The organism is Beijerinckiaceae bacterium, from assembly GCA_004564215.1.
Classification (GTDB): domain Bacteria; phylum Pseudomonadota; class Alphaproteobacteria; order Rhizobiales; family Beijerinckiaceae; genus Methylocapsa.
Genome location: CP024846.1, coordinates 627685 through 858370 on the forward strand (window position 1 = coordinate 627685; position 230686 = coordinate 858370).

The window sequence follows — 230686 nt, forward strand, 5'->3', positions numbered from 1 at the left end:
GAAAGGCGGGAAGCACGCCGTCTGCGGAGGATGATGCTAAATGAACCAGAAATTACATTTGGCGCGATTCAGCGGAATTCGAGATTCCGCCCTTGTCGATCCGCATACCCTCTCCGATGATCGGCTGAAGGTTCTCTGGGTGCTTGCCACAACCAAGGACGATCCGGAGCTGGCGTATATGACGCCAGCACAAATCGCAGACATCCTCTGCGACGGAGAGGGGATACACATGCCGCGCCAGCGGGCCGCTGGTATTCTCCAACAGGAAAGCGGGGCAGTCACGAGAAAACGCCATAAAGGTCGAAATTTATATAAGATTATGAGACAGGGCGTTGAAGAACTCGCCCCCGCTTCGCTCTCCTCTACCTATGTCGATCCGGAGCAGGCACTGACCCAAATTCGGAGAATGGAAGAGATTCTGGCCACGCTTAAGGGAGATCTAAAAGTCTGCGATCCCTACATAGAGAATAAAACAATCGACTTCCTGGCGGAATGCAGATCTTCGTCATCTATACGACTCCTAACATCAAACGTATTAAAGGAATCAAAACTCCGGCGTGATCTGGCGGCATATGAAAAGGAGCACCCCAGTAAAATTGAGATCAAAATCTCACCGAACGGCATGCTGCATGATCGTTACATCCTTCATAAGGAAGGCATGCTGCTGTTAGGGACGAGTTTGAATGGCTTTGCGAAGAAACAGTCTTTTTTGGTTTCACTTGGCCCAGACATCAGAGCTGCCACGGAGATAGCATTTAACCGGGTGTGGGCCTCAGCGACAAAATTTTAATGGTCGGTATGACATGAACACGTAACTTGTGGATCAGAAGGAAAGTGCTCCATCTGAGCAGTATTTTCTCGCGGTGGCTCAGCCTTTCTTCTCCCAGCGCCCATTGTCCCCCTGCTGCCAATAGGTCAGCGCAAAGCCCAAATCCTTCAACTTTTTCCATTGTTCCTGCGCCAGCAAAAGTTCCTCCTCATTGTTGCCGTCGAACAGAGCAATCGCACGGACATAAGCCGGGTCGGCCCCCGCGAGCGCCTTTGTCATATCCACCCCCTCGACAAACAGCCGGAGCGCGGCGCCATTGGGATTTTCGACATCCGTCGTCAGATAGACCGGCTGGAGTTCGGCGTCGCCATCGCGCGCCCGTCCATGCGCGAGAAAGCTCGCATCCGAATAGGTCCAGAGCGACTGATCGAGCGCATCGAGCCGTTCGTCGCTGTTGGCCTGAACGACGACACGCCAGCCCTTTTCCAGCGATTTCTCGACGAGGTGGGGCAGGACGTTTTCAAGGGGTTGGCGCTGCAGATGGTAAAACCAGACCTCAGTCATTCAAAAACCCGCTGTCCGTTCAGGCATGCTGGGAGGAGGAAAATACTACGCCCGCACCCCTCCCCTAATCTTTCACTTGCACCGGGCCCGCACAAGTAAGATCCTCCGCCTCGACAGCCGGGGATTCACATGCTTTCACGCCGCAGTTTCGTCAGCCTCGCCCTCGCCTCGGGCGCCACCACTTTCGCACGTGCAGGGACCACGGACTCTGCGCCAACAATATTGCGGATCGAGCGCCGCACCCTTGAGGTCAATGGCAAGGCCGCATCGGTGTTCGGCCTCCAACAGCCGGACGGAAGCTTCGGGATCACCACCGAAGTCGGCAAGCCGTTCCGCGTGCATCTCGAAAACCACATCGACAGGCCAAGTCTGATCCACTGGCACGGCCTGACGCCACCCTGGGAAGAGGATGGTGTGGCAGGGGTCTCCGCTGCATCGATTCCACCCGGCGGCAGCGCCGACTATGATTTCCAGCTTCCCTTCGGCGGCACCTTTTGGATGCATTCGCATTACGGGCTTCAGGAGCAGAGTCTGATGTCCGCGCCTCTGATCATACATGACGCCAGCGATAAGGCCGATCAACAGGAAGTGGTCATGATGCTGGCCGACTTCAGTTTCACGCCGCCCGAACAGATTTTTGAACAGCTTCGGAAGGGCGGCGCTTTGGCGCGCGCGCATATACACCACATGGCGATGTCCGCGGAGGAAATGGCGGCCATGCCGCAAATGGCGGCACCTCCAACGGAAAGCAAACCGGACTTGAACGATGTGAAATATGACGCCTTTCTTGCCAATGATCGCACGCTCGCCGACCCGCAAATTGTGAAAGTTGAACAAGGCGGCCACGTGCGGCTGCGTGTCATCAATGGCTCGTCGATGAGCAACTATCATATTGATCTCGGACCTTTGGACGGCGACCTCATCGCCGTTGACGGCCTCCCCATCGTCCCCGTGCGCGGCCGTATTTTCCCCATCGCAGTCGCGCAAAGACTCGATATTATGCTCACTTTTCCGCAACCCGCCGGCGCTTATCCGATTCTCGCGAAGCTTGAAGGCGAGCGTCAACAGACGGGCATTATTCTTCGCGCGGGCGCAGCCGAGGTTACGAAAATCCCGGAGACCGCCGAGGCCGCCACGCCGCCACTCACGCTCGACCTTGAAAGCAGGCTGCAGGCGGCCACGCCGCTGAAGCCACGCATGCCAAACCTCCGCTACACATTGAACCTGACCGGCTCGATGGAAGGCTATCAGTGGTCGATCAATGATGTCGTCTGGAGTCCAGACGCCCCGCCGCTTGGTCTTGTCAAGGGCGACCGCGTCGAGCTGATTTTAGTCAACCGCACGAATATGCCCCATCCGATGCATCTGCATGGACACCCGTTCCAGGTCGTGGCCATCGGCGGCAATCGCTTCGCGGGCGCCTTGCGCGACACGATGCTGGTTCCGGCGAAAACAACCGTGGCGATCGCATTCGATGCCAATAATCCGGGCTTGTGGGCGTTTCATTGCCACCTGCTCTACCATATGGAAGCCGGCATGTTCACGACGTTCCGCTACAGTTAAAGCGGGTGACGCGATGGCTGCCGGGGGCTCACCCCAGGCTGAACCACAAGGTCGCTATTCCCAGGAACGAGCCATAGCCGACCACATCGGTGACGGTCGTCACGAAAGCGCCCGACGACACGGCGGGGTCGATATCATATCGGGCCAGCAATTGCGGGATCAGAATTCCGCCCAGCGCGCCGGCAACAAGATTGGTCAGCATGGCAAGCGCGATCACCACCCCAATGCCGGCCATCCCGAACCAAAGGCCGGCGACCGCACCCGTGATCACTCCAAAAGCGGCGCCGTTCAGCGCGCCGACCATGACTTCGCGGAGAATGATTCGTGCCGCGTTCATGCGGGATAATTCGCGGGTCGCGAGCGCGCGCACCGCGACCGTCATGGTTTGCGTCGCCGCATTGCCGCCTTGGCTCGCGACAATCGGCGCAAGCACGGCGAGCGCCACCATTTTTTGCAGCGATCCTTCGAAAAGCCCCAGCACCGAGGATGCGATAAACGCGGTGATCAGATTGACGAAGAGCCAGGCAAATCGGCTCTTCGCCGTCCACCAGACCGTATCGGAAAGCTCTTCCTCATCGGAGACGCCGCCGAGCGCCTTCACTTCGGCGTCGGCTTCCTCCTGGATGACATCGACGATATCGTCGATGGTGATGACGCCCACGAGGCGCTCGGCTTCATCGACGACCGGCACCGACACAAGATTGTAGCGCTGAAAAATGCGTGCCACTTCCTCGCGGTCGTCGCTTGCTTTGACGCGCCGGCGGTCGGAAGACATGATCTCTTCGAGCTTCGCCGTGCTCCGCGCCCGCAAGAGCGTATCGAGGAAAATATTCCCCAACAGCCGGTAAGCCGGATCGACGATGAAGATTTCGAAGAAGGAGTCCGGGAGTTCTTCCTCGTCGGTGTCGCGCATGACGTTGATGGCATGCCCGGCGCTCCAAAACGGCGGCGCGGTGACGAATGTCGTCTGCATGAGCCGGCCGGCGGAATATTCCGGATAGTCGAGCGAGCGTTGCAGTTGAACCCGGTCCGCCGCCGGCAAAGCATCCAGAATTTCCGCCTGGTCCTCGGGTTCGAGGTCTTCCAAAATGCTGACGGCGTCGTCGCTTTCAAGATCACGGACACCTTCGGCCACGGTCTGGTTCGGCAGTTCCGCGAGGATCTCCTCGCGGATGTGATCGTCCATCTCGGTCAGCGCGGCGAAGTCGAATTCCGAGCCCATCATTTCGATGAGCTTGGGCCGCAGCTCCGGTTCGAGGGAGACGATCAGCAGGCCCAGATCCGCCTCATGCAGGCACCCGGCCAGTGCCTGCAGCTCTGCCGTATTCCCCGTTTCGATGGCGACGGTCACATCGTGCAGGAATTTCGGCACGATCGCGCCATTTTCATCGTAGATCGAAGTCTCGCTCGCGTTTCTGTCCAGGTTTTGCGATTCGGTCTCGGAGCGATCGTCGATATGGGTCATGCGCGATTTTGCCTCTATCAGGAGATAAGGGTTCATAGAACGGTTTCGGGCGGGCGCAATGCCGATTTTTCGGCGCCTGACATGGCACCGTCGCAGGAAGTGAGCTATTAACGAGCATGTACGCGAAGGTGACCCGGATGGCTTGGCAATCAAGCGCAGGCGCGATCGTACTTCTGCCGACCCTTATGCTGCATCCAACAGCGGCAAATACGCCATGTGCACCCGAGGCGCTCGGCGTGAGCCGAACCTTGCCCATCGGTACGGCGGGGGGCCTTCAGGTCGGGCTCAAGACCTACCCCCAGAGTCTGGTTCTGGAAGATCACGAGGTCGTCTTGACCTTCGACGACGGCCCGGCGGCGGAAACCACCCCGGCCATCTTGAACGCCCTGGCCAAGGAATGCGTGAAGGCGACTTTCTTTATCATTGGCCGCAACGCCGAGTCCCTGCCCTCCATCGTCAAGCGGCAAGTCGCTGAAGGTCATACGGTCGGCCACCACAGCTATTCGCATCCCGCCGTGACCTTGCGCCAATTGAGCGAACATGCGGCGCGGGACGAAATTCTGAAAGGCTTCGCCGCCGACGACAAGGCGGCCTATGGCACGGCCGTTGGGGCGCCGCGAGTGCCGTTTTTCCGGTTTCCCGGATTTGCCGACACGCCTCAGCTTGTCGACTGGCTCGCGACCCAAAACGTCGCGGTTTTCGGCGCCGATTTTTGGGCCTCGGACTGGCTGGACATAACGCCCGAGAAAGAGCTCGCCTTGATTTTGGAGCGCCTCGAAAAAGAAAGACGTGGAGTCTTGCTGCTGCACGACACGCGGCATCAGACAGCCGCGATGTTGCCGCAACTTTTGCGGGAAATGAAACAGCGCGGTTTCAAAATCGTCCACATCGTGCCCGGCTCGCAGCCAAACGCAACTCGCGCCGCGCCCGAGGGCTGGACATCCGAGACCGACAAAATCATCGCCGATGTTTTTGCCAAGTCACATCATCACGCCAGGGCCCACAGCCCAGCCAAGAACGGCGCAATGGGAGAAACCAAAGCTCCCGACGCAATGCCGCCCACAAGCGAGCCGAAAGGGCCGCCATCACCGGCTCAATAGAAAACGGTGAGGGCTTGGCTCGCGGCCCTAGAATCTTCGCTTGATAAAATAATCGCTGTCGACGATCGCCAAGGAGCGTCTGCCAAGACAACAGACAATCTTGGTGCGGCCAAGAGGACTCGAACCTCCACTGGTTTCCCAACTAGCACCTCAAGCTAGCGCGTCTACCAATTCCGCCATGGCCGCATTGTCCGCTCGGTGGAAAATCGATCGCACCGGCAGGCGCGTCGTCTAACAAATCGCTGCCAAGGTGGCAAGGCCGTTCCCGGCTCTCTCGGAGATAAAGCGTCTCCTGCGCTGTTTTCCGGGCGTCTTTCCTGCAAGCCCAGCGTTTGTTTCTTGCGGTCTTCCCTGAGGATGCGCATGTTTGCGGCAGCCCGCTAGGATGGGATCATGCCTTTGCGCGAACAAGTGCCTTCCCCCATGCTGCCCCGGCAGACCGCCGTCCCGGTCGAATGGAGCGTTTCACGAGCTCTTGTGCCTTATGAAGAGGCGGTTGCCTTCATGGAAGACCGGGTGGACGCCATTGCCGCCGGCAAGGCCCCGGAACTGGTTTGGCTCATCGAGCATCCCCCCCTCTACACGGCCGGAACTTCTGCGCGGGCGGGCGACCTCCTTGATCCCCGCTTTCCCGTCTACAAGAGCGGGCGTGGCGGCCAATTCACCTATCACGGGCCCGGCCAGCGCATTGCCTATGTGATGCTCAACCTCAATCGTCGAAGCCCCGACCTTCGCGGATTTGTGAATGCTTTGGAAGGCTGGATCATCGCGACCCTGAAAACCTGGAACGTGAAAGCCGAACGGCGCCAGGATCGCATCGGGGTTTGGGTGACACGGCCGGACAAATCGGCCGGAGCCGGAGGAGAAGCTGCCGAGGATAAGATCGCGGCGATTGGAATCAGGGTCAAGCGCTGGGTTTCGTTCCATGGGATTGCGCTGAATGTCGCGCCCGACCTCACTCATTTTTCCGGAATTGTTCCCTGCGGGATCGCCAGCGCTCATTATGGCGTGACAAGTCTCCAAGACCTTGGTCGTTCGCTTGGCATGAGCGAGGTCGACGCGGCGTTGCGCGAACAATTCGAACCGATTTTTGGAAACACCAGCAGGCGCGATGCCGCTTAATTCAGCTCGACGACCAGCCCTTCGTGCAAGGTCACGCGGCGGTCCATGCGCTCAGCCAGCTCCATGTTATGGGTCGCGATCAGGGTCGCAAGCCCTGTTGCCCTGACAATTGCGTCGAGCGCCTCAAAAACAAGGCTGGCGGTTTTCGGATCGAGATTGCCGGTCGGCTCGTCGGCGAGCAACAGACCGGGCCCATTGGCGACCGCGCGCGCGATGGCCACGCGTTGCTGTTCGCCTCCGGACAACTCTGACGGCCTGTGTTTTGCCCGCGCGGAGAGTCCCAGATAGTGGAGCAATTGCTCCGCGCGGGTCTTTGCTTCCCGCGATGAAAGACCGGCGATCATCTGCGGCAACATGACATTTTCGAGCGCCGAAAATTCCGGCAGCAGATGGTGAAACTGATAGACGAAGCCGATCTCGCTACGCCGAAGCGCGGTGCGCGCGTCATCGCCCATGCGCCCTGTCGCTTCGCCCGCGACAAAAACTTCGCCGGCGTCGGGCTTTTCAAGAAGGCCCGCGATATGAAGAAGCGTCGACTTGCCGGCCCCGGAGGGCGCAACCAATGCCACCGATTGCCCACCCCACAGGCAGAAGTCCGCGCCGCGCAAAATCTCAAGCGGAGAGCCCGCCTGATCGTAGCGGCGTTCGACCTTTTCGAGACGAAGCGCGGGGGGAGCCATCGCTATTCGTACCGCAACGCTTCGACGGGATCGAGTTTAGCCGCGCGCCAGGACGGATAAATCGTCGCCAGCACCGAGAGCACGAGCGTCATCGTCACGACCGTTGCGACATCGCCCGGATCGACCACGGATGGCAGCCGCGACAGAAAATAGAGTTCCGCCGGAAACAGGTTTGCATGAAGCAAGTGGTTGAGAATTTGACGCAGGGATTCGACGTTGTTGGCTACGAGCAGGCCGAGGAGAAATCCCGCAAGCGTCCCGGCCACTCCGATCGAAGCGCCCGTGATGAGAAAAATCCGCATGACTCCGCCTTGTGTCGCGCCCATCGTACGCAGGATCGCGACATCATGGCCCTTATCCTTGACGAGCATAATGAGCCCCGACACGATATTGAGCGCGGCAACAAGCACGATCAGCATCAAAATGATGAACATGACATTGCGTTCGACGTTCAGTGCGTCGAAGAATGTTTTGTTTCGCTCTCGCCAATCGGTCATGATCATCGGCCGCGTGATCGCCCGGTCGATCTTGCTCTTGACCGCATCGAGCGCTTCCGGCTTCGGGACGAAAATCTCGACGACGCTCGCCTCATTGTCCTTGTTGAAGAAGCCCTGCGCTTCCGGAAGGGCCATATAGACGAACAGATTATCGAATTCCGCCATGCCGATCTGAAAAATCGCAACCACCGGATAGACCTTGCTGCGCGGCGCTATGCCGAACGGAGTTTGCGCGCCATTTGCGATCAGGATTTTGAGCTTGTCGCCGATCCGAAGCCCGAGATTTTCGGCGAGTCTTTGGCCGATGGCAACGCCGCCCGCGGCATCAAAGCCTTCCAGCGTGCCCATTTTGACATTGGCGGCGATGCCCGGGAGGCGCTTGATATCGGCCTCCCGGATCCCGCGCACGAGGGCAAATGCCATGTTGGTCGTCGATGCGGCGGCGGGACTCTCGATCATCGGGATGACCAGGTCGACGCCGGGGACTGCCGAGACTTGCTTCACCACCTCGTCATAGTCGGTAAACTGGGTTTCGGCGGCCTGAAGAAAAATATGTCCGTTGATGCCGACGATCTTATCCAGCAATTCCTTATGAAAGCCGTTCATCACCGACATCACGACGATCAGCGTGGCGACTCCCAACGTAATTCCGAGAAATGAAAAAAGCGCGATGACCGACACGAAGCTCGTCTTGCGGCGCGCCCGCAAATAACGCAGAGCGATCATCCATTCGAAAGGTGCGAAGGGGCGCGTGCGCTGGGCGGCTTGCATCAGGGCCCCTTAAGACGCGCGATGGTGGCGGCCACGGAAAGATTTTCGCGGGCGCCGGTCGCCCTGGTCTTGAATTCGACGGTGCCGGACGCGAGCCCCTTTGGACCGACGATAACTTGATAAGGCAAGCCGATCAGATCAAGCTTGGCGAATTTTGAGCCCGGCCGCTCGTCGGTATCGTCATAGAGCACATCCACACCCGCTTTTTCGAGGGACGCATAGATCTCGGCACAGGCCGCGTCGGCGGCAGCATCGCCGACCTTGAGATTGGCAATCCCGACCTTGAAGGGTGCGACCGCCTCCGGCCATATGATCCCATTTTCATCGTGGCTCGCCTCTATCAACGCGCCAACGAGTCGCGAAACTCCAACGCCATAGGAGCCACCCTGAAACGGCCGTTCAACGCCATCGGGCCCGGTGATCAAGGATTGCATCGGCTTTGAATATTTGTCGCCGAAATAGAACACCTGGCCAACCTCGATGCCACGCGTATGAATCCGCTTTTCTTCCGGAGTTTCGCGCTCGAACCTGGCATTATCGTGGACATCCCCGGTCGCCGCGTAAAGCCGCGTCCATTCCTTGATCACTGATGTCAGGTCCCCGTCATAATCGGTCGTCTCGGGCGGGACAGGCAAATCCAGGACATCGGCGTGACAAAATACGGCCGATTCGCCGGTTTCAGCCAAAATGAGAAACTCATGGCTCAAATCGCCGCCGATCGGGCCGGTCTCGGCTCGCATCGGAATCGCCTTCAGCCCCATGCGAGCAAAAATTCGCAGATAGGCGACAAACATTTTATTGTAGGAGACCCGCGCGGCGGCTTCATCGACATCGAAGGAATAAGCGTCCTTCATCAAAAATTCACGCCCCCGCATGACCCCAAATCGAGGTCTCTGTTCGTCACGGAACTTCCACTGAATATGGTAGAGGATCTTCGGCAGGTCCCGATAGCTCCGCACATAGGCGCGGAAAATTTCGGTGATCATGTCCTCGTTTGTCGGACCGTAGAGAAGCTCGCGATCGTGTCGATCCTTGATCCGCAGCATTTCGGGACCGTAAGCCTCGTAGCGGCCGGTTTCCCGCCAAAGATCCGCAAGCTGGAGAGTTGGCATCAGGAGTTCGATCGCGCCGGCGCGATCCATTTCCTCACGCACGATCTGTCCGACTTTTTGCAGAACGCGAAGCCCAAGCGGCAGCCAGGCGTAAATTCCTGCCGCCTCCTGCCGAATCATGCCCGCGCGCAACATCAAGCGGTGCGAAACAATCTCGGCTTCCTTCGGTGTTTCGCGGAGAATCGGCAGAAAATATCGGGAAAGGAGCATTCTCAAACAAGCGTCAGGAGGAGCGAAAGGGCCGCGGTCGGTTTAAGCGGATCCGTCTTGAAAGGCAAAGATGCGCGGCCCATGCCTTAAGCCAAACCATCCGATCACGCCAGCCTCACGGTTCGCCCAAACAGCAAAGCCTCTCCAAGGGGGCAGGACCCCCGGCGAAAACGATTCCTCGGTCTTATCAAAAGCTTGGCCTTAAAACCGATCAGCTTCCACAGTTTGGGCTTGGCCGAGCCTTGCTTGGCGTAGAAAATGAGGCATAATATTTAAGAAACATAAACATCCACGGTTTATTGGATCAAGAAACGCGAGTCGCGGAGAATTCCCGGCCAATACTGGCTCACGCCGTCCGAGGGGGAAAAGTGGATGTCCAATGTCGCGGGCAAAGCTTACGGCATGACTGTCATCTCGCCGATGCGGCCGCGCCTGACGTCCACGACTCGGTTCATCTTCATTTTTTCGCGCGCGATTCCGTCCCGATTCAAGGGACTGATGGGACTGGCCCTCATCCATTTCGCGCGATGGGTCATCATCAAGCGCGAACAATGGCCCGATCTCGGTCAAGGCAAACAGAAGCTGCAGAATGATTACATGCTGTTCTGTAGCAATTTCAACGGCACCTGGGATCAGTATATCGACGCTTTTTCGGATGGTATTCCGAATGGGCTGGATCTTTTCTGGTATTCGAGCACGAAATACCCGCACTCGATTCCGATCACACCTTTCAAGAATTACATCCGACTAAACCAAATCGACACGGATTATTACTATACCGCGACACCAGGAGCGGCGCAGCGCGATATCAAGGCGGCATTACGCGTGCGGCGCGCCATTTTGACCCTTGTCGCGCAACGGACGACCTCAACGCCGAAGCAATTTCAAGCGGCGTATATCGAGCAACTCCGCCTGGTTCAAAACGATCTCGGCTACCAAGGATATGCTCCGGTTGCGAGCAATGACACAAAAGATGCCGATGCCAATCGCGCCGATTACCTGAAGCAGCAGCCGAAGGCGGCCGCGACGCTGATATAATCCATATTGCTGCAATTTAAGCCGGCAGAGCGGGGAATCGATTATGCCGACACTCGATGGCGGACATTATTTCTTGACTACGCTCGTGCCGGTTAAGACCGAGCCGGTGCGGGACGACGGGGTAATAACGTCTCCGGTTCACGCTTTGCGCAAGCAGCTCGCCAAGCTGCCGACCGCGGCGCAATCGCCTTCTTTCGGCGGCGGCCAAAGCCCCTTCGCACGCAATACGCGCAACCATTTCGCCCGTTTGGTGATCATCGACGACGTTGCTTATGTTGGACGTGAACCCATCAATACGCTTCGCTCGACATTCAAGCAGACCGATCTCTTGGTCGCACAGCCGCAGGATCATCTTTCGCACCCGTTTCTGCTTTTCGTCGCGGAGTTCGATGCCGCAAGCGGCGATGATTCCGAGCGCAATTCCTATCTGACCCTTCTCTGGGAGACGATGCAAAAGGAGCTGAAGGAAATTTTCACCTTCTGCTACGACTTCGATGCGAAGGTGTCGGATGCCGCGTCCTTCGCGGCCTATATCGCGCGCTGCCAGATCGAGACGACGATGCCTTACAATGATTATTACATCGACAAACTCGATCTGCCGGACTGGCCGTTCAAAGGCTACAAGAACGCCGCTATAACCGCAGGCCTTGGGGCGCTCGGGCTGGGAATTTTCGGCGCATCGGTTTGGGGTCTCATGCCCGGGCTCACCTTGTTTTTGATTGGCGCGCTGCCTTTTGCATACATCCTCTACGCCGGCTATTCGACCATGGTCGCAGCGGCTGCAAAGCCCTTCCCGGCGGCGCCGGACGGCAATCTTCCGACGATTCTCAAGGCTCTGCATCTGCAGCGGGTGTTCACCCGGTTTGCGATCGACTCGCAAATGCTGGCGGTCGATGCGGATCCTGCATCGGCGCAAAAGCTTCAGGATAATTTCGGCGCCTTCGTCAAACTCAATCAGCCGGACAACCTCGCCGCGCCTACCCAGCAGCCTGGCGTTATCGGCATATAGAGGCGCAAATGGCCGTCGTACTCGATCTCGCCGATATTCAAGGCAATATCCTTACCGCTTACGGACGGCAGGGCTTCCCAAAAGCCCGCTTCATGCTCTTTCATATCGACAGAGGCGATTATGCGCGGAAATTCGTGTCCGCATTGCTGCCGTCGATCACCACGGCCCTGCGCTGGCCATCGGCCCAGGCAATCCCGACCGGCAAAATCGCGGTGGAACGTCCTGAGGTCACCGTCAATATAGCGTTCACCTGGTACGGTCTCCTCGCGCTCGGCATTCCTACCCGCACATTGCGTGGCATGCCGGATGAGTTCATCGACGGCATGACATTGCGCGCGCCGATGCTCGGCGACGATTTCAAGGGCCCCCAGTGGAAGGAGGCTTGGGACGAAGTCTGGTTTCACAACGGCAGCGACCGCGGCACCCATCCGGACACGGTGCATATCCTCATCACGCTCAATGCGCAGATGAATCCGGACGGAACAGCAGTCGCGGCCTTAGAAAAGAAAACCCGGGAAATCGAAGTGCTGCGGCTGACCACGGGCGGCCTCAGGCTTCTCACCGGCCATAATCAAAAAGGCCGCCCGCGCCAACAATTTCAAGAATTGTCGGCAATCCTGGAGCATGGCGCGGATGGCAAGGTCAAAGCCGTGGCGAAGGAGCATTTCGGCTTCACCGACGCGATCGGCGACCCGGTTTTCGAGGGACAATATCCCGACGGATATGAACGCCATTTTGCGGTCGGCAATGGCGCCCTCGACAGCAAGGGCAATTGGCGTCCCCTGGCCACGGGCGAATTTCTGCTCGGCTATCCTGACGAGGGGCAAGAGATCGCAGGCGCGGCGATGCCGTTGAGTTTCAGCCGCAACGGCACATTCATGGCCTATCGCAAGCTCCATGAAAATGTCATCGCGTTTCATGATTTCATGATGAAAACGGCGGAGCGCTTTGGAGCTGTCTTCGGACTCCAAAATCCTTACGATGCGCGTGAAATGCTCATGGCAAAGATGGCGGGACGCTGGTCGGACGGCGTGCCTCTCTCGGCGGCGCCGACGATCGAGGCCTGGAAAGCGTTTAACCTGAAATATCCAGACGTCGACTATACCGCCGACAAGCCGGGCTGGGCGGCTCGCTATGCGGCACTCACAAATTTTACCTTTCGGGACGATCCCGACGGGAGCAAATGTCCGATGACCGCCCATATGCGGCGGACCAATACACGGGATATGCTCGATCCGACCGGCCTTGGCACCTCCGCCTTGAACAATCGGCGCCGTATCCTGCGGCGCGGCCTGCCCTATGGCGATCCAACCACCCGTGTGAGCGATGCCGAAGAGCACGGACTCGTCATGCTGGTCGTCTGCGCGAGCCTGTTCCGGCAGTTCGAATTTCTTCAACAGCAATGGATCAACTCGGGATTCGTCGCCGGCGCGGGCAATGACACCTGCCCCCTCGTCGGCAATCATTCCGACGGCAAACCCGGCGGGGAACATGGACCCAAAGCCAAATATGTCATTCCCGCCGCACAAGGATCTGGCCATCCGCCCTTTATCGTCGAGGGCGTCCCGCAATTCGTCGAAACACGCGGGGGTGAATATTTCTTCGCGCCGAGCATGACTGCCTTGCGGATGATCGGTATGGGCGTGGTCGACCCAACGTGAAACTCGTAACGATGGGGAGGAACGATCGATGACATTGCCAAATTTCGTGGCGGTTCTTGGACTGCGCCTGCGGATGATTTTCGAGGGGCTTGTCGCACTGTACCAAATTCCCGCGGCCGTCTTTGCAGCCAAGGGCTCCGGCCTGCGGGAAAAGGCAACGGCGGCGTTCCAGGAGCCGCTGGTGCAAAGGCAGGGCTTCCGCGTGTTTCGTGCCTTCCTTCCCAATTCCCCTGTTCTGCCGAAGCGCTTCGTCAAATCCTATCCCAATAATGGCACGGCTCTGGTGACCCGCCACGATGACGTCATCGAGGTGCTCGATCGAAATGCCGATTTCGAGGTTGTCTATGAACCTCGAATGCGGGCGATCACCGGAGGAGAAAACTTCTTCCTCGGAATGCAGGATACCGCGCTTTATACGCGCGATGTGTCCAACATGCGCCTAGCGATGCGGCGCGATGACGTTGCAACCTTCGTCGAGCCGCTGGCGCAAGGGCTGGCCAAAAAGCTTGTCGCCGAAAAATCCGGCCGAATTGATGTGCCGCCTGACCTCACCCTGCCGGTGCCGACCGCGATCGTCACCGATTATTTCGGCGTCACGGGGGCGAGCGACGGCGATTTCATGAACTGGGCGACCCTGATGTTTCGCTATCTCTTCGCCGATCTGACCGGAGATCAAAAGCTAGAGCACGACGCCCTTGAAGCCGCGGCTTCCTGCCGCTCGGTAATCGATGCCACCATCGCTCACCGCAAGTCGACAGGTGAGCAGAAGGACGATGTGCTCGGACGTTGTCTTCCTATGCAGGCAGCCGGCCTCCCCGGCATGAGCGATCTCGATATTCGCAATAACCTCCTCGGCCTGGTCATCGGTGCAATTCCCACGATCTCCAAGGCAAGCGTTCTGGCCCTCGAACAATTGCTCGACCGGCCCGCCGCCTTTGCATCGGCGCAGCAGGCCGCACTCGACGGCGACGACAGTCTGTTTGCCGCCCATGTCTTCGAGGCACTTAGGTTCAACCCGATCAATCCCTTTATCTATCGGCGTGCCGCGCGCGACACGCAGATCGCGGCGGGACATTTCCGCGCGCGCAAGATCCCCAAAGACACGATGGTGCTTGCGGCCAATCTCTCCGCGATGTTCGATCCCTTGAAAATCGAAGATCCCGAGGCCTTCCGCGCGGGTAGACCCTGGGGCGACTATATCCTTTGGGGATATGGACTCCACGGCTGTTTCGGTGCCTATGTCAATCGCGCGGTCTTGCCAGCGATCCTCAAACCGCTTGTGATGAAGCCGGGTCTGCGGCGTGCGGCTGGCGAAGCGGGCCAGATCGACACGGGGGGGACCCAGTTTCCTCAGCATTTCGTGCTCGAATGGAACTAAAGCAGGCGATGGCAAAAAAGCATCATTTAGCTTCCGCTAGGCTTCAAACCTTCAAGATCTGCTCCACGATATTCAGCAGCGCTTGGCGATAGGCGGCGAAGGCGAATTGTTTTTCATAAATCCGGCGCGTGGGTGAAGTTTTTCGGTCGGCCCCGCGCTGGTGACGATTGGCAAAGACAAGCCGCATGGCCGCTGCGAATTGGGCGGCGGTTTCGGCCACAGTCACATTTGATAGATGCGCCGCGTCGAGGCCGCTGCCGCGAAAGGCGAGTGGCGTTGCGATGAGCGGTGCGCCGCTCGACAGCGCCTCGATCATTTTGATCGAGATCCCATGCCCGGCAGTTGCCGGCAGGAGAACCCCCGCGGCTTTGCCATAAGCGGCATGAAGATCGCCGACCCGGCCCAGAAACAAAGGAGCGTAGGCCCGATAGAGACTTGGCGCATGGCTGCGCATCTGTTGGTCGATATTGCCAAGGATCTTGACCGGAACACCGGGGGCCAGCGGCATCACTTCTTCCAAGAACCAAACGAGACTGAGGACATTGGCATGATTGGCACTGGCGATAATGATGAAATCCTCGCCGCCCGGACCTACCTCCGCCGATTTGACGGTCGGATAAAGCAAGGCATGCCGCTTTTCGGGAACGAGCTTTTGGAAAGCCGCAGCCTCTTCATCATTGAGATGCACCAGAATATCGGCCGGCTGCATGGCCTCGATTTCGATTTTAAGCATGTCCTCAAAACTGGCCGCCGGCGGGAGTGTTAGTCCGCCGCGATGGCGCAAAGCGTATTGGCGCGCCTGCAGATCATGGGTGTCGAGAAGAATGGGACATTGAGCCCGGTCGCGCAGGCGCGTCGCAACCGCCATGCAGAAAAAATGGTTGCAATGGATGAGATCGATGCGCGGCAGACTCGCAAGCGCGACCGGGAGCGCAGCGAGCTTTGCGATTTCGACCCGCATGGCCGCGTAATTGCCGCGGAGCCATCGAGACAGAGCGGCCAGAAAGCCCGCGTTCACGATTTTTTGTAGCGGCATGCCCGCGTAGAGACGAATATCGGCCTCAAGGTCGCCGCTCGCGGCAAAATAGGCTTTGCAGGACGCAGATCCGTCCACACTTCCTGGCGTGTCGGCGACGGCGAGGCTGACGACCGTTGCGCCGAGGCTCCGATAGGCCCGCGCTTGAGAGACAAAAACCTGATGACTGCCGCAGGAATGCCATGCCGGGTGAACGATCGTCACGACCTTGCCGGCGAGCAGCCCGTCGCGAGCGGGAGCCGCGGACGGCAAAGCTGCACCTTTAGGATTACTCAACCATCGCAAAATTCGCAAAATACGGCTCCAACGGGGCCTTGCACCGGCCCCAGCCGAAAAAGCAGGGGTCCAGGTTGGGCCGCATAAGCTTCGGCTTGATCGAAACGGCTCGGTCAAGCTACAGGGACCTGAGATTTCTTCGCAAGGGCTCCAGGCCGGATAGAAAGAACAAGCAATTCAGAAAACCGACACCAGACTCAAGAATAATAGCTTTGCAGTCAAATTTCGGACCAAAACTGGCGTTGCTTATCCTCTCTTCGCGATCCCATCGATATGGCAATGGCCTCAATTCAGAGTGAATCCTAGAGCAAATGGAAAATTCAGTTTCACCCAACAAGAAGAACTATGGCATCGCCGTCATCGCCAATGACAAAATCATCAACTGGCTGCTGCCATTTCTCGAAAGCTACCTCGCGACAAATGCCGCTACGCCGCTTTATCTCATCCCCTATGACGACAACGTCGCTTTGACGCGCCGCGCGGCCGATATTTACGGGGTTCATTTCGTCGACCCGGATAGCGCAGAGCTCGACGCTCTGGCGAAGCGGCTCTACCCGTTGTTTCCCGGACATCGCCGCCGTCTGCGCAAGTTCCTTGCCTTGGCACTGCCGCTGGACGAAGTCATCTATCTTGATGTCGACATAATTTTGTTTCGTGATTTCAGCAAGATGTTCGGCCGCCTCGAAGCCGGCAAGAGCGACTTCATCGTGGCGGCGCCGACAGCCGACTATGTCTATAATCGAAAGCGCAACCAATATGATTTCCTTCGCGACGTCATGTTGTTCAATGACGGATTTTTCGTGACTTCAAAAGAAATTCTCAGCCTCAAGGATTTCTACGAAGTGATCGAACAGGACGAGAAGATTTTTCATGCCGTACGCCAGCGCGGCATGTTGTTCGCGCAACCGGTCACCAATTTTGTCACCCATCGGCGGGGTCTGAAAATTACCCCTTTGCACAAATGCCTCCCAGGGGCGTCGGGCGAAAGCTTCTACAAAGCCGAAGGCGTCACATTCGACGCCGAGGGACCGCGCGACGTCCTCGGCAACAAGATCTATTTCGCCCATTGGGCCGGAGCTGTAACGCTTCCGAGCCGCCGCGTCTTCGATGCGGCGTGGCGGCAACTCTCTCACAAGGCTGCGGCCCGGATGAAGATTTGACCAGCTCTTCCCCAGACGATGCGGGCGGGACGTAGCCAGCGATGCCTCGTCTTCTGTTCATTTATTTTGCCAAGCGGATTGCGATTTCGTCGCTGCTGATAGCCTTGGGCCTTTGCGCTCCGGTCGTCATGACTTCGCTTTTCCATTATCTGCCACCGGCCGCGATCCGCGGCGGGCTGCTGACACCAGCGCTTCTTGGGACCTTACCCACGGTTCTCTACATCGCCCTGCCGATGGCCGTCGGCGTCGCCGTCGCGCTCGAGTTCGCGCGCATGTCGTCCGACGGGATGATCGCGGTCCTCTATTCCATACGTCTTTCGGTTTGGGCGATTTGTCTTCCGGCTGTGTTCGTTTCGATCGTCGCGGTCGGAGCCGGCTATTGGATCTCCTCGGATTTCGCACCCTCCAACGTCGGCAAGATGCACGATGTGATTCACGTGATCCGCAATTCGCTCAATCACAGAATGCTGGAGCCGGCGCAGTTCTACACCTTCAATAATGGTGCGCGGACGATCTATTTTCAGCGCTGGCGCTCCCCGGATGTCGTTTCCGGCATGTTCATCCATCAACTTTCCGCGGAAAAGAACGAGGAGCAAATCATCACCGCGGCCCAAACCGAGTTCCGGCGTAACGCACAGGGCGTCGTGTTGATCCTGACCAATGGATCGATCCAAACGCATCCCATCGACGGTTCGGCTATTCGGACGGCGAATTTCGATGAATATGCGATGTCGATCGACATGCAGGGTTCAACCGGCTTGCCACAACGCAGTTGGCGCGGCGTCTTCGAATTGCCGTTGACGGGGTTTTTTCACCAGAGGCCGTCCAGAATCTGGGCCCCGCGCCTTTATGCCGAATGGATGAGCGAAGCCGCCAAGCGGTGCGGCATCCCCTTGCTGGCCTTGACCCACGCGCTGCTTGCGATCGGGCTCGTGCTGAGCGTCTCTTCGGCGAGCGGCCGCGGATCTTCGGCAACGACAGCGACGGTGCTGGCGATCCCGGCGATCCACGTCGCCATTCTAGTGTCCGCAGAAACCTTGGTGCGCCAGGATCCCCGGCTCATTTGGTTGGTCGGCTTCGCGATTCTCGTCGAATTTGCCTTGGCCCTTTTTCTCATAAGGCGGCAAAACGCGAATTTTCCGGTGCCCAAGGATCTCGTCGCGGCGCCGGTCGGCTAAGCCAATTTCAGCGTCTCGGCGATCGCCATCTTTGGCTTGCCCTCAATCGTCTCGCGATAAGCGGCGATGACATGGCTTGCGGCGCCAAGGTCGCGCACCGCGCCATCCTCGATCCAGAGCACTCGATCGCAAAGGCTTTCCAGGGCCATCAGATCGTGGGACACGACGAGGATCGTGCCATGCGCAGCGAAATCCTTGATGAAAGCATCGCATTTCGCCCCGAAGGTCGCATCGCCGACCGAGAGCGCTTCATCCACAATCAGAATCTCCGCATCGGCATGCGCACAGACGGCAAAGGCAAGCCGCGCCGCCATGCCGCTCGAATAGAGCTTGAGAGGCTGATGAAAGAAATCGCCGATATCGGCAAAGGCGGCAATCTGGGGAAGCCTGGCTTCGATGGCGGACCGGCGCAGGCCCAGAATGGCCCCCCCGATCAAGGCATTCTCCCGGCCAGTCAATTCATGGTCGAACCCAGCGCCGAGCGCGAGGATCGGCGCGACCCGGCCGGTGACTTTCGCCGTGCCGACGGTCGGCAAGGTGATGCCGCAGATAATCTGCAAGAGAGTGGTTTTGCCAGCGCCGTTGCGGCCAATGATGCCGATCCTTTCGCCGCGGCGGACCTTGAAGCTGATATCCCGAAGCACCCAGTGCTTATGGTAGAACTGCTTCCAATGGCCGAAGATCGCCTGCTTAAGCTGATCATTGCGCCGCATATAGAGCTGGAACGCTTTGCCCACGCGATCGCAGCTAATGACAACATCAGATGACATCGACGAACACGGCCTTGTATTGCATGAAAAAACGATAAGCGAAAAAGAAGATCAGAATTGAGGCCAAAACCGTCCCCCCATAGAGGAGCAAGCTTGGGAACCTGTTGAACAAAAGGAGATCACGGATCATTTCGACGTAATTTCCGATGGGATTAAGATGCAGATAGATGCGCAGATCGGGCGGCACGTCATCAATCGAATAGAAAATCGGCGTCGCGAACATGAAAACCGGCACGATCGAAATCATCAGATGCGCGACGTCGCGGGTAAATGATCCGAGCGCCATGAGAAACCACGAGATCCCGAGCAGGAACAAGAAGAACGGCACGAGGACAAAAGGCAAAAGCAAACTGGCCGGCGGAAGCCACCGCGTGAGCACCAGTTCGAACACCAGGAGCACCCCCAGACTTATCCCGGCATAGACGGTGGCGCGGATTGTTGCCGTCCAGGCGAGCGTCTCGCTCGGAAAAATCGACTTTTTGATGACTCCGGCATGTTCATGCAGGAGGCCGGGCGATCGGTAGGCGAGTTCGCTGAACAGGTTGAATACAATCAAACCGGTAAAGATTGACAAAGCGTAACTGCCGACGCTGCCGCCCTTCGCGGAGGCAGGAACCCCGACAGCATGTGAAAAAATGACCGTATAGGCGCTCAGCATCACCAGCGGCCCGAAAATCGCCCAGACCCATCCGAGGATCGACCCGCGAAATCGGACGGCTAATTCCCGCCTGACGACGGCTCTTATCAACTCGCGATAATGCCAGGCGTTGGCGAGAGGTGTCAGCAAATTCATTTATGTACAGATCTTAATTTTGGGCCGATGGAAAGATTCAGGCTCGGCGAATTGAGGCGATGTAGACCAGTTTGAGGCGTCCGCGTCAACGCCGACTGGGAAAAGCTACCGATTACCGCAGAGATTTTGTAAGGGCGTCGATAGTATCTTCAAAACCTGACGTTTTTCCGACGAGATGTCCCAACATCAAGGCGCCTTCGAGTGTGGCCAGAACGAGTTTCGCAGAATGGGCCGGAGTGAGCCCTGCGCGAATCGTCCCATTGTTCATCCCCGCTTCCAGCACCGATTCCAGCCAAACAAGATGCCGGTCGAAAAACGCCGCCAAGCCCTCCCGCAGGCGGTCGGGCAAAATGTCGCGCTCACACGCCATGACGCCGCAAAGGCACCCCTGACCTTGACGCATCCCCTCAAGATAGAGCTTGGCATAGGCCTCCAGCCGCCCGATGCCAGACTCGCTTTGTTCCCAAATCGCATGAAGCGCGGCGTCATAACGCTCCGTGTAGCTCTCGATGAGCGCGGCTCCCAGATCCTCCTTGCTGGGGAAATGATGATGGATGCTGGCCTTGCGGATGCCGATGGCCGCGGCTAGGTCGCCGTAGCTGAAGCCCGCATAGCCGCGCGTCCGCACCAGGAATTCCGCCTGCGCGATCAAACGGCTGCGTGTATCGATCGCCGTATTCGCCCGCCCGTGATCCAAAAATCTGCCTCGCCTCCGTTGACGCCGGAATACTTACCTACTAGTAGGTAGACCAATGGAGTGAGCATGGCAAACCACGATTTCGGCGTCGTCGGTGAAACAAAGCCCCCCCTCGGGCTGGCTCCCACGCGGCGCAATGTGCTCCTCGGCGGATTTTGTCTCTGTTGCTTGCCGTCGAGACCCAGAGCCAGCCCCTCGGGGGCGATGGCAATGGAAGAAATCGCGGCCGGAATCCATATCCGCCGCGGGCTCGATGAAGAGGCGACGACTGACAACGGCGATGCGATCGCCAATATCGGCTTCATAATTGGCAGCAAAGGCGTGCTCGTCACCGATGCCGGCGGAAGCCGCGCGGATGGCGAACATCTGCGGGCCGCGATCAAGCAAAAAACCGACCTGCCGATCAAATATGTCGTGATCAGCCATGTCCATCCGGATCATATTTTCGGCGCGAGCGCCTTTGTCGGCGAGGGTCCGGTTTTTGTCGGCCATGCCCAGCTGGCTCCGGCCCTGCAACAGCGAGGTGATTATTACAAAAACATCCTGACCGAACTATTGGGACCGGATCGGGCTGGAACATTTGTCATGCCGACCTTGGAGGTTCGCGACGGGGCCGAGCTCGATCTCGGCGATCGCATCATTGAAGCCAGGGCGCATGGCATCGCCCACACGAATTGCGATCTCAGCCTGTTCGATAAAAAGACTGGCACGCTCCTGCCTGCCGATTTGCTGTTCGTGCAACGTATACCCTCGCTCGATGGAAGCCTGCGTGGCTGGCTCAAGGAGCTCGCCGCCCTAAAGGGGCTGGGGGCGCTGCGCGCCGTTCCCGGGCATGGTCCGGTCTCACTGGATTGGCCGGCTGGATCGGCCGACATCGAGCGATATCTTACGACTCTGGAGCGTGACACACGGCGGGCGATCGGCAAGAATGTCGGTATTGACGCCGCCGTCAAGACCGTTGCGGCCTCCGAGCGCAGCGCCTGGACATTATTCGACGCCTATAACGACCGCAATGTCGCCGAGGCTTACAAAGAACTGGAGTGGGAATGATCGGCGATCGATCGCACGGGAGATCGGCATGAACAGATTTACAATCGGGATGGCTCTTGCCGGCGCGATGGTTTTCTCAAGCGCGGCGGCTGCCCAAGACGATGAATCCGCGCGCGCCACGCGCTGGAACGAGCTGGCGCAAGAAATTTTCGTCGGCAAGCAACTTCAAAATGGCGACGCCAAAATTTCTCTCGAAGCCCCCGATCGCGCCTTCGACGCGGCGCTCGTCCCGATCACGATCAGCGTGCAAAACCCGGAAGACGTCAAAAGCATCTATCTGGTGATCGACGATAATCCGGCCCCCGTCGCCGCGCATTTCACGTTCGGACCGGCCGGAGATCCGCAAAGCCTGAAGCTCCGGGTTCGCGTCAGCCAATACACGAACATCCATGCGGTGGAAGAAACCAAACAGGGTGTGCTTTATGAGTCCCATCGCTTCGTGAAGGCATCCGGTGGCTGTTCCGCTCCCTCTGGCTCCTACGACCAAGCGGCGCTCGCAGGCATCGGCGACATGAAGCTGCGACTCGTCGGCGATCCGAATCCCGGCCCTTTGCGGGAGGCGCAACTTTTGATCCGGCATCCCAACTTCAATGGAATGCAAATGGACCCGGCGACGCAAGGCTACACCCCGGCCCGCTTTCTCAAATCGATCGACGCGACCTTTGGCGGCGCACTGGTCTTTCATCTCGACAGCGACATCTCGCTTGCCGCCGACCCTGCCATTAGTTTCGTTTTCAAAGCGCCTTCCAAGGGCAAATTGGCGATCACCGCGCGCGATAGCGACGATGCCGTTTTCGAGCATAGTTTCGATTTCGATTCGCAGGGCAGCTGATGCAGATCCCGAAGTCGCCCCTGCCGCTTGCCATCGCTCTGGCCGTGCTGGCTTTTGCTTTCCTTGCGGGAGCCACCAAGGCCGAGGTCCCCGAACCGCCCGGCTATTGGACCGGCCCCATGCATGGCGACGTTCCCGCGACATTGAGCGGCGCGGAGGTCGTGCGTACCGAGGCCCTGGCAGAGGCCATCCAGAACGGCAAGATTGTTTTGATCGATGCCGCGAGCGTCCCGCATCGTCCGGACAATTTGCCGAGCGAAACACTCTGGAAGCCCGTGCCGCATGAAAATATCGCCGGAAGCATTTGGATTCCCGGAATTGGCGAGGCAAATCTTTCCGCGGATATTGAGGCGTTTTTCCGGGCGCGGCTCAGTACGCTGAGCGGCAACAACCTCGATCATCCCATCGTGTTTTATTGCCACCCGATGTGCTGGGCGAGCTGGAATGCCGCCAAGCGCGCCATGAGCTTCGGCTACCGCAGAGTGATCTGGTATCCGGACGGCGCGGAGGGCTGGCAAGCCGCCGGCCATCCGCTTGCCACCGCGCATCAGGAACCGTCCGTGCAATCGGAAAAGTAACGCTTACACGATTGTATTGACCGCCCGCCAACGCGCGGCCGTGACGCTCGGCTCCAGGCTCAAGCGCCCGACGATATATTCGAGCGCGATTTCGCGCCGCTTTTCCGAGGTGAGTGTGGCCATCACCGAAACGCGATCGCTCCCCTCGATATCGGTGCTCTCGAGCTCGCGCAGATGCAGGTCGCTAACGCCAAAGCCTTGCACCAGGAGCGCCCGGACATTCGCCTCCTCCGTCCCCTGGCATGTCACGGTGACAATATAGGACGTTTCCACCTCCGCGGATTCGAGCGGCTGCCGGTTCACCAATTGCACCAGTGGACGCAGGATCAGATTTACGCCGACGACAAGGCCGGCCGCGACGAAAGAAAGGCCCCAATGGCCGGTGCCGGCCAGCAGCCCAACCGCGGAGGAACACCACAGCGTCGCCGCGGTGTTCAAACCGCTTACATTGACGCCCTCCTTCCAAATGACCCCGGCGCCGAGAAAACCAATGCCGGTGACCACTTGCGCGGCAACTCGGGTGGGACTTTCGTCAGGGAATTGGCTGGCGAAAACAACGAAAATAGCGGCCCCGAGCGCGACCAGCGTATTTGTCCGCAAGCCGGCCAAACGCTGCCGCCACTGCCGCTCGAAACCGATGATGCCGCCAAGGAGAAGGGCCACGAGCAAATTGAGCGCGTCGTTTTGAAATGCGGGAGTGAAGAGAGCTGACATAAAACGTCCAGGGTCGGGATTGGAGCGGACCCGCGTGATAAAGCGGCGGCTCGTCGGTCTGCACCGCTTAAGCGTAGAATTTTCGGCGATAAGCTGGTCTTATGACAGTAAGATGTCGGAACGAATCGGCGCGCCTGCCATCCGTCCGCTCCCGGACCTGGTTTAGCTTCATGCGCGTTTGGGTTTAGAACTTTTTGTCGCCGCGAAAAGATTATATTGAATCCTCAGACATTCGCTTGGGAGCTTGGCCATGTTGATTCCGCCGGCGAATGGGGCTTCCTTGCTCAACTCAACGCGGGCGCAACGCTACGCTGCGGGCCGGGCGCTACGCACCCGTGTTTCCCGCGAGAGCCATGCGGAATGCCCGCCAGCATCCGATCGCGATCCGCTGGCCATTCTCCATGCGACCGACGCGACCCGCATCCCAGAGCTTCTGCCGATCCGCTATCAGCGCATGGCGGTTTCTCCCTTTACCTTTCTCAGAGGCGCGGCCGCTGTCATGGCGCAGGATCTGGCCACCCTGCCCCACGTCGGGGCGCAGGTTCAGGCGTGCGGCGATTGCCATCTGATGAATTTCGGGGCTTCCAACACGCCGGAAGGACGGGTGCTCTTCGACATCAATGATTTTGACGAGACACTGCCCGGCATCGATTTCACGGTCGATCTGAAGCGGCTCGCTGCCAGCGTGGCGGTCGCCGCGATCGATGCCGGCATGTCGGCCAAAAAGGCCCGTGCCCTCGCCCAAGCCACCGTGCAATCCTATCGCGACTTCATCCTCGAACTCGCGAAGATGACCCCGCTGCAAATCTGGTACATACGGATGGACGTCGGCCACGAAGCCAAGCGAATCGCCAACGTGAGGCTGCGGGAAAAAATTCTTTCCATCTTGGTGAAAGCCAAGAAAGATTTGGCGAGCGATGATAATTTCCCGCATCTGGCGACCACCGAGGCGGGCGTTGCGCATATCGAGGACCGCCCGCCGCTGATCTATCATTTCGATACCGAGGCGACGAAGGGCTATAAGATCCATGCGCATTCGGCCTTTTCCAACTATCAGGCTTCGCTCCTGTCCGAACGGCGCCGGCTGATCCAACACTACGCGCTTTCCGACATTGCCTTTAAAGTCGTCGGCGTCGGCAGCGTGGGGACATTCTGTGCCATCGGTCTTTTCATGTCGGCCGATGCAGAGCCTTTGTTCCTGCAGGTCAAGGAAGCGCAAGCGTCGGTCCTCGAAAAGATCGTGGGAGCGCCTGAAGTCCCGCTTCAACAGGGCAATCGCGTGGTCGAGGGTCAGCGCGCCCTCCAGGCGGCCAGTGATATTTTCTTGGGGTGGACCGAAGACCCAAAAACCAAACGGCATTTTTATGTACGGCAGCTCAAGAACCGCCGGCTTGGCTCGATCGGAGAGGTCGTCGAGAACAAGGCCCTCGCCGGCTATGCCAATCTCTGCGGTCGAACCCTGGCGAGGGCGCATGCCCGCACCGGCGACCCTGCCCTTCTGGCCGGCTATATGGGCAAATCGGACGTGTTTGACGATGCGATTGCGGCCTTTGCGATCGCCTATGCGCGGCAAACAAAGCACGATCACGCTTTGCTGAAGGCCTCATTGGAATCAAGCGCTCGACCTTCGCATAAGTGATTTGCGGCCGGCTTTTCCCCTCTGATCGACCGCCTCCTTCCCCGCGAATAATTTTCTTCACAGCGTGGCCTAAGCGATTAAGCCCCTTGCAAAAAAGAAGAATGAGTTTCGCAAAGATCCGTAGTAAAAGCCGGCGCTGGACAGAAAACCGTGGGCGGCGAAGCATGCGGCTTGGCGCTGCGTCCCTGGTGGCAGCGAGCCCCTTGTGCCGCGGAGGCTTCGGGAGTTTATGCCACTTTGCCCTTAGATTCGCGCGTCGCTTGAGCCAAGCGGCGGCGGGCCCTGGTCGCAGGGTCGCTTGAAGGAGATTGTTTTCATGGGTTTGTTCCCACAAATTTTCGGCATGGAAAGCACGGCCCGCCACGCGAATCGGCGCGGTATCCCTGCACGCGCTGCCATGATGGTCGCCTGCGCGCTGGCCCTCGGCGCGGCCGGGTCCGCTTGGCCCATTCTCGGCGTTTCCTCGGCTGCAACATCGAAGGGACCGGACTCCGTTGCCGACCTGGCGGAGGCCGTAAGTGATGCCGTTGTCAATATTTCGGCCACCCAGACAATGGATCAAAAGCACGCCGGCAACGCCCCTCAGCTGGAGCCAGGCACGCCATTCGACGATTTGTTTGAAGAGTTCTTCCGGCGCCACCAACAGGGCAACAAAGACCGGGGGGGAGATCAAAAACAGCGTGAGCGTAAATCGAATTCGCTCGGCTCCGGCTTCGTGATCGACCCCTCCGGCATCGTCATCACCAACAATCATGTCGTCGCGGACGCAAATGAAGTGACGGTCATTTTCACGGATGGCCAGAAGCTGAAGGCCGAAGTGCTCGGCAAGGACGAGAAGGTCGATGTCGCGGTGCTGCGCGTCAAACCGGACAAGCCGCTGAAGGCGGTGAAGTTCGGTGACAGCGAAAAAATGCGTGTCGGCGATTGGGTGGTGGCCGTCGGTAACCCGTTCGGCCTCGGCGGTACCGTCACCGCCGGCATCATTTCCGCCCGCCATCGCAATATCGATTCCGGTCCCTACGATAATTATTTCCAGACCGACGCGGCGATCAACAAGGGCAATTCCGGCGGCCCGCTATTTAACATGGCCGGCGAAGTGATCGGCATTAACACGGCCATCCTATCGCCGAGCGGCGGTTCGATCGGTATCGGTTTCGCCACCCCCGCCGCAACCGTGATTCCGGTGATCGACCAGCTGGAAAAATTCGGCGAGACACGGCGCGGCTGGCTCGGCGTGCGCATTCAGAACGTCGACGACACGATCGCCGAAACTCTCAATCTCGGCCAGGTGCGTGGCGCGCTTGTCGCCGGCACCGACGATAAGGGTCCGGCCAAGGCCGCCGGTCTCAAGGCTGGGGACGTGATCGTCAAATTCGATGGCACCGAGATCAAGGAATCCCGCGATCTGCCGAAGATTGTCGCCTCGGCGCCGGTCGGAAAGGATGTTGAAATTGTCGTGGTGCGGCAAGGCAAGGAGCTGACCAAGATGATCAAGCTCGGCCGCTTGGAGGACAATGAAAAGCGCACCTCCCTCGCCGCCAAACATGAAGAACCGGGAAAGAGCGTAACCGCGGGCCCGGTCGAAAAGGCCCTCGGAATGGAGTTTTCGGGCCTTACGGACGAGCTGCGCCAGAAGTTTTCCATCAAGAGCAATGTCGCTTCGGGAGTCGTCATTACCGACGTCGACCCCGAGTCCAATGCCGCGGACAAACATGTTCAGGTCGGTGACGTGCTCATGGAGATCAATCAGGAACCGGTGAAGGACCCCGCGGACATCGCCAAGAAAATCCAGGCGCTCAAGAGCGGTGGCAAGAAATCGGCCTTGCTGCTGGTCGCCAACGGCCAAGGTGAGGTGAGGTTCGTGGCGCTCGCCTTGCCGTAATCCGGCTCCCCTGCACCCAGTAAGTTTTAGCGGCTCTAATCTGCCCTCTGCTTGACAGTTGAAGGCCGACTCCCTAAGTACGGAGCGCCCACTTGGCACTCGCATTTGGCGAGTGCTAACAGGGTGCAGTTTCAATTCAGCCGCATTGTCGCGAGGGGCCTCTTGGGCGCCTCCTGCGGCGCATCAAGGAACCAAGAGACATGAGCTTTCGTCCTTTGCACGACCGCGTCGTGGTCAAACGTCTCGAAGGTGAGGAAAAGACTAAGGGCGGGATCATCATTCCCGACACCGCCAAGGAGAAGCCGCAGGAAGGCGAGATCGTCGCCGTGGGGCCCGGCGGTCGCGATGAAAACGGCAAGCTTACCCCCCTCGACGTCAAGACCGGAGACAAGATCCTGTTCGGCAAATGGTCGGGCACCGAGGTCAAGATCGATGGTCAGGATCTCCTCATCATGAAGGAGAGCGACATTCTGGGCGTCGTCGCCTGAGCCCGGCTAAAGCCGTTCACCCAATAATTTATGAATTCGGTTCAGGAGTTTGAACATGGCAGCCAAAGATGTCCGTTTCTCGTCCGATGCCCGCGACCGCATGTTGCGGGGCGTCGAAATCCTTGCCAACGCGGTTAAGGTCACCCTCGGTCCCAAGGGCCGCAACGTCGTTATCGAAAAGTCCTTCGGCGCTCCCCGGATCACCAAGGACGGTGTCGCGGTGGCAAAGGAAATCGAACTCGCCGACAAGTTCGAGAATCTCGGCGCCCAGCTGATTCGCGAAGTCGCTTCCAAGCAAAATGATGCGGCCGGCGACGGAACCACCACGGCAACCATCCTTGCCGCTTCGATCGTCAGGGAAGGCACCAAGGCGGTTGCAGCTGGCCTCAATCCAATGGATCTGAAGCGCGGCATCGACCTTGCGGTTGACGCGGTGGTCGCTGATCTGAAGGCCAATTCAAAGAAGGTCACGTCGAACGACGAAATCGCCCAGGTCGGCACGATTTCCGCCAATGGCGACAAGTCGGTCGGCGAAATGATTTCGACCGCAATGCAGAAGGTCGGCAACGAGGGCGTCATCACGGTTGAAGAGGCAAAGAGCCTTGAGACCGAGCTTGATATCGTCGAAGGCATGCAGTTCGACCGTGGCTATCTCTCTCCCTATTTCATCACCAATGCCGAGAAGATGGTCGCCGAACTCGAAGACCCTTATATTCTCGTCCATGAGAAGAAGCTGTCATCGCTGCAGGCCCTGCTACCGGTTCTTGAAGCGGTGGTGCAGACCGGCAAACCTCTCGTCATCATCGCTGAAGATGTCGAAGGCGAAGCGCTTGCCACCCTTGTGGTCAACAAGCTGCGCGGTGGTCTGAAGGTCGCCGCCGTCAAGGCGCCGGGCTTCGGCGATCGGCGCAAAGCCATGCTCGAAGACATCGCGATCCTGACCGCTGGTCAGCTGATCTCCGAGGAACTCGGCATCAAGCTGGAAAACGTAACGGTCCAGATGCTCGGCCGCGCCAAGCGGGTTCGCATCGACAAGGAAGCGACCACGATCATCGATGGCGCCGGTGCCAAGGCCGACATCGAGGCACGTATTGCCCAGATCAAGGCGCAAATCGCCGACACCACCTCGGATTATGATCGTGAAAAGCTCCAGGAGCGTTTGGCTAAGCTCGCTGGCGGCGTCGCGGTGATCCGCGTCGGCGGCGCGACCGAGGTCGAAGTGAAGGAAAAGAAGGACCGTGTCGATGACGCGCTCAACGCAACTCGCGCCGCGGTCGAGGAAGGCTTGCTGCCCGGCGGCGGTGTCGCTTTGCTGCGCGCCATCAAGGCCCTCGACGCGGTCAAGGTCGAAAATCCCGATCAGAAGACCGGCATTGATATCGTCCGTAAGGCGATCCAGACACCGGCCCGGCAGATTGTCGACAATTCCGGCGGCGACGGCGCCGTTGTCGTCGGCAAATTGATCGAGAATCCGTCTTATGCCTTCGGCTACAATGCCCAGACGGGCGAGTATGGCGATTTGGTCAAGCTCGGCATCATCGATCCGACCAAGGTCGTGCGCACCGCACTTCAGGATGCGGCCTCCGTGGCCGGTCTCCTCATCACCACCGAGGCGATCATCACGGAACAGCCGAAGAAGGACTCCCCGGCAATGCCGGGCGGCGGCGGAATGGGCGGCATGGGCGGAATGGATTTCTAAGACACCCTGCCAAAAAGCAAGTGGCTTCGGCCGCTGCAAAAGCATGATCTTTGCAATTCCAAACGATCATGCTCCAGCATCAATCAGAGGCCCCGGACCCCCGGGGCCTTTTTCATGTCGGCCTTGGCGATCAGCCTTGGGGAGAGGACACCCGTTCGAAAGTAGGCGTCATATAATTGTCATTTTACTTATTTTTCAAAGCTTTGCCGTACCGGTTTCCTCTTGGCGCCAAAATGTTCTAAGATTGGCGGAAATAGAGTGGGCACGGGAGAGCCAACCAAGTGAGTCACGGGTCGGACACTCGATCGGATGCGGCGCCCATTCGGAAAACCGCGACGAGAGCGGATCTCCTCGACGCTGTTTATTCTTCCTGCTCGACGCTTTCGCGCGCGCAAGCAAAGGAAATTTTTGAAATCGCTCTGGAAGAGATTTCCGATGCTTTGGTCCGCGGCGAGCCCGTGAAACTGCGGTCGTTCGGCCTGTTTTCGGTTCGCTCCAAGCGCGAACGCATCGGCCGGAACCCTCGCACTGGCATAGAAGTGCCGATCAAACCCCGCCGCGTTCTTACCTTCAAACCCTCGCCGGTCCTATGTGCTTCGGTCAATGGTATTACGATTGAAGATGAACCGGAGACGCAGGATCCAAGCTGACCACGCAGGGTTCCCCGCTTCACGGCCAGCCGCTCCGGCGGCGAGAGGTGGGAAGGGCGAGCGCCCTCTCGCTCAGGATAAATTCCGACAAACAAAAGACCGAATACCTCCTTCATTGATGGAAGAATCCCTGCGGCTCGGCGCAGGGACGCACGACAGCCCTTGAGCGGCTAACTTCAATCTCTAGCAAATTGGATAGACTGGGAAAGCCATGCATATTTTTGCCGCCTTCGTAGGCGTTTTCTCGCTCGCCGCCGCAATTGTAAGCCTAAAGATTGGAGACAATATCGTCCTGTTGCTGGCGGGCGTTGGGTTTTTGTGCGCCTTTACCACCTATCGCGCGAGGGAGATCTCGAGCTTTCTAAAAATCTTCGCGGCGATTTTCGCGGCCGAAACGGTCGTTTTCGGCAGTGTCTTTCTAGTTTCAGCGGCTGGCCTTTGGCCCCCCTCGCTTGCAGACTATGTATTGCCCGAAAGCCTGCCGCTGACCGTCGCGATCTTTGGCATTCTCGTCTATGCCATCTCATTCATTCCCGTTGTGAAAGCGATGACCCGCATCGCCGACCGCTATTTCAATGCCAGCGAAGAGACATCCGCCCGCATCTGGCCTTTTCCCGCCTTCGGCGCCCGGGAGCGGCGTGTTGCCACCGGCATGGTCGTCTTGCTGGTCCTTATCAACCAGGCCCAAGTGGGCATGCAGGTGCGGCTGTCGTTTTTCTCGCGCGATTGGTTCAATGCCATCCAGAACAAGGACGAGGCAGCATTTTGGTCGCAACTTGTCGCCGTCTTCGTTCCTTGGGCCTTCCTGTTCATCTTGACGGCGGTCATCGAATTTGTCGTGACGTCCACCCTGATCATTCGCTGGCGGCGCTGGCTCACCGACTATTACGTCACCCACTGGCTCGACAGGCATACGCATTATCGGATGTCGCTCGCAGGCGGCGCCGCCGACAATCCCGATCAGCGGATTTCGGAAGACATCAGCCGTTTCATCGATGGCGGCCAAGTCGGCTACGGCATTTATTCCTTTTCGATTTTATTGATTTCCAATTTGAGCTCGCTGGTTTCCTTCGCGATCCTGCTTTGGGATCTCTCGGCCAATTTCACCCTGCCCTATACGACAATCGCAGTGCCTGGATTTCTGTTCTGGGTGGCGCTGATTTATGCCGGTGTCGGCACGCTGGTGACACATCTCATCGGCCGCCCGCTGGTCCGGCTGTCCTTCGAACGGCAGCATTACGAAGCCGATTTTCGCTTCTCGCTCGCAAGGCTGCGTGAATACGCCGAGCAGGTCGCGCTGCTCTCCGGCGAAGCGACTGAAAAGGCCTCGCTCCGAACGCGGTTCGCGGCGATCATCAAGAATTACTTCCAGATTATCGCCTGCCGCAAAAATCTGACCGCCTTTACCGCTTCCTACGGCCAGCTCAGCCCGATCATTCCCTTCGTGGTTGCCGCGCCCTTCTATTTCGCCGGCAAAATAACATTGGGCATCATGACCCAAACGGCCCGCGCCTTCGGCAGCGTCAACGAAGCCTTGAACTTTTTCGTCACCTATTATGTTTCGCTGGCCGACTTCAAATCCGTTCTCGACCGTTTGACGTCGTTCGACGCCGCCATGGAAATCGCGAAGACGCCCGCTTTCTCACCGAGGCATGGGACGCACACGGAAGCGGCGCGAAAGCATCTCGACATCGAAGGGCTAAACGTCCGGCTTCCCGACGACCGAGAGATCATTCATGGCGCCAATCTGCGGCTCGGCGCGTCCGAGCCCGTGCTTGTGACCGGCCCTTCGGGATCGGGAAAATCGACCTTTTTCCGGGTGATCTCCGGCATTTGGCCTTACGCCGAGGGCGCAATCACTTTGCCGGCGGATGCCAATATTATGCTTTTGCCGCAAAAGCCTTACATCCCGATCGGCACTTTGCGCGCCGCCGTGACCTATCCCGAGACGACCGATCACTATGGAGATGCGGCGATTGTCGACGCACTCTCGGTCGCAAAGCTCAGCCATCTGGTCAACGAACTCGACAGCGAAGAACATTGGGCGCAACGCCTTTCCGGCGGCGAGCAGCAGCGCCTCGCCATCGCCCGCGCGATTTTGGCAAAGCCCGATTGGCTCTTCCTCGATGAAGCCACGACAGCCATGGACGAACCGATGGAATCCGAAATCTACAAAGTTCTTGCCGAAAAACTTCCCGCGACGACGATCATCTCAATTGGGCACCGCTCGAGCCTAACGCAATTTCATAAGCGGCAACTCGACATGCTTCCCCTCGGCACGGGCCTATTCGCCCCCACCGAAAAAGCCTTGCGCCCAGCCGAATAGTCATAGCACCCAGCGCCGCCTCATCCTTCGAGACGCTTGCTGCGCAAGCTCCTCAGGATGAGGGAATCTTAGGCATACCGCCGACCTATCGGATCTTTGTGGCTCGCCCGGCCCCTCATCCTGAGGAGGCCGCGAAGTGGCCGTCTCGAAGGAGGAGGGATCGCCCTCCTGCATGCGAAGCTTTCCCTTCCGCTTGGCGAGCGCGGATAAACCGGCGCGTAATGCCGGTGTAATAGCCGCCATCGACGCAACGTGGGATGTAAACCGAGGCTCCAGTCATTAAAGCCCTCATCCTTCGAGACGGCTGGCGCCTCCTCAGGGTGAGGAGACACGCATCTTGGACGCAAGTCGCCTACGGTACCCGCCTCACGCTGAGGGCGGCAGCCGCGCGATGAGTTTCTCGTAGAGCGGATTTGCCGCCGAAAAGACGTAGTCCTGCGCCGCGACGCAGACATGGGCGGCGCCTTGCGCAATCAGCCAATCCGCCAGCGGCGCGGCCTTGTCCTTGGGACAGTTCAGGGTCAAGCGCCCGTCGCTTGCAAGAAAGCGCAGGCGGGCGAGAAAACCGGCCTTGGCCTCGGCGAGAAGCCCTTCCTCCCATCGTGACAACACGGCCGAGACTTCGCGCGTGGTGCGGGCTTCTTCCTCCGCCGCGATCCGCGAGAGGATGATGCGGGCGCTTTCCCGCGAAGCAGAACTCCAATCGGCGCGGAGCGATGCCACGAGATTGGCCTGGGAGCGCAGAATTGTGCCGTCGTCGAGGATTTTGAGCGCATTGGCCAGCAGCGTCGCGCCGGTCGTCGTAATATCGACAATCAGCTCGGCTTGGCCCGCCGCGGGGGCGCCTTCGGTTGCGCCAAGGCTCTCCACAATACGATAATCGCTGACATGACGCTCGGCGAAAAAGCGCCGTGTGAGATGGATATATTTGGTGGCTACCCGCATCCGCTCACCGCGCCGCGCCCGAAAAGCCGCCGCGACATCTTCAAGATCCGCCATGGTCCTGACGTCGATCCAGGCGCGGGGCACGGCGACCACGACATGAGCGCTCCCGAAGCCGAGCGGCGCCAAAAGCTCGACCTTGGCTTCGGCATCGACAATCGTCTCGCGAATAAGATCCTCGCCTGTGATCCCGAGATGGACATGGCCCGCGGCCAATTGCGCAACAATGTCGGACGCCGACAGAAACGCGATCTCGACGTTTTCCATGCCGGCCAGACTTCCACGATATTCGCGCGAGCCGCGGCTCTGCACGAGATCCAGTCCGGCGCGCGCAAAGAAATTCGCGGCATTTTCCTGCAGCCGCCCTTTCGAAGGCACCGCCAGCACGAGAGGTGCGCCGCGCGAGGTCATGGTGTTCCTCCATTACTCAGGCGATCGATCCAGATCGCCGCGCCGACGGCGGCAATGGGTTTTTGCGCGCCGAGCGTTTGCGGCAACTGGTCGTAACGGCCGCCGCCGACGACAGGCGTTTCGTCGGCGCCCCGCTCATACGCCTCGAACACAAACCCGGTGTAATAATCGAGATTGCGGGTGAAGCTCGCCGCGAATTGAAGGCCCGCGATATCGAGTCCGTGCGCCGCGATCAGACCGAGCCTTTTATCGAACCCGTCGAGGACGGCGGAAAGGTCGAGGCCGGCCTCTGACGCCAGCCGGCGCAGCTGCGCGGACGCCTCGGCCGGAGCGCCTTCGATCCCCAAGAAGCGCTCGATGATCGCCCGTTTTTCGGCGGAAAATCCGGTGCCCGCCCTGAGCGCCGCTTGTTCGAGGAATCGGTCGGCGATCTCTCCGGGCGTGCGCCCGCCGACTGCGGAGATGCCCGCGATCGAAAGGAGATCTTCGACCAAGGCGCGCGCGCCTTGCTTGTCGGCGCCTTCCAGAACCCCGAGCACGCCCGAGTGATCGACACCGCCACCGTTCAAGCTCGGTTGCAAAATCAGCTCAAGCGATTTGCCTTGCGAGTGGCCGCGCGCGATGCGGCGGCGCCATTGGGGCGCAAGATCGAGCGCCTCGAGCAGCCGCGAGAAAAGCCCGGCATCGCCAATCCGCACCGCCAAGCCCAAACCTGCACCGCGCTTTGGTTTGGTAGCTGCAATCGCATCGAGCGACAGAGTTAAAATCTCCGCGTCCGCGGCCTCCCGGTCGGCGCGTCCGAAACTTTCGACGCCGGCCTGGGTGAATTCGCTGTCCAGCCCCGGGCGAAACCGGAACACCGGCCCGCAATAGGAAAAATCGGCGCGTTCTCCCGCACGAGGCGTCGCAAGATAGGCGCGCAGCACCGGAATTGTATATTCGGGGCGCAGGCAATAATCGGCGCCCGAAAGATCGCTCGTCAGATAAAGCTGGCCGCGCAAATCCTCCCCGGAGTCGAAGAAGATCGACGCCGGCTGCAGGATCGCGGGCTCCCGGCGCGCATAACCGGCGCCCGTCAGATGCGCGATGATTTTTTCCGCGCGATGATCGACAAAAGACACAGTCGTGCCACCCCTTGAACCAATCCGAGCTTCTTCTAGCAAGGCGCACGGCGTTTCGCGACCGGCTTTGCGAAAATAAGGTGAACGCGCATGGGTTAGAGCCGCTTTCCGATCCGATGGAATCGGAAAGCAGCTCTAACCTTCTGTTTTGTCGCATTTTCTTAACGCGAACCGGTGTCCACTTCGCTCGAAAATGATCTAGAGAGCGTGGCGTGCGAGAACCTGCTTGACCGCCTCGACCAGTTGCCCTTCCGGCACGCTGAACTGCGCATTGGCGCGCAATTCGAGATAATCCGCGCGATCCTTGGTGGAGGCGGCAAGCTCGGCGCCGAGCACAAGATCGCGGATCGTCACCTGCGGACCCTCCGCATGGGTGCGCTCGTTCGAGCCCTGGATGACGGCGCAGATCGAGCCGCGCTTGTCGGCATATTTCAGCTGCGCATTCATGCCGGATTGGCCGAGGTAGAGTTCGGATGCGACGCCGGCTTCCCGAAGCTTGGCAACAAAACCCTGGTATTTTGCGAGCTGGTCCTTGTCGAGCACGAGAACGACCACCGGACCGCGCTGCGCTTGCGCCGTCACGATCGGTGAACCGACCGCTTTCAGCGCCGAAAAAAGCCGCGAGACGCCAATCGAGAAGCCGGTCGCGGGAACATTTTCGCCGCGAAAACGGCCCACAAGTCCGTCATAGCGCCCGCCGCCGCCGACCGAGCCGAAGCGGATCGGCTTGCCATCCTCGCCGTCGATTTCGAAAGTGAGATCGGCCTCGAAAACGGGGCCGGTGTAATATTCGAGACCGCGCACGACGGAGGGGTCGATCAGGATCCGCCCATCATCATATTTGGCTGCTCTGACGAGATCGCGGATTTTAGTTAGCTCGTTCACGCCTTCCCGGCCGGTCACTGAATTAGCTATCGCCTCTTCGAAATTAGCGAGTGTTACCTCGCTCGAACCCACTGTGCTTTTCGATCCAGACCCTTTTTCTCCCCAACCAGTGAAATTAATGACGCGAGTTATGGCATTATCATCAAGGCCCGCTCCTTTCGTAAAATCTCCGCTCTCGTCCTTCCGCCCCGGCCCCAGAAGCTGTTCGACACCCTCGGCCCCCAGCCGATCGTACTTATCAATCGCCCGCAGCACGGTCAGCCTGCGCCCCGCATTCTCTTCGCCGCCGAGGCCAATCACCTCCATTAAGCCGTCAAGAACCTTGCGGCTATTCACCTTGATGACGTACTGACCCTCGAGGCCTAAGCTTTCGAGCGTATCCGCCGCCATCATGCACATTTCGGCATCGGCCGCGACGCTCGCCGCCCCGACGGTGTCGGCGTCGAACTGCATGAATTGGCGAAACCGTCCCGGCCCCGGCTTTTCGTTGCGAAACACCGTGCCGACGCGATAGCTGCGATAGGGTTTTGGCAGCCGGTCGAAATTTTCCGCGACATAGCGGGCGAGCGGCGCGGTCAAATCATAGCGCAGCGACAGCCAGTTTTCATCGTCGTCCTTGAACGAAAAGACGCCCTCGTTCGGGCGATCCTGATCCGGCAGGAATTTGCCGAGCGCTTCGGTGAATTCGATCAGCGGGGTCTCGACCGCCTCAAAACCGTAAAGCTCATAAGACGCTTTGATAACGGCGAGCATTTTTTCCGTCGCCGCGATCTCGGCCGGTAAGCGATCGGTAAAACCGCGCGGCAGTTTCGCGGGGGAGGTGCGCGCGCCGTTCGTCCTGTCGTTCATGGTTTCCATCAGCCTTGTATCGGTGAAAATTCTTAAGGATCAGCCAGGGAGCCCGGCAAGCGCAGCTCGCGTAGCCTTCCGCAAGAACCACGACCCTTGGATAGCGCCAAAAACCCCTTATATTTGCGGCGCGGGGCACGACTCCGCAGATTTTTTAGGGAGAATGCAATGTCGCCCGAAGAACGCCAGTTGCTCACAGGTTTGTTTGACCGGATCCGAGGTGCCGCCAATGCGCCGCGCGATCAGGAAGCCGAGGCGTTGATCCAAGATGCGACGCGAGCTCAGCCTTACGCCCCTTACCTTCTGGCGCAGACCGTGCTGGTTCAGGAACAAGCGCTCCGCGCCGCCAGTGAACGTCTACAAGAGCTTGAGGGCAAAGTAAAAGACCTGGAGGAGCAGGCGGCAAGTCAGCCCCGTTCGGGCAGTTTCCTCGGCGGTCTTAGCTCCCTATTCGGGGGGCCAGGCCCCGCTTCCCCGGCCTATCCTCCGCGCGGTCCCGTGCCCCGGCGGGCGGCCGCTGGAACCAATCCGCCCCGCAGCAAGGCGGCTGGCAACAGCCCCCGCAAAGCTATGCGCCCCCAGGCGGGGCCCCGGCACCGGGACCCTGGGGCGGGCAGCCGGCCAGCGCCGGCGGCGGTTTCTTGACCGGCGCGCTGGGAACCGCAGCCGGAGTGGCCGGCGGCGTGCTTTTGGCTGATTCTATTCGGGGGCTGTTCGCCGGGCACAATAATAATCCGCTTGGAATTGGCACCGGCTTTGGCGGCGGCACCCCCGGCCTCGGCGGCGAAACCGTCATCAACAACTTTTATGGCGATGGCCAAAAAGACCAGGACGTTGCCCAGGACGCGCAGCAGGATGCTGCCGACGACGTTCGGCTGGCCCAACAGGATACGCAGCAGGACGCCGACCAGGACCAGGACGATATCCAGGACGCTTCCGATTACGGCTCGGACGACTTCGGCTCGGGAGACGACGACAGCTACGACGTCTAGGCGATTTGCGCCTCGGCGTGCGCCAAGAGCACGTCCACATAAGCATCGGCGCTGTGCCGGCGCGCAAAGGCGTGGGCGCGGTCGGCTCCGTTGGCTTTGCAGACGGCAAGCCGTGGGATAAGGCGGGAGATCGCGGCCGCCAGTTCCTCGGCATTATGCGGGGCGAAAACCTCGCCTTCCGCTTCATTTCTCTCGATGCTGTTGGCCGCGAACGTCCCTTTGGACGCCACGACGGGACGGCCGGCAGCAACCGATTCGGTAAATATCCCCGAGCCGCGGAGACCGAATGTGACAGGATCGTAAGGAAGCAGCATCACATCGATCTCGCCGGTGCGAGCATCATAGTCTTCGCTGGTCAGCACCCCCTCCAGCAAGCGGACCCCTTTGAGCTGGCGCAACGCCTGCTCCGCTTCGGTTGTCTGGCGCTCCCAGCCGCCATGTTGAACCTGAACGACGAACTCGACATCGAGGCCTTGCCGCTGACAAATCTCGATGGCCGCCGGCAACAGATGAAAGCCCTTTTCGCTTCGTGAATCGCCGAAAAAACCAAGCCGGATTTTCCCATTGCCTTCCGCTTCCTGCCGCCTCGGAGCCCCAAAGGGGATGGGCAGGATTTTGGTATGGATGCCAAAGTCCCGGCTATAGAGGGCCCGCATCGCATCATTTTCCGTGGTGAAGAACAGGTGGCGATCGAGCAGCGGCGCAGCGGACGCGAAGGCTTCTCGATAAAATTGCTCCCCGAGCTGCGAAACCTCCCCCCACGGCACCCAAGTTGGGGGAAACATCAGCTGACAGACCACGCGAGGAAGCCGGTCTCGAGGTCTGCTGCCCAAAAAGCGGATCAGGCCCGAAATCTGGTTCTGCGTTATCGCCGTTACAATGATAAGATTGCCTTGCCTCCAAACGTCCTGCGGCAGAGCGCAGAGATCCTGTTCGAAGGCTTGATTGACGGCCCGCCAGGTTTTTTGTTCGGACCGCGGAGATACGGTCCCACGTCCCAAAATCGACGTAAGCCCCCGTAATTTTTGCTCGAAGGGTGTCAGATCCACGCATTCATAGAGCGAGCGGGTGAAATGCGGGATGGTGCCGATCTCGGCGGCGATCGAGGGATCAAGCGCGCACATGCCGAACACACGGAATGCCATGTCTCGGCGCGACAAGGTTTCACCCAAAGTCTTGGCGAGGTTGTAACTATGCCCTCCCCTACTGATCAAGCCACTGTCGATGAAGATCAGTTCCATTGACTCTGTCCTGCGCCTTTGCCTAAGTTTAGCATTGATTGACGAATGAAACCTTCGCTATAAGATTTACGTTTTTTCACCTTATCCCTTGTGCAATCGCCGCATTTGCACCGGGCAATCAAAACAACATGCGCACGCGGAGCTTGACATGGTTTTGGACCAAAGACGTGTCCTTGTCACGGGCGGCGCAGGGTTTCTTGGGACGCATCTTTGCCGCCATCTGCTCGACCAAGGCCATGAAGTTTTATGCGTCGACAATTTCTCCAGCGGAAGCCGCCGCAATATAGAAGATCTTCTCGACAACCGGCGGTTTGAACTTCTTCGTCACAATGTGACTTTTCCGCTCTTTGTCGAAGTAGACGAAATCTATAATCTGGCCTGTCCCGCCTCTCCGATCCATTATCAGCAGGATCCCGTTCAGACAACCAAGACAAGTGTCGCGGGTGCCATCAACATGCTTGGTCTCGCCAAACGGCTCAAGGTCCGCATCCTGCAGGCGTCAACCTCCGAGGTCTACGGCGACCCGACCGTACACCCACAGCGGGAGGATTATTGGGGCAACGTCAATCCAATTGGTAGTAGATCCTGTTACGATGAAGGCAAACGCTGCGCAGAAACTTTGTTTTTTGATTATAATCGTCAGCATGGGCTGAATATTAAGGTTGCACGGATCTTCAACACTTACGGACCCAACATGCGCCACGACGACGGCCGGGTCGTCTCGAACTTCATTTGGCAGGCATTGCTCGGCGACGACATCACGCTTTTCGGCTCAGGTCAGCAGACTCGCTCATTCTGCTACGTGACAGATTTGATCGACGGCCTGGATCGGCTCATGAACTCCGCGGATCCAATCACCGGCCCGATCAATATCGGCAACCCGCGCGAATTTACGGTGCGGGAATTGGCCGAAAAAATCCTGACCATGACCGGATCGAAATCGAAGATCGTGACCCGGCCGTTGCCCGAGGATGATCCAAGGCAACGCCAGCCCGATATTGCTCTTGCTGAAAGGCTGCTCGGATGGCGGCCGACAATCCAAATGGACGAAGGCCTCCGGCGCACGATTGCCTATTTCGAATCGCTGATGCGCGAGCATGGCAAGATCCGGCCGCTTGACGTGAAGCTGGCTGCGACGAGATAAGCGCAAGCTAAGCTCTTCACTCCGCGCGAAGCTGCTTATGGTGCTTTTCCTTTCTGCAGCGCAGATAGGTCGACAGGAAGACCTGGAGCGAAACTTTGCGTTGCCACAACCAGGCTGAAAAATTGCCAAGCCCGACCTCCCGCGCAAGCGTAGTCGACTCGGAAACCAACTTGCCCCCGAGATAGCTCGGGCATCCCGGGACCCTCGAGGCGATCGGCGGCCAAGCATCATCGAGAGCCGTCAAGGCATTCATATAATGATGCACGGAACAGGATTTTTTAACAAACGGCTTAGCGTTCGCAATCAGATGATCAATGACCAGCTTGCGGCCAAGCTGATCATTGTCGGTCGGCGAATCTTTTTCGTAATGGACCATGCAATGAAGATGCGGCTGTTTGGAAAAAACATTCGTGCCATGCAGTCGGTAGACCGCGAGCGGGCGGTCGATCAGAACGCTGCCCGTCATGATACCGACGCCGCGCAGAAGATAGGAGTCGGTGCAGCTGCGGAGCGTGGCTAAGCCTTCATTGTTCAAGAAAAGCCGAAGCGCATCGCGCCGAAAACAATTGCCGGACGTCGGCGCCCAGTACCAGCCGGTGACATCGCCTGGTTCAACCAGATGGATTTGGGCTTCGATTGACGCATCGGGACTGTGCAGCCGCCAAACGGTGGGAGCATGTTCATCGATCCGTCGCAGCAGACCTGGTTTCTTGCCACGGCCTGAACGCACATATTCGCTGAACCCATAAAAAGTTCCAAGAACAAACCGCGTCTCAACGGCTTGCAGCATGTCGGCCGAGGTGAAACCGACCGGGACGCGCAGCGAGAGGTGAACGAAAATATGCGTTTCGACGAAGACCGGAAGCAGAACATCGTCGGCATCGAGAAACACGACATATTCGCCGGAACTGGCCTCAAACCCCTCTTTCGAGGCAAGGCTTTGACCGCCATTATCGGTGCGTTGCAGAATTTTCGTGCTGGGATATCGGCTCTGGATATCGCGAAGAACGTCGGCGCTCTCGTCGCTCGAAGCATTGTCGACGATGATGCATTCTATATTTGGATATGTCTGTTCGAAAACCGAGTCGGCGGCTTGCTTCAGAAAGCGGCCGTAATTGTAATTGACGATAATCACACTTACCAAAGGCAGGCTGAAAGGCAGGGAATGCGCTGTTTGGTCAGGATAGACTTGGTGGGTCTTAGCAATATCATCCATGATCGCTGCCTTTGAAGGCCCCGCCACCCTGCGCCTATTGTCAGAATGCGATTGGACTGGGGTACCCTGGCTTCAAAATTGTTAAAAGAAACGTTTAAGCTGCGCGCGGCTTCCGCCGCAAACCGTAATCCTTGAATTTTTCAATTGTCTTTTCAACCTCCTCGTTCTCAAGCACACGCGGTATCCCCACCTGAAGGGCAACCGCATATTGCTTGCAGAGCGTTTCCAGTTCGACGGCGAGCCACAATGCCTCGCGAAGATCCGGCCCCGTCGCAATCATACCATGATTGGCAAGCAAAGCGCAGCTGCGGTCGGCCAACGCCTCAAGCACGAAATCCGACAATTCCGCAGTGCCGTAAGTCGCATAAGGCGCGCATCGGATCGTCGGGCCGCCCGCAGCCGCAATCATATAATGGACAGCCGGTATCTCCATACCGCAGATCGCGAAGGCGGTGGCATGGATGGAATGCGCATGAACGACCGCGTTGACGTCAGGGCGATTTTTCAAAATATCCCGATGGAAGCGCCATTCCGACGAGGGAGGCAATTTATGCTGGTAGCTCCCATCCATGTTCATGAAGACGATATCCTCAACCGCCATCTCGTCATAGGGGAGGCCCGACGGCGTGATCAACACGCCGGCTTGCCAACGCACGGAAATATTGCCGGCGGTGCCCTGATTAATGCCCTGCGCAGTCATGCTCTTGCAGGCATCGATGATGGATTGACGGAGCGTTGTGTCGTCGCCGCTCGCGGCCATGGCTTTCCTTCCCCTCATGGGCGGCGGCCCAACGCAGAAGCTTCGCGCGCGAGCTGCTCGACCCTTGCGAAATCGCGCGCCTCAAGAAGCGCCGGCGCGACCATCCACGAACCGCCAACACAAGCCACATTGGACAACGCCAGATAGGCCGCAGCCTTCACCGCGTCGATACCGCCGGTCGGGCAGAAAATCAAATCGGGCAAGGGAGCCGAAAGAGAAGCGAGATATTTGGCGCCGCCCGCCGCCTCGGCCGGGAAAAACTTCATGGCAAGAAATCCCTGTTCTCGCAGTGCCATGGCTTCGGATGCGGTCGCCACACCCGGCAGCATCGGGATCGGGGCCCGCACGGCAGCCTCAAGCAAGCGGGGCGTCATCCCCGGGCTGACGAGAAACGCCGCCCCAGCCGCGGCGGCGGAAGCGATCTGATCCGGATCGAGAATCGTGCCGGCGCCAATGCACGCGTCAGGAAATGTCTTTGCGAGCGCCGCGATCGCGCTTTTCCCGGCGGCGGTGCGCAGGGTAACTTCGAGCACGGTCAACCCGCCCGCGATCAAGGCACGCGCCTGGGCGAGCGCATCCTCAATGCTGTGGACCGTGAGGACCGGAATGACCGGCGCGCGCCGCAACACCGCCAGGGTCGCCGTGCTATGGGGATAAAGCATGGTCAGCGCCCTTCCCTCGATGCGGCAAAGCTTGCCGGTCAGCCAAAAATGCTCGCGCCCAATTCTACTCCGCTCAGATGGGCGCGGAACATTTGAAACAGTTCCCGCCCGTAGCCATGCGCATGAGCCTCCAAATCGCAATCGGCGAGAGGCCGGCTTTGCAAAACCTCGGACGGAAGTTCGACCATCAACGTGCCCTCTTCCGCATCAAGCGTGATGATGTCACCATCACGCAGGCGTGCAATCGGTCCGCCATCCAACGCCTCCGGAGTGACATGGATCGCGGCCGGCACTTTTCCCGAGGCGCCGGACATACGGCCATCCGTGACAAGCGCAACCCTGTGGCCCCGGCCCATCACCGAGGTGAGGACAGGTGTCAATTTGTGCAGTTCCGGCATGCCGATCGCTTTCGCGCCCTGAAAGCGAACCACCGCGACGAAATCGCACTCAAGCTCACCGGCGTTGAAGGCGGCCTCCAATTCCTGCTGCGCATGAAAGACGCGGGCCGGCGCGCGTATTTTGCGATGTTCTGGCGCCACCGCGCTGATCTTGATCACCGCGCGGCCGAGATTGCCATCCAGCACCTTTAGGCCACCATCCTTGGAAAACGGATGTGTCGCGGATCGCAAAACCCCTTCGTCCAAGCTGGCGGACGGCGCCGGGCGAAAGGCGAGCTTGCCGCCGTCGAGATAGGGCTCCTGCGCATAAAATTCGAGTGTATGGCCGGCAATTGTTTTTGCATCCGGATGCAGGAGCCCCGCCTGCAGCAAGGAGGCGATGAGAAACCCGGTGCCGCCAGCCGCGGTAAAATGATTCACATCGGCCGTGCCGTTTGGATAGATGCGGGTCAGCAAGGGAACGGCTTTGGACACATCGGCGAAATCGTCGAGCGTCAAAACGATCCCGCCGGCGCGTGCCATGGCAATGAGGTGGATGACATGATTGGTCGAGCCTCCCGTGGCATGCAAAGCAACGATGCCGTTCACGAAAGCGCGCTCGTCGAGAACGGATGCCACCGGCGTGTATTCATTGCCGAGCGCAGTGATCGCCAACGCCCGCTGCGCCGCCGCAACCGTCAGCGCATCCCGCAAGGGGGTGTTCGGATTGACGAAGGAACTGCCCGGCAAATGCAATCCCATCGCCTCCATCAGCATTTGATTGGAGTTGGCGGTTCCATAAAAAGTGCAGGTCCCCGCGGAATGATAAGATGCGGCTTCCGCCTCCAGCAACTCGGCGCGCGAAGCTTTGCCTTCCGCATGAAGTTGGCGAATCTTGGATTTGTGTTGGTTGGGCAGGCCTGAGGGCATCGGGCCGGCCGGGATGAAGACGGCCGGCAAATGTCCGTAGGCCTGGGCCGCGATGACAAGTCCCGGCACGATTTTGTCGCAAACGCCTAAAAAGACAGCAGCATCGAACATATCGTGCGACAATGCGATGACCGCAGACATTGCAATGACATCGCGCGAGAACAGCGAAAGCTCCATGCCGGCGCGGCCTTGCGTGATGCCGTCGCACATGGCCGGAACACCGCCGGCGACCTGGGCCACACCGCCCGCCTCGCGGGCCGCATGTTTGATGATCTTGGGAAAGCGCTCGTAGGGCTGGTGCGCCGAGAGCATGTCGTTATAGGCGGTCACAATGGCAAGATTGGCGGCGGTGCCGGTCCGCAGCTCTTGTTTTTCATGCGAGACACAGGCGGCAAAACCATGCGCGAGATTGGCGCAGCCGAGCGCGCCGCGCCGCGGTCCATTGCTCCGCATAGCCTCGACCCGGCGCAGATAGCTTGTTCGTGTCGGCTCGCTACGTGCGCGAATACGCGCGGTGACGTGGACGATTGTCGGCTGAAGCATGCAGCGTTCAAGCCTCATCAAATAGCGGAGATCAGGAAAACGATCGTTCAGAGAGAGTAATATGATCGTTCACGCGGTGCAACACGGGTTTGCCGTTTCAGAGTCGCCCTTATCGATAGCAAACCCCATGCCCCATCAATCGGTCTCTTCGTCCCAACTGCGTCCGTCGCGCTCAACGAGAGCGATCGCCGCCGCCGGGCCCCAGGTGCCCGCGAAATAAGGCCGCGGCGCTTCGTTCATCTGGTTCCAGGCTTCGCCGATCGGATCGATCCACCGCCAAGCCGCCTCCACCTCGTCGCGGCGCATGAACAAGGTTGCATTGCCGCGGATCACATCCATCAAAAGGCGCTCATAGGCTTCCGGCGCATAGATGCTGAAGGCTTCGGCAAAGTTCATGTCGAGGGGGACGTGCTGCAGCCGCATTCCACCGGCGCCGGGCTCCTTCAGCATCAGCCAGAGCTTGATGCCTTCGTCGGGCTGCAGCCTTATGGCCAGCCTAGTCTGCGAAATCTTGCCCGATTCGAGGCTAAAGATCGAATGCGGAACCTTACGAAAGGCAACGATGACTTCCGAAACTCTTTGCGGCAAGCGTTTGCCGGTCCGTAGATAGAATGGCGTGCCCGCCCACCTCCAGTTTGCGATTTCGACTTTGAGCGCGACAAAGGTCTCGGTCATGCTGTGCTCATTGCCGACCTCCTGCGTGTAGCTCGGAACGGCACCTCCCTCGCTCGCCCCGGCACGATATTGTCCGCGCACGGTCAGCCGTGCGGCATTGCTGGCGTCAATGGGGATCAGCGAATTCAAGACCTTCAATTTTTCATCCCGCACGGCATCCGCATGCAGCGAGGCCGGCGGCTCCATCGCGACGAGACACAGGAGCTGCAGCAAATGATTCTGCACCATGTCGCGCAAGGCCCCAGAACTTTCGTAATAGGCGGCGCGCCCCTCGACGCCGATCGACTCCGCGACAGTGATTTCGACATGATCGATATGGGCTGAATTCCACAATGGCTCGAACAGAGCATTGGCGAAGCGCAGCGCCATCAGATTTTGCACCGTCTCCTTGCCGAGATAATGATCGATGCGGAAGATCCGCTTCTCCGGAAAGACCGCGCCGATCGCATCATTGATGAAGGCAGCCGAAGCGCCGTCCTTGCCAATCGGCTTTTCGACGATAATGCGGGAGGAAGGCGTAACGAGCAAATGAGCAGCAAGCTGCTTGGCGATCTGACCGAAATGATCCGGCCCCGTCGCAAGGTAGAAAGCCCGCACCCGCGCTGGATCGTCACCCAAGACCTTGGAAAGTTCGTCCCAACCGGTCTCTCCACTGATGTCGAGAACGACATAATGGATCATGTCGAGAAAGCTCTTGACCGCTTCCTCGCGTGCGATCCCGTCGGCAAACTGCTTCAGCGCCTTGGCGATCGACGCGCGGAATGAGGTGTCATCCAAATGCTGGCGCGACACGCCAACGAGCCGGGTCGGCTGCGAGAATTGGCCGTCAAGATAACGGTGAAACAGGGCCGGAAAGAGCTTGCGGTGCGCGAGATCGCCGGTCCCGCCGAAGACGACCAGATCGAAGGGAGGTACCTTCAGGATACGCGATACCATCGCTTTCCTTTATCTTCTTTGGCCGCAAAGAAGGAGCCTCAAGGCTCACGCAGGCGCGACCTCGATTGGCAGCCCCGTGCATCATGGCACAGCCGCGCGGACAAGCAATACCCGCCTGCGAACGGTTTCATGGGCCTCCTGGGCGGTGCCGTATCCGTTCGCCGAGGGTGGTGGCACTCAGCCGACAAGGACAAGCTCGAAACTACATGGGCCTTTGTCAAACCAATTGGCATGGTTCAGCGATCGGCCCTAGTCAAAAGACTCCTCGTCCCGGCGCGCCTTTGCGGCTTGCCCTTCGCTCAGGCGCCACCAAAAGGTCATGCCAATCCCCATAAGAGTTACGAGGCCCAAGACCAAAAACAGAACAGACTCTGTGAGCCATGCAATCGCCGGTACGCCAAGCGCCATGGCAATGCCTAGAGCGCAGATGTGCCAGGATACATGAACTCCGGCGACAAAAGTGCCAAGCGCCAGCAGCATCAAAAGGGCCAACCCTGTCGCCGGCGTACTAAGCATTCTTTGAACGTTGGGCAGGAGCACGATGTTCATGGCGACCAAAAAGGCCAGCCAATGGAGCGCTTGCGTCCAAACCATCCGAAACCGAAACTTGCGATCGTAAATATGGAACCACCCCGTGGTGATGCAGACGACTCCCATCGCGACCGCCAGAAACTCCCAATAGCCGATGAGGGGCTGGTGCGAGACGCTGGTATAGGCCACCCCCAATATCGTGAGCACCAGCACGGCGATGTAGGGCAACTCCCTGAGCCAAAGCCTCGCCAAGCCGGAACGGACGGGGAGACCCTCCGGATTATGTGCCGCGTCCAAATCGCTCATCAGCATCTTCCCATCCATAATCGTCACCGGCTGCAATATTATAGGACGTCCACGCATAGCTATCCATCAGAGCGCCTGGAAGGCAATCATTATCCGAGTGCTCGATCAGGACGATATCGCCCCAGAGCATGTTCCGAAAAAGTTGACCGACTTTTTCGATCAGAACATGCTCCACTCGTTGAACTTGAGCGATTCCTTTTCGATCAGATGATTCTATCTGATCGGGAAGCGCTCTAGCGCTCCCCACCTGTGCCACGGACTTAAATTTTAAAGAGACCTACTCGATCCCTACAGCATTGACTTAGCGCAAATGGCGGCGATGTCGAGTTCCCCGCGGGGATGGCGTTTTGGAATGGGCGTCAGGACGATCCGTCTGGGCCCTACTCGGCCGCGGCTTGCCGAAACCCCTCCGTTGCAGCGACCGGAACGGCGCTGCGCGGCTCGGTTGGAAAGAGCGGCTTAAAACGCCGCAATCGCAGCGCGTTCGAGACGACGAAAATCGACGAAAACGCCATGGCTCCCGCAGCCAGCATCGGCGACAAGAGAATGCCGAAGCTGGGAAAAAGCACGCCCGCCGCAACCGGGATCAGGACAATGTTGTAGCCAAAGGCCCAGAACAGATTTTGTTTGATGTTGCGCATTGTCACCCGGCTGAGCGCTACCGCCGTTGCCGCCGACCTGAGATCGCCGGCCATCAGCACGACATCGGCCGCCTCGATCGCGACATCCGTCCCGCCGCCGATCGCCAATCCGACATTGGCTTCCGCCAGTGCGGGCGCATCATTGATGCCGTCTCCGACAAAGGCGATCGCCGAATGCCGCGCGCGAAGGGCCCGCAGCGCTTCGATCTTGCCGTCCGGCAGGACCTCGGCGACGATTTGATCGATCCCGACCGACTTGGCCACCGCTTCGGCGGTCCGCCGATTGTCGCCAGTCACCATCACGACCTCCAGGCCCTGCTCCCGCAAGGCCTGCACCGCTTGCCGCGCCGTGGGGGATATTGGGTCGGCAATAACGATCAAGCCGGCAAGCTTGCCGTCGATCGCGGCATAAAGCGGTGATTTTGCCCCCTGGCCGAACCGGGCCGCGGCATCCGCGAAGACGCCCACATCAATACCAAGCGCCGCCATATAGCGATCCGCTCCAACCGCGACGTGGTGCCGGTTCTTTCTTCCAAACTTCCAAAGCATGAAGCGATCGGCACCCGCCGAGCCCTGCGGTCCTTCGACGTCGGCTTCGACTCCGAGGCCGGGTTTGGCAACGAAGTTGACCACCTGCCTTCGGATTGCGCCAGCCTGATCGGCGGCCTTGGCGACTGCCGCCGCGATGGGATGTTCGGAGCGCCCCTCCACCGCCGCGACCATTGCCAGCACTTCCGCAGGCTCGAACCCCGGAGCCGTTAGGAAATCGGTGAGTTCCGGCCGGCCCTTAGTAATCGTCCCGGTCTTGTCGAGGGCAATGGCCGTCACATTTGCCAGCGTTTGCAGGGCATCCCCCTTCCGAAAAAGGATTCCCAATTGCGCTCCGCGCCCCGTGCCGACCATGATCGACGTCGGCGTGGCGAGCCCCATGGCGCATGGACAGGCGATGATCAGCACGGCGACCATTTGGATCAACGCGTAGCTCAAAGGCGGCGCCGGCCCGAGCCAAAACCAGACGACGAAGGTCAGAGCGGCGACCGCTATCACGGCCGGCACGAACCATGCCGTGACTTTGTCGGCAAGCGCCTGGATCGGCAGTTTCGCGCCCTGCGCCTGCTCGACCATGCGGATGATCTGGGCGAGCACGGTGTCGGCGCCGATTCTGGTCACCTTGAAATTAAAGCTCCCCGTTGTGTTCAGCGTGCCGCCAACGACCTCGCCGCCCACGCCCTTGGCCACGGGCCGCGGCTCTCCGGTCAGCATCGACTCGTCGAGGAAAGAGGAACCTTCGACCACTTGCCCGTCGACAGGCACTTTTTCGCCAGGCTTGACCACAACAATGTCGCCGATGACGACCTCATCGAGAGCCACTTCGGCCGGCGCCCCGGCCCGCAGGACCCGCGCGGTCCTGGGCTTGAGACCGATCAATTGTTCAATCGCGGCCCCCGCGCGCCCTTTGGCGCGCGCCTCCAGACTGCGCCCGACGAGAATCAGCGTGACGATGACCGCGGCGGATTCAAAATAGACGTGCGAGGTCCCGGCCGGAAACAGCTGCGGGGCGAATGTAACCAGCGTTGAATAGGCAAAGGCGGCGCCGGAACCGAGCGCCACAAGCGCGTTCATATCGGGCGAGCCATGCCAAAGCGCGAGAATTCCGGTTTTGAAGAAGCGAAGGCCCGGACCAAACAGAACCAGCGCGGTCAGCACGAATTCGACGACCCTGCTTGTCTGCATGCCAATGGTCTGCATGACGAACATATGGACCGGCGGAAAAAGGTGGGCGCCCATTTCCAACGCAAAAACCGGAGTCGTCAGGACCAACGCCATGACAACGGCGCGAAAAAGTTCTTTGGCTTCCGCCTGCCGTTCATCCGGTTTCGATTTGGTCGGCGCGTCCGGAGCAATCTCATGCGTCGGATAGCCCGCCGATGAGACGGCCTTGGCGAGAGCCTCCGCATTGGTCGCGCCGGCAAGGAAACGAACCGTGCCGGTCCTGGTCGCGAGGTTGACATTCGCCTCGACCACCCCGGCAATGCTCTTGAACGCCTTCTCGGCGCGACTGACGCAAGAGGCACAACTTAATTTCCCGATGTCGAACCGCGCCGTTTCGATCGGGGTCTCGTAGCCGGCCTTATGGATCGCGGCGACGACTGCCTCCGCGTCGGGAGAAGTCTTGAAGCCGACCTCGGCGCGCTCCGTGGCGAGATTGACCGAGGCCGAAGCAACACCGGGCGCGGCACGAATGGCTTTCTCGACCCGCCCCACGCAGGACGCACAGGACATGCCCTTGACACGAAGGCTTATCGTCGCGGCGTGTTTCGGCTCGGCTGAAAGTGAAGACATCAATGATTTGCCTTGGGTCAATTGGACGAATTGGCGTTCTCAACCGCACACTCATAGCCGGCAACACCTATCGCGGCGATGACTGCAGCAATGTCCGGCGTCCCGGAAAAATATACCTCGGCGCGCTTCGTCGCGAGATTGACCGAAGCCGAAGCGACGCCCGGCGTCGCGCGGATCGCTTTCTCGACCCGGCCCACGCAGGACTCACAGGCCATGCCCTCGACACGAATACTGACGGGAGCGGTTTTGCTGGGGTTGGCAGATAGGGAGGACATGGAAGCTTCCTTTACAAATAGTTGAGCTAAAGGGTGCCCTTGCATCCTAGATCATCGCAGTCAGCCGCGAAAACAAGGGTTGAGGCAGCTTGTAGCACCGCCCCCGCTCATCGGGCGGGCGGAATTGCGTCGCCTACCACGGGCGGATCGAGGAGATCTGCACATTTTCAGGGCGACGACCGAACCCAAAACCGAATCGATTGTCATCGCACCGGCTCCTTTCCTTCCTTTGGCGGAATATGAGGCAGATAGATGACTTGGCCGATTTTCAATTTTTTGGCATCGAGAAGCGGATTGGCTTTGGCGATTTCCTGCCAGTTTCGTTCGTCGCCATACCGCTTTTTGGCAATCCTGGAGAGAGTATCACCCGCGGCAACCGTATAAGTCGGCAATGCCGCACGGCTTTCCTCCGAACCCGCGGGGGCCCCACTGGCGGCGGGCGGCGGTGCCGCAGTCATGATCGCGGATTCCGGTGGGGAAGGCGGGGTTTCCACGGCAGCAACGGCCGGCGGTTTCGTTGTGACGTCTGGCTCCTCGATAATATCGAATTGCCCATGCAGCATGCCCATCCAACAGCTCCAGGGGATGATTCCTGTTTCATGGGGCGTAAATTCGATGGTTTGCAGGCCGTCCTTGATATCAAATTCCAGGGCGAGCTTAGGGACAATGATACGCCGGTTGCATTCCGTGACTTCCTTGCCATCGATGATCCATTTGACCGGGATCCCCCTGCGCAAGACGAACCGATTTGGTTCAAACCCCGATTTGACGACATTCATCGTGATGGTTTGAACATTGTCCGCCACCGGTGATGTCGGATGTGGTGCCTCTGCCAAACCAAGTTTGGCGGATACCACTGTTAACGCGGATTGCAGATCGTAGCCGGCACCGGTAAGGATCAGTCCACGATTGATCATGACCGCACCCAAGGCAATCAAAATCGCACCCGACGCGCGCAACAATTGATGAGTCAGCGCCCCGGAAATCAAACTCGTCAAGAAGCCGAAACTGAGTAAAACGGGCAGCGTTCCGATGCCGAATGTAAACAGCATCTTCGCGCCCTCGATTGCGCTGCCGGTGCCCGCCGCCATTACATACATGGCCTGCAAGGGGCCACAGGCGATCATCAGGCCATTCAACAGGCCGATCACGAAGGGGCGGTTACGACTGCGGCTCTGTTGGCCGACAAAGCGCGCGACGCTGGCGGGGAGCTTGAAGCGGATCCTCCGTAACACAGGGAAGACATTCAACATGTTCAGGCCGAAGATAATCAAAAATATCCCGGCGGAAACAGCCGCGAACCCGCGCAACAAAGGCGTGAAGGTGACAATCGCACCCAGCAGTCCGAATGTGGCGCCGATCAGCGTATAAGAGAGGGTTTTCCCAAGACCATAAAGCCCGTGCGACAAATGGGAGCTTCGTCCCAGGCGCGCGTCGTCCGCCGTGTAGCTCAACACAAATCCGCCGCACATGCCGACGCAGTGGAACCCGGTCAGCAACCCCAGCATCAATATTAGGCCATAGCTTAAATGCGCGCTGACGTCCGGTACGCCGCCCGTGCTGATGAATTTCGTGTCGAGGAAAATGATGAGGAAAATGCCCGCAATGCCAAGGAGGACCGCAGCGAGCGTCTTGGCGCGGTTGGGAGGAGCCTCGGTTTCGTTCGCGAGCACGCAGCGGTAGCCCTTGCGCGCAACCGTGGCACAAATTTCCTCGACGTTGGTTGACGATGGCTTGAAGAGGACGGTGACGATCTCGGTCGGATAATCGGCCTTGACCCGCTGCACGCCAGAAAGCTTGCGCACCGAGTCCTCGATAATATGCTCGCAGCCAGAGCAATGCATGCCGCGTGCGCGGAAGGTAACCTCGTGCGTACTCATTGCATGAAACGAAATTTTTTCACCTTCAAGGGCACAGCTAAAGCCGGAAACCGGCAATTGACGTGACAATATTCTCCGACGTTAAGCTCGGACAAATCTTCGTAAATGCCCGCTGGCTTTAAGACGGTTTGATCGCACGCAACCTGCCACCAGGGATGAAATAATGCTGATGTGCATGGCTAGATCGATGACCTAGCCTTCCGAAGGCGTCATGACACCTTACCCTAATGATGGATAATTGTGAATGGGAAGGAATGCGGCGGCGTTCAGGCCGCCGCGCCCTCGCATCGCGACACGGCGGCCAGACTCCACCCTCCGCTGCAGAGCAATACGCTTACATCTTCCCCATAGGGCCCTTGAGGATTTCATTGGCGGTTTTTTTCTGCTCATCGCTCAGAGCAGCGTAAAGCGGCTGCAAGGTCGCCTTGATGGCGCGCACAGACTCCAGGTGCATCGTCATGTGCTGCTCCATCATATTTAGCTTATCAAGGATATCCGAAGTCATCATCGCCCCGCCATGCTCCTTCATCGCCGCACAATGCTGCGCCCTTTTCTGCCCGTTGCTGCGATAGGCATCGGCGAAGGCATTCCATAGCGGCATCTGCGCGTCAGTGATCTTCAATTCGGCTTTGAGATAGGCGAGCTTGCCCTCGATATGGGTGCCCATGCCGCACATCATCATTCCGGGGCCCATACCCTCATGGCCCATGCCTTCGTGGCCCATGCCTTCGTGGTTCATCATGCCTTCATGACTCATGCCTTCATGGCTCATCATACCTTCGTGACCCATGCCCTCATGCTTCATTGGCATGCCGCCGCCTTGCATCATCCCAGGCATGCCCTGAGCGCCGGCGGCGGTAATTCCGCTGGCGAAAATCAAAACGGCAGCCGCCGCCAATTTGATCTTGCCCATTTTCATCTTGTCCGACCGCATCGCGATTCCTCCAATAGAAGCGTTTCCATTATGAATAAATATAGACGACTGGCCTCCACCGGTTTGATTTCGCTCAATAGGGCCAACAAACGAGAGGGGAGCACAGCGATGCATATATGCACGGGGCGCTCTTTCGGCCACGCGCATAAGGCAACCCGAGGAGCGGAGGAGGTCGATCAGAACGTATCAGCCCAAGGTGGGCCTGAACACAAACGCGTGAGCGGCCACCGGCCGGACGGGACGGATACCAATCCAGCCGGAGGAATCTTGTCAGTGCTTGAGGTCTTCCGGCAACTTGCCGCCATTGGCTGCAAGCTTCGCCATGATCTGTTTATGAAGCCAAATATTCATCGACGCGGAATTATTGGTATCTCCTTCGTAATGAAGCTCCTTCGCAAGCTCCTTGCGCGCGCCAAGACTGCTCTCCATGGATAAGAGCTTCATGAGATCGACGATGGAATGTTTCCAATCGAGCTTTTCACTTGCCTTAGCATATAAATCGTCGAGCACGGACGCGACATCGACTGACGATGCCGCTGGCGACGAAGCAGAAGACGGTGCAGACGGCGTTCCGCCAGCTTGAGCGGAGGGCGCCGCCGTCGCCGAAGTTGGGGATGGAGACGTACCTAATATTTTCGACAGGATGGTTCCTAAGATGCTCATCGCACGCTCCTATTCGAAACGGGAAATGTGGGAGTTCGCATTTCATCCCCCCAAGGCAGTATTTGCGACGGCCTGAGTTTTTTGGCCGGCCAAACCCTGCCGCCGCCGTTTACCCGCGTTAATGCGCGTCTCCCGCGTGAGTTCCAGGTTTTGGCCGCTCGTCGGGCGGCGCCTTCCGCCGCCCGCTGTTTTCCCGTGCGCTACCGATCCTTCAAATCCAAGGCCGGGGTAAGATCGCCGAGATGTCCACTTCCCGCCGCTGTCATGGCTTCGTCGCGCGTCTTCAGGCCCGCGAGCAAGGGCAGATCGAACCGCCGGGTGATAAACCGAAGGATCGAAGTCGTGTCGTAGAGCGTATGGTCCACGGTGCCCTTTTTTGCGTAAGGGGAAATAATCAATGCGGGAATGCGGGTTCCGGGTCCCCAGCGGTCGGCCTTCGGCGGCGCGACATGGTCCCAGAAGCCGCCGTTCTCATCATAGGCGACGATCACCAGCATGTGGTCCCACTGAGGACTTCTCTCGAGATGGCCGATCACGTCGGCAATATGTTGATCGCCCGTCGCGAGATCGGCATAGCCGGGGTGCTCGGTGAGATTCCCCTGCGGCTTGTAAAATGCGACCTTCGGGAGCTTTCCCGCATCAATGACCTTGAGGAATTCGCTACCCTCCAAGCCGCCGTCTTTCAAATGCTCGGCCCGCGCCTCAGTGCCGGGAGCCAGGGTTGCGAAATAATTGAACGGCTGATGATGATACTGGAAGTTCGGGTCTGGGCTCGAATTCTGGCCATCCAGCGTCGACTGCCATCCTCCGGCGTACCAAGCCCAATGGATTCCCTTCGCACTGAGAAGATCGCCGATGGTTGGGACGGTCTGCGGCGGTATCGTGATTGCCGACTTAGGATCGGTGAACCGCGGATCGCCGCCCTTTGCTGGCTTGGCTGCGCTCGGCTGATAGGGAGGCTGCATGGTGTTGACGACATAGAAGTCGGGCGTGAGATTGCCGTCGCGCACAAATTTGGGAGTACACGCCATCGCCGAGCCAGCCGAGTCGTCGGCAATCTTAAGTGTCACGCCATCTTCTTCCACCGCACTGATCTGTTCCTGCGCGTAAGATTGGTCGGCGTTCGGATAGAATGGCGTGCAGGCGCAAGCCAAATGGAAATGGTTGAGGAACGAGCCCCCGAATGCACCTTGAAAGAAATTATCGGCGAGCACATATCGCTTGGCGATATTCCAGAGCGCAAGCTTCGAGCCGTCGTAATGCCCCATGACGAGCGCGCCCGAGTCCGTATAGGCGACGAAGCGGTCATTCTTGCCGTGGTTGATCTGCATCTGATTTTGATAGAACCGGTGCACGAGATCAGAGGTGGCGACAGCCACTGACAAATTGAAGCCCTTGGGATCGTCGATGGCAAAGGGTGCGTTGGGCTGATGTTCCGTCTGCGCCTTCGTGATCGCGGGCGTTACACCTTTTGCCGTCAGGCCCTTCCAGATTGGCGGCAGTTCTTTCAGCGGCTTACCGTCGCGATCGACTTGAAGGGTCGCTTCCGGGGCGAGATTTTGCAAGCCGTTCGCACCGGGAAAGCTTCCGTATAAATTATCAAAGCTTCTGTTTTCTGCGTAAATAACGACAATTGTCTCAATCTTGTTGAGAAGCGGGTCTTCGGCGCCCCTCACACTCGTCGGCGAAGCAACGAGCATACCCAAGGCTCCCGCCAACACAACATTCAGGTCAATACGGACCATTCTTACCCTCCCTATCACACCGCCGCCGCCCGCATTTGGCCGGGCAGCAACGCTACCTTTGCGGTATGACAGGGAAACGGCAAGCAGAGTTTTTAATGGCCCCAGAGGCACGGGCAGGCCGGCGAACACGCGCCAGACCTGCAATCAGAGTCACCGAGACGTCATCCCCCGATGATACGAAGCCCCAGCTGAAGACGTCCGTCGGTCAATAGATAGGACAAGGGTCCCTCGCTCCAGCCGTTTCCGGCGGAACGGGCAGCGGCCCTGTTTGCCGGCCATAACTCCGCGAGACATTCACGTGCATGATTTCGCCCGCTCTACCGATCCCCTGCCAAAGGTCTGGGACCCCGAAAGCCGCGTTGGAGACATGTTGCGCGGCAGGCGAGGCCTGGTGGTGGGAATCGCCAACGAACACAGCATCGCATATGGCTGCGCGGTGAAACTGCACGCCTTCGGGGCCGATTTGGCGGTTACCTTTCTTAACGAAAAGGCGGAACCTTTTGTTCGTCCTCTCGCCGAGCAGCTGCAGGCGCAGTTGATCCTGCCGCTCGACGTCGAGCAGCCAGGGCAACTCGAGGCCGTGTTCGAGCGTATTAAAAGCGAATGGGGCAGCCTCGACTTCGTCGTTCATTCGATCGCCTTCGCCCCACGCCAGGACCTGCATGGACGCGTGGTCGATTGTTCGCTGGCTGGATTTCAGCAAGCCATGCGGGTCTCCTGCTACTCATTCATCGAAATGGCGCGGTTGGCCGAGCCCTTGATCGCTCCCGGCGGCGCATTGCTCACGATGAGCTATTACGGCGCCGACAAGGTGGTGAACAATTACAATGTGATGGGTCCCGTGAAGGCGGCCCTGGAGGCAACGACGCGGTATCTCGCAGCCGAACTCGGCGAGAAAGGCATCCGGGTGTTCGCCGTCTCTCCCGGCCCGCTGAAGACCAGAGCGGCCAGCGGCATCGCCGCCTTCGATGAACTCGTCGAGGCGGCGGTGGCTCGAGCGCCGGCGCACCGCTTGGTCGACATTGCCGAGGTGGGACGGGTGGTTTCGTTCCTCGTGGGCGGCGGCTCATCCGGCATGACCGGAGATACGATCTTTATCGACGCCGGCCTTCATATCATGGGCTGACACGGAATGGCATTATGCAAAGAGCGATTTCAGCTGCTGACGCGGCGGCGCTAATCCCGGACGGGGCGAGCTTGATGTTCGGCGGCTTCATGGGCGTCGGTTCGCCTGACCGGATCATCGACGCACTCGTCGCGCGCGGCGCCCGCGGATTAACCATCATCGGCAATGACACCGCCTTTCCCGGTGTGGGCGTCGGCAAGCTGATCGATGCTGGATGCGTCGCTCAGGCGAGATTATCGCATATTGGCACGAACCCGGTGACCCAGAAAAAGATGCTCGCCGGCGAGATCCAGGTCGATCTGATTCCGCAAGGCACGCTGGCCGAACGCATCCGCGCCGGCGGCAGCGGCCTTGGCGGCATCCTGACGCCAACCGGTGTCGGCACAGTGGTGGAAAAAGGCAAAAAGGTCATCGAGATCGAGGGCCACGCCTACTTGCTTGAGCTGCCGATGCGCGCCGATTTCGCGCTCATCCGCGCGCGTGAGGCGGACTATAATTGCAATCTCACCTATCGTTTGACAGCAACCAATTTCAACCCGCTCATCGCCTTCGCCGCAGACTGCGTGATCGCCGAGCCTGATGAAATCGTGCCGGTCGGCGTGATTCCGCCGGACGCGGTGCGCACGCCGGGGATTCTCGTGCATCATCTCGTCGAAAGGCCGCATTGATGGACGCCAAGGAACTGATCGCCCGGCGGGTCGCGCTGGAGCTGCGGAACCGCACGCTTGTCAATCTGGGCATCGGACTGCCGACCTTGGTCGCCCGCTATGTGCCGGAAGGGATATCCGTCGCCTTCCAAAGCGAAAACGGAATCATTGGGTTCGGCGCGCCGCCGCCCGAGGGAATGGAAGATCCGAACCTGACCGACGCCGGCGGCGGCTTTATTTCGGCGCTCCCCGGCGCGGCGAGTTTTGACAGCGGCACGAGCTTCGCCCTCATCCGGGGCGGCCATCTCGACATGACGGTTCTCGGCGGACTGCAAGTCGATGCAGAAGGCCACCTCGCCAATTGGATGGTTCCCGGCAAACTTGTCCCCGGCATGGGCGGCGCGATGGACCTCGTCGTGGGTGCCAAGCGCGTGATCGTCGCCATGCAGCACGCCGCCAAGGGCCAGCCGAAGATCGTCGCCAGCCTCACCTTGCCGCCCACCGCGACGCGGCGCGTAAGCCTTGTCGTCACCGAGATGGCGGTGATCGAACCAACCCCCGAAGGGTTGCTCCTGCGGGAGCGGGCGCCTGGCGTAAGCGTGGAAGACATCGTGGCCAGTACTGGCGCCAATCTTCTGATCATCGGAGATGTGCCGGAAATGCCGATCGAGATTCCCGCTCGAGAGGCGGCGTGAGGGAGGCATAATGCGCAGCAATAAAACATTCTCCGAACTCGCAATCGGCGAGGAGGCGTCGATCACGCGGGTGGTAACCCCGGACGACCTTATCGTCTTCGCCCACGCCAGCGGCAATTTGAATCCTAAAAACCTTCCGGGTTCAGCCGCCGATCCCGACGATACGCCCTCGGTGCCGTCGATGTGGATCGGCTCGTTGTTCTCGGCGGTGTTGGGCAATTTGCTGCCCGGCCCCGGCACCCTTTATGTGTCGCAGACGCTCCGCTTTCATGCCCGCGCGCATATCGGCGATGCGTTGAAAGTATCGGTGCGAGTGGAAGAACTGCGGCCACCAGCGACGGTCGTGCTGCAGACACGCGTCAACCGCGGCGGGGAGTTGATCGCAGACGGGACCGCGGAGGTCCGCGCGCCTGCGACCCGCCAAGTGATCGACGACGTGGAGCTGCCGGAGCTGATGGTGCAGCATCACTCTCAGGTCGAACGGCTGCTTGGCGCCTGCCGGACTCTGCCGCCGATGCCGACCGCTGTTGTCGTTCCCGAGGAAGAGAATGCGCTGCTCGGCGCACTCGCGGGAGCGCGGGAGAATCTCATCGTTCCCATTCTCATCGGCGACGCCGCGAAGATCCGCGCCCTCGCGGCGAGCCATGACATCAACCTCGCGGGCATCGCGATCGAGGATGCGCCGACGCACGACGCCGCGGCGGCGCGGGCGGTGGAAATGGTGCACCAGGGTATGGCGACGGCTCTGATGAAGGGCCATTTGCATACCGACGTTCTCATGAAGCACGTTGTGAAGTCTCAAGGCGGCCTGCGGATCGGGCGGCGGATCAGCCATGTGTTCGTCATGGATGCGCCATCGTTGCGTCAGCTGGTGCTCGTGACCGACGCCGCCATCAATATCGCCCCGACTCTCGAAGAGAAAGTCGACATTGTACAGAACGCGATTGACCTCGCCTTGGCGCTGGGGATCACGCGGCCAAAGGTTGGCGTACTGTCGGCTGTCGAGACCGTCAACCCGAAGATTCAGTCAACCCTGGATGCCGCGATCTTGTCGAAGATGTCGGAACGTGGGCAGATCCGAGGGGGTATCGTCGACGGTCCGCTCGCAATGGACAATGCGATCAGCCTGTCGGCCGCGAAGACCAAAGGTCTGACCTCGCTGGTCGCCGGCCGCGCCGACATACTGGTGGCGCCGAATCTGGAGGCGGGCAATATCCTGGCGAAGGAGCTGACCTATGCGGCGCAGGCGGAGGGGGCAGGTCTGGTGCTCGGCGCCAAGGTCCCGGTGCTGTTGACCAGCCGCGCAGACGACGAACGCTCGCGGCTGTTCTCCTGCGCGGTGGCGGTACTCTATGCCCATTGGTTGTCAAGCGGCCACAGCGCGGTCGAGCCCGCAGCCCTGAAGGAAGCCGCCGAATGAGCCGCCATGTCGTCACCCTCAATGCCGGATCGTCCTCGATCAAGTTCGCGCTCTTCGAGCTGGATGGCCGCGATCCTTTAGATCACGATGATTTTGGAATGACTCAATCCAAAATCATGAACGTGATCGATTCCAAAAATTTAGAGCGGGATGCGGGCGGAAAACCGGCTTCCCCTTTTCCTCATCCCGCTCTCGCACGCGCCATCGGCCTGGTGGAGATGGTCGGGCAGCAGCGGCGAATCAAGGTGCGCGATGGCAACGGCACGACGGTGCTGCATGAGGACGCATGGTCGGATGCGGGCGGTGCGCCGTTCCATACCGAGGCGCTCCGGCGCGTGCTGGCATGGCGGCTGAACGCTTTCCCCGACGCCAACGTGGTCGCCGCCGGTCATCGTGTCGTGCACGGCGGCGTTCACTATGATGGCCCGGTGCTGGTTACCGACGAGGTGTTGCGCGCGCTTGAAAGCTTAGTACCCCTCGCACCGCTGCACCAGCCGCATAATATCGCCGGTATTCAGGCGGCGCGGGAGGCTTGGCCGCACGTGTGCCAGGTCGCGTGTTTCGATACCGCTTTCCACCGCGCGCATCCGTTCGTCAATGACGTGTTTGCCCTGCCTCGCAGATTTTACGATGAAGGCGTGCGGCGCTACGGCTTCCATGGCCTCTCCTACGAATATGTTACGGAAAAGCTGCGGCAGATCGCGCCGCTGCACGCAGCAGGGCGCGTCGTGGTCGCTCATCTCGGCAACGGCGCCTCGATGTGTGCCATCCGCGATGGGCAGTCGGTCGCGAGTTCGATGGGCTTTACGGCGCTCGACGGGCTGCCGATGGGGACCCGCTGCGGTCAGCTGGATCCGGGCGTCGTGCTCTATCTCATGCAGGAAAAGAAGATGAGCGTGGAGGCGATTGCCGACCTGCTCTACCGTGAATCCGGGCTGAAAGGCCTGTCGGAGATTTCGCACGACATGCGTGAGCTGGAGGCCTCAGACCGGCCAGAGGCACAACAAGCGATCGAGTATTTTGTGTTCCGTATCCGCCGCGAATTGGGCGGGCTTGCGGCTATCCTCAAGGGGCTCGATGCCATGGTTTTCTGCGGCGGCATCGGCGAACACGCCTGGCAGGTGCGCGAGCGCGTGCTGGAAGGCATGGAGTGGATCGGCATCGAACTGGACCGCACCGCCAATCGGGCGAGCGCCCAGGTGATCTCTTCGGAGCGCTCCCGCGTGCGCGTGTTTGTAATCCCCACGGACGAAGAGGCGATGATTGCGCGCCAGACGCTGGCCGTGCTGGATCGCGCAGTGGCCGCCGCTGCGTAAACGGGACGCTGAATCAGACGGACCGAAGGGCGGCAATCCCAGAAAGATCCTTGCCCTAAGAAGCAGCGCGAGCCAGGGGATCGACGTCCGCCGGGCGCACTTCGAGCGGCGGCAGGCCGAGCACGCGCCGGAAGCGCTGTAATGCTTGGATCGTGTGCGGTTCCATCTCTTCGAGCGCGCCGGCGATGAATTCCACCACGCCGACCGCCTTCACACGTTCAGCCGCCTCCGGCAGCAGTTGCGCAAGGGCGTCGATCGCGAGATCTTTCTCGAATTCGACAATGACCGATTGCTCATGGATCAGCTCGGTGCGCCGCTCCACCCCGAGGGACGCAAAGGGCTCGTCGTGACTGAGGACATGCGCGGAGCGTTCGAGCCGCGAGCGGCGGACCGCGCCGCGCGCTTCGGCCAGCACGATGAGCATGCGGATCACCGCCTCGGTGAAGCCGCCGCGCTCGATATTAAGAAGAATAGCCCGGACCTCGGGGAGGAACCTCAACTCGGCCGGGTCCTTGCGGGTGCGCTGGAAATTATGGGTGCGGCCCACCCAATCCATCAGGGGCGAACCATAGATCCCGAAAAAGGCCAGTTCGTACCAGGCGTCGCGCATGTCTCTATAGAAGTCGAGACTCTGAGCGACAAGACCTGCCGCTAATTCCTCGGCTTTGCGGAAGGCATTGTCGGGCGCGATAGGCTTGCGCTGGGCCACGATCTGCTGCGCATAGGCGGCTACCGGGGCCATCGCCGGATTGCGATCGGAAAACATGCCACGCCGCAAACGAACGGGGTTAAGGTCGCGTAGCGCCGCCGCACTCTGAGGTGTCACGAGAGATTGGACCAATGGCCTCAGGCAGAGATCATAGATCTCCCCGCCGAGCTCGGAGAGGCGATTTACAGACGCAAAGGCGAGCTCATCTTCGCGGCGCCCATCGTCGATGGCCGCCAAGTCCGCCATCTTCCGCTCCTGGAAGTTGACGAGAAAGCGGGCATGGATTCCCTCGCCCTGCTGATCCTCGATCTGCATCTCGTAGAGTCCGGGCGCAAGCGCCTCGATCGTCTTCATGGTCGAGCCGACCTCGGAATGCTCGCGTTTGGCAACGGACGAGGATACGAAGATCCCTAGATGTCCTACCTTTTCGTGGATCATATAGATGATCCGCTGGCCACGGATCTTGATCTCATTTTCGTCGGCGTAAGTGTCGATGATCCAATTCAGCGCCTGCTGCGGCGGGGTGATGTTGTCGCCATGGCTCGCGAAGACGATGATCGGCGAGCGAATAGACTTCAGGTCGATCTGACGGCCCCGCTCGATATGCGCTTCGCCCCGTGCCAGGCGGTTGCCGACGAACAATTGCTCGACGATCCAACGGATTTCGGCTTCCGTCATGAAGTGATAGCCGCCCCACCAACGCTCGAATTCTAGAAAACGCGCACGGCCGGTGTCCACATCGTGATAGAGTTCGTAGTACTTGCCCCAGAAATTGCGTGAGGGATTGAGCTGTTCGAAATTGGCGACCAGATGGGCGCCATCGAACTCGCCGTGACCGAGGTCCGAACACAAAAGCGCGGGCGCGATGCCGCCGAGCATGCCGCCATTGTAACGCATGGGGTTCTCGCCCACGCGGCCCGACCAATAGGAGAGTGGAGAACCGTTGATCACAAGCGGCCCACTGATGTCGGGATTCGCCGCGGCGAGAATCATGGTTGCCCAGCCGCCCTGGCAATTTCCGACGATGATGGGCTTCGGCGACTTCGGATGACGCTTACCGATCTCCTTCACGAACTCCGCTTCCGCGCGCATGACGTCGGCAAGTGTCTGCCCGGGTTCCGGACGCGGACGGAAGGCAACGAAATAGACCGGGTGGCCGTCGTGTAGCGCGACCCCGACCTGACTATCCTCCTTGAAGCCGCCGATGCCGGCTCCGTGCCCGGCGCGCGGATCGATAATCATATAAGGCCGCTTCCAGTCCAGAATCTCCACGCCCTTCGGCGGCAGAATCTTGAGAAGCACGTAATTGGTCGGCCGCTTGAGGGTTTTGCCGTCGACGATCGTCTCATTATCGTAGATGAGCACCGGCGGCGTGCCGGCGGCCTCATGCGCGAGATCATTGTTGGCGCGCTCGCGCAAGACGTCGATCGTCAGAACCAGCCGCTGCCCGGCATCGGTCCAGTAATCGATCATTTGCTCGAACGTCCGGTCTCGGACATGTCCCGAAGCCGTTGCGTCAGCCAGAGCCTGCGTCTTCTTCACCGTGTCATGCAAAAGCGCAGTATGGGTACGGCCTATGCGTTCGGCATGGCGCGTCGCCACCTGAAGCAAGAGTTCAGCTTGACGAAGGACAATATTCGCCGAATCCGACGCATGACGGACGCCGTCGACGGGGCTAAAAGAGGGTTCCATCATCTCGCCTTACCTGCTTGCAGCCGCCGTGTCCCTTGAAGACCGCGTCGGACTCCGCATGCAAAGGCTGAACGCTTTGAGTATTTCGATATTCCGCAAAGCGGCAGTCAGCAAAACTTAATTCCAACATAGGTCGGGACGAGCGACCCTAGCCGCGGCAAACGTCGGGAGTATGACAGTGCGATCGAGCCTCACGCCGCTCCGACCTATCGCCGATGTTCCGTCCGGACCTCATGCCCCCGCATAAATGTCGATGATCTCGCCGAGCATCCGGAGCGCCTCGGCCTTTGGCCTCTGGAACGAATTGCGACCAATGATCGAGCCGAACCCTCCGCCCTGCTGGATCGCCCGAATCTCCTCAAGCAGCTTTTTGTCATCGAAGGTGGCTGCCCCACCGGAAAAGATGACAATGCGACGGCCGGCAAAGGCGCAATCGAGCACATGACGCACGCGCTCCGCCGCGGTCCCAATCGGGATGCCCCGCTCTTGGTAGACTTTGCGCGCCGCTTCCTGCTCGAGATGCGCCGTCGGCAGTTTCACTTTGATAATGTGGGCGCCGAGCTGCGCCGCGATTTGCGCCGCATAACCGACGACGTCGATCGCGGACTCCCCCTCCTTGCTCAGATCCGACCCGCGCGGATAAGACCAGATGACCACCGCAAGCCCGTTGCGTTTTGCCTCCTCGGCACAAGCGCGGAATTTTCCGAACATCTCCAGCTGAAAGGCCGATCCGGGATAAATCGTAAATCCGATAGCACAGCAACCGAGGCGCAAGGCGTCTTGTACGCTCGCGGTCAACGCCTGGTTCGCATCTTTGTCCTCACGCAGCGAGTCATTATCGTTGGCCTTGAGGATCAGGGGGATTTCGCCGGCAAAATCGCGGGCGCCGGCTTCCAAAAAACCAAGTGGAGCGGCATACGCATTGCAGCCGGCCTCAATGGCGAGTTCGAAATGATAATGCGGATTGTAAGCTGCGGGATTGAGTGCGAAGGAGCGCGCCGGCCCATGTTCGAAGCCCTGGTCGACCGGCAAGATCACAAGCTTCCCGGTCCCCGCGAGCCGGCCATGATTCAGCAGACGGGCCAGATTGGTCAATGTCCCAACGCTGTCCGCACCGTACCAACTGAGAATCTCTCGCACGCGCGGTGTCATCCTTGCTCTCCTTGTTGCATTCGCATGGCAAAAAACATTGCTGGTCACCCTCGCAAGCGAGATACGCGCGACGCGTTCGCAAGACATCCGGTCGGCATTACGTGGTCTTACTCCGTGACGGGGCCAGAAACGCAGCCAAGGCATAATCCTTTAAATCGCCAATGCGGTCCAGTTGGATATCGGCCGGCGGGCAGCCAGCGAGAATTTGCTGGTCGTGAGCGTAGTGGCCCTGCTTCGGAAACACGGTGACGACACGCTCGCCCCAAATCTTCTTCACCGCATTGAGCACCCGCAGCTTGTCGTCGATCAGGACATATTGTTTCGCCGGGTAGAAGCGCTCCACTTGGGCAAGTTCGCGTTCCTTATGGATATAAATAAGCACCTTGCCCTCAAAGGCCATCCAGAGTTGCGAGCGCTCGACCTTCCGGGGCTGAAACACCGCGTCGCCATCGGAGAAAATGACGACAGGGCCCCATTGCCCTACGTGGCTGACGGCGGCAAGCGCACCTGCATAGAGCCGTTCGGCAAATGGATAGTCGACCAGCCAGCTCGACATGCGCAACACCCTTGGATCGTGCAGCTTCTCGATCCTGAACCGTTCCAAGGCGCCGAGGTAATCGGCATAACCAAGCTCTTGCCGCAGTTTCTCAAAAATGTCCCAATAAAGATTGCAGGCATCGACCCCAAACGTCTCAGTCAAATAGGCCGCCAAATCGGCCTGGACTCGATCATTATCGAGGAGCGTATTGTCGACATCGAAAAGGAAGACGAGATCATGCGGTGGGGTCATGGGCGCAGTGCTGTTGGATTTGGAACCCGCCAAGGGCCATCCGGCCGGATCAGCTGATTGGCCTCCTCTGGCCCCCAGCTTCCTTGCGGATAGCTGATGGGTGGTGCGCTCTCTTCCAGGACCGGCTCGACAATTCGCCACTGAGCGTCGACGATATCCTGCCGACCGAAAAGATCCCCGATGCCATGCATCGCGTCTCCCAGCAGGCGCTGATAGGGCGGGATGAAAAGATTTGGCTGTTCGGTCAGGATTAGTTCGACGTCCCGGCCTTCCATGCGATCTCCCGGGCGCTTGACCCGCATGCCCAGGGCAATGTTGACATCCGGACTGATCCTGAGCCGCATATAATCCGAGGTGGGGGAAACGATCTCCGGAAAAGTTTCCCGTGGAGGTCGTTTAAAATAGACCATCACCTCCGCCGCGGTCACCGGGAGAGCCTTGCCGGCCCGAATGTAGATCGGCACGCCGGCCCATCGCCAGGAATCGATGAACAGCTTGGCGGCGACGTAGGTCTCCACGGTCGAGCCGGGCTTGACGCCGGGCACCGACTGATAGCCTGCATATTGGCCCCGAACGACATGCGCCGCATCCAAGGGCCGCACGGCCTTCAGCAACGCCGCCTTCTGCTCACGCACGGCATCCCATTCCTCACCCGTTGGCGGATTCATGGTGAGGCTGGCCAGAACCTGCAGCATGTGATTTTGGAACACGTCCCGAATGGCGCCCGTCTCGTCATAGAATTTGCCGCGATCCCGCACGCCAAAGCTTTCGGCCATGGTGATCTGAATACTGCTGATGTAGATGCGATTCCAGATCGGTTCGAACATCGAATTGGCAAATCGGGTGTAAAGGATGTTCTGTACCGGCTCCTTGCCGAGATAATGATCGATCCGGAAAATATCTTCTTCCGGAAAGAAACGATTGAGAATGCGATCGAGCTGACGCGCCGACGCCCTATTGTGGCCGAAAGGTTTTTCAACCACGAGGCGCGCGTCGGCTCCCGCGCCCTGCTTCGCCAGCCCTTCCGCCACCGTCGCGAACAGGCTCGGAGGAATGGCAAGATAATAGAGTGGGCTCTTCGCATTCCCGAGTTCGCGGCTCAATTTTACAAAGGTCGAGGGATCATTGTAGTCCCCGTCGACATAGCGAAGCAGGCTGGCGAACTTAGCAAAAGCCTTGGTGTCGAGGCAATGATGGTCGGCGAGGCTCTCCTTGGCCCGGTCCTTCAACTGGTCAAGCGACCACCCAGCTTTGGCAACCCCGATGATCGGTACATCGAGCCCTTCGTCGCGAACGAGACCCTGCAGCGCCGGAAAAATCTGCTTGTAGGCCAGGTCGCCCGTGGCCCCAAAAAAAACGATCGCATCGGAAGCCCTGTTGTTCACGTGATGGTCTTCCTATTTGCCAGATCTTTCGATGTGGCCGCCAAATTCGAATCGCATGGCCGACAGCAGTTTGTCAGCATATTCCGCAAGCCCACGCGATTCAAAACGCGCATATAGAGCGGCGCTGATAACGGGAGCCGGCACACCTTCGTCGATCGCCGCCTGCAAGGTCCAACGGCCCTCGCCAGAGTCCGAGACATGTCCTTCAAAACTCGTCAATGCGGGATTCTTGCGCAAGGCTGCGGCGGTGAGATCCAGCAACCAAGAGCCGATCACGCTGCTGCGCCGCCAGACTTCGGCGATCTCGGCAATGTTGAAGTCGAATTGGTAAAACTCTGGATGTCTTAAAGGCGTTGTTTCCGCATCCACCGCGTGGCTCGCACGACCGACATCCGCATTCTTGAGGATGTTCAGGCCTTCGGAATAAGCGGCCATGATGCCATATTCAATGCCGTTATGGACCATTTTGACAAAATGACCGCCGCCATTTGGACCGCAATGAAGATAGCCGCTTTCCGCCTGGTTCGGCTCGCCCGTTGTACCTGGCGTCCGCGGCGCCGCGGCGACGCCCGGCGCCAGGGCGCGAAAGATCGGATCGAGATGCGCAACGATTTCGGTCTCGCCGCCAATCATTTGGCAGTAGCCGCGCTCCAATCCCCAAACGCCACCGCTGACTCCGACATCGACATAATGGAGGCCCATCTCTTTGAGCCGGGCGGCGCGACGAATGTCATCGTGATAATAGGAATTGCCGCCGTCGATCACGACGTCGCCCGGCTCGAGCAGTGGCGTCAGCGAACCAAGGATTGGATCAACAGCTGCGGCCGGAACCATCAGCCACACAGCGCGCGGCTTCGAAAGTGCCTTGACGAAAGCGGCCAAATCCCTCGAGCCCGTAGCGCCATTTTTGACCAATTCGTGAACCGGTTCCGAATGGGTGTCGTAAACGACGCATTCATGGCCGGCTTTCATGAGCCGCAACGCCATATTGGCGCCCATTCGACCAAGTCCGATTATGCCAAGTTGCATTGGGCTCTCCTCTGCGCAAAACTAATCCTCCCGCGAGCTTGTTCCCTCGCAAGTCTTGATCGATACCCGATAGGCCGAAGCTGCAGCTTTCATGGACGGCTGCGCCGAAAGGCGCAAAGGACCCGGCAATCCGCATTGTTAAGCCTGAGCGTGGGCAGGTCATGAACTTTTTTGAGCGTTCCCCAATTGTTTAGCAATATTGCCGACCAAGCTCTTTCCAGCCGCGGGCCCGCAAGGGGAGCGCATCGCCATGTCTTTCAAAGTTCAGATCGGTCCGCCTCAGATTTCCATTCATCAGGGACAGACGGTCCTGATCAGCGATCCGGACGGAGAGATTAATTGGCCGAGTGAAAAAGGCCTTTACTTCCTCGATACGCGGGTTGTCAGCAGCTGGACCGTCTATGCCAATGGGGAACCTTGGGAGCTGCTGAACGGCGGCCCGATCGCCTATTACGCAGCGCGGATCTTTCTGACCAACCCTTCCATTGCGACCGAAGCCGGCATTATTCCGCCACGCACGCTCGGCTTTACCATCGGCCGGTGGATTTACGGCGGCATGCATGAAGACCTTGACATCAGCAATAACAGCATGAAGCCAGTAAAATTTCAGCTCGAGATCGCGATCCGCAGCGATTTTGCAGATCTTTTTGAGGTGAAGTCAGGAAATATCGTACGCCGCGGACGGATCACGACCGAATGGCAGCAGGGCCAGCATCGCCTCTGCACAACTTATTGCAATGGCGACTTCAGCAGGTCGGTGACGGTCTCGGCGCAGCATTTCCCCAAGGAGCCGGTCTACGCCAACGGCCGGCTCAGCTTCGAGGTCGCCCTCGAACCCGGGGAAGCTTGGCACACATGCCTGCTCTACGCCTTGACGGATATAGCCAAGCAAACCGCAGCGCCGCACAGCTGCATCGAACATCATTCCACATCCCGCCACGCCGAGACCATGGCGGATTGGTTGCAGACCGTAGCAAAAATTGAAACCAGCAACGAAGAGTTTTACCGGCTCTTCCGCCGTGCCCTCGAGGATATGGCGGCGCTGCGGCTCCCGATTGCGGATACGGATCATACCGTATTCCTACCGGCCGCCGGCCTACCCTGGTTCATCGCCCCCTTCGGGCGCGACAGCTTGATCGTCTCGCTTCAGAACGTCTTGGTTTATCCCGAATTTGCGCGGGGCTCATTGGACTTCCTCGGTGTTCTTCAAGCAAAGGCGGACGACCCTTACCGGGACGCCGAACCAGGCAAGATCTTCCATGAATTGCGGTTTGGCGAGCTGGCTCATTTTAAGCTGATCCCGCATACACCCTATTATGGCACCGCTGACGCTACCCCTTTGTATCTCATCACCTTGCACGCGGCCTGGCGCGCTACGGGCGACCAAAGCCTCCTGGAGCGGCATCTTGAGACCGCCGAGGGCTGCCTGTCTTGGATCGACAATTATGGGGACCGCGACGGAGACGGCTTTCAAGAATATCAAACCCGATCTCCGGTCGGCTATGAGAACATGGCCTGGAAGGATTCCGGCGACTCCGTTGTCTATCCGGACGGTTCGCAGGTGCGCGGACCAAAGGCTCTCTGTGAACTTCAGGGCTATGTTTACGACGCATGGACCCGTATGGCCGAAATCTTTGACGTCCTCGGCCGATACGACCGTGCCGATGAACTGCGTGCAAAGGCAGCCGCCCTGTTCGAGCGGTTCAACGCGGCGTTTTGGGACGACGAGCTCGGCTTTTATGTTTATGCACTCGACGGCGATAAAAAGAAGGTTCGCACCATCGCCTCCAATGCCGGCCACTGCCTCTGGTCCGGCATTGTGCCGCGGGAGCGCGCCAAGCTGGTTGTGCAGCGCCTGATGGCGCCGGACATGTGGACGGGCTGGGGCATCCGGACGCTCTCCGCCAGCAATCCTGCATTCAATCCATACAATTATCAGACCGGATCGGTGTGGCCGCATGACAACGGCATTATCGCCATCGGGTTTAAACTCTATGGTTTCGGCGTGGAAGCCGGACAGATCGCGCATGACATCAGCAAAGGAGGAAGCTTTTTCCTGTTGAACCAATTGCCGGAGCTCTATACGGCCTTCCCACGCGATGAGACTACGTTTCCCGTGCAATATATCGGCGCCAATGTACCGCAAGCCTGGGCGGCCGGATCGATCTTCATGCTGACCCAGGCCATGCTGGGGTTTCTGCCCGACGCGCCCCGCAACAAACTCTATGTGGATCCGCTGCTGCCCGCCTGGCTACCGGACATCACGATTCGCGATCTTCGGATTGGCTCTCACAAATTGGATATCCGCTTCTGGCGCGAAGGCGAGCAGACCGACTTCGAAGTGCTCAAGGGGGACCCGAGTGTCGTCGAACGATGTGAAGTCGGCGTCAAAGCGGCGGAGCTCAAGCGCCGTTCGTCCCCGATCAAATCCCCGTAGAACCGTCGGAGCAAGGAAGGCGTCCCATGGCGCATGCAGTTGATATTGCCGATCTGGCAACGCCCCTGACCCTCGCGATCGACATCGGCGGGAGCCACCTCAAGGCTTCCGTTCTCAAGCCGTCCGGGCTCATGGCCACCGATGAGGTCCGGGTGAAGACACCCAACCCTGCGACGCCCAGCGCGGTTATTGCGGCGTTGAGTGAACTCTCAAAACAGCTCGGTCCTTTTGATCGCGTATCGATTGGATTTCCGGGCGTCGTGCGAAGCAATTCCGTGTTGACAGCGCCCAATCTTGGCACTCAGGAGTGGCATGGTTTCGGACTTGGCGCGGTCATGGCTGAAAACCTGCTCAGACCCGTTCGCGTGCTCAACGATGCCAGCATCCAGGGCCTCGGTGTCATCTCCGGACGAGGCCTCGAATGCGTATTGACGATGGGCACCGGAATGGGTTTTGCACTGTTTCAGGACGGGCAAATTGCCCCGCATCTGGAACTCAGCCAGCAGCCCATACGCAAGCATAAAACCTACGACGATTTTGTCGGCCGGGCCGCGCTTGATTCGGTCGGCCGCCGACGCTGGAGCAAACGGGTTCACGAAATTATCGGCATCCTTGAAACCGTGGTCCTCTATGACGTGCTTTATATCGGCGGCGGCAATGCCAAGCTGATTGATTGTCCTTTGCCGGCCAATGTGAAAATCGTTTCCAATAGCGCTGGGATCACCGGCGGCGTGCGCCTTTGGGACCGCCGGATGGATCCGGCATTTGCCGCCACGCCGTCCGCTTTTGCCGATTAGGCTCACATGGATGCCGGCCCGGAAACGCTTATTTGCGCTTGCGGCTCGCCTCAAGCCGATCCAAACCGAAGGTCGCCGCAAGTTTCCTTAGATCGGGTGGTCCCGCCCGTGCCAGATCGGGTTCGAGCAGCATCCGCATTCCGATCCCTCGCAGCAAATCGATAAAAGCGATCACGTGGGGATCATCGGCGTCGCGACCGAATATGGGAGCAATCATTTCAATCAGACCACGCATATGCGTGGCGACGATGCTCTGTAAATCGGGTTCCTCGGTCGCTTCCAAAACGATCCCAAGAAAGAACGACATCCGGTGCGGGTCAAACATCAGCTCCTTGAGGGTTCCCATGACGGCATCGAAATCCATGGCCCCGCCCTCGGGCCCCATGGCACTCGAAGCGCGATCATGGGCATGCTGGAGCATTGCGACCACAAGGTCCGCCTTGTGCGGAAAATAATAAGTCAGATGGGACTGACGCAGCCCCAAAGCCTTCGCGATGCGAGGCTGAGTGAGAGACTTGATCCCTTCCGCCTCGACGATATCAAGCGCGGTATCCAAGATTCGTTCTCGTAAACCGCCCTTCACAATCATTGGCTCCGAATGAGTTGGCATGATCTCTAACGAGAAAAGCCTGCCAAACCAAGGTCGCTTCCGCTGGCTCCAGCGTGGCTTGCCCAAAGTCGCTTAGTAGGTTACCAACCAACAGAATACGTGCTGGCAAGAGGTTGTCCATGCAATTGAACCGCCGCGCCCTCGCGCTGGGCGCCCCTATGGCTCTGTTTGCACCAGGCGGCAAGGGCAAAGCTGATCCGCTATCGGACGCGATGGTGCAGAGCCATCCAAAGCCCGACTCCATCCTCGAGGTGGGAATCCTTAAGGCGGAAAAACATGGCGATGCCGGCGTGCCGATCCTTTTCATTCCGGGACTTGCCGGCGGCCCGTGGATTTGGACCGACATGATTCGACGCTTGGCGCCAACCCATGCGGTTTACGTCCTGACCCTTTCCGGCTTCGATGGTCGCGCCACGACGACGCCGCCAATAATCGACAAAGCGGTCGCCGATATTGCTCGCCTCATCTCCGGGAACGGACTTAAAAAGCCTTTGCTTGTCGGCCATAGCCTCGGCGGGTTCATTGGGCTTCGGCTCGCGATCGAGCATAGCGCGCTTGTCGGAGGCCTCGTGACTGTTGAAGGCTTTCCTGTTTTTCCTCCGCTTGTGGAGATGAGTGCCGAGGCTCGACGCACTGCGGCGGAAGGCCTCGCCAAGCAATTTTCGCCAAGCATGGAGGGTGAAGCTTTTCGTGCCTCCCTGGAAATGTTCTTTGCGGCAAGAATGAACGATCCTGTCCAAGCGCGGGAGATCGCCGCCCACGCCGCCCGCAGCGATCCGGCGGCAATTGTCCAATATATTATGGAGATGCTGCCCGCCGATCTGCGTCCCGAACTCGGCAAGATAAGCGTGCCGTTCCTGTCGATCGTTGCGCTCAACTCCTACCTAAACGGCCGGTCCGAAGCGGAAACCAGAGCCTTCTATGCCGGGCTGCTTTCGAACGCTCCACACGTATCGATCCTTCTCATTCGCAACGCGCGCCATTTCGCAATGATAGATCAGCCTGAAGTCGTTGGAGCGGCCATTGAGGGATTTGTGGACGGACTGCAGCTCTCAAACTCCTAAGCATGATCGAATTGAATCGATCATGCTTTCCTTTTGTCCTTAGCTATGCCTTCGTCCAAACACGCGGCATTTTCGCCATGAGCCTTAGAATTTGTAGCGCATGCCCGCGTAGATCGCCCGTCCGTTACCTGGAAAATAGATTTGCTGACTGGCTGGAACGCTTGCGTTGATGACGGTGGCGACATCGCTGATATAGTGTTGGTTGGTCAGATTGCGGGCATCGAGATAAAGCGAAACGCCGGCCGGCAAGGTGATGCCGGCCTGGAGCCCAAGCAGCACATAGCCGGGCGTCCGCACCGTATTCGCATAATCGGCGAAGGCGCCAACCGGAACCCAGTCCAGCGACGGCGCGACATAGAGTCCATCCAATCGCCGATAGGCCAGCGTCGTTCGCAGAACATGCACTGGAGCGCCAGCCAGCTGGTTGTTTCCGAATTGAGGGTCGTTGACAAATGAGAAGTCGTTCCAGGTCCACACCTGGGATAGCGTCAACGCATCCCCGGCGGCCGGACCGGAGATATCGCGCCAAACTTCGACCCCTGCGGCGAATTCAATTCCCTGGTGAAGCGTGTGTGGAGCATTGAATGTGTTGGCCGGAATGCTTTGATTGACCGTGAATTGCAAAAGCTCGTCATGGATGTCCGAGCGATAGGCGGTAAAGTCCCAAGAGAATCTGTCCCACCGCCCGCGCGTGCCTATTTCACCCGTCCAGGCCTTTTGGGCGGAAAGCGGCACGAAGGTCGGCGTGAGAGGACTGAATGTCTGGGTGAGATCCGAGAAATCCGGCACGTCTTGGCTTCGCGTAATGTCAGCAAAGACTTGGATGTCGGGGAGCGGATACCAGATCACACCGGCTTTGGGATTGACGCCATTATAGGTTTTCTGGTCGAAACTGGAGATTGGATTGGCGGCGAGCCCGCCAAGGTCAAAATACCTTCGGCTATCGCTGAAGACCTTCGCGCCGGCCATGAGCGCGACCTGCGGCGCGATAAAGAAGCGATTTTCGCCGAAGGCTTCGAGATTAAGGGCGACTTGCCGCGCATTCAAAACCGGGATCGTTTCCAATCCATCGAAGTTGACGAAGCGATGATCCGCTTGTCGGCCCCCAAAGAATCGCGCGCCGACGATGAGGTCGTCCCGAAAGCCACCGAGACTTAGTTTGCTCGTGAGCCGTGGTTCGACGCCCCAAGTGTAGCCGTCCTGATCGAGAACCAGAAAGATGGGATGATAGAGATTGTTGTGAATGAACCATGAATCGACGTCGATGCGACCAAAGTCGGTGAGCATGGTCGTTTTGTTGGCGATGCGCTCGTCCAGAATGTTGCGCGCCTGATTTCCGCCAAAGCCCGGAAAGGCCGCCGACACGCTCGCGGTTGTGGGGTTGTTCACCGCCGTGTTGAAATCCAAAAGACCCGGTATTTTTTGCTGTGCGCTATAGACCCCGAAATAAAAGCGTGTTTCCGCCCAGGGCGCGAAACGATAGCCGATATTGCCGTTGATCTGTTCAAGATCGGATTGCGAGTGCTGACGATATCCGTCCGAATGGCTAAATGTGCCATTGATCAGGAAATCGAAATCGCCGATCACCCGTGAAACCTGCACTTGACCGCGGATCGAGCCGAAACTGCCCCCATCAATCAGAATAAGATTGGGTGCGAGTGCCGTATAGGCCGTGGGAGAAACGAAATTGATCGCTCCGCCGAGGGTCGATGTGCCGAAAATCAGTGCATTGCCACCCTTGAAAACCTCAATCGAGCGGAAATAGAGCGGGTCGATTTGATCGAAGTCTCCGCTGCCGTCGGCGAGGTTGACGGGAATGCCGTCCTGCAGCAGCTCGATGCCACGGAGATGGAAAAAGCGGGTCAGACCGGACCCTCGAATCGACAGGCGGACCTCCTGCCCATAGCGGGTCTCGACATAGACGCCCGGCACATCCTTCAAAGCATCGCGAAGATCCTCGACATGGCGGGTCTGAATTTCCGGCGTGTTGGCATCGACGAAGTCAACCGATCCCACCATTTGATCGATCTGCTGTTTTTGCTCCGTGACCGACGGCACGGTGAGGGATCCCGCCGAGCTAGTTGCGAGAACGTCAACGGTTGGAAGCGCGACATTGCCGCTGGACTCGGTCGGGCTGGCTTGTTGCGCGCGAGCGCCGGAACAGGCCAGGGTCAAGGCGAGCGCGAGTGCGCCGCCCAATGATTTGGCGGATGACATGTCATAATCCTTTGAAGACCTGGGCCGCGCGCGGCCGCAAAAGCGAGACGGATTGTTCTTCGGTTATTGGGGGCGGAACCGCTGACCGCGATTCTCGGCAAAGCATTGCCCTCACCCCAACATGATCAGAAAACCGAGGGTGGTCCACGCGCAGAAAAATGAGGTTTGAACGGGGAGGCCGCTCTCATCGATCGTGTCGCAGTCCAAGCCACGACGGAGATTTGCCGTGCCACCGAGGTTGTGACCGAGAAGTTCGGTGCGACCAGCGCGCGGCCGGCCGCCGCGCAAGCCAATAGGCAGCATGTCGCATGACGCCGATGCTGATCCGGGTCGCCCGCCGGCGAAGAAGCCTCACCTCGCACACAAATCGTTTCGCTCGACGTCGCCGGGTCGGCGTAAGCGACACGCCCCGCGACGAGGGATTGAAGTAGGAGTGCATAAAGCGTGACGGCGCCGAGCGCGGCACGCCAAGCCACAGATCGTGTACGAAACGTTCTCATGACGCAGCGACCGTAAGCTCGCTCGATGGACCAAGACAGGCGGCGCGCAACCCTTGCTTTCGTGCCGAACCGGCCGAGATCCCCAAGAAACTGAAGTGGGTCGCGTCGAGAATTTTCATGGACCGACGCCGTGATGACGACCCGAAGGAGAATCGCCGTTTGGACCCATGATAACTACCCCATCGAAACGCGAAAACAACGCTAAGCGCGCGGGAGAAATTGTCTGCTCCGCCAGAGAGAGCTTGGCTGCGAGCGCTTCCGCCTTCGTCTTTTCGATGCCGGTTTTTTCGAGAGCGGCGGGTTCCTTGATGGCATCGCCGGCGCAGAGAATGATTTCCCAGCTTTCTCCCTTTCGGCGCAGCAACGCACGTCCGCCGAGCTCGTTCTGGGTCCAATCGGCGATAGCGGCGTCGTCTTGAGAGACGATCGGATCAACCATCAAGGGCGCATCCGGCTTGTCAAAGGCCTGGACAAGAAGTTGGCGAATGAGGTTTTCTTCCTGTCCCGCCTCGGCCAATGCAAGACTGCAAAGTTGGACTGCTAAAGCTCCGCACAATGCAAGGCAGACAAAGGCATTCTTCATCGCAATTCTCTCGGTCTCGGTCGCGATCAAGCTTGATCCCGACAGGTGGCACTCGTCGGCGCGCCCTATCAACGGGCACCCGAGCCCAATCATTGGTAACCTACCAATAAAAAGTTTCCAGTGATTTCAAGGAGGTTTGCTGCAAAGTTTCGCGCGCGTGACTTTCCAGTCACACCGAGGCGGCCTTTTTCGGCATGACCGCTGGCGGATTTTCTCACGACCCAGCGCGGCACCGCGCCGACAGTGTCCCCACCCCCTACCGACTCCATCTCGACCCGAGGCGATTGCAGCTCGTTCGGTTGGCGGCTCTCACACCGTCTCGGTCACCTTGCTGAGATGAGGCGGCCGGTCTGGATCGAAATCGAATCGGCGCGCCGTCGCTTCGATCAATCGATAGGCCGGCGCCAGCAAGGTAATAGCATCGGTCACCGCGTGATCGTCGCCGATCCACGGCAAACTCGAAGCCGGGCCGCCGCACAAATGCACCGCCTGGCCGCTTGTACGCAACGTCGCGACGAGCGTGTCGATCATGCTGGCGGTCTGGTCCGCGAGACGCAGAACAAGCACGGGCGTGTCGTGGGCAATCGCGGCGCGCGGTCCATGCATTAGCTCAGCTGCGCTGTAGGAAAGCGCGGGAAGACGCAAGATCTCTGCCATTTTCAACGCAATTTCACGGGCCGGCGCCAGACCGAAGCCGCGCGCTGCGACGAAGACCGCGCGCGCCTTTGCAAGATCATCGGCACATTCGCGCCAATCGAGCGCCAGCGCCTTCGAGAGTCGTTCTGGCAACCGCGCAACGGCGCTTGCCAGGTTTTTATCGCCGCCTAATTCCGCTATCAGCAAGGCCGCGGCGGCCATTGAGGCAATGACGCTCTTGGTGGCGGCGATGGAAATTTCCGGCCCTGCACCGATGGGCAAACTGAATTCGGCAGCCCGAGCGACAGGGGATTCGGCATCGTTGATGAGCGCCACCGTCAGCGCGCCGGAGGACCGCGCATCGGCGGTCGCGGCAATGAGATCGGGGCTGCGACCCGATTGCGAGACGACGATAAACAGCCCCCCCCGCAATGCCAAGGTGCGCTTGAAGCTGGTGACGATCGACGGCGCCGTTGCGGAGACCGGGATGCCAAGACGGGTCTCGATCAGATAGCGTAGAAACACACCAACGTGACCTGAGCTGCCCCGCCCGCAAACCACGGCGAGCGTTGGATTTTGCCTTTGGATCGCAGCAACGATCGGGCGCCACACGCCGGGGTCGGCAAGCAGCCGTGCCACGACCTCGGAAGCCTCGCCGGTTTCGCGGGCCATGGCGCTGCTCGCGTTCAAAGGATTCTCACCCTTGTGTGCCATAACCTAATGGTTCCTTGAGTAAGGCCGAAGACCTTGAGCAGTCCATCCCGTATGAGAGGACCGAATTGAAAGGCGACGCATCGTCTGTATCGAGCGTCACGAAACGCCTTCATCGGTCATCTCGGCCAAAGCCAGGCGCAAGCTACCCCGATTCTTGGCGAGCAGCGCGGTAGCCTCCTCTTCGGAAAGACCGAGGACAATGAGCGCGGCCAATTTGATGTCGCCGCCCGCACGTGCAAGCGCCTTTGTTGCTATCGCGGAATCGCACCCAGCGATGCGAGTGACCATCAATTCGGCGCGGCGCCGCAGCTTTGCATTAGACGTATGCATGTCGACCATCATACCGCGATAGACACGGCCAAGGCGGACCATAATTCCGGTCGACAGCAGATTGAGCACGACCTTCTGAGCCGTCCCCGCCTTCATGCGGGTTGACCCGGCGATCAACTCACTTCCTGTGGCAATGAGGATCGGATGACGCGCCGCAGCGAGCAGCGGCGTACCAGGATTGTTCGCAATGCCGATCGTGACCGCGCCACGCTTGTTGGCCCGCTGAGTTGCGGCAACGGTGAAGGACGTTGTTCCGCTCGCGGCAACGCCAATGACGACGTCGCTTGGGCCGATGTCGTTACAGTCAACGAGGCGAATGGCGTCCGCAGTATCATCCTCGGCCCCCTCCGCGGTGCAGATCAGGGCCGCATCTCCCCCAGCCATGCCGAACACCAGCCGTTCGCGCGGCCAACCAAATGTCGGCGTTAATTCCGCGCCATCCTGGATCGCAATCCGCCCGGACGTCCCCGCGCCGAAATAGACGAGACGTCCATTTTCGCCAAGCGCTGCCACCGCCGCCTCTACCGCCGCCGCGATGGCCCCGATCGCTGGACGCACCGAAGCAACCGCAGCCATGTGCCCTTCCCACATGGCCTCGACCACCTCGGCGGGGGTCCATTCATCAAGGTCGATGAAGCGGGAACTCACGTGCTCTGTTGCCATCACACCTCTTCGGCGAATTGACGCTAATCTTGCACTATCAATCTAATGTCTTCGATACCGCTTACAATACAATTCAATTTAAGGAGACTTCGCTCCTGCCAGGTTCACGCTCCCAAGCGCTGCAATTCGATCAAGGCGACCGCGGTCAGGATCCCTCGTCTTCGCGTGCGAGAATTATAGCACCAGAAATCGCATCGCGTTCTGGCGGACTCAAACAACGTCGGACGGCGGGCGCGAGCCAGGCCTCAATGGCGCTCGCTAAACCACCGATCAGCGCGACGCGCGGCGCCCCTCTTTCGATGAGGGTGCCGACCAGTTCGCCGATCTCTGCCGCGCCCGCTTCCGCAATTTGTCGTCCCACGGGATCACCTTGATCCGCATGGCGCATCACGAGCGGCGCAAAGCTTGCGTAATCGGTCGAGGTGGCTTGATCCATCCAGGCGACCGCCTCGAACGGGTCGCCATGGAAACGCTCGAGAATTTCGTCTGTCAATGGGCTCGCTTCGGCGCGCCCATCGAGCGCGCGCATGGCCCGTCTCATCGCGCGCAGTCCGAGATCGGCGCCACTCCCTTCGTCCGAGATCGGGAAGCCATAGCCGCCGACAGACAAATTGCTGCCCTTGACGTGCGCGATCCCGATGCTGCCTGTGCCGACAATAACAATACCGCCGTCCTTGCCGCCATGAGCGCCAAGACAGGCGATCAGGCAATCACTCGCGAAGCGCAGCGAGGCAAAGGGATGTGCGAGTTCCGCAAACTGCTCCTGGATGCCTTTGCGCCGAATCCCCGCAAGACCGACGGCGGCATGGATGCGCAAGAGGTCGGGCGGCCCGAGCCCAGCATCCGCGATCGCCATGGTGAAGGCCGCGCGGATCGACTCCCAGGCCTTGCAGATGCCAAGGCGGGTTGTCGCCGGGCCCGATTGGCCGAGCCCGAGCACCGCGCCGGACGTATCTTCAATGCGGGCGCGGCAGCCGGTGCCACCACCGTCAACGCCGAGGAACAGAGCCGGCGCGCCGCTCATTGGCTCAACTCCTCAAGCAGAAGAGGCCAGTGTCGAATCGCACGCTTTTGCGGTCCAGCCTCTCATAGCCGCGATCGAGGTGACATTCAGGGATTAGCAACGTCTTCACCTTCAGCCGCGAGGCGCACCAGAACCCGGCCGACGGATGCACGCTGATAGGCCATCACTGACGCGCGGCGAACCCATGTCGTATGGCAGCGAATCTTCCATCGCAGAAAGCACCGCAAATGGTATCATATCGGCCTATCGAAGGCCAGCGTGACCAAGGGCAAGCGGCCTCCTTTTTAAGCCATGAGAGAACAGGCGACGTGGCAGCTCATTCTCCCCACAAGACACCTGGACCTCTGCAATGCCTCGTGGCCGACGCTATCTTCGACGGCGAGCGCATGTTGACCGGCTGTGCCGTGCTGATCCACGGCGGGCGGATTGTCGACGTGGTGTCGCGAGATGCAGCTCCGCCAGACGGCGCAATGATCGATCTCGGCGCCGGCTCCGTGCTCGCTCCCGGCTTCATCGATGTCCAGGTCAATGGGGGTGGCGGCGTCTTGTTGAACGACGAGCCGACCATCGCCGGGATCAAGACCATCGTTGCGGCGCACCGGCGCTTCGGGACAACGGGGCTCCTACCGACCTTGATCACGGATCGGCGCGAGACGATGGAGCGTCTGGCCGGCATCGCCGAAGCCGCCCTGGAAATCCCCGGCGTGTTCGGATTTCATCTTGAAGGCCCATTCCTCAACCCGAGGCGGAAAGGTGTCCATCCGAGCGCGCGAATCAGATCGCCCACGCCAGAGGACATCTCTCTGCTGCATCGGTTCGGCAGCTTCGGCCGTTCGATTGTCACGCTCGCGCCAGAATGCGTACCTGACGGCTTCATTGCCGATCTGGCCGCCTGCGGGCTACGGATCTGCGCCGGCCACACCGACGCGGATGAGTCAATCATCAGGCGCGCGGGCGACGAAGGCCTGACCGGAATTACGCATCTCTTCAATGCCATGTCCCAGATGCAAGCGCGAGCGCCCGGAGCGGTCGGAGCAGCCCTCGATGAGGCTCGGTTCACCCTCGGCCTGATCTGCGATGGTTACCATGTCGATCCAGCAATGATGCGTATCGCTTTCCGCGTCGCCGGACGCGATCGCTTGATGCTTGTTACCGATGCCATGCCGACGGTTGGGGCTCACGGAGCTGGCTTTGATCTATTCGGCCATGCCATCAAACTTGAAGGCACAAGGCTTGCCACCGAAGATGGAACGCTGGCAGGCGCGCACCTTGACATGATGGGTGCGGTGCGCGGTGCCGTGTCCTTAATGCGGGTGAGCCTGGAGGATGCCCTGGTCATGGCGTCGCGGACACCAGCCCGGTTCCTCGGCCTTGACGGCATGCTCGGTGCGATTCGCAAAAATTATCGTGCCGACCTTGTCGCCTTCGACCCAAATCTCACTGTCACAGACACTTGGGTCGCGGGGAACCGGGAATGCCATGGATGAACCACGGCCACCTGTGTTAGTCAGGAATTGGGGAATTGGCGTGCCCCGGCAGATTTACCAAGGAAATAAGCGCGTTGCGCTTGGGCCGGCGTTAAATAAAAACGCTCACCTTCTCGATAGGCCGCATTCCCCGTCACGACCTCGAACTCGTACATGCCATTGGGCGGTTGAGGCGTATAGTCTATTTCCGTCGGCACTTCGCCGAGGAAACGAACGTTTTGAGGTAGCCGGCTTAAAGACGCGTCTTGGCCTCTGGTCAAGTTTACGGCGTCCTTACCAAAAACCATTGTCATGCCCTGCCAAGTCAGCTTCCTGCATATAAGTCCGGCCCTCCCCAAGAATCAAATTTCCATTTCCGATTGTTTGATGCATTTTATGCATCATGGAGCTGCTGTGGATCGATGATTTTCTTGCTCTCTGCCATACGCGGAATTTTACCCGCGCGGCCGAGGCACGTTGCACCACGCAATCCGCCTATAGCCGTCGTGTGCAGAGGCTGGAAGAATGGTTGGGCGCGCCCCTGTTTTACCGGGAGTCGCGTCCGATAAGCCTGACACCGGCCGGAGAGGAATTTCTCTCGCGCGCCCATCGTCTACGCGAAGACATTTTCGACGCCCGCCGCGCCGTGTTGAATGCGTCGAGCCATTTCAAAAAGACCCTCCGCATCTACACGACCAATACGTTGGCCGCCACATTCCTTCCGCCGTGGCTGGTCGAAAATAAATTGGAGAATTATTCGCTGATCGTGGCCTCGATCGCGGGCTGTCTTGAAGCGGTCAAGCGCAAGCATGCCGATATGAGCTTGATCCCGCATTTCGGCGATGAAGAGACTTTGATCGGCCTGCAAATTGAGGAGATCGGCCAGGATCGTTTGATGCTGGTGGCGGCTCAAATGCAAAAACGCCCGGTGGCTTTGACCAAAAATAAGTTAAGCGGCTCCGTGATGGTCTATACCCCCGGTACGACTTATGGCATGCAAATCGCCGCGATGCTGGATAAGCATCACATCCAGATTCAGGACTCGCCGGTTTGCGAGAGCGCGTCGGCGGAAGCCCTGCTCGCGCAGGTCAAGGCGGGCTTGGGATCGGCCTGGATTCCCGAAATCCTTTTACAAGGCAGTAAAGCTAAAAGATGCGGGGTGCCGAGCTTCTTCGACATACCCTACAAAATCCTGCTGATCAAACCGCCGCAAGACCGGAACGCCGGATAGGGAATCCTCGGCCTGCAAGACGATTGGATGTCACAGCGGCCGACTAGATTGCGTGCTCAGTTCCCTCATTTCGCGGATTTGGCATTGCCAAAAGCCTTAGGACGCGGCAACTTCATCCTCGCTAGGCTGCGATGAGTAGCTGTCCGCTCAAAATCCAACGTTGTGGAAAGAACGGCCGTGAAGACGCAAAGCCAACCGCAGCACTCACGGTTGGGGTCCCGGTCGTGGACCGATTCATACGAAAAATCAGAAGGGCGGCCAAACACATCAGGATCTTTGCGACGGTTTCGTTGGGTGAACGCCCCGATTGCGCGCCGCCTCGTTTTCTTGGCCCCGATTGCCCTGACGGCATGTCAGCCGGCCGTCCTCGACCCCCAAGGAGTCGTCGGGATTGCCGAGAAGACGATCCTTATTGATTCGCTCGCCATCATGCTCGCCATCGTTGTCCCGACGATCGCCGCGACCCTTGCCTTCGCCTGGTGGTTTCGAGCATCCAACATGAGGGCACACTATCTGCCCGATTGGGCCTATTCCGGCCGCATCGAATTCATCGTCTGGAGCATCCCCCTCCTCGTGATCATGCTCCTCGGTGGCGTCGCCTGGATCGGATCTCATGACCTCGATCCCGCAAAGCCTTTGGCATCGAATACCCCACCGCTCGAGGTGCAAGTCGTTTCGCTGGATTGGAAATGGCTCTTCATCTACCCGAACCAGGGTGTCGCCAGTGTAAACCGGCTTGTGGTTCCCGCCGGCGCGCCGATACATTTTTCCCTGACGTCAGCCAGCGTGATGAATGCCTTTTTTGTACCGCAGCTCGGCAGCATGATCTACACGATGAACGGCATGACGACGCAGTTGAACCTGCAGGCGGATACGCCCGGCACCTACCGCGGCCTTTCGAGCCACTATAGCGGCGATGGCTTCTCGGACATGCATTTCGAGGTGCTCGCGATGCCAGCGGAAAGGTTCGCCGCCTGGATCGCGGCGACGCGGAATACCGGGCCAACCCTCGACCCGGGAAGCTACACGGCCCTCGCCAGGCAGAGCATGGACATCTCTCCGTTCACCTTCGGTGCGGCCGATCCGGAGCTGTTTCAAAAGGTCGTCACCCAGAAGCTGCCCCCTGGAGCTGGCCCCCGGATCGGGCGACCGAATGTGAATGTATCTCCCCGGACGGAAGAATAAAGATGTGGGGCAAGCTCAGCTGGGCCGCTATTCCAATCGACCAGCCGATTCCGCTGGTCGCATCGGGCGTGGTTGGCTTCGTGATCATCTGCGTCCTTGCCTGGGTGATTTTGAAGGGATGGCTTCCCTACCTTTGGCGGGAGTGGATCACCAGCGTCGACCACAAGCGGATTGGGATCATGTACATCGTACTCGCGATGGTGATGCTGCTCCGCGGCTTTTCCGATGCGATTATGATGCGGTCGCAACAGGCCCTTGCATTCCAAGCCCCCGGCTACCTCCCGCCCGAGCATTATGATCAGATCTTCTCGGCGCACGGCACGCTGATGATCTTCTTCGTTGCGATGCCCTTCGTTATCGGGCTGATGAATTTCGTCGTGCCGCTCCAGCTCGGAGTTCGCGACGTCGCATTCCCCACGCTCAACTCGGTCGGCTTCTGGCTTACCGCCACCGGTGCGCTGCTGGTCAATATCTCATTGGTCGTTGGAGAATTCGCCCGGACCGGGTGGCTGCCATATCCCCCGCTCTCCGAGCTGACCTATTCGCCCGGTGTCGGCGTTGATTACTATCTCTGGGCGCTCGAAATTTCCGGCGTGGGGACCCTGCTCGCAGGCATCAATCTCCTCACGACCGTCCTCAAGCTTCACGCGCCCGGCATGACCTATATGCGGATGCCGATGTTTTGCTGGACGACGCTGGCCTCCAATCTGCTGATTGTCGCCGCCTTCCCCATTCTCACGGCGACCCTGGCCATGCTGCTACTGGACCGTTACCTCGGTTTCCACTTTTTCACCAATGAAGCGGGCGGCAACGTGATGATGTTCATGAACCTCATTTGGGCGTGGGGACATCCGGAGGTTTACATCCTGATCCTGCCGGCCTTCGGCGTATTTTCGGAAGTGGTCTCCACATTCTCCGGCAAGCCGCTGTTCGGCTACCGCTCGATGGTCGCCGCGACAATGGTCATCTGTATTCTCTCTTTCACGGTCTGGCTGCACCATTTCTTCACGATGGGCGCCGGCCCCGACGTCAATGCGATCTTCGGCATTGCGTCGATGGTCATCGCTGTGCCCACCGGTGTAAAGATCTTCAATTGGCTCTTCACGATGTATGGCGGGCGGATCGTTTATTCCACGCCCATATTGTGGTCGATCGGCTTCATAGTCACCTTCGTGATCGGCGGAATGACCGGGGTCCTGCTGGCGGTGCCACCAGCCGACTTCCTGCTGCACAACAGCCTTTTCCTCGTGGCCCATTTCCACAACGTCATCATCGGCGGCGTGCTCTTCGGCGCTTTCGCCGGCTATACCTATTGGTTCCCCAAGGCTTTTGGCTTCCGCTTGCACGAAGGATTGGGCAAGGCTTCGTTTTGGTGCTGGATCACAGGCTTCTACATCGCCTTCATGCCGCTCTATGTGCTCGGCCTCATGGGAATGACCCGTCGGATGCAGCACTATGATGTCCCGGCTTGGCATCCGTGGTTGATCGTCGCGGCCGGCGGCGCGGCGATCATTCTGCTAGGGATAATCTTGCAGATCGCCCAGCTCGTCGTCAGCATTCGCCGTCGCGAGGAGCTTCGCGACGAGACCGGCGATCCTTGGAATGGGCGATCTCTCGAATGGGCGACCTCGTCCCCTCCGCCAGCCTTCAACTTCGCGGTCCTTCCCCGCGTCGAGAGCGAAGAAGTCTATTGGGGCATAAAGCAGCGTGCCCTCCAGCAGGCGAGGCTCGGCGAGGAACCCGCCTATGCGGAGATCGAGATGCCGAGGAACAGCCCAACCGGATTCATCTGCGCTTTCTTTGCCACCGTCATGGGTTTCGCGCTGATTTGGCACATATGGTGGATGGTGGGGCTGGCCGCATTGGGCGCCTACGCGACCTTCGTCGTCTTTGCCTGGCGGGACAAGGATGAGTACATCATTCCGGCGGAAACAGTCGCGCGCATAGATCGCGCCAACCGAACCGCGCGCAGTGCGGCGCTCGTCCGACGGCAGGCGGCGCCATGACTGCCTTCGACGCGGCCGCCGGCCGCAACCAAGACTTGGAGTCGTCGGACCGCCAGCACACGCTGGGGCACGCGGCCGGGGGGCTGGCATCGAAGCGCATCGTCACCGGCTACGGCTTCTGGATTTTCTTGCTGAGCGACATCATCATGTTCTCCGCCTTCTTTGCCACCTACGCGGTGCTGGTCGGCGAGACGGCAGGAGGACCGAGCGGGCGGGAGCTGTTCAATCTGCGCAACGTCGGGATCGAGACGGCATGCCTTCTCGTCTCAAGCTTCACCTGCGGCCTCGCAAGCATCGGGGCCCGGGCGCACAGGGACATTTGGTTCTACGGCGCGATGGCGGCGACCTTCCTGCTTGGAGCCGCGTTTCTAAGCATCGAGCTCGGGGAATTCGCGGGCATGGTCGCACGCGGGGCGGGGCCGACCCGGAGCGCATTCCTCTCGGCCTTCTTTACACTGGTCGGGTGCCACGGGCTTCATATCACGGCTGGACTGCTGTGGCTTCTGACGATGATGGCGCAGGTGTTCGCCAAAGGATACCGGGCGGATATTCTTCGGCGCATTCTCTGCTTCAGCCTATTTTGGCATGCCCTGGACATAGTTTGGGTTGCGTTGTTCACAGTGGTGTATCTGATGGGGGCTGCGCGATGAGCTCCTCCGAGCCAACCAGTGACCTTCATCAATCGGACACGGCGCCAGGCGACCAGCGTCTCAGCGGAACCGAGATCGCCGAGGGAGTTAAGAGCTATTTGGTGGGGCTCGGGCTGGCGGTTTTGCTCACCGTCGTGTCCTTCTTCATCTCGGGCACCACGCTCATTTGGGGTCCGAGTATTCCTGTCGCCCTGGTCGTTCTTGCGATCGCACAGATGGGCGTTCACCTCGTCTTCTTCCTCCACATCACGACCGGTCCGGACAACGTCAACAACGTCATGGCGCTGGCCTTCGGGGTCCTGATCGTCCTGCTGCTCCTCACCGGTTCGCTCTGGATCATGGCGCATCTGAACCAAAACATGGCGCCCATGGATCAGACCATGCCGATGCAGCTCGAAAATGAGCCCATGGGCCGCACGGTGACAGCGAGCGCCGTCGTCGGTCCCGCGGCGACCGCGCCGGTCGGCTCGCGGGTGTCCGGCGTGATCCAGGCGCTCTATTGCGACGCCAACATGCACGTGAAGGCAGGCCAACTCTGCGCGAAAATCGATCCGCGCTCCTATCAAATCGCTGTAGATCGAAAGAAGGCCGATCTGGCATCAGCCGAGGCCCGGCTCGAGAAGGAAAACGCAGCTCTCGCTCAGACGAAAGCGGACTTGGTGAGCCACGAGGCTTTGGCGAAGCCTTCACGGAAAGCGATTGCCAAGTCGCGCAGAGCCTTTGAGAGGGCGGAGACGCAGACAAAGCACGACGAGGCAAGGGTCGCCCAGCTTCAGACCGCGCTGCATGCCGCCGAAACCAACCTCGGCTTTACCGACATCGTTTCTCCGGTCGACGGAACAGTGGTCTCCCGCAACGTCGAAAGGGGCCAGTCGGTCACGGCGGACTCTCAAGGGCCACCGCTCTTCGTCATCGCAGAGTCTGCCCTCACGGACATCAACGCGAGATTCGGCGCAAAGGACATCGGCGAGGTCAAGATCGGGGACAAAGCGACGTTCACCGCCGAAGCTTTTTCGAACCATCCATTCTCTGGCGTGGTAACCCAAATTCGGCCATCGCCGCAGGCCCATGAGCAGACCTATGACGTCGTCATCCATGCGCCCAATCCGGACCTTTTGCTCAAGGCTGGCATGGCGGGAAGGATCAGGATCATGATCGGGCGGCAGGTTGAGGAAGAATGACCGCGGGGCGAGCGCCCGACATCGCCCCAACTACGCTATAGGGTCCGCAGGGCTGCGGCCACGGCGGTTGCTCGATTGCGTCCAGAGGCCAATATCCGCCAAAAGTTTCTCGGTCACCATGCATTGTTTCCGGCGTGCAGGTGCCGGACATCATGAGGAAGTTCCGGCGCGCACCGGCCACCCCTGTGCGGACGCTTTACACAGAGTTATACAGGAGACGAGCCGTTGGGCTTTACACCTAGGATAATCTTGCTGACCCGATTCGTCGGGTCCGTGGGTCTTGAGTAAGCCAACCGATAGGTCCGGTTATGTTGCGACGAATTACGCAGGCGTGTGTTCGCTACGCCGACCGATACGTACCAGATCCATTTCTCTATGCGATCATATTGACCTTCATCACGGTGATTGCAGCGGCGATCTTCACGCAGAGCGATCCTGTCACGATCATCGAGGCTTGGTACAATGGCCTTTGGACTATCCTTGCGTTCGCTTTGCAGATGGCACTCGTCCTGGCCACCGGGGTGGCTCTCGCGAATGCGCCCGTCATCAAGTGGCTGTTGCTGAGATTGGCGAGCATTCCGACTGAGCAAGCAGGCGCCGCCATCACAGTCTTTCTCGCGGCTGCGATCGGATCTTGGTTGAATTGGGGTTTCGGCCTCGTCACCGGCGCAATCGTGGCTCGCGAAATCGGCAAGCGGCTGCGCAATGTCGATTTTGGTTTCTTGGTTGCCGCAGCTTACATGGGCTTCATGGTGTGGGCCTCCGGCCTGTCAAGTTCGATCGCCTTGGCGACAGCCACGCATGGCAGCGAGCTGAATATTATCGAAAAAGTGACAGGTACGATCGCCGGGTTCGACCGAACGATCTTCACCTATTATAATTTGGTTCCGGTCATTCTTCTGATCATCGTGATCCCGATCGCTCTTTGTTTCATGGGGCCCGACGAGAAGGAAATGAAAAAAATCGACCCCGATCTGCTCATTCACCAGGACGAGGCGCAGGAGACCGACAAAGGCAAAAAGACGTTCGCAACTGTTTTGGAGAATTCAAGGATCGTCACACTGCTGTTGGTTCTGATGGGTGCATTTTACGAATATCGCACCATTTCCACGAAAGGATTCTCGCTCGATATCAACGGCTTCATCTTCATTGCATTTATGCTTGGCCTCATCTTTCATGGGCGGCCGATCCGCTATGTGCATGCCTTCAATGCGGGTGCAAGAAACGTCGGTCCAATTCTTCTGCAGTTTCCTCTGTACGGCGGAATCATGGGGATCATGACGCAAACCGGATTGGCGGCGGTGATCGCGCAGAGCTTCGTGGATTTATCGACGCAACGCACCTTACCCTTTTGGTCGTTCATCTCATCGAACATCATCAGCCTGTTCGTACCGTCAGGTGGCGGTCACTGGGCAGTCCAGGGTCCTTTTATAGTGCCGGCTGCGGTCAACCTGCATGCCGATCCCGCGATGACGGCGATGGGGACCGCGATGGGTGAACAAACGGCAAACATGATTCAGCCATTCTGGGCGTTGCCGATTCTGGCGCTCGCGCGGCTCGGGATAAAGGACATCATGGGCTATTGTGTAATAGCGTTGGTGATTGGGTTGGTTCTCTACGGCGGATCGCTCCTGGCCTTTGCCTAGAGCATGTTCCGAAAAAGTTGACCGACTTTTTCGATCAGAACATGCTCAAACTCGTTGAACTAGATGCGCTTCGCTGGCCACGCGAGAGGCCGACCTCAAAGGTCGCCAGCAAGTCGTTGTTATGGATTTGAGACGCACGAGGCCGGGCTCCTGCCCCGCTGACGATGCCAGCCCCCTCACAAAGGGAAGCAATTTTGTTCAACGCGCGGCCGCGAAACCCGGCAACCCGCCAAAAGCTGCCTCGAATGAAACAACTACGCAATTTCAATTACTTAGTAACTGGCTGGGGCGGGAGGATTCGAACCTCCGCATGGCGGAATCAAAATCCGCTGCCTTACCGCTTGGCGACGCCCCAATGCCGCTGTCTCAGGCTGTCGCCCACGGCGGTCGGACCATAATGCGCGGCGAAGCAGCCTGCAACCGCTCTTATAGGCTGTTTTCACCAACCGATTTTCGAGATTCCCAACCGTGGCTGGAACCCCCGAACCCATTCAGTGTTCAGCAGGCCTCGGCACATGGCGGCCGGCCAGAAGCCAATAAGTTGAACCGGACACGACGCCGGATACAAAAAAGACCAGCGCAAACCGCAGCTCCGCGGGGCTGGCATTCGTCGCCCCTTGCAAATGGAGCACTTCGCGTAGGATCCATGGCGCCGAAGCCGCGATAAATCCAGTCGTGCCAGCGTACCAAAGGATTGAGCGCACTCTGGCGATCTCGCCAATGACGGCAATGGCAATCAAGGGAACGACACAAATCGACATGAGGGCCGTCCAGGCCAAACGCGGAAGAAGAGCCAACTCCTCGGCACTTAAATTTCCGTCGAAATCGGCCTCGGAGAGCGCCAGCAACCCAAACTGGATCAGAGCAAAAGTCGCATCGCGGGTTATCGGGTCGATGAGCAAAGCGAGCGGCAAGAAAATGAGCGCCACGCCAACCGCGATCACCATCGAAAACAAAATGACGGACGCTCTAAGCAGCCAAGCCATGCTGAGCTTTCGTTTGATCAGCCATGCCCTCGGGCTGCTTTGATCACGCTGGGATCCAGCCGTTGATGTAATTGCTTTTCAAAGCAGTGTCCAATGAGGCGGATGCCCCCAGGGCGGGATTTGGACGAATCTGGGCCGCAGAGCGCAGCTACGGCCCGAGCCACGCTAAGGCCAAGCAAAATGGCAGGTTTGCAGAGATCGAATTTTGTCGAGAATTTTCTTAAATTGAGAGACTATATTTGGCTGTCGGTGGTTAACTCCCCTCGATGGACCCGCCTAGACCGGGACAAGGTGAAAGCGCCTGGAATGTATATCATCGCCCGCAATATCACCGGCCCCCGCTTGCGCTGCGAAGCGCTGATGGTTGATAAGAAAAGCTTCACGCCTTGGCCGCCGGTGACCGAAGACGGCTGGCGGCGGGCCTATAAATTTCGCGACCGGCTCATGGCCGAGGTCGTGCGCCTTGAAATCGATCCTTTGGGCGAACAGCTCAAGGTCATCGAGGCGGTTTATATCCGCTGACGGGCGCGGCGGTTATTCCGGCACAAACTTCATCGCGACGCCATTGATACAATAGCGCAGATGGGTTGGCGGCGGTCCATCCGGAAACACGTGCCCCAAATGGCTGCCGCAGCGGCTGCAATGAACCTCCGTCCGCACCATTCCGTAGCTGCGGTCCGAGGAACTCTCGACAGCGCCTTCGAGCGGGTCATTGAAGCTCGGCCAGCCGGTTCCGCTGTCAAATTTCCTGTGCGATACGAATAATTTCTGGCCGCATCCGGCACAGAGGAAGACACCTTGGCGTTTTTCATGATTGAGGGCGCAGCTGCCCGGCGCTTCCGTTCCATGCCTGCGCATGACCTCATATTGTTCCGGCGTGAGGAGGCGACGCCACTCCTCGTCCGTGCGCGTCACCTCGAATGTCTTGGTTTGCATGACCCCTTCGCTCCATCAACCGGATAAAAACAAGACCTTCGGCGCTGGACAAAGCTCGAATTAGACATCCAAATTGGCGACGCTCAGCGCGTTCTCCTGGATGAATTCGCGCCGGGGCTCGACGACATCGCCCATGAGTTTGACAAAGATATCATCGGCATCGTCGCCTTCCTTGATCTTAACCTGCAGCAGGGACCGCGCCTCTCGATCGAGCGTTGTTTCCCAAAGCTGATCGGGGTTCATTTCACCCAAACCTTTGTAGCGCTGAAACTGGGAAATCCCCTTTTGACCCGCCGCCATGATGACATCAATAAGATTGCAGGGCCCTGACACTTGGATCTGCTCTCCCCTGCGCAAGAAAAGTGCGGGCGCGGCGAAGACATCGCGCAGCGCTTGCGCATGTTCGTTGACGCGGCGGGCTTCGATCGAAGCCAATAGTCCGGCGTCGATGTTCGAGACATGACGCACGCCGCGGAGTTCGCGGCTGAACATATAGCCGCCATTCTCGACCGTGCCGCGCCAACCGCGCTCCATTTCTTCGGAGTGTTCATCGAGACGGGCGGCGATCGTCTCGGCAAAACTCATCGCTTCGCCTTCGTCGGAAATCGGTGTCAAAGCACCGGCGATTGCCGCCCGCTCGACGACCGTGCGATCATAGCGCGAATGCATTCCCGCAAGCATTTGCCGGACGATGCGCGCCTCCTCGATAATGGTACGCAGATCGGCGCCGGCGCGCTCTTCGCCACTGGAAAGCCGTAGCACAGCCCCCTCAAGTCCATTGTCGATCAAATAATCTTCACGCGCGCGCTCATCCTTCAAATATTGTTCGGAACCGCCGCGCTTCACTTTGTAGAGCGGCGGCTGCGCGATGTAGAGGTGACCGCGTTCGATCAGCTCGCGCATCTGGCGAAAGAAAAAGGTCAAAAGGAGGGTCCGAATATGCGAACCGTCAACATCGGCATCGGTCATGATGATGATTTTATGGTAGCGCAATTTATCGACGTTGAAGTCGTCGCGCCCGATGCCGGTGCCAAGCGCGGTGATCAAAGTCCCGATTTCCTGACTGGACAGCATTTTATCGAAGCGCGCGCGTTCGACATTCAGGATCTTGCCGCGTAGCGGGAGGACTGCTTGATATTCTCGGTTGCGGCCTTGCTTGGCCGAACCACCCGCCGAATCTCCTTCGACCAAAAACAATTCAGCTTTGGCCGGATCGCGCTCCTGGCAATCCGCGAGCTTTCCGGGCAGATTGGCGACGTCGAGCGCACCCTTGCGGCGGGTCAGCTCGCGGGCCTTGCGCGCCGCTTCCCGTGCCTGGGCCGCTTCGACAACCTTGCCGACAACCGTGCGCGCCTCGTGGGGATGTTCCTCAAACCAGGCCCCAAGCATCTCGTTGACGAGGCCCTCAACCGCGGGACGGACCTCGGATGACACCAGCTTTTCCTTGGTCTGCGAAGAAAATTTGGGATCCGGCACCTTTACGGACAACACACAGGTCAAGCCTTCCCGGCAATCGTCTCCTGTGAGATCGACTTTCTCACGCTTGGTAAGACCGGCGCGCTCCGCGTAGCCGGTGACCTGGCGAGTCAGCGCCGCGCGCAGTCCGGCGAGATGTGTCCCGCCGTCGCGTTGTGGGATGTTATTTGTGAACGCCAGCACATGCTCGTGGTAGGAGTCGTTCCACCAAAGGGCCGCTTCCACCGTCATCTTGTCGCGCTCGCCCCGGATCACGATCGGATTGGCGATCAGCGGCGCCTTCGCGCGATCAAGATAGCGCACGAAGGCCTCGAGCCCGCCTTCATAAAAAAGCTCTTCCCGCTTGATTTCAGCGCCGCGGAGATCCGAGAGCTCAATTCGCACGCCTGAGTTCAAGAAGGCCAGTTCCCGCAGACGATGTTCGATCGTCGCATAGTCGAAGTCCACCATCGTAAAAGTCTTCGGCGACGCCATGAAAGTCACTTCGGTGCCGCGCTTGGGCTTACCCTCGATGTCCGGAGCGGGTCCGGCAACCGCCAGCGGACTGACCGTGTCGCCATCCTCGAACCGAAGAACATGCTCCTTGCCGTCGCGCCAGATCCGCAGCTGCAGCCACGTCGAAAGCGCGTTGACGACCGAAACGCCGACGCCGTGCAGGCCACCCGAAACCTTGTAGGAATTCTGGTCGAATTTTCCGCCCGCGTGCAGCTGGGTCATGATGACCTCTGCCGCCGACACGCCTTCTTCGGTATGGATATCGGTGGGGATGCCGCGGCCGTCATCGGTGACGGTGACCGAGCCATCGGCATTGAGCGTTACCGTGACGCGGGTCGCATAGCCGGCCAGCGCCTCATCGATTGCATTATCGACGACCTCATAGACCATGTGATGCAAGCCGGAGCCATCGTCGGTGTCGCCGATATACATGCCGGGACGCTTGCGCACAGCATCGAGACCGCGCAATACCTTGATCGAATCGGCGCCGTAATAGGCTTCTGTTTCAGGAGGCACCGGGACCGGCGAAACGGCGGCGGGTTCGGCCATGGAGACGTAAACTTTCTATTCTTGGCAAGGGCTGGATTGCTGCAAATCCGACTATAACCAAAAACGGCCTGAAGGTCATGTTTTTTAATATGTTTTTGGACGTTTTGAAGGCCTCTTAAAAGGCTGTCCACACTTGGTTTTGGCGGGCTGCATAACCGTGGCTACGAAAACCCGAAACAGCACCGGGATTTCCCTGCGGGCAGTTTAAAATGCATCGGGTGAAAGTGGCAATCCGGGAGCAGGAATAAACGAAAACAATTAATATTAGGGCACATCCCGGGCACGCGCCCGGGAACCAACCCCAAGCGAACCTCTGAAGCCAATTGGGAGCATGATCCATGGTTGTGAACAGGATCATGCTCCCATCGTAGTTGATCCCTAGGCAGCCACGCCGGCTACGGCTCTGCCACCAATCGTCAGGCCGTTGGCAGTAGCGCCCACCACCACTTTCTCGCCGTCGTGAATTTCTCCCGCGAGGATGAGTTCCGCCAACGGGTCCTGGATGTTTTTTTGGATGACCCGCTTCAGCGGCCGCGCACCATAGGCGGAATCATAGCCCTTTTCGGCAAGCCAAGCGCGAGCCTCGGGCCTGAGTTCAAGGGTAATCTTGCGATCCTCCAAGAGCTTAGCCAGTCGCACGATTTGAATATCGACAATCGCCCCCATGTCCTCGCGGCGCAGCCGGTGGAACAGGATGATCTCGTCAATTCGGTTCAGGAATTCCGGCCGGAAATGTCCCCTCACAACTTGCATCACTTCGGCATGGACGGCGGAGGAATCCTCACCCTCTTTCTGCAGCATGAGGAATTCGGCGCCGAGATTGGAGGTCATCACGATCAGGACATTGCGGAAATCGACCGTGCGGCCCTGCCCGTCGGTGAGGCGACCATCGTCGAGCACTTGCAGCAGGACGTTGAAGACATCCGGATGCGCCTTTTCGATCTCGTCGAACAGCACCACTTGGTAGGGTCTCCGGCGCACTGCTTCGGTCAGGGCGCCACCTTCCTCGTAGCCCACGTAACCTGGCGGCGCCCCAATCAACCGGGCCACCGAATGCTTCTCCATATATTCCGACATGTCGATGCGCACGAGCGCCGCCTCATCGTCGAAAAGGAAGGCGGCGAGCGCCTTGGTCAGCTCGGTCTTGCCGACCCCGGTCGGGCCTAGAAACATGAAGGAGCCGATCGGCCGATTGGGATCTTGCAGCCCCGCGCGGGCGCGCCGCACGGCGGTTGAGACGGCCTTCACGGCCTCCGCCTGGCCCACGACCCGCTTGCTAAGCGCCTCCTCCATCTTCAAGAGTTTGTCGCGCTCACCCTCCAACATTTTGTCGACCGGGATGCCGGTCCATCGCGAGACCACCTGCGCGACATGGTCAGGCGTTACGGCTTCTTCGACCAGGACATCGCTGCGCTTGGCCTCGGTCTCCTTGAGCTTGCGCTCAAGTTCGGGAATGACCCCGTAGGCAAGTTCACCCGCGCGTTGATATTCGCCGCGACGCTGCACCTGAACAAGCTCGTTGCGGGCGGTCTCAAGCTGTTCCTTAATCTTCTGCTCCGAGCCAAGCTTATCCTTTTCGGCACGCCAGCGCGCCGTGATCGAAGCCGATTTCTCTTCGAGTTCGGCAAGTTCGGCGCTGAGCTTCGCGAGGCGCTCCTTCGAGGCGGAATCGGTCTCCTTTTTTAAAGCCTCCTGCTCGATCTTAAGCTGAATGATCCTGCGGTCGAATTCATCGAGCTCTTCCGGCTTCGAATCGACCTGCATGCGCAGACGCGAGCCCGCTTCGTCAATCAGATCGATCGCTTTGTCGGGAAGAAACCGGTCTGCGATATAACGGTGCGACAGCGTCGCTGCGGCGACAATCGCCGCATCGGTGATGCGCACACCGTGATGCAATTCATATTTTTCCTTGAGACCGCGCAGAATAGAAATCGTGTCTTCGACGGTCGGTTCCGAAACGAAAACCGGCTGGAAGCGCCGCGCGAGCGCGGCATCTTTTTCGACATGCTTACGATATTCATCGAGCGTGGTCGCGCCAACGCAATGAAGCTCACCCCGCGCAAGAGCCGGCTTCAAGAGATTGGACGCATCCATCGCGCCATCCGCCTTGCCGGCGCCGACCAGCGTATGCATTTCGTCGATGAACAGAATGATCCCTCCCGCGGCCGAGGTGACTTCGTTCAGGACGGCCTTGAGTCTTTCTTCGAATTCTCCCCGGTATTTCGCACCGGCGATGAGCGATCCCATGTCGAGCGCGAGCAGCTTTTTATCACGCAGGCTTTCCGGTACGTCACCATTGACGATGCGCAGGGCGAGCCCTTCGACGATCGCGGTCTTGCCGACGCCGGGCTCGCCGATCAGGACCGGGTTGTTCTTGGTGCGGCGGGACAGAACTTGAATGGTCCGGCGAATCTCTTCGTCGCGGCCGATCACCGGATCGAGCTTCCCGGAGCGGGCGGCCTCGGTCAGATCGCGGGCGTATTTTTTCAACGCATCATAAGCGTTTTCGGCCGTGGCATTATCGGCGGTGCGCCCCTTGCGGAGATCCTCGATCGCAGCATTGAGCGTTTGCGGCGTGACACCGGCGCGCTCAAGAATTTTGCCTGCCTCGGTATTTTTTTCCATCGCGAGGGCAAGCAACAGGCGCTCGACCGTGACATAGGAGTCACCCGCCTTTTGCGCGATCTTTTCGGCATTGTCGAAAATGCGCGCGGTTGCGGGCGCGAGATAGAGTTGGCCGGCTCCGGCGCCCTGGACTTTTGGCAGCTTGGCAAGCGCGAGTTCGGTGTCGCGCAGGGCTTCGCGCGAGCGACCCCCTGCCCTGTCAATGAGGCCGGCGGACAGCCCCTCCTCGTCATCGAGAAGGACTTTTAAAATATGTTCGGGGGTGAATTGCTGATGCCCCTCGCGAATGGCGAGCGACTGGGCGCTTTGGATAAAACCGCGCGCCCGTTCGGTGTATTTTTCAAGATTCATGTCTTAGATCTCCCCGCCCGCAAAATTACCCCTAAGCAGCAAATCCTGCGGCCCTGCGAATGTGGCCCTTGTGGCGGCCCGTCAAATGAAATGTAGGGGGAAAACGCGGTCGCGGTAGGGGCGATGGCCGCGAAAGCCTATCCGATTGCGCCCTGACGACCACTTGTCGCGCTCCCTCCGGAACAATGGTCAAGGCAATAGGGTCGAGGTTTCTAGAGCGGGATGAGGAAAAGTGGAAACCGGTTTTCCGCCAGCATCCCGCTCTAAACTTTTGGAATCGATCACGTTCACGATTTTGGATTGAGTCAATCCAAAATCACAGTGATCTAAGTCCGGGCGGGTTATGGATGCGCCGCAGCGATCAATCTAGGCCTGCGATTTTTCGGGGCTGTTTCCAGGCCATTGCGACCTGCCGATCGCGAAACGGACGAAAAGGCGCACGCTTTTAAGGAACGCGTGCGCCGTGGGCGTAAAACCCTGCTGATCGGCCTTCAAAGCCAGGCTGAAATCACCAGCGGCAAAACCGCCGGGGCCCCCAAGGTGTTGGCCGGAAAAAGCAGCGACGCCATGCGCCCCAGTTGCGCCGGCAGCCTCCCCAGGGGCCGCGATGCCAGCCAAATCCGCAGCCGCCCGCCACCTGCGTAATGTACGACTGCTGCTCCAACGGAAACAGCGCGGCAGGGGCAGCCCCTACATCAAACGAAACCAAAGCAATCATACAACCGGCAGCGAGAGCTGATGATTTTGGAAGCATAAGGTCACCTCAATTGGCAGCATGCAGCCCAATCATTATCTGCTGTCGCGCGCAAATCAAGGTCCAAAACCTGGGAGCGAAACTGCTTACTCTTGGATCGAATCATCGGGACCCAATTCATCGCTCCCCGCCAGCCGTGCGGTTGCCATTTCCGCTTTGCCGCGGCGGCGCCGTCGCGGGCGTGGATGAAAACCATTTCCGGCATGTTCCGCTTCCGCCGGATCGGCGAGCAGGGCGGTCAGGGGTTCGGTCTGCGGCCCCGCGTCATGAACTTCGGCCGGCACGCGAACCGGCGCGGTGATGAAGGCGGGCAAGCCATTGCTGACCGCTTCCGGTTCTGCCGGCTGCGCCTCGCCGCGCTGATCGACTCGGATCGTCGTTTCATTGCGAAAATCGCGCGGACCCCGGCTGGGCCGATGACTGCGGCCATCCGAATCGCGGGGACGGCCATTGCGATCTTGGTAGGGCCGCTCCTGATAGGGCTTCTCCTGGTTCTGATTGTCCCGGAAACCCCGGTCCTGGAACGTCCGCTCCGGACGCGGTCCCCGTTCAGGCTGGTCGAAGCCTTGTCTTTCGGCATTGTAGTAGGGGCGGTCTGGCCCTGGCTGGGCATGGCTGGCTTGGGGTTGCGGCTGAAGGCCAGGTTGCGGCGGCGGGGGAGCCAGCCGCTCGACGGGCGATGCGAATCTGTCGGGGATACCGCCGAAGTCGCCATCGTCTTCGGTCTCTTCGATTTGCACTTCGCCGGGCTGGCGTTGATAGGTGCCCTGGCTCTGTTGCTGAACTTGCTGGGCCGCCGCGATCAACCTGAAATAATGTTCGGCATGTTGCAGATAGCTCTCGGCCATCACCGGGTCGCCGGACGACTGCGCGTCACGCGCCAACTGCAGGTATTTCTCACCGATATGGTGGGCGGTTCCACGAATTTTCACGTCCGGGCCGCTCGATTCATAGGAGCGTGTCAGAGGGTTGGGTCCCTTTCGGCCGCCGCTACTGTTGTTGGGACGGCCACGCATACGTTTGTTGTTCTGTCCTGGTCTCATCGATGATCCTTGGGTGGCATCGTAGTCACGACAATCCTGCACTCCCGGACAGGCGTGCGGTTCTCGGTCCTGGTGGAACCTATTTTCTCAAAATACTGAAGGCGCGAGCGGATATTTTGGCTCTCCAGCCGTTAACGACCGTGCTTAACGGCACCGCCGTAGCACAAATCTTCGACCCTTGAATTGATAGAGTCTCAGAGTCCGAGGACGTTTACCCAGGTTGCACCTGGTATCGCAGCATTAGCGAAAGCGGAGATCACCCTTTGAAATTATCCACACGCTCGGCATTTTGATTGTCTACACGCTCGGCATTTCGTGCAGGCATTTGCGTGGACAAAGCGTCTCGACGCCAATCGCAACTTTGCAACATGAGCGAAAAACTAATCCTTGGATCGGAACCTAGTCGCTTTCGCGCAAAACGCCAAGAGCTTTTAGGAAAATATCTCTCTTCCCGAGTGCGGCGTGGCCAATTTGTCACGCCCGCGCTCCAGAGGGCAAACGCGCCAGAATAATGCGCTTATGCCCGTCAAGGTCAAGCCGAAATTCAACAGGCACGCCGAACGCATTGACGAGGAACGATTCGACAGGCTGACTTTGACCCGCGCCGAGTTCCAGCGCGATCAGAGCGCAGGGCGCCGCGAGGTTCACCAGCGCCGGAATGATTTTCCGATAGGCCCCCAGACCGTCTTCGCCTCCATCCAGGGCAAGACGCGGGTCATGATCGCGAACCTCCGGCAACAGCGCGGCAATATCGCCCCGCGCGATATAGGGAGGATTGGACACGATCACATCGAACGGCCCCCGCAGGGCCTCGGTCCAATCGCCGCAAACAACGAACCCGCGGCGAGCAAGATCGAGCGCGTTGAGATTGTCCCGCGCGATCAAGCAGGCAGCCGGCGAAATATCGAGACCGACGCCAAAAGAATCCGGCAGAGTCTGCAGGAGCGTGCACAGAATGACTCCCGATCCGGTGCCGAGGTCGAGAATCCGCAATTTGTTGCGAGGAAAGCAGGCGGCATGGTCGAGCACAGCCTCGATCAGCGTCTCAGTGGTCGGCCGCGGATCGAGAACCGCGGGACCAATCTTGAAACAAGCCTGCCAAAACTCCTTATGGCCGATGATTCGCGAGACAGGCTCGCGACGCAAACGGCGAGACGCGAAGGCGGCCAAAATCGGTGCGGCCGAACCGACCGGATCGTCCGGATCGCGAACAAGTGTCGCGTGGTCCATCCCCAATGCCGCACAAAGCAGCACGCGCGCGTCGAGGTTCGCCGATTCTATCCCGCCGTCGCTCAAAACGCGCGTCAGCTTGCACCGCACCCCCTCCCGCGTCATGGCCGGGTCGAACTCCGGCGGATCGGCCAATGCAGCTTTTCCGCTCACGGCTCGGGCTGGCCCATGGCATCGAGCAGAATCCTGGTCAACCGCGCGGCAAAATGGGGGGCGTCCGCAGGCTTTTCTCCTTCCATCAGCCGCGCCTCATCGAAAAGAAGCCAGATGACATCCTCGAGTCTTTCCTTTTGCGGCGTACCGACCCGCTCAACCAGGGCGCGGATCAAAGGATGGGTGGGGTTGACTTCGAGGACAGGCTTTGAGGCCGCACCGAGCCGCCCGCTTTCGGCCAGCATGCGTTCGAGCCGGCGATCGGGTCCGCGATCGGATGCGACAAGGCAAGCGGGGCTGGAGGATAGTCGATCCGAGGCGCGCACATCCTCGACCTCTTGACCCAAAACCTGCTTCATCAGCGCGTAAAGAGTGGCAAGACCGGCTGCCGGAGGCTCGTTCGCGGCTTCGTCCTCTGGCTTTTCGGTCAGCGGAATCGACTTTATGTCGGCGGCTCCCTGGATCACGGACTTAAATGGCTTGCCGTCGAAGCCAACCGCCGTCGCCACCCAAAAGGCGTCTATGGGATCCGGCAAAAGCAAAACCTCGAGGCCGCGAGCCCGGAAGCCTTCGAGCTGCGGACTGGCATTGAGCCGGCCCAAATCCTCGCCGAGCAGATAATAGATCGAGGTCTGGTTGGTCTGCAGATTTGCAATATAATCCTTGAGGCTCCGCCCGCCTTCCGGATGAGATGAAGTCGCAAACCGCGTCAGGCCGAACAAAAGGTCGCGTTTTTCGGGATCCTCGTACAGGCCTTCCTTCAGAACGGCGCCGAAATTATCCCAAATCTTTGCAAATTTTTCCGGTTCGCTGTCGGCGAGCTTGGTCAGCCCTTGCAGAATCCGGTTCGCGACCCCTTTGCGAATGGCCGCGAAGACCGGGCTCTCCTGAATCATTTCGCGGGAGACATTGAGCGGGAGATCGGCAGAATCGACGACGAGACGCACGAAGCGCAGCCATCTCGGTAAAATCTCGGCATCCTGGGTAATCAGCACATGGCGGACGTAAAGCTTTGCCCTGCCGGGGCGTTGCGGATCGAACAAATCGAAGGGCCGCGACCCGGGCACGAAGGCCAGAACCGTGTATTCGTGGCGGCCCTCCGCATGCCAGTGCACGGTTAATGCAGGTTCATCAAATACTCCCCCAAGACTTTGATAAAAATCATTATAATCATGCTCTGTGATCGAAGCCTTCGGCTTGGTCCAGAGCGCCGCGCCGTCGGTCAAACGGCGGGGCTCGCCCCCCTTTTCATCGATAAGTTCGATCGGCACCGCAAGCGCGCTGGAATGCTCGCGCACAATTCGCTCGATTCTGCCCTTTTCGAGATAGTCCTTGGACTCCTCGTTGAGGTGCAAGACGACGCGGGTGCCCTCGACCGGAGCTTCGTCTTGCGCGATCGGTTGAATGGAGAAACTCCCCTTCCCGTCCGAGCTCCAATGCAGCGCCTCGCTGGAACCCGCCCGCCGGGTGAAGACATCGACGCGATCGGCGACCATAAAAGCCGAATAAAATCCAATGCCGAACTGGCCGATCAGGTCGAGTTTTTCGGGTGTCTTCGCGCCGTTCTCGCCATTGCCAGCCGCCTCGCCACCTAAGTTCAGCTGATCCAGAAAAGCGCGGGTCCCCGAGCGAGCAATGGTGCCGAGATGATCGGTGAGGTCTTGACGCGACATGCCAACCCCATTGTCCTCGACCGTGAGGGTCTGGGCCTCCTTGTCGACCAGGATCCTGATTACGAAAGGGGCCGGGGCCAGTGCCGGATCGGCGAGCGCTTCGTAACGCAATTTTTCGCAGGCATCGGCCGCATTCGACAACAGCTCTCGAAGGAAAATGTCTCGGTCGGAATAGACCGAATGAACCATCAGATGCAGCAATCTGGCGACATCCGCTTGAAAAGCTTGGCTGTGAACCGCGGTGTCCGGCATTTCCATGCGCCCCTACCCTTTATGCAATTGAATTTCATGAGCCGACAGCGGCTGCGGCCGAATGGCAGCCGTCGGCGGGCCATTCGCGGCAAAATACGCAGCGCGGCTCTCGCCGCCCGGATATTGCCTCTGCCGTGCAGCGATGCAAGGCTTTTGGGAGGCCTTTTCAAGGAGATTTGGGCAATCCGAACCGATTTGCGCTCCAGTCTTGGCTCAACTGGTGATGCGTCGCAAAATCGTCAAAAGAATGCTTGCCGTCTCCCCCTCTTCACGCGACGATAAAACTGCAGATAAAGCTGGAGGCGACAGCCATGAGCGACACGGAGCCAGCCGAGGATAATCGAGCGAGGAACCTCGCTGGAAAGCTGAAGGATGTCCTTGGACCTCCGCCAGCCATGACAGTCGGGGGCATCCCAGGGCAGTGGGGGGAGATTATTTCCTTCGATCGAGAGGAGTTGCGCGCAATCTTCAATCTCTATGGCCGCAAGGTCAGCGACGGCGAATGGCGCGACTATGCGATCGACTTTACCCCCCAAAAAGCGGTTTTTTCAATTTATCGGCGCGCTTGCGAATATGCTCTATACCGAATTGAGAAGAACCCCCGCCTGGCCCGCAAACAGGGCATCTATTCCGTCGTCACTGCGACCGGCCTTATTCTTAAACGCGGCCAGGATCTCGGCCGGGTCATCGCAGCGCTCGACAAAAAGCTCAAGCTGGTTTCGGGTTAATGAGCTTTCTGAAAACTTCAGTACAAAGCACTGTCTTTACGGGTAAAAACCAAGAACCTTTGGTATCCAGAACCGCCCCCCAATAATCCAAAGCCTCATCCGCTCAACCCGCCGACCAAGGTCGGGAAGTCGAGGGGCCGAAACCCGTAATGATCGAGCCAGCGAATGTCGGCCTCGAAAAAAGCCCGCAGATCCGGCATGCCATATTTCAGCATGGCGATGCGATCGATCCCGATGCCCCAGGCGAACCCTTGATAAACATCGGGATCGAGCCCGCAATTTCTCAGGACATTGGGATGCACCATGCCGCAGCCAAGAATTTCGAGCCAATCCTCGCCCTCGCCAAAGCGCATCTCGCCGCCCTTGCGGGAGCATTGGATATCGACCTCCATCGAAGGCTCGGTGAAGGGGAAGTAGCTCGGACGGAAACGCATCTTGACGTCGGGCACCTCGAAGAACGCCTTGCAGAACTCTTCGAGAATCCACTTCAAATGGCCAAGATTTGCGGACCGGTCGATGACGAGACCTTCGACCTGATGAAACATCGGCGTATGCGTCTGATCTGAATCGCAGCGATAGGTGCGTCCTGGACAGATGACCCGGATCGGCGGCTTTTTCGCCAGCATCGTGCGCACCTGAACCGGGCTCGTATGGGTGCGCAGCACCTTGCGCTGGCCATTGGCGTCGGGATTGAAAAAGAACGTGTCGTGCATGTCCCGCGCCGGGTGGTCCGGTGGAAAGTTCAATTTGGTAAAATTATAATCGTCGGTTTCGATGTCCGGGCCTTCGGCGATCGAAAAGCCCATGTCCGCGAAGATCGCCGCGAGTTCATCCATGACTTGAGTGACCGGATGAATTCGCCCGGTCTCGATTCCGTGCGAACGAACCGGCAAGGTGACGTCAAGCGCCTCGGCCTTGAGCCGCGCTTCGAGCGCAGAATCCTTGAGCACCCCGCGCCTTGCCCCCAAAGCTTCCGCGACCGTATCCTTCAGCGCATTGATCGCGGCGCCCTGCTCCTTGCGTTCATCGGGCGCGATCTTGCCGAGACCCGAAAGCAGCGCGGAAATCGATCCCTTTTTGCCAAGTGCGGCGACGCGCACGGTCTCCAGCTGCGCTTCGTCTTGCGCGGCGGCGATCTCAGTCAAAATTTGCGTTTGCAGGGCTTCCAAATCGGACATATTCGGGTCATTCATGCGAGTGTTTGATCGGCTTTTGCCACGTGCGCGAACCGATGTCGAGGCGATACCGCCGCCTTAGCTCTTCTCAGCCCGTGCTCGCCGCGATCCAGTCAAGATAGGCTTGCGCGCCATTTTCAATCGCAATTTCGATAATCTCGGGATTTTCGTAATTATGCGCCGTGCGAATGAGCGCTTCGACCTCGGTGTAGTCGATGGATTTGATTTTGCAAAACAACATCCATTCTTGCGCGTTTTGGACCGCGCCATCCCACCGGAAAACGCTTTCGATCGCAAACATCTGGACGCAGGCGGCAAGACGCTTTTCGACAAGGCTCTTGGCGACCAGCTCGGCGTTCACCTTGTCGCCGCATGTGGTCATCACGAGGGCAAACGGGGTTGGCATAAAGCAGAAGACTCCCTCGCCAATGCGACGACCCGCAAGATTTGCGGCTATCGCGCGATCCTGGCCGTCGCAAAATATAACCAGGCGCGGACATCGGGGTCGACCAGCGGCGAAATTTCCCGACGCACCCGTGCGTGATAGGCGTTGAGCCAGGCAATTTCATCATTGCCGAGGAGCTTTGGATCGACCAGCGCAAGATCGATCGGCGCCAGCGTGATCGTCTCGAAGCCCAACATCTCGTGCTCGGCACCCACGATCTCGCGCGGTTCAACGACGACCAGATTTTCGATTCTGATGCCCCAAAGCCCGGCATGATAATAGCCAGGTTCGTTAGAGAGGATCATGCCGGGTTCGAGCGTGGCGGACCCGAGTTTCGAGATCCGTTGCGGCCCTTCGTGGACGGAGAGATAAGAGCCAACGCCATGGCCCGTGCCATGATCGAAATCGAGGCCAGCCTGCCAGAGCGCGACCCGCGCCAGGCAATCGATTTGCGCGCCCGACGTCCCCCTCGGAAAGACCGCGCGCGCGATCGCGATATGTCCCTTGAGAACCCGGGTGAATCTGTCGCGCATCGCGGCTGTCGGCTTGCCGACCGCAATGGTGCGCGTGATGTCGGTCGTGCCGTCTTCATATTGGCCGCCGGAGTCGATTAGAAATATGCCTTTGCGGATTCGCGCGTTCGTTTTGACGGTTACACGGTAATGCGGAATGGCGGCATTGGCGCCGGCAGCCGCAATCGAAGGAAAGGAGACGTCCTTCAGCTTGCGGGTGCCCAGGCGGAAGGCTTCGAGCGCTTGCGCGGCATCGATTTCGCTAAGTTTTCCGGCCGGTGCATGAACCGAAAACCAGTGCAGAAAACCGGCCATCGCGACGGCGTCGCGCAGTTGCGCCTTGCGGGCACCTTTGAGTTCGGTCGCATTCTTGCACGCCTTCATCAAGGCAATAGGATCGGACCCGGTGTCGGGGACACCCCCCGCCTCCTTTACGACCGAAACAAGTTTGGCTGGCGCCGTCGCGGAATCGAATAAAACCTTCCGTTTTTGTTTGCCGAGAAGTTGGAGATCGCCCGTCAGCCGTTCCAGCGCCTCGATATCGGCAAGGGCGCAGAGAGCCTCCCTTACGGAATTATCGAGCTTACGCGCATCGATGTAGAGACGCGGCTTGGTTTTATGCGCGATCAAGGCGTAAGCCAGCGGGAGCGGCGTATGCGCCACGTCGTGGCCCCTTATGTTGAAGACCCAGGCGACCGCATGCGGATCGCTGACCAGCAAGGCATCGTTGGCCGTGAGCGCGGCGGTGACGCGGGTGAGCTTGCTGGCCGCAGCTTCTCCAGAGAATTTGCGTGGATGCAAACTGATCTTGCCGAGCGGCGGCGCCGGGCGGTCCGTCCAGATCGCATCGATGGGGTTCGGTTCGACGGCCACGAGTTCGGCCCCGGCGGCTTCCGCAGATTTGGCAAGCCGTTCGATTTGGCGCGGCGTGTGGAGCCAGGGATCGTAACCAAGCTTCGAACCCTGGGTGAGATTGGCTTCGAGCCAACGCTCGGGGCCGCCGTCGGTCGAGCTGAGGGGTTCGAAAATGGCAACATCGACTTGGTCCCTAACAGCCAAGCTATAGCGTCCGTCGACGAAGATCGCTGCGCGATTCTTGAGCACGATCGCGGCCCCGGCCGAACCGGTGAAGCCCGAAAGCCACGCGAGCCTTTCCTCGCAGGGGGCGACATATTCACCCTGGTGTTCATCCGCGCGCGGCACGACAAAACCGTCGAGCCCGAGGCGAGCGAGTTCCCTCCGCAACGCCGCAATTCGCGGTTTACCTTGCGAGGGATTGGCGTGATCTTCGAACGATTGATAATGGCTTTCGAACATTTTGGCAGATTAGAACATGATCCGCCAAAGCGGAAACCGGTTTCGCAAAATAAAGTTTTCGACCGCGCCCACTAAGCGCAGCAGGCCGAAGCGGCGCCAAATCCTGGCGAGCTTCGTTTATCCCAGGGCGTTTTCCTGACCATCGTCGAGACGATGGTTGGGCGCCGACTTCGCAGTCCAACGCGGCCCTAGATCGCGGATTTCCGCCTCCAGGCATTCAACCTCGAGCCTGATTGCGCGGCCGGCGGAAAAAATAAACTCCACTACACCCGCTGGCGGGTCGGCTGGGGTGAACCGGATGCTTAAAAGATTGAGGATAAGCGCCTTATCCCCGTGATGGAACCCACGGCACGAGACTTTGAGAACCCGTCCGAAATGCAGGCCGGTGTGGCAACGCTCGCAGGAAGGCAACCCCGGCGTTTTCTGTGCCGCCCTCACCCAATCGAACCTCGCCGCGATCAAAGCGAATTTTTTCAAGTTCGGCAGATAGGCGATGTCGCCGACACGCACCAACGCATCCTGAAGATTGGCCGAGATCACCCCGAGATCCTCGGCATCGAAGGCAATCAAGGGAGGAAGGTCCGGCATCGTAACCTCTTGCACGTTCGACGATCCTAAAAAAGGCGGCACAAATGTCCATATAGTGTCGGGGCATCTAACATGTCATGGCACAGCAGATAAGCTAAAGGTAGGTTTATCTTCTCGGCCTATGCCGTACGCCGTCCGGCATCCGCGAGCCGGGCAATTTGCCGGCTGTTCGTCGCCTCTCGCCCTCTTCCGATCGATGAGCGGTGGCTTCAGGGACAGGCTCGCCGGTCATTGTGCGCATGCAAAAAATTGTCGCAATGCGGGGATTACGCCATAAATACATGGCAAACTCCCCCTCAAGCCCGTTAATTGTAAGCGAGCCTGCGTCCGGAAAACGGGCCCAAGGGCGCCGTGAAACACCCAATTCAGATTGGATCAATGAAGACACCAAGGCCGTCCGCAGGCGCCGCGTCGCGCGGAAAATCGCGGAAAACTCTGCCGCCCGAGAAGCCTTCCGAAAAGCTGTTCGAAGGGCGCTCAATCGTGATTCGGGGCGCGCGCGAGCACAATCTGAAAAATATCGATCTGACCATTCCGCGCGACAAACTTGTCGTCTTCACCGGCCTCTCGGGCTCAGGCAAGTCCTCGCTGGCCTTCGATACGATCTATGCTGAAGGTCAGCGCCGCTATGTCGAATCGCTTTCGGCCTATGCGCGCCAATTCCTCGAAATGATGCAAAAGCCGGATGTCGATCAGATCGATGGTTTGTCGCCGGCCATCTCGATCGAGCAAAAAACCACCTCCAAGAATCCGCGCTCGACCGTCGGCACCGTCACCGAGATTTATGATTATATGCGGCTTCTGTTCGCTCGCGTTGGGATCGCCTATTCGCCAGCAACGGGCTTGCCGATCGAAAGCCAGACCGTAAGCCAGATGGTCGACCGCGTGCTCGCCTTGCCGGAGCGCACACGGCTCTATTTGATTGCGCCGGTCATTCGCGGCCGCAAGGGGGAATACCGCAAGGAAATCGCCGACTTCATGAAGCGCGGTTTCCAACGTCTCAAAATCGATGGTGCGTTTTATGAAATCGCGGACGCGCCGGTCCTCGACAAAAAGTTTAAGCACGACCTTGATGTGGTCGTCGACCGCATTGCCGTGCGCTCCGACATTGGGGCGAGGCTGTCGGAGAGTTTCGAGACCGCGCTTGAGCTTGCGGATGGCACCGCGATTGCCGAATACGCGGACGAGACCGATGAACAAGGCGCGGCCAAGCGGATTATCTTTTCGTCGAAATTTGCTTGCCCGGTTTCAGGTTTCACCATCCCCGAAATCGAACCGCGCCTGTTTTCCTTCAATAATCCATTCGGAGCGTGCCCCCATTGCGGGGGGCTCGGCGTCGAGCAGACGGTCGATCCCGAACTGATTGTCCCAGACCCGAAGCTGACCTTGCGCAAAGGGGCGATCGCGCCCTGGGCCCGCTCAAGTTCGCCTTATTACCTGCAAACGCTCGAAGCGCTTGCCAAGCATTTTAAATTCCGGCTCGACGCCCGTTTCGACAGCCTGCCGCAACAAGCCCGCGACATTATCCTTTATGGCTCGGGCGAGGAGGCGGTACGCTTTTCTTACGCCGACGGTCTGCGTTCTTACGATGTCGTGAAGCCCTTTGAGGGCGTGATCAATAATCTCGCAAGGCGATTTCGCGAGACCGAGAGCGAATGGGCGCGCGAAGACATCGCCCGCTATATGACGGCGACCCCTTGCAGCGTTTGCGACGGGAATCGGTTGCGGCCCGAAGCCCTCGCGGTCAAAATCGAGGGGCGCCATATCAGCCAATTGACCGCGCTTTCGGTCCGCGCCGCGCAAGCATGGTTTGAGGCGCTGCCGGCAAAGCTCGACGCGAAGCGAAACGAGATCGCAAAGCGCATCCTCAAGGAGATTCGCGAGAGGCTTTCGTTTCTGGTCGATGTCGGCCTTGACTATCTGACGCTTTCCCGCGCTTCAGGCACGTTGTCCGGCGGGGAAAGTCAGCGCATCCGGCTTGCCTCGCAGATCGGGTCCGGCTTGACCGGGGTGCTTTATGTCCTGGACGAACCATCGATCGGCCTGCATCAGCGCGACAATGACAGGCTTCTCGAAACCTTGCGGCGTTTGCGCGATCTCGGCAATTCCGTGATTGTCGTGGAGCATGATGAGGACGCCATCCTGGCGGCCGATTATGTGGTCGATGTCGGCCCAGGCGCGGGCATTCACGGCGGCGAGATCGTCGCGCAGGGCACGCCTGCGGAAATCATGGCCGATCGAAACTCTTTGACCGGCCAGTATCTGACCGGTGTACGCGATGTCGCCGTGCCCCGCCACCGCCGCAAGCCGGAGCCGGGACGCAAGCTCACCATCGTCAACGCCAGCGGCAATAATCTGAAAAATATCTCCACTGCAATACCGCTCGGGGTGTTCACTTGCATCACCGGAGTCTCCGGGGGCGGGAAATCTACTCTTATCATCGATACGCTTTACAAAGCCGCAGCCCGGAAGCTCAATGGCGCGCTCGAACATCCGGCGCCGCACACACGCATCGATGGGCTCGACCAGCTCGATAAGGTCATCGACATCGACCAATCGCCGATAGGACGAACGCCCCGGTCCAACCCGGCAACTTATACCGGCGCTTTCACCCCGATCCGCGAATGGTTTGCGGGCCTACCGGAGGCCAAGGCGCGCGGCTATCAGCCAGGACGCTTCTCTTTCAACGTCAAGGGTGGCCGTTGCGAAGCCTGCCAGGGCGACGGCGTGATCAAAATCGAAATGCATTTTCTGCCGGACGTCTATGTGACCTGCGACGTCTGCAAGGGCAAGCGCTACGACCGCGAGACGCTTGAAGTCAAATATCGAGATAGGTCGATTGCCGACGTCCTCGATCTGACGGTCGAGGAAGCAGCCAGTCTCTTCAAGGCAGTCCCCTCAATCCGGGAAAAAATGGATACGCTCGCGCGGGTTGGTCTCGGTTATGTCAAGGTCGGCCAGCAGGCTAATACGCTATCGGGCGGCGAGGCTCAGAGGGTCAAACTCGCCAAGGAGCTTTCCAAGCGTTCAACCGGCCGCACGCTCTATATTCTCGACGAGCCGACCACCGGATTGCACTTCCACGATGTCGCGAAACTCCTGGAGGTGCTGCATCAACTGGTCGATCAAGGCAACACGGTCATTGTGATCGAGCATAATCTCGAAGTTGTGAAAACGGCGGATTGGATCATCGATCTTGGACCTGAAGGCGGGGATGGAGGCGGCGAGATCGTCGCCAGCGGCCCCCCCGAGGACATCGCCAAGGATAAGAAAAGCTACACGGGCCACTATTTACGCGCGGTTCTAGAGCGCCGCCCGACAGGCAAGGCCAAGGCGGCCGCGGAGTGAGCCTTGCGCGGCAATCCTGAATGCACCGCCTATGCTGCGGTGCATTACACTCCCAATGCGGGTTTTAGCCATGCATAAAATGCATATCAGCCCCGGTATTTCTGGGCTTGAACCCGGTTCCTAATGGGGTATCTTTTGCATTGCAACATGAGGGATAGCTCAGACCTCCAATTGGGTTGCTTGGTTTCGGCGGGAGCCAGCAAAGAGGGTGCGGCAATATTGTTGCCAAACCCATGGCGGATCAAACGAGGATCACTCGTTATATCAGTCGAACCTAGAAGACGGTTGGGTTCTTCTGAAGACAAGCTCGGTCATGGTCACAGTTACGTTAATGCTCGGTCACAGTTAAGACTTTGTTACAGGCAAGATTTGGCTGTAGGCAGGACTTGGTTAAAGTTCTCAGCCAGTCTTTGAAAGTCGAATGAATGCGCCGTTGAGGCTCTGGCCGCACTTAAGCCCCCTCTTCGGTCAGAAGCGCCCGCCGATCCTCCCCGGCGGGCGCTTTCTTTTTGAGCTTCCCCTAGAGCGCTTCCCGATCAGAATCATCTGATCGAAAAGGAATCGCTCAAGTTCAACGAGTTGGAGCAAGTTCTGATCGAAAAAGTCGGTCAACTTTTTCGGAACATGCTCTGGCGCGAACTTGCATTCTGGGGCGGCCCTTTTCCCCACGAAGCGAAATTGCTTTAAACTCGGGGACATGACCCAACCAGAGCGTTGCTCATCTCCCTTGCAGCCGATCCATGTGGTTGGCGGCGGCCTTGCGGGCAGCGAAGCTGCCTGGCAAATCGCGCGGCAAGGGGTCCCCGTGCTGCTGCACGAAATGCGCCCGACACGAAAAACCGCCGCGCATCACACGGACGACCTCGCCGAACTCGTCTGTTCCAATTCCTTCCGCGCCGATGATCCCCAAACCAGCGCCATCGGGATTCTGCATCGGGAAATGCGCTGTCTCGATTCCCTGATCCTGATCGCCGCCGACCTCCACAAATTGCCCGCGGGCGGAGCACTCGCCGTCGACCGAAGCCAATTTGCAGCGCATGTCACGCGTATGATCTGCAGCCATCCCCTCATTACAGTGCTCCGCGAAGAGGTCTCGGGTTTGCCGCCGGAGGACTGGGACAATGTGATCATCGCGACGGGTCCCCTGACGTCGCCTTCCCTGGCGGCCGGCCTTGGCGCACTGACCGGTGAGCGCGATCTCGCCTTTTTCGATGCGATCGCGCCAGTCGTGCATCGCTGGTCGATCGACATGGAGAAAGCCTGGTTTCAGTCGCGTTACGACAAAACGGGTCCGGCCGGAACCGGCGCCGATTACATCAATTGCCCGCTGACGCGAGACGAATATTACATCTTCGTGGACAGGCTCCTGGAAGCGGAGAAAGCCACGGCTCACGAGCTTCCTCAAGAGGCGAAGGACACCCCTTACTTCAATGGGTGTTTGCCGATTGAAATTATGGCGGAGCGCGGCCGTGAAACTCTGCGGCATGGACCGATGAAGCCTTTCGGTCTGACCAATCCGCATGCGGGCACGACAAAACCCTATGCGGTCGTGCAGCTCCGCCAGGATAATATGCTCGGCACGCTCTACAATATCGTGGGCTTCCAGACCAAGATGAAACATCACGCGCAGGTTGAAATTTTCCGCGCAATCCCAGGTCTGGAAAAGGCAAGTTTCGCCCGCCTCGGCGGGATGCATCGAAACACTTTTTTGAACTCGCCCAAATTGCTTGATCCCGCCTTGCGGCTCAAGGCCGATCCGAGACTCCGCTTCGCCGGCCAGATCACCGGCTGCGAGGGCTATGTCGAGAGTGCCGCGATCGGCCTCGCGGCGGGCCGCATGGCCGCCGCGGAGCGAAAAGGAGAAGCGTTCCTCCCTCTGCCATCGTCCACGGCGTTAGGCGCGCTGATCAACCACATTACCGGCGGACATGTTGAATCGATCGACGCCGGACCGTCCTCTTTTCAGCCCATGAACATTAATTTCGGGCTGTTTCCACCGCTGGACGAGTCTCCTTCGATCGGCAAGAAGCTACGGGGCGCGGAAAAAGGCAACGCCCGCAAGGCAGCGATCAGCTTGCGGGCGCAACACGACTTGGAGGACTGGCTCGGGACGCGTGCGAAACACGCGGCCGAATGAGGTTTGGGCCGTCCTCTTTGGCAACCGGTACGCCTAAAGAATCGCCTCGCCGGCGATGAGGCCGAGCACAAGAAAGATGATGAACACGACGACGAAAATAAAAAACAGGATGCGAGCAATACCGCCCGCCGCCGCTGAGATGCCGGTGAATCCAAAAAGCCCGGCAACAACGGAAATGATAAAGAAGATAAGCGCCCATTTCAGCATTGATGTGTCCCCGTAAATTCGTGGGCCGTGCGACCCAAAGCATAGAATTCAAAACGGGCGCGAATGTTCCATCCGCTGATCTTTATCATAATCCCGCTTGAAAAACCGACCCGAGGAAATGCTGCGCCGCAAGACCCGCGAACAGAAGAAGCCCGGCGTCGCGGTTCGAACGAAACAGACGCAGCGCGCTTATCTCGTCCGCGGGATTGATCCGGCTTACCTGCCAGGCGAGATGCAAGGCAAACAGCAATAGACCCGCCTGCGCGAATATACCCGCACCAACGGCGAGGAACGCTGCTTCGACACATAAAACCGAAAGCAGATAGAGGACCCCTACCCCGCCGCGGACCCGGTTTCCGAAAAACAGCGCGGTCGAGCCGATCCCTACGACCGCATCATCCTCGACATCCTGCACCGCATAGATCGTGTCGTAGCCGATCGTCCAGAACACTGCGCCAAGATAGAGCGCGATGGGAGCAGGCGCGAGCGAACCCAAAGCGGCCGCCCATCCAACCAGGCCCCCCCAGGCAAAGGCCGCGCCAAGGACCGCCTGCGGCCAGGAACTGAACCGCTTCACGAAAGGATAGAGGCAAACGATCCCGAGCGAAGCAAATCCCAGCCAGATCGTGAAGCCGTTGAAACTCAGAAGGACGCAAAGCCCCACAAGACATTGCGCGGCAAGAAACAGGAGCGCCGCCCTGACGCCGATACGTCCAGATGGGATCGGGCGCGACTTTGTCCGCTCGACCTGCTCGTCGATTTTTCGATCGACAATGTCATTATAGGTCGAGCCCGCGCCACGCATGGCGACCGCTCCGACAAAAAACAGCAGAAGATCGCGACCATGCAACGGTTGGCCATAAGCGATGCTGGCGAGCGCGCTCGACCACCAGCACGGCAACAGCAACAGCCACCAACCGATCGGCCGATCGAGGCGCGCGAGCTGAAGCAACGGATGCCAGGATTTTGGCGCAATCTTGAAGAGAATCTGATTGCCGACGGAATCCGGAAGACCCTGCGCCGGCGGCGGACTTGCCGACAAATCCGCCGAGCCTGCCGCTATGGATCGAATGCCTGGGTCCGGTGCCGGAGATCCGGCCCGGTGTTCGCTCACAGGGGGCCGGCGGGCAGCTTTGTTTGCGGCGCGTTAAGCGCTCCAGCCTGCTGCTGCTGGGCTTTTTTCATCTGCGCCGCGACGGTGCAGGCCTGGTTGGCGACCTGACCTGATTTGCTGGTGCTGGACGAGATGTTTTGGAAGACTTCATCGGGAACCGCGCACCAATCCTTGTTCTTGGTGAGATACGAAATCAGTTCATGTTCGGCCGCGACAAGCGAGCGCAGCTTGGGACAGGAAGCGATCGGATCGAGCTGGCCTTTGCCATTCTTGGCGAGCTGGTTGAGCTGATCGATAATGCTCTGGCGCTTCTTGGTCAGAGTTCCGATATCCTGATTGCAATCGAGCGCAAATGCCGCGCCGCCAACCACCAAAGGGGACAAGGCCGCGAAAGCAACCATGGCTTTACGCGCGCCGTGGATGAGCCTATGTGCCATCATGATGCGAGCCTTTCATTGGCGTTTCGATGTTCCATTTCGCTTTTCTTAACCAACACAACATGTTTCGCGCCGAAAACTTTGGGGCGGAGGCGGGCATAACTCGCGCGAGCGAACTCCAGAATTTCCCTGCCCGTTTTTGGTGGCCGTATGTCGCGTTATGATTTCACCGCGCACCGGCTTTATGTCAACGTTCCCCTCGCTCAGGCGGCGCGGTTCGATCTCGACCACACACAAGCAAATTATGTCCGCAATGTGTTGCGCCTGACCGAAGGTGCCGCAATTCGCGTCTTCAACGGGCGGGACGGCGAATGGGAAACGACCATTGCGGCTTCCAATCGGAAGGCCGTCACGCTCGTCGCCCGCCAGATGACGCGGCCGCAAGAGAGACATCCGGATCTTCATTATCTTTTCGCGCCGCTGAAACAGGCGCGCCAGGATTACATGATCCAGAAAGCTGTCGAAATGGGGGCAGGCCTCCTGCGCCCCGTGTTCACCCGCCAAACCCAGGTCCAGCGGGTTAATCTCGACCGCATGCGGGCCAATGCGATCGAAGCCGCCGAACAATGTGGAATCCTCGTAATTCCCGAAATTGCACCGGCGATCCGGCTGGACGCGCTCCTGCGAGACTGGAACAATGAGCGCCTGCTTATCTTCTGCGACGAGGATGCGCCAGTGCAAGATCCTTGCGTCGGTTTACGGCCGTTTGCCGACCCTGAGCGTCCCCGACCCGTCGCCCTTCTGGTCGGCCCGGAAGGCGGCTTCGACCGCCAGGAACGCGACGCGCTCCTCGCCTTGCCGAGCATCGTGCGGGTGTCTCTCGGTCCCCGCATTTTGCGGGCCGATACGGCCGCCGTCGCCGCGCTTGCTTTGGTTCAGGCTGTGCTCGGCGATTGGGGCGGATAAATATTAACGCATCATTATATCGCCTCATTGTAGGGTCAAAAAATTCCACGACAAAAGTTAAACGATTCTTTTGGGCATCGAATGATTTTCCGAGATACTTTGGCCTTGATAGGCTGTTGCGCCGCCGCGGTTTGCTTCACCTTCGGCAAGCCCGCGCGGGCCAATGATGTCCAGTCCGGACAGGGCACGCTTTCGCGCACGAGTGAGTCATGCGTCACCTCCGGCGCTGGCACTGTGAGCTGCGAGCGTATCGGCGGCCACGTCCGGGTCGACCTCAACACGCGGGTCGTGAGCGCGCCGACCTATGGTCGGCCAGGAGCGTCACCGGTTGCGGTCCGTATCGACGAGGGCGATCAGCCGCGCAGACATCTTCGTTTGCCGGCCGAGCAAATCGGCATCAACCCCTTCGGCCGTTGAATCGCGTGAGCTGCGCGTCGGCAGTCCAAACGGGCTGACTACGCGGTTACGGATTATTTTCCGCCGCCGAATTTTTTCAGGGCACCGAAGGGATCCTTCGTAGCGTAACCGCACGCGTTCGCCGCCAGCGGACGCGTCTTGCCATCGGCCAGCCAAAAATCCTGGACCTTGCCCGATTGGTCATCGGTTTCACGCCAACATATCTGCGCGGACCCAGTCGAGGTGTCGAAGAACACCGTCATTTGGTTACCGCCGCAATCGTGAGACTTGCACGACCAAACCGCGAAGTGCCCCGTGCCGTCGCTGGCAACCGGTCCCTCGGGTCCATGCATTTCCTTCTCTGAAATTGCAAAATAACGGTCGCCCATGCCGGCGCGCATCGCCGCCAGAACGCCGGGCTGTTCCCAAAACGACTTGCCATTGACGAGGGTGTCGGACGGATAATTGCCGTTCCATTGCCCAAGCATCGAAAGATCGGCGGCCTTTGCAGGACCAAAATAAACGCCCGCAAAAAACAGGGTCGATAAAACACCAAGGGCAAACTTCTTCATCCGGATTCCTCCCCCTGCCCTCGCATTACCGCGTCGCGGGCGCGCCTTCAATAGACGCATTCTTCGAAAGCCGGCTCGATGCTGCCCGCCCATTGGGTCTTGAATTTCTTGATCAGCCGTTCAGCTTCGCTATCTCCCGCAGCGACCGTATCAAGGGGATCGATGAAACAGGTTTCATCAGTGCCCTGCGCGTCGCATCGGTTACGTTTAGCGAGCCCCGCGCGCGCAAGACCGAGAATTTCGCGCGCGACCTCCCGCAGCGGCCGCCCTGAGACCGTAGCCTCGAGCCCCAAGCGCGGGACATCGGCACGCAATTTTTCACGTGTCTCGGCGCTCCAAAGCTTCACGACGTCCCACGCCGCGTCGAGCACGGAGGGTTCGTAAAGCAGCCCGGCGAACAAAGCCGGCAGCGCTAAAAGGAATGGCCGGGGGCCGGCGTCGGCACCGCGCATTTCAAGATAACGCTTGAGCCTGACTTCCGGGAAAATCGTCGAAAGATGATTGGCCCAGTCGGCGATCGTTGCGCGCTCCCCCGGAAGCTCAGACAGTCTGCCTGTGAGCAGATCGCTAAAATGAGCGCCCGCCACATCGTGGTAGATCTCGCCACGCTTGACAAAATACATCGGCACGGACAGCGCATAATCGACATAACGCTCGAATGACATTCCCTCTTCGAACGCGAAAGGCAAAAGTCCCGTCCGGGCAGAATCCGTGTGGCGCCAAATCTCCGAGCGCGCCGAGAGAAATCCGTTGAGCCTGCCTTCCGTGAAAGGCGAATTGGCGAAAAGCGCCGTCGTGAGGGGCTGCAAGGCCAGTGAGACGCGAAGCTTTTTTACCATGTCGGCTTCGCTCGAAAAATCGAGATTGGCCTGCACCGTCGCGGTCCGAAGCATCATTTCAAGGCCGCGCGATCCGACCTTCGGCATATATTTTATCATGATCGCGTAACGCTGCTTCGGCATCAGCGGCGTTTCGTCGAGGCGCCATTTCGGGCTCATGCCGAGCGCCAGAAAACCGATTCCATGCGGCGCCGCGAGCGCCGCGAGCGAAGACAAATGCTCGTTGAGTTCGATTTTGGTTTGGTGGAGGGAGTCGAAGGGCGCGCCGGAAAGTTCGAACTGTCCGCCAGGTTCAAGCGAGATCGCGGCCCCACCTTTTTCGTCGTAAAGCCCGATGATTCGCGCTCCGTCATTGACGGGCGCCCAGCCGAGCTTTGTTCGCATTCCCTCCAGAAGTGCGCGGATACCGCCCTGTCCACGTTCCGGCAAGCCGTCATAGGGGACCGGAGAATGATTCCCGCGATAGAACGGAATTTTCTCATATTCCGTGCCGATCCGAAATTGCTCGGCCGGCTTGGCTCCGCCTTCGATCCAAGCGACCAGTTCATCGCGCGACGTGATAGGGGTCGTATCGGAAACGTCGCGAGCCATTGCCACACTTTCGTTTGCGCCGTCATCATAAGGTTTGCCGCACCTTGGCGCGGCCGGCGGCGTCGCCAAGCTACATAAGCGGGCGCGCGCCAAGGCGCAATGCGAGTGCTGGGCCAGATGGGGGATGCCTAGGAGGGACGGTCACCGAATTGCTTACCAAGGAAACGGCTGGTTCGATCGACAAAGTCTCGTATATAAGACAACAGTTACAGCAGCTTTTGTGGAGAAACTTTGTCAACTTTGTCGCAGCCCGCTACGAGATGGGCTTTTTGCCGTCCTGTCTTCGCGGCCGGCGTTACACAACTTTGACGCCTTTCGCGAGCCGGTCCGTGATTAAATAGGCCGCTACAACCGCGCCCACGCCAAACAGAGCAGAACCGACGATCAACCCGGCATAGCCACCCTCAGGTCCAAATCGTGCGGCGCCGATTGTCACAAAAAGCATCGTACCTAGCGTCGCACGGCCCCAGTTGAAAAGCATCGAGAGAAGCGGATAGCCCAAATTGTTGAAAGCGGCGTTGGCAACGAAGATGGCGCCCAGGAACAACCAGAGCGCGCCGGCATAGGCGCACGCGAAAGTCACAAGCTCCGCAGTGTCGCCCGTTACATCAAAAAGTTTGACGATCAAAGGCGCGCAGAAACGCAGGATGACGGAAACGACGATCACATAAAGCGCCGAGAAGGCGAAGCAATCGGTCAGCACTTTGCGGACCCGCGGAATCAGTTTTGCGCCCAGATTCTGACCCATGATCGGCCCCACCGAACCGGACAAAGCGAAGAGCACTCCAAAGGCCATCGGATTGATGCGGTCGATAATGGCAAAGGCGGCAACGACCCCTTCGCCGAAATGCGAAAAAACCCGCATCGAATAGGCATTCGCGAATGGCGTTGCCAAATTGGTCAGAATTGCTGGAACGGCGATTCCCATCATCGCCGGCCAATCGCGAATCACAGGGGCCCGGTCTGGACGCGCAACAAGATTGTGCTTGAGGACGGCCCCGTGCAGTCCGACCGCGACAAGCACAAGCCGCGATATAAGCGTGACGATGGCGGCACCATAGACGCCAAGGCCGAGACCAAAAATGAATATTGGATCAAGCGCGGCTGTAACGATGGCGCCCGATAGAGTCACGAACATCGAGCGCCGCGCGTCGCCAGCCGCCCGCAATATGCTGGCGAGCGCCATGCCGAGACCAAGAAAAACAGTTGCCGGAAGGGTGATTGCAAGAAAACTCGAAGCAACGTCGAGGGTTTCGCTGGTCGCCCCAATGAGAGTTAGAATCTCCCGCCGCAAGGGCCACGCCACGCAACTGACCGCGCCTGCGATAAGCACGACATGCACCAGTCCAGATGCCGCAAGTCTTCTGGCGTCGCCGCCATCGCCGGCACCGATCGCGCGAGAGACCAAAGCGCCGATCGCAATCGAAAGCCCGATGTTGATCGACACGGAGAAGAACAAGACCTGGGTCGCGAAGCCGACAGCAGCGGTGAGTTTCGGATCGCCGAGCCGCGACACATAAAGGAGCGACAAGAGATCGACCGCAAAAATCGCCATGAGCCCGACCGACGTGGCCGCCGTCATGACAAGGACATGCCGCATGGTGGAGCCTTCGGTGAAGACCGCCCTTGGGATGGCTCCTGAACTCAAATAACAGGTTTCCTTATTTTCTGAGCTTGGCTCTGCTGGACGATTGCCCGGATGTGCGCCGCAAGCTGCTCCGCAACGCAGACCCTATGCCGGCGGAGCGGCGGGTCATAGCAGAGGCAGATGGTTTGGTCGATACTAGGCCGGTCAACGCTCGGCCGTATGCACGGCCCTTTCAGCCCATCAAATTTTTGTGGCGGTCCAACTGACCATATCGTGCATGACTCCCCCGAGCGCCGCATCGAGCGCTGCGGCAACATCCGCCGGGGTGTCGGAGGGCACGGCGATACGAGCGGAGAAATCCTTCGCGGCACGGCTTCGCCCGCTCGGTTCGATTAGTTGCGCGGAAATTTCGACCACGGCCTCGGACTGCGCAACATCCAGTTCAAAACGGCGAATGATCGTATGGAGGCTGTAATCCGCGAGCATGCCGGGGCGGCCAACCGCGCGCAGCAACCGGGCATTTTGAAAGCTTTCGATCAAACGCGCTTGAACAAGCGCCGGCAATCGATCCGCCCAACGTGCACCGGTCAGATAGGCGACCGCCTCTGAGTTTGTGCGCACGACGATCCGGTCGGAGTCGGCCGGCAGAATGGCGTTGGGTTCCCAAATGGCGAGTTGGCTGCGGCCGGCGCGAACGGCATTGTCGCCGCCCGCGGGATTGAGATCAAAGGTGGCCCTTGGCGGGGTAGAACATGCGGCCAATCCGATTGTCAGGACGATGACCCAAAGCCGACGACACTGCGCCAAAATGGGTTTCCCGGCCAACTCAAGGGCAGGATAACCCGGTTCCATCTTAACGGACCATTCCCAACTCAACACACACAACCGATGCCGAACGCCAACCTCTCATCGGATTCGTTAACGCCTGCCCGAATATTCCGGAATTTGCGGCGATTTGCCGAACAGGAATTGTTGCGGGTTGTTCTCGATGGAGCGAACGGCCTGATTGATCTGTTCAAGCGTCTTGCGGCCATCCACCGCCAAGGCTTCATACTGACGCAAGCCGGTGCCGGTAAAATGGTTAATATTGGCGGCGATCTCTTTGGTTCGCGAATCCAGATTGTCGGCAGCCTTTTTGATCGATCTCGCCGCGGCGGCAATATCGCCCAAGGGGCCGCCATTATTCCCGTCCGACGGCCCTAAAGCGCCGCTAAGGCTCGTCAGAACCTCATTGACCTTATCGGCCGCCTTGTCGAGCTTTGCCGCCAGCGAGGCGACATCCTTGACAATCGTCCTGACATCATCCGGGTTGATCGCCTTCATGACGTCATTTGTTTCGCCCGCCAGCCCATCCACTTTGCCCAAAACGTCGGAGGCTTGACCGGAAATCCGGCGGGCCGACTCGATCAGATCCTGGAAGTCCGACCGTTCGGCGATGATCACACCCGGGCCCTTATCCGGGCCCGCTGCCAGCGGCGGCGATTTCTCGGTGCCGCCGAGGAGCGCGATAGAGGCCACACCCGTCAGGCCGGTCGATTCGAGACGCGCCCTGGTGTCGACGCGAACGGGCACTCGCGCATCGATCACGACAAGAGCATAGACATGGGATGGATCTTGCGGTTCGAAGTCGAGATTGGTCACGTCGCCGACGCGCACGCCATTGAACAGAACCGGGGCGCCGCGCAACAATCCAGTCACCGATCCGGTAAAGACAATTTTATAGGTATGCTGGCCATAGGATTTGTCGCCGCTGCCCGAAAACCACATCACAAAGGCGAACGCCGAGGCGATAACGGCCAAGGTGAAGACGCCGATCAAGGCATAATTCGCGCGGGTTTCCATGTATCGAGGAGTCCTGCTTTACTTTTCTGCGCTGGCGGCGATCACGAAGGATCGTTCGAAATGGCGAGGACATCACCTGCCATGGCGGTGTCGTCCATAGTTTTTGCTGCCGTCTGAACAAACTGGCGGGCCCTTTTGCCATGGAAATAGGCGCGCAACCAGGGGTGTTGCGAGGCCAGCATGCTCGCAATCGTACCAGCGGCGATCACCTTTCCCTCGGCCAGCGCGGCAACCCGGTCGCAAATGGAGTAAAGACTGTCCAAATCATGCGTGACCATAAAGACGGTGAGACCCAGCGTATGCTGCAAGGTGGCGATCAACTCGTCGAATTCGGCAGCGCCGATCGGGTCGAGGCCGGATGTCGGCTCATCAAGAAACAACAGCTCCGGATCCAGCGCCAGAGCCCGCGCCAGAGCGGCCCGCTTGATCATGCCGCCGGACAGTTCGGAAGGGTATTTGTTCGCCGCGTCGAGATCAAGACCGACAAGCTGGATCTTAAGCATGGCAAGCTCATCGGCAAAGCGCGGCGATAGATTCAAATGTTCGCGCAGGGGCACTTCGACGTTCTGCTTCACCGTGAGGCCGGAAAACAGGGCGCCTTGCTGAAACATCACGCCGATGCGCCGTTCGATTTTGTCATATTCGCGGCGCGATATGCGATCGAGATCGGCGCCGAAAAGCTCGATCCGGCCGCTTTGCTTGCGGATAAGCCCCAAAACGGCCCGGGTCAGGACCGATTTGCCGGTGCCGGAACCGCCGACAAAGCCGAGCACCTCGCCGCGGAAAACGTCGAGATCGAGGCCCTGCATAACCAGATTGCCGTCGAAACCGACGACGAGATCGCGCACGCGGATAACGATTTCCCGGCCGGCCTCGTCGCCCGAGATCGGTTCAGGAGCCTCCTGGGAGAGGTGCTCGTCGGTCAAAACTTAATCCCTGCGAAAAACACTGCGAAAAGTCCATCAACCACGATAACCATGAAGATTGATTTGACGACCGACGCCGTAACCTGCCGACCCAGCGATTCAGCCGAGCCCGAAACGGCCAAGCCTTCGACGGAGGCGATCAGGCCGATCACCAGCCCCATGAACGGGGCCTTGATCAGACCGCTCAAAAAAGTATGCACGGCAATCGCCGACGGCAGCAAGGCGACAAAACTTCTGGGCGTTATTCCGGCATAGATCCAGCTGACCAGAATGCCGCCCCCGATTGCAGACATATCCGCGACGAAGGTCAAGAGCGGCAGCGAGATCACCAGCGCGAGCAGCCTCGGCACGATGAGGACTTCGACCGGTCGAAGCCCCATGACCGCAAGGGCGTCAATTTCTTCGCGCATTTTCATGGAGCCTATTTCCGCCGTGATGGCCGACCCCGAACGGCCGGCGATCATGATGGCGGTCAAAAGAACACCGAGTTCGCGCAAAATCAGAATGCCGATAAGGTCAACCACCAGAATCGTGGCGCCGAACCGCCGCAGCTGGAAGATACCCTGCTGCGCGACAATGGCGCCAACCAGAAAATTGATCAAAACGATGATCGGGACGCTCCGGAACGCAATGGTTTCGAGGTGGGATACCAGCGACGTTCCACGAAAATGGGAGGGCTGAACCAGGCTTTTCGCCATCGAAGCCACGACTTCGCCGAGAAAGCTGACGGCTCTGAAAAGGTCGCGTCCCGCCGCGACCACGCTTTCGCCGACATCGGCGCAAAGCTCAATGACGAAGGCTCCACGCCGCCGCTGCGAAAGGTCAAAACTCCGATAATGGGCCTCTTCAAGAAGAATTTTATACTCGGGCCTGATCGACTCCAGCTTCGCATCGACGCCTTTCGCATCCAGCGTCTGCCTGGCCCGGTCAATGAGCCAAGCACCGGCAGTATCGAGCCGCGCGACACCGCCCAGGTCGAAAATGACGTGTCTTGCGCCATCGCCCTCCGCGAGAAGGGCGTCGGAAGCGGCTTCTATCGCGGCCGATGCGTCGACCGTCCAGCGCCCGGCAAGGTTCAGCCTCACCGCATCACCCGATCGCGCGCTGGAAATCTTTGGGTCGTCCGGCAAGTCCATCCTTCGAATCCGTTTGAATGACGCCAAGCAAGCGCCTGCAGAAGTGATGCTGTTTCACGGTTTGGTCTGGCAGGCGCTTGCGGCGAAGTCGAGGCAAACCGATCAACGTGCCACCTTTAGGCCAGAATCCGCGACGCCTGGCAATCGGTCGTTATTGACATTTATTGACATTGCATCGTTGCGCGAAAGTCACGGCCCGAGACAATACTCGGCCTAACCTGCACCGTTAACGAATCCGGCTTGACTCTCTGCTGGGAACGCTCGCACGTTCGCAAATATAGTTGCTTATCGTAGCAAAGGCGCAGCAAGTGCGGGCGGTTGGCCTTACCCTTCCCCAATATCGAGGCTGGACGCGAGCGTCCCGGTATGGACTCGCTCTTATCGTTTGCCTTGTCCAATTGTGGATGCCCGCACACCACCACAGATTGGACGCGGCCGCCACCAACGCGGAAACGTCGGACGTCCGTTGCTCGCAGTTTGGCGTCCATCCAGTCTCCGATCCCAACGGCGACCCGGCACCGTGTCAACACGACGATTGTGCTTGTTGTCCTCCAGTCATCGATACGATCGGGCTTTTGCCAGAGGAACCTTTCGGCACTCCCTATCTGCCGCGGCTAGTAGCAATCGTGGCGACCCCCGTTCTGTTTGGCTCGCTTGCCAACTCCGAACACATTCCCGGACAACCGCGCGCGCCTCCGACCCTGATCTGACCAACGCACAACCGCGCGGCACCGCAGGCTTTCCTTCGGTGTCCGCAGCCCTCTTTCAGATCGAGGTTCCAACATGTCCCAGAAGGTTTACCTGGCTCGCGCCGGCGCGTTCGCCGCCGCAGCCATTCTCGCCGGAATCGGCCCGGCGTTTTCCCACATTTTTGTCGGTAACCGGTTCTTTCCCGCCACCCTCACGTTCGACGATCCGGGCGTCAACGACGAATTGGCCTTGCCGACCTTCGTCTACATCACCAATCCCGACGGTTCGCAGCAGTTCGATTACTCGTTCGAATATGCGAAATCGATCACGCCATATTTCGGAATTTCCGTTGGCGACACGTTCACCCATCTGAACAACCCTCGCGCGAATGGCTGGCAGAACCTAGAGACCGGGCTGAAATTAACGATTTTCCAAAACCCGGAGCATGAATTCATCCTGACGCTCGGCACTGAATTCGAGTGGGGACACACCGGAAACGCAAGCGTTGGCGCCGAGGCTTTCACCGCCGTGACACCACAAATCTTCTTCGGCAAAGGGTTTGGTGACTTGCCAACGAGCCTTGACGCGCTGCGCCCCCTCGCGCTCACCGGCGTATTCGGCGTCGGATTTTCCACCCATCCGATCGACGTCAGCGTGACACTCGAGGACGGGCTTCCCATCGTTGAAATCGAGAAGAGCCCGACCGTTTTCCAGTGGGGCTTGTCGCTTCAATATAGCCTCCCCTACATGAACTCCAATGTCATGGAAGTAGGTGGGCCGGAATTCCTCAAGCACCTCATTCCGTTGGTTGAGGCCACATTCACCACACCTGTCGCGAACATTCCTCTCGGTGGCCATACAACGACCGGAATCATCGCGCCCGGGTTCATTTATGCGTCGAGATATTTTCAGCTTGGCCTTGAAGCCCTAATCCCGATCAATTCCGCAAGCGGCAAAAATGTCGGCGTGATCGCGCAGCTGCACCTCTATCTCGACGACATCTTCCCCGATTCAATCGGCCGGCCGCTGTTTGCGCCTCCCGATTATGTGTCCCCAAGCGCGGCCTATTACGCATCGCATAAGTGAGTCCGCCATGCACCGTTTGCTGAAACTGATCGTAATCTCGTTGGCATTGGCCTTTGCCGCCGATACCGCGTTGGCTCATGCATTCCTGGACAGATCCGTTCCGCCGGTTGGCGGAACGGTTTCCGGCTCGCCCCGAGAAATCCGGCTTTATTTCACACAAGGCGTGGTGACGGCCTTCTCCGGGGTGCAAGTGACGAGCGAAAGCGGGGCTTCGATCCCGGTCGGAAGACCTGTCAACGATCCTTCCGACCGGAGCATCGTGATCGTGCGACTGGGACAAGGGCTCAGGCCTGGCAGCTACACCGTGAGCTGGCATGTGGTTTCGGTGGACACGCATCCCTCGCAGGGGACGTTCCGCTTCACGGTCTCCTAGCTCGGCCGAAATCGGGCGGTACCACTGGCACAGTCAGCTGCGTTCGCGACGCCACCCAAGCGCGGCGAACCGGACCGCATAGTACGAAAATGTCCACGATCGGTGGTTAGTAAGGATTGCTGGACAATGGTGATCGTTTTCTGGCCCCTTGTTATCGCCCGCTGGATCCATTTCGCTTCAGTCGTCGTGCTGTTTGGGTCCTCGTTGTTTTGGTTTTACGTGGGTCACGAGCGATCATCCGCCGGCTTCGGCGGATTGCCGCAAACCCTTCGGGCGACAACCAATTTGCTGCGCATTGCCGCCCCCTTGGCGGCGATTTCCGGCATTGCTTGGCTTGCGTTCATCTTGATCAATATTGCGCGTGACTTTGGCAGCGTCGTCGACCCCGAGGATCTCCGCCTTTTCTTTTTTGAAACGCCATTCGGCACGGTGTCTTTCCTTCGTCTCGCGCTCCTCGTGGCCGCCATCGTGATCGCTTTCCTGCCTCGGCACGGCCGTTGGTCGTTCGCCGCTCTCCTCCACATCAGCGCGGTGCTTTTGGTGACCCAAGCCTGGTTCGGCCATTCCGTCGATGGCGTCGGGTTTTATCGAGCCACTTTGATCACGGTCTACGGCGTCCATACGATCGCCGCGGCCGCCTGGGTCGGCGGGCTCGTGCCGCTTCTTTTCGCGATTATCGAACAACGGCGCCTCGGGCCTTCGGAAGAAGCAGGCAACCGCATTCTCGATATTTTGTCCCGCTTCTCGTTGATGGCGATGGCTGCAGTCACCTTGATCGTGTTGAGCGGCACCATTACCGCGGGCTTTCGTGTCTCTGGATCGCTTGGCAAGCTATTGGACAGCGATTATGGCGATGTGCTTCTCAAAAAGATTGCGCTCGTGGCCGTCATGCTCACCTTTGCCTGTCTCAACCGGTTCGTCTTGATGCCAGGGTTGCGCGCCGCGTCGCTGAAGGGCGTGCGTCAGATGGTTAGGCTACGCTACAGCGTGACTTTCGAACTGGCGATCGGGATTCTTGTTCTCGGCGCGTCGGCCATCCTCGGTGTCACAATGCCGCCGCAGTGAACGGGCCATCAGCGGCCGGCTCTGCTAAACCGCAACCTGATACTCAGCGAGATTTCATTTCGAGGCCCCAGCCTTGAGGGTGAAAATTCATGGATGGTCGTGAATTTATTGTCGCCGTTGGAAGTGCCGCCATGATGACTTCGACCGCTCCGGCTTTCGCACGGCTGAGGGGTGGCGTTTCTCGATCACGCAGTCCCCCGCGTCGGATTGACCGTGAGCGGTCCGGTGCGCGAACTCTCGCTTTATTTTACTAGAGAAGTGCTCTATTCCAGCGTTCAGGTCACAAGTCCCACCGGAGCCGTAATTGCGTCCAGCAAACCCATCAATGATCCTTCCGAGCAAAGCGTTGTGAGCGTTCGTTTTGGCCATGCGCTCAAGCCCGGCACCTATTTGGTGAGCTGGCATGTCGTCTCGATCTACGAACGTCCGACTTCCGGTACCTTTCGATTTACGGTCTCTTGAACCATTGTTGTTCATGACCGCTTCCGTCATGATTCTGCCGCAGTGGACGTCCCTCCCCCTTAGGTATTCTCCCTGAGTTGGCATGGCGATGCCGTCAAATAGAATGGGCGGGCTTTGAACATGATAGGGAAGACCAATGCCACGGGTCTCGCCAACGATTCTGCGTTACGATGGTCTGACGATCTGGTTCCATTGGACAGTGGCGTTGCTCGTCACGGTACTCTGGTTGGTGGCGCAGGTGATCGACTGGTTTCCGAAAGGCATGCCCCGGATCGAAGTGCGATCGATCCATATTGGCCTTGGGTTATTGCTCAGTGTCCTGCTGGTGGCGCGCGGAGTGTGGCGGGCAACGCGCGGGCGGGTCCTGCCCCCGGGCGATCGCGGGACGCTGCACGTCCTGGCGAAATCGATGCACTATACGCTTTATGTCCTTTTGTTCGCCATGGTTCTGGTAGGGATCTTCCTTGTCTGGGTCCGCGGCGACAGTTTTTTTGGCCTGTTCACCGTGCCTGCCTTCGATCCTGGAAATAAAGCGTTGCGCGACAATGTTGAGGAATTGCATGGCACGATCGCGACCGTCATTCTTGTTCTCGCCGGCCTGCATGCCTTGGCGAGCCTCATCCATCATTATTTATGGCATGATAATATCTTGCAGCGTATGTTTCCGGGTAGAAGCTAAGCTAGCGGAAATACGTTCTTAGATGCCCGTCACGCCGCACGTTGAAAAGCACTTTCTCGCGTCCGCACTCGTCCGCGACGTCGTCATCGGAATGGCGGACGGACTCACGGTTCCTTTTGCGCTCGCAGCGGGTCTCTCGGGGGCTGTATCCTCAACACAGATCATCATTACCGCCGGTCTCGCCGAGGTGGCGGCGGGTGGCTTGGCGATGGGTCTTGGCGGATATCTGGCGGCGCGCACGGATCTCGAACATTATCGGTCCGAACTGCAACGGGAAAAGAACGAGGTCAAACAAGTCCCGGAAAGTGAGCGCGCCGAAGTCCGACAGATTTTGCGCGGCCAGGGTCTCGATCCCGCCTTGGCTGAAACGGTGACCGCCGCGCTCACCCGCGATTCGGAACGCTGGATCCGTTTCATGATGCGCTTCGAACTCGGCCTGGAAGAACCTGAAGCCGGTCGGGAACTCAAGAGCGCCCTGACGATCGGCGCCGCCTATGTCGTCGGTGGGCTCATTCCGCTGTCGCCCTACTTCCTGCTGCCGACAGTTTCCCGCGCATTGCCGATCTCGATTCTGGTGACCTTGGCAGCTCTCTTGATCTTTGGCGGCGTCAAGGGCCAAATGACCGGAGTTTCGCCTGTCCGAAGCGCTCTGCAGACCGCGATTGTCGGTTCTCTTGCGGCCGCCGCCGCTTTTGCCATCGCCCGGGCAGTTGGCGCGTGATCGCCCGCTTGCGCGGGCAATTCTTGCCAATTTCGATTTGCGATTCGCACCGTGATCGAAAACCGCGCAACCGGGTGGGCTGATGTTCAATCTTGATCCCGTGATCCTCAGTCTGGCCGTCGCTCTTGGTATCGGCCTCCTCATTGGCACGGAGCGCGAGCGCCGAAAGGGAGAAGGAGTAGACCGCTCGCCCGCCGGTCTTCGGACATTTGCGCTCGCTTCCATCACCGGGGCGATCAGCCTCATCGTCGGCGGAGTCCCTCTTCTCGCCGTTACGCTCGGCGGAATTTTTGCGCTTTCCGCGCTCGCCCATTGGCGCGAGCATGACGACGATCCGGGTCTCACCACGGAAATCGCCCTGAGCGCGGCAACGCTTCTCGGCGGCCTTGCAATAACGCAACCGGGGCTTGCGGCCGGCATTGCGGTCGCGGTGACGATTCTGTTGAGCGCCCGATCGGCTCTCCACCGCTTTGTCCGCTCCGTGCTCAGCGAGATTGAAGTCAAGGACGCTTTGATCTTCGCCGCCGCCACGCTGATCGTATTGCCGATATTGCCAAATCAAAACATGGGGCCGTTCGACTCCCTCAATCCTCACACGATCTGGATCATCGTCATTCTTGTCATGGCGGTCGGCGCGCTTGGCCATATCGCGGTCCGGCTCGTGGGAGCCCGCTATGGACTTCCCGTCGCTGGCTTGGCTTCCGGGTTCATTTCCGGCACGGCAACCGTTGCGGCCATGGGCGCGCGCGCGGCAAAGACGCCAGCCGAGCTTTGGCCCGTGGCGGCGGGCGCGGTCCTGTCGACGGTCGGAACCCTCATTCAATTGGGTTTGGTGCTCGCTGCGACGAATATCGAGGTGCTGAAAGCCGTCGCGCTTCCCCTTGCGTTAGGTGGCGCCGCCGCGGTTTTATATGGCCTAGCGTTCTCGCTTGTCGCCTTCAACGAGGGTGCGGAAGCCGTGGAGGAGCACGGACAAGCGTTCAGCCCGTGGGCGGCCATCATCTTCGCGGCGATGCTCACGGCGGTTTTGCTCATTTCAAGAGCCATGAACGAATGGTTTGGCGCAACCGGCGTCGTGGCCACCGCGGCTTTCGCAGGTTTGGCGAGTATCGATCCGGCGGCCATTTCAGTTGCCGTCCTTACCAGCGCCGGAAAGATGGCGGCAAGCGAAGCTGTGCTTCCCATCTTGATCGCTCTATCGGTGAACACGCTGACCAAAATCGTCCTGGCCATAACCACCGGCGGTCTTGGCTTCAGTTTGCGCGTCGTGCCTGGTTTGGCCTTTGTCGTCCTCGCCGCCTGGGCGGGATGGTGGTTGCCGGTATCGAAACTTGACTTTATCGGTATCCTTCCCGGCTAGATCACGTTCATGATTTTGGATTGACTCAATCCAAAATCATGAACGTGATCGATTCCAAAAGTTTAGAGCGGGATGCGGGCGGAAAACCGGTTTCCCCTTTTCCTCATCCCGCTCTAGAGGCTTGTTGCCTCATCTGTCCCGTGCCCACGATCTTACGATTGCAAGCTCATGCCCCGTCTTACCATTTCCGTTGAGCGTTTCCCGATTCTCGGCAAATTCGTGATTGCGCGCGGCGCGAAAACAGAAGCTGTCGTGGTCGTCGCAACCATCGAGGACAAGGATTTTCGCGGGCGTGGCGAGGCCGTGCCCTATGCCCGCTACGGCGAGAGCGTCGAGAGCGTCCTCCGGCAGGTTGACTCTGTGCGTTCGGCAATCGAGGTAGGCGCGGATCGCGCGGAACTTCAGTCCCTCCTTCCGCCGGGTGCAGCCCGCAATGCGCTCGATTGCGCGCTGTGGGATTTTGCCGCGAAGCAAAGCGGTATATCCGTGCATGAACTCGCTTCCGTGCCCCCTCCAAAACCCGTCACCACGGCCTACACAATCTCAGTCGGCAGCGCCTCGGAAATGGCGCAGGCGGCAGCCAATGCAAGCCTGCGTCCGCTGCTGAAAATCAAGCTTGCCGGCGAAGGCGACGCGGACCGTCTGTCCGCGGTCCGCTCCGCTGCGCCGGATGCGACCCTCATCGTCGATGCCAATGAAGCTTGGTCGATGGACAATCTCGAACACAATCTCGCCGATTGTGCCAAGTTTGGTGTCGCTTTGATTGAGCAACCGCTTCCGGCCAGCCAGGATGCGCAACTCGCCAACATCGAACATATCGTGCCGATTTACGCCGACGAGAGCGTTCACGACAGAACCGGCCTCGAAACCCTGCGAGAACGTTACGACGGCATCAATGTCAAACTCGATAAGACCGGCGGTCTGACTGAAGCATTGGCTCTTGTAAGGCAAGCCGAAGCCCTTGGCTTCGAGCTCATGATTGGCTGCATGGTTGCAAGCTCACTGGCAATGGCACCCGCTCTATTGCTCGGCTCTCGCGCTCGCTTCGTCGATCTCGATGGTCCCCTTCTTCTCGCAGCGGACCGGCCGGAAGGGCTTCGCTATGAGGGCTCGCTGATATACCCGCCCTCGCGGGATTTATGGGGATAGCGTCAAGCTGAACGAGAGCATCACCGGCAAGGCCGGCGTGTCTGTTTTTTGGTCGGAAATGCGGTAAGGTGAGAGAAATCATCCGCCAGTCGGACCGCGCGGCCACGCCTAGGGGGGCCCATGCCGAAAAAAACAGATTTTGACTCGCTCATCGAGGAATCCTTCCTGCCGCCCCGCGACATTATCGATCCCGTGGCCATGGTCAGCCGTGAGCTCAAAAAGCCGCTGCCCAAGCGATTCTACAAGGAGGCAATGGTACAATCACGGGACGGTCAGTTCCTTTTGCTTCTCGATGGCCGAGCCGCCAAGACCCCCGGCAAAAAGCCCTTGGCCTTGCCGACTTTGGCGGCAGCACAAGCGCTCGCCGCCGAATGGTCGAGCCAAGGCGAATTCATCGATCCGGCCACCATGCCGCTGACCCGCATCGTCAATTCCGCGATCGACGGCGTTGCGCAACGGATGGACGCCACGGTCGAAGAAATTGCCAAATATGCGGACTCAGATCTCACCTGCTATCGCGCCAGCCAGCCGGATTCGCTCGTGCGCGCGCAAGCGGCGGCGTTCGATCCGGTCCTTGCGTTTGCCCGCGATAGCCTCGGTGCGAGTTTCATTTGCACCGAAGGCCTAATGCATGTGGAACAGCCCCGGGCGGCCCGCACGGCGGTGCTGGAGGCGATCAAGGCCATGCAACGCGAACCGGCCGCGGCTTTCGTGCTCGCCGCGCTCCATGTGATGACAAGCCTTACCGGCTCGGTCCTCATCGCGCTCGCCGTGGCAAAGCGAATGCTGACACCTGCCGCCGGCTGGGCTGCCGCCCATGTGGACGAAGATTTTGAAATGCGCGCCTGGGGTCAGGATGCGGAGGCGCTGCGCCGCCGGGAATGGCGATGGCTTGAAATGGACGCGGCGGCGCGACTTCTTCAGGCGGTGTCGGATTAGCGGCCACACCTAGCCAAGACGGCCGAGGTGGCCGAGGTATGTCGAGTTGAAAGCCGCCTGATATTTGAGCCCGAAGCCCAACGCGCGGTCGATGCCGATCGATGTAAAGGATCGCGACGGCGAGCCCCTCCGCCCGCAACAAGAAAAGCGGTGCACCGTTGACGAAACCGGGCGGCTTAGCGATCATCTCCTGGTCTCCTTTTGGCTTTGGTTCATAAGACGGGCTCGGCCCTCGTCCACGGTCCTCGACGGCGGAAGCCGGTTTCGTGTTAAGATGCTACAAAAGCAAAGGTCCGATGCGCACTCCGTTTCCTTGGCCAAACGATATTTCCTAACGATATTTCAATGAGCACGCCCACTATCAAAGAGCTTAAGTAAGAGCGATGAAATCCATTCTCGAGCGACTTGCCGAGCGCCGTACCCAGGCCCTGCGCGGGGGCGGACAGCAGCGCGTCGCCGCGCAACACGAATCCGGCAAACTCACTGCGCGGGAACGAATCGAGCTTTTGGCCGATGAGGGCTCGTTCGAGGAGTTCGGCATGTTCGTCGAACATCGGGCGACCGACTTCGGCATGGATAAGCGCCACGCGCCCGGCGACGGAGTCGTCACCGGATCCGGCACTATCAATGGCCGCACCGTTTTTGTCTTCGCCAAGGATTTCACCGTTTTCGGCGGGTCGCTCTCTGAAACCCATGCACAGAAAATCGCCAAACTCCAAGATATGGCGCTCAGAAATCGCGCTCCCATCATCGGTCTTTTCGACTCAGGGGGCGCCCGCATTCAGGAAGGCGTCGCAGCGCTCGCCGGCTATGGCGAGGTCTTCCAACGCAATGTCTTGGCCTCCGGCGTCATTCCGCAGATTTCCGTGATCATGGGTCCTTGCGCCGGGGGCGACGTCTATTCCCCGGCGATGACCGATTTTGTTTTCATGGTCAAGGACACGAGCTATATGTTCGTGACCGGACCCGATGTCGTGAGGGCGGTAACCAACGAGACGGTCAGCGCCGAAGACCTCGGCGGCGCCTCCGTCCATACCGTCAAAAGCGCGGTCGCCGACGGCGCTTATGACAACGACGTCGAAGCCTTGCTGCAGATACGGCGTCTCGTCGATTTCCTGCCTTCGTCGAACTCGAGCGATGTCCCCGAATGGCGGAGTTTCGATGATATCGAGCGTTGTGACGACTCGCTCGACACGCTGGCACCGGACAATCCGGCCAAGTCCTATGACATCAAGGAACTCATCGTCAAAACCGTGGACGAAGGCGATTTCTTTGAGATTCAGGAGGCGTTTGCGCGCAATATCGTCACCGGCTTCGGCCGCATGGACGGCCGGACGGTGGGCTTTGTCGCCAATCAGCCGATGGTGCTTGCCGGCACACTCGACTCCGACGCCTCACGCAAGGCTGCCCGCTTCGTGCGTTTCTGCGATTGCTTCAACATTCCGATCGTGACCTTCGTCGATGTGCCGGGCTTTCTCCCGGGAACTTCGCAGGAATATGGCGGGCTGATCAAGCACGGCGCCAAGCTCCTCTTCGCCTATGGAGAGGCGACAGTGCCGAAAGTGACCGTGATTACGCGCAAGGCGTTCGGCGGCGCCTATGACGTGATGGCCTCGAAACATCTGCGCGGCGATATGAATTTCGCCTGGCCGAGTGCCCAAATCGCGGTCATGGGCGCCAAGGCCGCAGTTGAGATCATCTTTCGCCAAGATGCGGACAATTCCGAAAATATTGCAGAACGCACGCGCGAATATGAGGAACGTTTTATGTCGCCCTTCGTGGCGGCGGAGCGTGGCTATATCGACGACATCATCATGCCACGCGAAACGAGAAGGCGTGTCGCGCGCGCGCTTGCAACGCTGCGCCATAAGACGCTCCAAAATCCATGGAAGAAACACAGCAACATTCCATTGTGATGTTTCCTCGGAGCTTCGATTCAAAATCGCTGGGTCAGCCCTGCCAGAATGGCGCGGCGGATGCCGAATTGCGGCGCGCCGACGCCAACCCCTGAGCCATCGCGGATTTGATAGATGCTGTCGCCGATATTCAAGACATCAATTCGCAATTCCGTTCCTTGCCAGATCCCGAGATCGAGTTTTTGGACGATGCTGGCGTTGACGACCGCATAAGCAGGCAGCGACCCGCCATTTGGCACAGTGGGTGTGCCTGACCGCAAGCCGCTTTGAGCCAATAAATCCGCCGACACACGGGTTTGGTACTTTGTGCCCTGGTTGAACGTGTAGGCAATTCCCGCAGAACCGGTCCATGTCTGGTCATGGTCGAGATGGATGTAATTTTGTGCGATATAGGCGAGTTCGTCCGGTGGAATATTGAATTGCGCGGAGTTGATGTCCGTTCCCATCGCGCGGGAATAGGCGGCGTTGCCATAGATCGACCACGGCCCCTGGTCGTAGCTTACGGTGAATACCGCGCCGGCGACATAGGCCTTGGCATAGTTGAATGCGGACAAAATGATCGGGGCGCCGAATTGGCCTTCATCGAGCAGGTTTGTCGCCAGCTTGTAATAGCCATCGAGTCCGACGGTGAGCCCAGGAACGATAATTTGGTTGATCCCGACATCGAAATAATGCGACCGCTCCGCCTTGACAATGTCGTCCCGCTGAGTGGCAGCGGCAGCCGTTGTATTGTTGAAGAGTGCGACCGTGTTCGGCGAGACGAGCTCAAAAGGCGGCGGCACGAAATAGCGTGAATAGCCGGCATGGACTGTCGTGGTGTCGGTCGCGTTCAGGACCAGGTTCACGCGCGGGCTGAGCTGCGTTTCATTGGTGAACTCATTGACCCCGTCGAAGCGAAAGCCATAGTTGAGGGTGAGAGCCGGCAAGAGCCGCCATTCATCTTGAAGGTAAAAGCCGTAAAGGCCGCCGGTCCGTCCGCCATTATCGAGGATGCCGAGCGGCACATTCGATGTCTGCCCGCCCGCCGCGTCGACAGGCAGCACAAAGGAATTATTGTCGAACGCGATGGTCTCCACCTGCCCGAGAAAACCGCCCCGCAAGGTATGGCTGTCATTGATCCGCCAACTGGCATCGGCCTGAACGCCTTCGGCCAGACTGGACCGTCGCGCAAAGGGAGTGATTCCATTATAGAGAAGATCGCCGAGCGTGTCCGGGCTGAAGGACAGAACACTGTTGCGGACAAAAGCCGAGAGCTGCAAATCAACATCGCCGATGTGCTTTTGCAGCGATAACACGCCAAATTGCGTGGCCTCATGCTGAACCTCGTTCAGCAGAGTGCTGTTGAACGATTTCGCGCCAAGCACATTGAGGCCGAGAGCGGCGACCTGGCCCGGATTGTTGGGGATTTGGAAGCGACCGTTGAAGGCGCCGCCCATCAGGCTGACCCGCGTATCCGGATCGACAATGCCCGACATATACGCGAAACCGTGAAGTTGCTGGGTCGCGTCATGCAGCGCATTGAAGGTCGCAGCCGAATTTTCGATGCCGCGATCGTTTCCCAAATAATCGCCGGTGAAGAACCAATTGACTGGACCATAGCTTCCGCCATATTCGAAGCTCGGCTGCAGCCAATTGAAGCTTCCGCCATACATCGAGACTGCAAGACCTGGGTTGGTCAGCCCGGTCTTGGTCTGAATGTCTAAAACGCCCGCGGTCCGAAATCCATATTGCGCCGGCAAGGCGCCGGTGAGCAGCGAAATGCTGTGGGCGAAGCGGGTTTCGAGCGCTTGCCCAAACACCGAAAGCCCCTCGGGCAATTGCACGCCATTGATCCTGAATTGGACATTGGCGTGATCGCCGCGCACGTGAACCTGACCGAAACTGTCCTGCGCGACGCCGGGCATCTGCAGCAGTATCTGATTCAAGGGGGCATTTTCGCCTTGTGGAATCGTCTGCAGAGCTTCCGGGCCGAAGTAATACGTGCTCGCACCAAGACTGGGCTGGATCTGCAGGCGGGCGGCATCGAGCGCCTCGGAGATGACTTCCACCGAATCGAGGCTGATGGTCCCGGCATCGGCCGGATTTTGAGGCGCCGGCACGGGAGTTTCCGCAAAAGCTGGAGCGCCAGCAAGTGTCAGGATGAGGGCGCTCATTTTCACCCATCCGTGCGGTGCGAACAACATGGCAGTTTCCTTCGGCATTGCCCGACCCCTCTAAGGTCGGCCAATTGAAACGTTATATTATAACGTTCACGCTGTCCAGACACAGCCTGCCTGATTTTGTTCAATGGACGCGCCGACGGGGCTTGCCTACAAGTTAAGACGGCTAAATCCTCGTGGTTTCCACGAGTCGAAGGGCGTACCCGTTCCGAGGCTTTGATGTTCAAGAAAATCCTCATTGCCAACCGCGGAGAGATTGCCTGCCGGGTAATCGCCACCGCGCGGCGAATGGGGATTTTGACGGTCGCTGTCTATTCCGATGCGGACAAGGATGCGCCGCATGTGGGTTTTGCCGACGAGGCCGTACGAATTGGACCGGCAGCTCCCGCCGAGAGCTATCTCGTCGTCGAAAACATCCTTGCCGCCTGCAAGAAGACAGGGGCCGAAGCGGTACACCCCGGATATGGCTTTTTGTCCGAGCGGGCAGAGTTCGCAAGGGCCGTGATCGACAACAACATCGCCTTCGTCGGCCCGAATCCAAAAGCCATAGAGGCCATGGGCGACAAGATCGAATCGAAGAAACTCGCGCGCGCTGCCGGTGTGGCAACGGTGCCCGGATTTATCGGCGTCATTTCGGACATGGCGGAGGCAACCCAAATAGCCGATGACGTCGGCTATCCGGTGATGATCAAGGCCTCGTCCGGCGGCGGTGGCCGGGGAATGCGTATCGCGCTGACACGGGACGAATTGGCCGAGAATTTTGCGCGCGCGCAATCGGAAGCGAAAACCTCATTTGGGGATGATCGTCTCTTTATCGAAAAATTTATTCTCCATCCGCGCCACATCGAGATCCAAGTCCTCGGCGACAAATTCGGTGCCATCGTCCATCTGGGCGAGCGCGAATGTTCGATCCAGCGGCGCCACCAAAAACTCATTGAGGAATCCCCCTCCCCCTTCATCGACGAAGAGACGCGCGGGCACATGGGCGAACAGGCCGTCGCGCTAGCCAAGGCGGTCGACTACGACTCGGCCGGGACAGTCGAATTCATTGTGGCCCCGGACAAGAGTTTTTATTTTCTCGAAATGAACACGCGGTTGCAGGTCGAGCATCCGGTGACCGAACTCGTCACCGGCATCGACCTCGTCGAACAGATGATCAAAATGGCCTATGGCGAGAGATTGTCGATCGGCCAGAAAGATATCCACCTTAAAGGTTCGGCGATCGAAAGCCGCGTCCTCGCCGAAGATCCAACGCGCAACTTCCTCCCCTCCACCGGCCGGCTTAAAACCTACCGGCCCCCCGCCAATGCGTATCACGATGGCGTGACGTTGCGCGTCGATACCGGTGTCCGCGAAGGCAGCGAGATCGGAATTCATTACGATCCGATGATCGCGAAAGTCATCACCCATGCAAGCGATCGGCAGACAGCCATTGAAGCGCAGGGCGCCGCCCTCGATCAATTTTTCATCGACGGCATAAGCCACAATATATTTTTTCTTGCCGCCTTGATGCGCAATAAGCGTTTTCGCGGCGGCGACATCTCGACCGGCTTCATCGAGCAGGAATATCCGCGGGGTTTCGCTCCACTCCCTCCGGACGGAGACAGGGGGCGGCTCTTGGCCAGCGTCGCGGCGTCACTCCAGCATGTGATCGATCGGCGCAAGCGCCTCTTGTCCGGCCAGACGCGACGCCTGCCGCCCGACCCTTCTCCGGGCAATTATTCAGTCTTTCTCGGCAAAAAGCGTCAAGACGTGATACGCACCCAGGCGGGCGACGGCCTCGTGGTCCGGTTTGAGAAAGACGGCCAAGCGCACCATTGCGTATCCGCGTGGACGCCAGGCGAGCCGGTATGGAACGGCACCCTCGACGGCAACAAAATTGCCGTTCAGCTGCGCTCAATTCTCAATGGTTATACTTTGGCCCACGCAGGCGCCGTTGTGGACGCACGGGTGTACTCCCGCCGCCAGGCCGAACTCGCCGAGCTCATGCTGGAAAAAAGGATTACCGACAGTTCCAAATTATTGCGATGCCCGATGCCGGGCCTCGTCAAATCAATCGATGTGACAGCCGGACAAACCGTAAAATCGGGCGAAGCCCTTTGCGTGATCGAAGCGATGAAAATGGAAACCGTTTTGCGTGCCGATGAGGATGAGGTTGTGAAAAAGATCAACGTAAAGCCAGGCGATTCCATTGCCGTCGACGCTATCATCATGACATTTGTTTGAGGGGGACCCTTCAAGCCGGGTTCGCGCGCACAAAGCTTACGCAAAGACCAGACAGAGCGAGAGCGCCGCTTGTCCAGAGTTTTCTCGCAGAATATTTTTGTCGTGTGGATAGCGGGGCACGGTCGCGATCGACAAAAAAATCTCTCCTTTTTGCCGAAGAGGCGTGGCACAAGAAGAATCGGTCTTGAACTGATTCGGCGACGGCGCGTGTAGCGCAGGCCGGTGCCAATCGAGAAAGTCTATGCCTCCAATCGAAAATCTTGCCGACAGGGTCCGTCTCGGGGCCGGCGCCTCTTCAGCCCCGGATCTGAATTTTCGCCTCGCGCCGCACAACATCGAAGCCGAACAGGCTTTGCTTGGCGCGATCCTCGTCAACAATGATGCCTTCGATCGCGTCTCCGATTTTCTCCGCCCCGAACATTTTTCGGAAGAGCTTCATCGGCGGATTTTTGACATTGCCTCGCAGTTGATCAGGGCCGGCAAGCTGGCATCGCCGATCACCTTGAAGACATTCCTTGGTGAACATGATCTCGGCGGCGTCACCGTGCCGCAATATCTTGCCCGCCTCGCGGCGGAAGCCACAACCGTGATCAATGCCGAGGATTATGGCCGCACCATCCATGATCTCGCCATGCGGCGCGATTTGATCCTCATCGGGGAGGATATCGTCAACGCGGCCTATGACGCACCCGTCAACGCCTCGCCGCGCGAGCAAATCGAGGAAGCCGAACGCAAGCTCTATTCAATTGCCGAGACGGGCCGCTACGAGGGCGGCTTTCAACGTTTTTCGGAGGCCTTGACCACCGCCGTCGATATGGCGGCAAGGGCTTTCGAACGCGACGGAAAACTGTCCGGCATCGCAAGCGGCCTCACCGATCTCGACCGCTACATGGGCGGTTTGCAGGCTTCCGATCTCGTCATCGTCGCCGGCCGCCCCGGCATGGGCAAAACGGCGCTGGCGACCAACATCGCCTTCAACATCGCCAGGGCCTATGAGTTTAAGCTCAGACCCGATGGTTCGCCGGAGACCATCAACGGGGGAATTGTCGGTTTTTTCTCGCTGGAAATGTCGGCCGAACAATTGGCGACGCGTATCATCGCCGAACAGGCGGCGGTTCCCTCCTACAAAATCCGGCGGGGCGACATCGGCGAACCGGAATTTCACCGTATCGCCCAGGCCGCGCGGGATATGCAAACCATCCCCTTTTATATCGACCAGAGCGGTGGCCTTTCGATCGCGCAATTGGCAGCCCGCGCGCGACGCCTCAAGCGCCAGCGCGGCCTTGATGTATTGGTGATCGATTATCTTCAGTTGCTGGGTGGTTCAAAGACACGAAGCGACAGTCGCGTGCAGGAGGTGACCGAGATCACCACCGGCCTTAAGGCCCTGGCGAAGGATCTGAACGTTCCCGTCATCGCCCTCTCGCAATTGTCGCGGCAGGTCGAGAACCGGGACGACAAGCGCCCGCAATTGTCCGATTTGCGTGAATCCGGCTCCATCGAGCAGGATGCGGACGTCGTCCTGTTTGTGTTCCGCGAGGAATATTATCTGAAGAACCGTCAGCCGCGCGAGGGGACCGAGGACTTCCTCACCTGGCAGGCCGACATGGAACGGGCGCACGGCCGGGCCGAAATTATCATTGGCAAGCAACGCCACGGCCCGACCGGAACCGTGGAACTCGCCTTCGAAGACGAGATGACGAGATTTTCCAATTTGGCGCGGGAGGAAAATCTGCCTGACCATCTATAATATTGGGCTCGGGCAGGTAGATGCGTTTGCTCCGCGCGAACGTTTCGGGCAGCACTTAACCAAGATCGCCCTCGCGCATCGCCGGAGGCGTCGGACCGTTTGAGCGCGTCTTTTTCGATCGCATGTCTTCGATGGGGAAACCCGCCCCAGGAACCCTTATGGCCAAATCACATAATTCCTTCGTTTGCCAAAATTGCGGTGCGGTCACCCAGCGCTGGCAGGGCCGCTGCGAAGCTTGTGGTGAATGGAACACGATCATCGAGGAAAGCGCCGCAACCGGCATCGGCGCGAAAACCGTACAGGGGGCTCGCAAGGGCCGCGTCTTCAGCCTGTCGAAATTGATGGAGCACGACCAGCCGTCCGCGCCGCGCATTACCACCGGCATCGCCGAGATGGATAGGGTGGTCGGCGGCGGCTTTGTGCCCGGTTCGGTCATTTTGCTCGGCGGCGAACCTGGCATCGGGAAATCGACCCTGCTTATTCAGGCATGCGCCGCGCTCGCCGCGCGGGATCAGCGCGTCGTTTATATTTCCGGCGAGGAGGCGGTCGATCAAATCCGCTTACGGGCCGCGCGCCTCGGCCTTGCGGCGGTGCCCGTCGAACTCGCCGCGGAAACCAGCGTCGAGGATATTATTTCAACGCTGTCCCACGGCAAGCGCCCTGCCCTCGTTATTATCGACTCGATACAGACGATGTGGACCGACCTTATTGAATCCGCTCCCGGCACGGTCGGCCAAGTGCGCGGCGCGGCGCAGGCGCTGATTCGTTTCGCCAAGACGACGGGTGCTACCGTAATCCTCGTCGGCCACGTCACGAAGGACGGCCAGATCGCCGGGCCCAGGGTCGTCGAGCATATGGTCGACGCGGTGATTTCGTTCGAAGGCGAAGGCGGCCGGAATTTTCGGATTCTCCGTGCGGTCAAAAATCGTTTCGGTCCGACCGACGAGATTGGCGTTTTCGAAATGACCGGGCGCGGGCTCGCCGAGGTCTCCAACCCTTCGGCTCTTTTCCTATCTTCACGCGACGCCGCAGCACCCGGCGCCGCCGTATTTGCCGGCATGGAGGGAACCCGCCCGCTGCTCGTCGAGATCCAGGCCTTGGTTGCACCGAGCACGCTAGGGATGCCACGCCGCGCCGTTGTCGGCTGGGACAATTCGCGCCTCGCTATGGTTCTCGCGGTTCTCGAAGCGCATGGTGGGGTCAAACTCGGCCAACATGATATTTATCTGAATGTCGCCGGAGGATTGCGCGTTGGCGAACCTGCGGCCGATCTCGCCGCGGCGGCCGCGCTTGTGTCTTCCTTGACGGGGCGCAGTCTCCCGGCCGATTCGGTTTTCTTCGGCGAGATTGCCCTTTCCGGAGCCGTCCGGCCGGTCGGTCATGGGCTGGCACGGCTCAAAGAAGCAGCCAAACTTGGTTTTTGTCGTGCAACAATGCCGGACGCTGTGGAAAAAGGCGCCAGTTCCATACCGGAGCTTACGGTGCGCAGCTGCGGCCACATCGCCAGTTTGGTTGCCGACATCGCCGCGGATGGCGGACAACGCCAAAATGCTCAAAAACAGCCTCGGCGCGGCTGATCCGGAAATGAGCCAATCCAGTTCATTCGGAGCTAACCAACTTCGGCCGGATTTGCGGTCCAGATCCTATTGCCCTTGCTTTGTCTCGGCTATTAAGAGAAAAGCCAGCGAGGTCGACGACTCCACCTACCGCGAACGACAAAATCGCGCCTATGGCGCCAGAGGCTAAACCGATGCCATCCTATCTCGATCTAGGGTTGATCGCTGTCATTCTCATTTCCGCATTTCTCGCGATGTTGCGTGGCTTTACCCGTGAAGTCCTGGCGATCGCCTCCTGGGGAGCGGCCGCGTTAGCTGCGATTTATCTCCACCCGATCGTACTTCCCTATGTAAAGCCCTATATCGCCAAAGATGTCATCGCCCTGGCTGTCGCTGCAGCCGCGGTTTTTTTCGTGGTTCTGATCGTCGTCTCCCTTGTCACCGTCAAATTGTCGGATGTGATCCTCGATTCCAAGGTCGGCGCGCTCGATCGTTCGCTCGGCTTTCTGTTTGGCGCGGTTCGCGGCCTGTTACTTTGCGTCATCGCCTTCGTGTTCTTCAATTGGCTGGTGCCCTTACAGACCCAACCCGAGTGGGTCAAATCCGCCCGCATGAAGCCGCTCCTGCAAGCTACCGGCGACCAGCTTATGGCTGTCCTGCCGGAAGATCCCGAGGGGCTTTTGAACAAGCTCAAAAAGCCCAAAACTCCCAGCCCAAGCGAAGACGCGGTCCCGGATTCGGATGCGGAACCGAAGAAAGTCGAGACCGGCAAGGGAACTTGACCATCAGCGCAGTCTTTTGCGGATTTGCGTGCCGGCAAAAAGCACCGGTCTTTTTAGCGGCTGTGAGTTTTGGGGAAAACGCACAAACGTGACGTTTCCGCCCGTAAACTTGGTCTTCGCGACCTCTTAAGGGCTGACATTCACCGCAAGGTCGCTTATGTAAGTCTCATGACACTTGCGGCCGTTCGCGTAAGGTTGCGGGACCCCGACGAAACGGGACGATCCAGGACAATTCATCGATTTGAAGCGCTCGACCACTGAGCTTTCGGGAGGCCGTTGATGGGTGAGACGCCGGATGCTGGGCAAAGTCGGGAGTGCGGCAAAGCTGCTTCGCACGCCAGCGACGTGCCTCTGCCAGCCGAGGACTTCGACCTCGACGGCGACCGCCTGCACGAGGAATGCGGAATATTCGGGATTTTCGGGCATCCCGACGCCGCGGCCATCACCGCGCTTGGATTGCATGCTCTGCAGCATCGCGGTCAGGAAGCTGCCGGCATCGTGACCTTCGACGGCCAGCGGTACAATTCGGAACGTCGGCTCGGCCTTGTCGGCGATCACTTCTCCAAGGCTTCCACAATCGCGCGCCTCCCCGGCGAATCCGCCATCGGACATGTGCGCTATTCGACGACGGGCGAAACCATTCTGCGGAATGTTCAACCGCTGTTTGCCGAACTGAACTCCGGCGGCTTTGCGGTCGCCCATAATGGAAATCTCACCAATGGCCGCACGCTCCGCCGCGAGCTCGTGCAAGGCGGTGCCATTTATCAATCGACCTCCGACACGGAAGTCATTCTTCATCTGGTTGCCCGCAGCCGACGCCCGCAGTTGATCGACCGCTTCATCGAAGCCTTGCGCATGATCGAGGGCGCCTATTCACTCGTCGCTCTCAGCAACAAGAAACTGATCGGCGCGCGCGATCCGTTAGGGATCCGACCGCTCGTTCTCGGCGAACTCGACGGCCATTATATCCTCGCCTCGGAAACTTGCGCCCTTGATATTATTGGCGCGCGTTTCGTGCGCGACATCGAGAATGGCGAAGTCGTCGTTATCTCGGACGAAGGCATCGAGACATTGCGGCCTTTTCCGCCGCGCCCGATGCGTCCCTGCATTTTCGAATTCATCTATTTCGCACGGCCGGATTCCATCGTGCATGGGAAGCCTGTCTATAATGTGCGCAAGGCCATGGGCGCAGAACTGGCGCGGGAAGCCCCCGTTGCTGCCGACGTGGTCGTCCCGGTACCGGACTCCGGCGTCCCGGCGGCCATCGGCTATGCGCAATATTCCGGCATTCCGTTTGAACTGGGCATTATCCGCAATCATTATGTCGGGCGGACATTTATTCAGCCGTTCCAGTCGGTCCGCGAACTCGGAGTGCGCCTGAAACACAGCGCCAATCGTGCGGTAGTCGCGGGCAAGCGCATCGTCCTTCTCGACGATTCGATTGTTCGGGGCACAACCTCCCTGAAGATTGTGCAGATGATGCGTGATGCTGGGGCGCGCGAAGTACATTTCCGAATCTCGTCGCCGCCCATCACCCATCCCGACTATTATGGCATCGACACGCCGGAACGCGACAAGCTGCTCGCGGCAACCCATACGCTCGAGGAAATGCGCAGCTATATTGGCTGCGATTCGATTGCATTTCTTTCGGTTGATGGGATTTACCGGGCGATGGGCGAGCGGGGCCGCGATCCCATCCGTCCGCAATATACCGATCATTGCTTCACCGGCGATTATCCAACCCAGCTCACCGACGCTTGCGATGAAACCAAGGTCCAGCTTTCGCTCCTCGCGGAAGCCGGTTAACCGCGTGTCCGACTGTCCAGCTTATGCCCCGTTCGCTTGACGGGCGTGTCGCCCTCGTCACGGGCGCCTCGCGCGGCATTGGCCGCGCGGTTGCGCTGGAGCTTGCCGGTGCCGGCGCGCATATAATTGCCCTCGCCCGAACCCAAGGCGCGCTTGAGGACCTCGACGACGCGATCCTGAGCAAGGGGAGCGCTGCGACGCTGGTTCCTTGCGACATTACCGATTTTGATGCGCTCGACCGGCTCGGCGCAGCCATTTTCGAGCGCTGGGGCAGACTCGATATCTTCATTGGCAATGCTGGAGCGCTGGGGCCGGTGACCCCGCTCGCCCATGTCGAGCCGCGGCAATGGGAAGAGACATTCGCAGTGAACGTCACAGCGAACTGGCGGCTCATCCGTTCGCTCGATTACCTGCTGCGCGCGGCGGAAGCGGGCCGGGCGATCTTTATTTCGTCGGGCGCCGGCCAATCCGCTGATTTCAAACCCTATTGGGGACCTTATGCGACATCCAAGGCCGCGCTCGATGCCCTGGCGCGCACCTACGCCGCGGAGACGGTCAATGTCTCCGCCGTAAAGGTCATGATCGTCAATCCCGGACCGCTGCGCACAAGGATGCGCGCAACGGCGATGCCCGGCGAGGATCCGGTGACCTTGCGGACGCCGGAGGAATTGGCGCCAAAGATTCTCGCGCTTTGCAAGCCGGATTGGACACAGACGGGGAGGCTTTACGATTTTCCGACAGATCGCGTGCTGAGCTTTAGAAGTCCTGCGTAAATTCAATCCATTGCAATCGATCCACGGCGTGCTAAACTTGCTTATGGGCCCGCTAAACTATAGCTCACGCTCCAAGCACGTCGCAATCAGCGTGATTGTGCTTTACGCGTTCTTTTTCCAGGGCTTTTTTTCAGCGGCAGTGCAAGCCGCAGCGTTCGATTCCCTCGATTTTATTTGCTCGCAAGCAGACAATTCCCCTGACGCACCGGGCAGCGACCCGAATCACCACCAAGGGCTCTGCTGCATCTTGGCCTGCGCCGCCAGCGGCTGCGCTTATCTGGCCGCCGACTCCAATCCTCTCGTTTTCACGGATCGCGTCGGGTCGCCGATAGCTTGGCCACCAACCCAAACCTTTGCCACCCGTCGCGCCTCCAAATTCTATTTCGGCGCGCGCGCGCCTCCCCCCAGCGTTTGATCGCGCCGTTCCTGTTCGGGTTTATCGGCGTCGGCTTGGCAGATTGGCAAGGGTTCCCCACTGAGGGCGCCCGCGCCCAGGTTCGACGTCAGTTGCCGGCCACCTTCAGACGTGCCGTCCCACTAAAGCCCGAATGGAAACAGGGCGCCCTCGCGGGATACCGCGGGACGGCCACCGATTCCGAGTCTGCATCGGAACCCGTTTTACGATTGGCCAGAAACCTCAAATTGGTAAGGCCATGATCAAAGGTTCAAGCAATGTTGCATCACAAGCCAGGAAACAGCGCCATAGCGCTCGCTTTGCCTTGCGCAGGGGCTGGCGGAATCGACCAGGCGCCGCCTGACACAAACGCCGACGGACCCGCCTCCGGCCGTCCTTACAGCCGGCCGGCACGGACGGCTGGGTCGGTCGGATTTGCGCGCGCGCCCGAAATCCGGGGCCGCTTTAGCGGCGACCTCCATGATTTGGCGGCAACGCCCTTCAAGGGCACAAAGCCGTTCGAGGCGCCCGCTAGCCCGGCGAAGCGGCGAATCTTCACCGCCGAGGAAAAAGCCAGGATCGTCGCGGAGAGTTTTGAGCCCGGCGAATCTGTTTGCTCGGTCGCGCGCCGCCATCATCTCATGTCGTCGCAGCTATTCTCCTGGCGCAAACATGCGCGTCTCAAAGGCAAAGGCGAAGAATTGAACGAAAACCGAACGGATGCGGTGGTCGGGCAAACGGGCGACCCGCCGAAGACAGCCTCGCCGATCGAGATCGCCATTGGCACAACCATCGTGCGGGTTCCGGAAGGGGCCGATGCGGCAACCCTCAGGGCCGTGCTCCGGGCGTTGAGCGAGACATCATAAAAGGGGCCCGCGCTACCCGCCGAGCGGGCGAAAAAAGTCCCAGATGAGCCTGGGACTGTTGACGTCGCCATTTGTGAGGCCGCGGCCGGAGCCGTTTCCGGCTTCGCTCCAAAGGCCGGGGAGAACATGTCCCCCGCCCTCGATTCGTACCGCTTCGATGGGGACGGAGCAATTGTTTAGCTTATCCAGATAAGCTCTTGTTCCGTCGTGAGGATCTTTGTCCGGGAAGACCGTGGTCGTCACCCCGTCGCCGCAGCCCGCGACCTTGCCGAAAATGCGCAGGGTCGCATCGACGGATAGAAGCTCGGCCTTGTTGTTCGGCAAACTAGCTTTGCCGCCTTGAAACGGAATCATGGGATCCGCCGTCCCAGCGATCACCAAAAGCGGCAGCGGCCGCAAAGGCTTGCAGCTCCCTGCGAGATCAGAGGGCATGCTGGCGGCAAGAACCGCCATCCCGGCATAGGCATTCTTCTCCTCGCAAGCCAGCCGCAGAGCCATCAGGCCACCCGAGGCTATGCCAACGATAAACACCTTGTTCGGGTTGGCCATTCCGCTGGCCACGAATTTACCAATCAGATCGCGGATAAAAACCGCATCTCGGCTCGCCTTGCTACCGGGAGCGTCGGCCCAGTGGCCGGAAAGCGGCTGCGGATAGAGGAGGATCGCGCCCGACGATCGGGCCATCTCGTCAAACCCGGAACCATGGTGCAAGCGGGAGCCCTTCCCCCTGGCACCGCGCAGGATGATGAGAACCGGCCGACGTGATTGCTTAAGACGCCGATGCTGAACCAGAATGGCCGTCCGCGGAACGCCGCCCGATTCAATCGTGACGCGGCCAGCCGCCGCGAGGGCAGCCGATGGCCAGCCGGCGATCGAGAGAAACAGCCAGCCCGCTCCAGCCAGGCAACCGATTGTAAAATCTATTCCGAAAATCCTTGCGCCCCGCATCATCATGGCTTTCCAGCCTCCCCGATTCCATCGGCGCAAATGTCGGTGGTTCGTGCGCGGTCAGAAAGCGAAGCGCGTTCGTTCCGGCGGGCGCCGCGCCATCGATCCTGAGCGGGGAGCCTTCGTGGCGCGGCGTGAAAAGCAACAAAACGGCAGCCGATAAGCATTTTTTTGGTTTCCGTCCCCGTGACCTATCGAACCGGTTTGGTCTCCGAAGCGGCATATAGCGTCGGACCTCCGCAGCCAAATTTCTGCCACGGGGTGTGGAAACATGATAGTTTATTTTCGTCCATCCCCAACGCAGGCTAAAGCACGATCGGCAGGAGGTTCGTTGCTGAATGCCAGTACTCTTCCCGCTTGGGAGAGTTCAAGTCTCTGCCAAAAATCCGCTTTGGTTCGAGCCCCTCTCCCATCCGGATCGCCACTTGGGGCAAAAGGTCTCATCGGAAGTTCGTGCATTCTCGAATTTTTCTAATGAACGCGTTGCCCGGAAGAGCTGATTGCATTAGGGGAATAGGCGTTAAATTTCTGTGGCATGGGGTAAAAGTTCATGACCAAGGTCGAGTTGGGCGCTCGCGGCCTGGAAAAGCGCCGACCGCTCTCTCCGCATCTGCAAATCTACAGTCCGATGCTGACCATGATGATGTCGATTGCGCATCGCATCACCGGGGCTGCGCTCTATTTCGGCACGCTTTTGCTCGCCTGGGTGCTGATAGCTGCTTCCACCGGCCCGGACGCCTACGCGACGGCAGCCTATTTTCTCAATTCGATCGTCGGGAAACTGATCCTGTTCGGATTTACCTGGGCCCTGTTCCATCACCTTCTTGGCGGCGTGCGCCATATCATTTGGGACACAGGCTATGGTTTCACGCATCCGCAACGCGAATGGCTGGCGCAAGCGACCTTGGTCGGCGGTATCGCCCTGACATTGATTGTCTGGGGCGTGGCGTATTTTTTCCACTAAGACCGATTGGGCGACGATCGCCGCAACAGCAAACACCCGCTTCGCACCGATTTATGAAAGGGACAGGGTAAACATGGCGAAGGATTCCGCATCGGTTCGCACGGCGATCAGCAAAGTGCGCTTCCTCGGCTCCGCCAAATCCGGCACCTCCGATGCGTGGAATATGCGCGTCACCTCACTTGCCCTGCTGCCCTTGACGATCGCTTTCGTCGCTGTCGTTTTGTCGCTGCTCGGCAAGGATTATGATGCGATGCGGGCCGAGCTGGCACATCCCGTTCCAGCACTCATTCTGCTGCTCTTCATTTTGACTGGCATCTACCATATGAAGCTCGGCATGCAAACGATTTTGGATGATTACGTGCATAGCACCCATCTCAAGGAATGGTCGCTGGTCGCCAATCTTTTTTTCTGTGTCAGCGTCGGTCTGGCTTGCGTCTACGCGGTCTTGAAGCTCAGCTTTGCCTGACAAAGCCAAGCAGGATTTCCCGACCATCCGCCCAAGCGCGGGATGTTGATTTTTTTGAAAGACAAGGGCATGACTTCCAGCAAGACCATCAACGGCAGCGCCGCTCCGGCTCAACTTGGCGCCGCCTATCCGATTACCGACCATACATTCGACGTCGTCGTCGTCGGCGCCGGTGGCGCGGGTTTGCGAGCCACCGTCGGCTGTTCGCAGGCGGGGCTGCGCACAGCCTGCATCACCAAGGTCTTTCCAACCCGTTCGCATACGGTGGCGGCGCAAGGCGGCGTTGCGGCGTCCCTTGCCAACATGGGCCCGGACAATTGGAAATGGCACATGTACGACACCGTCAAGGGATCGGATTGGCTCGGCGACCAGGATTCCATCGAATATCTTTGCCGCAACGCGCCCGCGGCCGTCTATGAACTCGAACATTGGGGGGTCCCGTTTTCCCGCACCGAGGACGGCCGCATTTACCAGCGTCCCTTCGGCGGCATGACGACCGACTTCGGCAAAGGTCCTCCAGCGCAGCGGACCTGCGCGGCCGCCGATCGAACCGGCCACGCAATGCTGCACACGCTTTACGGCCAGGCCCTGCGCAACAAAACCGAGTTCTTCGTCGAATTCTTCGCGATCGATCTGATCATGGAGGATGGCCGCTGCCGCGGCGTCGTCTGCCTGAAGCTCGACGACGGCACCATCCATCGCTTTCGGTCACAGCTTGTCATCCTGGCAACCGGCGGATACGGCCGCGCCTATTTTTCCGCGACGTCGGCACATACCTGCACCGGCGATGGCAATGCGATGATCTTGCGCGCGGGACTTCCGTTGCAAGATATGGAGTTCGTGCAGTTTCATCCAACCGGCATTTACGGTGCGGGCTGCCTGATTACCGAAGGATCGCGCGGCGAGGGCGGCTATTTGACCAATTCCGAAGGCGAACGATTCATGGAGCGCTACGCGCCTTCGGTGAAGGATTTGGCGCCGCGAGACATGGTGTCGCGCGCCATGACACTGGAGATCCGCGAAGGCCGCGGCGTCGGCAAGCACAAAGACCACATCCATCTGCACCTCGAACATCTCGACCCCAAGATTCTCCATGAGCGCCTGCCCGGAATTTCCGAAAGCGCCAAGATTTTTGCCGGTGTCGAGGTTACCACGGAGCCGATCCCCGTGCTGCCGACTGCGCATTACAACATGGGCGGTATTCCAACCAATTTTCACGGCGAAGTAGTCACCAAGAAGGGAAACGATCCCAATGCGATCGTGCCCGGTCTCATGGCGATCGGCGAAGCGGCCTGCGTCTCGGTGCATGGCGCCAACAGGTTAGGCTCGAACTCACTGATCGACCTTGTGGTCTTCGGCCGCGCGGCCGGACTGCGTGCGGCGGAACTCGTCACCGCTGGCGCCAAGCAGGCGGATCTTCCGGCGGATTCCGCCGATCTGGCGCTCTCCCGTCTCGATCATTTCAGGCACGCCAAGGGCGACCTTCCAACCGCTGAATTGCGGCTCAGCATGCAAAAGGTGATGCAGACGCATTGCGCGGTCTACCGCACCGGCGCAACGCTCGAGGAAGGTTCGAAGATGATCCATGAGGTCTGGTCTGCGAAGGACCAGATCTCGGTCACCGACCGCTCGCTGATCTGGAATTCAGATCTGGTTGAAACCTTGGAGTTCGATAATCTCATCGTTCAGGCGGTCGTCACCATGGACGGCGCGGCAAGCCGCACCGAATCGCGCGGTGCGCATGCACGCGAAGATTATCCCGAACGCGACGACGTGAACTGGATGAAGCATACGCTCACCTCGATTGACGCCAACGCCCGCTCGGTCTCGATCGATTACCGCCCCGTGCATAGTTTCACCATGACCAACGAGATGCATTATATCGAGCCGAAGGCCCGGGTGTACTGACGCGTTTTAAGAGAGAAACAGATGGTCGAGATCGCACTTCCCGCCAATTCACGCGTCGTCACTGGAACCACCTGGCCGACCCACGGCGATTCGAAAACCCTCACCGAATTCCGCATTTACCGTTGGAACCCTGACGAAGACCGGAACCCGCGCCTCGACACCTATTATGTCGACCGAAGCGATTGCGGCCCGATGGTTCTTGATGGACTGATTTGGATTAAATCCAAGATCGATCCGACGCTGACATTTCGGCGTTCATGTCGCGAAGGGATTTGCGGATCCTGCGCGATGAATATCGACGGAACGAACACCCTCGCCTGTACGAAATACATGGACGACATCAAAGGTGCGGTCAAAATCTATCCGTTACCGCATATGTCGGTGGTGAAAGATCTCGTGCCCGATCTCAGCGGCTTCTTCGCGCAGCATGCCTCGATCGAGCCCTGGCTGCAAACCACGACGCCGCCGCCCGAAAAAGAATGGCGGCAAACCCCAACCGATCGCGCCAAACTCGATGGACTCTATGAATGTATCCTTTGCGCTTGCTGCTCCACGTCTTGTCCGAGCTATTGGTGGAATGGCGATCGCTATCTCGGCCCGGCCGTCCTGCTGCAGGCCTATCGCTGGCTGATCGATTCACGAGATGAAGCCGCGGGCAGCCGCCTCGACAATGTCGAAGATCCGTTTCGCCTCTATCGTTGCCACATGATCATGAATTGCGCCAAAGCCTGCCCCAAGGGCCTCAATCCCGCAAAAGCGATCGCCGAAATCAAGAACATGATGATCAAGCGCCAGCTCTAAAACCGATTCTGGCGCCATTCTGTAGCCTCAATCCACATTCAAGCGATGTGGATGGAGGCTATGCCGATGATGCGCATATCATTGAGTGCCATCGCCCTGTCGCTCGCGTGTACGGTCGGATTCGCGCAACCAGCTGCGCGGCCCGCAATTTACGATGCGCTCATCGCGCAGCAGGCCAAAGCCCATGGTCTCCCCGAATCCTTCGTCCATCGCATCGTGCTGCGCGAGAGCCGCTATAATCCGCGCCTTGTCCATAATCATTGTTTTGGGCTGATGCAGATCAAACATGCGACGGCGCGTGAAATGGGCTTCAAAGGCCCCGCAAGCGGGCTGCTGGATCCCCAGACAAACCTTAGCTATGCAGTTCCTTATCTCGCCAATGCCTACAGGCTTGCGGACGGGGATGAGAACCGCGCGACTGCGCTCTTCAGTAGCGGCTATTACTATTTGGCCAAGCGCAAGAAAATGCTCGCATCGCTGCGCACAGCTTCCACCGCTCCGGTTTTGGCGGAAACCGCGCCTCCCGCGGAATCGAAACCCGAGCCCCAAGCAAATCCGATTGCCGGATTGTTCTCTTTGCTCACCGGAACGCCGGCAGAGGCCGCACCGGACCGCCGCGCATCGCCGATCGCGCAATAGATAGACCCAAGAGCGCCTTTGAGGATCACGCGAAATAGAGTGTCATGATCCCTTGCGACGAACAGGGCACCGTTGAAATGCCAAGACCGGCACGCTACACTGGCCCAAGCGTGATCCTGTTCAGGCGGGCGTAGTTCAATGGTAGAACGGCAGCTTCCCAAGCTGCATACGAGGGTTCGATTCCCTTCGCCCGCTCCAATGGATCCGCCGCCTGCGGATTGAATGCGCCGGACAGCGATCTCCGCATTGTCCCCATCCGAACCTCGAAAGTGGAATGCACATGACGCCCTTAAAGGCAATGATGCTCGCGAGTTTTTTCGTTCCGCTCGCGGTTGGTATCTCCAACCGCGCCGCCGCCCAAGAACTCGATCTATGTGGCCTGCAGCCGACTTTTTTCGAGGATTTCAAGGAGCTGAAGGTGTCCGCCTGGACGATGGGCGACAACCGCTGGATCGCGCATACGCCATGGGCCGGAGATTTCGGAGATGCCGCCTTCACCGACCCGGGCCAGGACTTCCCGTTCACCGTGAACGATAGTGGCCTGCGAATCGAGGCGCGCAAGGATGCGAGCGGCAAATGGCGTGGCGGCCTATTGGCCTCCGCCGATCCAACCGGCGCCGGCTTCACGCAAATGTATGGCTACTTTGAAGCCAAAATGAAAATGCCGGTCGGTCCTGGCACCTGGCCCGCGTTTTGGCTCATGGAATCCTGGCCCAAAGGAACTCCCCCCGGCATAGCCGTCGAGGTCGATCCCATCGAGTTTTATGGGCGGGCGCCAAACGAATATCATGCCGGCTATATCGTTTGGGATCATATAAAAAACACGCACGACGGCGGCGGCCACGTGGTAAAGGTCCCCGACGGCGCACTCTCAGCCGATTTCCATACCTTCGGCATCGAGGTCACGCCGGAATTGATGACCTATTATTACGACCGCCAACGCGTCTGGCGGGTGCCAACGCCGAAGGAGCACACTCACCCGTTCCTGGTACTGGTCAATCTGGCGTTGGGGTCGGGATGGCCGATCGACAAGACGCCCAATCCGTCCTTCTTGGACGTCGCCTATGTGCATGTTTATGAACGCCGCCCGGAAACCTGCGAAGCCACGCCTCCACAAAAGTAAGGCGCGAGCCATCGCCAAGGTCCCGCCGCTTTCGGTCTAAGAGGGGGATTTGACCCCTCTTCCAAAGCTGCGGCACTGTTGGGCGTCAGTATTTTGCAACCACCGCCGGGGGTGGCGCGAACCAGTCGAACTTATAGTTCAGGCCCGCGCGAACGATATTAGCCGTCGTCTTTTGACGGATGTTGATCCCGCCCGCATTCAATAATGTGTTCGTCCCCAAGTTGACGTAGAGATATTCGGTTTTCAGCGTGAGATTGTTGGTGATCGCGTATTCGACGCCGCCGCCCGCCGTCCAACCTGTTCGGTTGCTATTTTGCGATGTGGAAATGGCGGCGGCGACCCCACCTGCCACTGCTGCCGCGTTGGCAGTGAAATTAACCTGTCCGTAGGCGAAACCGCCGGTCCCGTAGACGAGGAACCGGTCGAAGGCATAGCCAACCCGACCGCGGACCGTCCCGATATAATTGATCCGGCTTCCCGCCGAGGCGGCAGCGCCAACCGGCAGACCCAGGATCACGGCTCCGGCGTCGGCCGTCGCTTTGCCGCGGATCGCCGCCCCGTCAAAATCCGTTTCAAAGCCCAGCAGAATATTGTTTGGAAACTCCCAATTGTAGCCGAGTTGGCCGCCGCCGAGCACGCCGCCGGACGTGATGGTCGGAGATCCTGAGAAAACGAACGGGGGCGCGAACCCGTTGAACGGGTATGCAAACCTGTCCCCGCCATAGCCAATGTTGGCGCCGACATAGAGGCCTGTCCAGGAGAACATCGGCACATAAGGCGCGGGCGGCGGCGGCAGGCGCGAGGGCAGATCGGCAGCGAACGCAACGGATGAACAAAGCATCGCCGTGGCAATGCTTGAAATGGAAAGCTTCCGAATCATTTTAAATACCCCGCCTAGGAGACTTTAGATGTGAGCGTAGCCATCACTAGGCATTCATTGCAAATCCCGTTTCCTGGCTGGAGCAATATCTGGATGGGTTGTATTATAAATGCAACACAGCCTAGCGTTGCCGAGGGTCGGCTCTCATGGGTCTTGACGAACTGGCAATGATTTTTTGCGTAAACCAAATGGGTTATGCTGAAACTAATTATTTATCATACTGATTCCGGCCTGAAGCCTCACGGTCACTTTCTTCCGCACAAAGGCAGGATTCAAACCATGATTCATAACAGGTCCCCGCTCGCCCCCTCCTCCCAACGGACTCCCCACGCGGCCGCGATGACAAGCCCCGCGGCCTCGATGACGATGACGCGGGAAGCGATGCAATGACCGGTTCCAGAACCAAAAACCGGAGTGACAAGGTCGTGGCAATCCTGAACGCAAACCTCGCGGAACTCGAATTTTTGGAGGCGGTCGGGGCGGCACGGCCCGGCACGCGCGAGAGCATCCTGGCGATCCACAATCTGCTCGCGTTGCGCAAAAGCCGGCGAGCCGGCGGACCTCGCACAGGAGAAAAGTCAGTCGGGAGGCCCCTCTTGAAGCACCCTGTTCCGCGCGGGCTTTTGAGCATGGTTCAGGCGAGCTGGCGGGGACCTCTCTGAGCGCCTGACGCCCCCACTTTTGCAAACCGACTGATTTTACAAGGATCTAAGCAATAGTTTCTTGGCCATTAAAAAATAATGATCAATGGGCCTCATTCGTTTGAACGATGACCATATTTTCATTTTGTGAAATATTGCTCCGAAACGGGGAGCGTTGAGGCGTGTTCCGAATCAGGACACACGCGGACGGCGGGTCTGGTCTGACCAGTGGCGTCACGCTGCCAAGCAAAATCGGGGGGCCAGCACATCAGGGCGTAGACCTTGCAGAAGTGGGGCGAAGATCTCGCTGCGCCGTGGTGGCCTCGCGTGCCGGAAAGTAACCCAGAGCTAAGGGAGGGCATTGCCATGAAACTGCCAAACGTGACCCAATTCTCCCCCGCAATTATCGGCCTGTCGTGTGGACTCGGCACGATCGCCGTTGCGCCCATCGCCCAAGCAGAGCCGATGCAATCCTCGGAGATCAAGACCGAATACCAATACGCCGCCAAAGTCGTCTGTTCGTTGTTGCTTCCCCATCAGGATGGCACATTGGCCAGGGGCACTTACCGGACCATCGTCAATATCCATAATCCCACCAACAAACCGGTGACCATTGCTGCCAAAGTGGCGCTGGCGACGGATTTCGGTTCCGAAGCCGGCCCCTTCAGCGTCACGCCGTTCAAGAAGGCCGATCTTCAGGCGGACGGCGCCGTCGAATTGAGCTGTTTCAATTTCGCGGGGTTCTTTTGCCCGATTAACGGCGTGTGCATCGACTTCGCTTTCCTCGAAGGGTTCGCGGTGATCAAGAGTCCCGTGCCCTTGGATGTCGTGGGGGTCTACACCGCGCGGCACACGGACGGCGAAGTGGAAACCATGGATGTCGAAACCGTTCAGCCGCGGCAGATGCATGAGATGGTTAAGCTCGCAACCCCGCAGGCGGGATCAGAGGCTGCCAAACACATCGAATATCCGCCCAAGGGTAGCCCCGCCTACGGTGGCAAGGACCAAACGAAATAATCCGAAAAAAGCGTGCGGCCGACTCTCCCTCGCCGGCCTCATGTCCGGCCAAGCAAGCCGCCACGATAGAAGGATTTTTCGCTGATTCATTGCAATCAAGATCGATTACGGAGGCCTGTCCATGAAACAGCTCATTGCTTTGTTGGTCGGATTTTGTGCAGCCCTTCTACTGGCGGGCTGCGATAATAAGTCCACGCAACCGCCCGCTCAGGACAATGTGTGTGGCACCATCCGAGGGCTCACCTGTCCCGACGGACAATATTGCGATTTCGGTGTCGGTCATTGCAAAATTGCCGACGCGCAAGGGACCTGCAAGCCCAAGCCCACGATCTGCACACGGGAGTTCAATCCTGTCTGCGGCTGCGATGGCAAGACCTATGGCAACGCCTGCGCGGCGGCCGGCGCGGGCGTTTCGATCGATCATCCGGGTGAATGCGCCCCGCCGAAACCTCAGGCCTGTGGCGGCATCACTGGCGCCAAATGCCCGGACAACCAGACTTGCGTTGACGACCCCAGCGACAATTGCGACCCCACCCGTGGCGACGCGGATTGTGCTGGCATTTGCAAATCTAAGTAGAGCGTTTGAGCAAAACTCTTCGGAGTGACCCAATCATGCGCGTGGCACCTAACGATGCCACGCCCATATATCTACATACGACAACTCTCGACGCGGATCGCTTGTCCTGCCTTGCAGGGCTTTTTGCCGGGACCCGGCACTGGCGCGTTCGGCGATCGCGAAATTGGAGGTCGCGCAGGCCAAGAAAAAGCGCGAAACGTGAACATATTTTGGAAACTATCGGCAAACCGCGCTTATTGTTCTATTGGAGCGGTCTAAAAAACTCCAATAAAATCAATGGCTGGGGGACCTGGATTCGAACCAAGATTGACGGAGTCAGAGTCCGCTGTTCTACCGTTGAACTATCCCCCAACAGCGCCGGAATCGCTTGATAATTGATCTCGGCCGCACCCACCGGCGGGTTTAGACGCTCAGCCGACGGAGGCGTGGTCTAGTCGCTGCACGCCCAGCTGTCAACGCTTGCTCAGGCTGCTGTCGCCGTCCCGCCGCTAGAGCGGGATGAGGAAAAGTGGAAACCGGTTTTTCGCCCGCATCCCGCTCTAAGCTTTTGGAATCGATCATCGTGATCTAGAAGGCGGCGAAGGAGTTCCGCTCAACGGATTGGCGGGATCCCACCGATAACGCATCGTTTCGAAACGCATGTCCAGCGCATCGACAAGGACGAGCTTGCCCACAAGGCTTTCTCCAAATCCGATGATTTCGCGGAGCACCTCCAAGGCCATCATCGTCCCCATGATGCCGGTCAGGGCGCCAAGCACACCAGCCTCTGAACAGGCGGGGACCGAACCCTCTGGTGGCGGTTCGGGATACAAGCAACGATAGGTCGGATTGGGCTCGCCCGCAGCAGATTTTTCATAGGGCCGCAAGACGGTCAGCGTACCGTCGAAAGCGCCCACCGCGGCGGTCACAAGCGGCCGCCTTTCGTAATAGCAGGCGTCGGACACAGCATAGCGCGTCGCGAAATTATCCGAGCCGTCGGCAACAATATCATAAGCAGCCACCAGCGCGTTCGCATTCTCCGGCGTCAGTTTCACACAGTGGACGCTGACTTTGACATGGGGATTTAGTTTTTCGATCGCCTCTTTCGCACTGAGGACCTTGGGGCGGCCAATATCCGACGTGCCGTGCAGAATCTGGCGCTGTAGATTGGACAGAGAAACATTGTCGTCATCAACGATGCCGATCTCACCCACGCCCGCCGCTGCCAGATATTGAATGAGCGGAGAACCCAGCCCGCCGGCGCCGACCACGAGGATTCGGGCCATCTTGAGCTTCTGCTGGCCCGGACCGCCGACGCGATGCAGCACGATGTGGCGCGCGTAACGCGCAATTTCTTCAGCCGAGAACATGGTCACCTATAACATGGGCCGCCGACGGGAATTCAAGCTTCGCCATTTCAGCCGCTCTCCCGGCTCGCCCTCCCCATGCCTTGACCGCCTTCGCGGGCTTGCTATGAAGAAAGCCTAGCTGGAAAAAGCGTTCGATGGAGCACGCCCTTGCAACCGCCGGCCTCTAGCTCCCGCGCCTACGGCACATCAGCGTTTCTTTTCGCCGCGGTTCCGCTTGGCTTTCTTGTCGCGATCACGCTGTACCAGCTGCTCGACAACGTTCCGCAAGCCAGGCTGGCGCGCGAGGAAACCAAGAAAGCTTTCTTCATCAGGCGTACGGCAACGACCCTGGACCGAGCGGTACGGGACGCCGAGAGAGGCCAACGCGGCTATCTCATCACGGGTCGCGATGCCTATCTCGAACCCTACCGAAGTGCAAAGGAAAAAATTCCAGGGCTCATCAGTGATTTGCAACGGCTCACATCCAACGATCCGGACGAACAACACCGTTTGCTCAGTCTCCAAGCCGATCTGACAACCAAAATAAACGAGTTGGCCGCGACAATCGCGGCACGGCAAGAGCATGGATTCGAGGCTGCGCAAGCCATCGTAAATACCGATGCCGGCCGCGCCGCAATGGACTCCATCACGGCCGATATCGACGCCATCCTCGACCACGCCAACACGCGGCTTCTGAAGCAGTTGGAGGAAGAGGAAACCGTTGGAAACCGCTTTACGCTGACCTTCGTGATTGGCAGCGCGGTTGCCTCCGTGGCGCTTCTGTTCGGATCCTTTCTGCTCTCGCGAGCCTTCAGGCAGGCCGCCCGCTCTGAGCGAATTTTACTCGCCACGCTCGATAGCGTGCGGGAAGGCGTTGCCGCATTCGATCATGAACGCCGTTTGCTTGCCTGGAACCGGGCTTTCCGGCAAATGCTCAAATTGCCTCCGAACGCGCTGCAAATCGGTCAGCAGGTGCCATCCGGCGAGACATCGGAAGCCGGCGAGTTCAGCAAACAGTTTGATACGCTCGAGGCCACGGCGAGACGAAGCGGCAGACCGGCGCTGGTCGAGCGAAAGGAAGCCGACGGCCGGTCGCTGGAAGTTTTCCACAACCCCACCAGAGACGGGGGCTCGGTCACGACTTTTCTAGACAGGACCGAGCAACGCCAAGCGGAACAAGCGCTGCTCCAATCCCAAAAGCTCGAAGCGCTCGGCCAGATGACCGGCGGGGTCGCCCACGACTTCAACAATCTGCTCACTGTCATCATCGGCGCCGCGAGCCTGCTTCGCCGCGCCGTCGGCAAAGACCCGCAAGCTCTTCAGCGCATCGACATGGTGGTGTTGGCGGCTGAGCGCGGCGCGCGCCTTATCCAACAGCTTCTGGCCTTCGCGCGGAGACAGCCACTCCAGCCGGAAATCTTCAATCTCAGCACTCTTATGAATGAGTCCTTGCCTTTGATCCGACGCGCCGTCGGGGAAAAAATCGTGGTCGAATACGTAAGCAGCGGGGGCCTCTGGAACACCAATGTCGATGCCGCCCAATTTCAGACGGCGGTGTTAAACCTCGCGATCAACAGCCGCGATGCCATGCCCGGTGGAGGCAAACTGACGATCGAAGTCTGCAACGCGGCGCTCGATGATGTTTATGCGGCGCATCATGCGGAAGTCGAGCCCGGGCAATACGTCATGTTTGCAATCACCGACACTGGCAAGGGAATGGATGCCGCGACCGCTCTCCGCGCGCTCGATCCTTTTTTCACCACAAAGCCGGTCGGTGAAGGAACTGGTCTTGGGCTGCCGCAAGTGTATGGCTTCGTCAAACAATCCGGCGGACATTTGAAAATCTACAGTGAGGTTGGCGAAGGCACCACGATCAAACTTTACCTGCCACGAAGTTTCGGCCAAGAAGTGCACTCTCAAAGCCAACCCGCAACCCTCGCCCTTACCGGTACCGAGACGATTCTCATTGTGGACGACGACGAAATCGTCCGCGCGACCGTCGCTTCCATGCTGGAGTCTCTTGGATATGATGTGATCATGGCCTCAAGCGGCGGTGAAGCGATATCAATCTTGGAAAATGGCGCTAAAATCGACCTTCTGTTTACCGATGTTGTCATGCCTGGCACAGTGGGCGGCCGCAAGCTGGCCGAGCGGGCGGCCGAAATTTCACCCGGGATCAAAATCTTGTTTACGTCGGGCTATACCGAGAACGCGATTGTTCACAACCACCGGCTCGACCCCGGCGTCGAGTTTTTGAGCAAGCCCTATGACCGAGAACGGCTTGCAGCAAAGGTTCGCCGCGTGCTCGATGGGGTTTCCAAGGGAACCGGGGATATGGATCAAGCCAAGGCTGAAAACGTGACTGCCCCACCCGCCCAATTATCTGATAAGTAGCCCCGTACCCGTCCCGCGTCCGGGGCGTCACCTTCCGAATATTGATTTCAAACCTAAAGGACCGATGGAATGCAAATGAGAACTGTGCTCGCTTTTTCTTTTGTCTGGCTCTCGATGACAAGCCTTGCCGTCGGGCAATCGGGCTTGCGCGCACAGCAGCAAGCGGCGTGCGAGGATGACGCCTTTCGGCTCTGCAACGATGCGATTCCCGATGAAGCACGCGTGTACGCTTGCATGTCGGCGCAAAAGGCAAGACTGAGCCCCGGATGCCGCGCGATGTTCCAGCCGGGCCCCCACCGCCCCCGGCGATAGGGAAACGCCGATTTTTCGGTCAGGCCGCTTGTGCCAAAGCCGACAAGGCCGAGCAAACGTCATCGACGATACGCTCGACGAGATCGAGGTTATCCCCTTCAGCCATCACCCTAATGACCGGCTCGGTGCCGGATGCGCGAACCACGAGGCGGCCCGTCTCGCCGAGCCTCTTGGTGCTTTCTTCAATGACACGGGCGACGCTGGCATCCGTCAGCGGCCGTCCGGTCTTGAACCGCACATTCTTCAGAATTTGCGGCACGGGGTCGAAGCGGCGGCAGACTTGGCTCACCGGTTGCCCCTGCCGTTTAACGATGGCCAGAAGCTGCAAGGCGGCGACAAGACCATCGCCCGTCGTGCAATGATCCAAAAGGATGATATGGCCGGATTGCTCGCCACCTAGGTTGAAACCGTGCTCGCGCATATGTTCGAGCACATAACGGTCGCCTACGGCGGTTCGTGCAAGAGAGAGGCCGCATCCTTGAAGATAGCGTTCAAGGCCGAGGTTCGACATTATGGTCGCGACAATGCCGGGGCGCGACAATCTCCCATCGTCCTTCCAGCTCTGAGCAATCGCGGCCATCAATTGATCGCCATCGACGACTTTGCCCGCTTCGTCGACGATAATTACGCGGTCCGCGTCGCCGTCGAGCGCGATGCCGATGTCTGCGCGGACTTCCCTGACTTTCTTGATAAGCGCCGTGGGCGCGGTCGAACCAACACCCTTGTTGATGTTGAAGCCATCCGGCTCGACCCCAATCGAAATGACTTCCGCGCCCAATTCCCATAAGGCTTCGGGAGCCACCTTGTAGGCGGCGCCATTGGCGCAATCGACGACGATGCGCAGGCCGTCGAGTGACAGATTCCGAATGAGCGTGCGCTTGGCGAACTCGATGTAACGGGCGCGATCGCCCTCGACCCTCATCGCCCGCCCGAGATCGGCAGGCTTCGATAATTTGAGCGTCGCCGGGTGATCGACCAACGATTCAATTTTTGCTTCGACGACGTCCGATAGCTTGTAGCCATCCGGGCCGAACAGTTTGATCCCATTGTCTTCGAATGGATTATGCGAGGCCGAAATCATGACGCCGACGTCCGCTCGCATCGAGTGCGTCAGCATCGCGACCGCGGGCGTGGGCATCGGCCCGAGCAACAGGACGTCGATCCCAACCGAGGTGAACCCCGCGACCATCGCGTTTTCGATCATATAGCCGGAAAGCCGAGTGTCCTTGCCGATCACCGCACGATGGCGATATTCACCGCGATGAAAAATAACCCCGGTGGCTTGGGCAACTTTCATCGCCAATTCGGGTGTGATCGTGGAGTTGGCGAGACCCCTGATGCCGTCCGTTCCAAAAAGTTTGGCTGCCATCGATGAATGCGTCCTTCCGAAATTACATCCCTTGGCCTTGGCCGTAAAAGCGCAAATTCCTTATGCAAAATCTGTAAAATTACTTAAGGCACGCTGGTTCGAAGGAAATGGAATGATGAGTCTGTGGTTAACGCCGCCACGGAGAAAGCCAAGATCCGCTCCAGGGCAGCCACTTGCGCAATTGGTTTTTTGGAAAGGTAACAACGAAGTTTGGATCGAATTATGTCCGCCCGCCGCAGCGAAATCGCTACGTTGACGCTAGGAGCCGCTCCCCGCGGCGCCGGCAAACGCTTTATTCGCGCAAAATGCCGCGCGGGGGCAGGGTTTTCATATTTTACCCGCATTATCCGTCCTTTATGCGGGCACTTCGACGTATGATAGGCGCAGCCGCCCCTTGGGAATTCGCCGAAATGACATTCTGCAGAAAAACTTTGCTCGCCATCGCCACAACGGGCGCGCTTTTTTCGACGGCTTCCGTGGCGGTCGGTGCCGAGGACCAAGGCCCTGTCTTGGTCCGGCTCGATCGGCTCGATGGCCAAATCGTGGCGGCGCGCGATGAAATTCGCCTCGCCCAAGGGTATGGCCGTCCGCCGGGAGATGTCGACGATTACGGCCAGGCGCCCTATACCGAGGCGCAGCAAGACGGCGCCCAGCTGGTCGTCCGCGTCGACCGTCTCGAAAACCAGATGCGGCAAATCAACGGGCAGCTCGAACAGATGCAGTTCGAGACGCGCAGGCTCGCGGACCAACTCAAGAAGTTCCAGGAAGATGTCGATTTCCGGCTGCACGAGGGCGGCGCGGCGGCGCCGGCGAACAAGCCGCAGAGACGCAGCGAAGCGGCCCCGGAAGCCCCTCTGGAGGCAGATACGCCCGGCTCGCCACAAAACTCCGTCGGATCGGCCTCGCGTGCAAATGGGCGCGGCGATGCCTTCGATCCGTCCCAAAATCCTGGCGCGCCTGGAGCGCCCCGCCCGTTGGGAAGCCCCGCCGCCGTTGCGGCGGCCCGTTCGAGCGCACAGAGCCAAAACGCCCCGCCCGCTCCCGATCAAAACGATCCGGAAGCGCCGCTCGATCTTTCGAACGGCCGCGCCCGTACCCAACCGCCGCCGGCCGCCGCAGCCGGCATCACCACGCCGGGCGGGACGGTGATTGCCGCGGTGCCAACCAATCCGGCGAAGGAGGAATTCGACATCGCCTTGGGCTATTTCAAGCAGAAGGCGTATGAAAACGCCGAAAAAGGGTTTGCCGCGTTTCTTGAGAAAAACCCCAAGAATAAGATGGCGCCCGACGCAATCTATTACCTCGGCGAAAGCTTCTATCAGCGGGGTCGTCAGCGTGAGGCCGCCGAACAATATCTCAAGATCTCGACTCACTACACCAGTTCGCCGCGCGCGCCTGAGGCTTTGCTGCGGCTCGGCCAATCGCTGAATGCGCTCGGAGCCAAGGAACAGGCTTGCGCGACCTACGGCGAAATTGCGCGCAAATACCCAAATGCCTCCGTGAACGTAAAAACAGGCGCGGAGAGGGAGGCCAAGCGCGCGCAATGCTGACGCCAGCCGACGATGGATCCTGACCTTGGCACGGCCTTTGTCAACGTCGCCCGCGCGGACGCATCGAACGCCGCCGAACCGTTGATGCCGCCGCAATCGCGGTTTTCTGCCGAAACCATAGCCAGTCTGTTCAGCCCTTGGGAGACCGCGCGAGGAATTGTCCTTTGCGTCTCCGGCGGCCCCGATTCGGTGGCTTTGATGCTGCTTGCAGCTCAATGGGCGGAAGGGCTCTCGGTTCCGCCTCCGCTTTTCGTCGCGACCGTCGATCACGGTCTGCGCGCGGAATCCCGGAACGAGGCGGAAACGGTTGCCCGCTGGGCTGCCACCCTCGGTTTGCCGCACAGGATCCTGACCTGGGAAGGAGACAAGCCAAGGGCCAAAATCCAGGAGCAGGCACGCGAGGCCCGCTACGGTCTTTTGTTCGAATATGCCACCGAAATCGGCGCCGATCTGGTCATGACCGCGCATCATGCCGATGATCAAGCGGAAACGGTTCTGTTCCGCTTATTGCGCGGCAGCGGCGTGACCGGACTTGCAGGCATGCGGCGTTCACAGGAACGTGACGGGTTGAGTCTTGCCCGGCCCTTGCTGGCCTATGGCAAAGACGAGCTGGTGGCGGTGTGCCAGGAGAGAGGCCATCCGTTTATTTCGGACCCTTCAAACGACGATCCGATCTATGCCAGAACCCGGATGCGGCGTCTGCGCGCCCTAGTGGCAAAAGAGGGGCTGGATCGCGCCGCTTTGCTTCGGCTTGCCATGCGTGCCGCTCGAGCAGACGCTGCGCTCGACGCCAGGGTTGAATCTGTTGCAGCTAGTCTGATCGCCCAGCGTAGACCTGGCGAATTCAGAGCGGACATGTCCGCGCTGGCCCACGAGCCTATCGAGATTCTCTTGAGAATACTTGCGGGTGAACTAAAAGTGATTGGCGGAGTTCAGCGGCTACGTCTGGAGCGTCTAGAAGCCCTTGCTGTTAGATTTCAACAGGCGCTACGGAGCGGAACCCCCCTGAAGGCAACCTTGGGTGGCACGCTCCTAAAGCTTCAACGCAACCATACTCTTATCATGGTGCGCGAAGCCCCACGAAAGAGACATCGGGAGAACGCACCCGATGTTCCCGAGAACAGGTCCAAAGAGAAAAAATAAGACTCCCTTGGCATTAGGAAGAAGCAAGCATACATTGGATAGACGACCAGGTGAGAGCTGGTGCTGTTTCAACCGTTTGTGGCTTTCGGGCCAGAGCGATGTCTAGCGGGAACTAAGAAGATGAATCCGAACTTCCGGAATTTCGCCCTGTGGGTGATCATAATCCTGCTCGTAGTTGCGCTCGTCATGCTGTTTCAGAACCCTGGACAGCGGGTTCCGTCGCAAGACATCGCCTTCAGCCAGCTTCTTAACGAAGTTGATCAGGGCCACGTTCGCGAGGTTACGATTGCAGGCAACGAGATCAGCGGCCATTTCACCGACAATCGGGCCTTTGCGACCTATGCCCCGAACGATCCGTCCCTGGTGCAGAGCCTCTATAAGAAGAATGTTTCGATCACGGCCAAGCCGCCTGCGGAAGGCACGAATTGGCTGATGACGCTGCTCGTCAACGGGTTGCCGTTGATCGCCATTATTGGCGTGTGGATTTTCCTGTCCCGGCAAATGCAGGGCGCGGGCGGCAAGGCGATGGGATTTGGCAAATCAAAAGCCAAGCTTTTGACGGAGGCGCATGGGCGAGTCACCTTCGAGGACGTCGCCGGCGTCGACGAAGCCAAGGAAGATCTCCAGGAAATCGTCGAGTTTTTGCGTGATCCTCAGCGCTTCCAGAAGCTGGGCGGACGAATCCCCCGCGGCGTGCTGCTCGTCGGGCCTCCGGGCACCGGCAAGACCTTGCTGGCGCGGGCGATCGCCGGCGAAGCCAATGTGCCGTTCTTCACGATTTCGGGGTCCGACTTCGTCGAAATGTTCGTCGGCGTCGGCGCGAGCCGTGTCCGCGACATGTTTGAACAGGCCAAGAAGAACTCGCCTTGCATCATCTTCATCGATGAGATCGATGCCGTGGGCCGGCATCGCGGTGCGGGCCTTGGCGGCGGCAACGACGAGCGCGAGCAGACCCTCAATCAGCTGCTTGTCGAAATGGACGGGTTCGAAGCCAATGAGAGCATTATCCTGATCGCGGCGACCAACCGTCCCGACGTGCTCGATCCGGCGCTGCTGCGGCCCGGCCGATTCGACCGCCAGATCGTGGTCGCGAACCCGGATGTCGTCGGGCGCGAACGCATCCTCAAGGTGCATGTCCGCAAGGTTCCTCTCGCCCCGGACGTCGAATTGCGGACGGTGGCGCGCGGCACGCCCGGTTTTTCCGGCGCCGATCTGATGAACCTCGTCAACGAGGCCGCCTTGCTGGCGGCGCGACGTGGCAAGCGCGTCGTGACCATGTCCGAATTCGAGGATTCGAAGGACAAGATCATGATGGGCGCGGAACGGCGCACCATGGTGATGACCGAGCGCGAAAAAATGCTGACGGCCTATCATGAAGGCGGCCACGCGATTGTCGCCCTCAATGTTCCCGCGACCGATCCGGTGCATAAAGCCACGATCATTCCCCGCGGGCGGGCCCTCGGCATGGTGATGCAGCTCCCCGAACGCGACCAGCTTTCGATGAGCTACGAACAGATGACATCGAGGCTGGCGATCTGCATGGGCGGTCGCGTGTCGGAAGAAATCATCTTCGGCAAGGACAAGATCACATCGGGTGCGCAATCCGATATCGAGCAGGCAACCAAGCTGGCCCGCGCGATGGTCACCCGCTGGGGCTTTTCCGAAGAGCTCGGCACCGTCATGTATGGCGAGAACCAGGAAGAAGTGTTCCTCGGTTATTCCATGGGTCGCCAGACAACGGTCTCGGAAGCGACCGCGCAGAAGATCGATGCGGAAGTGCGTCGCCTCGTGGAAATGGGTCTTTCCGAAGCCACGCGGATCATTAAAGAGAAGCACAAGGATCTTGAAACCCTTGCCAAGGGACTTCTCGAATATGAGACGCTGACCGGCGAAGAGATCGTGAATTTGTTGAAGGGCATCGCGCCTGTGCGGGAGACCGGCGACGATCACGAACCAACGCGCGGCTCCTCGGTGCCAACGACGGGCGTCGTGCGGCCAAGACCCGGTCCAGAGCCGGGCGGATTGGAACCCCAGCCGCAGGCGTGAGTTCAGCCCAGGGCAAAAATGCTGTGGACTAAAATAGCTGCCTTTCATTTCGGTGAAGGGCAGCTTTTTTTGCGCCCTATGTGCTGTGCGGAGATGCGATGTAAGGCTGAACACGCCTCACGCAGGCCACCGCCTTGCCCAGCCTTACGAGGGCTGCTTCGCAGTCCTCCTGCAGCTCCAAGAACCTGCCCGTGATATTTGCAGCCTCAGATACAAGAGGGAAGCTGCCGCGCACCCTGCCCTTTCGTGAAAGGGGGGCGAAGCCCGCGGCAACAAAAAACCGGCGCCTCACGAAGAGACGCCGGCGCCGGATTCGGACAAAAGATCTGCTTGTCACCGCCGGGAATATCCGGCGGGCGGGGGAGGACCGCTCGCCGAAACCCTATTTAAGATTGGCCGCCCGTCAGCACGGTAACCGCACGGCGATTTTGCGACCAGCATGAAATGTCGTTGCAACTCGCAACGGGACGTTCCTTGCCATAGCTGATGGTACGAATTCTGGCGGCTGAAATTCCACGGGCCACCAGATATTCTTTAGTTGTCTCCGCCCGTCTTGCGCCAAGGGCGAAATTATATTCTCGGGTACCGCGCTCGTCCGCATGGCCTTCGACTGTGAAATTGTACCGGCTGTATTGCTGCAGCCAGCTGGCCTGCTTCGCAAGGGTCGCTTGCGCGGTCGGACTCAATTCACTGGAATCGCTTTCAAAGAAAACGCGGTCGCCCGCATTGATTGCAAAATCCTGAGGGCTGCCGGGGGCCGCACGAACGCCACTGCTGGCAAGGGCGGCGGGATCGTCGGCAGGTGTCTTTGCGCAAGCGGCGATCGCAAGGGCGGCGCCCAGCACGGCAGCGAACTTCAGTTCGCTGGTCCGTTGGAGAAAGCTCATCCCAAACTCCTTCTGTGATCGCGGGGCAGGTGTTAGTCGTACCGGCCGTTGGTTAAGGGAATGTTCCATCAACCTTGATCGAAGCTTTCCAGAAAGCGTTGCCTTTGAGCAAAGATAGATAAGGTTAACAGATCGTTCATGGCTAGAATGCGGCTGAGCTGAAGTTTTACCCAGCTTTTTGGCGTGGCACCGTGACGCGCGGACGCCCCCACTCGAAAATTGGGCGAAAACATCGGAGAAACGTGACGTGAGATCAGTTCAGGAGCGGACTCCAGGACGGATCCGACGCATAATTCGGCGTCGGCACCGGAAATTCGCCGCGTCCGAACACGTCGGTCATGAAGATCTTCGATCCGCCCTTCCCGCCTGGATCGCGGAAGAACATTAAATAGAGTCCGTTCGGAGCCCAGGTCGGCCCTTCATTATGATAGCCTTCCGTCAGGATCCGCTCGCCGGATCCGTCCGGATGCATGACGCCGACGGCGAAGGTGCCCGCCTTTTGCTTGGTGAAGGCGATATAATCTCCCTTCGGCGACCAAACCGGTGTCGAATAGCGGCCTTCGCCAAAGGAAACGCGATGCGGGTTCCCGCCGCTGGCCGACATGATGTAGATCTGCTGGCTCCCGCCGCGATCCGACTCGAATACGATTTGCGACCCGTCCGGGGAATAGGACGGCGAAGTGTCGATGGCGTTGGAATCGGACAGCCGTGTGGTTGTGCGCGATCGCAGATCCATCGTGAAAAGATTGGATGCAACGCCCTGTGCGAGTGACATCACGATCTTTTGTCCATCGGGCGAGAAACGCGGCGAAAACGTCATGCCGGGAAAATTGCCGACAACCTCGCGTTGACCATTTTCAATGTTCAACAAAAGGACCTTCGGGTCCGACGCGCCAAAGGACATGTAAGTTACGTCCTGCGACGACGGTGAAAATCTCGGGGTTACGACGAGATCGTCGCCGCGGGTCATATAGCGCAGATTGGCTCCATCCTGATCCATGATCGCGAGCCGTTTGCGGCGATGCTCCGGCGGGCCGGTCTCGTCGACGAAGGCCACGCGCGTATCGAAAAATCCTTGCTCCCCAGTGATGCGCGTGAAGATCGCATCCGAAATGATATGCGCGACGCGGCGCGCATTGTTGGGATCGGTAACATACTCGCTCCCCGCGACCTGAGCCCCGGTTGCGACATCCCACAGACGGAATTCAGTCTGCAATCTCCCATCCGATGCATGGGCGGTGCGGCCGGTCACCACAAATTGCGCATTGATCATCCGCCAGGAATCCATTTGCGGCGCTTGATCAGGATTGGTGATCTGCTGCACGAAAGTCTTCGGATCGATCGGCGAGAGAAACACGGACCGCCTGAAATTGTTGGTGACGATTTCCGTCAGCTGCGCACTCGATGCCGCATCGCCCGTAAAGGCCGTCACCGCAATCGGAATGGGCTTGAACTCGCTGCCGCGGCGCACGTCGAGATAGCGGTCCTGTTGGGCAAAGCCAGGGCCCGCGGCAAGCCCAAGGCTCAAGGCCACGAGGGCGGCCAGGAGAACGAGGGCAGATTTTTCGAAAATGGGGTGATTCCGTGAGAGACGGAGACGAATTGAGCAGACAACAAAATTCACAGCATATCCTCTGGATCGAACCGAACGATCCGGCCTTTCCATTGATCGTAATAGGGCTGATATTGCGCCGGAATGCGCAACGGATCGCACCGCCGCACCGCCCGCATCGCACTTTCCGCCAAGTTGCGCAGCTTTGGATCCGAGGGAGGATTGAGCAATACGGGCTGACCGATCAGCGAACCATCCTGCATATATTGAACATGAATCTCAGGAACGTATTTCTGCTGGCCGCCTAGACCGACAAAACTCCAACACCGCTTATATTGCTCCTGCAACAGCCCGTCCAGTTGGCCCCAAAGCGAAGGGGACATTTTAGCAGCGCTTGCGGTCGGAGAACCAAGCGACGCCAATTGACTGAGTTCATGCCCCGTCGAGGCTTTCCGCTGCGGCGCTTCCTTGGTCAAGAACTTCGCTATATTGCCAAGATCGAATTTTTGCTGCGGCTCGGTCGCCTCGTCTCCCGACTTGGGTTTTGGAGCTGGTTTTTCAACCGGCTTCTGCTCGTTCTTTAGTTTTTCCTGCTCGAGCAATTTCGCCAATTGGTCAGGCTTGAATTTCGGTTCAACCTTCTTTGGCGCCTCGACCGGTTTCTGTGTCGGCGGAGCGGGTTTCGGCTCGATGGCTTCGGCCTCTTCATCGACATGGGATTTGGGCGGCGGCGGTGCCACGGACGGCTTGACCGGTTCTGACTTTGGCGCCGGTTTCGCGGCTTCCTGGGTCGGACGCGGCGGTGGCGTGACCGCGCTCGGCTCAGGCGGCTTAGGGGTTTCCTTCTCGGCGAGACCTGGGTCTTTTTGCCGTTTCAGGGGTGACGGCGGCGCCGGAATATCCTTGGTTGAGTCCTCGGTCGAAGGCTGCGGCTTTGTCTCGGCGATTTCGGCGATCTTCTCGGCCCGCTGCAGCGGCTTCACCGCGGGCGCCGTTTTTTCACCCTTCATGATCTGATTGAATTGCTGGTCGCTTAAAATATCGACCGGGATACTCTCCTGAGCATCCTCGAATTTGGGACTGTGCGAAAAGGAAAAGAGCGCCAAAATCAGCACGCAAATATGCACGCCGCCCGAGACTGCGAAGCCTGGATTTTCGGGCAACGTCATGGCAGTTCAGTTCTTGCTAGGATCGGTGACCAGCGCGACCTTTTTGTATCCGGCCGCAGTGATGATGGACATGACCTCGGCGATCCGCCCGTAATTCACCTGGTTCGCCCCGCGAACATAGATTCGCTGGTCGACGCCAGTGGCTGCAATCTCTTTCAATTTGTCGGCGAGTTGACCGACCTCGATCGGCTGATCCATGACAAAAACGGAGCCCTTATCATCGACAGCGACGGAAATCGGCTTTTGCTCAATATTCAGCGCCGCCGCTTTGGTTTGCGGCAGATCGATCGGGACGCCGGTTGCCAGCAGGGGTGCCGCAACCATGAAGATGATCAATAGGACGAGCATGACGTCGATAAACGGCGTCATGTTGATTTCGGCCATGGCACCGTAGCGGGGCACGCCCCGCCGTCCACGGCCACCTTTGCGGCCCGCAATGCCAGACATGACCATATTCAAACACTCCGGCGTGGGGTTTCATTTTTGCGGCGCGGGAACACCCCTGGGTTCCATTCTCCCGCCCGAAGGTGGTCAGGCTGCCTTGTCTTGTGCGGCATGCTGATCGATCTGACGCGACAGAATGGCCGAAAACTCGTCCGCGAAGCCCTCAAGCCTCGCCTGTTTCTTGGCGACGTCGCCTTGGAACTTATTATAGGCGATCAATGCCGGGATGGCCGCGAACAGGCCGATCGCGGTCGCAAAAAGCGCTTCCGCTATGCCTGGTGCGACAACTGCAAGCGAAGTATTGCGGGAGGCCGCGATGGAACGGAAAGCCGTCATGATACCCCAGACGGTTCCGAACAGGCCGATAAACGGACCGGCCGATGCGACAGTCGCCAGAACCAGAAGATTGGACTCGAGCTTCTCCACCTCACGGGCAATCGAAACGTCGAGGACTTTTTCGATGCGGGCCTGAAGGCCCATAAAGGACGTTGCCACGCCTTGCAGCGAACGCCGCCATTCCCGCATCGCCGCCACAAACAAAGCCGCCATGCCGGAGGTCGGCCGCGACGACAAGGTCCCATAAAGCTCGTCGAGCGAGCTGCCCGACCAGAAAACTTCCTCGAATTGGGCCATGGCGCGTTCGGTCTTGGCGAACAACAATGTCTTGTTGATGATAATCGCCCAGCACCAGACCGAGGCCCCGAGCAATCCCACCATGACAAGCTTGACCACGAAATGGGCCGACCAGAACATGCCGAGCAGGGAAACTTCCATGGCGGGCGCCGCCAATCCGGAAGTTGCAATATCGGCAGGATTCATCGCGTTTGTCCTTCTAAGCTGTGCGGGCAAGGGGCGGCGGTCAAAGCCGATCCAGCGAGTCTTGACGGGAAATCGGTCATTTCTGGGGCTTTGCGGCGAAGCAGCAAGACCGGCCTTCGGCAGTCTGGAAATCTCTGAAAATTTGATCCATTAGCCTGGATCGCGGTTAAGATCCGGTTACCCCGTCGAAAACGAGAGTTTGACAAACATTACAGCGGTTTGACAGCAATCGGCGTCGGTTTGAATTTCATCAAGATTCCACTAGGTATTCGTCGCGCCCTGCCCCCCGCGACCACCGCAATTCTGACTTTTGCCGTCAAAAGGAGGTCCTGGCCGCGCCGGATCTTCTGGGCCATTTCGATCGACGCGCCCCCGACGTCGGCTGTAATGGTTTCGACCCAAATCTCGTCGTCCATCAATGCGGGTTTCAGAAAATCGATGGTCATCGCCCGCACAACAAAATGGAATCCGCCTGTGCCACCCCCCGCAAAGATGACGTTATGCTCAATTCCGAGGCTGCGTAGAAATTCGGTTCGGCCCCGTTCAAGGAACCTCAGATAGGAGGCATGATAGACCAGACCGGAAAAATCCGTGTCCTCATAATAGACGCGGATCTTGAGGCGGAACGGTTCTGACTCCGAAACGAGGGCGCCGTGCGTTGCTTCGCTGGATTTGGCTGGCATGAGATCAACATCATAGTTGAAGTGTGAAAAGTCTATTTGACTCATATGATCTAAGGAAATGAATCCCTTCAATTGAAAATTCGGATGAGGTCGTGATCAAAGAACTTCAATTACATTTCGCAGCCCCTGCCCGGGCGCCGGAGCGGCACGCCGGACACAGCGGAGCAAAGGAGGAATGATGGCCGCAAATAGCAACCGTCGAATTGCCGTTCTCGGTGGCGGTGCCTGGGGGACCGCCCTGGCCAATCTCGCTGCTCGCGCTTCAGCGGACATTGAAGCGGAAGTGATGCTCTGGGCACGCGATCCTTCCCATGTCGCGGAAATGCGAGCGACCGGAATCAATGCGCGGCATCTTCCCGGCGTCCCCCTTCAATCGAACGTCAGCCCCGTTGCGGAACTCTCGGAAGCAGCAGGCGCGGAACTGGTTCTCGCGGTAGTCCCCGCGCAGGCTCTTCGAGAGGTCCTCGAAGCCTTCGCGCCGCATGTCGCCGACGAGGTGCCGATCGTCGTTTGCGCCAAGGGAATCGAACACGCAAGCGGGATGTTCTTGAGCCAAGTCGTCAGCGCGACAATGCCGGAAAATCCGCCCGCGATTCTTTCCGGTCCAAGCTTTGCGGTCGACGTCGCTCAAGGCCTGCCGACCGCCGTCACCCTTGCGGCACAGGATGGCGATCTCGCCGCCAGACTGGTCAGCTATTTGGCGACGCCCTCCTTCCGGCTTTATTCCTCGACCGATGTCAGAGGCGTTGAAATCGGTGGCGCGGCCAAAAACGTTCTCGCCATCGCAAGTGGAATTGCCGCCGGGCGCGGCCTTGGCGCGAGTGCCGGAGCTGCCCTGATCGCCCGTGGGTTCGCCGAGCTCAGCCGCTTTGGCCAGGCCTATGGCGCGGAGCCAAGCACTTTGATGGGACTTTCCGGACTCGGGGATCTCGTCCTCACCTGCACCTCCGCCATGTCGCGGAATTACGCCCTCGGGATTGCACTCGGACGCGGCGCCTCTCCTGCCGACGCTCTGGCGCGGAGCGGGCTTTGCGAGGGGGTACATACTTGCGGCGTGCTCGTCGATCTGGCCAATGCCAAGAATATCGAAATGCCGATCGCCGCAGCCGTCGATGCGGTGCTCGCCGAAGCGATTACAGTCGAGGACGCTATCGCGGCACTCCTCTCCCGCCCTTCCAAGGCCGAATTCATTGACATGGGCTAAGAGCATGTTCCGAAAAAGTTGACCGACTTTTTCGATCAGAACATGCTCCAACTCGTTGAACTTGAGCGATTCCTTTTCGATCAGATGATTCCATCTGATCGGGAAGCGCTCTAGCAAGGCGCTACGCGTTCCACCAGCATCTTTAGCTTTTGTCGAATAAGACACGGAGACGGCAAGCAATGGCGCATTGGCTGCTTAAGAGCGAGCCCGGCAAATGGTCGTGGCAGGATCAGGTCAAGGCGGGTAAGAATGGCACCTTTTGGAATGGCGTGCGCAACCATGGCGCCAAGCTGAATTTGATGGCGATGCAAACCGGTGAGCAGGCCTTTTTCTATCATTCCAATGAAGGCAAGGACATCGTCGGCATCGTCGAAATCATCAGGCCGTTTTACCCCGATCCTTCCGATCCGAGCGGAAAATTCGGAATGGTGGATGTGCGCGCAGTCAAGCCGTTGAAGACCCCGCTCGGCCTCGCGGCCATCAAAGCGGACCCGCGTCTTAAAAATATGGTCCTTGCCAACAACTCGCGCCTATCCGTCCAACCGGTCAGCGACGACGAGTGGAAAATAATCTGTACCGAAGGCGGCCTTTGAGCCGCTCTGCCGCCACGACGACTTAGGGGGTTAGGCCGATGCACGTTGCTTGCGCGTTGTAGCGGCTTTCTTGGCGGACGCCGAACGCGCGGCCGCCGGTCGACGCGCGGAAGCCTGGCCACCAATCCGTCCGCCCTTTTCGGAAGAGACGTGAGACTCGGGTTTGCCCCGGCCTGAACCGCTTTTCTTACCGCCGCCGCTTTCCTTGTTGACGGTCGCCCAAGCCCTTCGCTCCGCTTCTTTTTCAGGAACGCCGCGGCCTTCATAACTTTCAGCAATATGATCGGCTTTGCGTTCCTGCTTGTCGGTGTATTTCGATTTGTCGCCGCGAGGCATTGCACCCTCCTGCGTGGCTTTTTGGATCGATGCCAAGGTCGCTTCGCCTCAGACGCGAAGCGACCTTCCAAGTCGAGCACACTTAAATTAGAGATTGGGCATTACGACAAGATCACTGCTTGCTCAGCCAATCATCGACATCCTTGCGGACGGCATCCTTACCGATGCCATAACGCTCCTGGATCTTGCCTTCGAATTGTTCCCGCTGGCCGGCGATTTTCTCGAGATCGTCGTCCGTAAGATGGCCCCATTGCTCCCTAATTTTACCCTTCAACTGCTTCCAGTTTCCCTCGACGCGATTCCAATCCATTTCAAACTCCGTGAATGAAACGTGCCGACTGTGCACGTCGTCCCGCTAAATGGCGACGGGCCGCCCGAGGTTCCAATAACGCCTACGCTTAGGTAACAGGATCGTCATCTCCCGCGGGTGTCGGGATGAAATTCACGGCAAAGTCTTGTGGAAGATTCAATCGAGAGCGACGCTAGTCCCAACGTGGGCTATGCTACCCTTGGCCGCGTCCAGCGGCTTAACTATAGGCCATGCGGAGGTTGAGCGTGCCTTCCACTCCGATCGAATCGTAATGTCGATCGAGCCATTGCTGAGCGGCGCTGCGGCCGAGGTCATGCAATTTGCTGATCAAGGTCCAGGACGCATCGAGCTTCGAGGCGGCGGAGAATTCTTCGAGAAAATTTCCGCCATCGATTCGATGCACCAAAGGGCGCATGTAATTGCTCAGCGACAGTTTGCCGGAATCGATCAACCGGATCACGAAGTCGATGGCCCGGAGCTCGCCCATCAGCGCCCCGTTAAAGGTAATTTCGTTGAGCCGGTTTTGAATGTCGCGGGACGATCGTGGAATTTCATCGCGTTCGATCGGGTTGATTTGAACGATGACAACGTCTGGACACGCGGTCTTATAAAACAACGGGAACAATGCTGGATTGCCCATATAGCCGCCGTCCCAATAGGCGACGCCATCGATTTTGACGGCTTGAAACACATAAGGCAGGCAAGCCGAAGCCATGACGTGATCGGCCGTGAGTTCCGGTCCTTCGAAAACCTTGATCATACCTGTACGAACATTTGTTGCGGCGACGAATAATTTAAGCTCGGTCAGCGCTCTGACCTTCGCGAAATCGACGGTCTTAAGCAGGTGATCGCGCAGCGGATTGATGTTGAATGGATTGAATTGATACGGGCTTGAATAATGGGTGAGAAAGTCGGTCCACCAATAGGCAAATTTTTCCTGCAGAGGCCAGTCCTGAAAGAGGGCCTCGTATAATTTTTTCTCGATGGTCGATAGCGCCCCAGTGTCGCTGACGGACCGCCAAAATCTAGCTAAGCTTTTGCGCGCGCCGGCCCGGCCGCCGTCGAGATAGCCTTCGGCCAGCACAACGGCATTCATGGCCCCGGCGCTTGTCCCCGTGATCGCTTCGATATCGAGTCTTGAGTCTTCGAGCAGCGCATCGAGAACGCCCCAGGTAAAGGCCCCATGCGAGCCGCCCCCCTGCAGCGCCAGATTGATCTTCTTTTTGCCGCCCCAATCGATCGTTTCGTTTGCGCTCGCCATGACGACGCCTCAACGAGGTCAGGCGGCGGTCCAGCCACCATCGATGGAGAGATTGGCCCCTGTGATCTGTGCCGCGGCGTCCGAACAAAGGTAAACGAAAAGGGAGGCGACCTCCTCGGCGGTCACAAATTGCTTGGTCGGCTGCGCCAGCAGGATCACATCGTGGATCACCTGCTCCCGCGTCAAATTGCGGGCCGCCATTGTGTCTGGGATTTGTTTTTCGACGAGCGGAGTCCAGACATAGCCCGGCGAAACGCAATTGACCGTGACGCCGAATGTCGCAAGTTCCAGCGCCGCGGTCTTGGTCAAACCGGCAAGCCCATGTTTGGCCGTCACATAAGCGCTTTTGAAGGGCGAGGCGACCAGCGAATGGGCCGAGGCGGTGCTGAGAATGCGGCCCCATTTGCGTGCCTTCATGCCCGGGATGGCGGCCGCCATTGCATGGAAGGCGGCGGAGAGATTGATCGCGATGATCATGTCCCAATTCACGCGCGGAAAGTCTTCGATCGGCGCGACATGCTGGACGCCGGCGTTGTTCACGAGAACATCGACGGAACCGAGCTTTTTCTCGGCCTCATGCACCATGGCGTGGATCTCATCGGGTTTCGTCATATCGGCGCCGGAATAAAACGCCTTGACGCCGAACTCCTTCTCGAGGCTCGCCCTCTCGGCTTCGATGGCCGCCGCGTCGCCCATGCCATTGATCATTAAATTGGCGCCTTCCTTGGCGAAGGCGCGGGCGATCGCGAGGCCAATGCCGCTGGTCGATCCTGTCACGATAGCATTGCGCGATTTTAGAGCCATAAGTCCTCCGGTGCTTCGTGACGCAACCGACGGCACCGATTGCCGCCCAGCCATAAAGCGATGCTATACAACGACCGGAGGGCGAAGCCAAAGCAAAGGTTGCGATCCCAATATCGCTTTATCGGTGCAACCGGGCTATATTACTCCCATGAATATTTCCCAAGATGCACGCCGGGCCAAGCCTCCCGCGGCTGAAGAGCCGGCGGACGCGCGCGCCGAAGGGGCGCTGGCCGCGGCCTTAACGCTGTGCCGGCGCAACAAGATCAGCCTTACTCCAGGTAGGCGCCGCATTCTTGAAATTCTGGCCCGCGAGGGCCGCCCTCTGGGCGCTTATGAAATGATCGACCGGGTCGCGGAGTCGACCGGCAAGCGCCCGGCCCCGATTTCCATCTATCGGGCGCTCGATTTTCTGCTCGACAACAACCTCATCCATAGGTTGGCCTCGCGCAACGCCTATCTCGCCTGCGGTCACGGTCACACCGCGCAGGAGCCGATCGTTTTCCTGATTTGCGATGTGTGTGGCGAGGTCGTCGAGGCGACCTCCCCGGCCATGCGCGGAAGTTTGGCGGATCTCGCCCGCCAGGCAAAGTTCTCGCCCCGCGCCCAAGTCATGGAAGTGGCTGGCCGTTGCAAGGCCTGCGCGGCGGCCTGAACAGGGGAAAGCTTGACGAGATTTAAGTTTTTGCGCACCAGTTGCCTGCGTTCAGCCTGTTCCTGACGAGGCAGCGCCCTCCGGGCGCCGTTTCCGAAGCTGGAGAGATCACCCCGCATGACCTTCGCCTCCAAGTCTCCGATCTCGCCCGAACCGGACATTTCCGACGATGCGGGCCCGCGTCCCCGTCGCGCCTGCGTTGGCGTGCGGGTCGGGACCGGAAAAGGCGCCATCATGGTCGGCGGTGGCGCCCCGATTGCCGTCCAATCCATGACCAACACGGACACCGCCGACATCGACGGGACCGTGACCCAGATTGCGGCGCTGGCCCGCGCGGGCTCGGAGCTCGTCCGCCTGACCGTCGACCGGGATGAAGCCGCCGCCGCCGTGCCGCACATTAGAGATCGTCTTGCCAAAATCGAGTGTCATGTGCCGCTGATCGGCGATTTCCACTATATCGGCCACAAGCTCTTGGCCGATCATCCCGCCTGTGCCGAAGCGCTCGACAAATATCGGATCAATCCCGGCAATGTCGGCTTCAAGGACAAGAAGGACCGGCAATTTTCGGCGATCGTCGAAACCGCGCTCAAGCATGGCAAGGCGGTGCGGATCGGCGCAAACTGGGGTTCCCTCGATCAGGAACTGCTGACCACCCTTATGGACGAAAACGCGCGGGCTCCCTCGCCCCGCTCGACCGGTGCCGTGACCCGCGAGGCCATGGTGCAATCGGCGCTGCGTTCCGCCGCGCGGGCCGAGGAAATCGGCCTTGGCAAGGATAGAATTATCCTTTCGGCAAAGGTCTCCGACGTCCAGCATCTCATCGCGGTCTATCGCACGCTCGCGCGCCGCAGCGATTACGCGCTGCATCTCGGCCTCACCGAGGCAGGCATGGGCTCGAAAGGCATTGTCGCCTCTTCCGCCGCCATGGGCATTTTGTTGCAGGAAGGGATCGGCGACACGATCCGGGTCTCGCTTACCCCCGAGCCCAACGGCGACCGCTCGATCGAAGTCAAAGTCGCGCAGGAACTCTTGCAGACAATGGGGTTTCGCACCTTCGTGCCGCTGGTCGCCGCCTGCCCCGGTTGCGGGCGCACCACCTCCACGGTTTTTCAGGAACTCGCGCGGGACATTCAGACCTATATCCGCGAAGAAATGCCGCTTTGGCGCGCGCGCTATCCGGGCGTCGAGGCGCTCAATGTCGCGGTCATGGGCTGCATCGTCAACGGGCCCGGCGAATCGAAACACGCCGATATCGGGATCTCCCTACCCGGCACCGGCGAGACGCCGGCGGCGCCCGTGTTCATCGATGGCCAAAAGGCGATGACGCTGCGTGGCGACGCCATCGCCGCCGAATTCAAGCAACTCGTCGAGGATTATATCGAGCGCAGGTTCGGCAGCGCGAAGAGCGCGGCGGAATAGCGTAGATTTTTGGGCAGATGTTACTTAGAGGGTAACATCAAAATCATGCGATCTGGTGGCCGGCCGCAAAAAGCCCGAACCATATCCGTAGGGCCTATGCTTCAATTTGCCGTGCCGGCAGACGGTGCGATTTGTGGCGCTCGTGGCTCTCGTCCGCCGCCGCTTTCTTGGCCTGCCGCCCGCGGGGCGCGCGCCTTTGGCTCTGAACATGCATGGACGCACGGACGGTCCAGCTGTCGCGAACCCTTTCGTACAAAAAGATGGGGTCGCGGCGCCGGCTCATGCATGAAAGCGCGTGGCATGACGGACAAAGAGGAATGGGTCGTCTGGAACGGCTCGATGGGAATCCTCGATATGGCGACGATCGGCCATATCGAGGATGGCGAGGGCGGCAGGAGCGCCTTTCTGGCACCGCCCTATGGCGTCGTGGGGCCGTTCAGTCTTGATGAACTTGAAACGCGAGGCCGGATCGCCTTTGGCGAATGTCTTGTCATGTCGCGCCAGAGATGGCAGGAGGATCAGGTCGATCTGCGCCTCGAGGCGCGCGAAAAACGCCGGGCCTTCCTGTTTCAGCCGGATTTCGACGACGACGATCAGGAACACCGCGAGGTCCTGAACCTGCCGATGGAGGGCGCGCTCAAGCCGTCGGAGATCAATGCCGCCTTCCGGCGGCTGGCCAAGACCGCCCATCCCGACGCAGGCGGCAGCAACGAACAATACCGTCGCATCGCGGAGGCGCGCGACGCGCTGCTCGAGCAATTCGCGAGCGCCTCGTAGGCTTGTGGTCATATGCGTTCAAAATTTAACTTGCTTGCGCAGATCATCCCTAAAATCTGCGGATTGTAACTCAATCATCTCATCTTCGGTCACCTCACCTCCAAAAGCCGCGCGGCGTAGCGGGCCATCAGATCGACTTCGAGGTTGATCTCATCTCCGACTGATCGCTCGTCCCATGTCGTGACCTTCAGAGTGTGCGGAATCAGCAGGACTGAAAAAACATCGCCCGCGACGCGATTGACCGTGAGCGATGTGCCATCGAGCGCGACCGAGCCTTTTTCGGCGATGAATCTCGCAAGCTCGTGCGGCACCTCGATCTCGATCTGCCGCATGCCGTTGAAATCCTCAATGGCAAGGATCTTTGCAACCGCATCGATATGACCAGTGACGATATGCCCGCCGAGTTCGTCGCCGACTCTGAGCGAGCGTTCCAGGTTCAACCGGGTGCCGGCCTTCCACTGGCGAGCTGTCGTCCGCGCAAGTGTCTCGGCTGCGACATCCACCTCGAACCAGCTGCGATCGTTTTTTGCACCGCTCGCGACCACGGTCAGACAAGGGCCGCCGCAGGCAATCGAGGCGCCGAGCGCGATCGTCTCCGCCGGATAGGAACAGGCAATGCGCAGACGATTCAATTTGGCTCCCACATCGATCGCCACAACCTCGCCGACATCGCTTACGAGTCCCGTAAACATCAAACTGCCTTTTCGTAGCGGGTCAGCCGGTCGGCCCCGATCAGTCTTGCTTCCGCCAAGCGATAATGCGCGGGATCGGCAAGTCGATCCGCCGTCTTCTCGTCGAGCCCCAACACGCCTTGCAGACCGAGTGGTTTCGGCGCTTTGAAAATCAGCACTTCGTCGGCGAGCCCCTGGCCGATCAAGCCCGCCGCCACGCGAGGCCCCCCCTCGCTGAAAACCCGCGTCAAGCCTCGCTTCGCAAGCAGCTCCAGGGCCGCCTCGAGGCTGACATGACCCGCGCCATCTCGGCGCACATGCGCGACCTCGATCTGTAACATGCGCAGGCTTGCGGCACGCTCTTCGCTCGCCCCCTCGCCGGCGATGATCAGCGTCGGAATTTTGGCCGCTGTCGCGGCAAGCCGCGTCGAAGGCGGCAGACGCAGATCGCTATCGAGGACGATGCGCAAGGGCGTTCGGCTTGCAAGGCCCGGGAGGCGCACGCTCAGAAGGGAGTCGTCCGCCACGATCGTCCCGACGCCCACCATGATCGCATCATGCATGGCCCGCATCATATGGATGAGACCATTGGCCGGAACGCCGGTAATGACGAGGCGGCGATCATGCGCCGACCCCGCAGCATAGCCGTCCGCGGTCAAAGCAAGCTTCAAGGTGACGGCGGGCCGGTTCTGGCTCACGCGCATAATATGCCCGAGATGGGCATGACGCGCCTCTTCCACGAGCACGCCCTTCGTAACTTCTATGCCTGCGTCAGCCAAAACCTGCGCGCCGCGTCCGCTGGCGCGGGGATCGGGATCATCCGTCGTGTAGACGACGCGCGCCACGCCAGCAGCGATGATCGCGTCGGTGCATGGCGGCGTCGCTCCATGATGACTGCAAGGTTCCAATGTCACATAGAGCGTTGCGCCGGCCGCGCGTTCTCCCGCTTCACGCAGGGCTTCGGTTTCCGCATGGGGGCGCCCGCCCGGCTTGGTGGTCCCACGCGCCAAAATGAGTCCCTCCTTGACAAGGAGGGCGCCGACTGCGGGGTTTGGCGCGCAAAGCCCGAGCCCGCGCCGGCCGAGCGCCAGCGCAGCCGCCATGAAACGCGCGTCGTCTGAGGACTCATTCATGCCCGGCTCGGCGAATGTGCTTTCGGCGGAGGAGACGCGGATGGCTCGTCTTCTTTGGCAGCCTCCGCGACGCCAGAGAGCTCGTCGATCAGCGCGTTGAAGTCGCGCGCCTCGCGAAAATTGCGATAGACCGATGCGAACCGCACGTAAGCGACACTGTCGAGTGCCCGCAGACCTTCCATGACAAGTTCGCCAATTCGTTCGCTCGGAATTTCGTTCTCGCCCTGACTTTCGAGTTGGCGAACGATCCCGTTCACCATCCGCTCGACACGTTCGGGATCCACGGGGCGTTTTCGCAGGGCGATTTCGAGAGAGCGCATCAGCTTTTCGCGCTCGAAGGGAACCCGCCGGCCAGATTTCTTCAGGACCATCAAGTCGCGCAATTGAACGCGCTCGAATGTCGTGAAACGGCCGCCACAATCAGGACAGACGCGGCGACGGCGAATGGCCGCGGCATCGTCCGTCGGGCGGGAGTCCTTGACCTGAGTTTCGAGACTGCCGCAGTAAGGGCACCGCATGGCGGACTTGCCTTAGAGCCTGGTGAGCGAAATCAAAATTCGGTTTCGCGAATGGCCATCGCGCCAATCGGATATTCAAGAGCATGATCCGATGTCGGTCTCTCGGACCATGCTCTTCAAGATATTGAGTCCGCGTTCAACCGTTCAATACACGGGGAAGCGGCTGGTCAGTTCGGTAACGCTTTCCTTGACCTTGGCTTCGACGCTCGCGTTATTCGCATCGCCGTTCTTGGCGAGCCCGTCCAAGGTGTCCGCGATAAGATCCCCCACGCGTTTGAACTCGGCAACGCCGAAGCCGCGCGAGGTGGCAGCCGGTGTGCCGAGGCGAATGCCCGAGGTGACCATCGGGCTTGCGGTATCGAAGGGAACGCCATTCTTGTTGCAGGTAATCGAAGCGCGTCCCAACGCCGCTTCCGCCGCCTTGCCGGTCAGTTGCTTCGGACGCAGGTCGACCAGCATCAGATGATTGTCCGTGCCGCCCGAGGCGAGCGCAAAGCCGCGCTCGACCAGGGTCGCCGCAAGCGCCTTGGCGTTGTCGGCAACCTGGCGCGCATAAATCTTGAATTCCGGCCGCAAGGCTTCGCCAAAGGCAACCGCTTTGCCGGCGATGACATGCATCAAGGGTCCACCCTGCAGACCCGGGAACACTGCGGAGTTGATCTTCTTGGCGATCGCCTCGTCATTGGTGAGGACCAATCCGCCGCGCGGACCGCGCAAGGTCTTATGCGTCGTCGATGTGACGACATGGGCGTGAGGGAATGGCGATGGATGCACCCCGCCAGCAACGAGACCGGCGAAATGTGCCATGTCGACGAAGAAATAGGCGCCGACGCTATCGGCAATCGCGCGGAACTGAGCAAAATCCCAATGCCGGGGATAGCCGGAACCGCCGGCGATGATCAGCTTCGGCTTATGCTCCTGGGCAAGCTGGGCGACGGCTTCCATGTCGATTCTGTGATCGTCCCGGCGGACGCCATAAGGAACGGGCTTGAACCATCGTCCGGACAGATTCACCGGGGAGCCATGGGTCAGATGACCGCCCGCGGCGAGATCAAGTCCGAGGAAGGTGTCACCTGGCTGGAGCAAAGCGAGAAACACAGCCTGGTTCGCTTGACTACCCGAATTCGGTTGAACATTCGCAAATTTGCAGTCGAACAAACGCGTGACGCGTTCGATGGCGAGGTTCTCAGCGATATCGACAAATTGGCAGCCGCCATAATAGCGCCGGCCCGGATAGCCTTCGGCATATTTGTTGGTGAGCACTGAACCCTGAGCTTCAAGCACGGCTTTTGAAACGATGTTCTCGGACGCGATGAGTTCAATCTCGTGCCGTTGGCGTCCGAGCTCCAGCTCGATCGCCTTGGCGATCTCGGGATCGGATTCGGCAAGCCCGGCCGCAAAAAAGGAATTTGGCATGGTGCGGTCGGCAAGGGATTGGCTCATGCTGCGAGCTCCTACAATAAAGGTCGGGTGCACACGCAAGGAAGGGCGCGGAAGCTGAAACCCGACACAGGGACAAAGGAATTTATTCGGATAGCATGGCGCGCCGCCCGCGTGAAGGCGCGAGGCGCAGGTTTCGCGGCGATGGTTTGTCGCGCAATTTTGCGCTGACCGCACACGGGTAACACGAGACAAATTCCGCCATTTGCTCCGAGTTTGGCTGACGAGTCCCAAGTTGTCGCTGATTGAAAATCCACAAGCCGCTTGAAAAACAGCTCTTTACAGAAATATCTTTAACTTCTTTTTAACTAAACAAAAATGCTGTCCGGCGACGCTTTCGACGCAACTCTAGCCAGCGCCAGGGATTATTAGAGATTGGAGAAAAGAGCGTAATCGGCAGCTGTGCGGATGGGCTTTTCCCAAAAGGAACCGGAAATGGCCAGCTTCGACCAACTCATTCAAGAAATCGGCGCACGATATCATCTCGGCCCCAAGGCCCGCCCGTTGATGCACGAGGCGTTGCGTCTGATCGCCGATGAACCCGGCGGAATCAGCAATTTTCTCAATAATTTCAAGGTAGCAGGCTTCGGGTCCGAGGTTGCGTCCTGGTCCAGTGAGTCGGGTGCCATCCCGCTTTCCGCACGCCAGGTGGAGCTCTCGCTGGGATCCAACGTCGTCTATGAGATCGCCCATAAGGTCGGGATGAGCCAAAGCTTTACTGGAACGGTTTTGGGCTACACTATTCCTAGGATCATCGGCTTTTTGGCACCGAGCGGCGTAATCCCGTCCACGCTGCCTCCTTCCGTATCGAGATTTCTGGTTGCCGCCCTTCCCCGCGACGATACCGCGCACGAAAGAGCCGATCGCATCCCGTCACGGAGGATGGAGGGTCGGGAACCACCGCGGCTCGACTGGATGCTGATTCCCGGAGCTGCTCTTCTGGTAACCCTGGGACTCCTCGGATTTTTCATTGCATCGGGCAAGACCAACGGTCCCGCGCTGCCGGTCGAGTCGACGCCGGTCGTCGTTCAAAATACGCCGGCACTGACAACGTCCCCACGCACGCCGACGATGCCGGCCCGCCTGTCGCTCAGAAACCAGGACGGCCATATTTTCTATTCGGGTCGGGTGGAAGACAACGCCGCCCGTACCGCGGTTTTGGACGCCCTCAAAACCGTTTTCGAACCCAATCGGCTCAGCGGAGAAATCACCGTCGACCCCCAAGCGGCCCCTGCTGAATGGGCTAGAACGCTCAGGACCACGCTCGAAAATTTCAAGGCGCCCGGATCGCTCGCTCTGTTCGAAGGCAGTGCGGTTCGCGTCGGGGGAGCCATTCCTTCTGCGGACCGCGACAGAATTTTGGCTTCCTTAAAATCAGACCTTGGGATGCAATTCACTGTAGCGGCCATAGAAGGAGGCTCGATCAAAACGGCGGCTGTGACGCCAAGACCCGGTCCGAGCGATGTCAGCCTTCCCAACCAGCCAACCCTCCCCAATCAGCCGGCCGTAAACTTCCCGACCATCTATTTCCCGCCCAATGCCACCGAGCTGCCAAGGCGCGGTACACCGGTTGTGCGGCAGGTCGCCGGTCTGATCAAAAAATTGCCGGCTGGCACGGTGGTTGAGATCGGCGGCTTTACGAATGGCGCAGCCAATCTCACCGTCAATATGCAGCTCTCCCAAGAACGTGCCGATGCCGTTCGCCGAGCACTTGTGCGTGAGGGGGTCGATCCCGCCATGCTGAGCGCCAAGGGCTATGGCAGCGCCAACTCCATGGCTGATAACGCTGGCACCCTGGAAGGGCGCAGCAACCGCCTCCGCAATCAAAGGCGCGTCGAATTCCGGATCCTTCAGCCATAGGGACCAATGCGAAAGTCACTGATCGATGACTTTCTCCGATCGCCGCCTATTCGTCCTCGTTCATCGGTTCAAGGGTCGGACTGCGCGCGCTCACCGCGCGAGCTTCCGGCTGCCGCTGGATCTGAGGGAGCGGGCTCGACGAAGCTTCCGTGACAGCCGGACTGAACCCGTCCCGCTGATAGATGTCCTCGCGGAATTCCGCGAGACCGTCGGGCGTGGCCCAGGCGGTTATATAGACCCAATAAACCGGAATTGGGCTGGCGATCTTGGCATCGATTCGCTGACCGGACCGGATCGCTTCATCGATATGTTCACGGTCCCAACCGGGGGTATCCTTGAGAAGCCAGGCAACATAGTCGCGGACATTCTGGACGCGGATACAGCCTGACGACACGAATCGGTCGTCATCGCCGAAAATTCCCTTTTCCGGCGTGTCGTGCATGTAGACGCCATAGGGATTGTTGATGTTGATTCGTACTACGCCAAGCGAATTGAGATCGCCGCCCGGATCCTGACGGAACTTGTAATTGACCGCGTCGAGAGAATTCCAGTTGATTTGGCCAGGTGAAAGTTCCTGACCGTCTTTGTTGAAAATGCGGATCTTGTGGTCGCTTAGATAGTTCGCATCCTTTTGCATGCGCGGAATCAAATCCTTGCGGATGATTGAAGCGGGCACCGTCCAATAAGGATTGAAATTAATGTCGATCGCCCTCGTCATCATGACCGGCGATTGGCGGTCGATCTTGCCAACGCCCGCGGCGTGATGGGTGGCCACGACACCATTATCGACGGTCTCGACGGCCATCGCCGGAATATTGGCCATGACGAACCGATCACCGAGATTGCCGGAATAAGAGCGCAGGCGCACCAGATTCACCTCAAGCTGGTGCAGGCGCACATCGGCCGGGACATTCAGCGCGGCAAACGTTTCCTTCGAAACCACACCGCTTTGAAGCAGACCGTGGCGGGCTTGGAAATGCTTGACCGCGGCATCGACATAGGAATCGAAGATCGGCGACGTTCCGGCCGAAGGATCGAGATCGTTGGAGGCTGCGAGACGCTTGCGGAGTGCGACCACCGCAGGGCCGTTGGAACCGAGCTTGAGGGGTTGCCCGGACGGAACCGTTGCCCAGCCGCCATTGGCGACGATCTGACGATAGGTTTCGATCGCCTGTTCGGTGGCGGTAAAGGTTTGCACAGAAAGAACAGGCGTGTTCGACCGACTGACCGCGAGGTGGGGATCTGCATCGTAGCGCTGCGCCCATTCGGCCTGTTCGCTGAACAGCGCGTCGCTGGCGGCAGCGCCGCCCTGCGTTTCACACAAAGCGAACCCGCTGATGAGACCCACAAGGGCGGCGGCGCGCGTGAAAGGAGTAATATGACAGAAGTGCAGTGAAACTTTTTCAGTCTTGAACCTCAATGCCTCGACCTCCCATGCCTTCGGCTCATCCGACCGGGTGCCCGCGATACAGCACGTGCAATTCGATACGATGAATAAAGCGCGACCGGAGCGCAGGGCCGGTGGCGGCGTTCAGGAATGCACCTAGAAAGACCAATCTCAGCGCCTCACAGAAAGCGTCGTGATGACCTCACCTTTGAACTGGCGCGATAATGGTTAAAAAGGCACAAACAGGGCGGCAATTTTGTGGCGTTTGAGGCGAATTGTCTCCTTCTGCAACATTAGGCAGCCACAAGCTCTATCTTCACCTTGGCGCCGCTACAGCCTGAACCTTATCTGATCGGTCCAGAATCGCTCGAGACGCGCCAAAGACTGGTTGAGATTCGCGAATTCATCGCAGCTGATGCCGCCGATCTGTTCGACCGTGGTCACATGTTTGCTGTAGAGACCGGAAACAATATCGTGAACCTCACGGCCTTTGTCGGTCAAACTGATCCGAACCGCGCGGCGGTCGATGCGTGAGCGCGCATGATGCAGATACCCCTCATCGACCAGTTTCTTGACGTTGTAAGACACATTCGAGCCCAAATAGAACCCGCGCGTGCGCAGTTCCCCCGCCGTCATTTCCTTATCGCTGATATTATAAAGCAGGAGGGCCTGCACCGCGTTTACGTCGCTACGACCGCGCCGGTCGAATTCATCTTTGATCACGTCGAGAAGCCGTCGGTGCAGCCGTTCCACCAACGTCAAGGCCGCGAGATAGGCCGGGCGAACCTCGGCGATCCGGGCGGCGCGAGCCTGCGAAACATCGCTCTTTTGAGCATTGATCATGTCCAACCTCATCTTTGCAATGCGGCGACTATCGCCGTCCATGCATCGAAAATTATGCGACACAAATGAAAACCAGTTTAAGCAACAAACTGAATCTCGCGTTTATATGTTGCGGTCAATGAGATATGAATTAAAGACTTTCTTACGATTAACTTTCTTAACTTGCTTTGCTTCGAACTAATGCCGCCGTTCAACTTCAAATATTAACAAGCAACAAAGACGTCGAATCGATGCGCGCCGGCAGGTTGGAGGTACAGTTCCGCGACGGCGCAAAAGGCCTCGAGCGCGTTTGTCCCCGTCCCTCGCAAGCCGCGAACGTCCACTGTCGGGTGAGGCAGCCTAACAAATTAGAGCTGCTACAATAATCGCAAATCGACCGCTTTCGGTCCTTTGCCCTTCTTGTCGGCCTCGATCTCATACGCGAGGCGCTGCCCTTCGTTCAGCGATTGCAATCCCGCACTCTCGACCGCGCTGATATGAACGAAAATATCGCGCCCGCCATCATCGGGCTTTATAAAGCCGTAGCCCTTCTCCGCGTTAAAAAATTTGATGGTTCCCTGCTGCGACATAGGACGTATTCCTTCCAATCAATTTTCTTTCAATCAAGGAGCCGCGGTCTTAACGCCACGCCAATCGGGCTCGCAAAAAACGAACTCGCCCCCCACAAACTGGGGCTGCCGCGAGCTTTGGCAAGCTCGCTATTCGCCGCTTAACCAATCGATCGAATAGGCCGCGAGCCCCACGCCGAGGCAGTCGGCCAGCCAAGGCAAAATGACGTCTGCTTCGATGTCAAGGCGAAACGGCGGATTGACGATGATGAGCCCTGACCGGACCAAGGATTCCAGCGGCTTAGGCTCGTCAATTTGGAACTCCAGGCGCAAGACGCGCTTGACCCCCCGTAGGACCAGGGTTTGCGTCATTGAGGCGACCGTCTCGATGTCCTTGACCGGATACCAAAGCATAAAAATGCCGGTCGCCCATTTCCGCCAAGCCGCGGTGATTGCATCCAAGGCCTTTGTGAGTTCATGCATGTCCTCGAATGGAGGATCGATCAAAACAAGCCCTCGCCGTTCGATCGGCGGAATGAAGGCGGAAAGTCCTTTATATCCGTCCATATTGAAAAGCTTAGCTCTCGCATCTCCGTGGAGATTGGCGCTTAATCTGGCGAAGGCCCGCGGATGCAGTTCGCAGAAAATCATCCGGTCCTGACGTCGCAGCATGGCCTTGGCGATCCAAGGCGACCCCGAATAGCGAAGAGAGTCCGAACGAAGAAGAGGCGTCGCGATTCGCAAATAGGGTTCGACGAGCGATTGCACCTCAGGGGAGAGTTTGGCCGCGACGAGTTTACCGATACCGCCGCGCCATTCGGTCGTCCTTCCGGCTTCCGGACTCAAAAGATCGTAAAGCGCGCTCCCCGCATGAGTTTCGATGTATCGAAAAGCGGTCGGCTTCATTTCCAGGTGAAACAAAATACGCGTGAGAAAAATATGCTTGAAAACATCGGCGAAATTGCCAGCATGAAAATCGTGACGGTAATTCATTCAGGCAACCTATCGCGTCTGCGCGTTCATTAACGTCTGATTAAACTGTTCATTGAAAGCTTTGCTGCTCCTTCGCGGCAAAACTGCTTAGTTTGCCGTGAGAGCATTGCGGCAAGTTCGGCACATCTTCGCCGCAATGCTAAGAAAATGCTTTGGCTGCAGGAGATGGATGCAGTTCAGTTGGCGATCAGATTGCTACAGACGAGTGATCATCGGTCACAGACCTTTTATTGCCTCGAATAGACGTAACAGCTGTTTTAATCCCAGCCGTGGAGAAGTTTTATGCGGAAGACCTTGGGTAAATCCATTAGGATAAGCGTCGCTGCAAGCGTCACAATTGCAGCTTTGGCGTCGGTCTCTGTTCCGGCCCAAGCCGGTGATGGCGGCGCGATTGCCGCCGGTGTGATCGGAGGCGTCGCCCTCGGCGCCCTCGCTGGAGCCGCGATCGCAGGTTCCGCTCCGCCCCCGCCTCCGCCGCCGGTCTATTACGCGCCCGTTTATGCCCCGCCCCCGCCGCGCTGCTGGTGGGAGCCACAGCAAGTGTGGAATGGCTATGCCTATATCGTGCAGCGGGTCCGTGTCTGTAACTGATCAATTCGCCAAAATCGGCAATGTAGGCCCAACCTCCCTCCATCGGCGTCGCGCGTGCCGGTGGAGGTTTTGCGACGATGGTCACAAAATCGGCGGGACGGACACTTCGCGCGTGTGACAGCCTTGATGGCTGATGTCCGGGCACGACCGGAATTCGCGCAGATCCTTGCCAAAGCAGATTCTAACCTCCTGCAGGACGCCGTTCTTGCAGGCAACGCCCAGCATCCCCGGACGCAGCCGGGGATTGGCCGCGATAAACGCCCGCGTGATGTCGATGGGCGTCCAAAGCTGCTTTTCCTTGGCGGCGACAAACGGGGGCGGAATGATTAGAGAGTCACGCGCGCGGCGTACATCGGCAAAATAATCGGTGGGACTTTTCCCCGAGCATGTGCCGTGCTTCAGCCATTCATGGCGAGCGAGACCTTCGTCGGGATAAAGACCCTGCGCGCTTTGCAGCGCTATACGCGAGGGAAACCGGGCGGCGGGACTGCACTCCGACGGAAATCCGTGTTCATATTGCGGCCAGAGTCCATGGACGACAAACCCCTGATTGGCGCCGGCATCGCACTGGCCATGCGCGCGCACGGCCGCGGCCGTCTCGCAAAAGCTCGAAGACCAGGAAAGGGAGAGGACGTAAAAATCGAATTCGCCCGGTGTGTTCGACTCGGCCCGCGCGGGAGAGAGCCACAAAAGAAACGCCGCAACGATGACGGCCACCAAGCAGCCGGCAGAGGCCGCGGGGCGTGGAGCGGAAAGCATCTGCAAGCCGAACCTGCTCATGGCCGGGCCATTTTGCAATTGGGAGCATAGGCGTCGTTTCGGTCGAGTCCGCCGACACACCATTCGACGCCAAAGCCGAACCATCCGATGATTCCGAGATCCTGGTCGATCGAATAGGAAATCTCGCGAATTTTTCCGTCGTTCATATCGGCGAGCGCCACGCAGTAGCGGCGGGGAATATAATCGAGCCCGTTGGTGCGGTAACCGATCTCCTGGATCCGCTCGAAGCCGAGAATCTCAAGCCCGGTGTTCCAAAACTCGGCCTCGCGAGCATGGAAGCGCGATTGGATCCGCTCGAAGACATTGAGATCGTTGCAGGGAGGCAAAATGCCATTGTAGGGACTATACCGCCGCTCGGCCGGAACGAGCGGGCGTCCAATCGCCGGAGGGGAAAAGGACCCCACTGCCCCGGCCAGAATCGCCGCGAACAAGGCCCCTGGAAGCGCAGCCGAAAGCGCGCGCAGAATTTTTGGTTGCATCATGGAAAAAGGACTCTCCCCGATTAGCCCCTTGCGGTGATCTCAGCCGCGATTGTAGACGTCCTGCAGCCGAATAATATCATCTTCGCCAAGGTAAGAGCCAGTTTGAACCTCGATCAGCTCCAGATCGATCCGGCCAGGATTTGCCATCCTGTGCACGCACCCGATCGGCAGATAGATCGACTCGTTTTCATGCACCAGATGGATCTCGTTGTCGCGGGTGACCTCCGCGGTCCCTTTGACGACAATCCAATGCTCGGCGCGATGGAAATGTTTCTGCAAGGATAGCCGCTCGCCCGGTTTCACGACAATCCGCTTGACTTGGTACCGCGCGCCTGAATCCACCGATTGGTAATAGCCCCACGGCCGATAGGAACGCTTATGTTCCAGCGCTTCGGGATGGTTCTCGGATTTCAAAAGATCGACCAGTTGCTTGACATCGTTCCCATACGCTTGATTGAGCACCAGCACGGCATCCTGGGTGGTGACGACGATGACATCGTCGACGCCGACGACGGTGGTCAGATGATCGTCGGAGCGGACGTGAACGTTTGACGCGTTCATGACGACGCCCCGCCCCCGGATCGAATTGCCTTTATCATCACGATCCGACAATTGCCAAACTGCCTGCCAATTGCCGACATCCGACCAGCCTATGTCGGCGGGGACGACCGCCGCCTTGCTTGTGCGCTCCATGACGGCATAATCGATCGACTTTTTCGGCGCTTGAGCGAAGGCCTCCGCATCGAGAATCAGGAAATTCAAATCCTGTTTTGCCTTCGCCACGGCGGCGGCCGCCGCCTCTGCCATGACCGGCTCGAATTTGCGCAGCTCATCCTGCATCACATCGGCGCGAAAAATGAAATTGCCGGAGTTCCAGTAATAATTTTCCGCCACATATTTTTCCGCGGTGGGGGCATCGGGCTTTTCGACGAATCCCGCCACCTTGAAGACGCCGCCATCCGCATCCACCGTCTTTCCAGGCTTGATATAGCCATAGCCCGTGGCCGGCTCGCTCGGCTTGACGCCGAGGGTCACGATATAGCCCTGCGCCGCCGCTTGGGCTGCCTTTTTGCAGAGCGCGACAAAACCCTCCTGATCGCGCACCACGTGGTCGGCGGCGAGGACTGCGACGATCGTGTCGGGGCCAGCCTGCGCGGCAAGTTCAGCGGCAACCGCGACAGCCGGGCCGGAATCCCGGCGGATCGGCTCAAGAACGATGCGAGCCTCGCGCTTGATTTTCTGCAATTGCTCGGCAACGAGAAAACGATAATCATGGTTGGAAATCACGACTGGCGTCTCAAAGATCTCATTGTCGAGGATTTGAGCCACCATTTGAAACGTCGAGAGAGTGCCGACCAGAGAGATGAACTGCTTCGGCAGGCTTTCCCGAGATTCCGGCCAAACCCGCGTTCCCGAACCGCCGCACATGATGACCGGAAGGATTTTCACGCTTTTTTGCTCCTCGCAGAGACGATCGACCACATCGGCGGGTCACCAGGATCCGAGATCGGGCCTGATCCAATGCATTGCCCAACAATAAACGGTTGTGCCGGAAATGTCGCCTGTTTCTAAGATTTGACCGGTTTTATCAATCATGCCCGGTGAGATTTCTCACTTGCCGGCCACCCTACGCAATTCGATCGATTTGCGGTACTAGGGAGATGAGGCCGTCAATCGGGCAAGGGCAAGCGGACCTGAGGATATTTGTCGCATGGGGGAGCCTGACTTTCGCGTCGAAAGAAAACTGTTGAAACGCGATATTTGGCCGGTGGCGGGGATCGATGAAGCCGGCCGTGGGCCGCTGGCGGGACCGGTTGCGGCCGCTGCGGTCGTGCTCGATCCGCGCAAGCTGCCGCGTGGCGTGAATGACTCCAAGCAGCTTGACCCTGAAGAACGCGAACGACTTTATGAAGAAATCATGTTGCGCGCGGTCGCGGTGACGGTCGCGTTCGCGACTGCCGCCGAGATCGACCGGATCAACATCCGGCAAGCAACATTCTCAGCTATGCGGCGGGCGCTTGCGGCGCTTTCGGTCACGCCCCGCCATGTCCTGATCGACGGGAACGATTTGCCGACCGATCTTTGCTGCCCGAGCGAGGCGATCATCAAGGGTGACGCCGCCGTATTGTCGATCGCCGCCGCCTCCATCGTCGCCAAAGTCTCGCGTGACCGGTTGATGCGCCGCCTCTGCGGTCATTATCCCGCCTATCGGTTCAGCGAGCATTACGGATACGCCACGCAAAAACATCTGGCGGCGATCGCCGAGCATGGGCCCTGCCCTTTCCATCGCCGCAGTTTCCGGCCCTTCGCTGAAACCTAACCGGCATCCCGACAGCTTTGTGAGCATGGTCGGCCGTTGCTCGCCTCCTCGCGAGACGTGCGAAAAAGAGACAGGCCGGAAATCGCCACTTAACGTCGTCTTTACCGAACGCGACGCAAGCTCATTTCGGTCCAACGACATCATCGGGAAATAAACGTTGGCCCATTGCTGCTTTTCGTCTCGACGAGACGAAAGTCTGAGGAGCCCACGGCCGCGTTGCGCGACCCGTCGCCTCCATAGCGTATCGGTTTCGAGTTCATGCGTAGCGAACGTGCCGGGGCGGCCGGCCCGAAATCTCAGATCAAGGTCATGCGTACTGGGATTTCGGCGGCGCGCTCCGCCACGCCCCGCCCTGAGCATAGGGCGGATGCACTCCCGCTGAATAAAATCATTGTCGGCGACTGCATGGATGAGCTGGCCAGGCTTCCGCCGGAGTCCGTTGATCTCGTGTTTGCCGATCCGCCCTATAATCTGCAGCTCGAATCCGCGCTATCGCGTCCGGACCAAAGTCTCGTCGATGCGGTCAACGATGATTGGGACAAGTTCTCAAGCTTCTCGGACTACGACAATTTTACACGATCTTGGCTTGCTGCCGTGCGCCGCGTCATGAAGAAGGACGCAACGATTTTCGTCATCGGCTCCTATCATAATATTTTCCGGGTCGGCTCGATCTTGCAGGATCAGGGATTTTGGATCTTGAACGATATCATCTGGCGCAAGGCCAACCCCATGCCGAATTTTCGGGGGCGGCGCTTTACCAATGCACATGAGACGTTGATCTGGGCAGCCAAAAGCGCGGGCGCCAAAAGCTACAGCTTCAACTATGAATTGCTGAAGGCCGGCAACGAGGATTGCCAGGTCCGCTCCGATTGGTTTCTGCCGATCTGTACCGGCGGGGAACGCCTGAAAGATTCTGCCGGCCGAAAATGTCATCCGACGCAGAAGCCGGAGGCCTTGCTCTCGCGCGTCCTGCTCGCCGCCTCGAATGAGGGCGACGTGGTTCTCGATCCCTTCTTTGGTTCAGGAACGACCGGCGCCGCCGCCAAAAAACTTGGCCGACGCTTCATCGGTATCGAACGCGATGCGGGCTACGCGCAGGCGGCCAGAGCCCGGATCGCCGGCGTGGAAACGCTGCCATCGGACGCCATCGCGGCGGTCCCCAACAAACGTTCGGAGCCGCGCGTCGCTTTTTCCGCCATCGTCGAAGCCGGATTGCTCCAACCGGGTGAATTTCTGGTCGATGAGAAAAAACGCCATTCGGCGGTCGTGCGCGCCGATGGAACCGTTTCGATCGGCACGGTCACCGGCTCGATTCATAAGATCGGCGCGCTGACGCAGGGCTTGCCCGCCTGCAACGGCTGGATGTTTTGGCGGTTCGAACGCAAGGGGAAGTTCGAGCCGATCGATGTCCTGCGCTCCATGGTGCGCGCGAGCCTTCAGGCAGCAGAATAGGGCCGCCGGCGGCTGCGCTTTTTCCTATCCGTGATCATGCCGGTGATGCAGGTCCGGGTAGTGCGGATGCGAGTGACGCAGCGGCTCATGGCGATGCCAATGGGAGTGCGGCTCGCTCACCAGCCCCTCGTGAGCATGCCGATGATGTGCATCGTGCACATGGATATGTTCATGTTCGAGCCCGCCGTGGTCATGTTCGTGTTTGTGCCATTCGACAACATGCAGCCAGAGGCCTAATCCCATCAAGCCGCCCGCGACGAGCAGCTTCGCGGTTACCGGATCGCCAAGCAGCACAATCGCGATCATCGCTCCGATGAACGGCGCCAGCGAGAAGTAAGCCCCCGTTCGCGCCGCACCGAGATGGCGCAGAGCCAACACGAAGGCGACAAGACTGACGCCGATACCAAGAAAGCCGACGCCAGCCGAAGCCGCCAGCATCCCGGGCGATGGCCAAGTGGCGCCCAACCCAATAGCGAGGGCCGTGTTCACCGCCCCCGCCGTCAGTCCCTTGATCATGGCAATCAGCACGGGATCGGCGCTGGAGAGCTTGCGGGTGAGATTGTTGTCGATGCCCCAAGCCAGACATGCCGCCGCGATCAACACCGCGCCGCTGTTCAGGCTGATCGCCTCCCCGCCCCAGGAAAGCACGACCGCGCCCGCGAGAATTGAGAAGGCGCCGAGCAAGAGGCGCCGGTCGACATTTTCCCGGAATGCCAGCCACGCGATTGCCATCGTTGCAAGGGATTCAAGGTTAAGCAACAGCGCGCCCGATGCTGCGTCCGTGCGGGCAAGCCCGAGCATCAGCAAAAGCGGACCGGCGAGCCCCCCGAAGACGATCACCACACAAAGCCAAGGGAGATCGCCACGCCGCAAGGGAGCATCTGCGGACGGGATGCCCAGCGCCGCGCGGCCGAAGTGAACCGCGGCGAGACCAACTCCGGCCCCGAGGTAAAGCACGCCGGCGAGCAGTTGCGGGCTGAGCGATCCAAGGAGAAGTTTTGACAGAGGCGTTGAGGCGCCAAACAGAACTGCCGAACCCAACGCCAAGGGAACGCCGGGCCACAGGTGGGCAAGCTTTCTTTGTGTCATAGCGTGCCCTCGATATGGTTCAACGCAGGGTCCAATCAAAAACTCTGCGCCTTTTTTGGTGCGTGCGTTATTCGAACTCGACCTTCAGCCCTAGCCGCTCGAACTCCTCCTCGATCGCATGCACAATGTAGCCGAGCTCCTCGATTTCAATTTCGATCGCCTGGTGCGGCGCGTCCCAACAAAGAATGCCATCCAGATCGACAATGAAATCGGGTGGATCCTCTGCGTTGGGGAAATTGGGAAGCGGCAGCAGCGTTAAAATTTTTTCGCCACGCCGAACGCGCACCGATCCCTCGGTCAGCGTAATCTTCGGTTCCGGGTCGCGCCCCTTGGCCATGTTGAGCAGGTGGTTTCGCAAGGACATGCTTGGCGAGAGGCGAGAATTTGAGCGCCTTGAGCTGATCGAAGCGCAACGACTCTCGTCCCGATTGCCGTTCCGGTCCAGAGTTACGGCTCTATGCTTTTGTTTTGCCTTATTTTTGCGTCGGGCGCCAGTGCCAGCTCCGGTGCCATTATATGATGCGCGGCATTTTGACGTACCTCGGCGATCACTTTGCGCATCACACTGGGAAAAGCCTCCCTATCCAGGCCAGGACCTGACACGAAGCGGTAGCCCGCGGGCGGGCGCTCGGCGCGGCCGACCTCAGCCACGTAAATATCGAGCTCAAGCGCAAAATGGGTGAAGACGTGGGTGATCCTACGATCAAGCTTCCGATACGCGCCGGCCATCGGCGCCTGCGCCACCGCCAACGCCGGGTCGAAACCGGTTTCCCAAACGGTCCCCGGCAGTTCGCTCATACCGCCGAGCAACCCCTTCGGCGGCCGTGTGCGGACAAGAACCGATCCATCCTCGCGCTGCACAAAAAACGCGGCGCCGAGGCGCAGGGGCCGCTCCGCCCGGGGCGCCTTGAGTGGCAGACGTTCCGGCTGTTCCGACGCGTGGGCGCGACAAAGCTTCTGCAATGGACATAGGGAGCAGGATGGACGCTTAGGGGTGCAGATCGTGGCGCCAATATCCATCATTGCCTGGGCAAAGTCACCGGCCCGTTCCAGCGGCGTCATCTCGCCGGTCATGGCCCTGATCGCGGGCTTTGCCGCCGGGAGCGGAGTTTCAATCGCAAACAGCCGGGCAACGACTCGCTCGACATTGCCATCGACGACGACCGCCGGGCGCCCAAAAGCGATCGCCGCAATGGCCGCCGCCGTGTAAGGCCCAATTCCGGGTAACTCCCGCAATTGCATTTCCGTGTCCGGGAACTTGCCACCCAACCGCTCGGAGACAATTTGTGCGCAGGTATGAAGATTGCGCGCGCGCGAATAATATCCGAGCCCGGCCCATTGCTGCATGACCGCGTCGAGGGGGGCCTCGGCCAAAAGGTCGACATCCGGCCAGCGCGCCAAAAAGGCTGCAAAATAGGGTTTCACGGCCGTGACCGTCGTCTGTTGCAGCATGATTTCCGAAAGCCAAACCCGATAGGGATCAACAGGCTCTCCCGGTCGTGCCCGCCAAGGCAAATCGCGGCGATGGGCATCGTACCAAGCAAGGACCGCGGCGGCAGGAGCGGCCGCCTCTGCGTCGAGGCGTATCGGGAAGGCCATAGATGTGCCTCGTTTTGTCGATCTTTTTACCGACCTATGAACAAGGGGCAGAGCGAGGGGACCAAAATGAGTGGGACGGTTAAGCCGATACCCGAAGGGCATCACGGCGCAATACCCTATCTTAGCGTGGGCAACGCCAGTGAAGCGATCACTTTCTACAAGAGAGCCTTCGGCGCAACCGAAACGCTCTGCATTGCGCATGAGGGTAAGGTCGGACACGCGGAACTTGAAATCGGCGAGGCCCGGATCATGCTCTGCGACGAGTTTCCTGATCACGACGCGTTGAGCCCGCAAACGATCGGCGGGACCCCCGTCATGATCCACCTCTATGTCGAGGACGTCGATGCCTTCACAAGCCGTGCGGTTGGGGCGGGCCTCAAGGTTCTTCGCCCGGTCATGGACCAGTTTTACGGGGACCGCGGCGGCAAATTCGAGGACCCTTACGGGCATCGGTGGTGGATCGCGACCCACGTGGAGGACATTTCGCCTCAGGAACTGAAGAAGCGCGCCGAACAATTGTTTGGCGTGAGCGCAGCCTGAGGGCGGGGTTCAACACGGGGGACAAGGCGTGTTAGGATCGAGCCGCGATGAACTTTCATCGCGAGATGACACAGACAAATGGCAAGATTTCCTGGCCGCAAAATCCCTTGGTCCCGACCGCTCGCCGATCTCGTCGGGCCCGCGATTAATCCGCTTCTGACACGGCAAGGCTTCGGTCAGTCGGATCTGATTTTATTTTGGGACGATATTGTCGGTGAAAGACTGGCCACAATGTCGCAGCCCCTAAAACTGCTGTGGCCGCCCCGCGACCACGGGCGCGCCGGACAAGACGGCGCCGATTCGGCGGTCCTGGTCGTGCGCGTCGAGTCGGGATTTGCGCTGGAACTGCAACATTTGGCGCCCATCGTCATCGAACGCGTCAATGCCCATTTCGGCTGGCGCTGCGTTTCCCGTCTTACCCTCAAACAGGGACCGGTCGCGGCGCGCGCGGTGTCCACACGGATCAAATCCCCCCCCGATGAGGCGGCGATGGCGGTCGCGGAAAAACTCGTCGGCGATGTTACGGACGAACCCTTGCGGAGCGCCTTGTCGCGACTAGGGGCTCGCGTCCTCGGCCCGCGCTAAGGTCTTTTAGAATGGGTTAATGACGCCGATTGGAAAAAAGCTCTCCGCAAAAATTGACTTGCCTTCGTGCTAGGTAATCAGGCAAATCTGCGCCCCACTGTCGATGGAGCACTTATTCATGCATTCGCCAAAAACCGGCCAGTCCGGCTTGAGAAGCCATCGCGGTGTTCTTGAGGTCATGGCTGCGGCCGGTCTGACCATCGCGGGATTTTTCGGTGTGCTTGGCGATCTCCCGGCCCCGGTGAGGGCCGAAAGCGCCGCCCTTCCGATGGATCAGCTGATGGCCGTTCAGGCTTTGCCCGACGTCGCTTTGGGCAAAAGCGACGCGCCCGTCACCATCGTCGAATATGCCTCCATGACATGCGGGCATTGCGCGGCGTTCCATACGGCCACTTTTCCCGAACTGAAAAGCAAATATATCGACACCGGCAAGGTCCGCTTCATCTTGCGCGAGTTTCCGCTTGATCCATTGGCAACGGCCGGTTTTATGCTCGCCCGCTGCGCCGGGGACGACAAGCGCAATGCGATTGTCGATCTCCTCTTCACCCAACAGAAGAACTGGGCTTTTTCCGAAAAACCGCTCGAAGCCCTGACCAGCCTTCTCAAGCAAACCGGAATGAGCCAAGCCAGCTTCGAGGCCTGCCTCAAGGACCAGGATCTTTACGACAAGATCACCAAGGTCCATGATTTGGCCGCCGAAAAATTCGGAGTGAACGCGACGCCAACCTTCTTCATCAATGGCAAGAAGGAAAATGGGGAGATACCGCCAGACGGGCTTGCGAAACTGCTGGATCCGCTACTGAAAGGCTGATCCATCGGCCGCTCCCGGCGGCACGAAACATCAAAACATGTCGAGCGACACGCGCGCTTCATCCGACATGCGCCCCTGATCCCACGGCGGATCAAATACGACTGCGACATCGACGCCGAGTACGCCTGGAACCCCACCCACCGAAGTTTCGATCGATCGCGTGAGTTCGCCGGCCACGGGGCAGCCCGGCGCGGTGAGCGTCATGTCGATCTTGATCTGGCGATCTTCCCCGACATCCACTTTGTAGATCAGTCCGAGTTCATAAATATCACACGGGATCTCAGGATCGAACACGGTTTTCAAGGCCGAAACGACATCGTCCCTCAGACGCGTGCGCTCCGGCTCAGGAATCGATCCGTCGAAAAGCCATCGCGGCTCGTTCGGCAGCACGTCCTGCGCCTCCGCAACTTCCTGGCCATCGGCGATTTGCGTTTCGGCCATACTTGGCTCCCATTCCTTCATCAAGTCATTTTCACCTGCGCTCACGCGAACAAGCGCTCCGCCTTTACCAACGCCTCGGCGAAAACATCGATTTCCTCAAGCGTGTTATAAAGCGCGAACGAGGCTCGGCAGGTCGCCGTAACGCCGAAACGCGCGAGAAGCGGTTGGGCACAATGCGTTCCGGCCCGCACCGCGACCCCGGAACGGTCGAGAACGGTCGCAACGTCATGGGCGTGGGCATTGTGCATGTTGAAAGAGATGATCGCACCCTTGCCCTTCGCGCGGCCGTAGATGTGCAACGAGTTGATTGCCGACAAACGGCGGTGCGCGTAGTCGCTCAGGGCCATTTCATGTGCATGAATGCGATCGCGGCCGATCGCTCGCATATAATTCATGGCGGCGCCAAGGCCGACGGCCTGGATGATGGGCGGGGTTCCCGCCTCGAAGCGATGCGGCGGCTCGTTATAGGTAACGTTATCGGTGGTCACTTCATTGATCATCTCGCCGCCGCCGAGAAAGGGCGGCATCTTCTCGAGCCACGCCTTCTTGCCGAAGAGCGCGCCGACGCCGGTCGGCCCATAGAGCTTATGACCGGTGACCGCGTAGAAATCGACGTCAAGATCGATCACATCCACGTCGAGATGCACCGCGGCTTGCGAACCGTCGATCAATACGGGGATGCCGCGCTCGTGCGCTATTCTGACGATCTCCTTAACCGGAGTCACCGTGCCGAGCACGTTCGACATATGAGTTAGGGCGACAATTTTCGTCTTTGGCGTCAATGCCTTCTCGAACGCGTCGAGGGAGAAGTTTCCCTCGTCGTCGACGTCCACCCATTTCAAGACGGCGCCCTTGCGCTTGCGCAGAAAATGCCAGGGCACGATATTGGCGTGGTGCTCCATGATCGAGAGGACGATCTCGTCGCCTTCCTGGATAAAGGCCTCGCCGAATGACGCGGCGACGAGGTTGATCGCTTCAGTCGCCGATTTCGTGAAGATGATTTCCTCGACGGATCCGGCGTTGAGAAAAGCGCGGACATTTTCGCGCGCCGCTTCGTAGGCGTCGGTGGCCGCATTGGCGAGATAATGCAGACCGCGATGCACATTCGCATATTCGTGATAGGTCGCCTGGACCATCCGGTCGACGACCTGTTTCGGTTTTTGCGCCGAAGCGGCATTGTCGAGATAGACCAGCGGCTTCCCATAGACCGTCGTCGAAAGGATCGGAAAATCCGCGCGCAGCGCGGCGACATCGAAAGGGGCGTCAGCGGCCACATGCTTGTTCATGCGTTGCTCCCCAGCTGACGAGGCGTCACGAGGGCCACAATTTTGGTACGGCGCGCGAACTGCATCGGCCTAAACTCCTCTTTCAGGCGAGGCTGCGACTAGCTCCTCGGTGTCGTCGGCGATTGAAGCTACCGGCTTCGGCAGGCGCCGCGCCGAAAGCCAAGCGACCACTTGGCGACGGAATATTTCGATCAGCCCTTCATGTCCTATTTCATCGATCACTTCGCCAGCGAAAGCCTCCAAAAGAAGCGCCTCGGCCTGGGCGAAGGGCAAGCCCCTGGTTTGAAGATAGAACAATTGCTCGAGATTAAGGCCGACGCAGGTCGCGCCATGGCCGCAAACAACATCGTCGGCGAAAATCTCCAGCTCCGGCTTGCTGTTCATCGCGGCCGTATCGGAGAGAAGCAGCGCCTTGCAAAGCATTCTGCCATCGGTTTTTTGGGCGTCCCGACCGACATGGATTTTGCCTTGAAATACGCCGGTCGCTTCCTCGTCGAGAATATATTTGAACGTCTCGCGGCTGACGCAGCCTTGGCCCACATGCTCGACCAGCAAGGTCGTATCGGCATGTTCCCGGCCGGCCAGAAGCGACACGCCGCTGAGCAATCCTTGCGATCCCGCCCCCTCGAAGCGCAGGAACATCTGGCGCCGAAGAAGGCCCTCCCCCAACACCAGCGCGAAGTTTTCAAATGTGGCCTTCGCGCCCATCCGCACCATGCAGCTTTCAAGCCGCACGCTGCCCGGAGCCGCGCCCGTCACCATCTCGGTACGGGCAAGTTTAGCTTCATCGCCAAGCGAGATGATCAGGCAGTCATTGGCTTGGCTCGCTGGCCAGCTTTCGACATGGCCGTGAGGATGGCACCATTCGGCGAGACGGATCGAAGCGCCGGCTCCGATGATCAGGGCCGAGCGCGAGAAATGGGCCGAGGGAGCACGCGAGGTCGCCGCATGAATGAGGTTGATCGGTTCGGAAACGACCGCCCCTGGCGCGACCTCGATGACGACGCCATCCTGCATCAAAGCTGCGTTCAGGGACACGACCGGATCGAACGTACCGAGATCTTGCGCGGATAACAGCGCAATCAGATGGGACCGTCCTTCGGACAAGACGGACGCGAGCGAGTGGACTCTTAGTCCGCTTGGCAAGCCTTCGGACAGTTCCGGAATGAAAAAGCCATCGACCAGAACGAGCCGGGGTGCGGGCGCGCCGGCCTTGGTGAGGTCGTTTCGCAAGGCCTTGATAGATGCCGCGTCCGGGGGCGCTGCGATCGGCAAGGCCTGGCGCATGAACGCCCGCAGATCGGTGTAATGCCAAGCCTCCACGCGGCGGTGGGGCAGCCCCGATGCCCGAAATGTCTCAAAGGCTTTCTCTCGCCATGTGGCAACGTCGGCGTTCCCGGGAAGCAGGGCTTTGGTCGCGCCAAACACATCCGCCAAGAAGGCTTCGGCGGGCGTGCGCGTGGAGATGATTTCGATGCTCATTTCAACTTCGCCCTAGGCGGCCGTAGGTTCGGTGACATAATCGCGGTAGCCGCTTTTTTCGAGTTCGAGCGCCAGCTCCTTGCCGCCACTTCGTACGATGCTGCCCTGCGCCATGACGTGCACCGTATCGGGCACCACATAATCGAGCAGCCGTTGATAATGGGTAATGACCAGGAACCCGCGCTTCGGCGAGCGCAGCGCATTCACGCCATCAGCAACCACGCGCAGTGCGTCGATGTCGAGTCCTGAGTCCGTCTCGTCAAGAATGCCGAAGGAAGGTTCCAGAAGCGCCATTTGCAGGATATCCATGCGTTTTTTCTCGCCGCCGGAAAAACCGACATTGAGCCCACGCTTGAGCATATCCGGCTTGATGTCGAGCTTATCGGCCGCAGCCTTGACCTTCTTCATGAAGTCTGGAGTTGAAAGCTCCTCCTGCCCGCGCAGGGCACGCTGCGCATTCAAAGCAGCCTTCAGAAAGGTCAGGGTTGCGACGCCAGGAATTTCGATCGGATATTGGAAGGCCAGGAAAAGTCCCTTCGCGGCGCGGACATCGGGCTCGAGGCCTAGAATATTCTCGCCGTTCAGCAATACCTCTCCGCTCTCCACGTCGTAGTCCTTGCGCCCGGCGATGACATAGGACAGCGTCGACTTGCCGCTGCCATTTGGCCCCATCAGCGCTGCAACCTCGCCGTCTCTCACAGTGAGATTTAGATCATCGAGGAGCTTGCGCCCGCCGATGGAGACATTGAGGTTCTTCACTTCAAGCACGATTTCGATCCTCGATTAGTTTTTCTTGGCGCGCCGATCATGAGCCGCAGCGGCTCAACCGAATTCGTCGCCTCGGATGGGACTCAGCCAACGCTGCCTTCCAGCGAAATCGCAATCAATTTCTGCGCTTCCACCGCGAACTCCATGGGCAGCTGCTGCAGCACGTCGCGAACAAAGCCATTGACGATCAAGGCCGTCGCCGCCTCGGCCGATATCCCGCGCTGCATACAATAGAACAGCTGATCCTCGGAAATTTTCGAGGTCGTCGCCTCATGCTCGAATTGTGCGCTTGGATTTTTCGACTCGATATAGGGCACCGTATGAGCGCCGCAGGAATTGCCGATGAGAAGTGAATCGCAATTGGTGAAATTCCGCGCACCCACCGCCTTGCGATGCGCCGAAATCAAACCGCGATAGGTGTTTTGCGACCTTCCGGCGGAGATCCCCTTGGAAATGACACGGCTCGTCGTGTTCTTGCCCAAATGGATCATCTTGGTGCCGGAATCGACCTGCTGGCGGCCATTCGAAATGGCGATCGAATAGAACTCGCCGCGCGACCTGTCGCCGCGAAGGATGCAGGAAGGATATTTCCAGGTGATCGCGGAACCGGTCTCGACCTGGGTCCAGGAGATCTTGGAGTTCACGCCGCGGCAATCGCCGCGCTTGGTGACGAAATTATAGATCCCACCCTTGCCGTCCGCGTCGCCCGGATACCAGTTCTGCACCGTCGAATATTTGATCTCTGCATCATCAAGGGTGATCAGCTCGACGACCGCCGCATGCAGCTGATTTTCGTCCCGCTTGGGTGCCGTGCAGCCCTCCAAATAGGAAACATAGCTGCCTTTGTCGGCAATGATCAGGGTCCGCTCGAACTGCCCGGTATTTTGTTCGTTGATCCGAAAATAGGTGGACAGTTCCATCGGGCAGCGAACGCCCGGGGGCACATAGACGAAAGATCCGTCCGAGAACACCGCACTGTTGAGCGTCGCGTAATAATTGTCGGTCGAGGGCACGACCGATCCTAGATATTTCCGGACAAGTTCGGGATGGGTATGAACGGCTTCCGAAATCGGACAGAAAATTACGCCGGCCTTGGCGAGTTCTTCCTTGAAGGTCGTGACAACCGATACGGAGTCGAAGACAGCGTCGACCGCCACTCTGCGCTCTGGGGCAATGCCCGCTAGCGCCTCCTGTTCGCGCAGCGGAATTCCGAGCTTGGCATAGACCTTAAGAAGTTCGGGATCGACCTCATCGAGCGACTTCGGGCCGGCCGCGGTCTTGGGCGCCGAATAATAGTAAAGCTCCTGGTAATCGATCTTGGGGAAATCGACCCGGGCCCAGTGCGGCTCACGCATGGTCAGCCAACGCCGATAGGCCTCAAGCCTCCACTGGGTCAGCCAGTCCGGCTCGTCCTTTTTGCCTGAAATGAACCGGACAATATCTTCATTGAGGCCCTTTGGGGCTTTGTCGGATTCAATATCGGAAAAAAATCCATACTTATATTCGCTGACGTCGATCGCCTTGACGCGATCGACGGTCTCCTGGACCGCAGCCATACCATTCTCCTCACCTTGGCGGTTTCAAGGACCGCTGGTTCAGACACTTTAAAAGAAACCGGAAAACCGGTGATTCATGCGGCGGATTGATTCCGCCTCGCCTTGATCGTGCCCACCGTCCTTTCAAGCGCCTTTACGAACGAAGCGCAATCTTCAGGCTGCGAATCCCATCCAAGACTAACCCGGATTGCCCCTCTTGCCAGGTCCGGCTCCACCCCCATCGCGGTCAAGACGTGAGAGCGCTTCACCTTTCCGGACGAACAGGCAGAACCCGATGATACCGCAATACCCTCCATATCCAAAGACATAAGCAAGAGGTGCGCCTCAATCCCCGGGAGGGCAAAGCAGGATGTATTCGGCAACCGCGCCGTGCAAGCACCAAAAAAAACCGCGCCAGCTGCGATTCTTGAAATTTCCGCCTCCAGGCCGTCCCGAAAGGCCGCCAGTTCCACAGCCTGCTCTTTTACCCGCGCCTTCGCCGCGCGAAGGGCCGCCGCCATCCCCGCAATCCCGGAGACGTTTTCCGTTCCCCCGCGGAGGCCGCGCTCCTGGCCGCCTCCCCGTAGGAGCACATCTCTTATGTGGGTGGAGTCGGAGACAAAGCAAACGGCGCCAACGCCTTGAGGCCCACCAAATTTATGAGCCGAAAGCACAATTGCGTCGGCTCCAAAGCTCTCGAATCGACAATCGGACTTCCCGGCAAGCTGAACCGCGTCGCAAACGACGTAGCCGCCGGCGGCGTGGATTTTCTCCGCAGCAGCCGCCACCGGCTGGAGAACGCCCGTCTCATTATTGGCGGCCTGAAGGGCGAGCATGACATGCTGCGAGGCAGCGAGAGCGCGAGCGAGCGCAAAATCAAGGGCCTCGATGTCGAGTGTGCCGTGCGGCGTCAAACCGACAAGTTCCAGCTGAGCCGGCGGGAACCGATGTCCGCTCAGGACCGCGGCATGTTCGCCGGCCGCCGCGAACAGGCGGTCGAACGCTCTGGTCTCCTGGCCCGGAGCACCGATATGCGGGGTCAATACCAGGTTCAGCGCCTCGGTGCCGCCCGAGGTAAACACCACATTTTCAGCGGCGACACCGACGAAGCTCCCGATTTCGCCACGAGCGGTTTCGATCAAGGCGCGCGCGGCACGGCCTTCGGCATGAACGGACGAAGCGTTGCCACAGCGCTCAAACGCGGCGCACATTGCCTCTCGCGCCGCCGGATGGAGGGGCGTCGTGGCGTTGTGGTCGAGATACACACGGGTCCGCGGCACAACGGAAACTCACCAATTCAAGGAACGAAGCGACTGGCCGACGCGCCCGCGGGAAACGGATTGCAATCCAAAAGCTCTTGCAATCCAAGGGGGCATACGTGCTAGAAGGTCCCATGGATTTATCAGGATCGTCAGGATGTCGCGGAGCCAACAAGAGCCCGCTTCTCTCAATCCGAACCGCCGCATGGACGCTAAACTTCTCTTAGGCGCCGATCAGCGCGCAAGTCAAGGCAACGGGCCCCAATCCGGTCAGCGTATGCCAATTGGAAAATGCCAAGATACAAGGACTAATCCACGCTTCAAACCGGAAACTATGGCCCAGATCGCGCCAAAACTCCGTCTGTCGCATTTCTGGATCATTTAAGGCCGCTGCAAATGCGGCAATAACGATGGAGCAAGAATGCCCGAGGTCATGTTCAACGGTCCCTCCGGCCGCATTGAAGGACGGTTTCACCCTTCCACAATCCGCGGAGCGCCGATTGCGATCATCTTGCACCCGCATCCGCAATTCGGCGGGACGATGAACAATCAGATCGTTTATAATCTCTATTACACATTTGCGGAGCGAGGGTTTTCCGTGCTCCGCTTCAATTTTCGCGGTGTCGGCCGCTCGCAAGGCGATTTTGATCATGGCCAAGGCGAGTTGTCCGACGCGGCGGCCGCGCTCGATTGGGCGCAGGCTATTAATCCGGAAGCGCGAGCCTGCTGGATAGCCGGAATTTCGTTCGGGTCCTGGATCGGCATGCAGCTGTTGATGCGGCGGCCGGAAATCGAAGGCTTCGTCGCCATTGCCCCGCCGGCCAACCGGTTCGATTTCTCGTTTCTCGCGCCCTGCCCGTCGTCCGGCCTGTTCGTGCATGGCGATCAGGATCGCGTTGCGCCGTTAAAGGAAGTCACAGGACTGATCGAGAAGCTTAAAACGCAGAAAGGCATTTCGATCGAGCATGCAGTCATACCCGGCGCCAATCATTTTTTTGAAAATTGCGTTGAACCCCTGATCGAAGAAGTCGGGCTTTATCTTGACCGCCGCCTGGGAAATCCGCCAAAACTCCCGACGCCGACCCGCAGCGAGCCGGCCGAACGCCGATAGGTTCGATTTCGCCAAATAAAAATAAGATGTGGGGGGGGGAACAATGCGAAAAATACTGCTCTCGATCGCGGTGTTCTTGGCTGGGATCGCTCCGGCTTTGTCCGAGGAACAAGCGCGCTTCGTGAGCGCCGCCACGCTGGTTTGGTCCGAGGCGCCGGCCATGTTTCCGAAGGGCGCGAACGCTGCCCTGGTGGCTGGAAACCCGGAAACGGAGGGGCTGTTTGTCGTGCGCCTGCAATTCCCCGCCAATTACAAGATTCCAGCGCACTCCCATCCTTTAGCTGAATCTATCACCGTCCTGATGGGCAACCTTCATATCGGCATGGGGAACAAGCTCGATATGAGCAAAGGCACAGAAGTTGCCTCCGGCGGTTTTGTCGAAATTCCTGCCGGCATGAATCATTACGCCTGGACGACGGAGCAGACCGTCATTCAGGTCCACGGACAAGGCCCGTTTGAAATGACCTACTCCGACGTCGCCGACGATCCGAGCAGATAGCGGTCCCACCGCCCTCAGATCTAAACGACTTACGACAGTACGCCGAAGTTTGCGGACTTTGGCGCGCCAGACCAAATACCGCCGGGTAAGGGCTTTTCGACGCCGGTGGTCGTCGGAAAGGTAAGGGGCAGCTTCTTTAAACTGCGCACCGCCAGATAGGCGAAGGCTTGCGCTTCCATCGCGTCGCTTGACCAGCCTATGGCCGTTGCCGAAACGACAGGGCATGGCAAACGGTCCGACAATTCCCGCATCAATGTCTTATTGTGCGCACCGCCGCCGCAAACGATCGCAAGCGAAGGAGACCCCGGCAAATGCGGCAGGACGCCCGCAATGCTCGCGGCGGTAAAAGCGGTGAGCGTTGCCGCCGCGTCTTCGGTTGAGAGCCCATCGACGAGAACGCCCGAGAAATCGTTCCGGTCGAGCGATTTTGGCGGCGGGACGGCGAAAAACCGATGGGCGAGAAGTTCGCGCAAGATCGCAGTGTCGATCTTCCCTTTGTCGGCGGTGGCGCCTTCCCGATCGAGCGCCACTCCGAACCGCTTGAACATAAGATCGTCAAGCAAGGCATTTCCAGGACCCGTGTCGCACGCAATCGGCGGCTGGCCGGGCGCGATATAACTGAGATTGGCGACACCGCCGATATTGATGACCGCCACCGGTTCGGCAAACCCGGCCATCGCCGCGAGCGCGCGGTGGAAGATGGGCACAAGCGGGGCTCCCTGCCCTCCTTGCGCGACATCGGCGGCACGAAAGTCATGGACAACTTTGATGCCTAATCGTTCGGCGAGCGCCGCGCCATCGCCGATCTGAACGGTGAGGCGCCGCTCCGGCCGGTGCAAAACCGTTTGGCCATGAAAGCCGATCAGATCGATCTGCCCGCGGTCGAGGTTCTCGGCGCTGAGAAAGCTTTCCACCGCACGCACATGGCGGTCCGTGACCATGGCATCTGCGCGTGCCAAGGCGCCGGGTCTCGACTGCCTGTCGTCAAGTGAGGCTGCCGCTTCGATGGCTTGGCGCAACAGAACGCGATCTTCCTCGGCATAAGGGAAAAAACCGGTGCTCCCGAGCCGGACTGTCTCTTGCCCGTCCGTTTCAATCAACGCAACGTCAACGCCATCCATCGACGTGCCGCTCATAAGCCCTATCGCACGGGTAAGTGAAATGGTTATAACTCCGTCATTTTAAGGTGTCAGACGGCGTGGACCATGAGACAATCGCCATGGAGCTTTCTTACAGTTCCATGTCATTTCCATGACTGATCGAGCGCAATTCGCACTGCAAATTGTTGGCTAAACTGGCCTAAAATTCGGTATCATCCCCGCCCCAAAGAGATCTTGGACATGACTGGCAAAATCGGAATTGCCGAAAGGCTCGGCGAACGCGGCGTTCTTCTGCCCTCCCTGCTGAGCGAAGCCCTTCAAGCAAACGATCGCATAAAACTTCGTTTCAGCATGCTGCAGGAAGCAATGGCTCAGGCACGCAACCCGCGTGAACATCCTTCCACATTTGCGGCCGAACGCCAACAGGCAGGCCTCGTCGAGCCGCAGTTCGACACCCTCATTTCGGGCGCCCATGCGGCGGGCGCGAACAAGGCCGTGATTCCTGGAGCGGCCACGCTGCTCGCAGCTTTACGCACCGACCTTGCCGCCATGCTTGCACCCATCGAGACGGCCGAGCCCAATGATGCGAAGCTGTTTTCAAGCCGCTTGAACACATTAAGCAAAGCGGTGCCGGTGGCCCATGGGGATACGGTCAGCGCTGCCGAGATCGGGGCGATAACCTCGGCGCGCCGGGAAGCTGGCGACAGCCTGCATCTGCTGGTGATGGACATGCATAAGGCCGTCAACCGGATCACGGGCGCCACAGCACCCGAGACCATCGATGGTGCCAAGGCCCATTGCGTCACTGCGGAGGATCGCTCCCGCATCAAAGCCTTTATGCAAGGCCTCAATCGCACCAAAGCGCTTGCATTCGGGCATCCAGGTCTCGGAACAACGGCTGTTCGCACCGGCACATCCCTCACGATCCAAAACGATATTGGGACGACCGATGCGCATGTTCTCGTCGCGCATGTCGATGGCCAGACCGTGACCGTGACCTACACCGACGTGCATCGACCCCGGGCGAAATTTTTTATCGCTCTTTTCGCGGGCCAAGGCATCGAATTTGGACCGCTGACGGAGCATGATTCGCAAGGCCTCGGTACAGACGATGTGTTTTATCTGCTGACGGGGCGCTTTACGGGCAGCGATGAGGCATCACTGACGGAATTCCTAAAATTTCTCGGCTCCCGGATTGTATTTCTCATCGACTGGAACAAGGCCCGCAAAGCGTTGCAGATCTTTACCGGAAAAGACGCAGCGGTGGATCTGCTTACTTTTGCCGCCGTAAACGATCTCGGCCACCGGGCCTTCCTCGAACTCGGGGGTACCGATCTTGTCTTCGAAGCCATCCGGCGCGTGGCGGAAGGTCGAATTCCCTATGGCGCGCGTCTCGATGACGTCCTTGGGCACGAAGCGACGCAAGATTTCCTTCGCAACGTGCTGCGGCAGACCAGCGTCGGCCTTGCGGCTGGCCGGTCGGGCCGTCTTATCCGCGATGAAATCCAGGCCGATCTTTCCCAAAGATTTGAGACCGCCGAAGCCACTCTTCTCATGCTGATCGTGCGGCATCTCGGTCTTTCCCGGATGCTGGCCGGCTGGCTCAATGAAACATTGTCGAACGGCGGCATCGCTCGCGCCGTGGACCGCGAACATCTTGCGGCCTGCGCGACGAAACTTGAGAAAAAGGCCGATCACCTGACCCTTTCCGCTCGCGAGATCGCGGTCCGGTTGAGCGACAACGGCAACCTGCTTCGTCTCATCGACGCGGTGGAAAACACCATGGACACGTTGGACGAATGCGCCTTCTTCATCAGCCTCGCACCGGAAACCGAAGGCGCAGACGCGGTTGCCCCGCCTCTTTCAAATCTCGCCCGGCTTACGCTCGAAGCCGTCAGTCATCTGGTGCGCGCCATGGAAGCCGCGGTGCAATTGCCATTGGGGCGGCGCGTCGACGCCATGGATTCCTTGCAATCCATAGATGCCGTTCTTGACGCGGAGCATCGCGCCGATGCGGCCGAACGTGACGCGATGCGGGCCTGCGTCGGCGCGGCCTGCCTTGACGCGCGGGGCCTCGTGCTTGGGCTTGAAGTCGCGCGAACACTTGAAACCGCGACAGATCATTTGGCCCATGCGGCACTGTCTCTCCGCGATCGCGTTTTGGAGGAATTATCTGCATGATTCATCTCAACTTCGAACCTCTCTTCATTGGTCCCGGCGGGACCGGGGTCGAGGTCACCGCGGGAGCCGCGGGTTCGAAGGCCGCCATGCTTTGGCGCATGCACCAGCTTGGCCTCGAAGTGCCACCGGCCTTCGTCATGCCCACGGCACTCTGTGCGCCGGCGAACGGCGGCGCGAAATCCGCGCTTGAGGCCATCGACCGGGGATTGCGAAAGGGAATTGCCTATCTAGAGGAGGTCACGGGCCGTCGCTTCGGCGATTCCCGTCGGCCTCTCCTCGTTTCGGTACGGTCCGGTGCCGAACGATCGATGCCGGGAATGCTCGAAACGGTTCTCGATGTGGGGCTCAATGATGAAACGGTTCGCGGGCTGATCCGGTTCTCCGGAAATCCTCGGTTGGCCTGGGACAGCTATCGGCGTTTCATCCAGAGCTATTCGGAAGTCGTCGGGCAGATCGTGCTGCCGGAATTGGACGAGCGCCTCCTCGAAATGATGCGGGCGGAGGATGCAGCCACCGAAGCGGAGCTCGATTGTGAGGCGTTGGAGCGCCTCACCAAGGATTTTCAGGAAATGGCCGCGCGGGGAAGCGGCCACGCCATCCCACATGATCCGGTCGCGCAATTGGCCGCCGCCACCCGCGCCGTCTACCTTTCCTGGGAAAGCGCAAAAGCCCGAGACTACCGGCGGCTGAACGCGTTGGAAGGGTTAAAGGGGACCGCCGTAACGGTTCAAGCCATGGTGTTTGGCAATGCCGGCGGCCAGTCCGGCGCAGGCGTTGCTTTTTCGCGCAATCCCTCCACGGGCGCCAAAGAACTTTACGTCGATTTTCTGTTCGATGCGCAAGGCGAAGATGTCGTATCGGGGCGCCGGACGCCAGGCGATGCGGAACTCCTCAAGACACGTTTGCCGGCCATCGCAACGGAACTGGCCGCGGCGACGAGCAAACTCGAAGAGGGTTTGGAGGACATCCAGGATATCGAATTCACGGTCGAGGAAGGCAAACTCTATTTTTTGCAGACCCGTCCCGCGAAGCGTTCCCCCCTTGCGGCGATCCGGATCGCCGTCGATCTCGTCCGGGAAGGTTTGATCGACCCCAAGACAGCCTTGGCCCGAATCGCCGGGATTGATCTCAGCCGGATCGGCAAGCTTCGATTCAATGGCGATGCGCAGGTAATCGCGACGGCGATTTCCGCTTCGCCCGGCGTGGCGAGCGGACGCGTCGTGTTTCAAAGCGAACGGGCCAAAGAGTTTGCAAAGCGCGGTGACCCGATCATTCTCGTGCGGCCTGATGTATCGACCGACGATATTGCGGGTTTTGCCGTCGCGGCGGGAATCCTGACCGCCACCGGAGGGCGGACCGCTCATGCCGCGGTCGTCGCCCGGCAGATGGGGAAGATTTGTCTCGTCGGCTGCAAGACGCTTTGTGTGGACGCCGACCTCCGCCACGCTTCGCTCGGCGACAAAAAGATCGTCGAAGGCGATTGGATTTCTCTCGAAGGCACGACAGGAGAAATTTTTCTCGGACAGCGGGACATTATCGCGGAGCGTCCGGAGGCCGAATTGGCCGAGATCGAGGGGTGGAGTTCCGGCCGCTTGGAAGAGGAAAAACCTTCGCGTCCGGCCCCCGTGTCTTAGGCGCGTCCCCTTTAGTCCAGCCCCAGCTTGCGCGAGGACTCGGCTGACAATGGCGTCATTCTCTTTCGACGAGCGCGGCGAGTTTTGCAAGCGCCAGCCGCCAGCCAAGCTCGTTATCGGCAGCCGAAACGCCGGGAGGTAATCCGTCATGGACGGCGAGGAGATCGGTGCCGCCGCCATCTGCGTCGACGAGGGTGATGGTGATCGTCATCTCGCCGCGCAAAGCGGGATCCGTTGTCTCGAACTCGTCCACCTCGACCACCTGCTCGTTCGGCACCAGCTTCACGAAGCGGCCGTGATAGGTGTCGGTGTGCGCGCTCGTCTTGCCCGTCTCTGTCGGCGCGTCATAGGTGAGCGAAATCCGCAGCGAGCCGCCTTCACGGGCGTCGAACGCATGCACATGGCTGGTCATGCCGGTCGGCACCTTCCATGTTCCGACCGCATGCCGATCGAGCAGCGCACGATAGACGGCCGCGCGGGGCGCGTTGATATGACGACTGATTCGGGTTGAACGCATGCGACAACTCTAGCATGAGCGGCATAATGAACCATTCACAATCAACCGCTGACCGCAGCTGAGCCAGAAAACACCGCTGCCGGCGTCAAGTTTAATCGCGTTCGGCAGGGCTTCCGCTTTTGCTTAAGATCGCTGCTTAATAAAAATCTCTTCACTCAGCTCGAACCATTTAACGGCTGGCACCGTTTGGGTCGCTGAGAAGTGGCAATTACGTAAGCGTAATCTGGAGCCGACGGAACACCGCATTGGCGCCCCGCGCAAGCGCGGCGTTCCTGCCTCCAGGGTCATTAGATCACGATGATTTTGGATTGACTCAATCCAAAATCATGAACGTGATCGATTCCAAAAGTTTAGAGCGGGATGCGGGCGGAAAACCGGTTTCCACTTTTCCTCATCCCGCTCTAGGCGCAGGGCACGGAACTTTCTGAGCACTCGAGCGATGACAAAATAATCAGCTCTGCTCAGAAAGGGATACGCTTATGACGGTTCCCGATATTTTGGCCAGCCTTTTCCCCGGTTGGACACCGCAAGAGATCATGAGAAGCATCGATGCGGGATTCACTGGCATCGTTCTTTATGGCGTGGCTGTGTTTCGCGCATTAATGTAAGCGATTGGCCGTACGGCTCGTCATCCGGCGGTGCCGTACGGTAGACAAAAAAGAGATCATAAGCGCTTTAAGGCTGTCCTCCCTGATCGCGGCCACAGCATCCTCCGGCGTAAACCAATTCGTCTTTCGCTGGTGGGATTCGGGCCAAGTCTTATCCTGTCGCCTCACGAGCATGGGGAAGACCTTTACCTCGCATGGAATAATAATTCCGTTTTCGTCCTGGCTTTTTTCGTATGAAAAAACTCCAATGGCGCGCGCTTTGATAGAGCCCCGCACGCCAGCTTCCTCATACGCCTCGCGCGCAGCCGCCTTCGCGGGCTTCAACCCTTTAATCGGCCAGCCTTTGGGAATCATCCAACGCTTCGTCCTACGGGTTGTGACAAGCAGGATCTCAAGCGCGCCTTCTTTCGTGACGCGATAGGGTAGCGCGCCAAATTGGAGGCGGACGGCATGTTTGTTGTTGGAGGTATTTTTAATACGAGAAATCGGTCTATATTCCGGTTCTGAATGTTTCCCCTGCAAATTAATAACAAGGGACCTGATATTTCCACCTACAGCCATATTGGTAAAGTCGAATGATGAGCTGACTTGAACCACGGTTTCGTCCCTGCAATTATGGGGATGCCGGGAGGAAATGTCTCGCTTCAGTGCAGCCGAGGGAGATTTCCCGCGTCTTGATCTTCGGACGGGCCCGTGGGGCGCGGCGCGGGCGCGGCCATTGCATTGGCGCACGCTTGCCCCTAAATCTCGCGGTCCGTAAGTCCTGGCCGCCGCAGCGCTTCTTCGCTGTAACGGCAAGAGCCTATTGCCCATGAAAGTTTCCTTGTGACCGACGATTTTTGCCCCACGTCAGACTTTCTCAGCGTCTTGATCGCGCGTGGTTTTTTGCACCAGTGCTCCGACCTTGCCGGGCTCGATCAGAAAGCCAAGAGCGGCGAACTTGTCGGCTATATTGGATTTGACTGCACGGCACCCTCGCTCCACGCCGGCTCGCTGGTCCAGATCATGCTCCTGCGCTGGCTGCAAAAGACCGGCGGCAAGCCCATCGCGCTGATGGGCGGCGGCACAACGCGCGTCGGCGATCCCTCCGGCAAGGACGAAAGCCGAAAACTCCTTCCGATCGAAACCATCGCCGCCAACAAGGAGGGGATCAAGCGTGTCTTTGCGAAATTTCTCGACTTCGGCGATTCGAAGCATGACGCGATCATGCCGGACAATGAAGAGTGGCTGGCATCTCTCAATTACATAGACTTCCTGCGCGACGCGGGGCGGCATTTTTCGGTCAATCGCATGCTGGCGATGGATTCGGTCAAACTCAGGCTCGAACGCGACCAGGAATTATCGTTTCTCGAATTCAACTATATGTGCCTCCAGGCCTATGATTTCGTCGAGCTCTACAAGCGCCATGGATGCATCCTGCAGATGGGGGGCTCGGATCAATGGGGCAACATCATCACCGGGATCGATCTCGGACGCCGTATGGGCACCGGCCAGCTCTATGCCCTGACTTCGCCCCTGCTCACGACTGCGTCCGGCGTAAAAATGGGCAAGACAGCACAAGGCGCTGTTTGGCTCGATGAAAGCCTTCTGCCGGTGTTCGAATATTGGCAATATTGGCGCAATTGCGAAGATGGGGATATTGGGCGGTTTCTCAAACTCTTCACGGAGTTGCCATTGAGCGAAATCGCCCGGCTCGAAGCTCTGGGCGGCGCCGAGATCAACGAGGCCAAGAAAATATTAGCCACCGAGGCAACCGCCATGGTGCATGGACGCGGGGCGGCGCTGCAAGCGGCAGAGACGGCGCGGCAGACCTTTGAAGAAGGCACGCTGGCGGAAAGCCTGCCTTCCGTGGAAATCGCGCGCGACGAGATCGACGCGGGGCTTGGCGTGCTGGCTGCTTTCGTCAAAGCCGGGCTGGTTACATCGACCGGCGAGGCAAGGCGTCAGATCAAGGGCGGCGCCATTAAGGTGAACGATAAACCCATCACCGACGAACGTGCCATGATCGGACCGGGAGACCTGTCGGGAGACGTCGTCAAACTCTCGCTCGGCAAAAAGCGGCATGTTCTGCTGAAGATCGCCAAAACCTCTTAGCGCATCGGCCGCATCGGATTGCTGTCGACGACCCCGAAAATCTGTCGAAAAATTCCCGGCGCAATCGCGGACAGGGGATTGATGCTGAGCGTCGGGGCGCTGGCCAAACCGGTGATCCGGTAGTTGACGCCGATCAAGCCTTCATCCGTTCCGCCGGCAAGAAGAAGCCCGAAGACCGGTATTTTGGCAAAAAGATTATTAAAGGCATAGACAGGCACAAACGTCCCTTTCATGTCGACCCGGTCGTGCACGAAATCCAGGGCACCTTCGACCGTCAGCCCGATCGATTCCCCATGCATCGTGCCTTCGCTCAGATCGAGACGGCTTCCATCCCGATGGAAACGTACCTGCAATTTATTGAAGGCCATGGCGTCGGCGTCGATCTTTTGCGCCCGGCCCGCGGTATCCAGCGGCGGCGCGCCCTCCATGACCAGCCGGCGCAACGCAGGCTCGTCGCGTAAAACAAAATTGTCGATCACGAGCAAGCCAGCGAGCACATCAGACCCAAGTCGCATGCCGACGGTCAGCCGTCCATGCTCCATATGCTTGTAGAGGTCGAGGAAAGACAACAGCGAACCGGCGTCCTCACTAACGAGATTAAGCTGCGGGGACGCACCGCCTTCGGTCAGATTGCACGAAATCGGTGCCTGGCCGAAGGTTCCCGAAACGGTGAACTGCTTGATCTGATCGCCGCGTTTTACGAAGATCAATTCCGTACCGGAAATGATCTTCTTGTTGTAGCCGCTCAGAATGGCGGCTTTGACATCATATTCGATCTCCCTGACCGGACCGACGTCCTTGCGATCGTCACTAGTGCTTCCAGCCGCACTGATGCTCGCCGCGACGTTGGTGCTTGCCGTGGCGCTACTGCTCGGGGGAGGCGAGAAAATCAACGATTTGAGGAATGGCCGCGCGTCAATCGTGGTCCCCTGCACGACGACTTTCACCGTTTCGCCAGCTCTTGTCGCCTCGATCTTGATGTCGTCGCCAGGGGAAAATTTCACCTGCGGAAACTTCGCCGCTTTAAAAGCGAGGCCAGCTCCAAGCTCGACACTGCCATGGGCTTGAATCGTGCCGGACTCGACATTGATTTGGTCAAGCAGAGTTCCGTCATCATTGACAGAAAGCGACAGACCGATCTTTCCGGGCCGCCCGGCTGGTTTTGAGAGGCCGGCAACCTCGATGGCTGTTTTGTTCAGATCGAGCTCAATCCGCGCTTTCGGCTTTTCATCGCCTCCAATGGGCGCGGTCAGTTTTGCGCCAATCGGCCCAGTGATGCCGGCCGCGCCAAAACCATGTTTCGCCCGCATCGCATCGTCCAAGGTCAAACTAATGGAAGCCTCGGCCGGCTTTCCGGTAAGTTTGGTCATTTCGATCACGGCCGGAGCGTCGAATATACGGCCTTGCCCGCTTGCCTTGAGGCCTGAAGGATCGACGCTAACGTTGAGGGTCGCGTCCTCGAGCTTTTCGGTTCCGATCAGCTTGTCGGCGGTAAAATTGGTAACCGCTGCATTGATCTTGAGGACCGTGTCCGCCGGCCCCGTATCTGGCCCGAGCTTCACATCGATTTCAAGATTGCCTTCGGTCTGTCCCGAGAGGGTCGACGAATCGAGCGGCAGGCTGGCAAAGGGCTTCAGCGCATCATAGGAGAGAAGCTCGCCAATCGCCTCGACGCTGCCCGTCACCTTCGCTGCCATCACGGCCGGTGCGGGTTTCAAGGCGGTATCTGGAACCTGAAAACTACCCTCGGTGAGGTTCAGAATGTGGTCGTGACCGGCATCGATCTCGGCATTCGCGACCTGGAAAACCGCAGTGCGGCCGGTAATATGGCCGGCGCCGTTGATGCCGCGCAGCGGGGGCACGCCGGGCAAGAACTCAAGGCTCGCATTGGCGATCGTGAAATCAACCAAAGCCTTTTCGTCGGGCGCCGGAAGCTCCGCCCGCATCGCCTGCAGATCCACGGCGTCGAAATCAATCTGCATCGTCCCTGATTCGACAATTCCTTCGCTGGCGCGGGACATGAGATAGGATCGGACCGGCGCGGAGATAAAGGACGGCCAGAGCCGCATGATGACTTTGACCGGCGTCGGCGCAATCGACGCTCCAAGCCTGATGTGGGGCCCATTGATCCAATCAACTCCGCCGGCCATGGCAAAGCCGCATTCAGGACCACTGAATGAAAGCCGGTCGATGACGAGTTTTTTATCGGTCAGAAAGAGCCGCGCGCCCAACTCGCCGCGATCGATCACAACCGGCTTCTGTCCCGGCCGCTCGGCGCCAGATACATTGGGCTCCGCCGTCGAAAGCCCGATCAACCAAGGGTCTCCTTCGCGTTCGGGAAGCGCCACCGAACCTGAAACCGCGAAATGGGTCGTGTTCGCCAACAGCCGCGATCGATCGAGCACAATGCGCCGCGCCGACGCATCCCAATGAAATCGGCCATCGATCTTGTCGATCATCATGGGTTCATCGTTGATGTCGTCGAACCGCAGATAGCCAGACCCAAGCTCGAATTGGCCAACCGCTTCCGACAGCATGCCATCGGGACGCAAGCCGACGTTGAACCCGCCTGAGAGCGGCATGTCGAAATCAGCACCCAGCCCGCGCGTTCCGGTCGCCAGCAGGATTTCGTCGAGAGAGAGATTGGCAAACGAAAGCTTGAGCTCGCGCGCCGCCCCCGGAGCCCCATGGGCAACCCCCGAAACCGACCAGCGGCCGTTGGGTCCCTCCACGGAAAGTTTGAATGTGGTGGCACCGGATGTTTTGTCGAAACCGAGGTTGACCCCATTGAAGACCATGGTTTGGTCCGTGGTCTGGTCGTCGATGATGATCCGACCTCGGGTTATCCCGACGCGATCAATTGCGGCGACCGGACTTTCGGGATTGGTCAGCGTATCGATGACGAGCCGGATCGATCCAGCCATCTGCTTAACCAACAAGGCCCGTGGCTTTAGGCCAGCGGCGCCCGAGGCCAAAGTCCCAGACGTGTCCGGGGGCAGCACACTGCCGTTTTGGGCGAGCGCGTCGGCTAGCGGCGGCGTCAGGGGAACCGCTTCCTTGAAATTGGGCGAGACGGGCCAAGCCAGGGAACCGTCCGGCAACAAAGCCAAGTGCAGTTCGACATCAAAGATTTCGAGGCGCCGCGGCGTCACGCGGCCAACGAAGAGCGCGAAAGGATCGATCGAGACTTCGGCGCGAGGGGCCGTCAGAATCGTGCGGCCCGTGCGTTCCTTCAGCGATAATTTATCCATGCTCAGGGCCGGCGCATAACCGTTCCTGACAATCGCCGTCTCCCCCAGACTGAATTCGTAGCCACGGCCGAAACGCTCGTCGAGAGCCTTGGCGATTTGCGGCCCGAGGCCGCTGATGGTGAGGGGTCCGAAGGCTAGGCGCGCGATGAGAATACCGCCTATGACGACCGCCACCAACGTCAACCCGAAAGCGACCCGGCAGGTGTTCCAAGCGAACTTCGTAGCGCCACGGCGTCGGCTCGCCATTTGCTTGATGTCAGCCACGACGCTCACCGCCTGCCTGAACCAGCGGACCACCTTACCCAGCCACATGCTGAACTGGGCCGGAGTCTTTTGAACATGTCCGACCAACCGCCAGAGGCCTTTCAAGAGCAAGCTAAAAACTGGAGACTTTTGATTTCTACGCCTATACGAACTTTGTCGAATTGCCGCGCGGTGCAAAGGGACGAAAGCTTGGATTTTACCGTTTGCAAATCAATCTGACGAAAGGAAAGCCCCATGCCTAAAAACCCGTCAACAAATCAGGCTGCCAAACTGGGCGACAACTTAGGCAAGAAATTGTCTCCTGGCGATAAAGCGCCGGATTTCGACCTGCCGGACGATACTGGGGGAACGATCTCGCTCGCAAGCTTTGCCGACAAGAACCTCGTTCTCTATTTTTACCCGAAAGACGATACTTCCGGTTGTACCCAGGAGGCGATCGACCTTAACGGGTTGCGGTCGGACTTCAAAAAGGCCGGCGCGGCAATCCTTGGCGTATCGCCAGATTCGGTCGCGAGCCATGTGAAGTTCAAGACGAAGCACAAGCTTGAGATTGCGCTCGCCTCCGACGAGATGAAGAAAATGCTCAGCGCCTACGGTGTCTGGGTGGAAAAAAGCATGTATGGACGAAAATACATGGGCGTGGAGCGCACGACCTTCCTTATTCGCAAGGATCGCAAAATCGCGGCGGTTTGGAACAAGGTCAAGGTCGCGGGACATGCGGCGGCGGTCCTTGCCGCGGTCAAGGCTTTGGCCTGACCATTCGCAAGCTTGATCTCTACTGGAAAACTCGCAAGGCTTTTACGACTTTATGAAAGCAATCTATGTTTTAATAAAAGTATATATTTATGCAACAAACTTCTATTGGCTAACGACTGATCATAATGGAATATGTTTCGGAGTTGAAGGGAGGGGCTATAGCTAGAACAAACCAAATACCTATTCCGAACATGGCGCCTGCTTCGCCAAACTGGCGCCGCGCGGCGCAGGTCCCGCTTGGAATACGGTTTGATCCCCGTCCGCCATAGCCGCCCTGGACCGTATACTCTACAATAAGCCCAGTATTAATTCAGCAAATACTTGTTTACCTCTGAAATCAGAGAGCAACAAAATTTTTCTCGCGGGCTTGCGGAACGCAGCGGGAACGGATAATGTACGTTCACTATTTGTGCAAGGTCAGCTATTAATTTTGCGCATGGTTGAGGGGCCAAACCAATGTTGACAAAAAAGCAGAGCGAATTGCTGCGCTTCATCCACGAGCGTTTGAAGGAAACCGGAGTTCCCCCGTCCTTCGACGAGATGAAGGACGCGTTGGATCTGCGATCCAAATCAGGCATCCACCGCCTCATCATCGCGCTTGAGGAACGCGGCTTCATCCGTCGCCTGCCCAATCGCGCCCGCGCGCTTGAGGTTCTTCGGTTACCGGATTCCTCGACCCCTGCCGAAGGTGGCCGAAGCAAGCGATTCGCCCCAAGCGTCATCGAGGGCAATCTCGGCCGTGTGCGAAGCCTGGCATCGAATGCTGCGGACGAAGAATTGGAGCGCTTCACTGTTTCGATTCCGGTGATGGGCCGTATTGCTGCCGGCACGCCGATCACAGCTTTGCAGAACCGCAGCCACACCATCAGCTTGCCGCCGGACATGTTGCCCCCAGGGGAATATTACGCGCTCGAAGTCCGCGGCGATTCGATGATCGAGGCCGGCATATTCGACAATGATACGGTCGTCATTCGAAAGCAGGATACGGCGGAAACGGGGGACATCGTCGTTGCTTTGATCGATGACGAGGAAGCGACCCTGAAACGGCTGCGTCGCCGTGGCGCCTCGATTGCGCTCGAAGCCGCCAATCCCGCCTATGAGACGCGTATTTTCGGACCCGATCGCGTCCGCATTCAGGGCAAGCTTGTGAACCTCGTGCGCAAATATTGAAGCGACGACGCATTAGCCTTCGCTGTCGGCGAAATCCAATTGCGATCAAGAAATCCTTATTCCAACGGCGAAGCATCCCCACCAAGGCTCTCGATCGAATCGTCAGGATCAGCCGCTTGACCAAGCGCGCGCGGGCCTTGGTCTTTAGGCGCAAACGTCGGCGCCCCGGTTCGACTCCAGCCACGTTTTGGCGCCGGCGACCAAGGCCGGTCTTCATCCGCCGCGCGGGCACTCCGCACCTGCATGCCATGCTCGCCAATGTCGATGGTGACCGCGCCAGTTTGTCTTAGCTTATCGCGATCGATGATGAGACCCGCGGCGCAGCCGGAGGGCGCGAAAAGCGGAGTGACGATAATCGCCGCGCGCGCGCAATCCTCGGCAAAGGCCGGCGTCTCCATAACAAGCGCGATCGCCCGCCCATCGGCAAGATGGCCCACACAGCCTAGTTTATCGCAAGCCGATTTGGTCAAGGCATCGCCGGCAGGGCGCCCATCGGCGTCAGCACGCAGCCATTGTTCGGTTGCAAACGCATTGCGACCGCGCCCCATCACAGAAAGCCGTCCGTCTGTCGCGCGAAACGCCACCGCGTCTCCATTGGGTGAAACGGCAATATCGAAAGCCGGGCCAGCAGCCGCGCCAATCAGCCCGATCAGGGCCAGCGGAATTGCCGTCGCGCGGAATATTGCAGTCCGCCACAGAACCGAAGACAGCACGGCGAGGCTCAGAAAAACAATTGCCCAAGGCGCAAAGGCCGGCAGATGGATCGTCGCGCCGGGCCAGCTGCCGACGGTTCGCGCCGCCCACATCACAGCGTCAATGCCAAGGCCGACATAGCGCCAGATCCAGGCATCGAGACCCAGAGGATAAAGCACGGCACCGATCAGTGCACCCGGCACGGCAAAAATCTCGATCAAAGCGAGCGTCAACGGATTGCCAATCAGCACATAGGGACTGAGTTCATGAAAATTATAAGCCATGAAGGAGGCTGTGGCCGACGTCGCGCAAAACGTCGCAAATAGCAGGCCGAGCGGGCCGTGGTGCAAATGCTGCTGTATAAATTCCAGGGCTATTCGCTTGCGCTCGCCCTCCACGGGACGCGAAGCCTGCCGCATGGGCGGCGCGCGGCGGCGTTCGTTGGCCGCCATGCGCGCTTCGTAAACCGCGATCAGGGCGGCCACTGCGGCGAACGACAGCTGAAAGCTCGCCCCCATGATCGCTTCCGGCTCGACCAAGATGACCAAGGCCGCGGCCATCGCGAGATTGCGCATTGTCAATGCTTGCCGGTCCATCAGGACCGAACCCAGCATGATGAGGGTCATAAACAAAGCACGTTCGGTGCCGACACGCGATCCGGTCGCGATATCATAAAAGATCGCGCCAATGATCGCGAACACGGCGGCCCATTTCTTGATCGGGTAACGCAAGGCGAGAGTTTGGTTCAAGGCCAAGACTCGACGCAAACCGATGAAGAAGATTCCGGCCACCAGCGTCATCTGGACACCGGAAATCGTAATAATATGAAATATCCCAGCCTCGCGGATCACCTCCTTGGCTTCGTCCGACAAGAGATCGCGCTTGCCGGTCACCATCGCCGCCGCGATTGCGCCGGAGTCGCCACCAACGATCGCATCAATGCGGCGCGCAAGGGCATTGCGGCCGCGGTCGATCGCCATCATTGCCGCGGCCAAGAGGTCGGGGGGATGGAGAACTGGCACGACTTCGATCCGCCCCAGCACGTTACCGACCGCGCCAATCCGCGCGAACCACGCATCCCTGGCGAAATCATAGCCTCCCGGGAGGCTGGGGCGCGCCGGAGGCAACAGCCGCGCCTTGAGTTTGACATGGGCTCCGGCTTCCAAAGGTGGCGCGCGGCGCGTTGAAAGACGCACACGAAAAGGGGTCTGTTCAGCGGAAAGCCCATCGGCGGATTGAAGCCTCAGGATGAAGCGCGCACCGGTGCGACGAAAATTCATTTCCTCGATAAAGCCTTCGAGCGTGGCAATTCTCACCCTGTCGAGAACTGGGGCCGCAATCCGCGCGGCCCGCAAGGAGGCCGACAGCTCGCCCGCAAAAACCGCGCAGAAACCGCAAAGCACGAAAAACGCGACGCGGTTTCCGCGCGCCAGGAACGCCAATATTCCCAATAAAATGGTCGAAGGCGCAATAAACCACAGGGATGGTTCTCGGTCGGCACAAAGATAAAGGACGACGCCCGTTCCGGCGGCAACCGGCAGCCAGAGAAACGGCCGCCGAAGCGCGGCTTCCGTTTCGAAGGAACGCATAAACAGAGCCCGAATGCCGAAAAAATGCGCGCCAACTCGGCTGCCAAAGCCGCCCACCTTGGCAAAGTTGCTATTGCCTATCGCCGTCTGAGAGGTGCCAGCCATACGCCCAGTTTAAGACGCTTTCAGCATTTATGGAATTACGAAAGCATTCAATTATCACTCTGTCGCGAGGCCTCCTGCCTTAAAATTCCGCCAGAGACGGGTTTTCAGGCGGCGCCCTAGTTAAATCCAGGCGCAAAGGCCAGTTTCGTTTCGGATTTTTCGTGTTAAACGAGCGGGCGCGGCGATCAGGCCGTCTGCGCCCACCCCGCCCGAACTTCCATAAATCTTTCGAGCCGCAGGACTCATCCCATGCCCGACGCGGTCATCACCCGTTTCGCACCCTCCCCGACCGGATTTCTGCATATCGGCGGCGCACGCACAGCACTCTTCAATTGGCTCTATGCGCGCCACGCCGGCGGCAAAATGCTGCTGCGCGTCGAGGATACTGACCGCGAGCGCTCAACCGCCGCGGCGATAGCCGCCATTCTGGATGGGCTTTCCTGGCTTGGCCTCAATTGGGACGGCGATGTCATTCATCAATTCCAACACGCCGCGCGCCACCGCGAAATCGCGGAAAGCATGCTCGCGTCCGGCAATGCCTATCATTGCTACGCAACACCCCAGGAACTCGACGAGATGCGGGAGAAGGCCCGCGCCGAGGGGCGGCCACCGCGCTATGACGGGCGCTGGCGGGAGCGATCCGCCGCGGAAGCACCGGCCGGCGTGAAGCCCGTCATCCGGCTCAAGGCACCGCAGGAGGGAGAAACCGTTCTCAATGATCAGGTCCAGGGCCGGGTCGCCTGGGCCAACAAAGATCTCGACGATCTTGTACTTCTGCGCTCGGACGGCACGCCAACCTATATGCTTGCGGTGGTCGTCGACGATCACGACATGGGCGTCACTCACATCATTCGGGGCGACGACCATCTCACCAATGCTGCGCGCCAGATGCAGATCTATCAGGCGCTCGGATGGCCGGTTCCGATCATGGCCCATATTCCGCTCATCCATGGCGCCGACGGAGCCAAATTGTCGAAGCGACATGGAGCGCTGGGCGTCGATGCCTATCGCGCCATGGGCTATCTGCCCGAGGCGCTTCGCAACTACCTCGTCCGGCTTGGCTGGAGCCAGGGTGACAAGGAGTTTTTCTCGACGCAGGAAATGATCGATGCGTTCGACCTCGCCCACGTCGGTCGCTCGGCCGCGCGGTTCGATTTCGCGAAGCTCGAAAGCATGAACGCCCATTACATCCGAGCCAGCCGCGATGAGGATCTCGTTGCCGCCATAGCGGCCAATTTCGGCCATCTGCCGAATGGCGCCGAGGCATACAAAAAATTCGATGCTTCGATGCGCGAAAAACTAACCGCTGCGATGCCAGGCCTCAAGGAGCGCGCCAGAACTTTGGTCGAACTGCTGGACGGTGCCCATTATTTATTTGCCAACCGCCCGATCGTCCTCGACGCCAAAGCTGCCGAAATCCTTGAAGCCGGCGGACGGACGCATCTTGCGGGATTGGTCCCACGTTTTGCGGCGCTCCAGAACTGGACCGCCGCCGGCCTCGAAGCCGTGGTCCGCGACTATGCCGGAGAGACAGAGATCAAGCTTGGGCAGGCGGCGCAACCTTTGCGCGCCGCGCTTACGGGCCGTTCGACGTCGCCCGGAATTTTCGATGTACTGGAAGTGCTGGGCCGCGAGGAAAGCCTCGCCCGTCTGCGAGATCAGATTTTATGAAGCCGCGTCGGTTTACCTTCGGGACGGCGGAAGAATGTTCCCAATGGTCATGTTCTTGCATTCTCGCTATCGAGTTGACGCAATCATGGTGTTCCAAAGCCGTGCGGAAAGCCGATTTTCCCGCGCTTGAAAGGGCGCCGCGCATAAGCTAGTGTTTTTGCACCGCATCATTCTTGTTTGCAAGAGAGCCTGGCGGTTCGGCGCGTGAGGCTCAACTCAAAAATCGTCAAGGAAGGCAGCCTCTATGAGCGCGACAACCGCTTCGTTCAGTTTCGGTGAAAACGCCGTCAAAATGCCCATCAAGGCCGGATCGATCGGCCCGTCGGTTGTCGATATCGGTAAGCTTTATGCCGAGACCGGGATGTTTACCTATGATCCCGGCTTCACTTCGACGGCGAGCTGCGAATCCGAAATCACTTATATCGACGGTGACAAAGGCATTTTGCTTTATCGCGGCTATCCGATCGACCAGCTCGCCGAGCACGGCGATTTTCTCGAAACCTGTTATCTGTTGCTCTATGGGCAATTGCCGACGGTGACCCAGAAAAAGGATTTCGACTACCGAGTCACGCGCCATACGATGATACACGAGCAGATGGCGAGGTTCTTTCAAGGCTTTCGCCGCGACGCTCATCCGATGGCCGTCATGGTCGCATGCGTCGGAGCTCTATCGGCATTCTATCATGATTCGACCGATATTTCGGATCCGAGGCAGCGCATGATCGCGTCGATGCGGCTGATCGGCAAGATGCCGACGATCGCGGCCATGGTTTACAAATATGCGCTTGGCCAACCCTTCGTTTACCCAAAGAACGAGCTTGAGTATTCCGAGAATTTCATGCGGATGTGCTTTGCAATTCCGTGTGAGGAGTACAAGATCAATCCGGTGTTTGCCCGCGCGCTCGACCGAATTTTCATTCTTCATGCCGATCATGAGCAGAACGCCTCGACATCGACGGTCAGGCTTGCCGGTTCCTCCGGCGCAAATCCGTTTGCCTGCATCGCTGCGGGGGTCGCTTGCTTGTGGGGACCGGCGCATGGCGGCGCCAATGAAGCGGCGCTGAAAATGCTGATGGAAATCGGTAAGGTCGAAAATATCCCAAAGTTCATTGCCCGCGCCAAGGACAAGAACGATCCGTTCCGGCTCATGGGCTTTGGCCATCGCGTTTACAAAAACTACGACCCTCGCGCCAAGATCATGCAAAAGACCTGTCATGATGTCCTGAACGAACTCGGCATCAAGGACGATCCGCTGCTTGAAGTCGCTATGGAACTTGAAAGAATCGCGCTCAGCGACAGTTATTTCGTCGAGAAGAAGCTTTATCCGAATATCGATTTTTATTCCGGGATCACGCTGAAGGCGATGGGTTTCCCGGTCTCCATGTTCACAGTGCTGTTCGCTGTGGCGCGCACTTCCGGCTGGATCGCGCAATGGAAGGAAATGATCGAGGATCCAAGCCAGAAAATTGGCCGTCCGCGCCAGCTCTACATCGGGGCCCCGAGACGCGACTATGTCGCGATCGACAAGCGCCAGGCTTGAACCGGGCGCGAGAAGCCCTTCGCGGGGATTCGATCCATCTCTCGAATTGGATCGACCAATGGGTTTGACGATGGGTGACGCTTCTGGCGAGCGGGGTTTACAGCCTCGCCTTCCATCGCGGTCGGCCGCAGCCAAGACGGAGCCGATGGAGGCGATGTTGAGCCCGCGAAACGGGACGGTTGCATGCTGGCGAGGACGCTGCTAGCGAAAGCTGGGTGCACCTTTTTCAAAAGCCGGTTTAGCTCAGTTGGTAGAGCAACTGATTTGTAATCAGTAGGTCGCGGGTTCGACTCCTGCAACCGGCACCAGCCTTTTCACTGTCTAACTCGTTGACAATACACCGTATATCTGCGTGAACGCTTGGCGCAGGCTCCTTCATTTTAGCGAACAGATCGGGGCTATTTCGAACGCGCGCCATACGGAAGGGTTCACAACCGGAACAGAGACCGTCGCTATCTTTGCGGCGGGTCTGCTGCCGGAGAATTTGTGATGCCAGTGAGGGGCGTTCAGCAATGACTGTCCCTACCGTGACCTTCGTCGGGACCTGTAACCTGCCCATCAGGTTGCAGCTGGAGGTGGCGTCGGCTTGACCAACTCGCCGATATCCGGCTCGCCGCAGCGAGCCAACATGGCTTTGCGTACACTGTCGCGCAACCTCAGCAAAGACGCGAAATCAACGTCGGATGGGGTGACGGGACTGGCGATATCGACACTGATCGAGGTCCAGCGCGGAAACCATTGCTCGCTGCGGAGCATCGACCGAGTCCCGCGGATAACACCCGGCAGGACTGGCAGGTTTGCTTCGGCCGCCACCTTGAAAGCTCCCAGATAGAAGGCGGAAAGGCCAGCCCTTCGTGTAAACGTGCCTTCAGGAAAAAAAACCAGGATGCGCCCCTGACGCGCGGCGGCGGTTACGGTCTCGGCATCGGCAAGGCTGGTAGCCACATCAAAGCGCTCGACAAACAAGGTTCCCAACCGGCGCAAGAATGGACCGGCGAAAACCTGTCCGGCCAGTTCCTTCTTCGCGACGAAAGCGGGCTCGCCTGGCAATGCCGCGGCGAGGACAAGAGCGTCCATGTAGCTTGAATGGTTGAACACGAGAATCGCGTTGCGCGGCGGGATGCGATCGGTGCCGCTGATTGAAAGGGGAGCCCCTACGGCGGCGAGCGCAGTTCGAGCGATCGCTCGCAACGCGGCCCAGCGCCAGGCGAGCCGCGGCAGGGTCATGACGGCCAGCCATCCGAACAGAAAGCCGAAGGCCACCACGCTCCACCACCAGGCGGCGTAGAAAAACTCCGCCGAAAGGCGGCTTAGGCGCCGGAGCTGCGGGCCAAATCCCGCCAGCGACAGACGCAGGATCTGCCACCAAAACGCGCGTTGCGGCGCGCCAATGCGCCCTCGCTCATAGAGCTCCTTGGCTGCGCTTCGGCGAATCTTGCCACTCGAAGTCTTGGGCACCGTTCGCGCTGGGGCAAGGACGATCTCGTCGGGCGGCGCACCGGCGATGTCGGTCACGACCTCGTGCGCGCGGGTTTGCAGTGCCGCGCGAGCAGACGCGTCCGTTTCGCGCGTCTCGGCCAGGACGACGACCCGCTCCGTGCCGGAGGTGCGATCGGTAACTCCAAACACCGCGACGCCTCCCTTGCGGATGCCGGGAATCTCTGCGATGGCCTGCTCGATTTCTTGCGGATAGATGTGACGACCGGCGCGAATGATGATGTCCTTGATGCGGCCGGTGACGTAGACGTCGCCACCTGCCATGTAGGCGCGATCGCCGCTGTCAAGCCAGCCATTGCGAAAAACTTCGCGCGTTTTCGTCTCGTTGCGGAAATAGCCGGAGGTCGCCGAGGGGCCACGGAATTCGAGCCGCCCTTCTTGCCGCTCACCGACCTCGTGGTCGGCCTCGTCGACAATTCGAATTTCATGGCCCGGCAGAGGCTGGCCGCAGGCAACGATCTCAAGAGGTTTTAGGTCATCGGCTCTTGCCGCCTCCGCCACACCGCGGCTGCTGAGGGCCTCGCGGTCCACCCGATCGATGATAGGGGGACGGCCAAGCGGCGGAAAGGCTAGTCCCACGGCATTCTCGGCAAGGCCATAGACTGGCGCCATCGCCCCAGGCCGGAAACCATAACGTCCAAACCTCTCTATGAAACGCCGCAGCGTCTGAACGCTGACGGGCTCCGCCCCGTTCGCGATCATGCGGAGCCTGCTCAGGTCGAGGCCCTTGAGATCGGTGTCATTGATCTTGTTCAGGCAAAGTTCAAATCCGAAGTTAGGTGACGCGGAAAGGGTCGCACCAAACCGATGGATCGCCCAGAGCCAACTCTCGGGGCGAACGAGAAAACTTAGCGGAGACATCGCATAGAGCGGGGCCGCGAAATGGAGACATCCGAACCACGCGCCGATCAGCCCCATATCGTGGTAAAGCGGAAGCCAGCTGACGAAGACGTCGGCAGAGCTCGCCGCCATGACTTGCCCCATCGCCCGAATATTGGAAAGCAGGTTGGCATGGCTTAGCACCACCCCCTTGGGATCCCCAGTGCTGCCCGACGTATATTGGATGAGCGCGGTCGAACCCGCGTCGGTAACCAGCGGCAGTTGCACAGCGGGCGGTTCAGCGGCAAGGCTCGCAATGCTCTCCACCTTGCTCAAGGTTTCCACTTGACCTCGGAGTAGTCCGGCAAGCCGCAGCCCTTCGGGCATAGTTACGAGGATGCGGGCACCCGCGTTGCGCAAAATGCCAGCTTGGCGCCGTAGGTGATCCTCGAGTTGCGACATTCGCATCGGCGGGTAGATCGGTACCGGCACAGCACCGGCATAGAGGATGCCGAAAAACCCGCTAAAGAAGTCGAGGCTCGTCGGCAGCATCAAGGCGACACGATCCCCCGGTGCGATGTCACGTTGGATCAGTCCTGCCGCGACAAGGCGAGCCGTTTTCGCCAATTCCCCGTAGGTCATTGTACCTATCACCATGGAGTCGTCTTGAAGGACGGTCAGGTGGAGGCGATCGGGATGTCGCTCCGCATGCCAGTCGAGAACCTCGATTAGCGTCCGCGCCTCGGCGGCGGCGGGTACCAGAGGCAAGGACGGCGCGATGGCCGCTTCGCCATGGACAAGATCTCGGTACGGGCCTGCCTCCTGCAGCGCATGAAGGAGATCGCCAATGGTATCCACCTCTCCAATGGTCTGGATCGGCAGCCGCACTCGGAACGCGCGCTCGATCCGCAAAATCAGCTCGGTACGGCCGAGGCTGTCGATGCCGAGATCCCGCTCGAGCTGACTGGAAGATGAAACATCGACGAATCTACTGCGTCCTGGATGGAGCTCGCGGGCGAGTTCCTGCACAATTACGATCAGATCGGCTTCTGGCGATCCGTGATCCGCCACGATAGTGCCCGCGCTAAATTGTTTTTCCACGAGACAAAGCTAAGCGTTTCTAGGGAGACAGCGTTGATGCGGATCAAAGCTTTCGAGCATTGCCGTCATAGCGCGGGACCCTGCTTCGTGCACTGCGCAATCCTTCAATACATAGTATGCATTGCGATGACACGTCGATCCCGGTTCCGATCCCAAACCGATCAACAACGAGAGCTTTACTGTCGGCTACCGCAATTCGTGCCTTATCACTTTACCAATTGCATTCTTTGGAAGCTGGTCACGAAATTCGATGACTTTCGGCACTTTGTAGGCGGTGAGCATCTGGCGCAAATGCGCCATCAGCTCCTGTTCGGTAAGACGAGGATCGCGTTTCACCACGAACAGCTTGACGGCCTCGTCGCTGCGTGCGTCCGCGACACCCTTCGCCCCCGCTTCCAGAACTCCAGGATGAATAACCGCCGCATCCTCAACCTCGTTGGGAAAAACCTTGAAGCCCGACACAACAATAACATCCTTTTTGCGGTCAATAAATTTGATGAAGCCATCTTCACGCATGTAGCCCACATCGCCGGTAAAGAGCCATCCACCCGCCCTGATGACTTTGGCCGTCTCGTCTGGAGCATTCCAATAACCCTTCATAACCTGTGGCCCGCGGACGCAGATTTCCCCGATCTCGCCAATTGGTAATTCGTTCCCGCCATCGTCTCGAATACTCACATCGGTTGACGGAATCGGCACGCCAATCATCCCCGTATAATCCTCGATATCGAGGGGATTGACACAGACAACCGGCGACGCCTCCGTCAGACCATAGCCTTCGGTAATTGGAACGCCTGTGACCTCTTTCCACCGCTTTGCGACGGCCGCGTGCACAGCCGCACCGCCACCGACCGTCAGTTTCAAATCGGAAAAATCCACCTTTGCGAAATCGGGATGATTCATGAGTGCGTTAAAAAGCGTGTTCACGCCCGTCATCGCGGTAAACCTCGTCCGCCGCAGGAAAGCGACCAGAGCGGCAATATCGCGTGGATCCGTAATGAGCAGGTTATGACCACCAATGCTGATGAACGTCAGAAGGTTCGCCGTCAAAGAGAAGATATGAAAAAGCGGCAAGGGAGTAATGGCAATTTCAACACCCTCTTTGAGCTCCCTGCCGATCCAAGTTGCGGTCTGCACGACGTTCGCGACAAGATTTCCGTGCGAGAGCATTGCGCCTTTTGGAATCCCCGTCGTACCGCCGGTATACTGCAACAACGCGATATCATCTCGGACGATGTCCACTTTGATCAGCGAACTCGAACCACCCTCCACAAGGGCTCGTCGGAACGCAATTGCATGGTGAAACCTGCAGGGCCTCACTCTGTGGCCGATGTGCCTTGCGACAACATTAGTGAGCCACCGCCGCGGCGCGGGCAGTAGATCGCCGGGCGCCGTCGTGATCACGGCCTTCAGTTCTGTCGATCCTATGAATTCTGCGAGTTTGTAGGCAAAACTCTCAAGCACGACGACGGCCTGCGCGCCGGAATCCTTGATCTGACGCTGAAGTTCGTGGGGCGTGTAGAGCGGATTGATGTTGACGACGATAAGCCCCGCCCGGAGCACGCCGAAGAAGGCCACCGGATATTGCAGCAAATTCGGTAGCATCAAAGCAACGCGCGCGCCTTTCGGCAGCCGCAACACATTCTGCAAGTACGCGGCGAAATCCCGACTCTCACGTTCAAGATCGGCGAAGGTGAGTGTTCCCCCCAGATTAGATAATGCCGGTAAATTCGAGTAGCGCGAACAATTGAGCTCGAGCATTTCGTTCAAGGACGCGTACTTGTTGGTATCGATTTCAGCAGGGATACCCGGCTGATACGCAGATAGCCAAATCTTGGCAGTCACAATAGAACCTCGGGGGAGAGCCAGCGTGGCGTATATCGTCGCGCCGGACGTCGAGCAGAGCAAACACAAGATATGTCGACAATAGATCGACAGATCGCTTCATGCGACCCCCTGACGACTTGCATTCGCCTCGGCAGGCATGTCTCATAAAAATCTGGTCGGCTTTTCCGGTTCCGGCACGCCCCAGCATAATCGATCTGGAGCAAATCTTTGTCGACCAGATTCTGTCCATCCGATCGGGAAATGCGCCGCAGGCTTAGGTCACCTTGAATCGCGCTGCGAGGGACCGTTTGTGGTCGGATGCTGGCAGCCGAGCTTAGGAGGGGATGGGCGGAAAGAGCCAATAGTTACCATGTTGGTCTTTTTGGGGGCGCACGACGAATACCGAGCAGTTGGCGTGCCGTACAATTTTCTGGGCGTTGGACCCGACGAGGTAAGTGCCCATCGATGGACTATGCGAGCCAACGATAATGAGATCAGCTCCCCAATCCTCCGCTTCAGCAAGAACCTCGTGGTAGACTAC

General features: G+C 59.0%; 206 protein-coding genes, 5 tRNA genes and 5 pseudogenes (2 of these 216 running past the window's edge). 106 read left to right on the top strand and 110 right to left on the bottom strand.

Annotation, left to right across the window (positions count from 1 at the left end):
- On the top strand, positions 1-44 hold the 3' end of the coding sequence (locus tag CU048_02975) for a hypothetical protein (protein ID QBR70409.1). It extends 544 nt beyond the left edge of the window; the window shows 44 of its 588 coding nt (coding positions 545-588); its start codon lies off the left edge, out of view; its stop codon occupies positions 42-44.
- Complete coding sequence (locus CU048_02980) at positions 41-790, top strand: hypothetical protein (protein QBR70410.1); 750 nt, start codon at positions 41-43, stop codon at positions 788-790. Before CU048_02975 ends, CU048_02980 begins: the two co-directional genes overlap by 4 nt.
- Before the next feature lie 78 nt (positions 791-868).
- On the opposite strand, the gene CU048_02985 is transcribed toward CU048_02980, so the two are convergent.
- A complete protein-coding gene (locus tag CU048_02985; protein ID QBR70411.1) occupies positions 869-1333 on the bottom strand; it encodes a DNA polymerase III subunit chi in 465 nt (154 codons plus the stop codon).
- 129 nt (positions 1334-1462) lie between these two features.
- On the opposite strand from CU048_02985, the gene CU048_02990 reads away from it, so the two are divergent.
- Entirely contained in the window at positions 1463-2896 is a 1434-nt protein-coding gene (locus CU048_02990) for a copper oxidase (GenBank protein ID QBR70412.1), read from the top strand.
- Between the two features lie 28 nt (positions 2897-2924).
- Here the strand turns inward: CU048_02990 and mgtE are convergent, their stop codons facing one another.
- Positions 2925-4361 (bottom strand): magnesium transporter, encoded by a 1437-nt coding sequence (gene mgtE / locus CU048_02995; protein QBR72614.1) that lies wholly within the window; start codon positions 4359-4361, stop codon positions 2925-2927.
- A gap of 116 nt (positions 4362-4477) precedes the next feature.
- Here mgtE and CU048_03000 point away from each other — a divergent pair, with 116 nt between their 5' ends.
- Positions 4478-5461 carry a polysaccharide deacetylase gene (locus CU048_03000; protein ID QBR70413.1) on the top strand — a complete coding sequence of 328 codons (984 nt, stop codon included), beginning with the start codon at positions 4478-4480 and terminating at the stop codon, positions 5459-5461.
- A 101-nt stretch (positions 5462-5562) separates the two neighbouring features.
- Here CU048_03000 and CU048_03005 read toward each other — a convergent pair.
- A tRNA-Leu gene (locus CU048_03005) sits at positions 5563-5647 on the bottom strand.
- 207 nt (positions 5648-5854) lie between these two features.
- Between CU048_03005 and CU048_03010 the strand changes: the two genes are divergently transcribed.
- Complete coding sequence (locus CU048_03010) at positions 5855-6583, top strand: lipoate-protein ligase B (protein QBR70414.1); 729 nt, start codon at positions 5855-5857, stop codon at positions 6581-6583.
- Here the strand turns inward: CU048_03010 and CU048_03015 are convergent.
- The 3 genes from CU048_03015 to CU048_03025 are packed head-to-tail and all read right to left on the bottom strand — an operon-like array spanning position 6580 to position 9853.
- Complete coding sequence (locus tag CU048_03015) at positions 6580-7263, bottom strand: ABC transporter (protein ID QBR70415.1); 684 nt, start codon at positions 7261-7263, stop codon at positions 6580-6582. The genes CU048_03010 and CU048_03015 overlap by 4 nt on opposite strands.
- 2 nt (positions 7264-7265) lie before the next feature.
- Positions 7266-8531, bottom strand: a complete 1266-nt coding sequence (locus CU048_03020; protein ID QBR70416.1) for a lipoprotein-releasing system transmembrane subunit LolC — start codon at positions 8529-8531, stop codon at positions 7266-7268.
- Complete coding sequence (locus CU048_03025; GenBank protein QBR70417.1) at positions 8531-9853, bottom strand: proline--tRNA ligase; 1323 nt, start codon at positions 9851-9853, stop codon at positions 8531-8533. Before CU048_03025 ends, CU048_03020 begins: the two co-directional genes overlap by 1 nt.
- A 372-nt stretch (positions 9854-10225) precedes the next feature.
- On the opposite strand from CU048_03025, the gene CU048_03030 reads away from it, so the two are divergent.
- The 4 genes from CU048_03030 to CU048_03045 are packed head-to-tail and all read left to right on the top strand — an operon-like array spanning position 10226 to position 14939.
- Positions 10226-10891, top strand: coding sequence for a hypothetical protein (locus tag CU048_03030; protein QBR70418.1), 666 nt, complete (start codon positions 10226-10228; stop codon positions 10889-10891).
- A gap of 43 nt (positions 10892-10934) precedes the next feature.
- Positions 10935-11900, top strand: coding sequence for a hypothetical protein (locus tag CU048_03035; GenBank protein ID QBR70419.1), 966 nt, complete (start codon positions 10935-10937; stop codon positions 11898-11900).
- Positions 11901-11908: 8 nt separating this feature from the next.
- The gene (locus CU048_03040; GenBank protein QBR70420.1) at positions 11909-13561 is read left to right on the top strand and encodes a hypothetical protein; all 1653 of its coding nucleotides are present in this window, start codon (positions 11909-11911) and stop codon (positions 13559-13561) included.
- A 28-nt stretch (positions 13562-13589) separates the two neighbouring features.
- A complete protein-coding gene (locus CU048_03045; protein ID QBR70421.1) occupies positions 13590-14939 on the top strand; it encodes a cytochrome P450 in 1350 nt (449 codons plus the stop codon).
- A gap of 43 nt (positions 14940-14982) precedes the next feature.
- On the opposite strand, the gene CU048_03050 is transcribed toward CU048_03045, so the two are convergent.
- Positions 14983-16272 carry a glycosyl transferase family 1 gene (locus CU048_03050; GenBank protein QBR72615.1) on the bottom strand — a complete coding sequence of 430 codons (1290 nt, stop codon included), beginning with the start codon at positions 16270-16272 and terminating at the stop codon, positions 14983-14985.
- 290 nt (positions 16273-16562) lie between these two features.
- Between CU048_03050 and CU048_03055 the strand changes: the two genes are divergently transcribed.
- A complete protein-coding gene (locus CU048_03055; protein ID QBR70422.1) occupies positions 16563-17411 on the top strand; it encodes a hypothetical protein in 849 nt (282 codons plus the stop codon).
- Positions 17412-17452: 41 nt separating this feature from the next.
- Positions 17453-18589, top strand: coding sequence for a permease (locus CU048_03060; GenBank protein ID QBR70423.1), 1137 nt, complete (start codon positions 17453-17455; stop codon positions 18587-18589).
- On the opposite strand, the gene CU048_03065 is transcribed toward CU048_03060, so the two are convergent.
- The 3 genes from CU048_03065 to CU048_03075 all read right to left on the bottom strand — a co-directional run bounded on the left by CU048_03065 (position 18586) and on the right by CU048_03075 (position 20804).
- Positions 18586-19359 (bottom strand): ABC transporter, encoded by a 774-nt coding sequence (locus tag CU048_03065; protein ID QBR70424.1) that lies wholly within the window; start codon positions 19357-19359, stop codon positions 18586-18588. The genes CU048_03060 and CU048_03065 overlap by 4 nt on opposite strands.
- Positions 19349-20152 (bottom strand): ABC transporter, encoded by an 804-nt coding sequence (locus CU048_03070; GenBank protein ID QBR70425.1) that lies wholly within the window; start codon positions 20150-20152, stop codon positions 19349-19351. Before CU048_03070 ends, CU048_03065 begins: the two co-directional genes overlap by 11 nt.
- A gap of 112 nt (positions 20153-20264) precedes the next feature.
- Entirely contained in the window at positions 20265-20804 is a 540-nt protein-coding gene (locus CU048_03075; protein ID QBR72616.1) for a TetR family transcriptional regulator, read from the bottom strand.
- A gap of 111 nt (positions 20805-20915) precedes the next feature.
- Between CU048_03075 and CU048_03080 the strand changes: the two genes are divergently transcribed.
- From CU048_03080 to CU048_03090, 3 genes are read left to right on the top strand one after another with little or no spacing between them, the layout of a single operon-like run.
- Entirely contained in the window at positions 20916-21899 is a 984-nt protein-coding gene (locus CU048_03080; protein QBR70426.1) for an MBL fold metallo-hydrolase, read from the top strand.
- Positions 21862-22731, top strand: coding sequence for a quinoprotein dehydrogenase-associated SoxYZ-like carrier (locus tag CU048_03085; protein ID QBR70427.1), 870 nt, complete (start codon positions 21862-21864; stop codon positions 22729-22731). Before CU048_03080 ends, CU048_03085 begins: the two co-directional genes overlap by 38 nt.
- Positions 22731-23309 carry a rhodanese gene (locus CU048_03090; GenBank protein QBR70428.1) on the top strand — a complete coding sequence of 193 codons (579 nt, stop codon included), beginning with the start codon at positions 22731-22733 and terminating at the stop codon, positions 23307-23309. Before CU048_03085 ends, CU048_03090 begins: the two co-directional genes overlap by 1 nt.
- Before the next feature lie 3 nt (positions 23310-23312).
- Here the strand turns inward: CU048_03090 and CU048_03095 are convergent, their stop codons facing one another.
- The gene (locus CU048_03095; protein ID QBR70429.1) at positions 23313-24023 is read right to left on the bottom strand and encodes a hypothetical protein; all 711 of its coding nucleotides are present in this window, start codon (positions 24021-24023) and stop codon (positions 23313-23315) included.
- Between the two features lie 250 nt (positions 24024-24273).
- On the opposite strand from CU048_03095, the gene CU048_03100 reads away from it, so the two are divergent.
- The 6 genes from CU048_03100 (at position 24274) to CU048_03125 (ending at position 32707) form a co-directional block, all read left to right on the top strand.
- Entirely contained in the window at positions 24274-25662 is a 1389-nt protein-coding gene (locus CU048_03100; protein ID QBR70430.1) for a DUF2252 domain-containing protein, read from the top strand.
- 343 nt (positions 25663-26005) lie between these two features.
- A complete protein-coding gene (locus tag CU048_03105; GenBank protein QBR72617.1) occupies positions 26006-27544 on the top strand; it encodes a serine protease in 1539 nt (512 codons plus the stop codon).
- 200 nt (positions 27545-27744) lie between these two features.
- Positions 27745-28032: a co-chaperone GroES gene (locus tag CU048_03110; GenBank protein ID QBR70431.1), complete on the top strand. Its 288-nt coding sequence runs from the start codon at positions 27745-27747 to the stop codon at positions 28030-28032.
- 55 nt (positions 28033-28087) lie between these two features.
- Entirely contained in the window at positions 28088-29731 is a 1644-nt protein-coding gene (groL, locus tag CU048_03115; protein ID QBR70432.1) for a chaperonin GroEL, read from the top strand.
- A 281-nt stretch (positions 29732-30012) separates the two neighbouring features.
- The gene (locus tag CU048_03120; protein ID QBR70433.1) at positions 30013-30381 is read left to right on the top strand and encodes an integration host factor subunit alpha; all 369 of its coding nucleotides are present in this window, start codon (positions 30013-30015) and stop codon (positions 30379-30381) included.
- Between the two features lie 211 nt (positions 30382-30592).
- Positions 30593-32707 carry an ABC transporter gene (locus CU048_03125; GenBank protein QBR70434.1) on the top strand — a complete coding sequence of 705 codons (2115 nt, stop codon included), beginning with the start codon at positions 30593-30595 and terminating at the stop codon, positions 32705-32707.
- A 366-nt stretch (positions 32708-33073) separates the two neighbouring features.
- On the opposite strand, the gene CU048_03130 is transcribed toward CU048_03125, so the two are convergent.
- From CU048_03130 to CU048_03140, 3 genes are all read right to left on the bottom strand, one after another.
- Positions 33074-34060 carry an ATP phosphoribosyltransferase gene (locus CU048_03130; protein QBR70435.1) on the bottom strand — a complete coding sequence of 329 codons (987 nt, stop codon included), beginning with the start codon at positions 34058-34060 and terminating at the stop codon, positions 33074-33076.
- Positions 34057-35181, bottom strand: coding sequence for an ATP phosphoribosyltransferase regulatory subunit (locus tag CU048_03135; GenBank protein QBR70436.1), 1125 nt, complete (start codon positions 35179-35181; stop codon positions 34057-34059). The genes CU048_03130 and CU048_03135 overlap by 4 nt, the downstream gene beginning before the upstream one ends.
- Before the next feature lie 198 nt (positions 35182-35379).
- The gene (locus CU048_03140) at positions 35380-36924 is read right to left on the bottom strand and encodes a histidine--tRNA ligase (protein ID QBR70437.1); all 1545 of its coding nucleotides are present in this window, start codon (positions 36922-36924) and stop codon (positions 35380-35382) included.
- A 159-nt stretch (positions 36925-37083) separates the two neighbouring features.
- Between CU048_03140 and CU048_03145 the strand changes: the two are divergent.
- Positions 37084-37907: pseudogene (locus tag CU048_03145) on the top strand (DUF2076 domain-containing protein).
- On the opposite strand, the gene CU048_03150 reads toward CU048_03145, so the two are convergent.
- Positions 37904-39148, bottom strand: coding sequence for a hypothetical protein (locus tag CU048_03150; protein QBR70438.1), 1245 nt, complete (start codon positions 39146-39148; stop codon positions 37904-37906). The pseudogene CU048_03145 and the gene CU048_03150 sit on opposite strands and share 4 nt — an antisense overlap.
- 148 nt (positions 39149-39296) lie before the next feature.
- On the opposite strand from CU048_03150, the gene CU048_03155 reads away from it, so the two are divergent.
- Entirely contained in the window at positions 39297-40292 is a 996-nt protein-coding gene (locus CU048_03155; GenBank protein ID QBR72618.1) for an NAD-dependent dehydratase, read from the top strand.
- Positions 40293-40308: 16 nt separating this feature from the next.
- Here the strand turns inward: CU048_03155 and CU048_03160 are convergent, their stop codons facing one another.
- The 13 genes from CU048_03160 to CU048_03220 all read right to left on the bottom strand — a co-directional run bounded on the left by CU048_03160 (position 40309) and on the right by CU048_03220 (position 55709).
- The gene (locus CU048_03160; protein ID QBR70439.1) at positions 40309-41535 is read right to left on the bottom strand and encodes a glycosyltransferase family 2 protein; all 1227 of its coding nucleotides are present in this window, start codon (positions 41533-41535) and stop codon (positions 40309-40311) included.
- 67 nt (positions 41536-41602) lie between these two features.
- On the bottom strand, positions 41603-42268 hold the full coding sequence (locus CU048_03165; GenBank protein QBR70440.1) for a class II aldolase: 666 nt from the start codon (positions 42266-42268) through the stop codon (positions 41603-41605).
- 14 nt (positions 42269-42282) lie between these two features.
- Positions 42283-42930, bottom strand: coding sequence for a keto-deoxy-phosphogluconate aldolase (locus CU048_03170; GenBank protein ID QBR70441.1), 648 nt, complete (start codon positions 42928-42930; stop codon positions 42283-42285).
- A gap of 38 nt (positions 42931-42968) precedes the next feature.
- Entirely contained in the window at positions 42969-44780 is a 1812-nt protein-coding gene (locus tag CU048_03175) for a phosphogluconate dehydratase (protein QBR70442.1), read from the bottom strand.
- 135 nt (positions 44781-44915) lie between these two features.
- Positions 44916-46391 carry a glucose-6-phosphate dehydrogenase gene (gene zwf / locus CU048_03180; GenBank protein ID QBR70443.1) on the bottom strand — a complete coding sequence of 492 codons (1476 nt, stop codon included), beginning with the start codon at positions 46389-46391 and terminating at the stop codon, positions 44916-44918.
- Positions 46392-46640: 249 nt separating this feature from the next.
- A complete protein-coding gene (locus tag CU048_03185) occupies positions 46641-47228 on the bottom strand; it encodes a hypothetical protein (GenBank protein QBR70444.1) in 588 nt (195 codons plus the stop codon).
- A complete protein-coding gene (locus CU048_03190) occupies positions 47203-47403 on the bottom strand; it encodes a hypothetical protein (GenBank protein QBR70445.1) in 201 nt (66 codons plus the stop codon). Before CU048_03190 ends, CU048_03185 begins: the two co-directional genes overlap by 26 nt.
- A 205-nt stretch (positions 47404-47608) precedes the next feature.
- Complete coding sequence (locus CU048_03195; protein QBR70446.1) at positions 47609-50212, bottom strand: heavy metal translocating P-type ATPase; 2604 nt, start codon at positions 50210-50212, stop codon at positions 47609-47611.
- Between the two features lie 17 nt (positions 50213-50229).
- Positions 50230-50487: a hypothetical protein gene (locus CU048_03200; protein ID QBR70447.1), complete on the bottom strand. Its 258-nt coding sequence runs from the start codon at positions 50485-50487 to the stop codon at positions 50230-50232.
- A gap of 203 nt (positions 50488-50690) precedes the next feature.
- Complete coding sequence (locus CU048_03205; protein ID QBR70448.1) at positions 50691-52367, bottom strand: heavy metal transporter; 1677 nt, start codon at positions 52365-52367, stop codon at positions 50691-50693.
- Positions 52368-52701: 334 nt separating this feature from the next.
- Positions 52702-53448, bottom strand: coding sequence for a hypothetical protein (locus CU048_03210; GenBank protein QBR70449.1), 747 nt, complete (start codon positions 53446-53448; stop codon positions 52702-52704).
- Between the two features lie 123 nt (positions 53449-53571).
- Entirely contained in the window at positions 53572-53964 is a 393-nt protein-coding gene (locus CU048_03215; protein ID QBR70450.1) for a hypothetical protein, read from the bottom strand.
- 200 nt (positions 53965-54164) lie between these two features.
- Positions 54165-55709: an acid phosphatase gene (locus CU048_03220; protein ID QBR70451.1), complete on the bottom strand. Its 1545-nt coding sequence runs from the start codon at positions 55707-55709 to the stop codon at positions 54165-54167.
- Between the two features lie 367 nt (positions 55710-56076).
- On the opposite strand from CU048_03220, the gene CU048_03225 reads away from it, so the two are divergent.
- From CU048_03225 to CU048_03245, 5 genes are read left to right on the top strand one after another with little or no spacing between them, the layout of a single operon-like run.
- Entirely contained in the window at positions 56077-56835 is a 759-nt protein-coding gene (locus CU048_03225; GenBank protein QBR72619.1) for an enoyl-[acyl-carrier-protein] reductase FabI, read from the top strand.
- An 11-nt stretch (positions 56836-56846) separates the two neighbouring features.
- Positions 56847-57503 carry an acetyl-CoA--acetoacetyl-CoA transferase subunit alpha gene (locus CU048_03230; GenBank protein ID QBR70452.1) on the top strand — a complete coding sequence of 219 codons (657 nt, stop codon included), beginning with the start codon at positions 56847-56849 and terminating at the stop codon, positions 57501-57503.
- Positions 57503-58177: a succinyl-CoA--3-ketoacid-CoA transferase gene (locus CU048_03235; protein ID QBR70453.1), complete on the top strand. Its 675-nt coding sequence runs from the start codon at positions 57503-57505 to the stop codon at positions 58175-58177. Before CU048_03230 ends, CU048_03235 begins: the two co-directional genes overlap by 1 nt.
- A 10-nt stretch (positions 58178-58187) precedes the next feature.
- Positions 58188-59597 carry an enoyl-CoA hydratase gene (locus tag CU048_03240; GenBank protein ID QBR70454.1) on the top strand — a complete coding sequence of 470 codons (1410 nt, stop codon included), beginning with the start codon at positions 58188-58190 and terminating at the stop codon, positions 59595-59597.
- Positions 59594-60913, top strand: coding sequence for an acetate kinase (locus tag CU048_03245; protein QBR70455.1), 1320 nt, complete (start codon positions 59594-59596; stop codon positions 60911-60913). The genes CU048_03240 and CU048_03245 overlap by 4 nt, the downstream gene beginning before the upstream one ends.
- A gap of 55 nt (positions 60914-60968) precedes the next feature.
- Here the strand turns inward: CU048_03245 and CU048_03250 are convergent, their stop codons facing one another.
- From CU048_03250 to gnd, 5 genes are all read right to left on the bottom strand, one after another.
- Positions 60969-63314, bottom strand: a complete 2346-nt coding sequence (locus CU048_03250; GenBank protein ID QBR72620.1) for an alpha/beta hydrolase — start codon at positions 63312-63314, stop codon at positions 60969-60971.
- 231 nt (positions 63315-63545) lie between these two features.
- The gene (locus tag CU048_03255) at positions 63546-64466 is read right to left on the bottom strand and encodes a fructose-bisphosphate aldolase (protein QBR70456.1); all 921 of its coding nucleotides are present in this window, start codon (positions 64464-64466) and stop codon (positions 63546-63548) included.
- 97 nt (positions 64467-64563) lie between these two features.
- Positions 64564-65256 (bottom strand): haloacid dehalogenase, encoded by a 693-nt coding sequence (locus tag CU048_03260; protein QBR70457.1) that lies wholly within the window; start codon positions 65254-65256, stop codon positions 64564-64566.
- The gene (zwf, locus tag CU048_03265; protein QBR70458.1) at positions 65253-66641 is read right to left on the bottom strand and encodes a glucose-6-phosphate dehydrogenase; all 1389 of its coding nucleotides are present in this window, start codon (positions 66639-66641) and stop codon (positions 65253-65255) included. Before zwf (CU048_03265) ends, CU048_03260 begins: the two co-directional genes overlap by 4 nt.
- Before the next feature lie 12 nt (positions 66642-66653).
- A complete protein-coding gene (gene gnd / locus CU048_03270) occupies positions 66654-67670 on the bottom strand; it encodes a 6-phosphogluconate dehydrogenase (decarboxylating) (protein QBR70459.1) in 1017 nt (338 codons plus the stop codon).
- 250 nt (positions 67671-67920) lie between these two features.
- Between gnd and CU048_03275 the strand changes: the two genes are divergently transcribed.
- Positions 67921-70107, top strand: coding sequence for an amylo-alpha-1,6-glucosidase (locus CU048_03275; GenBank protein QBR72621.1), 2187 nt, complete (start codon positions 67921-67923; stop codon positions 70105-70107).
- Positions 70108-70133: 26 nt separating this feature from the next.
- Positions 70134-70904, top strand: coding sequence for a chromosome partitioning protein ParA (locus CU048_03280; protein QBR70460.1), 771 nt, complete (start codon positions 70134-70136; stop codon positions 70902-70904).
- Between the two features lie 28 nt (positions 70905-70932).
- Here the strand turns inward: CU048_03280 and CU048_03285 are convergent, their stop codons facing one another.
- Complete coding sequence (locus tag CU048_03285) at positions 70933-71493, bottom strand: TetR family transcriptional regulator (GenBank protein ID QBR70461.1); 561 nt, start codon at positions 71491-71493, stop codon at positions 70933-70935.
- A 140-nt stretch (positions 71494-71633) separates the two neighbouring features.
- Between CU048_03285 and CU048_03290 the strand changes: the two genes are divergently transcribed.
- Entirely contained in the window at positions 71634-72578 is a 945-nt protein-coding gene (locus CU048_03290) for a hypothetical protein (GenBank protein ID QBR70462.1), read from the top strand.
- Positions 72579-72662: 84 nt separating this feature from the next.
- Here the strand turns inward: CU048_03290 and CU048_03295 are convergent, their stop codons facing one another.
- The 6 genes from CU048_03295 to CU048_03320 form a co-directional block, all read right to left on the bottom strand.
- Positions 72663-74795 carry a TonB-dependent receptor gene (locus CU048_03295; GenBank protein ID QBR70463.1) on the bottom strand — a complete coding sequence of 711 codons (2133 nt, stop codon included), beginning with the start codon at positions 74793-74795 and terminating at the stop codon, positions 72663-72665.
- A 111-nt stretch (positions 74796-74906) separates the two neighbouring features.
- The gene (locus CU048_03300) at positions 74907-75098 is read right to left on the bottom strand and encodes a hypothetical protein (GenBank protein ID QBR70464.1); all 192 of its coding nucleotides are present in this window, start codon (positions 75096-75098) and stop codon (positions 74907-74909) included.
- Between the two features lie 312 nt (positions 75099-75410).
- Positions 75411-75851, bottom strand: a complete 441-nt coding sequence (locus CU048_03305) for a hypothetical protein (protein ID QBR72622.1) — start codon at positions 75849-75851, stop codon at positions 75411-75413.
- Between the two features lie 336 nt (positions 75852-76187).
- Entirely contained in the window at positions 76188-77204 is a 1017-nt protein-coding gene (locus CU048_03310) for a glutamine--fructose-6-phosphate aminotransferase (GenBank protein QBR72623.1), read from the bottom strand.
- A gap of 120 nt (positions 77205-77324) precedes the next feature.
- Positions 77325-78221 (bottom strand): N-acetylmuramic acid 6-phosphate etherase, encoded by an 897-nt coding sequence (locus tag CU048_03315; GenBank protein ID QBR70465.1) that lies wholly within the window; start codon positions 78219-78221, stop codon positions 77325-77327.
- 145 nt (positions 78222-78366) lie between these two features.
- Positions 78367-79245 carry an N-acetylglucosamine kinase gene (locus CU048_03320; protein ID QBR70466.1) on the bottom strand — a complete coding sequence of 293 codons (879 nt, stop codon included), beginning with the start codon at positions 79243-79245 and terminating at the stop codon, positions 78367-78369.
- A gap of 227 nt (positions 79246-79472) precedes the next feature.
- On the opposite strand from CU048_03320, the gene nagA reads away from it, so the two are divergent.
- From nagA to CU048_03355, 7 genes are all read left to right on the top strand, one after another.
- Positions 79473-80732 (top strand): N-acetylglucosamine-6-phosphate deacetylase, encoded by a 1260-nt coding sequence (nagA, locus tag CU048_03325; GenBank protein ID QBR70467.1) that lies wholly within the window; start codon positions 79473-79475, stop codon positions 80730-80732.
- A gap of 382 nt (positions 80733-81114) precedes the next feature.
- Complete coding sequence (locus CU048_03330; protein ID QBR70468.1) at positions 81115-81942, top strand: LysR family transcriptional regulator; 828 nt, start codon at positions 81115-81117, stop codon at positions 81940-81942.
- Between the two features lie 336 nt (positions 81943-82278).
- A complete protein-coding gene (gene cyoA / locus CU048_03335) occupies positions 82279-83127 on the top strand; it encodes a ubiquinol oxidase subunit II (GenBank protein QBR72624.1) in 849 nt (282 codons plus the stop codon).
- 2 nt (positions 83128-83129) lie between these two features.
- Positions 83130-85133 carry a cytochrome o ubiquinol oxidase subunit I gene (gene cyoB, locus CU048_03340; GenBank protein QBR70469.1) on the top strand — a complete coding sequence of 668 codons (2004 nt, stop codon included), beginning with the start codon at positions 83130-83132 and terminating at the stop codon, positions 85131-85133.
- A complete protein-coding gene (cyoC, locus tag CU048_03345) occupies positions 85130-85783 on the top strand; it encodes a cytochrome o ubiquinol oxidase subunit III (protein ID QBR70470.1) in 654 nt (217 codons plus the stop codon). Before cyoB ends, cyoC begins: the two co-directional genes overlap by 4 nt.
- Positions 85780-86964: a cytochrome o ubiquinol oxidase subunit IV gene (gene cyoD / locus CU048_03350; GenBank protein QBR70471.1), complete on the top strand. Its 1185-nt coding sequence runs from the start codon at positions 85780-85782 to the stop codon at positions 86962-86964. Before cyoC ends, cyoD begins: the two co-directional genes overlap by 4 nt.
- Positions 86965-87272: 308 nt before the next feature.
- Positions 87273-88610: a hypothetical protein gene (locus tag CU048_03355; GenBank protein QBR70472.1), complete on the top strand. Its 1338-nt coding sequence runs from the start codon at positions 87273-87275 to the stop codon at positions 88608-88610.
- 280 nt (positions 88611-88890) lie between these two features.
- On the opposite strand, the gene CU048_03360 is transcribed toward CU048_03355, so the two are convergent.
- Positions 88891-88965, bottom strand: a tRNA-Gln gene (locus CU048_03360).
- Between the two features lie 136 nt (positions 88966-89101).
- Complete coding sequence (locus CU048_03365; protein QBR70473.1) at positions 89102-89557, bottom strand: hypothetical protein; 456 nt, start codon at positions 89555-89557, stop codon at positions 89102-89104.
- Positions 89558-89902: 345 nt separating this feature from the next.
- Here CU048_03365 and CU048_03370 point away from each other — a divergent pair, with 345 nt between their 5' ends.
- Positions 89903-90118 carry a hypothetical protein gene (locus CU048_03370; protein ID QBR70474.1) on the top strand — a complete coding sequence of 72 codons (216 nt, stop codon included), beginning with the start codon at positions 89903-89905 and terminating at the stop codon, positions 90116-90118.
- A gap of 12 nt (positions 90119-90130) precedes the next feature.
- Here CU048_03370 and msrB read toward each other — a convergent pair whose 3' ends face one another.
- The 6 genes and pseudogenes from msrB to CU048_03400 form a co-directional block, all read right to left on the bottom strand.
- The gene (gene msrB, locus CU048_03375) at positions 90131-90532 is read right to left on the bottom strand and encodes a peptide-methionine (R)-S-oxide reductase (GenBank protein QBR70475.1); all 402 of its coding nucleotides are present in this window, start codon (positions 90530-90532) and stop codon (positions 90131-90133) included.
- A gap of 60 nt (positions 90533-90592) precedes the next feature.
- Positions 90593-93052 carry a DNA topoisomerase (ATP-hydrolyzing) subunit B gene (gyrB, locus tag CU048_03380; protein ID QBR70476.1) on the bottom strand — a complete coding sequence of 820 codons (2460 nt, stop codon included), beginning with the start codon at positions 93050-93052 and terminating at the stop codon, positions 90593-90595.
- Between the two features lie 378 nt (positions 93053-93430).
- The gene (gene clpB / locus CU048_03385; GenBank protein QBR70477.1) at positions 93431-96028 is read right to left on the bottom strand and encodes an ATP-dependent chaperone ClpB; all 2598 of its coding nucleotides are present in this window, start codon (positions 96026-96028) and stop codon (positions 93431-93433) included.
- A gap of 213 nt (positions 96029-96241) precedes the next feature.
- Positions 96242-96364, bottom strand: a pseudogene (locus CU048_03390) (SAM-dependent methyltransferase).
- A 172-nt stretch (positions 96365-96536) separates the two neighbouring features.
- Positions 96537-96782 (bottom strand): hypothetical protein, encoded by a 246-nt coding sequence (locus CU048_03395; protein QBR70478.1) that lies wholly within the window; start codon positions 96780-96782, stop codon positions 96537-96539.
- Between the two features lie 86 nt (positions 96783-96868).
- Positions 96869-97798, bottom strand: a complete 930-nt coding sequence (locus CU048_03400; GenBank protein ID QBR72625.1) for a DUF4167 domain-containing protein — start codon at positions 97796-97798, stop codon at positions 96869-96871.
- Positions 97799-97827: 29 nt separating this feature from the next.
- On the opposite strand from CU048_03400, the gene CU048_03405 reads away from it, so the two are divergent.
- A complete protein-coding gene (locus tag CU048_03405) occupies positions 97828-98007 on the top strand; it encodes a hypothetical protein (protein QBR70479.1) in 180 nt (59 codons plus the stop codon).
- Between the two features lie 292 nt (positions 98008-98299).
- On the opposite strand, the gene prmC is transcribed toward CU048_03405, so the two are convergent.
- Together prmC and CU048_03415 are read right to left on the bottom strand one after the other, a co-directional pair.
- A complete protein-coding gene (prmC, locus tag CU048_03410; GenBank protein ID QBR72626.1) occupies positions 98300-99160 on the bottom strand; it encodes a peptide chain release factor N(5)-glutamine methyltransferase in 861 nt (286 codons plus the stop codon).
- A gap of 44 nt (positions 99161-99204) precedes the next feature.
- Positions 99205-101133, bottom strand: coding sequence for a molecular chaperone HtpG (locus tag CU048_03415; protein QBR72627.1), 1929 nt, complete (start codon positions 101131-101133; stop codon positions 99205-99207).
- Between the two features lie 21 nt (positions 101134-101154).
- Between CU048_03415 and CU048_03420 the strand changes: the two genes are divergently transcribed.
- Positions 101155-101415, top strand: coding sequence for a hypothetical protein (locus tag CU048_03420; GenBank protein ID QBR70480.1), 261 nt, complete (start codon positions 101155-101157; stop codon positions 101413-101415).
- Positions 101416-101444: 29 nt separating this feature from the next.
- The gene (locus CU048_03425) at positions 101445-101861 is read left to right on the top strand and encodes a DUF2794 domain-containing protein (protein ID QBR70481.1); all 417 of its coding nucleotides are present in this window, start codon (positions 101445-101447) and stop codon (positions 101859-101861) included.
- Positions 101862-101956: 95 nt separating this feature from the next.
- Here the strand turns inward: CU048_03425 and CU048_03430 are convergent, their stop codons facing one another.
- From CU048_03430 to CU048_03445, 4 genes are all read right to left on the bottom strand, one after another.
- Positions 101957-103039: a phenylalanine--tRNA ligase subunit alpha gene (locus tag CU048_03430; protein ID QBR72628.1), complete on the bottom strand. Its 1083-nt coding sequence runs from the start codon at positions 103037-103039 to the stop codon at positions 101957-101959.
- An 85-nt stretch (positions 103040-103124) separates the two neighbouring features.
- On the bottom strand, positions 103125-103442 hold the full coding sequence (locus tag CU048_03435; protein ID QBR70482.1) for a divalent-cation tolerance protein CutA: 318 nt from the start codon (positions 103440-103442) through the stop codon (positions 103125-103127).
- A gap of 47 nt (positions 103443-103489) precedes the next feature.
- A complete protein-coding gene (locus CU048_03440) occupies positions 103490-105310 on the bottom strand; it encodes an X-Pro aminopeptidase (protein QBR70483.1) in 1821 nt (606 codons plus the stop codon).
- 117 nt (positions 105311-105427) lie between these two features.
- Complete coding sequence (locus CU048_03445; protein ID QBR70484.1) at positions 105428-105913, bottom strand: DUF2948 domain-containing protein; 486 nt, start codon at positions 105911-105913, stop codon at positions 105428-105430.
- Between the two features lie 363 nt (positions 105914-106276).
- On the opposite strand from CU048_03445, the gene CU048_03450 reads away from it, so the two are divergent.
- Positions 106277-109246: an excinuclease ABC subunit A gene (locus CU048_03450; GenBank protein ID QBR70485.1), complete on the top strand. Its 2970-nt coding sequence runs from the start codon at positions 106277-106279 to the stop codon at positions 109244-109246.
- Positions 109247-109714: 468 nt separating this feature from the next.
- On the opposite strand, the gene CU048_03455 is transcribed toward CU048_03450, so the two are convergent.
- The gene (locus CU048_03455) at positions 109715-109945 is read right to left on the bottom strand and encodes a hypothetical protein (GenBank protein QBR70486.1); all 231 of its coding nucleotides are present in this window, start codon (positions 109943-109945) and stop codon (positions 109715-109717) included.
- Between CU048_03455 and CU048_03460 the strand changes: the two genes are divergently transcribed.
- Positions 109944-111383: a methylenetetrahydrofolate--tRNA-(uracil(54)-C(5))-methyltransferase (FADH(2)-oxidizing) TrmFO gene (locus CU048_03460; protein ID QBR70487.1), complete on the top strand. Its 1440-nt coding sequence runs from the start codon at positions 109944-109946 to the stop codon at positions 111381-111383. The genes CU048_03455 and CU048_03460 overlap by 2 nt on opposite strands.
- A gap of 33 nt (positions 111384-111416) precedes the next feature.
- On the opposite strand, the gene CU048_03465 is transcribed toward CU048_03460, so the two are convergent.
- The 3 genes from CU048_03465 to CU048_03475 all read right to left on the bottom strand — a co-directional run bounded on the left by CU048_03465 (position 111417) and on the right by CU048_03475 (position 113144).
- A complete protein-coding gene (locus CU048_03465) occupies positions 111417-111590 on the bottom strand; it encodes a DUF1328 domain-containing protein (protein ID QBR70488.1) in 174 nt (57 codons plus the stop codon).
- Between the two features lie 85 nt (positions 111591-111675).
- Entirely contained in the window at positions 111676-112632 is a 957-nt protein-coding gene (locus tag CU048_03470; protein ID QBR70489.1) for a 4-hydroxybenzoate octaprenyltransferase, read from the bottom strand.
- A gap of 68 nt (positions 112633-112700) precedes the next feature.
- Positions 112701-113144: a hypothetical protein gene (locus CU048_03475; GenBank protein QBR70490.1), complete on the bottom strand. Its 444-nt coding sequence runs from the start codon at positions 113142-113144 to the stop codon at positions 112701-112703.
- 147 nt (positions 113145-113291) lie between these two features.
- Here CU048_03475 and CU048_03480 point away from each other — a divergent pair, with 147 nt between their 5' ends.
- Together CU048_03480 and CU048_03485 are read left to right on the top strand one after the other, a co-directional pair.
- Positions 113292-114047: a 16S rRNA (uracil(1498)-N(3))-methyltransferase gene (locus tag CU048_03480; GenBank protein QBR70491.1), complete on the top strand. Its 756-nt coding sequence runs from the start codon at positions 113292-113294 to the stop codon at positions 114045-114047.
- 81 nt (positions 114048-114128) lie between these two features.
- Positions 114129-114464 carry a hypothetical protein gene (locus CU048_03485; GenBank protein QBR70492.1) on the top strand — a complete coding sequence of 112 codons (336 nt, stop codon included), beginning with the start codon at positions 114129-114131 and terminating at the stop codon, positions 114462-114464.
- Between the two features lie 53 nt (positions 114465-114517).
- Here CU048_03485 and CU048_03490 read toward each other — a convergent pair whose 3' ends face one another.
- The 7 genes from CU048_03490 to CU048_03520 form a co-directional block, all read right to left on the bottom strand.
- Entirely contained in the window at positions 114518-115015 is a 498-nt protein-coding gene (locus tag CU048_03490) for a hypothetical protein (protein ID QBR70493.1), read from the bottom strand.
- A gap of 47 nt (positions 115016-115062) precedes the next feature.
- Complete coding sequence (locus CU048_03495; GenBank protein QBR72629.1) at positions 115063-116445, bottom strand: glutamate--cysteine ligase; 1383 nt, start codon at positions 116443-116445, stop codon at positions 115063-115065.
- Between the two features lie 295 nt (positions 116446-116740).
- Positions 116741-118045: an MATE family efflux transporter gene (locus CU048_03500; GenBank protein ID QBR70494.1), complete on the bottom strand. Its 1305-nt coding sequence runs from the start codon at positions 118043-118045 to the stop codon at positions 116741-116743.
- A 228-nt stretch (positions 118046-118273) separates the two neighbouring features.
- Positions 118274-118885, bottom strand: a complete 612-nt coding sequence (locus CU048_03505; GenBank protein ID QBR70495.1) for a hypothetical protein — start codon at positions 118883-118885, stop codon at positions 118274-118276.
- 66 nt (positions 118886-118951) lie between these two features.
- The gene (locus CU048_03510) at positions 118952-119875 is read right to left on the bottom strand and encodes an MCE family protein (protein ID QBR70496.1); all 924 of its coding nucleotides are present in this window, start codon (positions 119873-119875) and stop codon (positions 118952-118954) included.
- A 41-nt stretch (positions 119876-119916) separates the two neighbouring features.
- Positions 119917-120684 carry an ABC transporter ATP-binding protein gene (locus CU048_03515; protein ID QBR72630.1) on the bottom strand — a complete coding sequence of 256 codons (768 nt, stop codon included), beginning with the start codon at positions 120682-120684 and terminating at the stop codon, positions 119917-119919.
- A gap of 113 nt (positions 120685-120797) precedes the next feature.
- On the bottom strand, positions 120798-121937 hold the full coding sequence (locus tag CU048_03520; protein ID QBR70497.1) for an ABC transporter permease: 1140 nt from the start codon (positions 121935-121937) through the stop codon (positions 120798-120800).
- A 425-nt stretch (positions 121938-122362) separates the two neighbouring features.
- Between CU048_03520 and CU048_03525 the strand changes: the two genes are divergently transcribed.
- From CU048_03525 to CU048_03585, 13 genes and pseudogenes are all read left to right on the top strand, one after another.
- On the top strand, positions 122363-122647 hold the full coding sequence (locus CU048_03525) for a hypothetical protein (GenBank protein ID QBR70498.1): 285 nt from the start codon (positions 122363-122365) through the stop codon (positions 122645-122647).
- A 73-nt stretch (positions 122648-122720) separates the two neighbouring features.
- Entirely contained in the window at positions 122721-123713 is a 993-nt protein-coding gene (locus tag CU048_03530; protein QBR70499.1) for a hypothetical protein, read from the top strand.
- Positions 123714-123720: 7 nt separating this feature from the next.
- Positions 123721-124086: a hypothetical protein gene (locus CU048_03535; GenBank protein ID QBR70500.1), complete on the top strand. Its 366-nt coding sequence runs from the start codon at positions 123721-123723 to the stop codon at positions 124084-124086.
- A gap of 126 nt (positions 124087-124212) precedes the next feature.
- Positions 124213-125151: a hypothetical protein gene (locus CU048_03540; protein ID QBR70501.1), complete on the top strand. Its 939-nt coding sequence runs from the start codon at positions 124213-124215 to the stop codon at positions 125149-125151.
- A 171-nt stretch (positions 125152-125322) separates the two neighbouring features.
- Complete coding sequence (locus CU048_03545) at positions 125323-125613, top strand: hypothetical protein (GenBank protein ID QBR70502.1); 291 nt, start codon at positions 125323-125325, stop codon at positions 125611-125613.
- A gap of 136 nt (positions 125614-125749) precedes the next feature.
- Positions 125750-126292, top strand: coding sequence for a cytochrome B (locus CU048_03550; GenBank protein QBR70503.1), 543 nt, complete (start codon positions 125750-125752; stop codon positions 126290-126292).
- A 22-nt stretch (positions 126293-126314) separates the two neighbouring features.
- A complete protein-coding gene (locus tag CU048_03555) occupies positions 126315-127013 on the top strand; it encodes an iron transporter (GenBank protein QBR70504.1) in 699 nt (232 codons plus the stop codon).
- Between the two features lie 82 nt (positions 127014-127095).
- Positions 127096-128373 (top strand): hypothetical protein, encoded by a 1278-nt coding sequence (locus CU048_03560; GenBank protein ID QBR70505.1) that lies wholly within the window; start codon positions 127096-127098, stop codon positions 128371-128373.
- Positions 128370-128489 (top strand): annotated as a pseudogene (locus CU048_03565) (SAM-dependent methyltransferase). The gene CU048_03560 and the pseudogene CU048_03565 overlap by 4 nt, the downstream one beginning before the upstream one ends.
- Positions 128490-128541: 52 nt before the next feature.
- Complete coding sequence (locus tag CU048_03570) at positions 128542-129522, top strand: dipeptide epimerase (protein ID QBR70506.1); 981 nt, start codon at positions 128542-128544, stop codon at positions 129520-129522.
- A 120-nt stretch (positions 129523-129642) separates the two neighbouring features.
- Complete coding sequence (locus CU048_03575; protein ID QBR70507.1) at positions 129643-130461, top strand: ATPase; 819 nt, start codon at positions 129643-129645, stop codon at positions 130459-130461.
- Positions 130462-130552: 91 nt separating this feature from the next.
- Positions 130553-130810: a hypothetical protein gene (locus CU048_03580; GenBank protein QBR70508.1), complete on the top strand. Its 258-nt coding sequence runs from the start codon at positions 130553-130555 to the stop codon at positions 130808-130810.
- Positions 130811-130844: 34 nt separating this feature from the next.
- Entirely contained in the window at positions 130845-132377 is a 1533-nt protein-coding gene (locus CU048_03585; protein QBR70509.1) for a methylmalonyl-CoA carboxyltransferase, read from the top strand.
- Positions 132378-132397: 20 nt separating this feature from the next.
- Here the strand turns inward: CU048_03585 and CU048_03590 are convergent, their stop codons facing one another.
- Positions 132398-134578 (bottom strand): TonB-dependent receptor, encoded by a 2181-nt coding sequence (locus CU048_03590; GenBank protein ID QBR70510.1) that lies wholly within the window; start codon positions 134576-134578, stop codon positions 132398-132400.
- Between the two features lie 177 nt (positions 134579-134755).
- On the opposite strand from CU048_03590, the gene CU048_03595 reads away from it, so the two are divergent.
- From CU048_03595 to CU048_03635, 9 genes are all read left to right on the top strand, one after another.
- Positions 134756-136762, top strand: coding sequence for an acetyl/propionyl-CoA carboxylase subunit alpha (locus CU048_03595; GenBank protein QBR70511.1), 2007 nt, complete (start codon positions 134756-134758; stop codon positions 136760-136762).
- 241 nt (positions 136763-137003) lie between these two features.
- Positions 137004-138512 (top strand): replicative DNA helicase, encoded by a 1509-nt coding sequence (locus tag CU048_03600; protein QBR70512.1) that lies wholly within the window; start codon positions 137004-137006, stop codon positions 138510-138512.
- Positions 138513-138670: 158 nt separating this feature from the next.
- Positions 138671-140089 (top strand): DNA repair protein RadA, encoded by a 1419-nt coding sequence (locus CU048_03605; GenBank protein ID QBR70513.1) that lies wholly within the window; start codon positions 138671-138673, stop codon positions 140087-140089.
- Positions 140090-140262: 173 nt separating this feature from the next.
- Positions 140263-140850, top strand: a complete 588-nt coding sequence (locus tag CU048_03610; protein QBR70514.1) for a colicin V synthesis protein — start codon at positions 140263-140265, stop codon at positions 140848-140850.
- Between the two features lie 279 nt (positions 140851-141129).
- Positions 141130-142656: an amidophosphoribosyltransferase gene (locus tag CU048_03615; protein ID QBR70515.1), complete on the top strand. Its 1527-nt coding sequence runs from the start codon at positions 141130-141132 to the stop codon at positions 142654-142656.
- A gap of 23 nt (positions 142657-142679) precedes the next feature.
- Positions 142680-143429: an oxidoreductase gene (locus CU048_03620; protein ID QBR70516.1), complete on the top strand. Its 750-nt coding sequence runs from the start codon at positions 142680-142682 to the stop codon at positions 143427-143429.
- A gap of 43 nt (positions 143430-143472) precedes the next feature.
- Positions 143473-143844 carry a hypothetical protein gene (locus CU048_03625; GenBank protein QBR70517.1) on the top strand — a complete coding sequence of 124 codons (372 nt, stop codon included), beginning with the start codon at positions 143473-143475 and terminating at the stop codon, positions 143842-143844.
- Positions 143841-144086 carry a hypothetical protein gene (locus tag CU048_03630; GenBank protein QBR70518.1) on the top strand — a complete coding sequence of 82 codons (246 nt, stop codon included), beginning with the start codon at positions 143841-143843 and terminating at the stop codon, positions 144084-144086. The genes CU048_03625 and CU048_03630 overlap by 4 nt, the downstream gene beginning before the upstream one ends.
- 15 nt (positions 144087-144101) lie before the next feature.
- Positions 144102-144689, top strand: a complete 588-nt coding sequence (locus CU048_03635) for a hypothetical protein (protein ID QBR70519.1) — start codon at positions 144102-144104, stop codon at positions 144687-144689.
- 12 nt (positions 144690-144701) lie between these two features.
- Here the strand turns inward: CU048_03635 and CU048_03640 are convergent, their stop codons facing one another.
- On the bottom strand, positions 144702-145643 hold the full coding sequence (locus tag CU048_03640) for a phospholipase (GenBank protein ID QBR70520.1): 942 nt from the start codon (positions 145641-145643) through the stop codon (positions 144702-144704).
- 544 nt (positions 145644-146187) lie between these two features.
- Here CU048_03640 and sdhC point away from each other — a divergent pair.
- The 7 genes from sdhC to CU048_03675 all read left to right on the top strand — a co-directional run bounded on the left by sdhC (position 146188) and on the right by CU048_03675 (position 151538).
- Entirely contained in the window at positions 146188-146601 is a 414-nt protein-coding gene (sdhC, locus tag CU048_03645; protein QBR70521.1) for a succinate dehydrogenase, cytochrome b556 subunit, read from the top strand.
- A gap of 73 nt (positions 146602-146674) precedes the next feature.
- Entirely contained in the window at positions 146675-147067 is a 393-nt protein-coding gene (gene sdhD, locus CU048_03650) for a succinate dehydrogenase, hydrophobic membrane anchor protein (GenBank protein ID QBR70522.1), read from the top strand.
- A gap of 69 nt (positions 147068-147136) precedes the next feature.
- The gene (locus CU048_03655) at positions 147137-148975 is read left to right on the top strand and encodes a succinate dehydrogenase flavoprotein subunit (protein QBR72631.1); all 1839 of its coding nucleotides are present in this window, start codon (positions 147137-147139) and stop codon (positions 148973-148975) included.
- A gap of 21 nt (positions 148976-148996) precedes the next feature.
- Positions 148997-149776 carry a succinate dehydrogenase iron-sulfur subunit gene (locus tag CU048_03660; GenBank protein ID QBR70523.1) on the top strand — a complete coding sequence of 260 codons (780 nt, stop codon included), beginning with the start codon at positions 148997-148999 and terminating at the stop codon, positions 149774-149776.
- 66 nt (positions 149777-149842) lie between these two features.
- On the top strand, positions 149843-150415 hold the full coding sequence (locus CU048_03665; GenBank protein QBR72632.1) for a lytic transglycosylase: 573 nt from the start codon (positions 149843-149845) through the stop codon (positions 150413-150415).
- A 124-nt stretch (positions 150416-150539) separates the two neighbouring features.
- Positions 150540-150613 (top strand) — tRNA-Gly (locus CU048_03670).
- A gap of 76 nt (positions 150614-150689) precedes the next feature.
- Positions 150690-151538 carry a 1,3-1,4-beta-glycanase gene (locus CU048_03675; protein ID QBR70524.1) on the top strand — a complete coding sequence of 283 codons (849 nt, stop codon included), beginning with the start codon at positions 150690-150692 and terminating at the stop codon, positions 151536-151538.
- Between the two features lie 85 nt (positions 151539-151623).
- Here the strand turns inward: CU048_03675 and CU048_03680 are convergent, their stop codons facing one another.
- Positions 151624-152418: a porin family protein gene (locus tag CU048_03680; protein QBR70525.1), complete on the bottom strand. Its 795-nt coding sequence runs from the start codon at positions 152416-152418 to the stop codon at positions 151624-151626.
- Positions 152419-152613: 195 nt separating this feature from the next.
- Here CU048_03680 and CU048_03685 point away from each other — a divergent pair, with 195 nt between their 5' ends.
- From CU048_03685 to CU048_03700, 4 genes and pseudogenes are all read left to right on the top strand, one after another.
- Positions 152614-152808 carry a hypothetical protein gene (locus tag CU048_03685; GenBank protein ID QBR70526.1) on the top strand — a complete coding sequence of 65 codons (195 nt, stop codon included), beginning with the start codon at positions 152614-152616 and terminating at the stop codon, positions 152806-152808.
- On the top strand, positions 152805-153080 hold the full coding sequence (locus CU048_03690; GenBank protein ID QBR70527.1) for a hypothetical protein: 276 nt from the start codon (positions 152805-152807) through the stop codon (positions 153078-153080). Before CU048_03685 ends, CU048_03690 begins: the two co-directional genes overlap by 4 nt.
- A gap of 459 nt (positions 153081-153539) precedes the next feature.
- Positions 153540-154061, top strand: a pseudogene (locus CU048_03695) (Kazal-type serine protease inhibitor domain protein).
- A 136-nt stretch (positions 154062-154197) separates the two neighbouring features.
- Positions 154198-154653, top strand: a complete 456-nt coding sequence (locus CU048_03700; protein QBR70528.1) for a hypothetical protein — start codon at positions 154198-154200, stop codon at positions 154651-154653.
- Between the two features lie 277 nt (positions 154654-154930).
- Here the strand turns inward: CU048_03700 and CU048_03705 are convergent.
- Together CU048_03705 and CU048_03710 are read right to left on the bottom strand one after the other, a co-directional pair.
- Positions 154931-155004: transfer RNA gene (locus CU048_03705), tRNA-Gln, on the bottom strand.
- Between the two features lie 206 nt (positions 155005-155210).
- Positions 155211-156008: an adenylyltransferase gene (locus CU048_03710; protein ID QBR70529.1), complete on the bottom strand. Its 798-nt coding sequence runs from the start codon at positions 156006-156008 to the stop codon at positions 155211-155213.
- Positions 156009-156149: 141 nt separating this feature from the next.
- Between CU048_03710 and CU048_03715 the strand changes: the two genes are divergently transcribed.
- Positions 156150-158375, top strand: coding sequence for a histidine kinase (locus CU048_03715; protein QBR70530.1), 2226 nt, complete (start codon positions 156150-156152; stop codon positions 158373-158375).
- A 114-nt stretch (positions 158376-158489) separates the two neighbouring features.
- A complete protein-coding gene (locus CU048_03720) occupies positions 158490-158687 on the top strand; it encodes a hypothetical protein (protein ID QBR72633.1) in 198 nt (65 codons plus the stop codon).
- Positions 158688-158706: 19 nt separating this feature from the next.
- Here CU048_03720 and CU048_03725 read toward each other — a convergent pair whose 3' ends face one another.
- Complete coding sequence (locus CU048_03725) at positions 158707-160056, bottom strand: phosphoglucosamine mutase (protein QBR70531.1); 1350 nt, start codon at positions 160054-160056, stop codon at positions 158707-158709.
- Between the two features lie 173 nt (positions 160057-160229).
- Between CU048_03725 and ygbF the strand changes: the two genes are divergently transcribed.
- From ygbF to CU048_03740, 3 genes are all read left to right on the top strand, one after another.
- A complete protein-coding gene (gene ygbF / locus CU048_03730; protein QBR70532.1) occupies positions 160230-161606 on the top strand; it encodes a tol-pal system protein YbgF in 1377 nt (458 codons plus the stop codon).
- A gap of 84 nt (positions 161607-161690) precedes the next feature.
- Positions 161691-162749 (top strand): tRNA lysidine(34) synthetase TilS, encoded by a 1059-nt coding sequence (tilS, locus tag CU048_03735; protein QBR72634.1) that lies wholly within the window; start codon positions 161691-161693, stop codon positions 162747-162749.
- Positions 162750-162869: 120 nt separating this feature from the next.
- On the top strand, positions 162870-164795 hold the full coding sequence (locus CU048_03740; GenBank protein ID QBR70533.1) for a cell division protein FtsH: 1926 nt from the start codon (positions 162870-162872) through the stop codon (positions 164793-164795).
- A 386-nt stretch (positions 164796-165181) separates the two neighbouring features.
- On the opposite strand, the gene pal is transcribed toward CU048_03740, so the two are convergent.
- The 6 genes from pal to ybgC all read right to left on the bottom strand — a co-directional run bounded on the left by pal (position 165182) and on the right by ybgC (position 170349).
- Positions 165182-165682 (bottom strand): peptidoglycan-associated lipoprotein, encoded by a 501-nt coding sequence (gene pal, locus CU048_03745; GenBank protein ID QBR70534.1) that lies wholly within the window; start codon positions 165680-165682, stop codon positions 165182-165184.
- A 253-nt stretch (positions 165683-165935) separates the two neighbouring features.
- Entirely contained in the window at positions 165936-167348 is a 1413-nt protein-coding gene (tolB, locus tag CU048_03750; protein ID QBR70535.1) for a Tol-Pal system beta propeller repeat protein TolB, read from the bottom strand.
- Complete coding sequence (locus CU048_03755; GenBank protein QBR70536.1) at positions 167303-168403, bottom strand: cell envelope biogenesis protein TolA; 1101 nt, start codon at positions 168401-168403, stop codon at positions 167303-167305. Before CU048_03755 ends, tolB begins: the two co-directional genes overlap by 46 nt.
- A gap of 6 nt (positions 168404-168409) precedes the next feature.
- Positions 168410-168856: a protein TolR gene (locus CU048_03760; GenBank protein QBR70537.1), complete on the bottom strand. Its 447-nt coding sequence runs from the start codon at positions 168854-168856 to the stop codon at positions 168410-168412.
- Positions 168857-168934: 78 nt separating this feature from the next.
- A complete protein-coding gene (gene tolQ / locus CU048_03765; protein ID QBR70538.1) occupies positions 168935-169666 on the bottom strand; it encodes a protein TolQ in 732 nt (243 codons plus the stop codon).
- 209 nt (positions 169667-169875) lie between these two features.
- Positions 169876-170349: a tol-pal system-associated acyl-CoA thioesterase gene (ybgC, locus tag CU048_03770; protein ID QBR72635.1), complete on the bottom strand. Its 474-nt coding sequence runs from the start codon at positions 170347-170349 to the stop codon at positions 169876-169878.
- A 178-nt stretch (positions 170350-170527) separates the two neighbouring features.
- Between ybgC and CU048_03775 the strand changes: the two genes are divergently transcribed.
- Positions 170528-171553 (top strand): glycerol-3-phosphate dehydrogenase, encoded by a 1026-nt coding sequence (locus CU048_03775; protein ID QBR72636.1) that lies wholly within the window; start codon positions 170528-170530, stop codon positions 171551-171553.
- Between the two features lie 179 nt (positions 171554-171732).
- Positions 171733-172146 carry an EVE domain-containing protein gene (locus CU048_03780; GenBank protein QBR70539.1) on the top strand — a complete coding sequence of 138 codons (414 nt, stop codon included), beginning with the start codon at positions 171733-171735 and terminating at the stop codon, positions 172144-172146.
- Positions 172147-172176: 30 nt separating this feature from the next.
- On the opposite strand, the gene CU048_03785 is transcribed toward CU048_03780, so the two are convergent.
- The 4 genes from CU048_03785 to CU048_03800 form a co-directional block, all read right to left on the bottom strand.
- A complete protein-coding gene (locus CU048_03785; protein ID QBR72637.1) occupies positions 172177-172482 on the bottom strand; it encodes a plasmid stabilization protein in 306 nt (101 codons plus the stop codon).
- A 112-nt stretch (positions 172483-172594) separates the two neighbouring features.
- Entirely contained in the window at positions 172595-172792 is a 198-nt protein-coding gene (locus tag CU048_03790; GenBank protein ID QBR70540.1) for a CsbD family protein, read from the bottom strand.
- Between the two features lie 217 nt (positions 172793-173009).
- Positions 173010-174053: a patatin gene (locus tag CU048_03795; protein QBR70541.1), complete on the bottom strand. Its 1044-nt coding sequence runs from the start codon at positions 174051-174053 to the stop codon at positions 173010-173012.
- Between the two features lie 18 nt (positions 174054-174071).
- The gene (locus CU048_03800; GenBank protein ID QBR70542.1) at positions 174072-174857 is read right to left on the bottom strand and encodes a 3-hydroxybutyrate dehydrogenase; all 786 of its coding nucleotides are present in this window, start codon (positions 174855-174857) and stop codon (positions 174072-174074) included.
- A gap of 148 nt (positions 174858-175005) precedes the next feature.
- On the opposite strand from CU048_03800, the gene CU048_03805 reads away from it, so the two are divergent.
- Both CU048_03805 and ispG read left to right on the top strand, forming a co-directional pair.
- Positions 175006-175509, top strand: a complete 504-nt coding sequence (locus tag CU048_03805) for a Fur family transcriptional regulator (protein QBR72638.1) — start codon at positions 175006-175008, stop codon at positions 175507-175509.
- A 117-nt stretch (positions 175510-175626) separates the two neighbouring features.
- A complete protein-coding gene (ispG, locus tag CU048_03810; protein ID QBR70543.1) occupies positions 175627-176928 on the top strand; it encodes a 4-hydroxy-3-methylbut-2-en-1-yl diphosphate synthase in 1302 nt (433 codons plus the stop codon).
- Positions 176929-177022: 94 nt separating this feature from the next.
- Here ispG and CU048_03815 read toward each other — a convergent pair whose 3' ends face one another.
- Positions 177023-177211 carry a hypothetical protein gene (locus tag CU048_03815; GenBank protein QBR70544.1) on the bottom strand — a complete coding sequence of 63 codons (189 nt, stop codon included), beginning with the start codon at positions 177209-177211 and terminating at the stop codon, positions 177023-177025.
- 17 nt (positions 177212-177228) lie between these two features.
- On the opposite strand from CU048_03815, the gene CU048_03820 reads away from it, so the two are divergent.
- Complete coding sequence (locus CU048_03820) at positions 177229-177705, top strand: molecular chaperone DnaJ (protein QBR72639.1); 477 nt, start codon at positions 177229-177231, stop codon at positions 177703-177705.
- Positions 177706-177794: 89 nt separating this feature from the next.
- On the opposite strand, the gene CU048_03825 is transcribed toward CU048_03820, so the two are convergent.
- The 4 genes from CU048_03825 to glyA all read right to left on the bottom strand — a co-directional run bounded on the left by CU048_03825 (position 177795) and on the right by glyA (position 181470).
- Positions 177795-178397 (bottom strand): riboflavin synthase, encoded by a 603-nt coding sequence (locus tag CU048_03825; GenBank protein QBR72640.1) that lies wholly within the window; start codon positions 178395-178397, stop codon positions 177795-177797.
- Positions 178397-179509, bottom strand: a complete 1113-nt coding sequence (ribD, locus tag CU048_03830) for a riboflavin biosynthesis protein RibD (protein QBR70545.1) — start codon at positions 179507-179509, stop codon at positions 178397-178399. Before ribD ends, CU048_03825 begins: the two co-directional genes overlap by 1 nt.
- Positions 179506-180027: a transcriptional regulator NrdR gene (locus CU048_03835; protein QBR70546.1), complete on the bottom strand. Its 522-nt coding sequence runs from the start codon at positions 180025-180027 to the stop codon at positions 179506-179508. The genes ribD and CU048_03835 overlap by 4 nt, the downstream gene beginning before the upstream one ends.
- Before the next feature lie 144 nt (positions 180028-180171).
- On the bottom strand, positions 180172-181470 hold the full coding sequence (gene glyA, locus CU048_03840; GenBank protein QBR70547.1) for a serine hydroxymethyltransferase: 1299 nt from the start codon (positions 181468-181470) through the stop codon (positions 180172-180174).
- 405 nt (positions 181471-181875) lie between these two features.
- Here glyA and CU048_03845 point away from each other — a divergent pair, with 405 nt between their 5' ends.
- Positions 181876-183327 carry a hypothetical protein gene (locus CU048_03845; GenBank protein ID QBR70548.1) on the top strand — a complete coding sequence of 484 codons (1452 nt, stop codon included), beginning with the start codon at positions 181876-181878 and terminating at the stop codon, positions 183325-183327.
- A gap of 46 nt (positions 183328-183373) precedes the next feature.
- Here CU048_03845 and CU048_03850 read toward each other — a convergent pair whose 3' ends face one another.
- From CU048_03850 to CU048_03865, 4 genes are all read right to left on the bottom strand, one after another.
- Positions 183374-184675 (bottom strand): murein L,D-transpeptidase, encoded by a 1302-nt coding sequence (locus CU048_03850; GenBank protein ID QBR70549.1) that lies wholly within the window; start codon positions 184673-184675, stop codon positions 183374-183376.
- Positions 184676-185044: 369 nt separating this feature from the next.
- Complete coding sequence (locus CU048_03855) at positions 185045-185557, bottom strand: MarR family transcriptional regulator (GenBank protein QBR72641.1); 513 nt, start codon at positions 185555-185557, stop codon at positions 185045-185047.
- 356 nt (positions 185558-185913) lie between these two features.
- Positions 185914-186126, bottom strand: coding sequence for a cold-shock protein (locus CU048_03860; protein QBR70550.1), 213 nt, complete (start codon positions 186124-186126; stop codon positions 185914-185916).
- Between the two features lie 129 nt (positions 186127-186255).
- The gene (locus CU048_03865; GenBank protein ID QBR70551.1) at positions 186256-187098 is read right to left on the bottom strand and encodes a 23S rRNA (adenine(2030)-N(6))-methyltransferase RlmJ; all 843 of its coding nucleotides are present in this window, start codon (positions 187096-187098) and stop codon (positions 186256-186258) included.
- Between the two features lie 282 nt (positions 187099-187380).
- On the opposite strand from CU048_03865, the gene CU048_03870 reads away from it, so the two are divergent.
- Positions 187381-187689: a hypothetical protein gene (locus tag CU048_03870; GenBank protein QBR70552.1), complete on the top strand. Its 309-nt coding sequence runs from the start codon at positions 187381-187383 to the stop codon at positions 187687-187689.
- An 81-nt stretch (positions 187690-187770) separates the two neighbouring features.
- On the opposite strand, the gene CU048_03875 is transcribed toward CU048_03870, so the two are convergent.
- From CU048_03875 to CU048_03885, 3 genes are read right to left on the bottom strand one after another with little or no spacing between them, the layout of a single operon-like run.
- Entirely contained in the window at positions 187771-188469 is a 699-nt protein-coding gene (locus CU048_03875) for a ribonuclease T (protein QBR70553.1), read from the bottom strand.
- Complete coding sequence (locus CU048_03880; protein QBR72642.1) at positions 188466-188948, bottom strand: hypothetical protein; 483 nt, start codon at positions 188946-188948, stop codon at positions 188466-188468. The genes CU048_03875 and CU048_03880 overlap by 4 nt, the downstream gene beginning before the upstream one ends.
- Positions 188949-188990: 42 nt before the next feature.
- Entirely contained in the window at positions 188991-190379 is a 1389-nt protein-coding gene (locus CU048_03885; protein ID QBR72643.1) for a mannose-1-phosphate guanylyltransferase/mannose-6-phosphate isomerase, read from the bottom strand.
- A gap of 283 nt (positions 190380-190662) precedes the next feature.
- Here CU048_03885 and CU048_03890 point away from each other — a divergent pair, with 283 nt between their 5' ends.
- A complete protein-coding gene (locus CU048_03890) occupies positions 190663-191271 on the top strand; it encodes a ribonuclease HII (protein QBR70554.1) in 609 nt (202 codons plus the stop codon).
- 258 nt (positions 191272-191529) lie between these two features.
- Positions 191530-192723 carry a modification methylase gene (locus CU048_03895; GenBank protein ID QBR70555.1) on the top strand — a complete coding sequence of 398 codons (1194 nt, stop codon included), beginning with the start codon at positions 191530-191532 and terminating at the stop codon, positions 192721-192723.
- A 24-nt stretch (positions 192724-192747) separates the two neighbouring features.
- Here the strand turns inward: CU048_03895 and CU048_03900 are convergent, their stop codons facing one another.
- From CU048_03900 to mutY, 3 genes are all read right to left on the bottom strand, one after another.
- Positions 192748-193812: an EamA family transporter gene (locus CU048_03900; protein QBR70556.1), complete on the bottom strand. Its 1065-nt coding sequence runs from the start codon at positions 193810-193812 to the stop codon at positions 192748-192750.
- 67 nt (positions 193813-193879) lie between these two features.
- Complete coding sequence (locus CU048_03905; protein QBR72644.1) at positions 193880-194149, bottom strand: hypothetical protein; 270 nt, start codon at positions 194147-194149, stop codon at positions 193880-193882.
- Between the two features lie 110 nt (positions 194150-194259).
- A complete protein-coding gene (gene mutY / locus CU048_03910; protein ID QBR70557.1) occupies positions 194260-195411 on the bottom strand; it encodes an A/G-specific adenine glycosylase in 1152 nt (383 codons plus the stop codon).
- Positions 195412-195477: 66 nt separating this feature from the next.
- Here mutY and CU048_03915 point away from each other — a divergent pair, with 66 nt between their 5' ends.
- The 3 genes from CU048_03915 to CU048_03925 all read left to right on the top strand — a co-directional run bounded on the left by CU048_03915 (position 195478) and on the right by CU048_03925 (position 197347).
- Positions 195478-195951 carry a glyxoylase gene (locus CU048_03915; protein ID QBR72645.1) on the top strand — a complete coding sequence of 158 codons (474 nt, stop codon included), beginning with the start codon at positions 195478-195480 and terminating at the stop codon, positions 195949-195951.
- A gap of 78 nt (positions 195952-196029) precedes the next feature.
- A complete protein-coding gene (locus CU048_03920) occupies positions 196030-196536 on the top strand; it encodes a DUF721 domain-containing protein (GenBank protein ID QBR70558.1) in 507 nt (168 codons plus the stop codon).
- A gap of 118 nt (positions 196537-196654) precedes the next feature.
- Positions 196655-197347 carry a disulfide bond formation protein DsbA gene (locus tag CU048_03925; protein ID QBR70559.1) on the top strand — a complete coding sequence of 231 codons (693 nt, stop codon included), beginning with the start codon at positions 196655-196657 and terminating at the stop codon, positions 197345-197347.
- Positions 197348-197377: 30 nt separating this feature from the next.
- Here CU048_03925 and CU048_03930 read toward each other — a convergent pair whose 3' ends face one another.
- The 6 genes from CU048_03930 to CU048_03955 form a co-directional block, all read right to left on the bottom strand.
- The gene (locus tag CU048_03930) at positions 197378-197788 is read right to left on the bottom strand and encodes an SUF system Fe-S cluster assembly protein (GenBank protein ID QBR72646.1); all 411 of its coding nucleotides are present in this window, start codon (positions 197786-197788) and stop codon (positions 197378-197380) included.
- A 41-nt stretch (positions 197789-197829) separates the two neighbouring features.
- Complete coding sequence (locus CU048_03935) at positions 197830-199074, bottom strand: cysteine desulfurase (protein ID QBR70560.1); 1245 nt, start codon at positions 199072-199074, stop codon at positions 197830-197832.
- A 69-nt stretch (positions 199075-199143) separates the two neighbouring features.
- Positions 199144-200556 (bottom strand): Fe-S cluster assembly protein SufD, encoded by a 1413-nt coding sequence (locus CU048_03940; GenBank protein QBR70561.1) that lies wholly within the window; start codon positions 200554-200556, stop codon positions 199144-199146.
- 12 nt (positions 200557-200568) lie between these two features.
- A complete protein-coding gene (gene sufC / locus CU048_03945) occupies positions 200569-201324 on the bottom strand; it encodes a Fe-S cluster assembly ATPase SufC (protein ID QBR70562.1) in 756 nt (251 codons plus the stop codon).
- An 83-nt stretch (positions 201325-201407) separates the two neighbouring features.
- A complete protein-coding gene (locus CU048_03950; GenBank protein ID QBR70563.1) occupies positions 201408-202880 on the bottom strand; it encodes a Fe-S cluster assembly protein SufB in 1473 nt (490 codons plus the stop codon).
- A 74-nt stretch (positions 202881-202954) separates the two neighbouring features.
- Positions 202955-204139 (bottom strand): cysteine desulfurase, encoded by a 1185-nt coding sequence (locus tag CU048_03955; GenBank protein QBR70564.1) that lies wholly within the window; start codon positions 204137-204139, stop codon positions 202955-202957.
- A gap of 400 nt (positions 204140-204539) precedes the next feature.
- On the opposite strand from CU048_03955, the gene CU048_03960 reads away from it, so the two are divergent.
- Together CU048_03960 and CU048_03965 are read left to right on the top strand one after the other, a co-directional pair.
- Positions 204540-205229 carry an alpha/beta hydrolase gene (locus CU048_03960; GenBank protein ID QBR70565.1) on the top strand — a complete coding sequence of 230 codons (690 nt, stop codon included), beginning with the start codon at positions 204540-204542 and terminating at the stop codon, positions 205227-205229.
- 43 nt (positions 205230-205272) lie between these two features.
- On the top strand, positions 205273-205728 hold the full coding sequence (locus CU048_03965) for a hypothetical protein (protein QBR70566.1): 456 nt from the start codon (positions 205273-205275) through the stop codon (positions 205726-205728).
- A 29-nt stretch (positions 205729-205757) separates the two neighbouring features.
- Here CU048_03965 and CU048_03970 read toward each other — a convergent pair whose 3' ends face one another.
- Positions 205758-206891: an anhydro-N-acetylmuramic acid kinase gene (locus CU048_03970; protein ID QBR70567.1), complete on the bottom strand. Its 1134-nt coding sequence runs from the start codon at positions 206889-206891 to the stop codon at positions 205758-205760.
- Positions 206892-207068: 177 nt separating this feature from the next.
- Between CU048_03970 and CU048_03975 the strand changes: the two genes are divergently transcribed.
- Both CU048_03975 and CU048_03980 read left to right on the top strand, forming a co-directional pair.
- Positions 207069-209009, top strand: coding sequence for a hypothetical protein (locus CU048_03975; protein ID QBR70568.1), 1941 nt, complete (start codon positions 207069-207071; stop codon positions 209007-209009).
- Positions 209006-210643: a pyruvate, phosphate dikinase gene (locus tag CU048_03980; protein QBR70569.1), complete on the top strand. Its 1638-nt coding sequence runs from the start codon at positions 209006-209008 to the stop codon at positions 210641-210643. The genes CU048_03975 and CU048_03980 overlap by 4 nt, the downstream gene beginning before the upstream one ends.
- A gap of 55 nt (positions 210644-210698) precedes the next feature.
- Here the strand turns inward: CU048_03980 and CU048_03985 are convergent, their stop codons facing one another.
- A complete protein-coding gene (locus tag CU048_03985) occupies positions 210699-211160 on the bottom strand; it encodes an activator of HSP90 ATPase (protein QBR70570.1) in 462 nt (153 codons plus the stop codon).
- A 263-nt stretch (positions 211161-211423) separates the two neighbouring features.
- Between CU048_03985 and CU048_03990 the strand changes: the two are divergent.
- Positions 211424-211564: pseudogene (locus tag CU048_03990) on the top strand (SAM-dependent methyltransferase).
- Positions 211565-211759: 195 nt separating this feature from the next.
- Here the strand turns inward: CU048_03990 and CU048_03995 are convergent.
- Positions 211760-212329, bottom strand: coding sequence for an NUDIX hydrolase (locus CU048_03995; protein ID QBR70571.1), 570 nt, complete (start codon positions 212327-212329; stop codon positions 211760-211762).
- Positions 212330-212593: 264 nt separating this feature from the next.
- Here CU048_03995 and CU048_04000 point away from each other — a divergent pair, with 264 nt between their 5' ends.
- Positions 212594-213862 (top strand): tyrosine--tRNA ligase, encoded by a 1269-nt coding sequence (locus CU048_04000; GenBank protein QBR70572.1) that lies wholly within the window; start codon positions 212594-212596, stop codon positions 213860-213862.
- Here the strand turns inward: CU048_04000 and CU048_04005 are convergent.
- The gene (locus CU048_04005; protein QBR70573.1) at positions 213859-217488 is read right to left on the bottom strand and encodes a hypothetical protein; all 3630 of its coding nucleotides are present in this window, start codon (positions 217486-217488) and stop codon (positions 213859-213861) included. The genes CU048_04000 and CU048_04005 overlap by 4 nt on opposite strands.
- Positions 217489-217611: 123 nt before the next feature.
- On the opposite strand from CU048_04005, the gene CU048_04010 reads away from it, so the two are divergent.
- The gene (locus tag CU048_04010; protein QBR70574.1) at positions 217612-218133 is read left to right on the top strand and encodes a peroxiredoxin; all 522 of its coding nucleotides are present in this window, start codon (positions 217612-217614) and stop codon (positions 218131-218133) included.
- 456 nt (positions 218134-218589) lie between these two features.
- Positions 218590-219303, top strand: coding sequence for a repressor LexA (locus tag CU048_04015; protein ID QBR70575.1), 714 nt, complete (start codon positions 218590-218592; stop codon positions 219301-219303).
- Positions 219304-219359: 56 nt separating this feature from the next.
- Here CU048_04015 and CU048_04020 read toward each other — a convergent pair whose 3' ends face one another.
- Positions 219360-221690: a competence protein ComEC gene (locus CU048_04020; GenBank protein ID QBR70576.1), complete on the bottom strand. Its 2331-nt coding sequence runs from the start codon at positions 221688-221690 to the stop codon at positions 219360-219362.
- A 249-nt stretch (positions 221691-221939) separates the two neighbouring features.
- Here CU048_04020 and CU048_04025 point away from each other — a divergent pair, with 249 nt between their 5' ends.
- The 3 genes from CU048_04025 (at position 221940) to CU048_04035 (ending at position 225209) form a co-directional block, all read left to right on the top strand.
- A complete protein-coding gene (locus tag CU048_04025; GenBank protein ID QBR70577.1) occupies positions 221940-223361 on the top strand; it encodes a glutamate--tRNA ligase in 1422 nt (473 codons plus the stop codon).
- Positions 223362-223605: 244 nt separating this feature from the next.
- Positions 223606-224901: a citrate (Si)-synthase gene (gltA, locus tag CU048_04030; protein QBR70578.1), complete on the top strand. Its 1296-nt coding sequence runs from the start codon at positions 223606-223608 to the stop codon at positions 224899-224901.
- Positions 224902-225133: 232 nt separating this feature from the next.
- A tRNA-Thr gene (locus CU048_04035) sits at positions 225134-225209 on the top strand.
- A gap of 250 nt (positions 225210-225459) precedes the next feature.
- Here the strand turns inward: CU048_04035 and CU048_04040 are convergent.
- From CU048_04040 to CU048_04050, 3 genes are all read right to left on the bottom strand, one after another.
- Positions 225460-228291 carry an acyl-phosphate glycerol 3-phosphate acyltransferase gene (locus tag CU048_04040; GenBank protein ID QBR72647.1) on the bottom strand — a complete coding sequence of 944 codons (2832 nt, stop codon included), beginning with the start codon at positions 228289-228291 and terminating at the stop codon, positions 225460-225462.
- A 213-nt stretch (positions 228292-228504) separates the two neighbouring features.
- Positions 228505-230079, bottom strand: coding sequence for a long-chain-fatty-acid--CoA ligase (locus CU048_04045; GenBank protein ID QBR70579.1), 1575 nt, complete (start codon positions 230077-230079; stop codon positions 228505-228507).
- Between the two features lie 400 nt (positions 230080-230479).
- On the bottom strand, positions 230480-230686 hold the end of the coding sequence (locus tag CU048_04050) for a universal stress protein UspA (protein ID QBR70580.1). Its footprint extends 267 nt past the window's final position; only the last 207 of its 474 coding nucleotides appear in the window; its start codon lies off the right edge, out of view; the stop codon is at positions 230480-230482.

Bases quoted from the DNA above. Each gene is read 5' to 3' on its own strand.
- CU048_03795 (QBR70541.1), bottom strand. From the start codon at position 174,053: ATGGCGAGCGCAAACGAAACGATCGATTGGGGCGGCAAAAAGAAGATC.
- CU048_03255 (QBR70456.1), bottom strand. From the start codon at position 64,466: ATGACACCGCGCGTGCGAGAGATTCTCAGTTGGTACGGTGCGGACAGC.
- CU048_03300 (QBR70464.1), bottom strand. From the start codon at position 75,098: ATGCTGCCTATTGGCTTGCGCGGCGGCCGGCCGCGCGCTGGTCGCACC.
- CU048_03985 (QBR70570.1), bottom strand. From the start codon at position 211,160: ATGCGTTCAACCCGAATCAGTCGTCATATCAACGCGCCCCGCGCGGCC.
- CU048_03015 (QBR70415.1), bottom strand. From the start codon at position 7,263: ATGGCTCCCCCCGCGCTTCGTCTCGAAAAGGTCGAACGCCGCTACGAT.
- CU048_03285 (QBR70461.1), bottom strand. From the start codon at position 71,493: ATGATTGTGAAGGGCGGTTTACGAGAACGAATCTTGGATACCGCGCTT.
- CU048_03415 (QBR72627.1), bottom strand. From the start codon at position 101,133: ATGCCGGACACCGCGGTTCACAGCCAAGCTTTTCAAGCGGATGTCGCC.
- CU048_03425 (QBR70481.1), top strand. From the start codon at position 101,445: ATGAGCGACACGGAGCCAGCCGAGGATAATCGAGCGAGGAACCTCGCT.
- CU048_03105 (QBR72617.1), top strand. From the start codon at position 26,006: ATGGAAAGCACGGCCCGCCACGCGAATCGGCGCGGTATCCCTGCACGC.
- CU048_04015 (QBR70575.1), top strand. From the start codon at position 218,590: ATGTTGACAAAAAAGCAGAGCGAATTGCTGCGCTTCATCCACGAGCGT.
- CU048_03100 (QBR70430.1), top strand. From the start codon at position 24,274: ATGTTGATTCCGCCGGCGAATGGGGCTTCCTTGCTCAACTCAACGCGG.
- ispG (QBR70543.1), top strand. From the start codon at position 175,627: ATGACCTTCGCCTCCAAGTCTCCGATCTCGCCCGAACCGGACATTTCC.
- CU048_03205 (QBR70448.1), bottom strand. From the start codon at position 52,367: ATGAGTACGCACGAGGTTACCTTCCGCGCACGCGGCATGCATTGCTCT.
- CU048_03915 (QBR72645.1), top strand. From the start codon at position 195,478: ATGAGTGGGACGGTTAAGCCGATACCCGAAGGGCATCACGGCGCAATA.
- CU048_03330 (QBR70468.1), top strand. From the start codon at position 81,115: ATGGAGCTGCTGTGGATCGATGATTTTCTTGCTCTCTGCCATACGCGG.
- CU048_03130 (QBR70435.1), bottom strand. From the start codon at position 34,060: ATGACCTCGCGCGGCGCACCTCTCGTGCTGGCGGTGCCTTCGAAAGGG.
- CU048_03125 (QBR70434.1), top strand. From the start codon at position 30,593: ATGCATATTTTTGCCGCCTTCGTAGGCGTTTTCTCGCTCGCCGCCGCA.
- CU048_03860 (QBR70550.1), bottom strand. From the start codon at position 186,126: ATGTCGCAGCAGGGAACCATCAAATTTTTTAACGCGGAGAAGGGCTAC.
- CU048_02985 (QBR70411.1), bottom strand. From the start codon at position 1,333: ATGACTGAGGTCTGGTTTTACCATCTGCAGCGCCAACCCCTTGAAAAC.
- CU048_03920 (QBR70558.1), top strand. From the start codon at position 196,030: ATGGCAAGATTTCCTGGCCGCAAAATCCCTTGGTCCCGACCGCTCGCC.
- msrB (QBR70475.1), bottom strand. From the start codon at position 90,532: ATGCAAACCAAGACATTCGAGGTGACGCGCACGGACGAGGAGTGGCGT.
- prmC (QBR72626.1), bottom strand. From the start codon at position 99,160: ATGACGCGGGAGGGGGTGCGGTGCAAGCTGACGCGCGTTTTGAGCGAC.
- CU048_03420 (QBR70480.1), top strand. From the start codon at position 101,155: ATGCAATTGAATTTCATGAGCCGACAGCGGCTGCGGCCGAATGGCAGC.
- CU048_03290 (QBR70462.1), top strand. From the start codon at position 71,634: ATGCAATTGAACCGCCGCGCCCTCGCGCTGGGCGCCCCTATGGCTCTG.
- CU048_03260 (QBR70457.1), bottom strand. From the start codon at position 65,256: ATGACCCCACCGCATGATCTCGTCTTCCTTTTCGATGTCGACAATACG.
- CU048_03030 (QBR70418.1), top strand. From the start codon at position 10,226: ATGTCCAATGTCGCGGGCAAAGCTTACGGCATGACTGTCATCTCGCCG.
- CU048_03500 (QBR70494.1), bottom strand. From the start codon at position 118,045: ATGCGGCATGTCCTTGTCATGACGGCGGCCACGTCGGTCGGGCTCATG.
- CU048_03675 (QBR70524.1), top strand. From the start codon at position 150,690: ATGCACATGACGCCCTTAAAGGCAATGATGCTCGCGAGTTTTTTCGTT.
- CU048_03490 (QBR70493.1), bottom strand. From the start codon at position 115,015: ATGAAGAAGTTTGCCCTTGGTGTTTTATCGACCCTGTTTTTTGCGGGC.
- CU048_03155 (QBR72618.1), top strand. From the start codon at position 39,297: ATGGTTTTGGACCAAAGACGTGTCCTTGTCACGGGCGGCGCAGGGTTT.
- CU048_03295 (QBR70463.1), bottom strand. From the start codon at position 74,795: ATGTCATCCGCCAAATCATTGGGCGGCGCACTCGCGCTCGCCTTGACC.
- CU048_03435 (QBR70482.1), bottom strand. From the start codon at position 103,442: ATGCCAACCCCGTTTGCCCTCGTGATGACCACATGCGGCGACAAGGTG.
- CU048_03895 (QBR70555.1), top strand. From the start codon at position 191,530: ATGCGTAGCGAACGTGCCGGGGCGGCCGGCCCGAAATCTCAGATCAAG.
- CU048_03020 (QBR70416.1), bottom strand. From the start codon at position 8,531: ATGCAAGCCGCCCAGCGCACGCGCCCCTTCGCACCTTTCGAATGGATG.
- CU048_03245 (QBR70455.1), top strand. From the start codon at position 59,594: ATGAGCCGCCATGTCGTCACCCTCAATGCCGGATCGTCCTCGATCAAG.
- CU048_03580 (QBR70508.1), top strand. From the start codon at position 130,553: ATGCCGATCGATGTAAAGGATCGCGACGGCGAGCCCCTCCGCCCGCAA.
- CU048_03025 (QBR70417.1), bottom strand. From the start codon at position 9,853: ATGCTCCTTTCCCGATATTTTCTGCCGATTCTCCGCGAAACACCGAAG.
- CU048_03610 (QBR70514.1), top strand. From the start codon at position 140,263: ATGCCATCCTATCTCGATCTAGGGTTGATCGCTGTCATTCTCATTTCC.
- CU048_03035 (QBR70419.1), top strand. From the start codon at position 10,935: ATGCCGACACTCGATGGCGGACATTATTTCTTGACTACGCTCGTGCCG.
- CU048_03220 (QBR70451.1), bottom strand. From the start codon at position 55,709: ATGGTCCGTATTGACCTGAATGTTGTGTTGGCGGGAGCCTTGGGTATG.
- CU048_03520 (QBR70497.1), bottom strand. From the start codon at position 121,937: ATGGACTTGCCGGACGACCCAAAGATTTCCAGCGCGCGATCGGGTGAT.
- CU048_03095 (QBR70429.1), bottom strand. From the start codon at position 24,023: ATGTCAGCTCTCTTCACTCCCGCATTTCAAAACGACGCGCTCAATTTG.
- CU048_03655 (QBR72631.1), top strand. From the start codon at position 147,137: ATGACTTCCAGCAAGACCATCAACGGCAGCGCCGCTCCGGCTCAACTT.
- CU048_03960 (QBR70565.1), top strand. From the start codon at position 204,540: ATGCCCGAGGTCATGTTCAACGGTCCCTCCGGCCGCATTGAAGGACGG.
- CU048_03790 (QBR70540.1), bottom strand. From the start codon at position 172,792: ATGGATTGGAATCGCGTCGAGGGAAACTGGAAGCAGTTGAAGGGTAAA.
- CU048_03560 (QBR70505.1), top strand. From the start codon at position 127,096: ATGTTCAATCTTGATCCCGTGATCCTCAGTCTGGCCGTCGCTCTTGGT.
- CU048_03880 (QBR72642.1), bottom strand. From the start codon at position 188,948: ATGCAACCAAAAATTCTGCGCGCGCTTTCGGCTGCGCTTCCAGGGGCC.
- tilS (QBR72634.1), top strand. From the start codon at position 161,691: ATGCCGCCGCAATCGCGGTTTTCTGCCGAAACCATAGCCAGTCTGTTC.
- CU048_04045 (QBR70579.1), bottom strand. From the start codon at position 230,079: ATGCTCGAGCTCAATTGTTCGCGCTACTCGAATTTACCGGCATTATCT.
- CU048_03040 (QBR70420.1), top strand. From the start codon at position 11,909: ATGGCCGTCGTACTCGATCTCGCCGATATTCAAGGCAATATCCTTACC.
- CU048_02980 (QBR70410.1), top strand. From the start codon at position 41: ATGAACCAGAAATTACATTTGGCGCGATTCAGCGGAATTCGAGATTCC.
- CU048_03555 (QBR70504.1), top strand. From the start codon at position 126,315: ATGCCCGTCACGCCGCACGTTGAAAAGCACTTTCTCGCGTCCGCACTC.
- CU048_03540 (QBR70501.1), top strand. From the start codon at position 124,213: ATGGTGATCGTTTTCTGGCCCCTTGTTATCGCCCGCTGGATCCATTTC.
- CU048_03215 (QBR70450.1), bottom strand. From the start codon at position 53,964: ATGAGCATCTTAGGAACCATCCTGTCGAAAATATTAGGTACGTCTCCA.
- CU048_03925 (QBR70559.1), top strand. From the start codon at position 196,655: ATGCATTCGCCAAAAACCGGCCAGTCCGGCTTGAGAAGCCATCGCGGT.
- CU048_03885 (QBR72643.1), bottom strand. From the start codon at position 190,379: ATGTGCGGCGGTTCGGGAACGCGGGTTTGGCCGGAATCTCGGGAAAGC.
- CU048_03440 (QBR70483.1), bottom strand. From the start codon at position 105,310: ATGTTCGAAAGCCATTATCAATCGTTCGAAGATCACGCCAATCCCTCG.
- CU048_03660 (QBR70523.1), top strand. From the start codon at position 148,997: ATGGTCGAGATCGCACTTCCCGCCAATTCACGCGTCGTCACTGGAACC.
- CU048_03690 (QBR70527.1), top strand. From the start codon at position 152,805: ATGACCGGTTCCAGAACCAAAAACCGGAGTGACAAGGTCGTGGCAATC.
- CU048_03780 (QBR70539.1), top strand. From the start codon at position 171,733: ATGGCGCATTGGCTGCTTAAGAGCGAGCCCGGCAAATGGTCGTGGCAG.
- CU048_03585 (QBR70509.1), top strand. From the start codon at position 130,845: ATGAAATCCATTCTCGAGCGACTTGCCGAGCGCCGTACCCAGGCCCTG.
- CU048_03465 (QBR70488.1), bottom strand. From the start codon at position 111,590: ATGCTGAAATGGGCGCTTATCTTCTTTATCATTTCCGTTGTTGCCGGG.
- CU048_04020 (QBR70576.1), bottom strand. From the start codon at position 221,690: ATGGCTGGCACCTCTCAGACGGCGATAGGCAATAGCAACTTTGCCAAG.
- glyA (QBR70547.1), bottom strand. From the start codon at position 181,470: ATGAGCCAATCCCTTGCCGACCGCACCATGCCAAATTCCTTTTTTGCG.
- CU048_03315 (QBR70465.1), bottom strand. From the start codon at position 78,221: ATGGCAACAGAGCACGTGAGTTCCCGCTTCATCGACCTTGATGAATGG.
- CU048_03965 (QBR70566.1), top strand. From the start codon at position 205,273: ATGCGAAAAATACTGCTCTCGATCGCGGTGTTCTTGGCTGGGATCGCT.
- CU048_03475 (QBR70490.1), bottom strand. From the start codon at position 113,144: ATGATGGCACATAGGCTCATCCACGGCGCGCGTAAAGCCATGGTTGCT.
- CU048_03550 (QBR70503.1), top strand. From the start codon at position 125,750: ATGCCACGGGTCTCGCCAACGATTCTGCGTTACGATGGTCTGACGATC.
- mgtE (QBR72614.1), bottom strand. From the start codon at position 4,361: ATGACCCATATCGACGATCGCTCCGAGACCGAATCGCAAAACCTGGAC.
- CU048_03070 (QBR70425.1), bottom strand. From the start codon at position 20,152: ATGAATTTGCTGACACCTCTCGCCAACGCCTGGCATTATCGCGAGTTG.
- CU048_03535 (QBR70500.1), top strand. From the start codon at position 123,721: ATGCACCGTTTGCTGAAACTGATCGTAATCTCGTTGGCATTGGCCTTT.
- CU048_03935 (QBR70560.1), bottom strand. From the start codon at position 199,074: ATGAACAAGCATGTGGCCGCTGACGCCCCTTTCGATGTCGCCGCGCTG.
- CU048_03835 (QBR70546.1), bottom strand. From the start codon at position 180,027: ATGCGGTGCCCTTACTGCGGCAGTCTCGAAACTCAGGTCAAGGACTCC.
- CU048_03175 (QBR70442.1), bottom strand. From the start codon at position 44,780: ATGCTTCAGCCGACAATCGTCCACGTCACCGCGCGTATTCGCGCACGT.
- CU048_03785 (QBR72637.1), bottom strand. From the start codon at position 172,482: ATGCCTCGCGGCGACAAATCGAAATACACCGACAAGCAGGAACGCAAA.
- CU048_03600 (QBR70512.1), top strand. From the start codon at position 137,004: ATGCCTCCAATCGAAAATCTTGCCGACAGGGTCCGTCTCGGGGCCGGC.
- groL (QBR70432.1), top strand. From the start codon at position 28,088: ATGGCAGCCAAAGATGTCCGTTTCTCGTCCGATGCCCGCGACCGCATG.
- clpB (QBR70477.1), bottom strand. From the start codon at position 96,028: ATGAATCTTGAAAAATACACCGAACGGGCGCGCGGTTTTATCCAAAGC.
- CU048_03045 (QBR70421.1), top strand. From the start codon at position 13,590: ATGACATTGCCAAATTTCGTGGCGGTTCTTGGACTGCGCCTGCGGATG.
- CU048_03870 (QBR70552.1), top strand. From the start codon at position 187,381: ATGCGGAAGACCTTGGGTAAATCCATTAGGATAAGCGTCGCTGCAAGC.
- CU048_03775 (QBR72636.1), top strand. From the start codon at position 170,528: ATGGCCGCAAATAGCAACCGTCGAATTGCCGTTCTCGGTGGCGGTGCC.
- CU048_03700 (QBR70528.1), top strand. From the start codon at position 154,198: ATGAAACAGCTCATTGCTTTGTTGGTCGGATTTTGTGCAGCCCTTCTA.
- CU048_03865 (QBR70551.1), bottom strand. From the start codon at position 187,098: ATGAATTACCGTCACGATTTTCATGCTGGCAATTTCGCCGATGTTTTC.
- CU048_03225 (QBR72619.1), top strand. From the start codon at position 56,077: ATGTTGCGCGGCAGGCGAGGCCTGGTGGTGGGAATCGCCAACGAACAC.
- CU048_03110 (QBR70431.1), top strand. From the start codon at position 27,745: ATGAGCTTTCGTCCTTTGCACGACCGCGTCGTGGTCAAACGTCTCGAA.
- CU048_03685 (QBR70526.1), top strand. From the start codon at position 152,614: ATGCTGAAACTAATTATTTATCATACTGATTCCGGCCTGAAGCCTCAC.
- tolB (QBR70535.1), bottom strand. From the start codon at position 167,348: ATGGAAAGGCCGGATCGTTCGGTTCGATCCAGAGGATATGCTGTGAAT.
- mutY (QBR70557.1), bottom strand. From the start codon at position 195,411: ATGGCCTTCCCGATACGCCTCGACGCAGAGGCGGCCGCTCCTGCCGCC.
- CU048_03460 (QBR70487.1), top strand. From the start codon at position 109,944: ATGACCCAACCAGAGCGTTGCTCATCTCCCTTGCAGCCGATCCATGTG.
- CU048_03615 (QBR70515.1), top strand. From the start codon at position 141,130: ATGGGTGAGACGCCGGATGCTGGGCAAAGTCGGGAGTGCGGCAAAGCT.
- CU048_03530 (QBR70499.1), top strand. From the start codon at position 122,721: ATGTCCCAGAAGGTTTACCTGGCTCGCGCCGGCGCGTTCGCCGCCGCA.
- CU048_03740 (QBR70533.1), top strand. From the start codon at position 162,870: ATGAATCCGAACTTCCGGAATTTCGCCCTGTGGGTGATCATAATCCTG.
- CU048_03000 (QBR70413.1), top strand. From the start codon at position 4,478: ATGTACGCGAAGGTGACCCGGATGGCTTGGCAATCAAGCGCAGGCGCG.
- CU048_03930 (QBR72646.1), bottom strand. From the start codon at position 197,788: ATGGCCGAAACGCAAATCGCCGATGGCCAGGAAGTTGCGGAGGCGCAG.
- CU048_03905 (QBR72644.1), bottom strand. From the start codon at position 194,149: ATGGCCAAGGGGCGCGACCCGGAACCGAAGATTACGCTGACCGAGGGA.
- tolQ (QBR70538.1), bottom strand. From the start codon at position 169,666: ATGAATCCTGCCGATATTGCAACTTCCGGATTGGCGGCGCCCGCCATG.
- ribD (QBR70545.1), bottom strand. From the start codon at position 179,509: ATGAATGAGTCCTCAGACGACGCGCGTTTCATGGCGGCTGCGCTGGCG.
- CU048_03200 (QBR70447.1), bottom strand. From the start codon at position 50,487: ATGTCCTCCCTATCTGCCAACCCCAGCAAAACCGCTCCCGTCAGTATT.
- CU048_03760 (QBR70537.1), bottom strand. From the start codon at position 168,856: ATGGTCATGTCTGGCATTGCGGGCCGCAAAGGTGGCCGTGGACGGCGG.
- CU048_03275 (QBR72621.1), top strand. From the start codon at position 67,921: ATGTCTTTCAAAGTTCAGATCGGTCCGCCTCAGATTTCCATTCATCAG.
- CU048_03430 (QBR72628.1), bottom strand. From the start codon at position 103,039: ATGTCCGATTTGGAAGCCCTGCAAACGCAAATTTTGACTGAGATCGCC.
- CU048_03635 (QBR70519.1), top strand. From the start codon at position 144,102: ATGTTGCATCACAAGCCAGGAAACAGCGCCATAGCGCTCGCTTTGCCT.
- CU048_03570 (QBR70506.1), top strand. From the start codon at position 128,542: ATGCCCCGTCTTACCATTTCCGTTGAGCGTTTCCCGATTCTCGGCAAA.
- CU048_03240 (QBR70454.1), top strand. From the start codon at position 58,188: ATGCGCAGCAATAAAACATTCTCCGAACTCGCAATCGGCGAGGAGGCG.
- nagA (QBR70467.1), top strand. From the start codon at position 79,473: ATGGTATCATATCGGCCTATCGAAGGCCAGCGTGACCAAGGGCAAGCG.
- CU048_03995 (QBR70571.1), bottom strand. From the start codon at position 212,329: ATGGCTGTAGGTGGAAATATCAGGTCCCTTGTTATTAATTTGCAGGGG.
- sdhC (QBR70521.1), top strand. From the start codon at position 146,188: ATGACCAAGGTCGAGTTGGGCGCTCGCGGCCTGGAAAAGCGCCGACCG.
- sdhD (QBR70522.1), top strand. From the start codon at position 146,675: ATGGCGAAGGATTCCGCATCGGTTCGCACGGCGATCAGCAAAGTGCGC.
- CU048_03480 (QBR70491.1), top strand. From the start codon at position 113,292: ATGTCGCGTTATGATTTCACCGCGCACCGGCTTTATGTCAACGTTCCC.
- CU048_03620 (QBR70516.1), top strand. From the start codon at position 142,680: ATGCCCCGTTCGCTTGACGGGCGTGTCGCCCTCGTCACGGGCGCCTCG.
- CU048_03510 (QBR70496.1), bottom strand. From the start codon at position 119,875: ATGGAAACCCGCGCGAATTATGCCTTGATCGGCGTCTTCACCTTGGCC.
- CU048_03165 (QBR70440.1), bottom strand. From the start codon at position 42,268: ATGGCCGCGAGCGGCGACGACACAACGCTCCGTCAATCCATCATCGAT.
- CU048_03170 (QBR70441.1), bottom strand. From the start codon at position 42,930: ATGCTTTATCCCCATAGCACGGCGACCCTGGCGGTGTTGCGGCGCGCG.
- cyoC (QBR70470.1), top strand. From the start codon at position 85,130: ATGACTGCCTTCGACGCGGCCGCCGGCCGCAACCAAGACTTGGAGTCG.
- CU048_03060 (QBR70423.1), top strand. From the start codon at position 17,453: ATGCCTCGTCTTCTGTTCATTTATTTTGCCAAGCGGATTGCGATTTCG.
- CU048_03605 (QBR70513.1), top strand. From the start codon at position 138,671: ATGGCCAAATCACATAATTCCTTCGTTTGCCAAAATTGCGGTGCGGTC.
- CU048_03065 (QBR70424.1), bottom strand. From the start codon at position 19,359: ATGTCATCTGATGTTGTCATTAGCTGCGATCGCGTGGGCAAAGCGTTC.
- CU048_03890 (QBR70554.1), top strand. From the start codon at position 190,663: ATGGGGGAGCCTGACTTTCGCGTCGAAAGAAAACTGTTGAAACGCGAT.
- CU048_03805 (QBR72638.1), top strand. From the start codon at position 175,006: ATGAATATTTCCCAAGATGCACGCCGGGCCAAGCCTCCCGCGGCTGAA.
- CU048_03485 (QBR70492.1), top strand. From the start codon at position 114,129: ATGATTTTCCGAGATACTTTGGCCTTGATAGGCTGTTGCGCCGCCGCG.
- CU048_03080 (QBR70426.1), top strand. From the start codon at position 20,916: ATGGCAAACCACGATTTCGGCGTCGTCGGTGAAACAAAGCCCCCCCTC.
- CU048_03845 (QBR70548.1), top strand. From the start codon at position 181,876: ATGGGCTTTTCCCAAAAGGAACCGGAAATGGCCAGCTTCGACCAACTC.
- gnd (QBR70459.1), bottom strand. From the start codon at position 67,670: ATGCAACTTGGCATAATCGGACTTGGTCGAATGGGCGCCAATATGGCG.
- CU048_04010 (QBR70574.1), top strand. From the start codon at position 217,612: ATGCCTAAAAACCCGTCAACAAATCAGGCTGCCAAACTGGGCGACAAC.
- CU048_03195 (QBR70446.1), bottom strand. From the start codon at position 50,212: ATGTCTTCACTTTCAGCCGAGCCGAAACACGCCGCGACGATAAGCCTT.
- CU048_03010 (QBR70414.1), top strand. From the start codon at position 5,855: ATGCCTTTGCGCGAACAAGTGCCTTCCCCCATGCTGCCCCGGCAGACC.
- CU048_03665 (QBR72632.1), top strand. From the start codon at position 149,843: ATGATGCGCATATCATTGAGTGCCATCGCCCTGTCGCTCGCGTGTACG.
- CU048_03395 (QBR70478.1), bottom strand. From the start codon at position 96,782: ATGCTTCCAAAATCATCAGCTCTCGCTGCCGGTTGTATGATTGCTTTG.
- CU048_03595 (QBR70511.1), top strand. From the start codon at position 134,756: ATGTTCAAGAAAATCCTCATTGCCAACCGCGGAGAGATTGCCTGCCGG.
- CU048_03495 (QBR72629.1), bottom strand. From the start codon at position 116,445: ATGGCTCGCGACGTTTCCGATACGACCCCTATCACGTCGCGCGATGAA.
- CU048_03680 (QBR70525.1), bottom strand. From the start codon at position 152,418: ATGATTCGGAAGCTTTCCATTTCAAGCATTGCCACGGCGATGCTTTGT.
- CU048_03820 (QBR72639.1), top strand. From the start codon at position 177,229: ATGACGGACAAAGAGGAATGGGTCGTCTGGAACGGCTCGATGGGAATC.
- CU048_03405 (QBR70479.1), top strand. From the start codon at position 97,828: ATGATCCTTGGGTGGCATCGTAGTCACGACAATCCTGCACTCCCGGAC.
- CU048_03625 (QBR70517.1), top strand. From the start codon at position 143,473: ATGGGCCCGCTAAACTATAGCTCACGCTCCAAGCACGTCGCAATCAGC.
- CU048_03210 (QBR70449.1), bottom strand. From the start codon at position 53,448: ATGCGCGTGGCCGAAAGAGCGCCCCGTGCATATATGCATCGCTGTGCT.
- CU048_03855 (QBR72641.1), bottom strand. From the start codon at position 185,557: ATGATCAATGCTCAAAAGAGCGATGTTTCGCAGGCTCGCGCCGCCCGG.
- CU048_02990 (QBR70412.1), top strand. From the start codon at position 1,463: ATGCTTTCACGCCGCAGTTTCGTCAGCCTCGCCCTCGCCTCGGGCGCC.
- CU048_03450 (QBR70485.1), top strand. From the start codon at position 106,277: ATGAAGACACCAAGGCCGTCCGCAGGCGCCGCGTCGCGCGGAAAATCG.
- CU048_03975 (QBR70568.1), top strand. From the start codon at position 207,069: ATGACTGGCAAAATCGGAATTGCCGAAAGGCTCGGCGAACGCGGCGTT.
- CU048_03590 (QBR70510.1), bottom strand. From the start codon at position 134,578: ATGCCGAAGGAAACTGCCATGTTGTTCGCACCGCACGGATGGGTGAAA.
- zwf (QBR70443.1), bottom strand. From the start codon at position 46,391: ATGGTATCGCGTATCCTGAAGGTACCTCCCTTCGATCTGGTCGTCTTC.
- CU048_03185 (QBR70444.1), bottom strand. From the start codon at position 47,228: ATGAGCGATTTGGACGCGGCACATAATCCGGAGGGTCTCCCCGTCCGT.
- CU048_03800 (QBR70542.1), bottom strand. From the start codon at position 174,857: ATGGCTCTAAAATCGCGCAATGCTATCGTGACAGGATCGACCAGCGGC.
- CU048_03140 (QBR70437.1), bottom strand. From the start codon at position 36,924: ATGGAAACCATGAACGACAGGACGAACGGCGCGCGCACCTCCCCCGCG.
- CU048_03815 (QBR70544.1), bottom strand. From the start codon at position 177,211: ATGAGCCGGCGCCGCGACCCCATCTTTTTGTACGAAAGGGTTCGCGAC.
- CU048_03505 (QBR70495.1), bottom strand. From the start codon at position 118,885: ATGGAACCGGGTTATCCTGCCCTTGAGTTGGCCGGGAAACCCATTTTG.
- CU048_03055 (QBR70422.1), top strand. From the start codon at position 16,563: ATGGAAAATTCAGTTTCACCCAACAAGAAGAACTATGGCATCGCCGTC.
- CU048_03250 (QBR72620.1), bottom strand. From the start codon at position 63,314: ATGGAACCCTCTTTTAGCCCCGTCGACGGCGTCCGTCATGCGTCGGAT.
- CU048_03755 (QBR70536.1), bottom strand. From the start codon at position 168,403: ATGACGTTGCCCGAAAATCCAGGCTTCGCAGTCTCGGGCGGCGTGCAT.
- CU048_03085 (QBR70427.1), top strand. From the start codon at position 21,862: ATGTCGCCGAGGCTTACAAAGAACTGGAGTGGGAATGATCGGCGATCG.
- pal (QBR70534.1), bottom strand. From the start codon at position 165,682: ATGAGCTTTCTCCAACGGACCAGCGAACTGAAGTTCGCTGCCGTGCTG.
- CU048_03280 (QBR70460.1), top strand. From the start codon at position 70,134: ATGGCGCATGCAGTTGATATTGCCGATCTGGCAACGCCCCTGACCCTC.
- CU048_03825 (QBR72640.1), bottom strand. From the start codon at position 178,397: ATGTTTACGGGACTCGTAAGCGATGTCGGCGAGGTTGTGGCGATCGAT.
- CU048_03090 (QBR70428.1), top strand. From the start codon at position 22,731: ATGCAGATCCCGAAGTCGCCCCTGCCGCTTGCCATCGCTCTGGCCGTG.
- CU048_03725 (QBR70531.1), bottom strand. From the start codon at position 160,056: ATGGCAGCCAAACTTTTTGGAACGGACGGCATCAGGGGTCTCGCCAAC.
- CU048_03950 (QBR70563.1), bottom strand. From the start codon at position 202,880: ATGGCTGCGGTCCAGGAGACCGTCGATCGCGTCAAGGCGATCGACGTC.
- CU048_03235 (QBR70453.1), top strand. From the start codon at position 57,503: ATGGACGCCAAGGAACTGATCGCCCGGCGGGTCGCGCTGGAGCTGCGG.
- CU048_03575 (QBR70507.1), top strand. From the start codon at position 129,643: ATGCCGAAAAAAACAGATTTTGACTCGCTCATCGAGGAATCCTTCCTG.
- CU048_03900 (QBR70556.1), bottom strand. From the start codon at position 193,812: ATGACACAAAGAAAGCTTGCCCACCTGTGGCCCGGCGTTCCCTTGGCG.
- CU048_03370 (QBR70474.1), top strand. From the start codon at position 89,903: ATGTATATCATCGCCCGCAATATCACCGGCCCCCGCTTGCGCTGCGAA.
- CU048_03320 (QBR70466.1), bottom strand. From the start codon at position 79,245: ATGAGCGGCGCGCCGGCTCTGTTCCTCGGCGTTGACGGTGGTGGCACC.
- gyrB (QBR70476.1), bottom strand. From the start codon at position 93,052: ATGGCCGAACCCGCCGCCGTTTCGCCGGTCCCGGTGCCTCCTGAAACA.
- ybgC (QBR72635.1), bottom strand. From the start codon at position 170,349: ATGCCAGCCAAATCCAGCGAAGCAACGCACGGCGCCCTCGTTTCGGAG.
- CU048_03355 (QBR70472.1), top strand. From the start codon at position 87,273: ATGTTGCGACGAATTACGCAGGCGTGTGTTCGCTACGCCGACCGATAC.
- CU048_03515 (QBR72630.1), bottom strand. From the start codon at position 120,684: ATGCAGGGCCTCGATCTCGACGTTTTCCGCGGCGAGGTGCTCGGCTTT.
- CU048_03455 (QBR70486.1), bottom strand. From the start codon at position 109,945: ATGTCCCCGAGTTTAAAGCAATTTCGCTTCGTGGGGAAAAGGGCCGCC.
- CU048_03365 (QBR70473.1), bottom strand. From the start codon at position 89,557: ATGGTGATCGCGGTTGGCGTGGCGCTCATTTTCTTGCCGCTCGCTTTG.
- CU048_03150 (QBR70438.1), bottom strand. From the start codon at position 39,148: ATGGAACTGATCTTCATCGACAGTGGCTTGATCAGTAGGGGAGGGCAT.
- CU048_04025 (QBR70577.1), top strand. From the start codon at position 221,940: ATGCCCGACGCGGTCATCACCCGTTTCGCACCCTCCCCGACCGGATTT.
- CU048_03640 (QBR70520.1), bottom strand. From the start codon at position 145,643: ATGATGATGCGGGGCGCAAGGATTTTCGGAATAGATTTTACAATCGGT.
- gltA (QBR70578.1), top strand. From the start codon at position 223,606: ATGAGCGCGACAACCGCTTCGTTCAGTTTCGGTGAAAACGCCGTCAAA.
- CU048_03980 (QBR70569.1), top strand. From the start codon at position 209,006: ATGATTCATCTCAACTTCGAACCTCTCTTCATTGGTCCCGGCGGGACC.
- cyoD (QBR70471.1), top strand. From the start codon at position 85,780: ATGAGCTCCTCCGAGCCAACCAGTGACCTTCATCAATCGGACACGGCG.
- cyoB (QBR70469.1), top strand. From the start codon at position 83,130: ATGTGGGGCAAGCTCAGCTGGGCCGCTATTCCAATCGACCAGCCGATT.
- CU048_03940 (QBR70561.1), bottom strand. From the start codon at position 200,556: ATGAGCATCGAAATCATCTCCACGCGCACGCCCGCCGAAGCCTTCTTG.
- CU048_03720 (QBR72633.1), top strand. From the start codon at position 158,490: ATGACAAGCCTTGCCGTCGGGCAATCGGGCTTGCGCGCACAGCAGCAA.
- CU048_03875 (QBR70553.1), bottom strand. From the start codon at position 188,469: ATGAGCAGGTTCGGCTTGCAGATGCTTTCCGCTCCACGCCCCGCGGCC.
- CU048_03400 (QBR72625.1), bottom strand. From the start codon at position 97,798: ATGCGTGGCCGTCCCAACAACAGTAGCGGCGGCCGAAAGGGACCCAAC.